The organism is Coleofasciculaceae cyanobacterium (assembly GCA_036703275.1).
Taxonomy (GTDB): Bacteria; Cyanobacteriota; Cyanobacteriia; order Cyanobacteriales; family Xenococcaceae; genus Waterburya.
Genome location: DATNPK010000096.1, coordinates 1 through 230,686, shown reverse-complemented (window position 1 = coordinate 230,686; position 230,686 = coordinate 1). Strand labels below are relative to the sequence as shown.

Sequence of the window (230,686 nt, the reverse complement as noted above, 5' to 3'; positions counted from 1 at the left end):
TATATAAATAATGAGATCGCTTTTTTATTGTTTTTGCTTGCTGAAATTAAAGATAACTGGCTATAGTTGTACTATTAACAAGACAGGTTGTAGCCATGAAAATAGTTACTTTTACTGAAGCCAGAAATAAACTGAAAACTGTTTTAGATCGAGTAATTAATGATGCTGACTACACCATAATCACTAGGCGCGATGCAGATGATGCTGTGATTATGTCTCTAGAATTTTTTAACATTTAGACTGAGAAGTCCCGCGCTGTACCACTCTTGTCAGCGTCGGGACGGGGCTTATCCTAAAGGACTAGCTTCGCGTCGTAAACGCCTGGGAAACCACAGGCGACAGCCCCATATGAAAAGCCTGTCTCAGAGCGGATACCGCTTCGAGACCGAAGGGCGGAGTGCGGTTTATCCGTGAATCCGCGATTGGCATATGAGCTTTGCGAACCAATATTCTACCAATACATCACAAAGATAGTAGAGTAAGCAAATGATACTAAATTATGTTTACCGCATTTATCCAGATAGCAGTCAAATTGAATCACTCGACGAGTGGTTAAAAACTTGTAGAGTTAGCTATAACTATGCTTTACGAGAACTAAAAGATTGGATTGCTTCTAGAAAATGTTCGGTAGATAGATGTAGTTTGGAATCAGAATATATTATGGCTGCGGATTATCCGTTTCCCAGTTACCACCAACAGCAAAACAACCTACCCAAAGCAAAAAAGAAATTCCCTAGATTGAAGACTGTACCGTCACAGGTATTGCAAACTAATATCAGACGACTGCATGATAGCTGGGATGCTTTCAGAGCAAAAGGATTTGGGTTTCCAAGGTTTAAAAAATATGGGCAAATGAAGTCCATTTTGTTTCCTCAGTTCAAAACCAATCCTTTAAGCGATTGGCAGATACAAATACCCAAACTAGGAAAAGTGCAGATCAATTTGCACAGACCAATACCTGATGGTTTTGTAATCAAACAGGTAAGGATAGTCAAAAAAGCCGTAGGTTGGTTTGCTGTGGTAGCAATAGAATCAGATATTGTTTTACCTAGTCCAACACCTCATGGTCATAGCATTGGCGTAGATGTTGGCTTGCTATCTTACATAGCTACATCTGACTCTTTCACCGAACCTAGACCTAAGTTTTTCAAGACAGCCTACAGTCGGCTGAAAGTGCTACAAAAGCGTTTGTCGAGAAAAATGAAACGGGGAGAGAACTATGAAAAAGCAAGAACCAAAGTAGCCAAACAACATAACCATATTGCTTTCAAACGCGCTGACTATCAATATAAATTAGCGCATAAACTCTGTTCTATGGCTAACACAATCTATGTAGAAGATTGCGACTTTGGTATCATGGCCAAAGGAATGCTAGGCAAGCATTCAATTGATGCTAGTTTTGGTCAGCTACGCTCGATCTTAGAATATGTAGCCAAAGAGCGAGATGTCTTTGTCGGCAGGATAGATCATCGGGGAACAAGTCAAACTTGTCCTAATTGCAGAACTGAAGTTAGAAAAGATCTAAGTGTCAGACTACATCAGTGTCATGAATGTAATTATGTTGTCGATAGAGATATAGCCTCGGCTCAAGAAATATGTAACCGAGGACAAGAAACGTATCGGGGGACTCCCGAAAAGCACGCGAATAATGCGGGAGGAAAATCCACACCGCATTTTCGCTCAAGAAATTGGCACTAAGAGTCGTACTGTCGGGGAACTTTGTTCTAGATAAGTGGCGCAACTCAGCTAATGCTGTTAGGGGAGCAATGCCCAATAGTGATATTGGGAAGCCCACGCTATATTGCGACGCAAGGAGCCCTAAAGGATTCGCTTCGCATCACAATTAGCGTTGGGAGGATGTCACTAGCTTGTTAGAAACTGTTCATTTGCTGAAATCTCCGAAGAATGCTGCTCACTTAGAACGTTCAATCGCTCAATATAGACAAGGACAAGTGACAGAAAAAGATTTATTGGATGAGTAGTCGTATATTGGCTTGGACTGATGAAGCTTGGGATAGTTATGTTTTTTGGCAGCGTCAAGATAAAAAGACGCTCAAAAGAATTAATAAGCTGATTAAAGCAGCAAAGAGTACTCCGTTTGATGGCATTGGCAAGCCAGAACCTGTGACTTCCTCCCATCGCTAACTGCAAGCAGTATAGCGTGGGCTTCCCACTCTCGCGAGCAAGCATTTACTGTCCCATGCCACTTATCTAGAAACAGTTTTGGTACAAACGGCAAACGCCTCCCACTACTGCTTCCCCGACAGTACGACTTGACAGTCAATTTCTTTCCCCGATAGACCATCGGTACTACTATCCATTACGATTATTCGATTTCTAATCTATTTCCCTAGTTATGGAGGTTCCGAAGACTGATTTGCAACAACTACCTTTCACTCTCATCTAGGTTGGGTAGTTCCCAATCCTGGGTCAATTCAGGTTTATACCTTGCGCCCATCACAAGTGTACTGCTTATTGGCACTCTGCATTTATGAAGATTGCTTGTCAAAAATGTAAAGCTCGCTATCATCCCAACGCCAAACAAGTTATGGCGTCGGACTTCCCGCTCACAAACGTTAAAAGAAAACTTATCAGGTTTTTGCTCGCGTCGTATTGATGATACTAATCGTCTTGTTTATGCAGTAGATGATAATTACTTAACGGTTATTTCTTGTCGCTTTAATTATTGACAAAAACTAGATTTCTTCAATCTTTCTTTCTGCTTAATCGGCGATCGCTTTTCTGACTTTCCCATATCGTCTATTTCGTCTAACAGATTATCCCAATCCATATTTTTAAAATCTCTATTTTGAATAGTTTCTTTTATCTTTTCGATTCAAAGATTGAAGTCGCGATCGTGTAACTGTTTTAGATTAATCATGATTTTTAATTTTGTAGAAATTCAGTTTATCAAAAAGTTTTTCGCTATCTCCTAAAGTCTCTAGAACATTCCCAATCTTATTAAAGAGGCTTATCGAGGCTTAACCGAGATATGTTGCCAGTACTGGTGCGCGGAAGTCAAAAGTTAATAATCAAAAGTCAAAAGTATTTAACTGTAAGGCTTTGATAATTTATGAATGGTGGCTTTATTTACGCCCACATCTACTATTTGGTCGCTTTTTCTATTCATTAAATTTTAAATTTCAACAATAGTGAAAATACTTATCTTTTTTATTTCTCGATTTTTATTAGTTAGCTTCATCATAAATTTACTAAATACATCTAAAAACCACTATTTCTTTATACCAAAACTTCAGTATTTTCAAGAGTTTACGTTGCCTATTCGTCACTGTTATTGTTGATTCACTGGCAAATAAAGTCTAACAAATATTAAAAACTCTCAAATTAACTAATACAAATACTATTTATTTAAAAACCAAGGAAATTAATTCAAATGCTTAAATTTGTTAATCTTAAAAAACTAACCGCTAAAAGTCTTTTGGGTATTTTGATAATCGGCAGTTTTATAGCAGGAACAAGTGATAAAAAAGCTCTTGCTGATAATGGATGCAGTAATGATGGTCATGGTAATAATGCACCGTTTACCCATACTGTAGGCGTAGGTAAACTTAAAATTAGCGGTTACGATCCAAGTAATAAGGGTGAGTCTTCTGGCAAAGATGCTTTAATAGCAGATCTAGTTGCAGGTGCAACCGCTAAAGTTGATAGTTCTAAAAGGTATGAAATTTCTTTCACTGGTGCTAGCTCTTATAGTCTGAACGAATTGCAAGCTACTGCTCTTGTTAATAGTCACCCAGACTGGGAAATTAAAGGAAATGGATCAAATGAAACGACAACTATAGAAGAGTGCAGTGGCAATGATCGTGATAATGACGGTATTAACGATGCAGTAGAACTAGGACGCAATTTCAATTTTCCCTTAGACACCGACAAGGATGGTATTTTTAATTATGCAGATACTGATAGCGACGGAGATGGTATTTTAGATAATGTTGATCCTAACCCCTATGTTATAAATTACTCTGACTAAAACATCAATCAGCTAATTTAACTATTAAAAATAACCAAGCGATCGCATTATATGATGCGATCGCGCATTTTATTGCTTCTATTTGAGTCAGGCGATGGGTTTTCTAGAATGGCGATCGCTTTGATGATGTTAATTATACTGCCAAGATAATAAGTTACTATCCTATAGTAGAAATCTGGAGCATTTTAAAAATAGTAATACCGTATTTAGGTAATTATCACTAATGATAGAAATTGTTTTTCTGGTTGAAGATGACCCTGACGGAGGTTATACAGCCAGAGCATTAGGTGAGTCTATATTTACGCAAGCAGATAATTTGGAAAGTCTCAAAGAAATGATCCGTGATGCAGTTGACTGTCATTTTATAGAAGAACAAAAACCTAAAGTAATTCGATTACATATTGTTCGAGATGAGGTCATTGCATCGTAAAATTACCGCGAGATATATCAGGAAAAGACTTAATTAAAGCTCTTTCTTTTCTTGATTATGAAGTTTTCGCCAAACTGGTAGTCATATTAGGTTAACTACTAAACGAAATGGTGAACACCATATTACAGTTCCCGCACACGAGCCAATTAAAATAGGAACTCTAAACTCTATTTTTAAAGCAATTGGTGAACATCACAGTTTGAATCGTAATGAATTAATCAGAATGTTATTCGGCTGAAGTCTTTTTATTTACTCTTGTTATTTGAGTCATGCGATCTCCTGAATTTGGAATCAAGTTATTAACGATCAACTGTGGATAAAATAAATTTTTCTCCTGACAATATAAAAAAATTATTTCAAGATGCCATAGATGAGACGATTGAACAGCACCGAATTAAAGGTGAGTCTATTACGATTTCTGAACATGGGAAAGTAAAAATCATTCCCCCAGGAAAAATTACTCTCCTAGCAAATAAGCTAACAAAAAGAAAATTTTAGGAACAACTTCAACTGTAATTTTTAAGATTTAAACAGAAAGCGATCGCGCATTTTATTGCTTCTATTTGAGTCAGGCGATCGCTTTTTTTATGCCTTCTACTAAAATAATGCTTAAAGATTGTCAATAAATTCTTCTAAACCTAATTGTGCCTGTCTAAGAATGCCTTTTAATGTTCCAGTTTTTAGCTCTTTATGTATTGGCACAACACAACCAACTAGACCATCGGACGTTATCTTTTTCATAATGACGTGACTACCAGTTTGACGAGTTTTTTCAAAACCCAAACGCTCTAATGCTCTAATTGCTTTTTTACTAGAAATTCTGGGCAATTTAGGCATAGCTAATGTCCATAGTGGTGATATATATAGGAGAAGTCTCTGGCAATGGAAACTCTTCTAAATATAATCTTGTAGCTTCTTTTAAACCCAAAACAGCCTGTTCGATAGTTTCCCCTTGGTCTACTGTGCCAATTTCAGGACATTCGGCAATATAAGTATCGTCTTCTTTGTAAACAACTACTGTGAAACTACGGCTTTTCATCTCAATCTAGTTTTAAGCTTTTTTGCAATTTTAGCCGATCGTCTTACGTAAGGCGATCGCTTTTTTATTTTCTTTTAGAGACGCGACTTAATCAGGCAAAAAATCTTCGTCAAGAAATTCAGCTAAGGAAAGACATTCTTCAGGAAAAACAACGGCAGATAAACCCGTTTCGTCAGCAGCTTGTTTTTTTGCAGCTAAATAACAATCAGCTAATGCGAATAATAAGTGATTTTTAAGACTGGGACTATCAGTAAGCAATCGTTGTACTCTGCGTCGATGTTCTCTGATACTAGACTTCCAGCTATTAGAACGCATGGAGGGTTGATATTGCCATTTAAGCAAGTGAAGTATAACGACAATCAAGTTGCTTTCAATGGCTCTTTTTTCACTTTTACCCAAGCTTTCTATTTCCTCAATTAAATTTTTTAGGTCTAGTTGAGTAAATTCTTTTTTCTTTAGTAATTCAGCAGTTCGAGTAAGCCACTGACAATAATCGCGATCATAAAGAGTTGTTTGGTTGTCATTTATTTCTAGTTGAGTAGTCATAAATCTTCAAACACCTGTAATGATTGATTTGTGGCTTTCTAATTATATCAAGAACTAAAAAAACCTTGTTGAGCCTTCTCTACTAATCGCAGATCGCTTTTTGCTCAATCAGAGTTACTAAGCTAATCGGTTTAGTTTAATATAAATATCCAAGGAGTAGAATCTGCTGAGCCAGTATATATTGGTTCTCTCTCTTGGCACAACCCGCAGAATCGAGAAAAAACTTCGATCGCGGTAATTGGTTTCGATCCTGAAAGACCGGTGTTTGATTTACTTAATTCAGTCTCGATCCAACATTTGCCTGGGTAAAACAATTAAAGTGTTACCTTGCTTGCGAACTACAAAAACAGGTTCATTAGGGGCAATGTCTCTAGTTTCATCGGCACATTTTGCTCGCCAAGAGTTACCTTCATATAAAACTCGCCCTGCGCTTCCAGCGGGTATACCGCCAATGGCGGTAGCTTCCAAATCATCTCCCGTAATTGATATTCTACGCTTGGGTGTAAATAAACGACGTGAAAGAATAGTTAATCCAGTCGAGAAAATTAGCCACAAACCAGTCAGTAAGGTGTATTGTGGCAAAAATAAAGATACAACTGCCACTAGCAGCGCAGCAATACCCATCGTAAAGCTGACAAACGCAGTGGGGAAAACGAACTCCATCGAGCAAAGAATTCCTGCCACAATTATCCATAAAAGAGTAGGATTAATCATAAGCAATTTATTTTTGTCACTAAAAAATTGGCAGCCTTGAATCTAGATTAAGTGGCTGAATATATAAAAACTTACTTTAATTTTAACTACTGGCATTATTAAAATATCTAAAAATAATTATTAAGCTAACTAAAAATTGTTAGGAGTTAGTCACTAATAATATTTATTTCTTCTGAAAAGATCATTTGTACTATATCTTTGAAGCTTAGAATATTTTACCTGAAGCTAGACAAGCGATCGTTATACTCAATAATTACTTGCTTGTATCTTATATTGGTAGAAAAAATATTTTCCCATTACTAATATAACCTGAGTTCGGACATTAAAAACTTACCAAAATCCCCGCTTACCGCTAGGCATAATTGTCATCCAGTTGGTTTTAACTTCTTCTAATTGTTCCTGAGTTAAATTAGTATGACTAAGATTAGCTCCACACAGGTTAGCACCCTTTAGATTAGTATTTTTGAAGTTAGCATAGCTTAAGTTTGCTCCTCGTAAATCGACCCCTTCTAAATTGCAAGAATTAAAAAAAGATTTAGTTAGATTAGCATTACGTAGCATAGCCTGGCGCACATCAGAATTAATAAAATTAGCCCGATTCAAATCAGCTCCGTGAAAATTAGTTCTGACTAATTTAGAACCGTGAAATTTTGCCTCAGACAAATCTGCCTTTTGCAAATCTTGCATACCTAAATCTTTCAAACTAAAGTCTTTTCTACCAGATGAATAAGCATTTAAAACCTCTTCTGCCGATATTTTTATGGGTTTTGCAGCAGCTTTGGTATTACTAAATGAAGTCGTTTTTTCTGCTGCGCTATTTCTAGGATTAATCCTTTGGGAACTAGTTCTCGAGTATCTAGAGGTAGATGTAGTTTTGCTACCTGCGTGTTGAGAAACTCTACTAGGAATATTATGACGAGAACCTATTCCAGTTCTATGTGAGATGGAAGTACTAGCATCTCCAGCAATAGGATAACTCAGCATACTTTCAGATAAGCTATCTGTATGGTTTTCTAGATCCAGTACCTGTAATACTTCTTCAGCAGATTTGTAACGGCTTTTGACCGCTATCTCTAGCATTTTGCTCAATATTGCGGCAAAACTATCGCTAATATTAACGTATTTAAACCAGTTTATTTCCCCAGTAATGGGATCGCAATCCATGTTTTTTGGGGCTTTTCCAGTCATTAAATACATACAGGTAACGCCTAAAGCATAAACATCACTGGCATAAACAGGACGCATAGCTAATTGTTCAGGCGGAGCAAAGCCTGGGGTACCTACTGCAAAGGCAGTCAAAGCCGTTTGATTGGCTGCCGCTCCAGCACTATTGACCTGATCTTTGACTACTCCAAAGTCAATTAAAACTAGTTTGTCATCTATTTCACGACGAATAATATTAGCAGGCTTAATGTCTCGGTGAATAACTTTTTGAGCATGAATATCTCTAAGAATTACCAAAACCTCTTTCAGTACTTGTCTAGCTTTTGCTTCGTTTAAGACTCCTTGTTTTCTTATTTCCTGCTGCAAATTATTGCCTTTGACAAACTCCTGAATTAAGTAAAACTGCTGACGCTCTTCAAAATAGTCTAACAGTCGAGGTATTTGAGGATGATTTCCGATTTTACCAAGAGTTTGAGCTTCACGCTTAAACAACTCTCGCGCCATTGCCAGAAAATTGGGGTTATCTGTGTTAGGTTTTAACTGCTTGATTACACACAAAGGTTTACCTGGAAGTCCTATATCGGCTGCCAAAAAAGCAGCTCCAAAACCGCCTTTGCCCAAACCTTTAACTAAATGATAACGATTATGCAATAGCAGTTTAGACCCACATGCTTCACATATTTTTGACTTAGGATGATTAACAGGTTTGGGACAGGATGGATTTAGGCAATAGCTCATTCAAAATACCTACAAGGCTCTGTCTAACAAATACATCATTTATCCGAGCAAATTCGCTCAATAGCTGAATTAAATCTGAGATATTGTCTTAAATATTGTTTGTTTCCAGCTGTTTCCTCACCAGCATATCCTACATTTTTAAAAATCAGTTGAGAGAAGCTAATTATTAATCAGTCTGTCCGATTATTTATTTAGATCAACTGTTTGAACGAGAAGCTCAAGGCTTAAAAAATGAAATTAGATTGGCATATTCAAGAAATTATTCAGTGGTTGCATCTGGCTGTGACTGACAAAAAAACTTTTATTCGTAATGTTTAATCAGTAGCACCTAAAGTCACCGCTAATTTATCAGCAATACCTTCAATCCACTGTTCGTCTTGTTTGGTGTAGCTGCGAGGAGCATTTGCGCCTAAAATCAACACTCCCTTGTCGCCAATTGGCTGACAAATAACTCCTTGGGTATTCTCTGGTAAATAGTCAAACTCTACTTTACCTGGATAAAGATTCAATTTTACTAAATATACGGGCTTTCGTCTTGATAATACTCTGGCTAAAATTGCTCCAGGCTTTACTTGAGAATTCTTACCTAAAATACCCCGTCTGAGAATGGTTTTGCCATCATAATAAACTACTAGAGATCGCGTTACGGTGTTAGTTATCAACAAATGAGAAGCCCAGGCTAACTCAGTTTTAGCTAAGTCTGAAAGCTCGGAACTAAACTCCAAACCTGTTTCGCCAATCAAATCTACGGTATCGGGAGTTCTCGCTTGGATCTGTTGCCAAAGCAAACCCACCAAAATTAACACCGCCCCTTCAATTACGCCCAAAGCATCCGAACGTGCCTGAGAATCAGTTATTTGGGTTGTTAACAGGCGATTGAGCAGCAGTAAAAAACCGCCTAATCCTCCAACCAAGAAAGGTAGCAACCTGAGTATTCGATTGGTGTCAGATTTACTCATTTTTGAAGCTTTTAGTCGTTAGTCTTTAGCTCTTAGCTTTTATGATCATTACGCCAGATCCTGACGGAATTGCCACACATCAAAATTTACGTAAGCTGCAAGGTAAATAGGTGAACATTGTGAACAAGATGATTTGCTCGCTTTCGACTCTCATGAGACAATTACCTTGAGGGGTTTGACCCCTTTGAGTCGGCACGGACTCGGAGCTTCTATCCGAGTAGTAAGTGCCTTCAAACTGTTAAGGTTGACTCTTGGCTTATTCTTCCCCTGCTTCTAGGATGCGTTGAAATAAGTAGCCAGTACCTCTAGCAGTAAGGATTAGTTCGGGATTGCTGGGATCGTCTTCTAACTTGGCACGTAGACGAGAGATATGCACATCGACTACGCGGGTGTCTACATGACGCTCAGGAGTGTAACCCCATACTTCCTGTAAGATTTCTGAACGGGAGAAAGGTTCACCTGAACGGCTAACCAATAGCTCTAGCAAACTAAATTCCATTCCTGTAAGGCGAATACGTTCATCACCTTTGTATACTTGACGTTTGTTGGTATCAATCTTGATCGAACCAACGTGAATTACTCCCGAACTGGGAATGCCAGGCGCGCCATTTTTCTCAACTCGGCGCAGTACGGAGCGAATTCTGGCTTCTAATTCTTTAGGAGAGAAAGGCTTAACGACATAATCATCTGCACCTAATTCCAAACCAGTGATGCGATCGGCAACGTCTCCCAAAGCAGTGAGCATTATAATAGGAATATCTGATTCCTTGCGCAATTCTTGACAAACACCATAGCCATCTAGCTTAGGCATCATTACATCCAGAACTACCAAACTAGGTTCAGCAGTACGAAAAGTTTCTAAAGCTTCTTCGCCATCGGCAGCGGTAACTACATCGTAGCCAATCATGGAAAGACGAGTTTCTAAAATGCGACGGATGCTAGCCTCATCGTCCACGACTAAAATTTTTTCTTTATTAGTTTCCAAGTTATTAGACACTCCTTTTTTAAGTAAAATTACTGATCTTTAAGTTAAATTTTAATTGCCTAACAGTATACGCTGTTGTGTCGGCAACTCTTAATAGCACTAAACGTCTATTCTACGGCGAATATTCTAACTATTCGCACAATTGAGGAGTTTTTTCAGATTTAATTTATCTTTGAAGCTTTTAAAGTTTCTTAGGATTGAGCTTGTATTATCTTTAAAGTGTATTACTTATCTTTTTATTTCTTTAATTCGCTAATTTTATTTAAGCAAATGGCTAAAGCAAAACAAATATATGTCTGCAATAATTGTGCGGCTGAATACAGCCAGTGGTTCGGCTTGTGTAAAGAATGTAACGAGTTCGGCACTATTTCTGAAGAACCAGTTGAAATTGCTTCGGGCGGAGGGGGATACAGCAGAGGAGGATGGCAGTCTGGGACTCGTTCTAATAACAAGATATCTGGAACAGCAAAGCCTAGAGCCTCTCTAAAATTTTCGGAAATTAACAACGACGTTCAAGAACGATTTCCTTCAGGGTATGCAGAATTCGATCGCGTCTTAGGCGGAGGTGTTGTTCCTGGTTCTCTAGTTCTGATTGGTGGAGATCCAGGGATTGGTAAATCGACTTTGCTATTGCAGGTAGCGAATAAATTATCCTATAGTTTACCCCGAATTCTTTATGTTTCGGCAGAGGAGTCTGGACAACAGGTAAAATTAAGAGCCTCTCGTTTGGATGTAGCAGATACTAAAACAGCAGCGGCTAATAATGGTAAGCAAAATGGCAAGTCTCCTCATAAAAAAGACAATAATCTTTACGTAATGCCAGAAACGGATTTAGAAGAAATCTTGCGAGAACTCGAATCATTGAAGCCTCAAGTAGCGGTAATTGATAGTATTCAAACGCTACATTTTGCTGCCTTAACTTCTTCTCCTGGTTCTGTAGCGCAAGTTAGGGAATGCACCTCGGCATTAATGCAGGTAGGAAAAAGAGAAAATATTACCCTACTAATTGTCGGTCATGTTACCAAAGAAGGCGCGATCGCAGGACCGAGAGTATTAGAACACTTAGTTGATACAGTACTATATTTTGAGGGCGATCGCTATGCTTCTCATCGTCTGCTGCGCTCGGTGAAAAACCGCTTTGGCGCAACTCATGAAATCGGCATCTTTGAAATGGCTGAAGGGGGTTTAGTTGAGGTAGATAATCCCTCAGAATTATTTCTCGGTAATCGAGACGAAGCTTCCCCTGGTACATCAATCGTTGTTGCCTGCGAAGGAACTCGCCCACTTGTAGTAGAAATTCAAGCTTTAGTTAGTCCCACTAGCTATACTTCTCCCCGCCGCTCTACGACAGGAATAGATTATAACCGCCTACAGCAAATATTAGCCGTACTAGAAAAAAGAGTCGGTGTACCATTATCAAAACTTGATGCTTACGTGGCTTCGGTTGGTGGTTTAGGGGTAGGAGAACCGGCGGCGGATTTGGGAGTAGCGATCGCTATTGTCGCTAGTTTTCGCGATCGCGTAGTCGATCCTCGTACGGTTTTAATTGGCGAAGTTGGTTTAGGGGGACAGGTGCGTCTAGTTTCCCAGATGGAATTACGTTTAAAAGAAGCAGCTAAACTAGGATTTAAAAAAGCGATCGTACCTAAAGGGCAAAGCTTACCCGATGACATTGGCTTAGAAATTATTCCAATCTCTAAAGTAATTGATGCCATTATTGCTGCCATTCCTTCTGAACGCTCGGGAGATTTTCCTGTAGTTGCTGAAGAATACCCTGAGTAAGTTAATTTACCTATATTCTGCACTCGACATAGAGCAATTAATTTAGCCAGATGTAGATTACAAAAGTTTTTGATTGGGTAGACTAGATTGATTTGTCTAAGTAATAAGTTCTACTCAACTGAAATTCGCTGTAAAAGATGGAATTATCGACAATTAGCGAGTTTGAAAAACATTCTGCACCATTGGCTTATTTATTTTTGCTGCTGTACAGTCTAATTCTGCCACTTCGCCTGCGTCTAGTAACCAATCCTTAGCTGCAATATTTTCTTGTGCTTGTTTGAGATTTTTTGCTCCAGGAATCGGAATTGCACCCTTGGCAATGCACCAATTAATAGCCACTTGAGCCATCGTTTTATTACGGTATTGCGCGATCGCACTCAAACAGTTCAACAACGGTTTGGCCTCAGGAACTAATCTTTTGAACAGCAAGCCTCGTAAACCTTTAGGATAGGTACTAGGATGGGAATATTTTCCAGTTAGAACACCCAAACATAAAGGACTATAGGCAATTAATTTTATTCCCAATTCATCGCAGGTGTCTTTGATGCCCAAATCATTTACGGGATAAGTAGAGAGCAGAGAATACTGTACCTGTAAGCTAGCAATCGGAATTTGGCGATCGCTAAATTTCTGGTGAACTTTAATCAATCTCTTCGTACCATAGTTAGATAGTCCTATACCTTTAATTACCCCCTGTTCGTATAAATCTGCCAAACCATCCAATAGCTGCCATTCTTGCCAAGGAAAATAATTAGCCGTTGACCAGTGCATCTGTGCTAGATCTACTCTACCCATCCGTTGTACGGAGGCAAATCCTGCTTTTATCATCGACTTTGAAGTTAACCGCCAGGGATAAGCAGCTAATTTAGTTGCCAGACAAATCTGCTCTTTATTCACTCCCAAATATTCCCGCTCAAATCTTCCTAACAGCTTTTCGCTCTGACCGTTGAGTTTACCTGTACCATAAGAATCACCAGTATCAAACAGAGTTACTCCATTACTAACGCAAAGATTAAACACCTGCTGTAATTGACTGTCCATACTCTCGTCATAACCCCACAACAGACGGTTACCCCACGCCCATGTCCCGCAGCCCATTGTGGCTAAGATTAGTTCTTTAGTACTTTGCATAATAACTTTTTATTTTGATCTGATAGGATATTAAAAACTAAATCGGCTAGAATTAGCGCAATAAGCGTAAGTTAGCAAAAAAACCCTGCATATTGGCAAAAACCTAGTCGGCTTCGCAGCTTAAGAAAACCCCGATCATCAACAAAACATGAATTCTCAGATCCCCTTAGGTTCGGTTATTCAAGGTTCTTTAACCAAAGGTTTAGAAGTAAGATTACACCCCGATGTATCGGTGGAAGATATGCGAGTCGGCAAATTTCTTGTAGTCCAGGGAACTAGATCGCGTTTTTTTTGCTTATTAACTGATGTATCTTTAGGCTGTTCGAGCGATCGCATTATTGCCAATCCTCCACCCATTGAAGATACTTTTTTAAGAGATGTTCTAGCTGGCAGCGGTACTTACGGCACGGTCGATCTTTCGCCGATGCTGATGTTTACCCCCACCGCAACCCAGAGCGACTTTTCTAGCTTACCGATACAGTCGAATCAATATACTAATACTAGTCTGGGTTCGTTACAACCTCAAACTAGTACTGACATGGAATTGCTGCCTGTTAAGACAATTCCAGCTCACTTTAGCCAAGTTTACGAAGCCAGCGAACATGATTTTCGTAGCGTGTTTGGTTGGGAAGACGATCCTTTTCGCCGTAACTTTTCCATCGGTCAACCTTTAGATATGGATGTACCCGTATGTGTTGATCTAGATCGTTTTGTGGAGAGAAGTAACGGCATATTTGGTAAATCTGGGACAGGTAAATCATTTTTAACTCGTCTGCTATTATCTGGAGTAATTCGCAAAGATGCAGCAGTCAATCTGATGTTTGATATGCACTCAGAATATGGCTGGGAAGCGATGAAGGAAGGTAAACAAGTAAGCACCGTTAAAGGCTTACGTCAGCTGTTTCCTGGCAAAGTAGAAATGTATACTTTAGACCCCGAGTCTACCAAACGCAGAGGCGTTAGAGATGCTCAAGAACTTTATCTCAGCTACGATCAAATCGAGATTGAAGATCTCAAATTAGTCTCTTCGGAATTAGGTCTATCCGAAGCAGCGATGGATAATGCCAACATTTTGTATAACGAATATGGTAAGTCTTGGATCATGCGTTTGCTCAACATGACCAACGAAGATATCAAGCTGTTTTGTGAGTCTAAACAAGGACACCAGGGTTCAATCTCTTCCTTGCAGCGTAAATTAATGCGTTTAGACAGCCTTAAATATATTCGTTCAGCCTGTCCCCACAACTACATCGATCAGTTAATTCAGGCTTTAGCTGCGGGTAAAAACGTAATTATCGAATTTGGCTCTCAGTCTAATATGCTTTCCTATATGCTGGCGACCAATATGATTACCCGTCGTATCCACGCCAGCTACGTCAAAAAAGCCGATCATTTTTTGCAAACCAAAAACCCTCTCGATAAACCCCGCCAGTTGGTAATAACCATCGAAGAAGCTCACCGTTTCCTCGATTCTAGTATCGTGCATCAAACTATCTTTGGTACGATCGCCCGTGAGATGCGGAAGTATTTTGTTACCTTGCTGGTAGTCGATCAGCGTCCCTCGGGAATTGATAATGAAGTTATGTCCCAGATTGGTACTCGTGTCACCTGCTTACTGAATGATGAGAAAGATATCGAGGCAATCTTTACAGGAGTATCTGGGGGAGCAAACTTAAAGTCGGTATTAGCCAAACTAGATTCTAAACAACAGGCTTTAATCTTAGGTCATGCTGTGCCGATGCCAGTGGTAGTGCGTACTCGCGCCTATGATGCTCAATTCTATCGCGAGATTGGCTGCACCGATTGGGAAGAAATGCCCAATGAAGAAGTATATGCAGCAGCGGAAATTGCTAAAGCTGATTTAGGGTTTTAATTACAGCCAGTAGCGAGTTTTTTTCCTTATTACTCATTACTCATTACTCATTACTCATTACTCATTACTTCAGCCCTTCGGGCTTGGTAACTTATTACACCATTATTTAAAAATACTAAAATACTTAAAGACGAATTTTAAGCTGAGAATATGAATCCAGAGCAAGTAAACTGCGCAGTAGATTGCGCTAATGGCTGCGTTTTAGGCGATCGCTGCCCGAATAAAGAATATCGAAACGAAGCTGCTAAATTTATTGAAGACACTTCACTAGATAAAATGCTGGAAATGGCGGAGATAGCCCGCATGAAGAAGATATCTGAACCGCCAAAATGGATAATTCCTGACGAGATTTAGATGACATCGTTATAGATAGGGGCGAATTCAGATTCGCCCTTAAAAAATTCTGCCATCCCGCTATATTTTTAGATTTCGGGGTGTTTTTTATGCCATTCTGTCGCCTGTTCATAAGCATGGGCGGTATGAAACAGTACATCTTCTCGTAAAACATTACCGATCAACTGCAATCCAATCGGTAAACCTTGACGATCGAAACCGCAGGGAATACTCATTCCTGGTAAACCAGCTAAGTTAACGGGAATAGTCATCAAATCTAAAAGGTACATACTTAGAGGATCTGTAGTTTTATCTCCTGCTTTAAATGCTGTGGTAGGCGCGGTAGGCGCAACTAAAACATCTACATCTTCAAATGCGTGATCGAAATCTTGTTTGATTAAAGTACGAACTTTTTGCGCTTTGAGATAATAGGCATCGTAATATCCTGACGAAAGTGCATAAGTACCAATCATAATCCGCCGTTTTACTTCTGCTCCAAAACCAGCAGCACGCGTACCAGTATACATTTCCAGCAGGTTATCAGATTCTTTTCGGATCCCATACTTAACTGCATCATAACGAGCTAAGTTAGCAGAAGCTTCTGAAGGAGCAATAATGTAATATGCTGCTATACCATAGCGGAAACGAGGACAGGAAATTTCTTTTACTTCTGCACCAAGTTCCTCTAATTTGGCGATCGCGGTTTTTACCGTTTCCGCAACCACGGAATCTAATCCCGATCCAAAAGTTTCGGTGATGATGCCGATTTTTAAACCTTTTTTGAGTTCAGGCTGGAGATATTGCCTATAGTCGGGAATGTCTACTTTAAGACTGGTAGAATCACGAGGATCGTGTCCAGCGATCGCATTGAGCAAAATCGCGGAATCTTCTACGCTACGGGAAAAAGGACCAATTTGATCTAAAGACGAGCCAAAAGCCACCAAGCCAAAACGCGACACTAAACCATAAGTGGGTTTTAATCCTACTACGCCACAAAGAGAAGCAGGTTGGCGAATCGAGCCTCCTGTATCTGAACCTAGAGCAACTACACATTCTCCTGCTGCTACTGCTGCTGCTGAACCACCAGAAGAACCTCCTGGAACTCTTTCTAAGTCCCAAGGATTAGCTGTAGTTTGAAAACTAGAGTTTTCCGTCGAGCCTCCCATAGCAAACTCATCTAGGTTAGTTTTGCCGACGAAAACCATTCCCGCATCTTTTAATTTTTGAGTAACGGTAGATTCATAAGGAGGCACAAAATTAGCTAAAATCTGAGAAGCGCAGGTGGTTTTGATCCCCTTGGTACACATATTGTCTTTAATTCCTATGGGAATACCCTCAATTATTCCAATAGATTCCCCTGCTGCAATTTTGTTATCCACTGCTTTTGCCGTGGCTAACGCTTCGTCGGCAGTTACAGCCAGAAACGCTTTAACTTTTGGTTCTACTGTTTCAATGTGTTTTAAAGTAGCTTGGGCAATTTCTACTGCCGAACGTTCTTTACTAATTAACTGCTGATGTAACTCTTTTATACTTCCTTGGTACATCTATCAAATTACCCTTGTTTTATACCTATTGAGACTTAGTTGTTTGATCTTGTTGTGATCGCTTTTGGCAACTTATTATTTAGAGCAAACCACAACACCTTAACTCTACTATTTTCTGTGAATCTGGGGCTATACAGCCTCAATTGAGAATTAATTCCTCTTTTTGCTATACATAACTTAATCAATGTTTGTAAACTAGTTGAGTAGGCTAATCTTTATACAATAAAAGTATTTAACTTATGAAGCGAACATTCAGTACCGAAAATTATTTATTAACAGGTCATGTCTTAGCGATGGCGTTTGGCTTGGCAGGAATTATTCTCGTGTTGCCTAATGTTGATTTTCAGGCAAAGTTAGCCCAGTTTGAATGGGGTTCGACGATTTTTGGTTGGTCAATGGCAGGCGGGGGGGTAGTTTATATGCTGCTAGCTACGGCTGCGGTTGCTCTTTATGCCTATCGTACATTAGGCGTGTGGCATTGGTTGAGCTTTATGATTCCAGCGATCGCCCTATCTTTAGGTAGCGAATTGTTAGGTACTAGTACAGGATTTCCCTTCGGTCAATATCGTTACCTTAGTGGATTAGGTTATAAAATCGCGGGATTAGTACCGTTTACGATTCCCTTGTCTTGGTTTTATTTAGGCTTTAGTGCTTATGTAATCGCTTTGGCAGGATTAAAAAGATGGGCAATAAGCAATTGGTTATGTCAACTTGGTGCAATTGTATTTGGTTCACTGTGTCTCACTTCATGGGACTTTGTGCTAGATCCTGCCATGAGTCAAGCACCAATTCCTTTTTGGGTATGGGATCAGCCAGGAGCATTTTTTGGTATGCCCTATCAAAACTTTGCCGGTTGGATGGGTACAGGAATTGTGTTTATGACGGTGGCTACTTTGCTGTGGAAGATCAAGCCATTCACGCTACCCAATAACGATCTCAAACTTCCTCTAGCTATCTACCTAGCTAATTTCGCCTTCGCTGCAATTTTGAGTTTAGCAGCAGGATTCTATATTCCTGTATTATTAGGAGTTGTTCTTGGTATTCTTCCTCTGGTCGTTCTTTATTGGATGGCAACTAAACAACCTGTTTCCTCCAGTCAAAATGATGCTTTGGTAACGGCTAAGCAACCAGCAACAATCAACAATTGATCATCACATCTCCAGGAATAATTAGTGAATTCTGAGCTTTTCTACGCATTTGCTTTTGGGGTTCTAATCTCCCAGCTAGTAAGCACCGCAATTTTATTATCTCGTTTACTTAAAGGAGCAAGCAGGCGATCGCCTTTACAACCCCAGGCAGCTAATCCCGATCTTATTGGTAAAGTAAGTGTTGTTGTACCTACACTAAATGAAGCTACAAGAATCACTCCCTGTTTAACTGGTTTAAGTCATCAAAGCTATGAACTGCGCGAAGCAATTATTGTAGATAGTAATTCTCAAGACGGCACACAGGATCTAGTAAAAGCCGCGGGTCAAAGCGATCCTCGGTTACGTCTGATTACTGACGATCCTTTGCCGCCTGGCTGGGTTGGTCGTCCTTGGGCTTTGCACACAGGTTATTTACACACTTCTAATCATAGTGAGTGGTTTTTGGGCATAGATGCAGACACTGAACCCCAACGTGGTTTAATTGCTAGTTTAGTTGGTATTGCCGAAGCCGAAGGCTATGACATGGTGTCTCTAGCACCGCAGTTTATGCTGAAATACCCAGGGGAATGGTGCTTGCAGCCTGCTTTATTAATGACGCTACTATACCGCTTTGATTCGGCGGGAGTGGATGCAGTAAATTCAAGTAGAGTGATGGCAAATGGACAGTGTTTTCTGTGTCGTCGCTCAGTATTGTCAAAACTTGATGGTTACACTTCTGCTGCGGGTTCGTTTTGTGATGATGTCACTTTAGCCAGAAATATTGCTGCTGCGGATTACAAAGTGGGCTTCTTTGATGGTTCTAAAGTGATTAAGGTCAGAATGTATGAGGGGGCAAAAGAAACCTGGAATGAATGGGGGCGATCGCTCGATCTTAAAGATGCTGCTTCTAACTCCCAAGTTTGGGGAGACATTTTATTCCTCTTGTGTGTCCAGGCTTTACCGTTACCGTTGCTGCTATTAACTAGTTACCTGCTTTATTTAGGCAATAATTCCCCCAACATAATTACATTATTTAGTTTAAACGCTTTTCTGTTTTTATTGCGTTATGGAATGTTAATGGCGATCGCCTCTTCCTATTCTGGCTCTTCTTTCTTCTTCTGGTTATCACCTCTTGCCGATCAGCTGGCGGTGTTGCGAATTTTCCTATCCTCATTAACAAAACCGACTAAATGGCGGGGGAGGAGTTATGGAGACAAATAATCAGCATTAAATCTGTTATAACTCTCTAAAAAGTTGAAAAAAGCAACCATTCACCAAAAACCCTGAATTGTTTTAATCTACTGAGCCACAATTCTTGCCCATAAACCTGCAACAGCCAGCTTACGTACCAAATCTTCCGCGTTGTCTTGTTGACTAAATATTCCCACCTGAATAATATTGCCTTTGATAAAAGCGCCTGGTTCAATATCTTTTACTTGAAGCAATAGTTCGTCGGCACTACCATAAACCTCTACCCTATAGCCCTGTGCTGCTGTTAGTTGTTTATTATTGGTCAAAGTTTTACTATCTGGTGCTTTAAAAGTGTATTCCCGCGAGCCATTATTACTGGAATTATGATTACTTTTACTTAAATAAACAGTGCTACTTTCAGAAATATTTAGAGGAAAAAATAATTGCTTTTGAGTTTTAACATCGGCAGCATTGACAGCGATCACCGAATTAAAAGCGATCGACAAGCTGCTTAAAGATAGCAAACAATATTTATAGTTAGTATTCATGTTTCAAATAAAAAATTGCCGTATGAAAAGTAATTTGCCAATATCTATTTAAAATAATGGTTTAATTTAACCATTTTCATTAATAATTCTATATCTATGCTTGTTCGGGCTAGATCAAGTATAGATATTTTAGACTTAGAATAACGCCGAAACTGTGAAGTCGAAGACACGTCCCAGGTCGCACAGCAGGTCATAAAATGAGATAATGTATATAAATACAGTCTCAATATTTTCGTTAACATAGATAGTTACTATCGTCGAGCAAACGAAACAGGTAGTTTTAAAGTACCCTCAATTTGAATAGAAGTTAACATTCTCGAATAAGTTTCATGAATAAGGTCGTTGTCGGCTTATCTGGTGGCGTAGACAGTTCAGTTGCTGCTGCTACCTTACATCATCAAGGTTACGAAGTAATTGGTCTTACCCTTTGGTTAATGAAGGGTAAAGGCCAATGTTGTTCCGAGGGAATGGTGGATGCTGCTCGACTTTGCGAAGAATTAGGCATTCCCCATCATATTGTGGATAGTAGAGAGGTCTTTCAAGCAAATATCATTGATTATTTAGTCGATGGTTATGAAGCTGGAGTTACTCCTCTTCCCTGTTCTCAGTGCAACCGGGCGGTGAAATTTTCGCCCATGTTGGACTATGCCAAAAAAGAATTAGCTACAGATAAAATTGCTACTGGTCATTACGCCAGAATCAATTACGATGAGCAGAGCGATCGCTATCAACTTTGGAAAGCGGTAGATCGGAATAAAGATCAGTCTTATTTTTTGTACGATCTGACTCAAGAATTATTAGCAGGATCGGTTTTTCCTTTAGGTAATCAAACCAAAGAACAAACTCGTCGCATCGCAGGAGAATTTGGTTTAGCTACGGCAGAAAAACCTGAAAGCCAAGATTTGTGTTTAGTAGAAGCCCATGGCTCGATGCAGACTTTCTTAGATCGCTATATCAAGCAAAACGAAGGAGATATAGTAGACATGGCGGGAAACGTCTTAGGAAAACACAGAGGAATCCATCATTACACTATTGGACAAAGAAGAGGTTTGGGTATTGCTGCACCAGAACCTTTGTACGTAGTTAAGTTAGATGCGATAATGAATCGAGTAGTAGTAGGCGATCGCTACGCTGGGGGACGATTAGAATGTACAGCATCTAGAATGAACTGGATTTCTATTGCTAAACCAACTACACCGATCAGCGCCGAAGTTAAAATTCGCTATCGTTCTCAATCTGTACCTGCACAAATAATTCCTCTTGAAAACTCCCGCATCAAAATTATGTTTGAGGAACATCAGTTTGGCGTAACTCCAGGACAAGCAGCGGTTTTGTATAAGGGAGAAATGGTTTTGGGTGGCGGAATTATTGAGATGACTGGAGATTAGGTAATTATCATCTTTACTTTTTTCGACAAACAACTAATAGCTAACAGCTTGTCAAGGAAATAGAAAAAATTTTGATGTAGTTTCGAGTAACAGGCGATCGATTAGGGTACCCATTCGGGTGCAGTCACCCAGCGTAATCGCGAAATACGATGCTGCAAAAAAACTTAGAACTAGAATTAGTTATAAAATACCCCTGGCACTTACACAAAAATCTTCTGGTTAATAACCTTGATAAGGTAGTTATATCGTGGAGCATACGCTGGGTTGTAAATCGATGTTGGAAGTTTTACGCTTAATTGGCTACGGAACTAACCGTCCAGGAGCAATGACTCGCGCAACTGAGGGATTGACAACTAAAGTTTTAAATGAGCGGTTAACGGATCTCGTCAATTTTGGTATTATCGAAAAAGTTGCTTATCCTGAGATTCCGCCTCGTGTCGAATATAAGTTGGCCGACTTTGGCTCTCGGTTCGTTGAAATTCTAGACATTATTGGCGATTTAGAAGAATATCGGCAAAGCTGCCCTTAAAGTATGAGGGTAGAGGACTATCGACAAGTTGAAGCGCAGCCCAACAAGTCGATGAAGCGGACAGTTGAAAGATCTTGGTGAGGATGCAACGGTTACTTGCTGCCGCTCATCTTGGTCGTTGTACCCTTGAGACTATCGGTGGGGACTGTCTAGCCAAGATGCCTGTCCGAGTTCAATATCTCAGGGAATAGTCAAAGAGGCAGCAGCAAATTGATGAAAGGCGATTCGCAACCTTAGACTATTTAAGACGAAAAAGAAAGTTAAAGTTCTAAATACCGATAATAGGAAGCGATTGATAATCTTATAAATATTTGTCAAGTATTGGTTGACAAATAGAATTTTGTCTTAACTTGTTACTGATGGCTAATAGCTATTAGCTGACAAGATAAAATTAATCTGAACTAAGCAAGAGTTAATTATAAATATGGAAAGAGGACTTTTGTGGCTACCGCTGTTGGCAGCGTTTATCTGGCTAGCCTGGAGTGGTTGGAACGAATATCAAAAACTAGAAGCTTATAAAGTTTGGGCAGAGGATTTTGATAACGCTAAGTTTGATATTTATGCCGTGTTGGGTATTAAAAAAGATCGAGTCACTTGGGGTAAACCTACTCGTAAAGGAATGATTGATTTACAAAGTTTTTCTTTGGACGATGTAGTAGAAATCAATTTAATGGTGAAAGATCGACCTGTCAAAATGGCTGCGCCAGGCACTGTAGAATTAGATAATCTGCCAAACAAAGGAAAAACCGCCCTGAAATTTAGCTTGAATGACCGAGAATCTATACAAATTCCCTTCACTGACATTTCTTTGGCCGCAAAATGGTGTGCATATCTAGAGCAAGCACGTCAGAGTTTACCCTTTACAGATAGTTAATTTATGAATAAGGTCAGTTAATTGGCTTTATATTACATTTTGTGAAGTTATGCTGTATTGCTTTTCGATACTCAATTTGTTTTGATTTATCGTAGCAGGTAAGCGAAGGTTAAATAAGAAAATAAGTGATAAATCTGGCTAAATATTAAAATTACCAAAATATTGTTTAAAAACTTAAAATTGGTTAATATAGATATATAAATACAGTCAACCACCAACTTATAAAAGTGTTGACAGATAAATACCGCACCCTCAACCTGGATCAAACTGGGTGCATATTTAAAATCTTTTTAAAATACCAATCTACCAATCTACCTATCTACCTATCTACCTATCTACCTATAAAGGTGAAAAACAAAAAACCGTACTGTATTCTATACGTTCTAATGTGTAGCACCAGCATTGGTTTTATTACCTTTGCCTACTGGCTTACTCAACCATTTTCTTAACTTTTGTAGCTCATATATAGTTATTTACCAAATTTACCCAGATTGTTTTTTAACCAAATAGCATCTGCATGGCGATCGCAAGTAAGTTCTAAAACTCTGATGCCCGACTTAGGTAAGTTTTTGATTAAGCTTCCTAACTGTTGCCAATTTTTTATTGTTTGATGTTCCACATCATAGGCAGCACAAAGTTGAGTCAAATCAACTGATTGCGGTGTAGCAAAATACTCTTCAAATGAGGGGAAGTCGGCGATCGGCAACATCTCGAAGATACCCCCACCGTTATTATTAATTACAATAATAGTTAAATGCCCTTGAAATTTCTGACGGAGCAAAAAGCCATTAGTATCGTGTAGTAAAGTCAAGTCTCCTGTCAATAATACCCCCGCATCTTGATAGGCAATACCCAAAGCGGTAGAAAGCGTACCATCAATCCCATTTGCTCCACGGTTAAAGTAGGGAACTATTTGATTGTTGTTAGGTTGCCAAAAATATTCAGCATTACGCACCGACATACTGTTGGCGATGAAAATTGGCGTACCTGATGGCAGACTGTGAGAAACAAGCCATGCAGCCTTTGCTTCATGTAGATCGCTGAGGGATTCGAGAGTACTATCTAAGCCAGTTCTAGTTATGGCTTCTAATTCGCACCACTGCTTACAATAGCTTGATGTTAAACCATTTTGATCATCTATTGCTATATTTTGAGCAACCTGTTCAATTGAGCTATGAATCTGAATCGTTTTGCCATGCAGCGGATCGAAGTTCTCAACTTTTTGCTCGATAACCCAACGCTCGATCCCCAGTTTATCTAACCAAGTTCTTAGCTGCTTGCTGGTGGGTAGTTCGCCAATTTGAATCACCACTTCGGGAATTAGTTTGTGTGCTTGTGACTGACGCAAAATTGAATCATAAGTTGAAATCAAATAAGGATTAAGTCGTGCGTAATTTCTCAGAGGAGATAAGGCTTCGGCTAAGACAGGAAAAGAGAGGTGTTGAGCTAAAAGCGCGATCGCCTGACAATAAGCTTGGGGATCTTGAGGTTGGGCTAAACCAGCAATAATAATGCCTGACTTACCTTGCCAACTATTCCAGGGTAAAGAACAAGAAGCGTTCGGATACTTTACTGGTATACTAGCAACCGCCGAAAAGAAATCCTCAATTGAAAATTGATTTTTGATTGCTAATGATTGTTCAATAGGTATTAATGGTTCGCGTAAAGGAATATTAAGATGTACGACTCCAGGAGTGGGAAATAAAGACTGTTGCCATGCTTGAATCATGGTTTGTCGCAGATAGCGCAGCATGGTGCTAGTCGCTTCAGGCAATGCTAGTTCACACTGCCAGTTAGGAAGATTACCGTATAGCTTTACCTGATCGATCGCTTGTCCTGCATGACAGTTACGTAGTTCTGGAGGGCGATCTGCCGTCAAAATAATTAAAGGAACACCGCTTTCTTTGGCTTCGATTACCGCGGGATAAAAATTGGCTCCAGCTGTTCCAGAGGTACAAACTAACGCTGTAGGTAAACCAGTTTTTTTAGCTCTACCAAGGGCAAAAAAGGCTGCCGAACGCTCATCTAAAATTGGAATAGCGATAATTCCTTGATGACTGGCAAAGGCAATTGCTAAAGGAGTTGAACGTGAGCCTGGACAAACTACAGCAGTGGTAATGCCACAACGATACAACGTCTCGGTTAATATCGATGCCCACAGCGTATTTACATTACGAAAATCGATCATTTGATGTTTTGGGTAGGGGCAAACGGCGTTTGCCCTTACAGAATCTGTCGCATTCTTGTTTATATCTGATATGAGCCGTCAGTAATCGTTAAATATAGTTACACTAATGCTTTTAACAAAGACTGCAATTTTAGCTGCACCTCATCAAATTCTTTGTCAGGATTAGAACCAGAAACTATACCTGCCCCAGCATATAGCATAGCGCGATCGCCATCAATTAGCGCCGAACGAATACCGACAATAAATTCGCAATTTCCTTCGTAGTCTACCCATCCTAGAGGTGCTGCGTAGAGAGAGCGAGCAGATTTTTCATAGTAACGGATCTTTTCACAGGCAATTTCGGTAGATACACCAGCTACCGCAGGAGTTGGATGGAGCAATGCTACAATCTCTAACGGCTCAATATCTGCGGGGAGGTGAGCATAGATTGGTGTCCACAGATGTTGAATATTTGATAGCTTGAGCAGTTGTAAAGGCAGCTGCTGGGGTTTTAGACCGATACCTCGCAGACGCTCAATTATGAAGTCACGAACGGCTTGATGCTCTCGCTTTTCTTTTCTATTTTTGAGCAATAAATTAGCCAAGTGCAAATCTTCGGCATTATTCGTGCCTCTAGGAGCAGATCCTGCTAGAGCATCCGTTACCAGCTGTTGGTTTTGAACGCTCAACAAACGTTCTGGACTTGCTCCAATAAAGTTTTGTCCCGCACCATTACCCGTAGAAAATATATAGCAATCTGGGTGAAGTCCTCTTAAATTAGCTAAAGATTCAATAATTTTAAACGGAACTTTAGACTGGATTTCAGTAGTGTGGGCAATAACAATTTTGCTTAATTCACCAGCAGCAATTGACTCCAGAGCAGAAGCAACAACCGATTTAAAGTAATCTGGGTCTTGTGAGCGAGCGCGATTTGTTGACAACAAATTATTTTTTCGCTCTAGGTTTAGTTGTCCTAATGTAGACCAAGGAATACTATCTACTTTTTGCTTGATCTGTTTTACCAAATATTTTTTATCTTCCCCTTTTTCTAAAGGAAAATTAACAATTAGACAGCAATTTTTATGTTTTTTAACTATCTGAAATCGAGGTAAAAATAAAGTTCCAGATTTAAAAGGCTCAGGCTCCTGATTATCGGCAAAAAAAGTAAAGCTACAAAACACGCTCGGTTTTCCAATTGATAGACCGCTCGCCCCCGCTCTAATAATTTGTTGAAAACAATCTTGGATAAAGTTTTGTGCCGAACTAAACCTGGAATTATTCTGGGGATAATCGCTGCGAGTAATCCCCCAAGCTGATACTGCTTCTTGCTTGCTACAGTTTTCCCAATAAAAATGTAACGAATGACTATGGCTAAATTTTTGGAGGCAGGCAAGAGGATCGACATTGGGAATTTGACAAGAAACACTAATAATATCTGTATCTTTGGTAATGGCAAAATTCAGTTCTTTATTCTGCCAAAAATTGTTGAGTTTTGTATCGATATTATTTTTTAAAATAAAATTACTAGATTGAGTTGCAAAAGACATAGAGCTGGTAGATTGTGTCATTACCCAAAAAGTTTAGGCGGCAAAACTAGAATAAGATATTAAACTGACCATTGATAATTAAACAGCCACTAAATAGGGCAATTTTTATGATTTTTATTATAGGCTACTGTCTGCAATAGTCCTAGCTAAAGACAACTAAGGGCAACAGTTCGTTTTTATAAATTAGCTCAAGCTAGAGTAGTTATGGCAAAACTTTAACTTTCATGAAACTTGGTAAACAGCAGTAACGATAACTGATAGGGTACTAAATGTTGCCTTTCAAAGTGGAACAGCTATCATTCCCGCTAGTACACTGCACATATGACTACCAAGCAAATAAGCCAAAAAAACCATCGGCTGTGGCTAGCTGCAATTAAACCGCCAATATATAGTGTAGCGATCGCGCCTATTGCCGTGGGTACGGCAGTTGCTTTTGCTAAAACTCATCTTTTTAATCCCCAGTTCTTTTTTACCTTCTTAGGAGCGGCAATTTTGATTATTGCCTGGTTAAACCTGAGCAATGATGTTTTTGATTCAGAAACAGGTATTGACATTAATAAAGCGCATTCGGTAGTTAACCTAACAGGAAATAAACCTTTAGTGTTTTGGGTAGCTAATCTTTGTCTTGGTATCGGAATTGGGGGAATTTTAGCCCTGTCTTGGTGGCAACAGGATTTAACGGTATTAGCACTAGTATTGCTATGCTGCTTCTTGGGCTATACCTATCAAGGCCCGCCGTTTCGCTTAGGCTACTTAGGTTTGGGAGAAATAATTTGTTTCTTTACCTTTGGTCCTGGTGCAGTTTCTGCTGCCTACTATGCTCAGACTCAAACATTTTCGGCAGATAATTTAGCGATTTCTAGCATTGTTGGTATTACTACCTCAATTATTTTATTTTGTTCTCATTTTCATCAGGTCGAAGACGACTTGGCAGCAGGAAAGCGATCGCCAATTGTGCGTTTAGGAACGGCTAAAGGTGCGAAGGTATTAACAGCTGCTACCGCTAGTATTTATATCTTAACGCTAATTTTGCTCGCTACTGGTACATTGCCTCTTTTTAGTTTGCTCGGTTTTGGTAGTTTGCCCTTTGCCTATCAGTTGGTTCACCACGTCAACCAAAATCATGCTGTTCCTCACAAAGTTAGTAATAGCAAGTTTCTTGCCGTTAATTTATATCTTTCTAGTTCGTTGTTGTTAATATTAGGATTAATTTTTAGTTCCCATGTTTAAAAAAGTTATTCGTACCGATCGAGCACCCGCCCCAGTTGGTCCTTATAATCAGGCGATCGCTACTTGTGGTCAGATGCTGTTTGTCGCAGGACAAGTTCCTCTAGATCCCCAGTCGGGAAAAATTATTGGTGAAGGAGATATCACCGCACAAACTCAGCAAGTAATGGCTAATATTGAGGCAATTTTGACTGAAGCAGGAGCAACTTGGGATAATGTAGTCAAAACTAGCGTTTTTATGACGGATTTAGCCCACTTTGGCTCCATGAATCAAGTATATGCTCAGTATTTTGCCGAAGCTACTGCTCCCGCCCGCGCCTGTGTTGAGGTTTCGCGTTTACCCAAAGACGTATTAGTTGAGATTGAATGTATTGCCGTAATTGATAATTAGTAGCCTAATACTGTAGTTAAAAGTTATAAAGTATTCCTTGATTTTTTACCAATTTACAAAACGTTAAATTACATCTACATTAGATAACAAAACGCCTCTAAAGAAAGAGTATAGACCTATATGTCACTCAATTCCTAGAAGCGTTGACTGTTTAATTTAATTGGTTTTTAATCGCTGTTCAATCGGTTTGCTTAGAAACGGTTGTTTCGACCGCCACTTCGGTTTTCGCGCGGTTTGGCTTTATTAACTTTTAGCTGGCGATCCATCCATTCGGCACCGTCTAAAGCTTCAATAGCTTTATCTTCGTTGGCTTCAGATTCCATTTCGACAAAAGCAAATCCTCTTGGACGACCTGTTTCGCGATCGCTAGGAATATGAATTCGTTTAACAGTTCCATATTCGTTGAAGACTTCACTTAAATCTTCTTGACTAACTTCGTAAGATAAATTGCCTACGTAAATTGACATATTCTGAATGTATTCTCAATGAGTGTTGTGTCCAGAGAAACAGAATTATTGGAAAGAAATAGCTCAATACTTTACGGAAAAGACCATTAGATACTGGATACAAACTTAATCTTTAATCTGTTGATTCCCCACTTAGAATTTTAGCACTTTTATGAAAATTGAGACTTAAATCGCCTTATTTTATCTAAATAATTGCTTTGATGCTTGACGACTGTACAATGGAGACACTCGCAAGCCTTGTCTTGAAGAGGAGAAGAACGAGTGACTTTAATATTAATAATCATAAATTTATTGGTTTCTAATTCAAAGATCTAAGCTGACGATATTCGGCTTCGGTATACAAGTCGGCTGGATCTGTGACTCGATCTGTAAATACAATACCGTTAAGATGATCTAATTCATGCTGGAAAATACGCGCCACAAAATCGGTGAGGATTTCCTGATTTATTTCTCCTTGCTTAGTTGTGTATTCAACCTCAATTTCTTGATATCTAGGCACTAAACCTCTAACGTTAGGTACGCTTAAGCATCCTTCCCAATCTTTGACTACTTTTTCACCATGAGACAAGATTTGCGGGTTAATCATTGCAGTCGGTGGCATAGTTGGCGCATGAGGATAGCGATCGCTGGGATGAGAAGCAATGATAAACAGTCGATAAGGCTGAGAAATTTGTGGCGCGGCAATTCCCACGCCCGAATTGGCGATCGCGGTAGCGGTTAATAAGTCAATTAGCTCTATGATGGAAGGGTCTAAAATTTTATTTACGGGTTTAGCCTGGCTTCTGAGAATTGGTTGGCCTATTTGAGCGATCGCTGGAAGTTTATTCATGTTCATCAGCTATTAAATTAATTAGTAAGGTTTACTTGAAGAGTATTTTGTCTTGCAAAAAAGTTTTAACGATTGGAAATAGATAGTAAATATTACCGATCCCAATACAACTCAACTGATAAAATTTTACAAGAGAACTAATTGTACAAGCTGCTTCAGAAGCAACCTGTCTTGATTTCAAATCACCTTTACTAATTATCTAAAAAGAGTGACAATTTCCGCAGAACAATTATGGCAAAGAGTTCTAGAACTTCTCGAAGAACGGCTAAGTCGCCCTACCTTTGAAACTTGGATTCAAAATACTACTGTCGAAGATTTTAATGTCCACAGTATAACTATTGTAACTCCTAACGCTTTTGTAACAAGCCATCTACAAAAGCACTATGTCGGCATTATTTGTGACGCAGTAGCAGAAGTTATCGGCAAGCCTCTAGAAATTCGTCTCAAATCTCAACAAGGTGCAGACCTCGATTTTTTAACCGAACCAACCAATTTTGCTCAACTCCAGCAGGAATCTTCATCTGCTGCTAAAAATTCTCTTAAACCGAATAAATTAAATCCTAAATATACTTTTTATAGCTTTGTTGTTGGTCCGACAAATCGCATGGTACACGCTGCTTCTTTGGCTGTTGCCGAGTCTCCTGGACGAGATTTTAATCCTCTGTTTCTCTGTGGAGGTGTTGGACTAGGTAAAACGCATTTAATGCAGGCAATTGGGCATTATCATCTAGAAATTAATCCTGAGGCGCGGGTTTTTTATGTTTCGACTGAACAATTCACTAACGACTTAATTGCGGCAATTCGTAATGATAGTATTCAGACTTTTCGCGAACATTATCGCACTGCCGATATTTTACTAGTAGACGATATTCACTTTATTGAAGGCAAAGAGTATACCCAAGAAGAATTTTTTCACACCTTTAATACGCTTCATGAGGCAGGAAGACAGGTAGTTCTAGCAAGCGATCGCCCTCCACAGCAAATCCCTAAACTACAGGAACGCTTGAGTTCTAGATTCTCGATGGGCTTGATTGCGGATGTCCAAGTTCCCGATTTGGAAACCCGCATGGCAATTTTACAAAAGAAGGCAGAATATGAAAATGTTCGTTTACCGAAAGAAGCGATCGCCTATATCGCTAGTCAATATACCTCCAATATCCGAGAATTAGAAGGAGCATTAATTAGGGCGATCGCCTATATTTCTCTGTCTGGCTTATCGATGACGGTCGAAAATATCGCAGCGGCACTCAATCCTAAAGTAGAACAAATTACTGCCTCTCCAGAAACTATTCTGGAAGTATCAGCCGAGATTTTAAATGTCTCTACCCATGATTTAAAAAGTAGCTCTCGTCGTCGCGAGATTAGCAATGCCAGACATATCGCTATGTACCTAATGCGACAACATACAGACCTAAGCTTACCTCGTATTGGCGAAAAGTTTGGTGGGAAAGATCATACATCCGTCATGTATAGTTGTGACAAAATTGCTAAACTGCTCAGAAAAGATCGCGCCTTGAATCAGACCATATCTTTGTTAAGCGATCGGATTAACTTTGTTAGCCGACAAAAGTTTAAAACCTAAACTAATTTAACTATCGCAGAATTTTTTTCCACAGGATGAAACAGAAAATCTTAAGTTATCCACAGCTTATCCACAAAATCTTTTGATTTTCTCAATTTATCGACTAAATTAAGCGTTTATTATAGTCGATAACTAGAAATTAAAAACTAGTTACAGCAAGTGAACTATAGATTAGGACGTTAGTTATAAAATGAGCAAATATGCTATTAGCTATTAGCTATTTGCTATTAGCTTTTGATCGACGTGTCTTAACCTTTGCTTCGAGTGCCATACCACAGCATAATTAGACTTTTAAAATATACTCAACATTATCGTCAGTGTATTGTTTGACGAGAATTATTGAAAGCTTAATTTTGATAGCTTATAGCTTGGAGCTAAACATAGTACAATTGTTTGGCAATATCCCTAGATTCCGATTCTGAGATGAAAATTGTTTGCGCTTCATACGATCTGAAAAATAATCTGGTTCTGGTTAATCGTGCTGTTCCCTCTCGTCCAGAACCTGCGGTATTGGGCAACGTTTTAATCAAAGCTAGCGAGACTACTCAGAAAGTTAGCCTGATTGCCTTTGATGGTAGTTTGGGTATCAAGACTAGTTTTAATGCTGAGGTTGTTGAAGGCGGTGACATCACGCTTCCCGCCAAATTATTAAACGATATTGTCACTCGTTTACCAGAGATAGAAATTACTCTAGACGTTGCTGAGGATGGTTTTATGACGACAATCAGCTCAACTTCAGGTCAATTTCAACTAACAGGAATAGACGCAGCCGAGTTTCCTAATTTGCCAACAATTGAAGCGAAACAAACTATTGAACTACCTATAGCTGTCCTAAATAAAGGTTTGGGAGGATGTTTATTTGCTGCTTCGACCGAACTATCCAAACAAGTGCTTACAGGAGTTCATTTAAAAAGCCAAGGCTTGGGACAAGGTAATTTGGGCGATATTTTGGAATTCGCCGCCACTGATAGTCATCGCTTGGCAGTTGTAGCCACAGATCTCAATCCTGAAAACGCAGAATCTACTATAGAGTTACCAAAAATCGCCGTAACCATACCTGCCAAAGCATTGCGAGAGCTAGAAAGAATTGTAGGTGATGCTCAGACTACCGATTTGGTTAAAGTTAGTTTCGATGAACAGGTGATCGTGTTTGAATTGGGCGATCGCCTATTAACTAGTACAAAAATATTAGGAGACTATCCTACTTATGCACAACTGATTCCACAAAACTTTGCTCGCGAAATTATTTTAAACCGTAAGCGTCTCTTGAGCAGTCTAGAGCTAGTAGCGGTATTGGCACAGAAAAACAACTTAGTGAAATTTAGCATTAATAACGCTCGCGCCGAACTAGTTGTCTCGGCAGATGCTCAAGACGTGGGTAATGCCAAACAGTCTTTGCCAGCCGAAATTATCGGAGAAGACATCGAAATTGCTTTTAACATCAAATACCTAATGGACGGATTAAAGGCGCTTTCGACAACGGAAATAAAAATGCAGTTGAATGAATGGAATCAACCAGTTATTTTTAGTCCTTTGGGAGGATTAAAAATGACCTATCTAGTAATGCCTGTGCAAATTAGAAATTAAGCTATTTGTTGCGTCTTTTATAATCTAATGCTCGATCGTTTAAAATGCAAATCTATCTAATAGAAAATAGATTGTCATCTTGACTAATTAGGCATAACCTAGATTGATGATTATCTATTTTGTTTAAATTATTCTCTAAATTAGATAACTAAATTTTTATATTTTAATTTTATAGTTGCGGGTTATGTCCTACCAGTCAAAATTAGACCATCAATCTAGTAAACTAGTTAACCCAGCACAGCTATGTTTGTTGCTGTCGATCGCGCTTCATTTATTAGTCTTAAAGTTTGGTTTACCAACGATAAAATTCAACAACGATTCTGGCAAAAGAGAAGTTTCGGTTATTGAACTCAATCGAGAACAACAGTCTCGTTTACCAGATCTATCTCCTCAATTAAACGATCCAGCCAGATCAGATCCCAATAATCTTCCTGGTGCAAATAGCAGCGATCCTGCTGCACCTTTTGCCATTCCACCAAACTTAATTCCTGGCATAGGCAACTCCAACAATCTTCCTCCACTGACAATTCCGCCACCACCTATATTCGATTTTTCTAGCTTGCCACCCACAACCGATATTACCCGCCCTCCAGTCGGAGATTTATCCAATTTACCTCAACCTCCAGCAATTGATCCTTCGGACTTTAAGGTAAAACCGATTAAATTGCCGCCAAATACGGGTAAAATTCCCGCCCCACCTAATAATTTACCTACGTTCCCACAAAAATCTCCTCAAACAGATCGATCTCCACAAGCAACCATAAAACCAGAACAGAAGCCACAATTACCTGTAACTAAGCCTGAAGTTGAGCAACCAAAGCCAACTCCTGAGCAAATTGCCACCAAAAAAGCTGTAGAATCTCAAGAGCGCATTAGCAATTTAAGACAAAGCTTAACTAAGACAAATGCTGGTACTACTGATGAGGATGCCAGAAGAAACTATATTGCTTGGTTAGCTAAAGTAGAAGATATTGAACCAGATAAGATTGAAATTAAAGGTATTTATCCTAGAGATGCCTGTATCAAAAGACTCAAAGGAAGCAGCGTATTTGGTGTGGTTGTAAATACTCAGGGTGCAGTCGCGGCAATTGATTTAATTAAAGGAGCAGAATATTCGGTTTTCAATCAACAAGGAAGTAAAGATCTTAGCGATCGCATTTTTGCTAATAAGACGAAAAAGCCTAAACCCTATCAGGTGAAGGTTAATTATGAATATGATGCAGAGATTTGTCCATCTTTGACCTTGCCATCAATTAGAACGGAAGAAAAGCCAGAAGCTAAACCCAAATCACCAGAACCTAAACCTGCAAATAATCCCAAACCAGAGTCAAAAGTAGCTCCACCACAACCAAAAACTAAACCTGCGCCTAAACCGCAACCAGAAGCAAATCCTCAACCAAAACCAATACCCGCCCCTGCGCCTGAACCGTCGTTGCGCGATCGCTTGCGCAATATACCTTTACCCGAAAGAAAACCTTCAGACTATAAAAATAATCTACCAGAGCAACCTAATTTTCAAAACTAATAAAAATTAATTTTGAAAAATATAAAGCAAAAAAATCTTCGCCCGATAAGCCCAAAGAATAACTTTTGGTGAATAAAAAGACGAAGTAAATTTGCCTTTTGATTACAGACTTTTGATTACACATTTGTCACCGCCGAAAGCGGAGTACCGTTAACCAGAATATACTTCTGTTTAACAAAAATTTTTTAGTTTGTCTTGTCCAGAAATATACTCAGTGAATCAAATTTAGACAGCATTCATCTAGGTTAAGCAAGCATTTGTTTCAAACATCAAATAGACTGATACTACAAACTAACAATAATCTAAGCGTTAATCATTCATCACAATCGCGTATTTTTGTTGTCGCATCTAACTAACTTAACTTCAAAATTACTAGCTACTTTAATAGATATTGACACTAAAAGTTAGACTAAGATGTCTATTGAGTTAGACACAGATTTACCGTAAAAACTAGTTATTTTGATTGAGCATTGGCTTCAGCCTCTCGATCTATTTCAACTAACTCGATTTTTTGCAAGTCAACAGAAGTCTCTTTCTTAACTTGTTCTTTGAGATCGTTCATGCGTTTAATTTGACGAATTGGCAGGTTGGCAGTCAAGGAAGTCATACGCTGATCGTTAGAAAGAGAAAATTCCATTTCTTCTCGATCTACCTCAACATAGCGAGCGACTACATCTAAAATTTCTTCACGCATTGCCTCCATTATGTCTGGATTAATGCTGGCGCGATCGTGAGCAATAATCAGTTTTAAACGGCTTTTAGCGTGATTTCGACTGTTAGCGTTATTATTCCAGGGAAAAAGCATTTCCAGAAACCTTTTAATCATGTTTAACACGGTTTGCATAGGGAAAAACGAACATAATCAATGGTATTGATCCACAAAAGTGTTTAACCTTGTCTCAAACCAATGTCTTGTTTATTGACCAATAGTTAGATAGTCAGATTTAGCTCTGTGAGCTTACAGAGTAATTTCTAACTAACCACCAAACATTCGACGTAGACGAGACAAAAGGTTTCCCTGATTTGCCATCAAGTCAAGGAATGGTACCTTTTCTCCTTCTAACCGCCGAGCGATGTTTGAATATGCCTTTGCAGGAACAGATTCAACATCTCCCAAAACTAAGGGTTCTCCTCTGTTGGTAGCTACAATTACTTTTTCATCATCAGGAACAACGCCGATTAAAGGTACGCCCAATAATTCCAACACGTCTTCTACACTCATCATTTTGTTTTCCTCAATCATCAAAGGTTTGACTCGATTGACAATAAGGCTGATTTTATTAACACCTTCTGCTTCTAGTAAGCCAATAACGCGGTCAGCATCTCGTACCGCAGCAACTTCAGGAGTTGTGACGATTAAAGCTTCTTCGGCAGCAGAAATAGCGTTGCGAAAACCTAGTTCAATACCTGCTGGGCAATCAATGAGAATGTAATCATAACCTTTAGCCAAAGCAGTAGCTAGTTTTTTCATTTGCTCTGGCTGAACCGATTCTTTATTGCGATTTTGCGCTGCTGGAAGCAACACTAAACCTTTAAGGCGTTTATCCTTAACCAAAGCCTGTGCTAAGCGGCATTCTCCAGCCAGTACGTCTATGGCAGTATAGACTACACGCTCTTCCAGTCCCAGCAACAAGTCTAGATTTCTTAATCCAAAATCAGCGTCAATGAGAGCTACAGAACGATTATGTTTGGCCAGTGCAGCTCCCAAGTTGGAGGTAGTTGTGGTTTTACCAACTCCTCCTTTACCAGAAGTAACAACAATTATACGACTCATATTACTTGCTTACGATTTGTGTAGCTGTAGTTATTTTGCTTGGTTTTTTTCAACCCATGCCTTTTTTGATGATGAAAAAATATAGCGTTTAGCGAACCCTGAGGTATTAGCTAAACGAATTCCATCTATAGTGATGAAAGCCAATTCTGGTGATAAGCATCTAGGTCTTAATTTAGGCGCTCGAGCAACAGCATCGGCAATCCGCAGTTGAGTAAATTCCATTTGCAACGCCGTAATTCGACATTGATGGTTTCCTTGCGCTCCTGCGTGGGCAATACCCCGCAAGCGACCCCAGACTAAAATATCCCCCGCTGCGATCGCTTTTCCGCCAGGATTTAAGTCACCAAAGATCACAATTGTTCCAGGATGACGTATTTCGACTCCAGAGCGAACTGTACTTTGTAAATATAGTGGCTCTGCCAGGGTGGGAGAGATAACATCTTTTAAATCAGTCTGATTCTCTACTAACGGTTGGGCAGAAATTTTCTGCTGTACAGAGTAACCGCTAGTAGCAGCAGCTACCGCCGTCTGCCTTCGATTAGTACTAACTGTTGACAGAGAAAGTTTGACATCATTAAGAGTTTCGGCAATGGTTTGTAGTTGTCTAGAGTCAAGCAGCCGATCTTTAGCAACTAAGCACACATTTGTTCCTATCTGCCAAGACTGCTCCTTGGTTTTTAACAGATGTTTTAGTTCTTGCCAAGTTTCTGACCAAGGTAAATCAGAATTTATTTCGGCTTGAGTCGGCAGAATCAGTAGGATCTGTTCACCGTCGTTTTTTAGGTAAATTTGCGAATAGCGACTAACTAGAGGAGACGAATCAGGTAGATCGTCAATTTTATCCAGAGAGATAGTAGGCTCGAAAGTCATGCAACAATCCCGATCATCCGTATATCTACGTATATCTACTTTTTAGGTAGTTCTGTTTTCACGCTTCACATATTAACGTAAATTTCTCTTGATGAAAGATTACAAGTTTCTTAAGCGATGCCAAGCAGCAACTAAACTATCTCGATCGCCTACATTGCCTGGAAATAAAACTACTGGTAAGTTGGGAAATTGGGGATGAGTCGCCTCGGTACGAACCACGGAACATCCTGGTAAAATTTGTCCTAAAAGTCTAACTAGCGTTAGGTTTAAACCGACACTGAGTACGTCATTAGAAGTAATTCCACCTTTACTAATCAAAAACCCGATTGACTTTGGCAAACCACGAACTACATCCATGAGAAGTGCAGAAACAATTGTGCCAAATTCTAAACGCTGTTGAATATTAACAAAGCTTAATTCTTGACGGCTGGTATAAATAACGGGAGTTTTTTCCTGAGCAAATATCTGGTTCACTGTATCTAAAGTTTCTTGAAGAATCGTATTTCGATCCTGAGGGCGATCGCGCAAACGCACTACATCAATCTCAATTCCAGCTACCCGATCTTGTTGCAACAGTTGGCTTAGCTGTTGTGTGGTTTTCTGTACATGAGAACCTACTAAAACTATCCCAGGGTTGTTTGTTGGTCGATAGCGCGCCATCTTTTCTGCTGGTGTTGGCTGTTGTCCTAACTGTGCTAAAGAACTTAGTAAACTAGCGGCAGAACGAAACAAAAAACGTTTACCTTCGCCTGTAGCCTGTAAAACTGCTTGAGCGAATAAATCAAAATCTGCTTGAGTTTCTCCATCCACAACCACACATTGATTGTTCGTTAACTGTAATAGGCGTTGGTAAATTTGACCACTGCGAATATCAGACAGGTTAAATTTAACCACCTGGGAACTAGGAATCTTGCCCTGAGTTTTTTCGGCAACGTAGTCAGGAAGACAGCTATGACTATAGCCAAACACCGAGTCACGAGCAAACTCTGTTTCGGCGACAGGAGTTTTTACTCCATCAATTAAGAGATAATGAGTGTGATCGACGGTAATTCTGCCTCCTTCAAAAAAAGCAGGAGTCAAAAAATGAGCATCAAAACCACCTAGCTCTTCAGCAATTACATCAGTTTCAATGGGATAGTGTCCCCGTAATGTGGAGTCGGAACGACTAACTATTAAAAAGTTTTTGATGCCTATCTCGGCGATCGCAATTTTTAGATTGTGACAGATTTCTTGAGTAATTGCTGCTGCTTCATCAGGACTCATTGCCCTGGTATTACTGAGGATGAAAAAAATCGGCACGCTATCGAGTAAGCCTGTAGTTAAAGTTGCCACATCCCACTGCATTAATAGCAAACAACCATGTACCGTCTGAGATCCAGTCGGATCATCATCAATCACAATTATCTTTGGTTGATTTTGGTTCATAATTTTTTAACAAAGTTTACGGTTAGTCATCTTTTTTTCAACTCAATTTGAATATTTTATACAGTTTGCTAAAACTGAGTTAGAATGCTGGCAAAAAGCAAAAACATCAGATTTATCAAGCTTGCCAAACTGTTCGAGTTGCTAGAAAAGCTACAACAGTTTGGCTATTACTTATTCTTTCACTAACTTGTCACTTACCAGGACGTTAAAGCCGTCCAGAGGAACTTATCATCGTGCGAATCCCCCTCGACTATTACCGTATACTGAGCGTACCTGTCAAAGCTACTCCAGAGCAATTAGAGCAAGCTTATCGCGATCGTCTCCTGCAACAGCCCCGCCGTGAATATAGTGAACCAGCAATTTTAGCTCGTCAAGAATTAATTCAACATTCCTATCAAGTTTTGTCGGACTTAGGGCAAAGAGCAACCTATGATGCTCAATTTTTGCTCAATATACAGTCTTGGTCAATTTCTGAGCCACAAGAAGAAGCAGTGAAAGCAGCCGACTCAGAAATTGTTGAAGTTGTTGAAGACGTTGCCACAATTCCTCTAGCAAATCCGACAATTGAAATCCCCTCAAATCAATTGATAGGAGGATTGTTAATCTTACATGAACTGGGTGAATACGAGCTAGTTCTCAAGATCGGAATTGATTATTTTAATAACCAACAATTCGATTTGCGATCGCAAGAGCAGGATGAAGTCTCGATTGATACTACCAAAGAGGATCTAATTCTTTCTTTAGCTTTAGCTTATCTAGAATTAGGTCGCGAACAATGGCATCGAGGAGAATATGAAAATGCTGCTGTTTCTGGTCAAATGGGGATAGACATACTTAACCAAGAAAATTTATTTGCTCATTTAAAAGAAGAATTGCAGCTAGATTTATACAAACTACGTCCTTATCGAGTTTTAGAATTAATTTCTCAAAATTCTGCTCAGTCTGCTGAAAGAGCCAAAGGTTTTAAATTGCTGCGAGAAATGCTGCTTCAACGTCAAGGTATAGAAGGCAAAGGGTCAGATCGCTCTGGTTTAAGTTTCGATCAGTTCTTGTGTTTTGTGCAACAGCTAAGAACCTACTTAACCTCAGCCGAACAACAGCAACTATTTGATCGCGAAGATCAAAGCGATTCGGCGATCGCTAATTATTTAGCAGTTTATGCGCTTTTGGGGCGAGGATTCAGCTTAAAACAACCAGAACTAGTTCTGCGCGCCCAAAGAAAACTAGATAGTTTGAGTGAACAACAAGATGTCGGTTGGGAACAGGCAATATCGGCTTTGCTATTGGGACACACAGAAAAAGCGATTGATAAACTAAAAAATGCTCAAGATACCAGCAAAGTAGAGCAGGTTCAGCAACACTGTTTGGGTAGCTCAGATTTATTACCAGGATTATGTTTTTATGGCGAAAAATGGCTACAGGAAGATGTTATTGCTCAATTTAGCGATTTAGCAGCAACTCAATTAACTTTAAAAGAATATTTTGGCGATCGCCAAGTGCAAGACTATTTAGAAGAATTAGCCCCGCCAGCCACATTTACTACAGCCAAAGCGTCTATAGCTAAAACTCCAAAACAGCAAAAGTCTATTGTTGAAAGTGGCAATCAGTCTGAAACTGCGCTCAGAAGAATTAGGGCTTTATGGCGAAATTTTTTTTCTGCCGAAAAAGCAGCCTCAGCTAGAGTCAGGTCATCAAACCACGTTGCCCAAGCTCAAACAGAGCTAGTCGGTGCGGCTACCACTCCTTCAAGTATAGGAACTGCAACCATTGAGCGCAATCATCGAGTTGCGCCAGCTACGTCCGAACCAGGATATCGTCCTGTTCCACCAAATCGTAATACTCCTAAGCAAAATTTTCCAGCCAAGAAGTCTCTTTCGCTACCACTTCAACCTCAAGCCCAAACCAGAGCTGTTGGGCCATCTGTTATGCAAAAAGCGGAGGGAACAGCAAAACGCAGAGTTTCGCGTCAAAACAAGCGCAGTCCTGCTACCATTTGGCAAGGCTGGTTGTTTGTGATTAGTTTAGTTGTTGGCGTAGGTACGCTGGGATATATTGCTATGAAGCTGTTTCTTTCTCCCAGCATTAAAACGGCTAACGAGGCACAGTTGATGATTGCCGTCGATCAGCCCACTATTGAGTTACCATCCAAAAAGACCATACCCGTTGCAGCTCAACCAAAATTAACCTTTGCCGAACAATCGCAGCAGCTGATTGACAACTGGTTGAGTAGCAAATCAGCAGCTTTTGGCAAAGAACATCAAATTGACCAGTTAAATAATATTTTGGCAGAACCATTGTTGACTACCTGGCGCGATCGCGCTGCTGCTTATCAAGCAGGAAATTTTTATCGGGAGTATCAGCATAATCTGATCATGCGTTCGGCAACGATTAATCCCAGCGATCGCAACAAAGCAACTGTAGAAGCGGAAGTTCAGGAAATCGCTAAACATTATCAATCAGGAAAGTTAGATAATGCTCAATCCTATGATGATAATTTATTAGTCCGCTATCAGCTTGTGCGTCAGGGGGAAAAATGGCTAATTCAAAATGCAGAAGTGTTGAAAACACTCTAGCAAAATCATCAATATTTTTTAGTTGGTGATGATTAATCGTGGATTGTGATTAAATTTTGCTTCGGCAATTTCATTTTTTGCTCTAACTGCCAGCTATTACCAAATCAATATACATAATACATATAATACCTGTTTTCTGTTTTAGTCGAAGGCGTAAAAAAGCGATCGCGCCAAAAGCTAATAGCTGTAAGTCTAGAGAAAATCAAAAAATAACTCAATAGAGCCAATTAGTATTCACCAGAAAGCATTAATTACAAATGGTGTGTTTTTACACCAAATTACAGAGTTCAGAAATGCCATGAAAAAGATAAAATAGTTTCGTTGATATCAAACATTAGTCAATAAAGGATAATAACTGATGCTTTCCTCACTAGTAGCTGACTTTCGCATCATCTTTGAACGCGACCCCGCAGCCCGCAACTGGCTTGAGGTTTTAGTTTGTTATCCAGGTTTACAGGCTCTTTTCTTACATCGCTTGGCTCACTGGTTATCTAAAGTAGGCATTCCTTTCTTTCCCCGCTTAATTTCTCATCTGGCTCGTTTCTTCACAGGAATTGAAATTCATCCAGGAGCGCAAATTGGTAAAGGTGTATTTATCGACCACGGTATGGGGGTAGTTATCGGCGAAACAGCGATCATCGGCGATTACTCTTTAATTTATCAGGGAGTTACTTTAGGGGGAACAGGAAAAGAAACAGGTAAACGTCACCCGACATTGGGAGAAAATGTTGTTATTGGCGGTGGGGCAAAAGTCTTGGGCAATATACAAATTGGCAACAATGTGCGTATTGGAGCAGGTTCGGTGGTATTACGAGATGTGCCTTCTAACTGCACCGTAGTTGGTATCCCTGGAAGAATAGTATACCGTTCGGGAGTTAAGGTAGATCCATTAGAGCATGGCAACTTACCTGATTCAGAAGCAGCAGTTATTCGTACTTTAGTCGATCGCATCGAGTCTTTAGAACAAGAAGTAAAGCAGCTTAGACAGTCTCAATCTGAGCGTAAATCTTTGGTTGCGGTAGTATTATCAGAGTCTCCAGAAGGTGAATCATGTCAACAGATAAAAGATAGCTGCCTGTTGAGAGATAAAGAAATTAGAGAATTTTTGGGCGAAGAACTATTTGAAGAAAACTAATTAACCTCAGTTCGGGTTAAGGCAATTTAAGGGTTATGAAAGCTAATCGCTAATCGCTTCTTAAAAATTCCAGGAAAATAACAGTTTGGCAGAGAACGAAAACACAAGCCTTTCAGCTTATCCCGAGTTTAGGTTGATTATTGATAATTCAGTAGAGATTCAGCGCGTTGATGATTTGATGTATGACGTACAACAGCAAGACTTGCACTAAAGCCAATCGCGGATTCACGCATAAACCGCACTCCGCCCTTCGGTCACACTAGCCCTAAAGGATTAGCGCCTGGAGGCGCGTCCTTCGCGTCGCCCTTGCATCAAACTATGCGATGCTTGCCCTTATAGCTTTGAGGGTAAACGCCCTTCGGCGATATGCCCGTGCATGACTAGCTTCGTGTAACGCGAAGGGCTTATCCGAAGGTGTCCTAAAAGATACCGCTACGCATATACCCTTTAGCGAATCCTTTAGGACGCGAAGCGGTATGAAGTAAGCATTTGCCAATCGCGGATTCACGGATAAACCGCACTCCGCCCTTCGGTCTCGAAGCTTCTTGAAGCAGTCCTAAAGGATACACCTTCGGATATCGCTATACTTGGGCAAAGCCCAAGACCGCGCTGCTCCGCTTATCATGCACGGACTAACTTCGTGTCGCGCTTCGCGTCGTCCTTTAGGACGCGGGCTTCCTTGCTCAAAGTGTTTCTTTTCTTAGCTTTTTTAATTCAATTTATCTTCCACCAACCACGACATTTCTAATCCGAATGTGAGGACCACCAACGCTTACAGGCAATGGCATTTGCCCACCTTTACCACACCCCCCATTGGTATATAGAGTATCGCTACTAATTGCATCTATATCTTGCAGCGTTTGAAACACATTCCCTGATAAAGTTACATCGCTGACTGGTTCAGCAATTTTTCCATCACGGATCATATAGCCCTCCGCTGCTGCGAAGGTAAACATTTCGCCATTGGTTTGTCCACCGAGCATTCTGACAGCATAGACACCTTCTTCAATTCCCTCAAACATTTGTTCTAACGGAGTGTCTCCTGGTTCAATAGCGGTATTAGTCATGCGCACAATGGGAGGATAGTTAGCGCGGATGGCTCTAGCATTACCTGTAGGTGCTTCCGCCATCTTTCCTGCTGTCTCGCGGGAGTGCAGACGTTCGCTCAAAACACCGTTTTTAATTAAATGCTTGCGCTGCCCTGGGACACCTTCATCATCATATTTCATCGATCCTGGCAGGTTTTCCATAGTAGCATCATCAACTACGTTTAACTGCTTGATTCCCATCGGCTTACCTAAGGTTAGCAACTCTTGCATTTGAGGATTTTCATAAACAAAATCGGCTTCTGAGAGATGTCCAAAAGCTTCGTGAATAAATACACCAGATAGGTAAGGGTCGAGAACTACCGTATACTGGCCACCTTTGACAGATTTTGCCTCTAATTGCCTGACTGCTCGCTCGGCTGCGCCTTTAACGCGATCTTCAATGCCGACCAAAGCATTAAAGTCATTACGAGAATGAACCGACTCAAAACCTTGACGCACTATACCATCTTCACCTTTGGCGATCGCCGCAAAGCGTCCATTAACATCTAACCTTTCTTGAACAATACAGCTACCAGTAGAATTAATAAAAGTTTTAGTCGCAAAGCGATCGCCGATACTTGCCATTGTAGTTTGGATGCGAGGATCGAAATCTAACAAGATTTGATTATAAGCTTCTAACAGTTTACGCTTATCCTGTAGAGAAACTTCACGGGGATCGCGCTTAATCTCTTCTGGGACATAATCTTCTATAGGTTCAACTGTTGCTAGTTGCGTTTCTTCCTTGCCTACTAGCTTCGCTTGAGAAATTGCCTCTTCAATTCTTTCGTTAAGCTCTTTTAAGCCATTAAAGGTAACAAAACTCCAGCCACCTTTATAACAGGCACGAATTCCGCCTCCTAGAGAAAAACTACGATCTACGGAGTCTAACTGTTTACCGCGAAAGGAAAGCCCTGTAGACTCGCTTTGCTCGACGCGAATTTCTAAGTAGTCTACCTTGTCTTTATAAGCTGCGATCGCGCTTTTTAACTGTTCTGTTGTTGCTGTAGCTGCTGTAGTCATGTTGTATATTTTATTTATCTGTTGAAAAGGCAAATTAATTGGTCTTTAGCTTTTAGCTTTATAGACATTTACTATATCTATATATTCTAATAATGATTTGCTCTTATTCATTTCCTTCCTAAGTCAATAGAAAAATTTCTTGGCTGATAATTTTATTACATATTACTAATAATTAGGCTTTAGCTTTATTTATTAGCTACTACCTACGTCTTTACTTATTCATTCATACTCTGGAAAAACTCAATCGTACTTTTCAAAGCTACGACAAACGCATCAATTTCTTCGCGGGTATTGTAAAAATATAGACTTGCTCTAGCACTACCAGAAGCATTAAATATACGATGCAAGGGTTGGGTACAATGATGACCAGAACGAATGGCAATACCATCATGATCTAGTAAAGTGGCCAAATCGCTGGCATGGATTCCTGGCACGTTAAAGGCTGCTAATGCTGCTCTACCTTTACCATCTGAGGTGGGTTTTTTGCCGTAAATTCTCAGGTTAGGAATGGTTTCTAGTTGCTCAAACAAGTAGGCAGTAAGTTCTTCTTCATAGTCATGAATCTTATCCATGCCAATACTATTAAGATAATCTACTGCTGCACCAAGCGCGATCGCCTCACCAATGGCAGGTGTCCCCGCTTCAAATTTATGGGGTAAATCGCCGTATGTAGAATGATCGAGAAATACTTCATCAATCATTTCGCCACCACCCATAAAAGGAGGCATTGCTAGCAAGATATCTTTTTTGCCGTAAAGAAAGCCAATACCTGTAGTCGCGCACATTTTGTGTCCTGAAGCTACTAACCAATCACAGTCAATTGCCCGAACATCAATCGGCATATGGGGAACACTCTGACAAGCATCAATTAGTACTTTTGCACCGTATTGATGAGCTTCTTGCGTAATCTCTGCCACCGGGTTAATTGCCCCAAGCGTGTTGGAAACATGAACGATAGATACTAGCTTGGTTTTGTTAGACAATAAAGACTTGTACTGTTCAAAATCAAACTCTTCAGTAGAAGTTAGTTCAACATATTTAATTACTGCACCAGTCTTTTGTGCAATAAGCTGCCAAGGAACAATGTTGCTGTGATGTTCCATTACCGAAAGAATGATTTCATCCCCTGGGTTGAGGTTAGCTAAACCCCAGCTGTATGCCACCAGGTTGATCGCTTCACTAGCGTTGCGAGTAAAGATAATTTCCTCTCGCGAAGCAGCATTAATAAACTGCGCCACTTTATTCCTCGCGCCTTCATAAGCATCGGTAGCCCTGCCACTAAGAGTATGTGCGCCACGGTGAACGTTAGCATTATCTCTCTGGTAATAATGTTGCAGCACATCTAGCACCGCCTGAGGTTTTTGAGAAGAAGCAGCACTATCAAAGTAAATTAAGGGATTATCGTTAACCTTTTGATGTAGAATCGGAAAATCGCTTCTAACGCGATCGCCTAAAGTTTTTGATTGGGTAAAAGTCATATTATTGATTACTCGTTAATGCTTTACTTTCTGCTCGATAGTCTGGGTAATTCTGGTTCTCAAAGATTTTAGAGGAATGCGATCGATGATCTCAGCCGCAAAAGCATCGATTAATAGCTGGTTGGCATCAGCTTCGCTCAAACCACGACTGCGAAGATAAAAAATTTCTTCTGCTTCTAACTGGCTTACCGTCGCCCCATGAGCGCACTTAACGTTATCAGCAGTGATCTGTAGTTCTGGTTTAGTATCTACTCTAGCTTTGGGAGCAAGTAATAAATTGCGATTTAACTGAGTCGCATTAGTAAGTTGGGCTTCTTTGGGGACAAATACCTTGCCGTTAAAAACTGCGTGAGCGCGATCGCCTACAATACATTTATGCAGCTGATCCGTCGTGCCATGAGGTTTAGTCAGAGCGATAATACTATGAGTATCAGATGTTTGTTCTCGCGTAGCTACCGTTAAACCATTAAGATTAGTTTCCGTTTGCTCACCCCGCTGCCATACCTCAGGATTATGACGCGAGAGCTTTGCCCCTAAATTAATCTCACCAATAGTATAGTGACTATCTCTCTCCTGAGAAATGGCGGTTTTCCCAATATGATAGCTAGCTTCAGATTCCTGCTGTAGGCGGGTATGATTTACTCTGGCGTTACTTTTGACAAAGACTTCGGTAACGGCGTTGGTAAAGTATTTTCCTGTACCGATATATTCTTCTACTAAAGAAATACTAGATCCTGTTTCTCCTACTACTAAGGTGCGAGGTTGAGTAAAGTTAGTCTCTAATTCACCATCAGCAATAAAAATTAGCTGTATGGGAGTTTCTATCACTACATTTTTATTTGCCCAAACTACCGCAATATCTCTACCACCTGCGGTATTCAAAGCAGTAAAAGCATCCGCTCCAGACTGTCGAGCAAAATATTCGGCTGCATTATATTCTGGAGGTAAATTATTTAAGCTACCGACAAAAACCTCTGGAGGTAATCCAGATAAATCAGACAGTTGTTGACTATAAAACCCGTTGACAAATACTAAACGGCTATCTTTTGCTTCAGGGAGCGATTCACAGATCGCCTTAACATTCTCAGCCGTAACAAATTTGGCTGTTGTCAGAGACGATAGATCGATAAAACGCCAGTCTTCATCCTTGCGAGTAGGCACTGATAATTGAGACAACCAGCTTTTCGACTCTTGACGAATATCTTGTAACCATTGAAATTCTGATTTATTTACCTGGCATTGCTGGAGTAAACCTGTGAAGAAAATATCTTCTACTACAGTATCTTGATGAACCTTAGAAATAGTTGCAAAAGGAATTTGTACCGCCATTATATTCCTACCCCCGCCGCAGATTTATCATCCAAAAAGTCATAACCGCGAGATTCTAATTCTAAAGCAAGTTCTTTACCGCCACTGGTAATAATTTTGCCCTCCTGCATCACGTGGATAAAATCTGGTTCGATATAGTTTAGCAGGCGTTGATAGTGAGTAATTAGTAAATAAGCTTTGTCAGCAGTTTTTAGTTGATTTACGCCATCAGAAACAATTCTCAGCGCATCAATATCTAAGCCTGAATCAATCTCATCTAAAATGGTTAAAGTAGGGTCAAGCAATGCCATCTGGAGAATTTCGTTACGCTTTTTCTCACCACCAGAAAAACCTTCGTTGAGGCTTCTGTCTAAAAAGCTTGACTTCATTTTGACTACTTCTAGCTTCTCTTCAATCAAATCTTCAAAATCAAAGGTATCGATTTCTTCTAGCCCTTGATGTTTACGCTTGGCGTTGTAAGCAACTCGCATAAAGTCTAAATTACTGACTCCAGGAATTGCTAAGGGATACTGAAAACCTAAAAATATACCGTCATTAGCCCTTTCATTAGGTTCTTGCTCGATAATGTTTTTACCCTGATAAATAATCTCCCCTCCAGTGACTTCATAGTCTGGGTGGCCAGCAATAATTTTGGCTAGGGTACTCTTTCCTGAGCCGTTACGCCCCATAATAGCGTGGACTTCTCCAGCTTCGATCTCTAGATTTACACCCTTGAGGATAGGTGTACCATCTACGTTGGCGGTTAAATTGCGTACTGATAAGATTGTTTCGCTCATTGATTGTTTGTTAAATAAACAATTTTTGACTATGGGTTTAAAGACTCTCAGACCTAGATAAATCAAGCTATGCGCTGAAGAGAACTATGTGAAATTTGGCTACTTAAACAACAAAAATATTGTTTAAGTCTATTGTAGACTACATTAACTATCAATACGTTGTCAAAGTTATCAAAATTGCTGGAAATTATTAATTCGGTTTTCAAGGCGATCGCACAATTGCCACACCGATGCTCAAATTTCGCCTCAAAATCTTGGAAATCTCTTGTGCAATAACTTGTCTTGATAACTTGTTATGACCGTCAAATGTGAAGTTGAATTCAAGAAAAAAAGTTTTTTGTCAAGATTTGAAGTGATTACTCGCTCTTACGACGGTTATTCAAAGTGTACCTAAAAGTTTTGTTTTACTTGCTACACCACTATTGATAGATAAGAGCTACATATAATATTGACAAGATAAAACACTTATGTACTTTTAATTCATCGGTGATATTTAGTTGACATCAATTTACAGAAGTTAATATTAGTATATAATTTCTAGAAAATATTTTTACCTCCTAGAAATTCTCTATATCAAGCAAATTTATTCAGAGCAATATTTCTACACTTAACCTTATTTGACTATGAAAAACACTCAAGCTAATCAGACAGCCCTTCCTCATATAGTTATCGTTGGTGGTGGTTTCGGCGGACTTTATGCAGCTAAATCGCTAAAGAACGCCCCTGTAAGAGTAACGTTAATCGACAAACGTAATTTTCATTTGTTTCAACCCCTACTGTATCAAGTAGCTACTGGCACGCTGTCTCCGGCAGATATTGCTTCTCCTCTGCGTGTGGTTTTAAGCAAACATAAGAACACCCAGGTGTTGCTAGATAAGGTTGTAGATATCGATCCCGAAGCCAAGAAAGTTTATTTGGAAGAACGAGAGGCATTAGACTATGATGCTTTGATTGTAGCAACTGGAGTTAGTCATCACTATTTTGGTAACGATCAGTGGCAGGATGACGCACCTGGTTTAAAAACCGTAGAAGATGCTTTAGAAATGCGCCGTCGAATCTTTATGGCGTTTGAAGCAGCCGAAAAAGAAAGCGATCGCGAAAAGCGCGAAGCACTATTAACTTTTGTAGTTGTGGGTGGTGGGCCTACTGGAGTAGAATTAGCAGGGGCGATCGCCGAAATTGCCCATCAATCAATCAAAGATGACTTCCGCGATATTGACACAACTCAAGCAAAAATATTGTTGTTTGAAGGCATGGAGCGTATTTTGCCGCCTTATCCAGAAGAATGCTCAGTAGAGGCACAAAAGTCTCTGGAGAAACTGAGTGTCGATGTCCAGACTAAGACATTAGTAACTAACATTGCCGATAATTGCGTAACTTTCCGTCAGGGAGATGAAACTAAAACTATTAATGCTCACACTATTCTTTGGGCAGCAGGGGTTAGAGCCTCCTTTATGGGTAAAGTGCTAGCAGAGCGCACAGGAGCAGAATTAGATCGGGTTGGAAGAGTAGTTGTAGAACCAGATTTAAGCCTAAAAGAACATTCTAATATTTTTGTGATTGGAGACTTAGCTAATTTTCCTCATCAAGGAGAGCATCCGTTGCCTGGAGTTGCTCCTGTAGCGATGAAGCAAGGAGAGTATGTAGCTAAATTATTGGCTAAAAGAACGCTCGGTATAACAGTTGAGCCATTTAGCTACAAAGACTTTGGCAGCATGGCGGTAATTGGACAAAACAAAGCAGTTGCCGATCTCAATTTCGGCCGCTTCTCTGGTTTTGTTGCCTGGCTGATTTGGGTATTTGCTCATATTTACTACCTGATCGAATTTGATAACAAACTAATAGTTATGATTCAGTGGGCGTGGAACTATATTACCCTAGGTAGAGGAGCGCGCTTGATTACCGAAAACCCTTCTTTACAGTTGGAAATCGAGCGTCAGAAAAAGCGAGAAAAAGCTGTATCAGAATCAAAAGAGCCAGTATCGGTATAAGTCAGAAGTCAGAAGTAATAAGAGACTTGGTAGTACCACGTCTAGGCTAAAATGCTGGGCTGATTCCCCCAAACTTGTGGGTTAGGGGGCTGAAAATAATTTTCAATACCCAACAAATTAATCTGGACGCATTACTACAATTTAATTTTTTATCTCTTTAGCTATTTTTGAGAACTAGTATCAGAAGTATTGATTGGTATAAAGTTATCAAAGCAAGTGGTTCTATTAGCCAAAATAATATCCCCCAGTGATTTGCTTCTTTGGGGGTTTTTGACGCATTTAATGAACGATAAACTAAGCAGAAGCAACTAAGTAATCAATTGTCTGCCTTGCCTAGAGCCTGTCTGAACGTGCCACAAACCAGCATATACGCCACTCAAAGCTAATAGTTCTTCGTGAGTTCCCTGTTCAATTAATTGACCATAATCCATCACGTAGATGCAGTCTGAATGTCTGATGGTAGAGAGGCGGTGAGCGATCGCAATCGTAGTTCTATTTTGAGTAATTTTTTCTAGAGAACGAGCAATAGCAGCTTCTGTTTCGTTGTCTACTGCCGATGTTGCCTCGTCCAAAATTAAGATTGGGGGATCTTTTAAAATAGCTCTGGCGATCGCAATTCGTTGTTTTTGTCCTCCAGAAAGTTTTTGTCCCCTTTCCCCAACTATGGTGTCATAGCCTTGAGGTAGTTCACGAATAAAGCGATCTGCTTCGGCAACTTTAGCAGCCTCAACTATTAGACCTATACTGGCATCAGGTGAACCATAGCTAATGTTTTCTCTAACCGTACCGTGGAATAAGAAGACATCCTGGCTGACTAAGCCAATGGCGCGACGAAGATCCCACAGCACTATATCTTTAATATTCTGACCATCCAGCGTAATTTTGCCCGATGTTACTTCATATAGGCGTAAGAGTAGTTTAACGAGGGTACTTTTGCCCGAACCAGTTGCACCCACAATGGCTATAGTTTGACCTGCGGGAATATGTAGTGAGAGATTTTTAATTACAGGCTGTCTCTGGCTGTAGGCAAAGGTAATATTGTTTAAGCTTACTTCCCCCTTGATAGTTGCTAGTGGTAAAGAGTGATCTCCTGGATGAATGGCAATAGGAGTATCCAATAAATCCATAACGCGAGTAATCGAAGCCATTGCTCTTTGATATAGATCGAAGGTTTGTCCTAAGCGAGTCAGAGGCCAAAGTAGTCTTTGAGTCAAAAATACCAAAACGCTGTATGTACCTACAGCTAATGCGCCCGATGCAGCTTGAACGCCACCATAAAGCAAGATAGCAGTAAAGCCAACCAGAATTACCAGACGTATTAGGGGAATAAAGGCTGCGGAAAGGGCGATCGCTTTTTGATTACTTTGTCTGTAGGCGTGGCTGTCTTTACTCAAACGCTCTATTTCATAAGTTTCGGTGGTAAAGCTCTTGATGGTGGTAATTCCGCTGAGGTTATTGGCTAATCTAGAATTGAGGGTACTTACTCTTTCCCGCACCTCGGCGTATCTGGGTGCTAGCCATTTTTGAAACGCTACTGAACCCCAAACAATAATGGGGATGGGAATAATTGCCATCCAAGCTATATCAGGGGTCAAAACAAAAAACGAACCGCCGACTACTAATACCGTGGTGAGTACATGAATAATTTCGGTTGCACCAACATCCAAAAATCTCTCTAGCTGGTTAATATCATCATTGAGAACTGCTAGTAATGCTCCTGTGCTACGTTCTTCAAAGTAAGCCAACTCTAAATCTTGAACATGACCATAAGCATCTAAACGAATGTCGTGCTGCATATCTTGGGCTAAATTACGCCATAGTCTGGTATAAGCATATTCAAATACTGATTCCAATACCCAAATGATTGCTGATAGTATCGACAACACTAATAGCTGTCCAAAAATATCAGTAATACCCAAGCTTGCCACAACCGAGTCTTCTTTTTTGACCACAACATCTACCGCAGCACCGATAATTGCTGGAGGCGCAAGATCGAAGAGCTTGTTGAGGATAGAACAGATCGTAGCCTGCCACATAGTTACTCGATACTTACCGCTATATTGCAACAATCTAGCTAGAGGATGCTTGGGCGACTTAGTTTTACTTAAGGTCATGCTTAATCAGTAATATTTGACGTATCTTTAGAAAACTTAGCAAACTTTGAGAGTTATTAGTTAACCAAAGTTGCAACTAGAGTTATGGAGTGAGTTGAACATTGAACATTGAACATTGAACATTGAACATTGAACATTGAACATTGAACATTGAACATTGAACATTGAACATTTATCATTGAACATTGAACATTGAACATTTATCATTTAATGATCGAAAACTGTTAAATGCTAAATGACAAAGCCTTTTGTTAAATGGGTTGGAGGTAAAACTCAACTACTGCCAGAATTAACATCACGAATTCCCGATCGCGTTTCTAGATATTTTGAACCATTTGTGGGTGGTGGAGCATTATTTTTCCATTACTCACCAGAGCAATCTACTCTAATTGATATTAATGAAGAACTAACTAATACCTATAAAGTAATCAAGTATCAGATTGAAGAACTAATTGCCGATCTTCATCAGCATATTTACGAAAAAGATTATTACTATCAAATCAGAAACGTCGATCGCCAGTTAGATGAATACAAATCATGGTCTGACGTTCAAAGAGCTAGCCGATTAATCTATTTAAATAAAACCTGTTTTAATGGATTGTATCGCGTCAACTCAAAGGGTGAATTTAATACTCCTATAGGAAAGTATAAAAATCCTAAAATTGTTGATGAGGTTAATTTAAGAGCCTGTAGCCAAGCACTTGCATCCACAGAGATTATTACTGGCTCATTTCTGGAAGTTGAGGCAAAAATTGGTGAGGATGATTTTGTCTATTTCGATCCTCCTTATGCACCATTAAACGCTACGTCTAACTTTACAGGCTACAGTCTCCAAGGTTTCGACGCTCAAATGCAGTTGAGCCTACGAGATCTTTGCGATCGCCTTGATGATTTAGGAGTTCGATTTATGGTTTCTAACTCCAATACTCCATTGATTCTCGATCTCTATAAAGATTACAAAATTGAGCTGGTCTATGCAGCCAGAGCAATTAATTCTCAAGCCAATAAGCGAGGCAAAATTCCTGAAGTGATAGTTAGTAATTATTAGCTTTTAACTTCTAGTTTGAAGGCAACTAACTACTAAGTATTACCTCTTCCAAAGGGAGATAAATTCATGCTAATCCGATTCTTTAAAACTGTAAAATTTCCTGTTGATAGTTCTCTGGGGTTGGTTCAATTTGCCAGACTAAAGCTTCTCCTGGCTCTAGATCGACTTCGATGCAAAGATGTTCTACTGCTTCAGTTGCCATATCTTGATTACCTTCAAAAGCCTGTAAATCTTCTGTAAGCAGTCTTAATTTGAAACCCGCAGGAATCATACAGCCAGGAGTAAGGCAACATAATTCAAACCGCCACGATCTCACCTCCTCTAAGGGCAAAATTTTTAATTCATAGGGTTGATTAGCGATATTTAGCCTTTTAGCCAAACCAAAAGCAGGTACAGCAATAGCTTCAGGAACAGTAGTTACGCCCCTTGCACCGATAACACTAGGAGTTATTTCAATTTGTCTCCAGCCAAATTCTGCCGTTAAGTTAGCCATACCCTGCTGTAGCCACTGTAATACAGGAGTCTTTGTCGGTGTGCCTCGACGAGTAGCAGCTAAACGACGACACCAGGTTGGATTCTGAATTAAGGCCGCCCAAATAGTAAACGGAACGGCTAATCTAGGCAACAGTTGAGATTGGCTACCAAGACGCTCAATCAAGTTTTCTGCTTGAGCAGTAGCGAGTTCGGCAATTGGTTCGACAACAGCTTGAGTTATTTCATCAGGACATAGTTCTCTAGCAACCCACAACGCATTGATATCAGTGATTAATTCATCCTCGCTTAAGCTATAGGTGCGATCGCCGTGACTAAAATTACCGTTTTTTAACTGTTGATGAGTCGCATAACCCCAAACACGAAGATAACCAGCGTCAAGGTTTACCTCTACAGCCAAGTAGTAATCTGCCGTCCATTCTCGAAGATCGATCCATTCCTGAGCAACTCGTAATTCACTCAAGTCTGCTGCTTCGGTAGGAATTAAAACTAGTTTGGCATCTTGAATTGCGATTGCCGTACCGTTCACTACTTCCCAAATAGCAGCCTGAGTAGTTCGATCTAATTCGGCTTTAGCGGTTGCATCTTCTTCTGTTTTTAACCAAGGTAAAAAAGTATTTAACGCCACTTGGTTAAGGTAGCCTTGCCAACGGCTGGAAGCATTGCTTGAGTTTTGGTCTGACCAAGCTCGATCGATAGTAGTTTGGTCTAATTCAAGAACTAAATGGGTAGGGTTAAATATAGTTGAGTTGGCTGTAGACATCGGGGTACTCCTGGGCTGGATATGTTTATTTATTATTTTCTTATTGGTCGCTGTCGTAATAGCCAGCTAACCATTCTTCCAATAACGAGCTTATGTTGTCGAGTATGTCCGATGTCAGAGTAATATGCATAGTTGACTGACTCCACTGAGCCAAAGCTTTTAGCAGTGCTTTCCTGACTTTAGATAGCTTGCGAGAAATAGTGTATTGCTGGGTGTCTAGCTCCTGAGCGATTTCCGCTTGTTTGAGTCCCAAGGAATAGTATAGTTCTAGTAACTTTCGCTCTTCGGGTTTGAGTTTTTCGATGGTAGCAGTCAAAAACTGATTAATGTCTGTTTGCTGTTGGCTACGCTGCTGAAATTCTTCATTAGCAATTAGATCGCTCAGCAAGGAATCATCAACTTCTCCGACAATTGAATCAACAATTTCTCCTGAGTCATATCCTGGCTTGGGCTTATTAATCGAGGTTACGTTGGGAAACAAGTACGAACGAGCAGCTTTGACGCAAACCAACATCCATTTTTCTAAACTTGTGGCGGTAGCAGCTTCACCTGGTTGATTCAACTGAGTTTTGATTTCTTGATTGTAAAGGTTGGCGATCGCTAACCAGGTTTCTGCTTCTGGTTTTGGCAGCTTACGAGTAGAGCTGGCTCGCTCTGGCACATAAATAGTTTTTAAGCAATTCCAGGCTAAAATATATTGCTCGACTACTTCCTGGTCTAATCCTGCACCAGTTAAAGCTTCTGTCATTCTTTTTTGGCTGAGTTTACGCAATAATGACCAATCAGAACAAATATCAATTTCTTTTCTCTGACGCAAAAGCTCGCGAATTAAATTACCGAAAGTGATGCTGGCATAGCTTTTGAGATTAAATCCTCGTTCGCGGTCGAATCCTGTTAATACTTTATCGATTCGCGCGATCGCTAATTGGAAGCAATCCGGTACAGTATATTGATTACTATTAAACCCACCGATAGTTTTGGTGGCAGACCAAAAACAAACTTCCTGTAAATAAGCTGCTAAATGTTCTCTTGCCAATCCTTGAGGTTGCTCTTGCCAAATTTGATGCCAATACAAAGCCCAAAAATTAGCTGAATTTTCAGTGGATATTTTAGCCAACGACTGTCTCATGCTGCGACGCAAACGGGTATCTGTTGCCCAGCGATTAAAACGGTCATAATCAAACTCAATAAAAGTAGAAAAAATCTCAACTGTGTCTTGGCGAGTCAGCATTAATCGACCAAATAATAGTGGTAACTTTGTTTATTTGCTAGAAGTTAGTTCAGCGTTGACTGCAACTATTTAGCTAAGCAGAAAATAAGATCGATAGACAATAACATAGTTCATAATCAATAATCCTAGCTCTTTACTCAAAATACTACACAATGTTGATTTAGGAATAGTCTTATTTGCTTTATTTTGCAGAATTTTTGGACTATTGTTAACAATGTTTACTCTCGATCGCAGACAAACTAAACATTTGAGTAGCTTTACAGCCTAATGGCAGGCAAAAATAGTGGAGTGAGCTTGTGTGGCTTAATTGTGAGTCTTAAGTAAAATTAAAGGCGTAAGTTGGACAACTTCATGAGTTTCTGTAACTCATTTATGCTACATTTTATTTTGAGATGTGTTTTTGCCGAAAATACTTAAACTAGATTAAATTTTATGATTAGCTCAGCTTAAGTTTTGATGAGAAATATTGATAAATGTAAGGCTTATTTTTGAGCGGATTAAATTTCGCTTAAATAGTATTCTACCTGTTCAAACAATTTTAACGATTAAAGATGCAAGTTAACGTACTCAAGCGTTATAGTAGATAGCTTTTTTTGCATCGTATAATTTTAATTTCATCTGCATCTAGCTCGATCTAACTTTAATTTTTAAGCGAATCCTCAAAAATAGATAAAGCATTATGGCTAGCAATTATTCTAGGGAAACGGTACTCACAACTGTTGATACAGAGCCGTATATCGAACTTGATAATCAAGGTCAAAAGAAAATTCTGACCCTAGCCAAAAATATTAACTATTTAGGGCGCGATCCAGACTGGGCAAATATGCAGGCTCCCAAAGAGTGGAATATCATATCTCGTAAGCAAGCAATTATTGAGAAAGAGGGGAATAATTTTCGGATTTATGATGGCGATCGCCATCACCAAAAGCCTAGCGGTAATGGAATTTTTCTCAATCAGTCGCGAATTAATCTCACCAAAGGACACATTCTCAAAAACGGAGAGCAACTACACATAGGTCAAGATCCTCGTCAGCAGATAATTTTGACCTATTATAATCCCAAGCGGGGAGAAATGAGCATTCCCAGCGTGCGCCGACTCAACTTCAAGGGGTTGCAAAATTGGCCAGTAGAGCTGGGGCGAGCGCCTAATAGTGCTTCTTCCATCGAGCTAGATGCGCCTACGGTATCTCGCCTTCATGCTACGGTGAATCCCAATGGTAAGGGACGCTATATTCTACACGATCGCAGTAGCAATGGGACTTTTGTCAATGGCGATCGCCTAGATAAGCCATATTTACTCAACAAAGGTGATACAGTCCAGATTGGGCCTTATGTTTTACTTTTTACTGGGGAAGCTTTAGAGTTAACCAATGCCAATAATCAAATTCGCCTCGATGCTCACAAGTTAACCTTTAGAGTCAAGGATAAAAAGGGAGAAACCTTTACCATCCTCAATGACGTCGATTTAGTTTTAGAACCAGGACAGTTAGTAGCATTTGTAGGCGGCAGTGGTGCTGGTAAATCTACTCTAATGAAGTCTTTATTGGGAATTGCACCTATATCTTCAGGAAATGTCTATCTCAACGGTGACAATCTGCGTAAAAATTGGCCGATTTATCGCTCTCAGGTAGGCTATGTGCCTCAGGATGATATTATTCATAGCGATCTAACCGTAGAAGAAGTTCTTCACTGCGCCTGCCAATTACGTCTTCCACCAGATACTAACATTGGTGAAGTAATTACTAATACCCTAGAGCAAATCAAGCTTTCTCATGTTCGCAACACGCTAGTTTCCAGGCTTAGTGGCGGTCAGCGCAAGCGTGTAAGTATTGGCGTTGAGCTACTGGCCGATCCTAAGCTATTCTTTCTTGATGAACCGACTTCAGGATTAGATCCAGGCTTGGACAAAGAAATGATGTTGCTGCTTCGAGAGCAAGCTGACAGAGGCAGGACGATCGCTTTGGTAACTCATGCTACAGACAATATTGGCATCTGCGATCGCATTGCCTTCATGGGATTAGGAGGAAATCTTTGTTACTATGGACCACCAAAGCAAGCTCTGTCGTTTTTTCAGCGATATGCGGGTAATTTTGAAGCTGAAAAATTTGCTGACTTTGCCGATATTTATATTGAATTAAACAAAGGTAAAAATAAAGCGGCGATCGCCGAAAGAGTCAGCTATTGGTCAGAAAAATTCGTTAATTCACCTGAATATCAAGACTATATTCAAAACTCTTTAAGTCCAGGCAAAGAAAATCAGCAAGTTGTTAGGTCTAATAGCTCCAAAACAGGCATTTCTCCCTTAGCTCAACTATCTTTACTATGCAAACGCTATTGGAAGCTAGTCGCCCGAGATACTACCAGTTTAATCTTAACTCTATTAGCAGGACCAATTACCATTGCCTTGACAGGTCTTCCCCTAAGAAATGAACAGCCTCTGAGCATAGTTAATGCACCTAGCGTTACACAAGCTTCTCTTGCTCTACGTCTATTATTTATTTTTAGCTCTATCGCCATTTGGATCGGCCTATCTAATGCAATTCGCGAGATTGTTAAAGAGTCAGCTATTTATTTTCGTGAAAGGTTACTGAATTTGGGATTGTTACCCTACCTGACTTCTAAGCTGATCGTTAGGGGAAGTCTGGCTTTAGCACAGACATTTCTAATTACGATTGTGGTCTTGCTAGTTTTTCAGGCCCCTGAGTCAGAATTAATTTCTTGGCCGTTAGGCTTTGCAATCACTACTTTTCTAACTTTATTGGCTAGTACCAGCCTTAGCTTAATGCTATCTGCATTTGTCAAAACCGAAAATGAAGGAAATGGAATTTTGCCTTTGGTAATGATTCCACAAATCATTTTTTCTGGAGTTCTATTTACCTTGTCAGGATGGTCGAGTAAGCTCTCTTGGTTGATGCTTAGTCGTTGGTCTATTGGTGCTTATGGTTCTTTGGCAGATGTTAATAGTATGGCACCTCAACCAAATCAAGCCTTTAGTACAGAAATGCTAAATGAGATATTTAAAGCCACTCCTGTATATAATGCTACCTGGGAAAATTTGAGCTTAAACTGGGGAATTTTGATTGCTCACACTTTAATTTACGCAATCATTGCCTTGACTATGCTACGTCAAAAAGATATTTTTTAATTGCCTGTTTCCTACTAAAGTTTTTCACCTTTTTCTGCTTGTAAATAAAGTTAGTGTAAAGTGGCTTACCCTTTTAAGCTAAGTAATTGACAGCGCGATCAAGAGTGGGTTATAGATAAGTTTATAACTAAGTAATTTTTCTTAAATGAAGATACTTAGTTATGATTGTATTAATCCAGTATTAATATTTTTTAAGTTTGATGATCTTAAAAAAATTACTGTTAAACAGCTGCTGGAATAGTAATTATTTTTACTCCGTATTCCTAATTAAGGATGGTACTGCTGTGACTTTATCAATCTGATTCAGAACTTTAAGAGCAAATAATTTGAAGAGCAAGTTATGTTAGACAAATTCTCCAGTACTCCAGACTACGCGGTCAAAAAAAGTTATCTACCTGATGATCTAGCTAAAACTAGAGATCTTCGTTCTCCTGGATATTTAAAGTTAGCTGAAAAAGAATTTTCTTACAGACTTAAAATAATTATTTTATTTGCCTTAGATAGTTTTGCGCTTTGCCTGGGTTGGTTTATTGCCTATGCCGATAATTGGCAACAATTTGAGATTAAGCTAATTTGGCAAAGTTCGGAAATATGTAGTTTATTTTTAACTGTATTAGCTTTTATGGTTTTTCTGTTTTCTGCTTATGATTTATATCGTAAAGGAGACAAAAGCCGCAACCTATCAAATCCAATTAAAGCCGTTTTTTTGGCTCATTCGGCTATCATTCCCATCATTCTTAAATTTTACGACCCCCAAATTATTTATAAATTAGTAGTAGCGGGATTAATCACACTTTTATTAGTGACTTTCCAACGCCTAACGTTGAATTGGATTTGGGCTTATGTGCGACAGAGGCACACTATATTAAAACAAAAAATACTATTAATTGGTAACCCCGAAGAACTCGATCGCTCAAAATCATTGCTAGAAAGCAGCGAGGTATATAACATTACCGGACAGCTAAATCTTTTAGAGTTTGAGGATGATGAATCACTATGTATAGCTCTAGATAGAATCAATTATAAAGAGCTGGATGAAGTATTTATCTGCTCTTGGGAAGCAGTAAAAGGAGTAGCAAGTCTGTATTGGAAACTCAGAACCATCGGGGTCAACTGGAGGATATTGCCAATCAACATCAAGTTGCCAGAAAGACAAGCCGAAATTGCGACAATTATCGGTGTTCCAAGCATTAGATTTGCTCATTCTGCTATTATAGGTATTGATTTTTTTAGCAAGCGCATTTTTGATGTTGTACTATCTTCTATGCTACTAGCAATTATTGGATTACCCATGTTGTTTATTGCTATTTTAATTAAGTTAGATTCACCTGGCAATATCTTATATAAACAAACTCGTGTAGGTCTAAAAGGCAACCATTTCCAAATTTGGAAGTTCCGTACCATGGTTGCAAATGCTAGCGAATTGCAGCATAAGCTAGAAGCTCAAAACGAAATTCAGGGCGGAATTTTGTTCAAAATCAAAGATGATCCCCGCATTACCAAGATCGGAAAATATTTGCGTCACTATAGTCTGGATGAGTTACCGCAATTGTTCAATGTCTTGCGAGGTGAAATGAGCTTAGTGGGTCCTCGACCATTGCCCGTCAGAGACGTAGCTAAGTTTTCCCAAAATCATTTTTTCCGACAACAAGTTTTACCTGGAATTACAGGCTTGTGGCAGGTAAGTGGTCGTTCCGATACTGGTTCTGATGGAGTATTTAATTTAGATTTTGAATACATTGAAAACTGGTCTTTGGCTTTGGATTTTAAAATCTTGCTGCAAACAGTTCAAGTTGTTTTTCGCGCCAAAGGTGCATATTAAAAAAATCTAATTACCTAAATTTTCCAACATAAACAAAATTCAATACAGTAAGTTCATCAATTAAAATTTATGGATTCTAACTTACATATAGAGGAACATATAGACTTTAACCAATATTGGCAAGTTCTGAAGCGTCGCTGGATTCCTGCAACAGCAACCTTCGCTGGAATTTTAGCTCTTTCATTGGTAGCGGCTTTGGCTTCAGAGGATGTTTATCAAGCAGAAGCTCAGTTATTAATTAAGCCAGATCGTACCTCTAAAATAATTGGTATTCCCGATGGCAGCCCAGAAGAAAAAAAATTGTTTCAACAGGACAAAGACCCCATAGAGACTGAAGCCAAAATTCTTCAGTCTCGACCAATTGTCGAAAGGGTCGTTACAGAACTTGACCTCAAATCAGAAGATGGCGAACCTTTAAGCTATAAAAAAGTTAACAGCTCCCTTAAAGTTGAGCCGATTATTGGTACTGATTTGCTACAGGTTACCTATGAAGATCCCAATCCAGATGTAGCCGTTTCCTTTGTCAAACGAGTAGTGGAACTATATTCTGAAGATTATGCGTTGTTCAATAGCGAAGAGACTTCAAAAGCTAGAGATTTTATTGACAAAGAACTACCAAAAACAGAAGATGCCGTTAGACAGGCAGAGGAAAATCTGCGCCTATTTAAAAATCGCAATGGTATTTCTAATCTAGAAGGACAGATTGATGCTGCGATTGATTCAATTTCCCAGATTGAAAATCAGCTGAACCAGGTAAATGCTGAATTGAATGATGTTAATGCCCGATACAGCAGATTGCAAAGTCAATTGGGTATGAGTTGGCAAGAGGCCTCTGCTGTAAGTTCTCTAAGTCAGTCTGTGAGCGTGCAGCAAACATTAAGTCAGCTACAAAAAGCTAAGGTGCAGTTAGCGCAAAAACGCAACTTCCTGTCAGATAATGCTCCTCAAATTATTAGCTTAAAAGAGGAACAGGCAGACTTAACTGATCTTTTAGAACGAGAAATTGCTAGTACCTTGGGTGCTCAACAGCAGGGTTTGGCTAGCAATATTAATATTCTGAGCTTAGGAGATCTCAAGCAGGCGCAATTAACCGAGTTTGCCAATCTAGGATTGCAAAAAGAAGGCTTAGATCAAAGACTGGTATCCCTCAAAAGTGCTTATGATACCTATACAAAAAGATCTAACTTGTCTCCCCAACTGCAAGAGCAACAAAGAGAACTAGAGCGTAAGCTTAACGCTGCGACATCAACTTATGAAACACTGTTAAACAAACAAAAAGAGACAGGAATCATCGGGAATCGAGACGTTGAGAAAGTTCGTGTAATTGCTGATGCTGCGATCGCTGAAGATACGGTCAACCCCAGCGGCAAGATAATTCTAGCAGCGGGGGCGATGATGGGGGTTTTGTTCGGTACGGCGATCGCTTTTTTGTTAGATCTTAAAGACAATACAATCAAAAACACCCAAGAAGTTGAGAATTTGTTTGCCTACCCTCTTCATGGTGTAGTACCTGACTTAAATTTGACAGGAGACAACAAACAGCTTCAGCTGGTTGGTAGTGAAAAAGCACTCCCAACACAAACAGCAAGCGAAATATCGATGATGCCTCTCAAAGAAGCTTATCAAAATATTCAGGTAAACTTAAAGCTGCTTGATGCTGATGCTAAGAAAAAAGTCATTGCTGTCACTAGTTCTGTTCCCCAAGAAGGAAAGTCTTCGGTATCTGCCAATTTAGGAGTGGCTCGCGCTCAATGTGGTCAGCGAATTTTATTGGTAGATGCAGATATGCGTCGTCCAACTCAACATCACATTTGGGAAATCTCTAATCAAACCGGTCTTAGCAATATTCTCAACCATGAAATTGAATGGCAAGAGAGCGTGCAAAATGTAATGCCTAATTTGGATGTTTTAACCTCAGGCACGATTCCTGGACATCCGATCTCGCTACTAGATTCTCGATTATTCGAAGATTTTCTCAACAGCGTTTCTAATTATTACGATCAAATTATCTTTGATACGCCGCCGATTATCGGTATTGCCGATACCAAAATTATCGGCAAACTAATAGATGGCTTCTTATTCGTAGTACGTCCTGGAGTGGCAGACTATAGCAGTGCTACGGCTGCTAAAAAAATGCTAGATAGTACTGGACAAAAAGTTTTGGGTGTAGTGGTCAACGGAGCAAATATGAATCGAGAACCCTACCATTACAGTAGCTACTATTCTACCAAGAGGGACATTTAATTTTTTGCTAACTAGCCTGATTTTGCAATAACATCATTATTAAAGTTGAGTTTGTCTGGCTAAACTGCGATTTAGCTGTTGGTAGATCAATATAATCGATGAAATTACTAACGACACGTAGTTAGTGTGGCGCGAAGGACGCGAAGCGCAAAAGTGCGCGACGCGAAGCTAGTCTATCACGGATAAGCTTCGCGTCGCAAATCATGCACGGACATATACGCTCCATCATAATTTAAGCTTAATTAGCCAAACTAAATTTCGCTGAGATTTTTTTTAATAGTTAGTTTGCTTAAATTTTAAGTGGGGAAAGTGAGCTAGCCCAATTTAAATGTTAATTAGTTGAAACTCAATAATCAAACAGTAGTTTTGAAAAAGCGATCGCTTTTGTAGTACAAAAAAATTTAAGATTGATGATAGAAAATATCTTTTGATTAAACCAGGATCATGAAATACTCAATTCGCTCTTTGGAAAACGTATTTTCTATTGTATCGCTGCTCTTGTTTTCACAAGGATTTTATCCGATTATCTTAGGCAGTGGCAGCTCTGAGGAAGCAGATATAGATAGTCCATTGCTCCGCCTTATTTTTATATTAATATACTTTGTCACTATAGGTTTGCTGACATTTCGTTGGCAAAGATCGTTAGCTTTTTTGAGAACAAATCTTTGGCTGCTATTTTTAATTGGTTTGGCGATCGCTTCGATTTCATGGTCGTCTATTCCAGCAATATCATTTAGAAAAGTAATAGCATTACTGGGAACAACCTTTTTTGGTATCTACCTAGGTTCTCGCTATACGTTTGAACAGCAGCTAAAAATATACGGTTGGGTTTTTGGTATTGCAGTATTTTTTAGCTTTTTGTTTGCCTTACTAATTCCTGAGTATGGAATAATGAATACAATTTCGATCACAGGGGCCTTTATCTTTAGCATATTCGTTAATAGCTATTCTAGGACTCATTGTTTTTGGGCCTTTATTACCTTTGATCTTAGGCTCTAAGTATCAGCAATCTGCTTGGGCATTGATTTGGCTATCTCCGACAATCTTTTTTAGGACTATGCATTGCTTTGCAGCTGATACTTTAACTGGGGCGAATTATCAAAGTGCTAGAAGTATTGCTCAAGTTATGGCAGCCGTGATCAATGCTCTATTAAACTTCTGGCTAATTCCTCTTTACGCTTGGCATGGCGCTATTTGGGCAACAATTGCCTCGGAATGCTTGTTGATGATTTTTCTCTGGGCTTTTGTCTTTAAATACTCTAGACAGCCTGCTTAAGAACTAGATTGTCAAACTCAATTTAGTTTTGATTCACAAAAATCACCAAAAAATTAAGCTACGGCATTTGATTATTGGAACAGCTGGAACAGCAAAGCTCAAAATTTAGTTTTTCTTTGATAAGTAGCTTCATCAATTAACGGAAAACTCGATTAAATGTATCATTGCTAGGCTATCAAAGTATTTGGTCGCGCGATCGATCAACCCATGATTAGCTTTTAGAAAGCTGTTGTTTTGCTGCCTCTGTTGTGGGATTTGATTGATGATACAGCTTAAATTAGACCTGTATAAATTATGTGAAGCTAAAATTTAGTTTAAGTAAAGTTATTGAAAAGTTAACCTAAGATTAATATAATGACATTGAAAACCGCACCAATCCAAAATTTATGAGATCGACAAGATCTAGTCATTTTGAGCTGCCTGCATATAATTTATCGCCACAAAAAGTTACCAAATTCTTGCTTTTAGTAATCGGATTGTTAATCTTATTTAATCTTGGAGAGAGAGTGATTGTTCACTGGCTAAGAGCTACTATCGGTAGTCAAGTGAATTCTCTCTATTTTAATTTTGATCAAGAATCAAATTTTCCCACTTTATATTCAGCTTTAGCGTTAGGTTTCTCTAGCTATTTATTAGCTATTATTACTCTAATTAAAAAATCTCAAAACGCCAGATATGTTAAGCATTGGAAGGCATTATCAATAATTTTTATAATTTTAGCTATTGATGAAGTTTGTAGTATTCACGAAACATCAATTCCTTTTTTAAGACATGCTATAAATGCCAAGGGCATTTTGTATTTCACCTGGGTTGTGCCTGCGTTTATCTTACTAATAGTTTTTTTAGTTATATTTAGAAAATTTATCTTTAGTCTTCCTCTTAAAATTAAAGTTTTGTTTATTGCCTCAGGTGCAGTTTATATTAGTGGAGCGTTAGGTATAGAGCTAATCGGGGGATATATTGCCGATACTTACGGATACAAGAACATATTTTATGGAATAGCTTATAGTATCGAAGAGACACTGGAGATGTTAGGCATAGTAATATTTATTCGTGGATTGTTAACCTATATTCAATCTCAACTAACAGAATTACATCTTTCTCTATCTTTTCAACCATCAGTAAATTCCAGTGGTAAGAATAAAATAATCTAAAATTGGATTAAGCTGATTATATTTACTTAATTAACTAACTAAGATTAAATAAAAGGTTGTTTGAATGCTGCTCAAATACAATTAATCTTAATACTTAAATATGTTTAGTTGCTTATAATCATTTAATATTTAATTTGATTTATTTAATAATTGAATTAAAAATAATTTTTAAATTGGCGATTCAGATACATTACGTAAAAAGTTAGGTAAAAATTTATCTGGAGCTATATATTGATGATAAACATTACGATTTTCCTGTTTCATTATCTCTAATTCCGCTTCAGATGTTGTTTCAAAATGTTCTAAAATATAATCTCCAATTTTTTCGATAGATTTTACTGAAACCTTGACTAAATGAAGCTTGTTTTCAAAGAGAATAACAATATCTGTATCAATTACAACTGGTATACGTCCCGCATTTAAAGCCATGTAGAATCGTCCTGAGTAATTGCCGGTACCTCTGACACATAATACATAGTCACATTTGCTGATGTTGTCTACAAATAAGTTTTCTAGCTTAATTCGATTGCTTTCATCTTTATTGTAATAACTTTGCTGGGGGTTAGTGACATCAAAATAGCTATTTATACGTCGATCTATAGTTAGTAATTTTATTGCAGTTTCCCGAAGCTTGAGACTCATTCCTTCTCTCAATCTTATATCGATTTTACGAGATATTTTTCCTGACGATAAAACTAATTTGGCTGTCTGTATAGGTAATAAGACTTTTCCTATTTGTGATAGTTTGCCAATTGAAGATGTAGTTCCACAAAAACTAACTGCTGGTTTTTTTTGTTTTGGCAATATTTTTAATAAATCCAAGCTACTTTTGGTTCTAAAGTTGCTCCAAAAAGGACATTCTGTTTCAAATGTTTGTTTTAAGCTTTTATATAGTCCACAGCGTAAAATTTTTGCAGTTGGTATATCTAAAAAAACATCAGAATCGCAAGTAGCATCAATAATCAGTGGTTTTTGATATTTTTCTGCTTGATAAGCAGCGTCGTATACAGAGTTGTCAAAAGCTAAAGTTTCTGGATGAAAAGCTTTTCGAGGATAAATAGCTACCTGGCAGTCTTGAATTGAATTAACTTCAGTATATTTATTTTCAGTAATATATTCGGCAAATATTTTATCTCGGTTTTTAGGTCTAAGTGACCATAATATTTCGACACGAGTATCTTGAGAAGCATTAAAAGTGAATATTTTCATTTTCCAATTGCTTAAAGTAAAATTTAGATTATCAATGAAAAATATAGTTAACCAACTATACAGTTAATTTAGGTTTAATGCAGCTAATACGTTTATATTAATTTGGCTAAAGAAAAGATGTTTTTGCCTTAATTTAAATATAAGTTTTAATTAAGGTCACTTGTGATTTATTAACAAATTACGCTAATAAAATAAATATTGTTTCATTTGTAACCTTCAAAAAAGAAATTAAATTAAGTTAAATAAAATGTATAAGTAATTCAACAAAATCATACTAAGTCAGCTTTAACTATAAGTAAACGTAAATTAAGCCAAAATTTCATTGACGCTTTAAAAGTAAAATATTTTATTTTAATTGTTCTTACTTTAAAATCAAACACATATCATCAAATAAAACTGAAAATACTTTGATTAAATTACCCTGTTTTATAAACGTATTAAAAATTGCTTTTACCAATTATCAATGCCAAATTAATAAAATCAAGTAGTCAATTATAGCTATATCTGATACAATATGTCGTGTCCTTTCGTCAAAAAATGAAGCTATGTAAGTAAATTTTTTGACTTGTTATTGTAAAAATCTCTGACGATTAAATTATCTAAATTATTGCAATATTAGCTTAGACATCAAAATTTAATATATTACCAAAAATTATACACTTTTAACAATTCGAGCTAGTAAGAATTTATAACAATGTCTGATCGCATAGTAAATAAAAAATCTTCTGGTTTGTTCCTCGTTTGGAAAAAATATCAAAGAAGACCCGAAGTTTTGGCATCTCTAATAAACTGCGAACTAAAATTTATTCCCCATTTATTTAAAAATAAATATTTGCGTCCGCTTGATTATTTAATTAAATTAATAGTAAGCGTTAAAGATATCTGGCTCAAAAAACCTGATTTTGTTGTTGCTCAATGTCCTCCTACTTTTAGCGCACTTGCCCCTTGGCTCACCAAGACTCCATACATGATTGATGCTCACAATCCATTGTTTCAAGTGGCAATGTGGCAAAATATGCCTCTGAGCAAAACCATACTCCATAATGCTTTAGGGATAATTGTTCATAATACAGAAATGTTTGATTTGGTCAAAAATAGTTATCCCTCAGCTCAACTATTTACTATTTGCGATCCAATTGAATCAATCAAACCAGCTCAACCTCAACAACGCCATCCAAAACAAATATTAGTCATTGCTTCTTTCGATCCTTGGGATGAACCAGTAGATTTATTAATTGAAACTATGGCAGCATTGACTGATTTTAATTTTATTATTACTGCCGATCCTGACAAACTTGCTTTAGAAACAGCAGCCAAACTCAGAAAATTAAGTAATGTTAAGCTTACTGGTTTTTTGGCAACAGCAGAATATCATCAAGTGTTGTGTTCTAGTTTGGCATCCTTGGTTTTGACTACCAGTGATGCAACTCAACCTAGTGGCGCTTGTGAAGCTTTATCTTCTAATACTCAACTAGTTATTAGTAAGACATCATTAACTGAAAAATTGTTTGGAGAATGGGCAGTGTTAGTCGAAAATTCTTCAGAATCGATAATTAACGCGATTAAAGAATTATCCCTCAAAGAAATGGATTTAAGTGAGTATCGTAATCAATGGAATATGTCAGTCAAACAAAAAATTGCTGAACTAATTAAATTTATTGATTAGTTATATATTTCAACGTCTGGGTGCGTTATCAAAAGCATGAGCGATCGCCTTCCAAGCCAGCTTCCGATTTAGTCGAGCGTCTAAAGGTAAAGGTCGCTGGAAAGTGCCATCTGGACGGAGTTTGTCTTTTGTCCAAGTATAGCGATCGCTTAGACCCCAAGTAGCTACAGCAACTACCGCTGGTTCATCTAGAGCAACAGAAAGAAAATCACTATAGGCACGGGCAACAGCGCGATCGCGACTGGCAATATCTCCTTGGAGAAATCTATCTCTTACATCTAGCTCAGAGATAATAATTTTCAAGTCTAAATCAGCCACATCTTGGAGAAATTGACGCAACTTTTGAGGACTGAAATCATCATTTCTAGTGGCATCTAAATGAGCCTGAATACCAAAAGCATGAACTGGAGTTCCCTTAGCTTTTAAATTTTCTAGCAGTTTTAATGTAGCAGTTCTTTTAGCTTCATCTTCTGCAATATTGTAATCTAACCCAAATTCGTTATAGGTAAGCATTGCTCGGGGATCGGCTTGTGAGGCAATTTGAAAAGCAAGATCGATGTAATCTATACCTAGAAAATCGAGCCAATTTAAAGACTTTTTGTCATTTATACCACTTATCTTTGTATCTCGGAATCCATCACCTCGACCATCCTCAACGTTAATTGCTTCATTGACTACATCCCAAGAATGAACTTTACCTGCATATCTTCCTACTACAGTTGCAATGTGATCGGTAAGAATATTTTCTATTTCTTGAATAGTCATACTAGGATTATTAAATTTGTCGAGCAACCAATCAGGGGTAGTGCGATACCATACTAAAGGATGCCCTCTTAATAACATATTGTTATCGGCGGCAAATTGAGCAAAATAGTCAGTTGCAGTAAAGTCGTATGTACTCTCGCTGGGACGAACACCGCCCCAATTCCAGTAAAAACCAGTGACTAATAGACGACACTCTTCTACAAGCTGAGATTGAAATAGTGGATCTTCAACAAAATCCTGGTATCCCGCCTGAGGAAATGCTCCATATAACAATCCTTGGGCAGCAGCGCGATCGCCTAATGGTGTTGTTCCAACTGCTGAAAAATCTTCTTTCAGGTCATCTGTTTCCAAAGTTCGCTGTTTTTTGAACTTGAACTTCCGCGCTGTTACCAAAGTAGCCAAAACTGCTAAAGCGCTTAATCCAAGTAGAAAAGCTCGTCTTGGTATTGATTTACGTTTTTTGGCCATATATCTGAAGTTTCTATATTAGAGCTTAGATCTAAAGTAATTTAAGGAGTCAAAGTGTTGTTTTAAGACCAACTTAAATATCTTTCCTTCTTTTTGCTAACGATCTGTAATCCAACTGTCGTTATTACATATAAAAACCAGGTATAGCCAGGGGATATAATTGAGGTTTGAGAAAGGTTGCTCACGAACACAAAAGTTAAAATGATTAGAGGTAGAGCTGATTCAGGGCTTCGATTGCTAAATATTAATCTCATTGCCCTATTAATGTTACCTAAAAAAGACAAAGTAAATAATGTAAGTCCGATCAAACCCACACTCAAAAAAATGTCTAAAAATCCATTATGAGCATGAACTGCCCAATCTCCAATCAAACGGAATACTTGGGCAGCAGGGTTATCTGAACCTTGCCAGGGTTGCCAAAAACCAGAATATCCATAGCCTAACCAAAGGCGTTCTCGAACAATTTTTTCAATTAATAAATTCCATAAAGGAACTCTTCCTGTAAAAGTCACATCTTTATCTAATAGAGACATCGTATTGCTAAAGTTGCTGAATAACCAGATACTTGGTATGGTAAATACTGACAAAATAAATGTAAACAAAAAATTAGCTTGTAAAAAAGTTAGCCTTCTAAATATTGGCGGAATAAATACAATTACTATTAAAGAAAGAAAAACTATAAATGCTCCAGCGGAATTAGCTAGTTGCATAACAGTAATGCTTAGAACACAAAACAATAGCGATCGCTTGAGATATTTTGGATTGTGAATAGCGTTTAGTAACCATAACGTAGCAGTTAATGCCATCATATTACCTAAATTAATCGGATGACCAATAGCTCCTGCCCACCCCTTTTCTATTTGTCCTTCCGAAGGCACAAAGATAGATAGATAGACACTAAAAATAGCTACAAATGTTTGATTCCAGCGTAATAATTCAAGAATTTGTCGCCAATTATACTTCTTGGCAAAGTAAACTGCAAAACTGCTAATAAGTATTAAAGATATTGCTGCTCTTAAAGTTAACCAGGGAGTTGCTGACCAGCAAGCTGAAAAGAATGTTAGACCGAGATATATGCTTAGATACTTTTGCTGAAAAAGAATTATTATATTTGACAGAATTTGGCTGATGCGAACTCTTAAAAGAATAAATATAGCAGCATATACCAGCAACAAGAAAATCGCTGAAAACAGAGTTTTCTCATGAGTTCCTAAAGAAGCAAGATCTAAATGAGAAAAAGGAAATGTTGTAACTCCAGATACAACAAATAAAAAAATATAGACGGCTAATTTTTCAAAAATAGAAGTTATAACTTTATCTTTTGTAAGATAAAATAGGATAATAAAACTAGCAGCTAAACCAATTAGTACTGCCCCTAAGATAGGCGGATATAAAATAAGGTCTTTCATAACAAGTCTGGCTTCAAAGCATCTTTTTTACACTAGAAAATCGTTTTCCTTAGCTAAATCCATAAATTTATTAATGTTATGAAAATCTTTAAAGTTATTTCTCAGCCATTGTTCATTTTTATTCCACCATTTAAATTTTTGAAGAAACTCAATGGTTTCTCGATCGAATTTATAACGAATTAGTTTGGCAGGTACGCCACCGTAGATAGCATAAGGAGGTACATCTTTAGTTACAACTGCTCCGGCAGCTATAATTGCACCGTTACCAATATTAACTCCTCCGAGAATCAAAACATTATTGCCAATCCAAACATCATTACCAATCTTACATTCTGGCATTTCTTCAACATAATCTCGATCGGCAAAAGTAAATCCAATTTGCTTTTTGGTTGAAAAAAAGATTGGATGACTAGAAACAAAATCTCTAGTTGGGTGTGCAGCTAATCCGATTGTACAATTAGCTCCGATACAACAAAACTTGCCGATAGAAGTTGTATAAATAGTTGTATTTTCTGAAATATAGCTATAAGAATCTATCTGAGATTCTACTACTAAAGATTTTTTATCTATTTTGATATTTTTGCCCAAAGAAGAATTTCGGCTGATAATTGCCAAATATCTTTGCTCTATTTGAGGATATCTCAGTTTGTTACGCCACCAATTGTACACATAATGTAAATGTTCTAGAGTTGGATTATTAAGCCTATTTCTAAGTAAAGTCAAAAAGCCAGATATCTTTAAATCAAACATTTTGAATAAATCCTATTGACTAGCTATTTTTTTTCTGAGCTTTATAATTTTTTGCTTAATACGTATCATAATATTTGTTTCAATATCAAATCTTTTTTTCTGATTTAATCTATCAGCTTCCCTATTTCGAATAGTAAAAGGTGGATGAAGCAGAGGAAAATCCATTGCTTCTATTGGTAGATTGGCAAAAGGACTATCTTCTAGAGTATGAGTTCCTTCTAAACCAAAGCCAAGATTAGAAATTAAGTTTCCTTTAGGTACAATAGCAAAACCACTTTGCATCCAGCAACAAAAAAGCCAACGATAAAACCAACTATCCTTATTTCCCTCATACGTAAGCTGGAAATATTTTGACCAATATTTAGCAGCATTTACATTTGCTAGTTTATCTGGCAGAAAGTTAGTATCTTTAAATTTTGACCAAAGTTTCATCTCAAAATCAAAGTATTGCCAAGCTCGTTTCCAGGTCGCCCACCCCCAACAATCGTGATAACAGGAATAATAATAACTATAGTCAGTTACTTTAGCTCCAAACTGAAAATTAGACCCAGCAACAGACATAACTCGCCGATCGTAGCGATAATACTCTAGTAGCTCTTCACAATAGCGAAAAAAAGAAGGATGGGGAAAACAATCATCTTCCAAAATAATGGCTTCTGCCACTTGCTCAAATACCCAACTCAAACCGCTAGAAACTCGTTTAGCACAGCCTAAGTTAACTTGTGCATAATTCTTCAATACATCGCAATCCCAATCAACCCGATCTATAATTGCCCTAGTAGCAACACACTTTTCAGCTTCTCCAGGTCTGTCTGGACGAGGAGCATCGGCAATGACAAAAAGCTTAGATGGTCTAGCCCGACGAATTGCCTCGAATACTCTTTCGGTAGTATCAGGTCGTTTAAAGATTATAAAAGCAACTGGAGTTTTGAGCTGAAAGTTAGCCATCTTAATTTTCCTCTGAAGTTTAGATAAAACTAATTATTTTTTGAACTTTACTAGCAGAAGAAGACATCAAAGCCGAGAATTGACCTAATGAAGAGTCATTTATTTTTTGAAAGTTTTGAACTTCTTCTTCAAAGGAATTACCCTGATTTTTAATCGTAGTTTGCAAAGTTTCGGTAGCATAATTATATAGTTCTAAATCGAGTTTATTTTTTTCTTTTATTAGCTTTAATGTTTTTTGAGGAATCAAATTGTTAGAAGGTCGTTGTTTATTTTTGTTTTTGACCTTGTAAAAAATATTTTTCCAACCAAAGGTCTTTTTGAGTAGCAATAAGGTTTTGTCAAATTCTTCTACTATGCCAACGACAGCGAAGTTTTCCCTCAAATTTCTTTTTGCTCGCTCTAGGGTTTCACGGGTGCATTCACTTCCTTTGATATCTAAATTACCTTCTCCAATATTTTTGGCCAGAAATCTAGTTTGGTAATTATCTTCGCCAGTCCAGTTAACAAAATCCTCTATAGTTACCTTCTCTTCTAAAAGCTTTTGGCCAAGTGGATGACCTTCTTTTTTAAGCAAAAAATAGTAGTTAGAAATAAATCGCTCGACGGGATTGCGCAATAAAGTAAAGTAGGCACAGGATTCAGGCAACAACTGATGCCATCCCCAGAAGGTATGACCCTTAATTACCCGCACTTGCTGTTGCTGAGTAGGGGTAAGCTTTTGTATTCGGCTTATTTGTGCTGCGTTTTCTACAGGAGTGTGAATTGTAACAATTTTTCCCGAGTTATACTGGCGTTCAATAATTAGATGAAGTGTTGTACCTGCTGTCTTAGGAATGTGCAGAAAAACGATAGTTTGTCCTTGGTTGTAATTGGTCATAAATACAATCGTATATCAATAATATACAGTAAGATAATATACCGTGAATTAATAGTGTAAGCAAATTTACTTCAAAAGAGCTTGTTTAACACGATTTAAATAAATTAGGTTTTGGCGGATACGAAATGGAACGAACAAGGCTTTATATAACAGAATGCTATTGCTATAAATAGGAGGGTAAAAAATACAGGATCCGTGAGATGAAATAGCATATGAGATTACAGTAGCGATCGCTGCTCCAATACCTTCATAGTTAGGAATTAACCAGAAATTTAAAATTATATTAGATATAGCTCCTAATGAAGTTGCCACAAAGTTAAATCTAATATAATTTTCAGCCATTAGCCATTTGCTACGAGCAATACCTAAAAAGACAAATGGGCTTGCCCAAATATGCAAGGCTAGTATTGTTCCTACCTCGGCATATTCTTGACCGAGCAAAGTAGTAGCCACAATATCTGAGACAAAAGTCATAGGAACGGCAATCATCAAAGAAAGCCAAGCCATCAAATCATATAGCCGCTGTATTTTATTCTGATATTCTTGTTGGTTTTTTAGTTTAGCCTGAATTAGTGCAGGAAATATAGAAGAACAGATTGCTGTAGAAATAAAATAACAGGGTTCGGATAGTTTAACTGCTGCTGCGTAGTTACCTACGGCTCGATCTCCTGTCATATTACCCAGCATTACCTGATCGATCTTCATGTAGATCAAAATCATTACGCCAGACAAAATTAGCGGCCATGAATCTTGGAGCAATTCTATCGCTTTTGAACGACTAACCTGCCAGCGGAAAATAGATTGACGGCGTTGATGATAAACCCACACCATGCCGATCGCTTTAAAGGCAAATTCTGCCATATATACCCAGGCAAATGCCATTAAAGGAAATTTACTGAAAATCAATACTAGTTTAATTGTACTAGTCAAAATTAATTGTCCACTTCTGACTAAAGCCATTGGTCTGGATAAGACTTTTGACTGAAACCAAAAGTCGATAGTTTCAAAGGCGGTAAAACCCAAACCTGCCCCAATAATTAGAGTCATCCAGCGAATTTGACTATCATTATTGAAAGTCCAGATACCAATACCAATCAAAGCAGCTGTGAACAAAGAGCCAACTAACTTCAGCCAAAAAGCTGTCCCCAATATTTCCTGGGTAAACTTTTCTTCTTTGACTAGATTGCGGACGACAATTTGATCTAGACCCAATTTAGCGATCGCGCCTAGTAAACCTGCAAAGCTAATACTGTAGCTTAATTTTCCATAATTGACTGGACCAAGATATCGCACTACATTGATGCCGACAAAAAGAGACAGAGTCATCATGACAATGCGTTCGGCGGATAACCAACCTATGTTAGAGATTATCTTCCTGAATCCTGGGCTTAATTTTTCATTGAATGATTTTAATTTGTTAAGCATTTGAATTTTGAAAATCAATCCCATTTGTCCCACGTTTCGGGGAATCATTAGCAATATTTCACATCAATCTTGAATAAAGATTTTGAGGTAAATAGCTAACTGATAATTCTTTAGCGGCCGCTTTTAACTGCTTCAATTGTGCTGGATTATCTAACACTGCGGTAATAATCTCGATTAGATGCGGATAGCTATCGAAAAATAAGCTACAGTCCTGAAATTCTGAAGAAACATTGTATTCCTTGGGTAAGATTCCTGGTTTGGCTGCCCTAAGCATATTAAAGATCATGCCAGACTCTTTCGTTTTGCCATACACTTCAGTACTGTTTTTGTTAATAAACTGATTGTTGAGCAAAAGATCGCAATTTGCGATCGCCTGGTCGAATTCTTGGCCGTAGACAAATGAATCGCGATAATGAACCTTATATCCAGAATCAATTAAATTAGCAATAGCTCTACCCATTGATTCTTTCTCGCGATCGCTAACGTATCCCAGAAGTTCTAGATAAATGCGATCGCTTAAAGTCTGGGAGTTTTGCTGTAGCGCTTTAAATAATCCTAGATAATCTCTTTTAGCTTGAGTAATAACTCCAGGTATGCAGATAGTTAGAAGCTCATTTGATTGAGAATTATCTTCCATTCCTTCATAGATCGCAAAGGGAAATACCGTGATTGGAGACTTGCATGAATACTCTAGTAAAGCTTCTTTCTGTCCTTGACTATGAACTATAAGTTGTAGCCGATAATTTTGTTCATATTGAACCAGCATTTTTTTCCTAATCGGCCTATAAATTAAATAGTCTACAGCTGCACGAGCCACAATACGTGAATAAGCCCTATTTTGATCTTTGTTCTTTAAGCTGGGAACTAAAGTATTAATAGCTCTGCTGAAATTATCTTTGTACCATTCTTCACATTGGTGAACGTGGAAAAATATTTCTTTAGTCTGAGGTTTAAATTGTGAGAACTCAAAATAATTATCAAATATAGTACAAACATGTATCCGATCGAAAGCGATTTTTTCCAGATCGCCGAGCAATTTTTTTAAAGATTGCCCTCGTTCTAAGACTACTAAACTAGAGTTATTTGGCAAGCCATTTTCTTCTAGAGCTTTCTGTATTGAAGGCAAAGTGTAGACAATTATTTCATTGTTCAGATTGCTGGCATAAGTTTTTAGTAAACCGTTGACCGCTGAATAATGGTTGGGTTCGCTAACTTCAATAATTCCAATAAGCATAACTATGACGACTCAACAATATCTTAAATAATCTCTAAACACTCAGTAGAAATAACTAGTTAATCCTAACCTACCAAAAATAATTGAATACTAGCAAAAAATCAACCTTATTCTGACTATCTTTGTATTCGTTTGAAGTGAATTGTTCGCTAAAAAATCCTATTTTTGGTTCAGTTTTTTTGCCCAAGTTTTAGATTCAGAAATTTGACCGATTGGCTATCGACATAATCATAAGTTTATTGTATTATGGCAAAAAATTTAAAGTAAATATACTTAGTAGTAATCACCTAAAATAGTATAGTAGAATTAAAAATTCCTGAGTCATTAGTTAGAGCTTCGTTTTGAACTTATTGGACAATCACAATTGAAGAATTAAATTATGGGTGTAGCAATTATTACTGGTTCTGCTGGATTAATCGGATCAGAAGCGGTCAGGTTTTTTAATAACTTGGGAATGAATGTTGTTGGCATTGACAATGATATGCGTAAGTTTTTCTTTGGGGAAGAAGCTTCAACAAAGTGGAATCGCCAAAGATTAGAAAAAGAACTCGATAATTACCAGCACCGTGAAGTAGACATACGAGATTACGACAAAATCAAAGAAATTTTCCAACATTATGGCAACGATATTTCTTTAATCATTCATACGGCAGCTCAACCGTCTCATGACTGGGCTGCTCAAGATCCTTTCTCGGATTTTACGGTTAACGCCAATGGTACACTAAATCTTTTGCAAGCAACCCGTGAATACTGTTCTGATGCCGTTTTTATCTTTACATCTACTAACAAAGTATATGGAGACCTGCCTAATTCTCTGCCCTTGAAAGAATTAGAAAAACGCTGGGAAATTGATTCGGCTCATGAATACCATGTGGGAATACCAGAAAACATGAGTATTGACCAATGTAAACACTCTTTATTTGGAGCTTCCAAAGTTGCTGCTGACGTCCTAGTTCAAGAGTATGGACGCTACTTTGGTATTCGCACAGCTTCATTTAGGGGCGGTTGTTTAACTGGACCAAATCATTCAGGAACAGAGCTTCATGGATTTCTAGCTTACTTAGTAAAATGCACCGCCATTGGTAAACCATACACTATTTATGGTTACAAGGGTAAACAAGTCCGCGATAATATTCATTCTTCAGATTTAATTGCTGCTTTTTACGAGTTTTATAAAAATCCTCGGGTGGCTGAAGTTTATAACATTGGTGGTGGCAGAGAAAGCAATTGCTCGATGCTAGAAGCAATTGAAGTGGCGCAAGAGCTTTCAGGGAGAAAACTGGATTATTCCTATACTGATGATAACCGTAGTGGCGATCATATTTGGTATATCAGCGATTTATCAAAGTTCAAGTCTCATTATCCTCACTGGTCGCTCAAATACAACATTCACCAAATCTTATCCGAAATTTACGAAAGTGGTGTAGAAAGATGGAATCACAAATGATTAATCTAGGAAAATATTCAATATTAGGCATCAACATTAATGCTGTTAATTACGATTTTGCGGTATCAGCAATTACCGCAGCAGCTATAAAGAGAAAACCTTGTTCGGTCAGTGCTTTGGCGGTACATGGTGTAATGACTGGATTTTTAGATAGTACTCATGCCAGACGCTTAAATGGTCTAGATATTGTTGTACCAGATGGACAACCTATACGGTGGGCGCTGGCTTGGCTATATGGAAAGCATCTACCTGACCGCGTTTACGGACCAAATCTAACTCTTAAGGTGGCTGAATCTTTTACCAAAGAAAGATTGAGCATCTATCTTTATGGCAGCAAGAGAGAAACTTTGGAAAAATTCGCTCAAAACCTGAAACGACTCTATCCTGGATTCAAAATTGCCGGAATGGAGGAATCTAAATTTAGACGACTCTCTGACTCAGAGCGTTTACAGCTAGTTGAACGAATTAAAGCATCTGGAGCTAATGCAGTATTTCTTGGGTTAGGTTGTCCTAGACAAGAAACTTGGGCTTATGAGTATCGAAATTTGCTGAACATACCAGTATTGGCTGTCGGGGCTGCTTTTGATTTTCATGCTGGAACATTACCTCAAGCTCCTAAATGGATGCAAAATGCAGGCTTAGAATGGTTTTTTCGCTTAGTTCAAGAGCCTAAAAGACTTTGGCAGCGTTATGCAATTCTCAATCCACTTTACGTTTGGAATATTTTGCAGCAATATTTAGGATTGAAAAAATTTGTGCCTACTATGCCTAATGGGAAGGAAAAGATTGAATCTTATGGCTAAAAACAATTAGAATCTTGGTAAAATATTAGGTAATTTTTAGTAATTTTGTTTCGAGAGTATCTAAAAGTAAAATTTCGAGTAAGCAAAATAATTTATTAGCCAGGGTTATTTTATTTATTAACAATATATTTTATATATTTACCAAAGTGTAAATATATAATTGATCTATCAAATATTTGTTTTATACACCTCTTGAATCTACAGTCAAGCAGGCTTTCAGAACTCCTTTTGCCCATAGCAGCGATCGCAAGTTAATTGTTCACTGTTGTTATCATAAAGTTGGTACCGCTTGGTTTATTCGAGTATTAAGCAGTATTTCTCGATATTATGGTTTGAAGTTTCAAAGCTGTACCCAAGATAATCTCAAAAGAGATACCAATATCTTCATGGAGTACATGAGTCGGGTTGATGTGACTAAGCTTCCTGACTACATTGGTTCTCATATGATTAGAGATCCTAGAGACATAATCATTTCAGCTTATTTTTACCATTTGTGGACCAAAGAAGAATGGGCGCATATTCCTCGCCAAAGCTTAAATAACCTTACTTATCAACAGTATTTAAATTCATTAAATCAAGAAGAGGGGTTGTTAGCAGAAATGCAAGGCACTTCCAAAGAAGTAATTGATGAGATGTCTAACTGGAATTATAATAATCCTTGTTTTTTAGAGTTTAAATACGAGAACATTCTTCATAACGAGTCTGCTGTTTTTTACCAGATTTTCAAACATTATCAATTTAGTGAAAAAGCAATTCAAAATTGTCTCGAAATTGCTGAAAGATTTAGCTTCAAAAACAAAAGTAAGCTTCAACTAGGAAGCATTCGTAAAAAATCTCACCTGCGTTCTGGTCGGACACAAGAGTGGAAAGAAATTTTCACGAGTACGCACAAACAGCAGTTTAAAAAACTATTTGGTGATGTTTTAATTAAATTAGGTTATGAAACCAATAATGATTGGTAGAAAATCGGCTGATAAATTGGGCTTATAGATTGGATATTAAGAAAGTTAAACATTAGCGATCGCCTCGCTGTCGAGTTTGGCGATTACACCAATATACAAACCATCGGTTTAACTTAAAATCTCGCTCGAAGTTAAATTGCTACTCAAGCCTGGCATACTAATAAGATTTTCTAGCCTTAGTTTCCCGATAGTTAGCCACAGATTCTACTAAGCCAATACCAATAAAGCTAGACAACAAAGAAGAACGCCCGTAACTCATCCAAGGCAAAGGAATTCCCGTAATTGGTGCTAATCCGATGGTCATACTAACATTAATCACAATTTGAAACCCAATTATTGACAAGATTCCGATCGCCAACAAAGAGCCAAAATTGTCTTGGGCAGTAGATGCAATCCAAATTAAACGGATACAAATCAACCAAAATACTAACAGTAAAATAATACAGCCCAAAAAACCGAACTCTTCTCCCACCGCCGAGAAAATAAAGTCTGTATGCTGTTCGGGAATAAAATTAAGCTGAGTTTGAGTTCCTTGATGCCATCCCTGTCCCCAAAGTTTACCTGCACCAATGGCTATTCGCGATTGAATTAAGTGATATCCACCGCCTAGAGGATCTTGTTCTGGGTCAAGAAACATAACTAGTCGTGCTTTCTGATAGTCCTTGAGCAAGCTCCAGAAAAAATTGCCCAACTCTACTGCACCCAAGTTAATCGTTACAGAACTAAGGGTCGAAACAACTTTACTAGGCAAAGTTAGCCAAGCTATTCCCGCCACGATCAAAACCCATAACACCCAGCCTGGAAGATAAACATGATATAAAATGGCAGAAACCAAGGGAGAAATCATGATAATCAGCCATCCCATCTTAACATTTGCCCAATACAGCATGGCGATTACCATTGCCCCAAAAACCAAAGAAGTACCCAAGTCTGGCTGTAAAAATACTAACCCCCAGGGAACAGCTGTGATTATCAAGGTTCTCACCATTGTTTTTAAATCTGCTCCATTTTGATTATGGAGCAAGGCTGCTAGGGTAATAACCACAGCGATTTTGGCAAACTCCGAAGGCTGAACGTTAAAGCCGGCAATATTAATCCAGCTTTGCGCTCCATTCGCCGTAACCCCTGTTACCATTACTGCTATCAAAGATATATTGGTCAACGCATAGATTACCCAATGCCAACGCAACAACAGTTGATAACGCCAACGAGAAACAACTAAAACTATTACTAATCCTAGTATGCTAACCAGCCAATGTTGATAGCTATAGTTGTGTTCTCCAGGAGGTTCGGTACTGTAAATAGTAAATCCCCCAAATGTAGACAAGCCAATGATTAGCATTAGCAATAGCCAGTCTAGCTGTCTCCAGGAATAGAGCAACAACAATGCTTGTTGTCCAATGTATGTCGGCTGAGATTTTGAAGTAGTTGATTTTCTAGTTTGAGAGCGAAGTTTAATCACTTTATTAGCAATAAATATAAAATCTGAAAAAATTGTCTGAGCTTACTGCAATGAAACTACTAAGCAGTTTAATATTTAATTACCAAAGAGGCCGCACATTACTGTCGATCCTACTGACTATTTGAATTTTGGCAAGCTAAACCTGGTGAATTCGTCTACTCAATGTCCCAAGATTCAAGCAAATGTAACTATTGGGATTGCTGACAATTTAATCCCTAACTTTCAGAATACTGAATATATCAATCTGACAAGATATAAATTGATGATGTCAAACTTACAACCTCAGTCACACAAATTTGAATCCACTAATTATTTTCAATTTGAAGCAGATTTTGTTGGTTCTCTCCAGTGCATTCCGATGCAGGTAAGAATGAAGCTAGATAACTGTGGTGTCAAACTGAAACTGGCACATTGGAATCAATTGAGCCAGATAGAACGCCACGCACTAGTAGATATGCCCTGCACCGATCAAGCAGAATGTCAGATCTACCGTCAATTTCTGCAAAATTTGATTACGGTTAAAACTGGTCAACCTGCTCAAAAATTAGCGATTAATCCTAACCCACCGTGGCTAGACGATACAAATATCCCCAGCAGTGTAGTCGAAAAAGCACAGGAATGCCAAGTCAATCTATCATTAGAGCAGTGGTCTAACCTGACTCCTGTCCAGCGTTTTGCCGTAATTAAACTTAGTCGTCCCAGCCATGAAAATAAAAACTTCATTCCTGCACTTCAAGAGTTTGGTGTCTTGTCTATTAATTGAAGCAAAAGCGCGATCGCACTATGTTAGATTTAGCTATTAAAGCTTAACTTAAAATACTTCAATCAAACTAAAAGCTATATTGCAAAATAACTATCGACAAACTATTAGTACCTTGACGCCGACAAAAGGAAAGTTTTCAGATGAATCGATCAATGATAATCTTAAAGATGGCAAAATTTTACACTTTTTTTAAGATTTTACCTGCCATATAAAACAGCTAACCACCAAGTAGATATAAAAAAATGGTAGCCACCACCAATAAAACAAACACTGGTAAAATTACTCAAATCATCGGTCCTGTTCTAGATGCCGAGTTTCCTAGCGGAAAAATGCCTCGTATTTATAACGCTTTAAAAATACAGGGTAAGAATCCTGCAGGACAAGACGTTTCAGTCACTTGTGAAGTGCAACAACTACTTGGTGATAACCAGGTTCGTGCTGTTGCTATGAGTGGTACTGACGGATTAGTGAGAGGCATGGATATTGTCGATTCTGGCGCACCGATTAATGTACCCGTAGGGAAAGGTACTTTAGGCAGAATTTTCAACGTGCTAGGTGAACCTGTAGATGAAAAAGGACCTGTTAATACAGATCAAACTTTTCCTATCCATCGACCTGCTCCCAAATTTACTGAGTTAGAAACTGCGCCAAAAGTATTTGAAACTGGTATTAAAGTTGTTGACTTACTGACTCCCTATCGTCAAGGTGGGAAAATTGGTTTGTTCGGCGGTGCAGGCGTTGGCAAGACCGTTATTATGATGGAATTGATCAACAACATCGCGATTCAACATGGCGGTGTATCTGTCTTCGGCGGCGTAGGAGAAAGAACTCGTGAAGGAAATGACCTTTACAATGAGATGATCGAATCCAACGTTATTAATGCCGATAATCCCGAAGAATCAAAAATTGCTTTGGTTTATGGACAAATGAACGAGCCACCTGGAGCTAGAATGCGCGTCGGTCTATCAGCATTAACTATGGCTGAATACTTCCGCGACGTTAATAAGCAAGACGTATTGCTATTTATTGATAATATTTTCCGCTTTGTTCAAGCTGGTTCTGAGGTATCAGCGCTGCTCGGTCGTATGCCTTCAGCGGTAGGATATCAGCCTACTCTTGGTACTGACGTGGGAGATTTGCAAGAGCGTATTACTTCTACCAAAGAAGGTTCAATTACTTCCATTCAAGCAGTGTATGTACCTGCGGATGATTTAACCGATCCTGCTCCTGCAACTACCTTTGCTCACTTAGATGGAACTACAGTATTATCTCGCGGATTGGCTTCCAAAGGTATTTATCCTGCGGTAGATCCCCTAGATTCTACTAGCACTATGCTTCAACCAAGTATTGTGGGTGAAGAACACTACAACACGGCTCGTGCGGTTCAGTCGACTTTGCAAAGATATAAAGAACTGCAAGATATTATTGCCATTCTTGGTTTAGACGAACTTTCTGAGGATGATAGAATCGTAGTCGATCGCGCTCGTAAAATTGAACGCTTTTTGTCTCAACCTTTCTTTGTCGCAGAAGTATTCACAGGCTCACCTGGTAAATATGTGACTTTAGAGCAGACTATCCAAGGTTTCCAGGCTATTCTAAACGGCGAATTAGATGAATTGCCCGAACAGGCATTTTATTTGGTGGGAGATATTGAAGAAGCAAAAGCAAAAGCAGAAAAGTTGAAAGCTGCTTCTTAGAGTCGGTAGTTAGTAAATAGTTACTAACAAATACGGGGAGCGCTCCTTTCTCAGCTATCAGTTATTAATCAACTTTGATTGATTGCTGATAGTGAGAGAGTTACTTGGCAAAGTTTCTGAGGAGACGGGGATTGATTAAATAGTTGATAATTAATATTCAAAAAAATGGCGTTAACTGTAAAAGTAATTACTCCAGACAAAACAGTTTGGGATGATAGCGTAGAAGAAATTATTCTACCCAGCACCACTGGTCAGCTGGGAATTCTTTCTGGTCACGCGCCTTTGCTTACGGCTTTAGAGGTAGGCGTAATGCGTGTCCGTCCCAACAAGGAATGGAAAACGATCGCTTTGATGGGTGGTTTTGCCGAAGTAGAAAATGATGAAATTAAAATTTTAGTCAACGGTGCAGAACTAGGTGACAACATCGATCGAGATACTGCTCGCACCGAATATCAAGAGGCACAAACTAGATTTCAAAAAGTTGAAAATAGCGCAGACCGTCAAGAGAAAATTCAAGCTGAAAATTCAATGAAAAGAGCGAGAGCGCGTCTTCAAGCCACAGGTGAAGTGGTTTAAATAATCAGGATGAAAGATAAAAGATAACCAGCAACATTAAATGCTAAATTATTTTTAGCTAAAAACGGCAAGAATCCTACGACTTGTAATTTATAATTCAAGTGTAGATGAATTGCCGACAATATTTGAATTTGTGTAAGCGATTCGTTGTATCATAGTCTTAATCTCTGATAAGTCTACAAGGTAATGACTTGGGCTGTTAACTCGAAGAACAGAGACGCATAAGGAAGTAGATTAGGCACCGAACCTGACCCAGCGAGCGCTCATAAACTACGATCCAACAGTGCAAAAAAGTAACTCTACCTTCGGAACGAGGGAGTAGCCTATTGTCTTGGAGTAAGACCAGTCTGTGCTTGCATGGGATGGCATCTAATTGGGTAGGAAGCTATTCTTGTAATCTTTGATTCAAGAATGGTAGTTCACTCTGCATGATTTATATAGCAAGTGAATTATAGATTAGAACGTTAGTTATAAAACGAGCTATTGGCTATTAGCTTATTGGCGCATAGGCCCTAAAGGATATGCCCTAAAGGATTCACGGATAAACCGCACTCCGCCCTTCGGTCTCGAAGCGGTATGCTTTAGCACTAGCTGAGTCCTTCGGACTTGCTTCGCAAACGCGCCGCGCGATGCACCGATATTAGCTTTTGAGCGACGTGTCTTAACTTTTGCTTTAAGTGCTATAGATTATATCCAAGCAAAAATTTAAGTAAAAAATAAAGGGCAGTAGTAAGATTTAACTCTGCCCTTTTATCTGTAATTTAATCCCAGAGAAAAGATAATTTCCAATTTTGAAGCTTAAATTTCAAATATCATTCTCTGCTTAGCATTTAGTTAGTTCCAGTAAAGACAACGTTGGGGAACTTGCTTTGAGCCTGGGTCATGGGAGTGGTCTTACCCCTTTCGGTCCAGAAATTGATCACCTCTGTAGCTTGGTTGAGGATGTCAATGCTCTCTGATTCTTCAATCCAATGCTTAGCTTCTAATTCGTCTTTAAGCTGTTGCCAAGCGTCGTTACGAGGCCAGAAGTAATAAGCCGTCAAGGGACTCGTACCCTTTCCTACTACCTGATCTACTGCGATCGCCACATTTTTATCTAACCACAAAACTTTTAATTTAAACCTTGCCTCTGACTCCAATTAAGCCTCCAATAAATATTTAAATAAATATTTTACATAATTAACCAATGATAATTATACAAGAAAGCGAACATGAATAGAAATCAATTAATCGCAATTGTTGTTTTTGATATAGATGGCGTTATTAGGGATGTGGGAAATTCTTATCGTAAAGCGATCGCTGATACCGTAGAAAAGTTTACGGATGGTGCTTGGCGACCAACGATAGAAGACATGGATCAGCTCAAATCAGAGGGAATTTGGAACAACGATTGGTTAGCATCACAAGAACTAATTTATCGTTATTTTGAAGCAATGGAGCGAACTCGTGAATCAGTTGGTCTAGATTATGACCGCATTGTGGATTTTTTTCAAGAACGTTATCGTGGCAAACACCCTGAGCTTTTTGACGGGTATATTGCTAATGAACCTTTGCTAGTATCTCCTGGCTATTTTGAGCAGCTAAATAAAAATCAAATCAGTTACGGCTTTTTTAGTGGTGCAACCAGAGGTTCGGCAGAATTTGTGCTTAAACAGCGTTTGAAGCTAGAAAAACCAGTTTTAATCGCCATGGAGGATGCCCCTGGCAAGCCCGATCCCACAGGAATGTTTGCTGTTTTGACTCAAATTGAAACCACTCCAGGCAACATTCCCGTATTTTATTTGGGAGATACGGTGGCAGATATGTATACCGTAGTCAACGCTCAAGAAATTCAACCAGAACGTCCTTGGGTTGCTGTAGGAGTTCTGCCTCCTCATTTACGAACTTCAGAAGTTAAACAAGCTGATTACGCTCAAAAGCTGATGGAAGCTGGTGCAGAAATAGTTTTGAGCAACCTAGAAAAACTAGATTTGAAGCTGATTAGCGAACTAATAAGTTAATCGATCAATAGACAGTATCTTTTTGGCGATCGCTTTTCTTACTATGATTCGATTCAAACTCTTTACGTCTTAATCGCAACTGAATGTCTTCAAGTAACTGGCGATTTACTCCCATCAAATCGGCAATTAGACCAAAGAGCCAAAGCTGAACTCCAATGATAATTAACATTGCAGCTAGAATCAAACTGGGAACACGGGGCTTAGCGGGATTATCGCCAATAATGCCCCAAAAAAGCAGCAGCCAACGACAACAAAGTAGAAAGCCGAAGCCAAAAGGCACACTACCCAGCATCATAAAAAACTGAAGCGGACGATAGGTCATAAAGATCCGCACAATGGTGACAATAGAATGCTGGATGTAGGCGGTAATGCTCTTGACTAACCTAGAAGGACGTAGATAACCATTAATGCGAATAGGCACTGAGGTAACTACCAAACCCCTTTGACCAGCTTGGATAATTGTTTCTAAAGTATAAGTATATTCATTAAAAACGTTGAGCTTTAAAGCAGCTTCTCGACTCATTGCCCGAAAACCACTAGGAGCATCAGGAATATTAGTCTTGCTAGCCAGACGAACCACAGAACTACCTAGCTTTTGCAGCAACTTCTTGATTGGGGAAAAATGAGGAATGTCAGGGATTGGTCTGGCACCAATCACTATCTCCGCATTACCTTCGAGGATCGGCGCGATCAATTTGGGAATATCTGCTGCACAATATTGATTATCGGCATCGGTATTAACAATAATATCTGCTCCCGCTTTGAGACAGGCTTCGATCCCAGCCATAAAGCCTCTTGCCAGACCGTGATTAGACCGTAAATCGACGATATGATCCACTCCACAAGCCTGCGCTACTTCTAGAGTGCGATCGCGACTACCATCATTAATAATTAGCCATTCTACTTGGTCTATGCCTGACAACTGGCGGGGTAGCTCAGACAAAGTTAGCCCAAGAGTTGCTTCCTCGTTATAACAGGGAATTTGAATAATCAGCTTCATATCTTTAGTTCTAAACAAAAACCGTCAATTGTTTGGTAGGATAAGCTATTTGCTTGGCGGATAGACTCAGCTAGAAACTTTTTTAATTGTCCAGAAGGGGAAAGTTTGGCTAGGATTGATTACTACGCCATTGATATTATTTTGAGCAAAAGCATAGTCTTTGGTTTGCCACAGAGGAATATAAGGAACATCTTGCGCTAAAAGTTTTTGCAGTTCCACCAAGATAGCCTGACGTTTAGTAGAGTCTTGTTCTTCTCGAGATTGCTCGATTAATTGATTGGCGCGATCGCTATAGTAAAATGAACCACGACTCTGGGCTGCACCTTCTTCACAACCGACATTAGGAGAACCCTGACTACAGCTCAAAAAAGGTTGAAGATAATTATCAGGATCGAGAAAATCAGGATACCAGTCTACCAAAGCAGCAGGATATACTCCTTGACTTAAATTGCTAAAAAATGAAGCTGATTCAACGCTATTGGGCACAAACTGAATGATCCCACCTAACTCTTGTTCGGCGTAGGCTTTGATCGTATCTGCGACAATACCTCGCGTTATCGAGCCAGAAGGATGCCAAATTTCGATAATGGCAGGATTTTCCACTGAATAACCAGCTTTGGTGAGCAATTCTTTGGCTCTGTTTGTATTGGCTTCACCATATAGCTCTTTAAATGTGGGTTGATAAATATCGAATGCGGTAGGAAGCAGACTGTAAATTGGTTCAGCCTGTCCTTTTAATACTCTCTCATTGATTAAAGTGCGATCAATCCCAGCAGCGATCGCCTGACGAATCTCTGGTTGATTTAGTGGTTCTTGCTGTAGATTTAGCACCAAATAATTAACTACAGTCCCTGTACCTTCAATTACCTGTATATCATCGTTGCTGTTAATTAAGCTCTCAATCTGCTGCGGGTCAAGTGACTGATAAGCTACGTCTACTGCTCCAGTTTTAAAACTATTAAACAGATTAGCCGAATTTCCAGCATAAATCTGCAAATTAATCCCTTGATTAACTGCTTTTTCGCCCCAATAGTTGTTATTAGCATCAAGACTGATTGAGTCGCTCTTAAACTGGTTTAGCCGATATTTTCCTGTACCGATTAAGTTATTGGGATTAAATTCTCCTGAACCAATTTTGTAAGCTTGAGGAGATACCGCACAAGCGCCAGGAAAGGCTAATAAAGCAGGAAAAGCAGCAAAAGGTTGTTTGAGGCTAATCTTCAGTTGATATTCTTGTGTCGCTTCTACAGTCTTAATTACATCTCCTAATAAAAAAGCGGGTTTCCCGCCGTTTTCGATAAAACGCTGTAGAGAAAACTTCATCGCTTTGGCGTTAAAAACGGCACCATCATGGAAAGTAACGCCTTTTCTCAAGGGAATTGTGTAGCTTAAACCATCTTCACTAACTTCTGGCATTGCTGTTGCCAATAGTGGTTTAATTTTTGTTGTACCTACTTCATAGGTATAAAGGCTTTCTGCCACGTTGTAAATAATATTCAATCCTGCTAGCTCGTAGTTATCTGCTGGATCGAGAGTACGGGGTTTTAAAGTTGTTCCAAAAGAAATTCGATTGTTGTCAACAGTATTGCTATTTTCAGGAGTTCGATTGTTGTTGCATCCTATCGCCAAAAACAAGCAAATTGAAAACAGGCATAGATATTTGCTGATTTTTTTTAGTCGTTGCCAAAGGCAAGAAAATCGATTGTCACTCATTACCAAGTAAGATAATTTTAAAGTCTACCTCGAATGATATAGGGTAACTTACCAGTTCGTCTTGATTGCAAAGCAAAATTATCAAGCTTAAGGGTGTAGTTGCTTAAGTGTGCTTTAAATTTTCGGCGTTGGTGATATGAGTAATGTTTTGCTTTTCTCTCTATTAATAACAGTTTTTAAAAAGCTAATAGCTAATAGTTCATAGCTACGAACGGTAATATTTTGTCCTAAAGGATAAGCTACGCAAATACGTCATTACTTAAATCAGAAACGCCAAATTTTCAAGAGCGATCGGCTAATTCAGACCATAAATATTACTAATAACAGCTTTCATCAAGGAAACGATGAATGAAACGTTATTTTTCAGCATCCTTCACTCTAATAACGCCCATCATAATTTTTTGCAATTTCAAGCAAGGGGAATATGGCGGATATTTTGCCAAGAACAAGCTATTATGAATTACTACTTTTACTGCTACGGAGACGAAAGCGACTTAAAGTTGTCGGTGAATCAATGCAGCCTTTTTTGAGTCCAGGAGATGAGATCCTCGTCGATCCGTATGCTTATCACAAACATTCGCCAAGGATTAATGACATCGTAGTGACGAAGCAGCCTCAACTGAATGAATTAATTATTGTCAAAAGAATTTCAGCTATCGATCGCAGTGGTCATTATTTTCTAACTGGAGATAATTCAACTGCAAGTACTGATAGCCGACATTGGGGAGTGGTGAAGCTTTTAGACATAGCAGGCAAAGTAACGAGTCGCTTTTGTTAGATAGACCCTATTGCTCAAGCCAAACTACAAAACCTAAACAGAGAAAGCAGTTTTAAAAAATTACTAACAACCGTTCAATCTTGGAGACTCCACTTAGTCGTTATCTGCCTTCTAAGAGTAGGTAACAATCTTCATCTTGGTTTTTAATTGCTATTAAGCGCTACTTGAAAAGCATCTTGAGTGTCAAAAATTTCAAAAGCTTTGTCTAATTGGGTAAGCTCAAACATGATGCGTACAGAAGGAGCAAGAGAGCAAATTCCAAACCTACGTCCAAGGCTTTCAGCCAGACGAAACGCTTTAATTAAAGCCATTAATCCCGCACTGTCCATAAATTCTACCGCTTCCATATTGACGAGTAAAGCGGAATTTACTGAAGATTTTACTTCTGCCGTCAAACGTTCGAGAAATTCTGAAGCATTTGCCGCGCTTAAAAATCCCTCTGGGCTGAAAGTAGTAAACTGCGTACGTAATTGTGTGCTGCTCATTTTATTGTTTCTCACTTTAAATATTGCTTAAAAAATTACTTTTATGTCCCAAGAATAATCGGTAAATTTACGTGCATCCACTTTTTTCTACCTACTTTATGGAATCTTGATAAGGATATAAAGCAGTACTAAACTTTGCCATAAAGCTTGGTCAATTGGGGGTATATGTAAAATGCTTTACATTTGTTTGACTTACTCTGTGCGTTAAAAAACTCCATTCCACCTTAACTATGAGAAACACCTTACATTTATAGTCAATTTACAGCTTTTCTAGATCAGGGCAATTACTGAATTTTTAGTTTTTGCTGACACCAATTAAGCTATTTTTGACTGGCATTATAGAATCATTATGATTTAGTTCTATCTAATAGTTGGTATTATAATTTACTAAATTTCTAAATCTCTAAATTGCTAGAGTAATTGTTTTGGCTTTTATTCAGGCTAAACTACAAAGGTAAAGAACTAGGACAACAAAGAGGTAAACCAATTAAACAGTCAAGTAATAATAAAAATTTTTTTGGTTATCTTTAAAACTTATCTTGGTTAGCTTGCCAAACTTGCTGAACAAATTGATTTAAATGTTGTCGATTTAAGGTTTTCTCAATTAAAGGATATAAATCATCCTTTAATTGCGCTAAGAAATAAACAATTTCGGTATCGAAAGCAGGTCTAAATAGGATTACAGGCCATAATAAATCTGAAGTTGATTGTAGATCTATTAATTGAGTTTGGTTTAAATTTGAACTATGGTAAAAGTCATTTTGTTCCAAATCGACTGGGCTTGAGTTCAAAAGAGTCTGTGTACGTTGACTGTAGGAGTAATCATTCTGCTGTGTAACGTCAAAATCAGCAGATACCACCAAGCACTTCGGTCTAAACCAGCATAGTCTACGATTAGGAATTAGCTGAATTACTTCACCATAAAGTTTTTTGCTCTGATGTTCTAAGTAAACTATTTGATTGACCTTAAATTGCCAATCGGCTGGGTCAGATACTAGATCATTCATAAATTAGGTGTAAATTCCAAAAACTGCATTGACAATATAATCAAACTCAAATCTCGGGTAAATTCTTGCTGGTTAAACTTTGCTTAAAGTAACTTTTTGGCGTTGGTTAAAGTGGGATCTGCCTAAAATGTTGTTATCAAGCGAACTTACTAAATATAAGTCCAGCTTTTTAGCTATCTATACCAATAACTTGGAACAATTTTAAGTTAAGTCGATTTGAGCCAGATCGCAAAATCCAGCTATCGAAATCGAGCAGCTATTTTTTAGTTTAGGCAATATATCCTGATTCTTTGAGTTTGCTGAATATCTTTTCTACACTTTCAGATAATTCTTCGAGGTCGGTGCGACATTCTACTTCAGGATTTATGGGAGGCTCATAAGGGTCGTCAATGCCAGTAAATTGTTTTATTTTTCCCGCTCTAACCAGTTTATAAAGTCCTTTTACATCTCGCTCTTCGCATACTGATAAAGGAGCATTAACAAAAACTTCGACAAAGTTGCCGATGTTTGCCCTCATTTCTTCTCTGATAGCGCGATAAGGACTAATGACAGGGACTAGTACAATTATTTTGTTACGAACTAATAGTTTGGCAACAAAACCGATGCGACGAATATTAGTATCTCTATCTTCTTTAGAAAAACCAAGGTCTTTGGTCAAATTTTCTCTAATTTCGTCGCCGTCTAAAACTTCTAACTGATATCCTTTAGATTTCAACTTATCCGTAAGTGCCTCAGCAATGGTGCTTTTACCTGCACCACTAAACCCTGTAAACCAAACTGCTACTCCCTGCTGCTTCATAATTCTTGATATTCTTTAATATGTTTTTAAGACATTCAGTATTCTACCCTGGAATGCGACGGGGTCTACAAGGACGTGAACTCATGTTGTCGTAATAAAATCAAAAGATAAATTTTTTACAGGCTCAATGCCATTTTTATTTAATGAATAGCGATCGCAGACAAGCAAGTAAAGCTAAACGTACGTTTAGCTTTACTTAATTAACTGGCTACATATTATTCCCAATCCCTAAATATACTCTTGTAACGCTTTTACCTCCAAAGGTTCTGACTGTAGTGAGCGAATTGCAGCTACTGTAGCTTTTGCTCCTGCGATCGTGGTGATAATTGGCAACTTATAGTCTAGTGCCATCCTTCTAATTAGTTGGGCATCAGTTTGTGATTCTTCTCCCGTAGGAGTATTGATAATTAATTGAATCTGATGGTTTTTAATCGAATCTACAACGTGAGGGCGACCTTCATGTAGTTTTAGCACCAGATCTACATCTTTGATGCCATTGGCTTGCAATGCTTTTTGTGTTCCCGCAGTAGCAACTATTTTAAAGCCTAAATCAATAAAGTCCTGCACTACAGGCACGATCGCTGTTTTATCTCGTTCGTTCATCGAGACGAATACTGTTCCTTTTAAAGCCAGGTTTACTCCTGCGCCAATTTCTGCTTTAGCGAAGGCTTTGCCAAAGTCGGTATCTATGCCCATCACTTCTCCTGTAGAGCGCATTTCAGGCCCCAAAAGGGTATCAGTACTAGGAAACTTATTAAACGGCAATACTGCTTCTTTGACGGCAATATGCTTTGGTATAGTTTCGCCCGTTACGCCCAAAGACGCTAAACTTTTTCCTGACATTACTAAAGATGCTATTTTTGCTAGTGGAACACCAGTGGCTTTAGAGACAAAGGGAACAGTACGAGAAGCGCGAGGATTAGCTTCAATAATAAATACCTGTTCTCCCTGCACGGCATACTGAATATTCATTAACCCCACTACTTTTAAAGTTTTCGCCAGCTTTTGGGTCCAGTCGCGAATAGTCGCGATCGCCGATTCTGGTAAAGAGTTATAGGGAATAGAACAGGCTGAGTCGCCAGAATGTATTCCTGCCTGTTCAATATGTTCCATGATCCCGCCAATAATCACCTTTCCCCCATGGTCACATAAAGCATCAACATCGACTTCAATCGCATTTTCTAAAAATTTATCGATTAGAATCGGATGATCGGGTTCTGCTTCTACTGCATAGGTCATGTAGTGCTTGAGATCGGCATCAGAATAAACAATTTCCATGGCTCTTCCTCCCAAAACATAGGAAGGGCGAACCACCACAGGATAAGAAATACGGTTAGCAATATTCAGTGATTCTTCGTAACTACGCGCAATACCGTTGGGTGGTTGCTTAATATCTAATTCGCGTAAGATCTGTTCAAATCTTTCGCGATCTTCGGCAGCATCAATGGAATCAGGTGATGTACCCCAAATTTTAGTATTGGGCAAATCTGCTAAATATTTTTCCAAAGGCACCGCCAGCTTTAACGGAGTTTGTCCGCCAAACTGGACAATAATCCCGCTGGGGTTTTCTACTTCAATGATGTTGAGGACATCTTCTTTGGTTAAAGGCTCAAAGTAAAGGCGATCGCTAGTATCGTAATCGGTAGATACGGTTTCAGGATTGGAGTTAACCATAATTGTTTCGTATCCTACTGCGGAAAGGGCATAGGCTGCGTGACAACAGCAATAGTCAAACTCGATTCCTTGTCCAATACGGTTAGGTCCACCACCTAAGATCATCACCTTAGATTTATCTGAAGGAGCAATCTCTGACTCGCCAGATTCGTAGGTAGAGTAATAGTAAGGAGTAAAAGCTTCAAATTCCGCAGCGCAGGTATCTACCAGCTTATATACAGGCAAAATACCTAATTCTTTACGATATGTCCGTACTTCGTCTTCGGTAGTTTTAGTTGCAAAGGCAATTTGGCGATCGCTAAATCCCTGTTGTTTAACGAAGCGCATTTGTTCGGCAGAAATTTTTGGCAGACTAGTACCTTTAAGATATTTCTCAGTTAAAAGCAATTCTTGCATCTTATCTAAAAACCAGACATCTATTGCCGTCAGCTCATGGATTTCTTCTGGGGTCATACCTAGCTTTAAGCCTTGATAAACGCTAAAGATGCGCTCAGGATTGGGAATGCGTAAACTGGAGCGTATTTGGGAAATTGAAGGGAGAATTTCTAGGCGATCGCAACCAAAGCCATAGCGACCAGTTTCTAGAGATCTCAGGGCTTTTTGGAAAGACTCGTTAAAGGTTCTGCCGATTGCCATCGCCTCCCCGACTGACTTCATCTGCGTCGTTAAGATCGGCTTGGTTCCAGGAAATTTCTCAAAGGCAAAGCGAGGAATTTTTGTGACCACATAATCGATCGTGGGTTCAAAAGAAGCAGGAGTTTTTTGGGTAATATCGTTAGAAATTTCATTGAGGCGATAGCCTACCGCTAACTTGGCAGCAAATTTAGCAATAGGAAAACCCGTCGCTTTAGAAGCCAATGCCGAAGAACGGGATACGCGGGGGTTCATTTCAATTACAATTACTTTCCCATCAATTGGGTTAATCGCAAACTGGATATTAGACCCTCCTGTTTCTACCCCAATCTCGCGAATAATTGCTAGGGAATAGTCCCGCAAACGCTGATACTCTTTATCTGTTAGGGTTTGAGCAGGAGCGACGGTAATCGAATCCCCAGTGTGTATACCCATCGGATCGATATTTTCAATGGAACAGATAATCACCACGTTATCTGCCAAGTCTCGCATTACTTCTAGCTCATACTCTTTCCAACCCAGCAAAGACTTATCTACTAAAATCTGACTGACGGGAGAAGCATCGATCCCTGCTGCGGAAATCTCCTCATATTCTTCTTGATTGTAAGCGATACCGCCTCCCGTACCGCCCAAGGTGAAAGCAGGACGAATAATTAGCGGATAGCTCCCAATTTCCAGCGCGATCGCTTTAGCTTCTTCCAGGTTGTTGGCAATGCCCGAAGGACACATCGGCACACCAATTTTTTCCATTGCCTGTTTAAATAACAGGCGATCTTCGGCTTTTTCAATCGCTGGTAATTTTGCCCCAATCAGCTCAACGCCATATTTATCTAAAACTCCACTCTTTGCCAGCGATACCGCAATATTTAAGGCTGTTTGTCCGCCCATGGTTGGCAACAGCGCATCTGGCTTTTCTTTAGCAATTACTTTTTCCACCATTTCTGGGGTCAAGGGTTCGATATAAGTACGATTTGCCATTTCTGGATCGGTCATGATTGAAGCGGGATTGGAATTGACCAAAACTACCTCATATCCCTCTTCTCGTAGAGCTTTACAGGCTTGTGTTCCAGAATAGTCAAATTCACAAGCTTGCCCAATGACAATCGGGCCGGAACCAAGAAGTAAGATTTTATGGAGATCTTCGCGACGGGGCATATTACTATGTCTCTTGCCTAACTTATACTGCTAGCGATTAATTGTATAGTTTCTCGACCCCATAAAGAGTGTTCTTTTTATCTACATTTAATAACCGCCTGTTATATCTGCCTGAAGTTAATTGTCTTGATTAGTTTTAATTTGGTTTGAATTATGAATATGAGCTAGATATAGTTGCTCGGCTCGATTAATTCTCATCTGTTCAATTATTTGGGCGATCGCTTGTTCGGTTGCGGGTTAAAATAATTCTCTAATTCTCTTTCATAATTGAGTCGAGCGATTCTAGTTTTCTCATAATCAACTTCTAATTTTTAGACGCTCTATGAAGTTTAAAAATATTTAACTGCAAACAATATTACTATTAATAGTTATGCAGATTTTGCATACATCCAGCCTGAGTTTTTCATAAACATTTGTAACAATTTACAGGGATCGTTAATAATTGTTGAACATTATTGACATTACTGTTAGGTTATGTGTGCAAACATAGAAAGAGGTTAGATATATGATGTCTTCACCAGCGATCGCTCTAATTGCAGTTTTAATCGTCGGTTATTTATTAGCCGTAGGTATAGGAACAATTGCTTATTTTGCCAACGAAAAAAACTATTAAACTGCCAGGCTTAATAGTTTCATAACAAGATAAAAGTGATTTACAGCTAGCTAGTCTTAAAATTAGCTAGCTGTTTTTGCAGATTAATATTATACAGTAGTTTTTAAATTAAAGTTTGCTAGTATACAAATTTGTAAAAGTGACTGAGGCGATCCCATTATAAAAAATGTTGAGTTTAGCAAGAAAAGTAGTCATGCCACCAGTATAAAGTACGTAATGTTTCCCATCCTCTATATTGAGAAATATAGAGAAAAAAATTTAACTATGGAAGAATTAATTACTTTAAGAAAATACATCGAAGAGGAAAATTATACCAAGGCTTTAGAACTGGTAGGTGAATTAGAAGAAATGTCTAAAGAGGATAAACTCAACAAAATTTATAGTTATGCAGTTATCCTCTTAGTTCATTTGATTAAACAACAAGCTGAACAGCGTACTACAAGATCGTGGGATGTTTCCATCAATAATTCAGTGAGAGAAATTAAGCGTACTAATAAAAGACGTAAATTTGGTGGTTACTATGCTAGCGAAGATGAATTAATTGAAACTATTGATGAAGCCTTGGAAGCGGCAATTGAAAGGGCAGCACTAGAAGCTTTTGAAGGTAGGCATGATAAGGATGAGTTAAACCAAATGATTGATGGAGAAAAAGTTAAAGAAAGTGCTTTAACTTTGATTAATTGCTAAACGTCATTAAATTTAGTCTTTTGTGACTCGTGATCCCTCTGGATTTGTTAATGTGGAGATTCTTGTAGCATTGCCTAAAAACCTTGAAACTATTAGCAGTAGTAAGTGAAAAAAACTCAAGCAATTGTCGATCGCGGCTGTTACTTGTAGCGCGATCGCTGAAAAGAACCGTTATTGGTCAAGCGATCGCCTGTTCTTAACTAAACCTACAAAAGTGACCTGCGAAACAGATTCCTTCGGGATCGCTCTAACAAAAACTATCAACGAAAGAGCGATCGCATTTTGTCTTAAGGGAATTTTTGAGAAGTAAGATGGACACTGCCCACACTACCCGACTCTCACTTAAAAAGCGGATCGCGAGACTCTTGCTACCCCTGTGAGGTTTGTAGCTTTTCATCTGCTCTTATATAAACCTTACCCTGATGTATCAACTTTGACAGTTAGCAAAAGTTACAAGAAAGTTAGATAAAGTTTATTAATATGTATTAAGGATGACGTATAGGTATAGTAAAGTCAGTAAACTATTTAATAAATATAAACTTGTAACTCACTCAGAGAGTGCGGTACAGGTATTTATGCTTGTAATTTTAAAAAAGTGTGCTTCAAATCGCGATCGCTCTAATTGCAGTTTTAATCGTCGGTTATTTATTAGCCGTAGGTATAGGAACTATGGCTTATTTTGCCAATAAAAAAAACTATTAAGCCTGGCAGTTTAATAGTTTTCCAATAACAATTAGATTTTACAGTTAGCTAGTTCTTCGACTAACAGCTAACTGTTTTCTTTTTAGATTCAAGATCATAACCTTTCAATACGTTCAGTGCAAATGAACTTGGCTCAAGTTTGCTAGTCATTAAACAAGGTTTAAGCAATAGCAATCGCGCTGGTAGGGCAAAATTTAAATCAGGAGCTACTTTTGCCCTGAAAACAAAAGAAGCTAGAGCAACCAACAAAAGGAATTCTAACTTCTGAATTTAAATCGCTCCTTAATTTTGATGAAGATTACTGCTCAGCAATAAATGCCTCAGTCATTTGGTAAGCTTCATCATCAGTAAACTGCTCGGGTGGATGCTTCATAAAGTAAGCAGAAGGTGCGGTTAAGACACCACCAATACCCCGATCTAAGCCCAATTTACAGCAACGAATCGCATCAATAACTACCCCTGCCGAGTTAGGAGAGTCTTCGACTGAGAGTCTCATCTCTAAATTCATCGGTACATCGCCGAATAACTTGCCCTCAATGCGGATGAAAGCAACTTTATTGTCTTTTTGCCAAGGTACATAATCACTAGGGCCAACATGAATATTTTCGTATTCCAGACGTTTAGCAATTACGCCCTGTACGGCTTCGGTTTTCGACTCTTTTTTAGAATCTAAACGAGAGCGATCAAGCATATTGCGGAAATCAGTATTACCACCAGTATTTAACTGATAGGTACGCTCAACCTTGACTCCTCGCTTTTTGCAAAGATCTACTAGAGTACGATGGGTAATGGTGGCACCAAACTGAGATTTAATGTCATCGCCAATAATCGGAATATTATGATGTTTAAACTTGTCTGCCCATAGTGGCTTGCTGGCTATAAATACGGGAATACAGTTAACAAAAGCTATTCCTGCATCAAGGGCGCATTCGGCATAAAATTCTACAGCTTCTTGTGAGCCTACAGGAAGATAATTAACTAAAACTTCTGCCCCAGATTGCTTAAGACTATTAACAATATCTGCCTTGGATTGTTCTGGGCGATCGCTAACTATAAAAGTATATTTTTCATCAGCGCCGTTCATGTGGGCTGCAACCCCGTCTAATACTGCCCCCATTTCTACCTTTACCCCAGTTTGGGGAACATTTTCGCAAAAAACTGTCGTACAGTTAGGAGGAGCAAAGATCGCCTCGGCAACATCTTTTCCTACTTTACGTTGATCGATATCAAAAGCAGCAACTACTTCAAGATCGTAAGGTTTGTAGCCTCCGATATCCCAGTGCATTAAGCCAATAGCATCTTCTGCTTGTTTATCTCGATAATATTCAATTCCTTGGATGAGTGAACTAGAACAGTTTCCTACACCAACAATTGCAATTTTTATACTCCCCACGGTTTAACCTTCCTCCATTATTGGACTACATTATAGGGAAATCTTACAGTCATTGTTTAAAGAATGGTAAACGAATGGTAAATAATTCCACCATAGTAGATATTCTGCTTGATAAATCGATAAACCAACCCAATTATACTGCCTATACTTTTTTAGCCGATGGAGAAAATGAATCTGGTAGCTGTACATACCAGGAGTTAGATCTTCAAGCACGGGCGATCGCAGTACAGTTGCTAACCAAAGTAAAACCAGGCGCTCGCGCTTTGTTAGTTTATCCTTATACTGCTGGCTTGGAGTTTATTGCTAGTTTCTTAGGTTGTCTTTATGCCGGAGTTATTGCCGTTACCGACTATCCCCGACAGCACATTAAATCTCTTAGCCAGTATCAAGACCGTATTGTCAATTGTCAAGCAGCAATTGCTTTGACTACCCAAGAATTTGCCGATCGCGTAAAAGGACAGCTAATTGCCAATCCAGGAATGGTAATGAAGTTAAACGCTTTGCCCTGGATGGCGAGCGATCGCGTTAACTTGAATTTAGCTGAGCAATGGCAGCCGCCCAAAATTAACGGGGACACTCTGGCTTTTTTACAATATACTTCTGGTTCTACGGGACAACCCAAAGGAGTAATGGTCACTCATGGTAATGTGCTGCACAATTCAGAAGTAATCTACCAGTCTTTTGGACATCACGATCGCACTAAAATTTTAATGTGGTTGCCAATGTTTCATGATATGGGATTAATTGGCGGCGTAATGCAGCCTTTATATGCAGGTTTACCCGCTGTATTAATGTCGCCTATTGCTTTGGCACAAAAACCCTTTCTCTGGTTACAGGCGTTGTCTAAATATCAGATAACTACCAGCGGCGGACCTAATTTTGCCTATGACTTATTATGTCAAAAAATTACTGATAAGCAACGAGCCAGCTTGGATCTTAGTCATTGGTCAGTAGCATTTACGGGGGCTGAACCTGTACGAGCAGAAACCCTAGAGAAATTTGCTGAACTGTATGAACCTTGCGGGTTTAAGAAAGAAGCCTTTTACCCCTGTTACGGTATGGCTGAGGCAACGTTATTTATTACTGGGATTAATGCTTCGCAATATCCTACGATCACCTATTTAGATAAACAAGCCTTAACTGAAGATAAAGTTGTTACGGTAGCACCAGAACACCCTAACTCTAAAGCTGCTGTTAGCTGTGGTCACACTTGGTTGGGGGATGAAATTATTATTGTCGATCCCGAAACTAAAGTTCAGTGTGAAAGCGATCGCGTAGGGGAGATTTGGGCAGCCGGAGTAGGTATTGGCAAAGGGTACTATCAACAACAGGAGCAAACAACAGCAACTTTTCAAGCAACTTTAGCTAATAACCCCAATAAAACTTACCTCCGCACCGGAGATTTAGGCTTTATTAAAGACGGTGAACTATACATCACGGGACGAATCAAAGATATGATGATTCTCTGGGGACGTAATCATTATCCGCAACATATTGAAGAAACGGTGGAAAATTGTCACCCTGCTCTTTCTCCTAATCATGGTGCAGCATTTAGCGTGGACGTTAACGGAGAAGAACAGTTAGTCATTGCTCATGAAATCAATCGCACTTACTTGCGAAAACTTAATGCCGAGGAAGTTATCGGCGCAATCCGCCTGGCTGTAGGAGAACAAAACATGGCTAATGTTTTTGCCGTAGCTTTACTCAAAACTGGCAGCATCCCCAAAACCTCTAGCGGTAAAATTCAGCGTCGCGCCTGTCAAAGTATGTTCCTCGATGGCAGTTTAAACACGATCGCGCAATGGCAACAGTCAGAAATTACTCAAACCGACATTACCGATTTAGCAGGACAGTTTTTTAGCGATTGATTTTAGCTAATGGCTAATGGCTAATGGCTTCAAACCGATTGACCCTAAGCGTAGTGTCTTAACTTGTCACTAATGACTAATGACTAATTATCCATGGTTCGTTGTCAACCGATCGGCGATCGCCTCTTGCCAAATATCGACTAAATTCTGAACTGCCTGTGTCCAACTGTATTCTTTGACGGAAATCCGCGCGAGATCGCCCATTTCTTGCCGCAAACGATTATTTTCAATTAATAATTGGAGTTTGCTCGAAAAGTCTAAGCGATCGCCTGGAGTATATAAAAAGCCATTCTTGCCATCTTGAATATTTTCAATTACTCCGCCAGAATTGGGGGCAATTACGGGAATTCCTGCTGCAAACGCCTCTAAAATAGTCAAACCTCTGGTTTCTTTCTCAGAAGTAGTGACGTGCAAATCGCAGTTGACTAACAGCGCGGGAACATTCTCTGGAGCTACTCTACCAAGTAAATGTAAGTTGGGAGTCAAGTTACTCAATTGTGCCTCTATTTCCTCGCGCATTGGCCCATCTCCTGCGACAATAATGGCTACTTGACTCAGATCGACTGCTGACGACACGCTTTTGAGAGCTTTTAGGGTAAAATACCAACCTTTGTCAGGATATAGACGACCTAAAAAGACTATTTTAATTAAGCGATCTACTTGAGACAACCCGTATTGTGAATCAAAAAAATCTGTCTGACGTAGATTGGGAGTAAAGCGATCGCTATCAAAACCAACTAAATTACCATATCGAGCGTTTTTTATTCCCAAGTCAATAACTTTGGGATAAGTGACTTTACTAGTAACCAAAGTTAAGTCGTAAGAGTTGTATATCCAAACAATTAATCTTTGCAGTAAAAATTGGTTTTGGCAAAGGAAAATAATCCGCCAAATAATCTAAAAAATTAGTGCGGAAAAAACTGATGCAGGGAATACCAGCTTGTTTGGCGTAATCTAGTCCAGCAATACGCCAAAACGCGACGTAGAGCCTTTCTGGTTGATCAATATGAATAATATCTGGTTGAAATCGCTTTAATTCGCCTAAAACTGATTGATATGAGTTTCTGGTAACATTAGGTTCGTAATCTAACCCAACTAAGGAATTGCTAGTTAAATTAATAACTCTGACTCCAGGTAATATATCTCCCGTATAATCTTGCCAATCAGGATATGTCTTGGACAAACTACTGTAGTCAGGACAAAAAAAACGTACCTCATGTCCTTGTTGGCTCAGTATTTGTAATCTTTGCCATCCACTAATTGTTACACCATCAATAATGGGTAAAAAACCTGAAGCAATAATCGCAATTTTCATCTCAACAGTTTTCCAGTAATCTTTGACTGACACAATATAAAGGCTTGAGATAAAGTCGAGATTAAATTAAGACTATAATTTTGTTTGATACAGGTAAAGAATTTTTGTTTGAAGCAAGTTAAAAATCAATAGTTTACTTATTTTGATAAAAACATGATCGGCTGGACACAATACTTTATTCTAGATACTTTGAATTTACTGTGGCTGGCTCTTAGTCTATTTATTGCTGGAGTTATTGAAGCTTTCTTATGGAAAACCAGTTTATTTAAAATATTAAATATTCCGATAAAAACTGAATGGTTTGGAGCAAATAAAAGGTGGCGCGGTTTAATTAGTTTGCCGCTCGCAATGGTAGCAAGCGTCTATTTATTAAACTTAGTCGAATTATTAATTCCAGTATTACCTGAAGCAGCAATTTCGTTTTCTAGTTTCAATTTACTTGAATTTGGCTTATTAGTTGGATTTATTTTCAACCTAGCGGAATTACCTAATTCTTTTATCAAGCGTCGCTTAGATATTCCTCCGGGAGACGAAAATAGCTTGCTATTTTATTTCATCGATCATATGGATTCTACTTACGGAGTTCTAGTTCTTTGGTACTTTTATTTTCACTTTCCCTTACACTTTATTGTTACAAGTTTAGTTGTTGCACCACTATTGTTTATGAGTGCAACAGAGTTGAGGAAAAAACTAGGTTTGAAATAATTAGAAATAAACGTTTACGGGGTTGCACTCCATTTAACTCAACTTACAAAATATACGAGATCGCGCTGTAATTAGTCATCTAAACTAAACTTAAAAATTGCTACAGCTCGCAGTTACAATAGATAACTATCGATAAAAATATTGATTAATTCAAAGGAATAAAAACTCGGGTTTTAGCGCGGGTTAAAGCAGTGTAAAGCATCTTTTGTAAGTCGGGACAACCCCGCATATCTTCCGTATCGAGAAAGACGTAATCTATACTAGAACCCTGAGCTTTATGTACCGTCAAACTATAAGCATAGGTGACATCATCGAAAGTTCTGGACAAGTCAAAATACTTATTCCATTGTTTTTTTTCTACATAAGATTTAATCTGCTCATTTCTAAGTTGTTCACCTTTTTCGGTCAAAACAGACAGGTTTACTTTAAACCCTGTATCAGTCATAACTGGAACGGAACGATATTGATACGCTACTTTGTCATAAGATAGTTGTTTAATTGTTGGCTGCTCGATTACAGAACACTCTTCTGAGTTGTTGATTAAAACTCCCCATTTGTTGTTGCCTTTTTGTCCAGGGCGAGGGCGAAACAGGGGTTTTCTGGCGATCAGCCTATCTCCAGGTACAAATACGGGTGCGTCTTTACCCCACAAACGCGATCGCACAAATCTATTTGCAGATGCAGCAGTTTTATTGCGCCAGACTAACAACCTGGCATAGTCGGCGTTGCTTTTGTAATCATCAGATTTAAAGTGCTGAGTTACCGTCTCTAGCCATTGCTTCCTCGGTTGACAGACAATAGTGCGATCGCCACTACTTTGGAAAGGATAGATTACGCGACTATATTGCTCATTGCTACGTATTTTCTCGGCAACTACCGCGATCTCTCCCTCATATCGTACAACTTCATTTAAAGTTGCCATGTCGTCAATGTGTTCGGATATAGCAACCATTGGCTGCTTTTCTTTTACTGGCGGTAGCTGCGCCTCATCTCCCACAAAAATGACCTTCGTGTTAATAGTTGAGGCGATCGCACTTACTATCTCTTCAAAATTACTCCGATTAATCATCGAAAACTCATCGATAATCATCACATCGTAATCATCAAATTCGGCTTCACCTGCGGAAGTAAATTCTTCTAAACCAGTTTCCTCGTTAATTTCTGGCTGTTGACCCAACAGTTGTGCTACGGTTTTAACCTCTAGATTAATGCCGATAGACATCGCAACCTGCATCAGACTCTTAGCAGCTTTATTAGTTGGGGCTGCGACTACGAATTCAAAGTCCAATGAGTCTAACCACTCAATCAGATGGCAAATCAAAAAGCTCTTGCCTGTGCCTGCATATCCGCTTAAGCGAAAGAAACTACCGTTGCTGCGTAGAAATGATTTTAATTTAGTTAGAGCCTCTTGTTGCGCTTCAGTTAGCTTTTTTACTGATTGCTTTGAAGTCTTTACCATCGCTTGTTCAATGATCGTTTCTATATGGTATTGAATAAAATACCTTTAATAGGTGCGTCTTTTACTTATACCGCTGAACATTGAACTGATAAATAAATGTTTAATGATTATAGTAAAACTATCGATTGTGGGCAAAGATTTATTTAGAGCGATCGCTTTTTTGTCAGAGTGAGAAATTAAATACAAATTAAATACATAGAAAAACTTTTGTGTATTTAATTTTCTCACCACAATCCTATAAAACCTTATGAGTATGAGAATGTTGTTTTACATTATCTTCTGTGCTTACTGCACGAGAATTGTTTAAAACTCTTTTTCTTTCCAAAGAATAATTAAAGTCTTGTCTAGTTGTGCCTAAAGGAATATGTTCTTTAGCTTCAGGGCGGCTTTTATAAGTACGGGTTGCTGCTGCTACTCTTTCGGCAAAGCGATCGCACAAATTAATTTTTTCGCCAGTTTGTAAATCACTAGGTATTTGTACAGTGTCTTCTTGAAAAATTTCTCCCAAGGTTTTAGAACAAGCTAATTGATATGAGGTGGGAACCCCTTTAATCAATGCTTCTAAGGCAGCAGAAGGAATTGGTTCTAAAACTGTCAACTGTTCAATTTCGCCATCATCTCGCACAAAACAGGTTGCCAACCCTAAGACACAATAGTCTTCAGAAAATAGATCCGGCGCTTGAGAAAATACTGTGTTAGTCATACTTTTTAAAGATTAATTTAAAGCCATTACAAGCTAGTCTTAATAGCCGATATTTAGAAAATGTAATGTAAAAATGGGTCAGATTTATCAATCTTTAGCTGAATTGTGATGAAACCAAATATTTCAGCTTTAGTTTGATACAAAAAGACAAATTAGTTTACTTAATTCTTAACATTAATTTACGTAATTTTGTGGAAGACAATTGACTTTTTTTTCGTCATGATGCTTTATAAGTAATTAAAAACTCGATACTTTATAAATTGGCAAAACCTTGAGACAGTTCGATGGGTGACACATTTATGTTCTCTAAGCCTTGGGACAAGATAGTAAACTAGCCATTAGAAAAGGTTTAATTGATACGATGAAAATCAATTTTGAGCAGCATATTTCTCAATCAGAACTACAAATATTACCCTCCCCCGATCAATTGGAAGCAGCATTGTCTGAACAATATTTCTTGTCTAACTCATTAAGCTCAGAACAACAGCTAAAAAAACTGAGAACCTGCGTCAAAGCGAAAGCATCTCAGGGAAATTACCCAGTGGCGATCGCTCTTTTGGATCGACTAATTGCTTTATGCCCCGATAATGCAGTCGATTATAATAATCGAGGGTTGATGCACTTTCGTAATAATCAAATTGTTGAGGCTCTGTGTGATTTATCTCAGGCTTTAAAAATCAATCCTCATCTCGATAGTGCCTATAATAACCGAGCTAATTGCTATGCTGCTCGGGGTGAATTAGCAGAAGCGATCGCCGATTACGATACTGCCCTCGATTTAAATCCAGCAAATCTTCGTGCTTGGATCAACCAGGGAATTGCTTTTCGGGAGTTGGAAATGTACGATCTGGCAATTGAAAACTTCGATATTACGCTAATAATCGGGGATTCACTTCAAGAACGAATTTATGCAGAGCGAGGCAGAACTAATTATTTACAGGGAGACTGGAACTGCGCCGTTGCCGACTATCAAACAGCTTTAAAAATTCTAGCAGCTCGACCAGATCTAACTAATTTAAGACAAAAAGTTCAAGCTTGGTTAGATCGATTACTTAGTCCCGTCATAATTACTGATTATCTCGGTCCTGCTTGACGGTACTGTCTTCTGGTAGCCAATAGATGCGACTTTGATTGGGCGCAGTTAAAGAACTATATTGCTCTATCAGACTTTGAGTTTGTTGAGGATCAAAATTATGATTGAGTTGTTCCCTCAATTTGCTAACCCTAGCATCAGTTTCCTGTACCTGAATCCGTAACTCTTTTAACTTTGCCTGCTGAGTAAGATGATAGGGCAAGAGTTTAAACAAAGAAGCGATCGCACTGATAGCAATTGCCCAACTTAAGATCAGCTTGAGACTAATTTCCGCAGTTATGCCTCGATTTTTATTGTGGCGTTTACGAGAATTGCGTCGGACTGGTTTAGGTGTTTGTCTGCCAAAATTCATAGTTTGAATTGCACCTAACTAATAAGGACTCCAGATTAACAACTTTAATCATAATCGCCAATCTGAAATCCTGGTATTAGCACCCTAAACGTTTAGAGTGATATCTACTGAATTTATTTGTACAATTCTGTAGACAAGCGAATCGCCATAATTCCAGGAATTAAAGCAACTACAAGAGCGATAAATACCTGAGTATCTGATAGAGGCATAGTAATTTTACTCCTTACGTTTTGATTCAAATCACAACATATTCCATCCTTAATTTGCGTCATAATCGACCCCAAGAGAAACATCTTGTAACAAGATGCAACATAATTAAGAAGGAAACTTAAGGAAACCCTGATTTAAACTAAGGAAAAATAACAAATTCTACCAAGAATCATTTTTTGCTGGCAACTAATCCTAGTTTCAAATTACTGGTTCCAAATTTTCATCTGATTTAATTTAAAAATATATATCCTGAATGATAGAAAACATAGTTGATTATTTTACTGACGCTGGGGTCGAAGTTTATCTCATACTGCTGATTTTAGTAGTTTTAGAGGCTGTTTTATCGGCAGATAATGCGATCGCCTTGGCTGCAATTGCTAAAAGCGTAAAAGATCCCAAATCCCAGCGACAGGCTCTTAATATAGGGCTTATTGGCGCATATATACTTAGAATTGCACTAATTCTTGCTGCTACCTGGGTAATCAAATATTGGCAATTTGAGCTTTTGGGAGCATTATATTTACTATGGCTAGTTTTCAATTATTTTTTCTTTACCGATAATGAGCCAGAAGGACACCGAAGTCTTCGCTTCAAGTCTATTTGGCAAGTAATTCCGACGATCGCCATTACTGATTTAGCTTTTTCGCTTGATAGCGTCACTTCGGCGATCGCTATTACTGAAGATACCTGGTTAATTATTGCTGGCGGTACTTTTGGAATAGTTATTTTACGCTTTCTAGCTGGATTATTTATTCGTTGGCTTCAAGAATATACCTACCTAGAAGATGCTGGATTTATTACTGTCGGCTTTGTGGGATTACGTCTGTTGCTTAAAGTTTGGCTACCAGATTACCTAATCCCCGAATGGGTCACGGTAGCTGTGGTAGCGGTATTTTTTACCTGGGGATTTTCTAAAAAAGAAGTTGGGTCATCTGATATTGGCGAACAGTAAACAGTCGATTAGAGGCAAGGTAGTTTCAGTTTCTTGCCAGTACAACAGCGATCGGGTTTTTGGTTTTGCATTTAAATAAACTCATGACGACTGCGGTTTTGTTATTATAGCTGTCTACTTTATAACCAAGACAAGCAAAATTTTTCCCAGCCATTCTCAAACATTTTACCAACTTAGCTTGAGAGCATTAACGGGAACTTCGTCCCAGGAAGTTACGGTGCGCAGACTAGCCACCCAGCCATTTTGCTTTTGTTGTTGAGAAAGGCTATTTTGCCAATTTTGATGACAGGCGTTGGCTGCATCTTCATCTAGACAGGCAATACAGGCATAAATTAGACCACCTGGATCGATTTGTTCATTTACCCATATAGTTATTTGTGACATTTGTGGCATTATTTTCTTCTTGTATCATTTAAAACAAATTATAACTCTGCACAATTGCGTCGAGGATCGTAGAGCTATTTAGGTAGCTGACTCATTTTTTCTAAGTCTAAAACTTCTGCTAATTGTGCTTCACTCATTAAATCTTCTTCTAAAACGATCTCCCGAATCGATTTACCTGTTTCGAGCGACTTCTTGGCCACATCTGCTGCTTTGAGATAGCCTACATGGGTATTGAGAGCGGTTACCAAAGCCAAACTGCCTTCGGCATATGCCAAACAGCGATCGCGACGAGCAGTAATTCCCGTTAAACAACGCTTACTGAGACTATCAATAGTATTGCCCAATATTTCGATGCTATGAATTAAATCGTAGGCAATTAGAGGCATCATTACGTTTAACTCTAATTGTCCTGCTTGAGCAGCCAAGGCGATCGCCGTATCGTATCCCATCACTTGAAAGCAAACCATTGACGTCATTTCTGCCATTACGGGGTTATATTTCCCTGGCATAATTGATGACCCTGGCTGGACTGCGGGTAGCTGTATTTCTTTAAATCCTGTTTGAGGGCCAGAATCCATGAGGCGCAAATCATGAGAAATTTTGACCAAATCCTGCGCCAAGTTGCGTAAGCTACCCGAAACGTTAACAAAAGGACTCATGCTCTGCATCGCTGCCATTAATTGTGGTGCTGGTTGTAAAGGCTTGCCAATAAACTCGGCTAATAATTCAGCAGCCCGATGACGATATTGTGGATGAGTATTTAATCCTGTTCCTGTGGCACTCCCCCCCAAACCCAAGTGATACAGGTCTCTGGCAGCGGTCTCAATTCTTCGTTGATGATCTCGTAAAATTTGCTCCCAAGCTTCAAATCCTGCTCCTAAACGCACGGGTACAGCATCTTGCATATGGGTACGACCAGATTTAACAATAGCTTGGAACTCATTGGCTTTTTGCTCCATGGCGGCGATCGCGTTTGACAAAGCTGGATTGAGAGTTCGATCCAAGGCTAATAATGCTCCAACTCGAATAGCAGTAGGAATTACATCATTAGTGGACTGACCATAGTTAACATGATCGTTTGGATTGACTTGGCTATAATTGCCTTTTTCATCGCCTAAAATTTCTAAAGCTCGATTGGCTAATACTTCATTGACGTTCATATGATGGGATGTGCCAGCCCCTGCTTGATAAACATCAACTACAAACTGCTCGCGTAATCCACCGTTTAAGATTTCATCGGCAGCTTGAACTATTGCTTGACTAATTTTACGGTCTATACAGCCTAATTCTCCGTTGGCGATCGCTGTAGCTTTTTTAATTAAAATACAGGCATCAACATAAGTTGCCAAAGGTTTGATCCCACTGATGCCAAAGTTTTCTGTCGCTCTTAAAGTCTGAATCCCATAATAAACATTAGCAGGTATTTCTTTCGACCCCATCGAGTCTTTTTCGGTACGATAGTTGTTCATCTTCGGTTTTGTGCTGCTAGTTCCAGATATTTCTGTGCCAAAATTCAAGATACTATAATACGCCTCATCTAAATTAGCTTGGCTTAGATTTACTGGCTTTTAGCTTTACCAAGATAGACGCGCTAGAATTTTTTTAAATAACCTTAATAGTGTTCAAGAGTGTTCAAGTTATGTTTTTAAGCGAATTAGCACCTGCCTTCCAAAAATTTATTCAACAGCCAGTTGCTTTTGCTAGCGGTTTTGCTAGTGGTGTTTTGCATCTCAACTTAAACGAAGAGCCTTTATCTCAATGGTTAGAGAAACAGGGATACAGTTCGGTCAATAACAATTCTACAACTCCCCATAATCGCGATCGCCCTCAGTCAATTGATATTGATTAGTTAACTAAGGGGGTTGGGGGGTGGATAAGTCCCACGCCATAAAGCGAGGACGATTCAAGACTACGTAGTCGCGACGGACGGCTGAAATGTTTGAGGAAACCTCAAACATCGCGTCCTCCCCAAGGCGTTGGCGTTGGGAGTATGTCACTAGCTCATAGTTTGCAGCTTCAAGCTTGAAAAATGTGTATCACAAGCAGCAAAACAACTCGATAACCTAAAGCTAGTCTTAAGCTTATGATAGAAGTTAAAAATCTCTTTCTAAGATGAATATTATGGAGTCTAGTAAATTTAAAGTAATACTCTGTAGTTTTTCTGACACTTGAACTAGCGATAAGCGTTACTGAGACTTCCTTAAAAACAACTTTACTCTATTTGTGACCATTGGTCAGAGGAAAGCAAAAGATACAGGCTTAAAAAGATTAATAATCCCATGGAAAATTTTGACCAAGCTGTCATTCCAGAATATAGCCTAGATAGAGATTGCCAAACTCTGTCTAGGCACGTGCTACAGCAGTTTGCTGACTTTAACGCTCAAGCACAAGACGTCAGCGCGATCATGAATCGCATTGCTTTAGCAGCCAAACTTGTAAGTCGCCGTTTAAGTCGGGCAGGCTTAATGGCTGGATCATTAGGTTTTACGGGAGAAACTAATGTTCAGGGAGAATCAGTTAAGAAAATGGACATCTATGCCAATGATGTTTTTATCTCCGTCTTTAAGCAAAGTGGTTTAGTTTGCCGCTTGGCATCAGAAGAAATGGAGAAACCATATTACATCCCCGAAAATTGCCCTATAGGACGCTATACACTTTTATATGATCCGATAGACGGCTCTTCCAATGTAGATATCAACTTAAATGTTGGTTCGATCTTCTCTCTGCGCCAGCAGGAAGGCGAGGATCTCGATGGCAAAGCCCAAGATTTATTACAAAATGGCGATCGCCAAATTGGCGCAGGTTATGTTCTGTACGGTCCTTCTACAGTATTGGTTTACACTATAGGCAAAGGTGTTCACTCGTTTATTCTTGACCCCAGCTTAGGGGAATTTATTTTAGCAGAAGAAAATATTACCATTCCCCAACATGGCCCAGTTTATAGCGTCAACGAAGGTAACTACTGGCAATGGGATGAATCAATTCGCGAGTACATCCGCTATGTTCATCGTAACAATCGCTATACCTCTCGCTATAGCGGTGCGCTGGTAGGAGATTTTCACCGTATCTTGTTGCAGGGTGGTGTCTTTCTCTATCCAGGAACAGTCAAAAAACCAGAAGGCAAGCTGAGATTATTATACGAATCTGCACCGTTGGCTTTCTTGGCAGAACAAGCCGGAGGCAGTGCCAGTACTGGTATGGCAAGGATTTTGAGCGTAGTACCAGAAGAACTACACCAGCGAACTCCTTTAGTAATTGGCAGTACCGAAGATGTAGAACTAGTCGAGTCTTTTATCCAAGATCGAGCGCGTCGTGATTCGGAAGAGAAAAGTTTAGTTTGATGACTAATTTTAATCAGGAAATATTACCAGGAGAAAGATTAATTATGTCTACCCAAAACCCGATTTTAGAGATTGAAAACCAATACGGTCAAAGTATCTGGATGGATAATCTTAGCCGGGACATTATCGAATCTGGAGAATTAAAACAATTTATCGCCGATAAAGGTATTCGAGGCATAACTTCCAACCCTGCTATTTTTGAAAAAGCGATCGCTGGAAACAAAATCTACGATGCGGCAATTGAAGCTGGAATCAAAGCGAATAAATCAGTTCAAGAAATCTACGAAGATCTAATTTTTAGTGATATTCGCAACGCCTGTGATATTTTCCTGCCCATATATGAAGAGAGTGATGGTTTAGATGGCTATGTCAGTATCGAAGTCCCGCCAAGTCTAGCTAAGAGTACCGATGATAGCACTATTGAAGAAGCTCGTCGCTATTATCAAGTTATCGATCGCCCCAACTTAATGATTAAAATTCCTGGAACTCCAGAAGGTTTATCTGCGGTAGAACAGGCGATCTCCGAAGGCATGAGCATTAATGTAACTCTGCTATTTTCGGTGCAAAGCTACATTGATACCGCTGAAGCTTATCTTAAAGGTTTAGAAAAACGAGCAGCGGCAGGGAAAGATATTAGTAAAGTGGCTTCTGTTGCCAGTTTCTTCCTGAGTCGAATTGATGTAATGATCGACGAGCGCCTCGATCGCAAATTAGAGTCTGCCGATGAAGCAGCTAAAGCCAAACTCAAGGCGATTAAAGGTAAAGTAGCGATCGCTAATGCTAAAATTGCCTACCAAAAATACCAAGAAATCTTCAGTGGCGACAGATGGTCAGCCCTGGTAGCTAAAGGCGCAAAGGTACAAAGACTTCTTTGGGCAAGTACTGGAACTAAAAATCCTGAGTACAGCGACGTAATGTACGTTGATGGGCTTGTGGGAGTAGATACGGTAAACACTCTGCCTCCTGATACTATTGATGCTTGTGTAGACCATTGCGATCCCGCTAATCGGATCGAAACCGATTTAGATGCAGCACATCAAGTTATTGAAGGCTTAAAAGATGAAGCCGTTGATATCGATCTTGATGTCGTAATGGACGAATTACTCCAAGAAGGTATTGATAAATTTATCAAACCCTTTGAATCGTTGATGTCTTCCCTAGAAACCAAAGTCAAGCAATTAGCAGCAGTCTAATTAAAAAGATCGGGGATATAAGGATGGAAAATTCGTAGCTAATAGCTGGGCAAAGCAAGGCAATGCTGCGTCGTCTTACGACGACGCAGCTTATAAGGAGCGCAATTCGATTACGCCCATATGCCCTAAAGGATATGCCCGTGCATGATTCACGGATAAACCGCACTCCGCCCTTCGGTCTCGAAGCGGTATGCTTTAGCATTTGCGAAGCTTATCCTTTAGGACTAGCTGCGCTATTAGCTTTTTCAAGATATATATCAAAACCAGTAACTTTTAAATGAAAACCAATAATTAAAATTATGGTTGCAATATTAGAAAATCCCTTACGAATAGGTTTGCAGCAGGAACGCACCGCCGATCCTGCTATTGTTGTTATTTTTGGGGCATCAGGAGATTTAACCCAAAGAAAGCTGATCCCTGCTATCTACCAAATCAGAAGAGAGCGTCGTCTTCCTTCAGAAATGACCATTGTGGGAGTTGCTAGAAGAGATTGGAGTCATGACTATTTTCGTCAACATCTTAAAGATGGGATGGAAGAGTTTAGTGGTGGGGTAGGCAGCGAAGAACTATGGAATGAATTTGCCCAAGGCATTTTCTATTGTTCGGGTAATATGGATGAAGCCGAAAGCTATGAGAAATTAAACAGCTTTCTCGCTGAATTAGACGGCAAAAGGGGAACTAGGGGCAATCGTATTTTTTATCTGGCGGTATCTCCTAAATTCTTCAAACCAGCCTTAAAACAACTTGGTGCTGCGGGAATGCTTAATGATGCGGCTAAAAGTCGGGTTGTAATTGAAAAACCCTTCGGCAAAGATTTAAGTTCAGCCAAATCTCTTAACCGCGCAGTACAAAAAGTTTGCCGGGAAGAACAGGTATATCGCATCGATCATTACCTAGGTAAAGAAACCGTCCAAAACATTTTGGTATTCCGCTTTGGTAATGCCATCTTTGAACCCCTCTGGAATCGGCAGTTTGTCGATCATGTGCAAATTACCGTGGCCGAAACCGTTGGGGTAGAAGAACGCGCTGGATATTATGAAACCTCAGGCGCACTGCGGGATATGTTGCAGAATCACCTGATGCAGCTATTTGCTATTACCGCCATGGAACCTCCTAATGCCTTAGATGCTGATAGCATTCGCAACGAAAAAACCAAGGTACTTCAGGCTACTCATATCGCCGACTCTAATAACCTAGAACAGTCGGCAGTAAGAGCGCAATATTCTGAAGGATGGATGAAAGGTCAACCTGTTAAAGGTTATCGCCAAGAAGAGGGAGTCAATCCTGAATCTATCACGCCAACTTTTGTAGCGTTGAAGCTAGAAATAGATAACTGGCGATGGAAAGGAGTACCATTTTATCTTCGTACTGGAAAACGGATGCCTAAGAAAGTAAGTGAGATTTCGATTCATTTCCGCGAAGTTCCTTTATTAATTTTTCAATCGGCAGCACAACAAACTAGTCCTAACGTTTTAACAATGCGGATTCAGCCTAATGAGGGTATATCTCTCAAATTTGAAGCCAAAACGCTTGGGCCCGATTTGAGAACTAGAACCGTTAATATGGACTTTAGCTATGGTTCATCCTTTGGTATGGCCACTGCGGATGCTTACCACCGTCTGTTGCTCGACTGTATGCTAGGCGACCAAACTCTATTTACCCGTGCTGATGAAGTAGAGGCGGCCTGGAATATTGTGATGCCTTTAATTAATGCCTGGGAAGCTCCCAATGATCCTAGCCAAATGCCCCAGTATGAAGCGGGAACTTGGCAGCCACCAGAAGCCGAAATGATGGTTGAGCGCGATCGCCGTCGCTGGCGTAGACTTTAAAAAAACGAAGGATAATAATTTCCAAGGAATGAACAATTTTTCATCCTCATATCTGATAGATGTTAAATAATAAATGTTTAATGCTTAATGGTAAAAGATTATGGTTTCACCAATAGTATCGCTACAAGCACCCAAAGACGTATCCATCGACGAAATTGAAGCCGAATTACGCTCGCTTTGGCAAACACAAGGTTCAGACGAAGATGCTACAGCCGTTACCAGAGCAGCAACCTTTAGCTTAATTGTCTACGAACCAGATGATACCCAGCAGTTACTGGCTTCTTTAGGATTTTACACTGGGCCAATTGACGGTATTGTCGGGCCAAGAATTAAAGCGGCAATCAAAGCCGCTCAAAAAGCCTACGATCTCGAATTGACGGGCAAATCTAATGCAGCCTTACTGAATAGATTACATACAGAGTTTGTCCAAGCTAAGGCAAAAGATAGGCTAACCCCCGAAAACAAAACGCCAGCAATTAGTTATAGCCCCGATTCCGAAGGAGCAATAGCAGATGCGATCGCAGCTTCCAATCCTTGTCGTATAATAACCCTGTGTCCTATTTTGGTCGAGGATACAGGAGTGACTGCCCAAGTATCAGCCTATTGTCCGATCAACAAACAGACCAAAAATACTCTGGTTTGCTGTGAATACATTACTTTGAGCGGTACTGCTGAAGCTTTAGAGAGAATTGGCGGCATTATTGTTGAATTGGCGATCGCGGATTTACCCAAATTTGTTTGGTGGAAAGCCACACCCACTCCCGAACATCCTTTGTTTCAACGCCTGGTATCCTCCAGCGATACGGTTATTTTCGATTCGAGTAGCTTTATTGAACCCGAAACCGATCTAAAATCCCTGGCTGAATTACTAACACAAGATACTGCTTTAGCCGATCTCAACTGGCGCCGACTTGCACCTTGGCAAGAACTAGCTGCTGCTGCTTTCGATCCCCCCCAAAGGCGAGCGGCAATTTTTGAAGTAGATCGGGTCACGATTGATTATGAGCAGGGCAATCAGTCTCAAGCTTTGATGTTTTTGGGTTGGTTAGCTAGTCGTCTTAAATGGACTCCCGTTGAATATAAACTTGAAGGAGGAGATTACGATATTCGTAGGGTCAATTTTACCGATGAAAAACAACGCAGTATTGAAGCTGAATTAGCGGGTATTCCTACCGCCGACTGGGGAGACATTCCAGGTGATTTAGTCAGCTTGCGGTTGACTTCAACTAACCTAGATGCCGACTGCTGTACAGTTCTTTGTTCTAGTACCACAGGCTGTATGCGCATGGAAGCTGGTGGCGGAGCGCAGTCTTGTTATATTGAACAAGTAACCCCTTTGTTCGATCAAAAAAGTGAAGATTTGCTCGGTCAACAACTACAGCGATGGGGTCGAGAAATGCTGTATGAAGAAAGCATGGTAATTACGGCTCAAATTCTCAAGCTGGCTGAATAAGTTAAATAAAAACAAAATATCTTCGATTAAGTTTGAATTGGGTTTTGGCAATGCCAAGCCTTTTTTTTGCCAATTATGTTAACTATTATTAAACAAAACAATGGAAGAATGTACAGAATTGCTTGCAGAAGATTAGCTGTGCCACGCTAATAGCGATCGCTTAAAGGGAGAGATAAGCTGGGAACTCTAATAGGGGATAATCTAGATTGAACCCTATTTGATGTATCTCTTAATCAGGTTGCTATCAAAAAGAAGCTTATTTTTTATAGGAGAAATAACGATTTAAATCTTTGCTATAGACGATATAAATGGCAATAATCGCACTAAGAACGGTCAAGACCGAGCTTCCAACAACAACAACGGTGGAGAGCTTTGAATAGAGGACAACAACCAATGCTATTAAAGCAACAACCAGAAAACTCAAGATCCCTATTAGAGTCCATTTAGCCCATTTGCGCCCTTGTAAAACAAAGTACATTATTACAATGGTGACTAAAATGCGACCAATAGCCCATAGATCTCTGGAAATAGCCACGAGCATAGCATCTAAGACAATATGCACCAAAAACATAGCAAGCAATTTATTTCGAGCTTTGAGGGCAGATTGGTCAAGCTGAGGCATGGGTTTGATCAGAGTAATAACATAATCTAATATATACCGTGAAATGGTTTGTATACTCACTCCAATTAATTTTCATAGTCACAGATTATTTCGATTGCGTAAGCATAGTCTTAGGCATTCCACTTGACGGGACTTTGCCGTTATTAAATTTACATTTCTCTTTCGGCTAATTCCAGCCAACGTTCGGTATTAGTATCAATCTCGTCGTTTAACGTGGCTAATTTTTCGGAGAGTTCTTGCACCAAATTGAAGTCGCTACAGTTAATTGCCAAATCGGTTTCTAATTTCTCTTTATCAGTTTCCAACTGAGCAATTTTGGTTTCTAGCTTTTCATATTCTCGTTTTTCAAAATTAGACAAGGGTTTATTGGTTTTATCATTAGATTTACTAGTGCTAGTACTTTGAGATTTGCTTTGTGGGGATTTTGACTGAATCTGTTCGATTTTGGCTTCTTTGTCGGCTTTCTTTTTATGTTCGAGATAAACAGAATAGTTACCAGGATATAGACGCACTTCACCTTCAGGCTCGATCGCCAAAATAAACTCAACAGCGCGATCTAGAAAATAGCGATCGTGAGAAACTACGATGACGCAGCCGTTAAAGTTCTCTAAATAGTCTTCTAAAATTGCTAAAGTTTGTACGTCTAAATCGTTAGTCGGCTCATCTAAAATCAGAACGTTAGGAGCTTCCATCAATACCTGCAACAAAAACAGACGACGCTTTTCACCCCCAGACAGCTTATGTATCGGCGCATACTGCTGTTCGGGCGGAAAGAGAAATTTCTCTAACATTTGAGAAGCAGTAATTTTGTTGCCATCAGCAGTGGTGACAACTTCGGCTACTTCTTTGATATATTCAATGACTCGTTGATTTTCGTCTAGGGCCTCTAAAATATTATCTGAATGCTGATCGAAATAACCAAGATGAATTGTCTTGCCAATATTTACTTGACCCTCATCTGGTTCGATGCGCCCCGTGATGATATTCATCAGAGTTGATTTACCTGCACCGTTTCCACCAATAATGCCAATGCGATCGCGAGGCGTAAATTCATAGCTGAAATTTTTAAAAAGAGTCTGTCCGTCATAAGATTTGGTAATGTTTTCTAGTTCAATTACCTTTTTGCCGATCCGCCTACCTGGAGTATCAATATCGACCTTTCCTTGCGCCTGTTTAAACTCTTTGTCCCGCATATCACCAATGCGATCGATGCGCGCTTTTTGCTTGGTGCTACGGGCTTTAGGACCTCGCTTGAGCCATTCTAGCTCTCGCCTCAATACCCCTTGATGTTTGCGTTGACTGCTGACAGCCGACTCTTCCTGTAGGGCTTTTTTCTCTAAATAATAGGAGTAGTTACCAGCATAAGTATAGAGGTCGGCGCGATCGATTTCTAAAATTCGATTAGTCACGTTATCTAAGAAATAGCGATCGTGAGTAATCAGTAAAATCGCACCCCCAAAGCGATCGAGATACTCCTGCAACCACTCTACCGACTCTGCATCGAGGTGGTTAGTCGGTTCATCCATCATCAATAAATCTGGTTCATTAAGCAAGGCAGAAGCCAAAGCGATCCGCTTGCGATATCCTCCAGAAAGGTCTTTTACCATGGCATCAAAGTCTTCAATACCCAATTTAGTGAGAATAATCTTGGCTTTGGTTTCTAAGTCCCAGGCGCCAACTAACTCCATTTTCTCTGTCACCGTTGCCAAACGAGACATCAGAACAGCTAAATTATCTCCCTTGGCTTGAGCTATTTTGTGGGATAAGTCTTCATACTCTCGCACCAACTTCATTTGCTCCCCACTATCGGCAAACACCTGATCGATTACGGTTAGGTTTTCATCTATTACTGGCTGTTGGGGTAAATAGATAATTTTCGCTCCACTCTTTACCAAGCGTTGACCACCATCTGTAGGTTCAATTCCCGCAATCATCTTGAGCAAGGTAGACTTACCAGAGCCGTTGACTCCAATTAACCCTACCTTGTCATTCGGCTCAATGCTAAAGCTAGCATCACGAAGAATTTCTTTAATGCCAAAATCTTTTTTAATATTTTGTAGAGTTAAAATGCTCATTTATCCGACTTTTATAGTTTATTTTGCTTAATGGTCGATCGAATCAAAAGCTAATAGCTAGGAATAATATTATTATCAACTTTCTACCAAAAATTACCAACGTCTTAATTATGCTGTGTATTGGACATCGAGGAGCGATGGGACATGAACCAGAAAATACTTTGTTGTCGGTTAGAAAGGCACTAACTTTGGGTGTTGATGCGATCGAAATTGATGTTTATAACGTCGAAAATAATTTAGTAGTCATTCACGATCGCGATTTATCTCGAACTACTAATGGTACTGGCTACATTGAAGAACGAAGCTTTGCCTATTTGCGATCGCTTGATGCTGGTAAAGGAGAACAAATTCCCACCTTAGCAGAAGTTATTGAGACGGTAAACCGTCAAGCCATAGTTAATATTGAATTAAAGGGCAGCAATACCGCCAAGTTAGTTGTTGAATTAATTCAAACATATCTTAAACAAGGATGGGCTTATCAAGATTTTGTGGTTTCTTCTTTTAATCATTATGAGTTACGTCAGGTTAAACCAATTTGTGACCAGATTAAAACTGGGATGCTAATCTATGGATTACCTTGGGAATATTTGGCTACAGCCCAAAAACTACAGGCAGATATTGTTATTTCTAGTTTAGATTTTGTCACTTGCGAACTGATTGACTCGGTGCATCAGCACAATTTACTAGTGTGGGTATATACCGTTAATCAGCCTCATGACATCGAGCGTCTGAAAGCATTGCAGGTAGATGCTATATTTACTAATTACCCTGAAAGAATTATCTCCAACTATAACTAATTAATGAATCGCGCTCGCTCGCTCCGCTGGCTATATTTTACAGTGGGATTTCTGCTGCTGGGTTTTTCACTTTATCTACTGCACCAAGAATTAGGTCGCTACAAGCTAAATGATATTTTACATAGCCTATCTTTGATCGGCGATCGTCAGCTATCTTACGCCTTGGGTTTTACTTTCTTGGACTACCTAGTAATTAGTAGCTACGATCTGGTTGCCTTTCGTCATCTCAATCATTATCTAGACCGCAAACGCATTATTTTTGCTACTTTTGTTACTTATGCTGTTAGCAACACCACGGGTTTTACTTTACTAATTGGTGGCGGAATTCGTTATCGTTTTTATTCCTTGTGGGGTGTACCTACGAGAATCATTGCCAAGATAACTGCAATGGGTAATCTTACCTTTTGGTTAGGATTACTTACTCTCAGTGGAATTACTTTTGTGATTAATCCTCTGGAGTTACCCAGTTCTTTGGGTATTCAAATATCTGTTGTCCGTTATCTGGGAATTATTGCCCTAATATTAGTCGGAACTTATCTCTATTTTTGTTGGTGTAGAAAACGTTTCAAAATTAAAGACAGAATTATTTATTTTCCCAAACCCAGCACTTCTGTCTGGCAAATTGCTGTTTTTTCTTTAGATTGGGGATTTGCAGCAGCAGTATTATATAGCCTGGTTCCTGCCTATCCCGATCAAACATATATTTGCTTCTTCAGCATCTATTTGCTTAGCATGACAGCTTCGATTGTGAGCAATATTCCAGGAGGCATTGGCGTATTTGAGACTTCGATCGTATTTTTATTACCCAAAAGTATTCTTACACCAAATATTTTAGGTTCACTATTAGTTTACCGTTCAATTCGTTTTTTACTTCCTTTGGTTGCAGCTTTGCTCATCATCTGTATTTTTGAACTACTGCGAAGATTAAACTTAACTAATTGAGAGCAAGAGAATTTATGGCGTTGGTGAATAGGTAATGTCTTAACAATACCCTTCCCATACATCCGTTGGTCAATTACACAGATTATTAGCCAAGTTATGGTTTAACCAAAGTATTGAGGTTCATTTCCTGGTTTCCACTTGATATTGCAGCCAATACTAGGTTTTTGCTCAAAGTCAATTTTCTGATCTTGTAATATAGCATCGATCGCCTGACGCAAATCTTTGCCCGTTACAGGAACATCATTACTAGGGCGACTATCATCTAGTTGACCACGATAAGCTAATTTACCATCTGCATCAAACAAAAAGAAATCTGGCGTACAGGCAGCAGTATAAGATTTACTTACCTCTTGGCTTTCGTCGTAACATACGGAAAAGTTAAAATTGAGCTTCTGTGCCATCTGCTTCAGCTTTTCGGGGGAGTCATCGGGATAGTTTGCCACGTCATTGGCGCTGATTGCCACAATTCCTAAAGGTTTTTGACTATAGTCATGACCGATTTTAGCCAGTTCTAATTGAACGTGCTTTACAAAAGGACAGTGCTGACAGATAAACATCAACAGTAAAGCTTTACTATCGGCAAAAGTTGCTAAAGAAATAGTCTCGCCAGATACTACATCAGGGAGTTGAAATTCAGGCGCAGCAGTACCTAAAGGCAGCATAGTAGAGGCAGTTTTTACCATAATAAAAATCCTGATCGTAAAATCTCATCAAAATTCATCTTAGATCAAAAACTGGAGTCTAAAATTGTTATCGCTCTGTTATCAAGAGGAAAACGATAAAATATGAAATAAGTTCAGTATTACTATTATTTATCACTGCGATCGAGAATGACCCCTAATCCTAAAATTGTTAAGTCAGTTGAAAAGCTAGATTATCGCGTTACCGTAGGTGATGTGGCAGCGCAAGCAGGACTAGAACTAAACTTTGCCCAGCAGGGGTTATTAGCCCTAGCAAGTGAGGCTGGGGGGCATCTTCAGGTGGCAGAGTCGGGAGACGTAGTTTATCTGTTTCCGAAAAACTTTCGTTCGATTCTGCGTAATAAGTATTGGCAACTACGCTGGCAAAAAACCTGGGAGAAAGTCTGGCGAGTTTTATTTTATTTAATTCGGATTTCTTTTGGCATCATTTTAATTGCTTCGATCCTGTTGATGGTAGTAGCCATCATCGCAATTTATATTGCCATGAACTCTAGTAGTAATGAGAGAGAAGGCGGTAACAATCGTGGCTATGGCGGAGGCGGTGGCTTCTTCTACTTTATACCCCGATTTTGGCTGGGAGATATCTTTTTATGGTTCGATCCTGGCTATAATCGTCGCCGTCGTCAGCGTAGAAGACAGGCAACTGGCAGCTACCAGATGAATTTTTTAGAGTCAGTCTTTTCTTTCTTATTTGGCGATGGTAATCCCAATGCGAATCTCGAAGAATATCGCTGGCAAAGTATCGGATCGGTAATTCGCAGCCATAAAGGGGCAGTGGTAGGAGAACAAATTGCGCCTTATGTAGATGAGATGGATCGCGATGAAGATTATATGCTGCCTGTTTTGAGTCGTTTTAATGGCTATCCCGAAGTTTCTCCCCAAGGAGAAATTATTTACTATTTTCCCGAACTTCAGGTAATGGCAAGCAGTAGACAACTAGAACCAGTAACTTCCGCAGGCTATCTTCAAGAAAAACTATGGCGTTTTAGTCAAGCTACTAGTGGTCAAATTACTTTGGCTGCTGGTTTGGGGGCAGTTAATATTATTTTGGCTTTTGTTTTAAATTCTATGTTACGAAGCGGAGCAATTTCAGCTGTTGAGTGGGGTAGAGACATAGTGCTGTTTGCCGCCTCAATTCAATGGCTATTACTGGGCTACGGTGTTTTCTATCTTTTGATCCCTTTAATCCGTTATTTTTGGATTCAAGGGCGCAATCCGAAGATAGTCAAGCGCAATCAGTCTCGCGAACAAAGAGCGATCGCACTTCATCAATCCGATCCATCTTTACGCCAGAAAATTGCCTATGCTAGCCAGTTTGCTCAACAAAAAGTAATTAGCGAGGGCGATATTACTTACACTACAGAAGATGACCTTTTGGATCAAAATATTAAAAATGCCGATAAAATCGATCGCGATTGGCAACAAAGATTAGAATCAGGTTCATAGCTAAAAGCTAAGAGCTTACTAAAAAACAACTGTAAATTGTAAACTAAAGTAGGTTTAAAAAAATTTTAGTTATGAGTGAAGTTAGAAAAATATCGGGTAAAGCGATCGCAGTTGTGGGAGATGATATTGATACAGATCGCATTATTCCCGCCCGCTTTCTTCGTTGCGTTACCTTTGATGGATTAGGAGAACACGCTTTTGAAGACGATCGCGCACAAACTGCTGGGCAACATCCTTTCGATCAACCTCAATATCAGGGTGCAAATATTCTGGTAGTCAATAATAATTTTGGCTGTGGTTCATCTCGCGAACACGCTCCTCAAGCCTTATCTAAATGGGGCATTAAGGCGATTGTCGGTCAAAGTTTTGCGGAGATCTTTTTTGGCAACTGTGTGGCAATTGGTGTTCCCTGTGTCATTGCCTCTCCAGAAGAAATTGAACAGATACAGGCTTTAATTAACGAAAATTCCGAAGTAGATCTAACTGTGGATTTAGAAGCGATGTCCTTGAAAAGCGATCGCTTATCTATACCAGTTCAGATGAACGAAGGTCCGAGACAGATGTTTGTTGAGGGAACTTGGGACAATTGTGGAGAGTTGATTAGCAACGAGGAAAGTATTAAAGCCACAGCCAGCAAATTGCCTTATATTAACTGGCAAAGTGTTTAATGTTTTTATCGATCTTTTCAATATAAATATTGTAGGTATAAATATTTGTGGTTTAATTAACTGTTGGCTATTGATGTTCAAAACATGAAGTGGGAACAGTTGAAAAAAGGTAATGCTTGGAGAGCGAAAAAAGCAAGGCAAATGAGAGTCAAAAACCAGTAAACAATTAATTAATAATATTTTTAATTAGCTGAATAAAGCTGTAGTAAATTCTTTAACTATCTCAACAAGATCGTTCATCAAACCTAGTATAGAAGCCACCGTATTTAATCCAGTATTGTTTTAGTTCATGATGAGGAGTGAGTAAACTAGCTTTGGCTTGATATAAAATTACTTGGCGATGATTTCCGATCCACACTTTGCGTATTGGTTCAACAGAAATAAAACTTCCACCTAACCCTTTGACGCATTCTTCAAAGCTTTCAATCGTAGAATATTCTAACGTTTCAAAAATGAAAAAGTGACCTGAACAAATCAGATGACGGCTTCTAATCCAGGCCTGCATTTTTCTGCGAGCCGCTGGTGGTAACATACTTTTAGCTGTTAGCTCCGACGTATTAATCATTTTTATTGGTTTAATTTATATTTATTACAACAAGCTAACCAGGTAAAGGCTTAACTTAGCAAAGGTGCTTGAATTGAGATTTGGTTATCAGCTTAGAGTTGAATCAATTCATTTAAGGTAATTCCTCAGCAAAACTGGCTCTTTTAGCAAATTTTAGTGGTCCTACTGCCGATCCCCAAATTTGCTGGTGATTATTTAAATCCATGCCTCTATCCCAGCTAATCCAGGTGGTTTCGTTCAGCTCTACATTGCTTACTAAATAGGTTTGAACCCCTTTGCGATGGATTAAGCATTTGTTGCCAGGCTCAACGCTACCGTGAAACATATTGCCTTCTTTGCGAAACACCATAGAACAGTTGTAACGACGTTCAATACCATCTGAGGGAATTGTCAGTAAAATATCGCGATTATGACCAGAACCCGCATAGTTCTCAGCCTCTTTAAGACTATAGTTTTCAATATAAATGCGATCGCCTCGATCTATTAGACGATGAACCCCTTGACGATAAGGTGTCCAAAGATCGTAGTCATAAACTTGTTCAGAATAAAAGCCAATACCTGAGAAAAATTCCCAAGGTAAGGGGCGAAAAAAAATCCGAATATGGGCATAGTTTTTGGGATCGGCATCAGACTGTTGACGATTAGAAAAATCTCCTGCCATCAGTCTGGCTAGCTCATTAAGAAGGTTATTATCTTGTGCTGAATAATGTTCTTGAGTCAACATTGTCTCGTATTGATAAATTTTTTTTAAAAAAGGAAATAATTATGCCAGGTTTTTTCAAGCGTCATCCTGCTTAAAATTAATCAAGAAAGCATGAGGAATATCGCTAATTTTATTAATTTTATTGAGGGCTTAATTTTTCAAGAGCAATCAGATAAATGCTTTACCCCCACAAAAGCGATGTGGTGCATTACTTGAAGACAGTTATTTAGGTTAGACAAAAAGTTGACACGTTAAACTTTTAAATCTAAGCGATCGCTGTTTACTACGCTGTTTACTAAGTTGTTTACTAAAAATATATTAGACAACTGTTAATTTATTCATTTAAATTAAGCGATCGAATCTCCGAAGAAAACGAAGCCGTAGTAACTCCCTTTCCGTCTCCTGTTTTAATTAAAGAAACACGAAAACGCAAGTTTTCTGTGGCAAACCAAATTTTTTCCTCTGCTGTTGCTCTTTCGTACTTAGTATTCAGAATAAACGAACCGTCTTCTACTAGCTGATACTGACCAACCGCAGGAACAGTTTCAGCATATCCCTGTTCTCTCAATAGTTGCCCTAAAGCTGGGTTGTCTAGATCTGGTAAAGGAACTAACACCGTTGAACCCGAAAGCACCTCATCTTCGTCCCAATCTGATTCTCCTAACCAAGTCATATAAAAAGGACTAGTAACCAAATGAGGATCTACCTGATTGGCTTTGCAAAGTGCGATTACCCTTTCGTCATTATTTTCTAAAGGGAGGATTTCAATCTGAGAAGTTACTTCTTCAAAGTGATGAAAAGCTAAATGGTGTGCGCTGCGCTGCGATCGCCATTTACCCAAAGAACGTTCGACAAATTCATCAATATTCATGAATTTTGAGGTCAAAATGTCTATAAAAAAGTTTAGATTATTTTATTACCTAACGGCTAAATGTTAAGCATGAGTTTTTTAAATCCTAGCAGCTAGGTTATCCGCTGCTAGATAGTAATCCTCAATCTGCTGATTAAACCGCTTATTTAATTCAAATCATTTGCGACTGCGATTTTTTTAGCCATTAGAACGCTTAGGTACTTCTTGTTCAGGATCTTCAGTGGAAGCGACAAGAGTAGTTTTATTTAAGGAAATATTAGCTACTTTTCCTCCCAGGCGGTTAATATTTTGGATGGTTTGAGACATCCGACTGTAGGGAACTTTAACTGTATAGTTACTAGTACGCGTTAATTCTTGACGACACACTCCTGTAACTTCAATAGCAACAGTACGACTACCGTACCCGCTAATATTGTTATCTCCAGTATTAATCATTCCTGTCATATTATATCCTCCAAATTTTAGATAGAAGGCGAGGATAAATTCGCCTCCAAGATATTTGATTGAGCTGTTAACTTAGAGCTCAGTGATACTGAGTATCTTCGCTCCCGTACGCTGTAGATTCTTGATTTTGGCGTTTAGCTGTTCGTAGTCAACATTGTAAGTTTGGTTGCTAAAACGATTTAAAGAACCAATGCTGGCTTTAGTTGCCTTAATGCGGAAACGCTTGTTGTTAACACCTGGAGTTCTACCAGAGCTTTTGCTAGGAAAAACAATGGGAGTAGGTTTATTAGCTGCTAAATCTGAGATTAGCTTGGCTTTATTGGTAGTAGTATCGCTGCTAGCGTAACCACGATACAGAGCGTAGGTACGATTAAAGCCTACATTCATCAAGGTGCGCTGATTGCTTTCGGTACGGGGACAAGGAACAATATTTTCCCCAAAAGCATTGTTGTACTCTTCGCTATCAATATATGAGTCAATCTCAGCTTCGTAACCAAGGTTGTTATAGATTTGCACGTGCTGGGAGATTTCTGCCTGATCTAGAGGCGCGCGTCCCAAAAAGTGCTTACAGTTCATTTCGATAAAGCGGTATTGAGAAAAATTCTCAAAAAATAGCGAACGATATAGTTCAGATTGACCGATCGCACGGACAAAACCGCGTACGGTAAGATCGCCATTTCTAAATAGAGATTCAGCAGTTTCTAGGCGATCGCAGTCTAATAAATAAGCATTCCCTAAAACTTTTTATAGGCGGTACGAATGATAAGATTAAAATCCTCGTCTGCTTTGCGTTCTCTCAGCTCAGTCGGCTGCAAGTCTGTTATCCATAGTGACATAATCAATTTCTCCTGAATTTAAATTAATTTGAGTTATTGAAATTAGGTGAGTTCGCTAATACTGACAATTTTTCCTCTGCGCTGAATTCGCTGAATCTGAGGACTCATGCGCTTGCTAAGAACAATATACTCACTGGTGCTGACTCGGCGAGGACTGTCGAATTTTACCCCTTTGACGACAATTTTAAACCGTTTGGCAGTAGCGTCTTGAGGAGAAATGCGTCCGCTGGTAGAAGGAGACTTGGCAGCAGTAGCACTATTAGTCGCAACGCTATCGACTAAACGGGATTGTTTAGTAGCGCTATCAACTCCAGCTACACCCTTAAGTAAAGTTAAAGTGCGATTATAGTTAACTTGTTTTTGACCAACTTGGCTAGTTGCTGCAGTATAAAAAGGAACAATATTTTCCCCAAATTTTTCGGAATATTCAACGCTATCGACATAAGAATCAATTTCAGCGTCGTAACCTTCTTCAATGCAACGGCGAATATCCTCTGACAGTTCTGCCTGATCTAGAGGCGCGCGTCCCAAAAGGTGCTTGAAATTTAGCTCGACAAAGCGATAGGGCGCACAGGTTTCAAAATAGCGATCGCGATAAAATTTAGATTTAGCGACGGCGCGGACAAACTCTCTCAAGCTCAAGCTACCATTACAAAATTGAGATTCGGCACTAACTAAATGCTCACTTTCCATGATGTGAGGATTGCCGAGTACTTGCTTGTATACTGCCCGAATTGTGAGCGCTTTATCATCAGCAGTGCCATTCAAACGAACTTCCACTGGTGTATCTAATAAAGCGGTCATGACTTTCTCTTGAATCAGTATTTATTTATTATTTGAGATTACGGATTGAGAACAGAAAATCCTCTGGGTTTCCTGCCCCCAAATTTTGCTATGGCGAGCTAGTTTTAATTAACTGGGGTAATACTAGCTATTTTTCCACCTTGCTTATGAATTCGCTGATATTCTTGAGATAGCTGCTCGTAAGGTACTAGATATACTTTATTGCTGCGACGGAATTTGGAGAAACTATTAGCAGGAAATCTGCCAACTCTATCTCTTACTCCCGCTGCCTGATAACCAGTTACTTCAATACGATAAACCTTGCCGTTTTCACCAGCACCAGCACCTTGACGGGTACGAGCCGACAAAGCAGGCTCTTGGAAAGACCAACCATCACCAGCAGTTCCCCCAGAAGGAGCAACTACAGATATCGGAGTCTCTAAAATAACGTTTTTGTTCAATACAGGCTTTTTACCTGACAAACTACCTTTGAGATCGCTTCCCGCAGCACCAGGCATTAGGGCAAACATATGAGTAAATTCCACCATCGTTTGACCAGGCTGACTCTTATATCCACGATGATAAGGTACAAAGTAGTCGCCATAAGCATTTTGATATTCATCGCTATCAAGATAGGAATCAATATCAGCTTCAAAACCTTCTTCGTCTAAAATCGCACTATGAGCTTTCATATCATCGTAATCGTTAGGAGCGCGACCTAAGAAATGCTTGAAGTTTAGCTCTGTATAACGATAGCGAGGGCAGGTATCAAAAAAGCGTGAACGATATAAGTCAGATTTACCAATGGCACGGACAAATTCACGTACGCTTAAGTTTCCCTGTTTAAATTGAGATTCTGGTATCTCTGCTCTCTCACTTTCCATGATGTAAGCATTACCCAAAACCTGCTTGTATACAGCACGAATAATTGTTTGTAACTCTTCTTCTGAACACCCTGGTACGTATTCAATTGGAGGAGTATCTTCATATAGGGCAACACCCAATTGTGATGCTGGACCAAATGAGCCAAAAGCCATTTAATAATCTCCCTTGAGAAATAAAATTTTCATCTTTTATGTATGGCGTGAAAATATGCGGATTTAGCCAATCTTAGAGAAAACTCTTCAGATTACCACCTGCATTACTCCAAACATTATTTGACAGCTGAGTTTTATGTAAATAGACAAACTAGACAAGCAACATTGAACTAGAGTAAAAATATTACTCAAGGCGATCGCTTGCCACGGTGGAAAATTTTAAAATCAAAGTAAATGCCATGCAGTAAGAGATTCAGTACTTTGAAATTTTACTGCCCAACAAATACTCCAGATTAAAAACTCCTCTCAGCCAATGTTTAATTAATCTTGCGGGTTAATTTCTGTTGATAGAAATCGTTACAACCCTTATATCAATGCACTATTTATTAAAAATATAACAGTGCAGTTTGTTAAAAAGGTGTTCGATCCAGTCTGGTCTTAAGTTAGACGAAATATAAATCGATCTTACGTAACACCCATAATAAATGAAACCAAGCCTTACCTAATTAAGAATAAGACAGTCATTTACAGTCTATTTATACAATGCTGCTTGAACCGTTACTATCAACTTTTGTAAAACTTAATGAGAATTATGTAAATGATTGTTAAGTTACAGCGATCGCAGATTAACCTAATACTTTTTGTTCTACCCCAAATCCTGCTAAGAGAACATTTTGTAGCGGTTGTCCAGCAGGCGGTTTTTCATAGTTTAAAATTTGACGAATCCGTAAAGTCGGATTTGTCAATGTAATTGAGTCAACCGAAACTATGCGGGTATAGTTCGTCGTCATCAATAATTCTCTAGTATTGGAGTCAAAGCGAAAGTGGGAAACAATTGGTCTGGCTTCTTCGTAAGCGCGATCGCGTAAATAGTCGCCTTCTAAGATTGAATCATTTTCAGACTCAGGCACAAACATTAGATTCAGATTTTGTCTAACCTCTTCTCCTTTTTCAGAAATAGTATAAAAACCCAAATTAAATCCAGGTAGACGATCTAGGTTATCTAGCTGGTTGTAAGCATTATCAGATAATACTTTAGCTTTTTGTTGGCTAGTTAGAGGTTGAACTTCAAAAGTAGTTTGCGATCGCTCTATTTCTTTGTAAGTCAAATAATGATAAGTGCGATCGGATTGCCAATTACCAACGCAGTCTTGAAAAAATTGTTCAAATACGGAAGTGTTCATAATTCCCCTAACTCTGTATAAAATCAATTTATTAAATGTGTTACATATGAAGTACGTAATTTGGTAACCCCGCGCTAAAAGCGACGGGGCGGAAAAACCGAAACATGGCTTTAGCCGGAGAGTGAAATATACTCACCAGTGATGTGGGTCGTCAATATAAGCTTTGATCTTGGCTGTACTTATTTTACCCGTTGTTTCATAGAAATAAGACTTGCTCCATAAAGAAGGTAATTTTAAAAGACTTGAAAATTCTTGTCGTAAGAGTCTACTGGATCTACCTTTGAATGCTCTGGCAACTTCAGCAATTGAGTGGGTAGCGTCATACTCAACCAAAAGATGCAAATGATCTGGCGCAATCTCTAATGAGCGGATAAACCATTTTTTATCTGATGCTACCGACTGAAAAATTTCAGCTAAACGTAATCTTATATTTCCTGTTAATACCTTTTTTCTTCGCTTAGGTATCCAGACTAAATGAACTGTAGCAAGTCCTAATCTGTGACTATCATGACGATAACCCAAAGACTTTTTTCTCATGTTGATGGCTATTTGTTTATCAACAATCATGATATCATTACTTTATGGCTAAATTATACAATGCACAAGTTAACAGATTGCCTGATAATAATGAGTTGTCGGCAGTATTACAGTATTTATGTAGCGAGTCAAACAAGCTGTATAATTGTACGACTTATCTAGCTAGACAGATTTACTTTAAAACTGGTAAGTATGCCAATAAATTTTGGCTTGCTAGTCAAATGAAAGCCAACCCGCATATGAAAGCCTTGTATACTTCTGCTGCACAGCAAACCTGTATTTCTGTGGGAGAAGCGTTTAAAGGTTACCGTGAGTTGCTAGGATTGTATCGCCAAGGAGAATTGTCTAACAAACCAAAATTACCAAAATATCGCAAGCGTGGATTGTTTCAAATTAGCTACCCTAAGAGATGGCTCAAATTAACGGATAAAGGCGTTAGAGTGCCTTTAGGTAAAACTTGTAAGGCTTGGTTTGGATTGTCCGAGACGTTTGTTCCGTTCCCATCTAACTTAGATTGGAACGCAGTCAAGGAACTATCAATAGTACCTCGTGCTGGTTATTTTGATGCCGTTTGGGTAACTAAGTCTGAGTCAGTCAAAATACAGAAACTTGATCGAGATAATGTACTTTCAATCGATCACGGTCTGGATAACTGGTTGAGTTGTATATCTAATGTCAACACTAGTTTTATTGTTGATGGCAAGCATCTTAAATCTGTAAACCAATGGTATAACAAGCGGGTAAGCGCAATCAAAAAAGGTAAGTCTCAAGATTTTTGGTGCGCTCTTTTAGACAGAGTAACCACTAAACGTAATCGACAGATGCGCGATGCAGTAAGCAAAGCTGCCAAGCTCGTCATCGGGCACTGTCTAGATAACAATATTGGAACCGTTGTTATGGGGTGGAACAAAGGACAAAAACAAAACTCTAATATGGGTAAAAAGAACAATCAAAAATTTGTTCAAGTTCCCACAGCCAGGGTTAAAATCAGAATTGAACAACTATGTAATGTGCATGGTATTCGGTATATTGAAACGGAGGAAAGTTATACCTCGAAAGCTTCAAGCTTAGACTTAGACACCATTCCCGTATTCGGTGAAAAACCCGTTGGATGGAAACCGTCAGGTCGTAGAGTAAAACGAGGTCTATACCGTTCTGCTTTAGGAATTGAGTTTAATGCTGATATTAACGCAAGTATTGGAATAGCAAGAAAAGTCGCAAAGCAATACGAGTTCGATTTCGATCCTCGTGGTTTTGCTAGAGGCGTTTTGACGATGCCCAGGCGGTTGAGATTTTGGTGTAAGTCCTCTAATCTTAGCAGTGCTGTAAAAGAATCTCTGTTTCTTTAGAGCAGAGAGCGTCAACCAGATAGAACTTGAGTATTGATTTAACCTTTTTAAAATAGCTGCTTTCTAACTGACCCAAGTATTTAATTAATCTCCGCTTATCAAAGGTGCTGGGTTCGATAGCGATGATCGTACTTTCATTATTTAATCCATTTTCTAAAGTAGCGATCGCTCTAACAACTACGGGAGCAATTTTCTTGTTTCTTATAACTGTAGAGGATATAGGCAGCAAAGTAACTTTAGCTCTAACTTGATTAAAGTCTGTAGAAGATATAATTAAAGCAGGTCTAGTTTTTTTAATTTCAGTACCAACCGAGGGTTCAAAATTGACTAACTAGATACTTCCGCATCGACAATCGCGCAATTTTGCTCCTCCTTACTCCAGCCCAAACCCAATTCATCTACTGCTTGAGCAGCTTCTAACATTTTTTGCCGTTTTTGTCTGATAGCTTCTTGCTCAATTAAATAACTACATAATGCACTTCGATTACGCTTGATTATGTATTCACTGCTCTCTACCAAACTATCTAATTCTTCAAGCAGTTCATCATCTATATAAATCGATATCTTTGCCATTTTAAACAGCTGATTATCTTATCTCTAAAATAGTAGCATAAAAAGTAGGATATATTGTAAGCAAAAATTATCAGACAATATTAAGCCTTTAGCTTTTAATCTTGATAAAATTCAATTTTAAAAATGCCGTCGCTGCGTTTGTCGCCGGACATTTTTTCCCAAGCTATTTCCTTAAGAAAAACGTCGGCTTGCAGCGTTTCTACTATATCTACTCCCCATTCTCCTATTTGTAGAGACGTTGGCGACATAGTAGTGGCGGGAGTGGTTTTTCTACCGCCTAAAATCAAAGTATCTGTCGCTAACTTAGATTCAGGTTGTTGACTTTTTCGGCGCTCGATTAAAATATCGCCGCACATCTGACCAATTTCTTGAGGCTCAAATTCAGCTGTGGGAAAAATAATCTCTACTACCCAATGAGGATTTTTGATATAGCTACATTTAATGTTGCCTTGTTCTTTAAGTCCATCGATAAATACCTGAGCAAATTTTTCACGCTCCAGCGCAGGAAGCTCATTATTTCGTAAATTAAAGTTGTGTGAGAGTAACATTCTCCCCGTAGATTTATCGCTCACAGGATTAAATTTTTTCCAGATGAAAGTCTATTTATAAACATATCAGAGCCTGGAACATAATCTCTATCTAACTATTAGTCCTAGCTAAGATTATAAGCACCGCCACGTTCTAAGGCTCGTTGGTAAGCCGAGCGTGCGTGGATGCGCTCCAAAAAAGCCATGAGTTGCGGACGACTCGCATCTAAATTGGCGTAAGAAACAGCGGCTTCTAAGGGAAAGCTCAGTTGAATATCGGCTGCGGTGAATTCGTTGCCAACAAACCAGGTGTTCTTTTCAAGTTCCGCTGCCAAATAATCCAGGTGTTGGGCAATTTGCGGCTCGATAAACGTACTTTTGACTCGTCCTGTGATGAGTTTAACAATTGGTTGTAAGAGAAAAGGCGTTATTTTTTGCTCAATTTGATTAAAAATTAGCTGCATTACTAATGGTGGCATTGCCGATCCTTCTGCATAGTGCAGCCAGTAAGTATAGCGCAACCGCTCTGAAGTTCCTGCTACAGGGGCTAGCCGTCCATTGCCATAGCGATCGACTAAATATTCTACGATCGCACCAGATTCGGCTAGGGTCAGTTCTTCGTCGGTAATAACGGGAGATTTACCCAATGCATGAACCTCGCGCAATGACGCAGGTGCTAACAGGGTTTCTCGATCACGTTCGTAACGCTTGACTTGGTATTCTAAACCAAGTTCCTCCAACAGCCAAAGTATGCGCCCAGAGCGAGAATCGTTCAAATGGTGGACAGTAATCGTCAAATTATTTTTTTGAGCTATTTATCTTAGCAATTTACAAAACTTTACTTAAGAGTCAAAACTTGCCTACGTTTAGCAAAATTGGCTTATTTGACTAATCCTGCTCTCAAGGCTCTGACCGCAGCTTGAGTGCGATCATCGGCACATAATTTATTCAAAATATGGCAAACGTGAGTTTTAACAGTTCCTACAGTTATATAAAGCTTTTTAGCTATTTCTGCATTACTACAGCCAGCCACAATTAACTCTAAAACTTCAAGTTCTCGGTCGGTTAACGGGTAAGTTTCAATCAACTGCTGATATTCACCTGCTACGGCAGTAATTGCTTGAGTATCTTCTTCATTTTGCTGAGCAGTAGCTGCAACATCCGACCTACTTGCCGCAGCAACCGCTTTGGTGTTTTGAGCCTGTTTGAGAACAATACGCGCGATCGCTGGATCGATCCAGGCATTCCCTTCATGGGTGTTACGAATTGCCTGAACCAGATTATCCATACTAACGTCCTTGAGACTATAAGAATCGGCTCCGGCAGCAAAAGCAGCAATTACCGAATCTTCGCTATCGTGCATGGTAAGCATCAAAACCTTAGTCTCAAAACCAGGATTTTCTAGCTGATAGCTCCTTAATTTCTGAGTAACCTCAATGCCGTCAATATCAGGTAAACCAATATCAACCAGGGCAACATCTGGCTGATGAGTTTTAATTTTTTTCAATCCATCGTTCCCATTGGCAGCGTTATCCACAATCTCTATGTCCTGATATTGCTTTAGTGCAGCACATAGACCAATTCGGCTTAGATCGTGATCTTCAATTAAAACGACGTTGATTTTGCTCATTATTTTAAAGATAAATTCTCTATAGTTTATCTAAATAATTATCTATCTTTTAAGACTTTACTTACATTTGATTATTCATTCCATCATTCGCGAGATGTATATCTTAATGCAAGCCGAAAATCAACTCGAATCATTTTTTGCCAATTGTTGAGTTAAATCTATTATAATCATCTACCTTAAGATAGATTACTGCTAATAATTTCATTGGTTACAATTGTATGTCTGAAAATACATATTATTAAACAATATTTTCAACCGAGGGATAATTAAGCAATATTTTGGTGATAGTTGGAATGGCAATTTTTTCTTTTATGCCTCATGGAATGTGCTATTTATGGAAACCCTGGTTAGTCGGTTTACATTTAGTGAGCAATGGGGCAATTGCTTTAGCCTATTTTTCTATTCCGATAACTTTAATTTACATACTACGTAAACGTGAGGATATTCCTTTTAACGGCATATTTTGGTTATTTGCTGCGTTTATCTTATTTTGTGGTACTGGTCATACTATTGATATTTGGACGCTGTGGCATCCAAACTACTGGCTATCAAGTTGGATCAAATTATTGACGGCGTTAGTTTCCTGTGCAACAGCGCTCGCTTTAACGATCAAAATCCCCGAAATTCTTACCTTACCTTCACCAACCCAAGTAAATAATATTAATCAACAGCTAAAAGCCAAAATTGCTGAACTAGAACAGCAAAAAGCCATTATTCGCCAACAAGAAGAATTTCTGCGCACCATCTACGATAGTGTTCAAGAAGCGATTTTCGTGATTAAAGTCGAATTGGATGGCACGTTTTGCTATCAAGGGTTTAATCCTGCGGCGATCGAGTTAACAGGAATAAGCGATGTAGTAGGGAAAACCCCCGCACAAGTTATGTCTCCTGAAGCCACAGCAGCAGTTGAGCGACGTTATACAGAATGTCTTCAGGCAGCAACAGCTATTACCTATGAAGAATGTCTGCCTTTTCAGGATCGAGATACCTGGTGGTTGACTAATCTCAATCCGATTAAAGATGAAGCAGGACATATATCTCGCTTAATCGGTACTAGTCTTAATATTAACGCTCGCAAACAAGCGGAAATAGAATTAGATCGAGACAAGCAATTTTTACAGGCATTACTAGATAACCTATCTGATGGCATTGTATCGTGCGATCGCCATGGAGTAATAACCCTGTTTAATCGAGCTACTAGAGAGTTCCATGGACTGCCTGAGTCAGCTATACCTGCGTCAGAGTGGGCAGAATACTACAATCTCTATTTGCCTGATGGTCAAACCAAAATGTCTCAAGAAGATATTCCCCTATTTCGGGCTTTGACAGGAGAATTTGTTCGCGATGTCGAAATGAAGATTATCCCCAAAAAAGGCAAACCCCGTACCTTACTCGCTAACGGCAATCCAATTATCGATCGTCAGGGCGAAAACATGGGGGCAATTGTGGCGATGAGAGACATTACTGAACGTAAAGAGGCAGAAGCAGAATTAGATCGAGAAAGAGTATTTATCAAAACCTTACTTAATAATCTTTCCGATGGTATTGTTGCCTGCGATCGCGATGGCAATTTGGTATTATTCAATCAAGCTATGATTAAGCTTTACGGATTTCCTCAGCCAGCTATACTTGCGGATAAGTGGGCGCAACACTATAACCTTTATGACGTTGAAGGCAAGCATCATCTTAAGCAGGAAGATATTCCTTTGTCTAGAGCCTTTTCAGGAGAATCATTTACTAATGTCGAACTAATGGTAATTCCCCAACAAGGTAAACCCCGTATTCTTAGCACCAACGGCAGCCCAATTATTGACGGTAACGGAGTTAAATTAGGTGCGGTGGTGGCAGTACAAGATATTACCGAAAGAAAGAAAGCTGAACAGGAAGTTGCCAGACTAAACCAAGAATTAGAAGCCAGGGTTAAACAGCGTACCGCCCAGCTAGAACAACGCAACCAAGAGTTAGATCAGTTTGCCTACGTTACTTCTCACGATCTTAAAGCCCCGCTTAGGGCGATCGCTAATCTTTCCCAATGGATTGAAGAAGATTTAGCAGATAAGATGGAGCAAGAAACCAAGTACAACATGAACCTGTTGCGGGGTAGAGTTCATCGCCTCGAAAACCTCATCAACGCTCTGCTGGCTTATTCTCGCGTTGGCAGACTAAAATCTGATTTGCAAGAGGTGTCAGTCGGTAAAATGCTGACGGACATTATGGATTTACTGGATCTTCCCGAACATTTTCAAGTTGAAATTCAGGAAGAAATGCCCACTTTTATTACCGATGCAGTCCCTTTACAGCAAGTGTTTAATAATTTGATCACTAACGCCATTAAACACAGCAATTCTCTTGCTGGTAAAATTACCATCTCTGCAATAGAACGAGCAGATCATTATCAGTTTGTCGTAGCCGATAACGGAAAAGGTATCGATCCTAAATACCACGACAGAATTTTTACAATGTTTCAGACTTTAGAATCTAGAGATACCAAAGAAAATACGGGAATTGGTTTAGCAATAGTCAAAAAAGCAGTGGAAAATCAGGGGGGTCAAATTACGATCGATTCCAAGTTAGGGGATGGTGCAACTTTCTGTTTTACCTGGCTCAAACAGAGCAGTTAACTCCATTGTTCTTAAATATTAAATAACCAATAGCTATTACATAAGATATACAACAGACACCCAAAGCAAATAGAACCAATATCATAGAGTTATAAGTTTTATATTTCCTAACAGCTATGAGAGTTGGTTTACAGTTTGACCTAAGCGATACTAATGTTGATGCTCAAATAAATAACAGTCAACGTCAACTATCCTTGGCGATATTGGCCGTTCCCGATGACCGAGTTAGGGAGTTGCCCTTAAATCTCTGTCTGATTTTAGATCGCAGTGGCTCTATGTCAGAACAACCCTTAGAGATGGTGAAAGAAGCAGCAATTAGCATTATTGAAAAGCTTAAGCCAGGCGATCGCATTAGCGTGGTTGCTTTCGATCATCGAGCTAGTGTAATTGTGCCAAATCAGGCAGTTACCAATATTAAGCCAATCAAGCAAAAAATTAGGCTGATGGTTGCTGAAGGTGGAACTGCAATTGATGAAGGATTGCGTTTGGGGCTCAAAGAAGTTGCTGCCAACAATCAACACTGTGTATCTCGCATTTTTTTACTGACCGATGGGGAAAATGAACACGGTGATAATCATCGCTGTCTCAAGATAGCAGAATTGGCTGCGGAATATAACGTCACTATTGATACTTTAGGTTTTGGGGAACACTGGAATCAGGATGTTTTAGAGCAGATTTCTGATGCGGCACAAGGAACTCTGGCATATATAGAACAGCCTGAGCAAGCACTATCGGAGTTTGTGCGGCTTTTGGCTCGCGCTCAGTCCGTGGGTTTGACTAATAGCACACTTACTGTAGAGTTAATGCCCAAAGTCCGCCTCGCAGAATTAAAGCCCGTGGCTCAAGTTGGTCCTGAAACTATTGAATTACCAATTCAGTTAGAGGGTAACTACTTTAGCGTTCGTTTGGGAGATTTAATGATAGATCGACCACGAGTGATTTTAATTAATTTATATATTAATCAATTGTCCCCAGGCAAACACAAAATTGCTGCTGCTCAACTACGCTATGACGATCCTGGAACAAATCAGGAAAACCTGCATTCGCATGTTCTGGCAATTGAACTAGAAGCTCAGAATTTATATCAGGCAAAACTTAGCGATCGCGTCCAAAATCATATTTTAACCTTGGCTAAATATCGTCAAACCCAAATTGCTGAGACTAAATTAAAAAATGGCGATCGCACTGGCGCAGCCAATATGTTGCAAACCGCTGCTAAAACTGCTCTAAAGCTTGGAGATAAGCAAGGCGCAACGATATTACAAACCAATGCTACTCGTCTGCAAATTGGTAAAGACTTATCCCAAGGCGATCGTAAAAAAACTCGCCTAGTTTCTAAAACAGTTCTGCAAGAATAAACTTTCAGGGGCGAAAAATAAAAGTCTGTGAGTTTGGCTATGTAATTGTTAACCTAATTAATGTTAATAGTTAATAAAGTTTTCCCGAGCTTTTATCAAGATTAAATTTATTAATTAACGTAGTAAAAGCTAAAGCCTTTTTTCCAAAACTTTAGCTACAAAACAAAACAAACTGAGATTTTTTCTGGATTTGACTCATTTTAAATAGAATAGTGTTCAAATCTCTATCTATCTAACCACCTACAAATGACATCAATAAGATGACACCTATGCTGCTTATAGCTAAAAGTACTGCTAGTGTAATTGATTGTCCTAAATCTGAAGAAGCTTTCATAGTCTTTATTTTTCTGAGTTTTACAATGGTAGCTATAGACAACAACCTAAATTAAAAACCAGCAAAATTACAAAAAGCACTTGGGGATCGAGTGTTATTTACAAAATACAGCTTTTAATAGGCTTTTAATTTATGTAATTAATAATATCTGACCTTTGTTACTATACGCTCATAAAAGAAACGTTTGTTTATACAACTTTGTTTAACTAAACATTAAATTTGGTTGCTGCTATTAAAACTACGATTGTAAGGGCGAACAATTGCTCGCCCCTACATAAAACTGATGTCATAACCTAAAAACGTAACGCTATAATTCAAATTAATAGCTAATTTGCAGAGTAACGGAAGCATCGACAGTCTGATCTCCACCTATAATTGGCGTGCTAACGTCGGCACTCGCTTTATTAGCTAGCTCGGCTTGAATAAACATCGGTTGAGGAATACTAGCTTGATTAATTTGAATATTAACAATCTCTTTTGCAGTAAGGTTGAGGGTTTTCAAGACAGTATTTGCTAAAGCCTGGGCATCTAAAGTTGCTTGTTGCAGCGATTCCTTTTGTGCGGCAGAAATAGCTGCATCAGTGGCAGTAAAACTCACCCCATTAATCCGAGTTGCTCCAGCTTTCACTGTTTGATCCAATATATCGCCCACTCGATCTGTTTCGAGGCGAAAACTTACTGTATTCGTGCCAATATAACCTGATATATTGTTTTGATTATTACTATAGTCATAAGTTGCCTGTAGCTGAACGCCAGTGGTTTGCAATTGTTCAACATTGCGAGAGTTAAGAAAATCCACTACGGATGATGTCCTTTGAGCAATTTGTTCCTGTACTTCTATTGCTGTTTTTCCAGTAACTTCGACTCCTAGTTCTATTTGCGTTAAGGTTGTGGGAATTTTTTTGCTTCCTTGTCCAGTGACTTGCAAGGTTGATAACAATTCTTCTGCACTCATAGCTGGTTTAGTCAAAATAAAACCTACAAGGCTAAAGATAGATAAAGCAATTCCCAAACGTTGATAAGATATAGAACGATTCATTTTCCAATTGTTGGCGATTTAACTAAATGTTTTAACCCAGTTATTGACTGAATTAAGTTACTTTTAGTTGCCAAAGTTAATCAGCAAAATTTCCTCGATAATTATTTTTATTACCGAAAGAGTAATTATGGCTATTGTTTAGCAAAATTAAAGAGCTAGATTATAAGCTAGATTCTAATTCTTAATAATGTTTTGAATATTATGCTGAATTTCTGCCCATTGGCGGGGAAAGCGATCTTGAGTGTAGACGAGTAAGGCTTTATTGAGAAATGCGATCGCCCGTTGTTTATTCTCTTCTGCGTCGTCTTTTACCCGATGACAATAAGCACCGCCCAGATTATTATTCAACATTGCCCAGTTGTAGGGAAATTTCTCTAGAGTATGAATTGAGAGGGCGTTTTCGTAATGAGAGATCGAGCGTTCGATGTTGTTGTTTTTATTTCCCTTAATGCGGGATTGAAAAGCATTGCCTAAATTATTCTGCAACATTGCCCAACGATGAGGATTATCGACAAGGGTATAGATTGTCAAAGCCTGTTCTAAATGATTAATTGCAGTTTCGATATTCTCAGCTTTATCTCCTACTATGCGGTTAGGATAGATGTCTCCTAAATTGTTGTGGGAGGCTGCCCAATCTTGAGGATAATCTTCTAGATTGTGAACTGATAAGGCTCGGTTGTAACAAGCGATCGCCCGTTCGATATTCCTGGCGCGATCGCCTTTAACTTGATAAGTGTAAGCAATACCTAAGTTGCGCTGAGTGTTGCCCCAGATATAAGGATATTTCTCCTGAGTAATTACCTCTAATGATAGCTGATAGGTAGCAATTGCCTGTTCGATGTTTTCTTGACGACTACCTAAAACGCGATCGCGCCAAGCATTACCCAAATTAGACTGAATCATCGCCCAATCTTGGGGAAAGGCAGTTGGCGGATAGGCTTTTAAAGCTGCTTCATATGCCACAATTGCCAATTCAACGTTATTAGATTTATCTCCTGCGGGATAGGCACTGATTACATTACCGAAATTGATTAAATCATTGGCGATCGCTTTTCCCTGGTTCGGCTCTACCGACAAAATAGTCTCGTTTGCCCAGTATTTAAGAATTTTAGTGGTATTGTGATCGAGCTTATCTTGATTTTCGCGAATTAGAGCATACACTTTGTCTGGTTGAAGGCGATCCGATATTTTTTGCAGCAAAATCATTAAAAACTCAAAATACTCTTGGCGACGATTAGGAAAAGTATGGGTTTTGTCTGACTGGAGTAACTTACCTGCCAAATTAATTAAACGTTCGGCAGCACCAATATCCCCTGAGCGTCTTAAATTTTCTCCCACGGACATCAAACAGCTAATAAACTCCTGATTGACTAACTCAGGATGAGCATTCAAAATGTTTACTTCTTGCTCTTGAGGATTGCTGAGTAAAATATCGATTAGTTTGAGGTAAGGACGTTCTAATTTGCTCATGGGAAATCAAGACTAATTAAGATCGGCTTTATCTGACAACCGTATAATATATCGGACTCCATTCCTAATATCTGTATACTGTGACTGTAAATAAAAAATCATCTCCTTCTGTCGGCAGTATCGCTAAATTAGTGGCGATCGCCACTTTAGTCAGTAAACTGTTTGGATTTGCTCGTGAATTAGTAGTTTCGGCAGCTTTTGGGCTTGGTCCAGTAAAAAACGCCTACGCCTATGCTTATACTATACCTGGCTTTTTGTTTGTTTTAATAGGTGGCATCAACGGTCCTTTTCATAGTGCTTTAGTTAGTATATTAGCCAAAAAAGATAAGTCGGAAGCACCAGTAATTGTCGAAACGGTTTCTACTTTGACCAGTATTTTGCTGCTATTGGCCACAATACTGATTATGATTTTTGCCAGCAATTTAATCGGCATATTAGGACCAGAATTAGCTCCAGAAGTCAAAAGAATTGCCATTATACAGCTACGAATTATGGCTCCTATGACGCTACTGGCAGGATTAATTGGCATTGGGTTTGGTACTCTCAATGCAGCAGATAGTTATTTACTACCTAGTATCAGTCCTTTATTTTCTAGTGTAGTAATTACTACAGGGATAGCAGTAGTTTTAGGCAAATTTGGCGAGCAGTTAAATACCCCTCCATATTTTCAGCTCGGTGCAATTGTTTTGGCAGGGGCAACCTTAGGGGGAGCAATCCTCCAGTGGCTGGCTCAATTGATTGTGCAGTGGCGAGCAGGGATGGGAACACTCAAGCTAAGGTTCAACTGGAATACCCCAGGAGTTAGGGAAATATTTAGCGTCATGATTCCTGCCACACTTTCATCGGGGATGCTATATGTAAATTTAAACGTTGACCAGTTTTTTGTTTCAGGTATAGCTGGTGCTGCTGCTGCCATTCAAAATGCCACCTTTATTTTTATTACTCCTTTGGGGATTATTTCCAATGCTATTTTAGTTCCCTTTTATCCAGTATTTTCTCGATTAACTGCACCTGAAAATTGGCCAGAATTAAAACTAAGAATACGTCAAGGAATATTTCTCAGTGCGCTGACTATGTTGCCCTTTACGGCAATTTTTATGTCCCTGGCTTTACCTATTGTTCGACTGGCTTTCGAGCGTGGTCAATTCAGCTTTGAAAATTCTCAATTTGTGGCTTCTTTGCTAGTAGTTTATGGCTTCGGAATGTTTTTTTATATGAGCAGAGATGTTTTATTGAGAGTATTTTATGCCTTGGGCGACGGCACAACACCTTTTAAAATCAGCATCATCAATATTTTGATCAATGCCATCCTGGATTACTTGTTGATTGAAACTTTTGGTGCGCCAGGGTTGATTATGGCAACTGTGGGAGTAAATATTATTTCCGTAATCCTCTTTGTCTGGATCTTGAACCGACGCTTAAATGGTTTGCCTTTAGTGCAATGGAGTCAAGATCTTACGGGTTTATTTGTAGCTACTGCTGTCGCTGGGTTAGCTAGTTATGGTGTAAGTCAAGGCTTAGAAAAAACAATCGGCAATGACAATTTGTTACTGATACTGATTAAATTAAGTATTTCTAGTGCAGTAGCGATCGCCATTTTTGGTTTGATTGCCACACAGCTAAGATTGCCTGAATTAAATATGTTGACCAGTAGAATTAAACAAAAGTTTGGTAAATAAAGATGGGAATGCCAGAAGCGTTTTTAGCTAAAGTCGCTGTACAAAACTGCATATAAAGACTACAGCTTACGTATTAAGACGTTTAAGGGAAAAATAATCATTAGAACCAAAAATCTATTAAACGTCCTGATGTCAAAATGAAAAAAATTAAATTATCTGCCTTAAGTTTGTTTTCCTTAGCTGCGCTGCTACCCTTATTACCTACCGCAACTCCTGGCGCTGGTGCTTGTGCAATAGTTGATGCCACGACTCAGGTGGCTCTACATAGTTCAGCCATTCCCGCCAATCAGCAAAACACAGTCAATACAGCTAGTGATGGTAATTGTTTGGGTAATGCAGCAGTCGGCACTACAACTCAAGTTGGAGTAGGTTCAGACCCCCAACAGCAGATTAACCAAAGTGATTATTATGTTGGCGGGGGCGACGTTAATAATACTGGCTTGACCAGTCCTTTAATTGAGGTGACTCCTCAAACTCAGATCGATCTGCAAATTCCCGCCTACGCTCAATAGTTCGTAGACGGTTTTGTTCCCTAGTAAAGAAGAAAATTGCGGCGCGATCGCTTTTCCTTTTTTACTCATCTCTTTGTTACTTGCCCATCCCTAGCTGTTGGGCTTTTTGGTAAACTTTCCCCTCTGTTAACAGCGAAGGGGCAATGACTACATCTACCTGCTGCATTTCCTTGAGGTCTTTTGCTCCCAAAGTTCCCATGCTGGTTTTGATTGCACCAAGCAGGTTATGTGTCCCGTCGTCGAGTTTGGCAGGGCCGACTAAGATCTCTTTGATAGTTCCTGTCGTTCCTACCTTAATCCGAGTCCCACGGGGCAATACAGGGCTAGGAGTTGCCATTCCCCAGTGAAAATCTCCTCCAGGGGCTTCAGCAGCACGGGCGATCGGTGAGCCAATCATCACGGCATCAGCACCACAGGCTAAACATTTACAAATATCTCCTCCAGTAACAATACCGCCATCAGAAATCACCGGCACATATTTACCCGTTTCAGCATAATAATCATCTCGCGCAGCACTACAGTCAGCAGTAGCAGTCGCCTGAGGAACACCTACCCCCAAAACTCCACGAGAAGTACAGGCAGCACCAGGCCCAATTCCCACTAATACTGCCGCAGCACCAGCTTTCATTAGCTTGAGAGCGACTTCGTAGGTTACGCAGTTGCCTAATACTACAGGCATTGGCATTTCCTGGCAAAAAGCAGCTAAATCTAGAGGCGCGATCGCCTCCGGAGATAAATGATCGCTAGACACTACCGTAGCTTGAATAAAGAGAAGATCTGCTCCTGCTTCTGCGACTATTTTGCCGTACTTACTTGCTCCTGCAGGAGTTAAGCTGACTGCGGCGATCGCATCTTGGCTTTTGATTTCTTGAATTCTTTTCGTTATTAGTTCTGGTTTTATTGACTCTGCATAAAGTTGCTGCATCAATCCAACAAAATCATCATTTCCCACCGACTCAATTTTACTTAAAATTGGTTCGGGGTCTTCATATCGAGTTTGTATCCCTTCTAGGTTCAATACGCCAATCGAACCCAACTGTGATAGTAAAACTGCCATTTTGACATCAACCACGCCATCCATTGCACTAGCTAGGATCGGTATTTCGCGGTCGATTCCGCCAATTTGCCAGGTAGTATTTGCCAGACTAGGGTCTAAAGTACGCACTCCAGGAGAAAGTGCTATTTCGTCAAATCCATAGGCTCTACGAGCCTGTTTTCCGCGACCAATTGATATTTCCACGCTGCTTGATTCGTTCCCAAAGCTTATTAGCTTAGGCTATCAAATTTTATCCATCTTTGAACACGATCGAAAACTAAAAGCTTATAATATCTGATTAGATTGTGTGTGAATTAATTGAGATTTTACCTTTTGAAGTGAAAAATTCGCATCATATACAAAAGAAGCGCGAAGAAGCGTTGCGGGGTTCTACCCCGTTGAGCTTACTGAGCAAGAAGGGCAAGTATTTGTAACTACTCATTCTCCTGATTTTCTTAATGCAGTCGAGCTAGAAAATATTTATTGGTTAGAAAAAAAAGAAGGAATGACTCAAATTTATTGTGCTTGTGATAATAAATTATTAAAAAATTTGGTTAAACGAGACAAGCCTGGTTATCTTTGGAAACAGGAATTATTTGGGGAAGTCACAGATTACTCCGCCGTCCTAAAGGACTAGCTTCGCGTCGTCCTTTAGGGCATATAAAACGACGGAGCCTTCTTACGACAATCGCTGCGCGACGCAGTAGCGTCGCCAGTCGTCGAAGACGACGATCTGAGGCTTCGCCTCTGCGGGGAAACCCCCAAGACCGCGTTGTCGCGCTGCTGTGACCGTTGGTCAATAATGAATAATTATGAGCTAGTTTTTTTATTAGAAGAACCTTCTATGAAAGAGACACTTGAAAATTTATTACCTAAAATAATTCCTTACCAAATTTTAAATCCAAAACAAGAATTTAAAAAGATTGCCACAGACTATCAAAAAATTAGTGGTTCTAGAGCTATATCTCAACATTTAAATTTAGAAAACAATAAATCGCCTAGTTTTAATGTATTTATTCAAGGAGTAAGAAAAATCTTACTTAAAGCATCCACCAGCCGAAATGAAAAAAAGCTGCGCGAATGGCGATGAACCACATAGCCAGGGTTGCGAATAGGTATAGGTAGAATCGAAGCATGACGAGATTGAATGTACAATGGACAGCACTGTGCAATACGCGAAATACCACGAAAATCCATGCAGCATTCACATATACTGTATCCACCTGCTTTGTAACAAAGAGATACAGTACGAGTGCATAGAAAAGTATCGGAATCTCGAACAGGTTTTTCAGATTATCGGATGGATTGGATACGTTTGGGGGAGAAATTTGTGCTAGTTTACTTGCGCTCAAGTCTTGTGAGTGAATCTTTTTACTGCTAATAAAACTTATCCGACGGATGTACATATATACCCAAACCACTAATGTCAGAAAGATTGTGGCAAAGAATGGTCCAAAGATTGCATCTTGTCTCATTTTTTTTCTAAACTTAAGCATTTTGGCGATGTGTCAGTGATAGACTTCGCCATATCAGATGTACACTGTTAATATAAGCTGAGTATTTCAATGCTTCTAGACCCCGATCGGGTACACTTTAGTACGATCGCCGAATTTGTAGATTATCGGACAAGGGCAGGCTGCATCATTTTTTTTTGTGCCATAGCCTTTGATCTAAATGCTGTACTTAATGATAAATCAGCCAAGATGGCAGGGCGCCAATTTATCATTAAGTACTCGATGCACCATTAATTTAAGATTAACAATCAAACCGTCTTTATAATCTTTAAAGCTTTTAGGCTGGATAAATTCGGAGACGACGGTTTGGTTCGTCTCCAAAGCTATCAGACTGTAAACGGTAATGTTCGATCAATTCATGCTGCATTTTTCTTACTTTTGCCGATCGCGGTAGTAACTCTACAGGTTGGCCTTGAGGAATTACGATTTGCTCTACGGCTAATCTTGCTTCTTCCAAAGCCTCGATCTCGTCATCGTTACCAGCTTTGGTAAACAAACGTAGATCCGTTGGTTCAGGAATATTAGGATCGTCTAGATTAAGAATTTGGCGAAAGATGCGAGTAACCTGGGGAATTGTATTAGATTTGACCGTGTAAATGGGAACATGGCGATCTTTGGCAATGTTACGTAATTTAGAATGATGCTTGATTTGCGATCGCAATGCTATCACCGCATCTGCCTCATCTAGATCTTTGGTCAACACGATCGGCAGATCTAATACCTCAATCACCTGATCGATTTGAGAGCGACCAATACCATAGGCATAGATATAAACCGGCCAATCTTCTCCATTAGGACCAGGAGTACGTAGTTTTTGACTGTTGGGTTCTTTCGTCTGCCAAGAACGTTCTAACATCGTGCCAAAGTCAGAACTATCTCGTTTTGATTTACCTCCGCTTAGTGACACAGGGGCCATTTTTCCCGAGGCTTTTAAACCTTGAGAATATAAAGGCATAACCCCGTTGGTATTTCTCGCAGGTAACGGCTTAAAAGGCGAGGAAGATTCTTCATGAATAATTGAAACTTCACCGCTATCGTCTACGGTTCGCACTTGGGCGGGTGGCTCAATACCTCGCAATAGAGTATCAATCGTAGCTGATACATCGTCGTGTACGACCCAGCGTTGCCGTTCTAGCATCTCTACAGCGATCGCAAAGGTTGGAGGTGCTTTTCTTTCTAAGACGGTCTTCTGTGTCCTTCTGCGTCGAGCTTCGTCGTCTCCTAAAGTAACGCTTTGAATCCCGCCGACTAAATCGGACAAGGTCGGGTTTTTGATTAAGTTTTCCACAGTATTACCATGAGCCGTACCTACTAACTGCACTCCACGCTCAGCAATAGTTCTGGCTGCTAATGCTTCGAGCTCTGTACCGATTTCATCGATGACAATTACTTCAGGCGTATGGTTTTCTACCGCCTCAATCATTACCTGATGCTGTAGTTCAGGACGGGCTACCTGCATTCGACGGGCGCGACCAATGGCAGGATGAGGAACGTCCCCATCTCCGGCAATTTCATTGGAAGTATCAATAATCACAACTCGTTTTCCTAAATCATCGGCTAAAACTCGGGCAATTTCTCTCAAAGCCGTAGTTTTACCCACCCCGGGACGACCCAGAAGCAGAATTGATTGCCCTGTTTCTACTAGGTCACGAATCATTACGATTGTACCGAAAATAGCTCGACCAATACGACAGGTCAGGCCGATAATATCTCCAGTACGATTCCGAATAGCACTAATTCGATGTAGCGTCCGTTCTATCCCAGCGCGGTTGTCGCTGCTAAACATTCCTACTCGTTCAATACAGTGCTGTATTTCTTCTTTGGTTACGGGTTCTTGGCGAATATAAGTAACGCGATCGCTAAAACGAGCTTCTGGTAGTCTACCCAAATCTAAAACTAGTTCAATTAAGTTATCACTGTCTGGCTGAAGATGTTCGTCTAACTTGGAGCGAATTGATTCAGGAAAAATAGTAAGTAACTTATCTAAATTATCGGTCACTTGCATCCGATGAGAAGCTATATCTGACTGCATTTCAAAAATATATTTGGTTAATAAAATAAAAATTGGGCGAACAATTGAACAAAAACTGGTAGCTAATGGCTGTTTTTAATTTGACTGACTAGCTTTTTGGCAGTGCCTACAGCTTCTTGTAGTAGCTCTCGATTTTGTTCTAACTTTAAATTAAGCTGATTCATGGGTTGACTTTTAAAATTAGCTGGTTTTTCTGGCAGTTCAGTTGTTTCTAACTTGGCTATTGTCGATGATAAAATTGCGCGTGCATAGCTTCCATAAGCCAGTCCAGAAACTAATTTAAACGTTGAAGTTAAGTCTTGTCGCCCTAGCATTTTCGCCTGTTTTAATTTGTCTACCGTATAGTCGTTAGTTCCTCCTGCTAACTGGATATATCCTGGTAGTTGTGCCTGCAAAACTTTTTGAGCAAAAGCGATCGCAGCATGGGTAGTTCCCTTGCCAATATCTCCACTCATCGAACGTCCATCAGTTTGCCAAATTAGAGGACAAGGCAGAGGACTAATTAACTCATAGAGCGATCGCAAATAATCTATAACATTTTCTCCATCGGTGCAGCTAATTGCCAGCAGCTTAAGTTGACCGACTACGGGAAAAATATTTTTCCACACGCGCTTGAAATCATGATAATGACCCACTTGAGTATGAATTTCAATTGCATCCACCGCCATTGATTCGATCCAGGGTACAATTTGCTCCAGGCTCGATAGATATGAACGAGTAACGATTAATTCCTGAGGACAAATCGGTACGCAGCGACCACAGCCATAACAAAGGCTATCTAAAACTCCCCCAAAACTAAGATTTATTGCCTCCGCAGGACATACCCTGACACAAGGTTGTGGACAATCAGTTGGACATTGGGTTACATCGAACTTGGCTTTACGAAAATGAGGATCTTCTCCATCGTTAATACTTACCATTAACCAAGGTAAGGAGCTGTCCCCGCCCTCGAAGGGCGGGGCTTGTACGCTCCGTGACGTACTTGGTTCGGTTGACTTGAGTAATTTTAATTTTTGAGCTGCGTTGATACCCTCTCTTGCCGCAGCAATCACAGCTGGGTCAGCAGCCACGTCTATACAGTCAGCGCCAGCTAAGCTATAGGCTAAAGCTAAACTGCGAACCGCAGGAAGATGTTGATAGCTAGCTCCACAAATTAACTTGAACCAGCTACCTTCAATTAATGAATGTAAGGGGTAAGATTGCATCACTCTTACATCCTAATAGTTTGTCAATCATTAGTGTTAGGATTTTTATCCGATTAACAATCCTAGTTACTCTACATAATTTTTGAAAGATGTTTGCAGTTTAAAATACTATAATAAACTCAATCTGTAATAGCGGTTAGTAAAACCTCTGCCAGAGTTAAACCTTGCATATCATCAATAGTGATGGTATCAACAATGTCAAATTTTGCTCCAGCAGATTGCAACTGATCGTCTAATGCCTTGAGAAATTGAGTTGCTTTGCGATCTTTGCCTACTTGAATCAGAGAAATAGCTAATTCTTCATCGCGATCTATCTGACGGGAAGCTTCAATAATTACTCGCATTACAGCTTTGTAGTCGTCAGGTTCACCATCAGTAACAACTATAATAGTTTCTCCATTGGCTTTAGCGTCTCCTGCCGCTTTGCGGTCAAAGTAGTTATTAACGGCATCGGCTAAGACGCTGGCTAAATCGGTGCGTCCCATCGGCTCATTTTCGGTATAAATTTTATTTACCTTATCGGCAGTAATATTATCGTAGCGACGAAAACGACCAGAAAATAGATAAACCGTAATCCCATCGGGGTCGATTTTTTCACATTCTTTAGCTAAAGCTAAGGTAGATTCTTGAGCAGATTCCCAGCGAGTTTTTCCGCCTGGGCGATCGTTAATCGACATACTTCCGCTTTTGTCGATGATTAAGGTGTAGTCGCGATCTTCGACGAGAGAGCTTTCTGCCATGATGTCACAAATTCTTTTGATTCGAGTTTTCTTCATTTAGCCTATTACAAGCTTGAACTCTAGTGCCAAAAATCAAAAATTTCCACAGATTTGTTTAATACCATGGTTAAAAACAGCTAAAAAACAGATTAAGTATTTATACTTGTCAAAATCCTTTAATTGTAAACAGATATTGCAACCGTTGGAAAAATATTTGAATATTCTTCTGATTCTGAAAACCTCCGCGATAATCTAAATAATCTAGAGATTAACAGACAAACTTTTAGGAGATTTTCAATGGATAACGAACTGCACAAATATAAGATGATTTGTACTTTGAAATTTGGTGATATTTATGGTCAGATCATAATTTGGTTGATTGTAATCTTTGTTAGCTTAGCTACTACTTTGGCATTGTGGAGCAGCACTAGGCAGATTTATGCTTTAGCTACCGTAGGTATTGTTTTAGTACTATCCTTGCCTTTTTTGTTATTTGCCTTTGTCACAACTCTGCTCAATAGAATCGAGTTTGAACCTATGGAAGAAGAACGTTTTAGTCGCCGAACCGTTGTTGGTTCTAGCTCCAAATCTTCGACAGAAAAATCAGCAGCAGCAAGTTAAGTAAGTGATTAGAGATTAATTCATGAGGAGCAAGAAAAGCTGTAGATTAGGCTTAGTTCTTTGCTCCTCGTTAATAAGAGTATTAGGCAGTAAAATACTCTTGATTTTTGACGATAAAGCCGGAAATATATGTCTTTTTAATCAAAAACAGCGTAAATTATGCCCCCATGCCCGAATATTGCTTTAAACCTTGGCGCCAAAGCCAGCGGTTAAGCACAATAAATGCTGTTGTCCAGCCAATCATGATTAGAACACTGCTGCCAAAGTCGACAGGTAGTCCCATTAACAAAACGGCAGGAAAGTGCATCATGTAGGGAAAAGGTGTCCATTCGACGATTCGCCTAACGGTATCAGGAAAGACCTCTAATGGTGCGATCGAGCCTGAAAGAAAAAGATAAAATAGAAACCAAAATTGCTGAATCGCGCTGGCTCTCTCTGTCCAAAAAGCCAGCATCGCAAAGGTATATTGAATCGCGAAACGCAGAATAAAAGCCAAGGCGATCGCAACTAACCCTAAGAAGATATTTTTTAGCTGCGGAATCCAAGCAGCATCAGGATAGAGAATAACAAATAAACCGCAAAAAATAGCTATCAAAGGTATGCGAGTCATTTTTTCTGCCACGTGCCTAGCGACATGATGCCAAACAGGGTCAAGGGGTTGTAAGAGACGCAGCGATAGTTTGCCTTCAAGTATTTCTCGCTCAAATTCCCAAATGACCCAAATAGTCGTAAGTTGGCGCACCAAAAATACGCTGAAAAAGTAGCGTGCAAACTCTTGAGGAGTAAAATCAAAATTACCATCTTCAGATGCTTGTATCCATACCCCCATCAAGATAATTGGCAGGGAGTTAGATAATGCCCAAAGAAAAATCTCGGCTCGATACTCCAGCATATGAGCATAATGAGACATAAGAATAGTTCTTGCCTTTCTTAGATTTAACATAGAAGCTTTTCCCTTTCTCCTTTAAGCCGTTCCTAGTCTTAACTTGTTATTTATCTTATAAGTTTCTAACTCTATAATAGATGCTTAAGATGCTTATACTTTGGTTCATTTTGCAGAGACTTAACGACTTGTTTAATGTCTTGAGTATGGTTTTTATCGACCACCAAAGTTACATTGCCATCACGAACGATCACAACGTCTTTCAAACCAATAGTGACAATCACTTCATTGTGGTCACCAGCGTAAATAATTGTATCTTGAGTATTTTGGCTAATGTGAGTACCTAATTCCACATTATCTCGATCGCCTTTGAGCAATCGTTCGACCCCATTCCAATCACCTAGATCGTCCCAGCCAAAGTTAGCAGGTAAAACACAGGCTAGCTGAGTTTTTTCCATCAGCGCGTAATCGATGCTTTCTTTCTCCAATTCGGCATAGGCATCACGACCTTTTAAGGCTAAAGCTTGTAGCAGCTTAGGCGCGTATTTGGCTAATTCGTCCAGTACCACTCCAGCTCTAAAGATAAACATCCCACTATTCCAGCTAAATTTACCTGTATCAATAAAAGATTGAGCGGTAGTTTCATCTGGTTTTTCGGTAAAGCGAGTCACACGATACACAGGCAAATGATTAAAGTCGCCTTTTTTAGCACCCTGCTCAATATAGCCATAGCCTGTGGCAGGTTGATCTGGAGTAATACCTAAAGTGACGATCGATGGTTCGGAAACTGCTTGTTGCACTGCTGCTTGGAGAGTTTTTTCATAAGCTACTGTATCGCCGATCCAATGATCGGCGGGGAAAAATCCCACAATGGCATCATTGCCATATTTTTTTGCTACCTCTAAAGTTGCCCATGCTACCGCAGGTCCAGTATCTTTTCCTTGGGGTTCAACTAAAATATTAGACTCAGGTAGATTTGGTAGCTGTTCTTTAACTCCATCAGCAATAATTTCTGAAGTAATCACCCAAAGATTATTCCAGCCTCCTGCTAAATTTAGTAGGCGATTGGCCGTAGATTGTAATAAACTTTTTCCACTACCATCCAGGCACAAAAATTGCTTAGGTCTTTTCAGACGGCTTACTGGCCAAAAACGCTCACCTTTACCGCCAGCGAGAATAATTGGGATTAATTTAGTTTCCATTTACTTTTCCATTGTGCAGGACATTAAAGATGATATCGGCCGACTAATTTATTAAAATTTCTCAGAAACTGTGTTGGTCAATCAATTTTGCTTGAGCAATGGTCACAGTTTACGGTGATACTATATAACTGACGAATTTGTCCACTCTAAAATAACCCGTCGTTTTTACCAATAGTCAAGAGTTTAAAGACATAACATAAAGCCGAAGCATAGAGCTTAGGTTTACTTAAGTATATTTCTTTGAAGTTAGAATACCCTTTTTGTCTGGCTTTTTTTCTATTTATAAAAATTTAAATTTGAGCATCATCAAACCGAAGATACGTATTAACTAATCTTGAATTAAAACTCATAGCATAAACAATAAAGATAATTTGTATGAATCATGAGCGATCGCGCAATCGAGACAAACCTTCATGGCAATTTGAAAATAACGCCATGACCAGAGCTGAAAATCAGCTTAAGCCAACTGATTTGTTAAAAGTAAAAACTGTCGAGCAGACACCTGCTACTAACGAATTAAAGCTATTGCATCAGCCTTGGTGGTTTTGGTCACAGCATGAATCTTGGTCACACTTTAGTCGTGGTCTTTTTTGGGGAGGAATAATCAGTTTGACGGCAGTCTCTTCGGCTTTGTGTGGAGCTGCTCTGACCAAAATTGACGCAATTGAACGGACTATTGCTCAAAAAATCGAGGCAAATTCTGCCCCCGAATCAGCAATAGATCGACCAATTCTCAACCGCCCGATTAATGTTTTATTAATTGAAGATACATTTGATACTAATGAAATGATTGAGTTTCCTGATACTTTTATTGGTAACAGCAAAACTATTTTGTTACTCAGGTTTGAGCCTCAGCTTGAGTTAGCACAGGTAATTAATCTTCCTCTCGACAGTAGCACCGAAATTCCTGGATTTGGCGCAGGAACGATCGCGCTTGCTTATGAACTAGGTGGTACTAATTTATTGTCTAAAGTAGTTAGTCAGTTGATGAATGACTTAACTATCGATCGCTATATACGCGCTACTCCAGAAACTTTTCGGCAATTGATTGCTAGTGGCAAAATAACTTTTCAAGATTGCGATCCCAGAATTAGAGACTGTTCAGATAATTTGGAACAGATTGTCAGACAAAGTAATACCTTCGAGGCTATTCGTCAACATCTCAATATTCCGAATTATATGGCAAGCTTTAAAACGGCAATAGTTGAAGCCGAGTCTAATTTGGATACTAATATATCTGTGCCAGAAATAATCTCTTTGGCAAATTTTGTTGAAGAGCTAGAGGCTGATAGCATTAGCGTCAATTTGTTACCAGGATATACCCCTGGCAAAACGATAGCCGATAGTCATCAACTCGATAAATTCCCCTCAACCCAGCAAAAGGCTAAATTTTCTCATTCAAATATTTTTGCCGCCAAAAGTCATCTTCAAGATAATCCAGTCGCGGTACAAAATACGACTAATAATCCTCAATTAGCAATGCAGGTTATAGCCTACTTAAGACATCGAAATTTTCGAGATGTTTATCTAGTCGAACACATCCCGCTAAAATTAAATAAGACTAGAATTGTGGCTCATCGTAGCCAGGTAAAACCAGCTCACTATCTGCAAGAGATTTTAGGATTTGGTAATTTAGAGACAAAATCTGATTTGCGACCAAGAGAATTAACTCTTCAAATTGGTAAAGATGCGCTTTATTTACCAACCAACTATCGTTCATTCAACTGACAGTAAAACTTACAATACATTTTTTTTATGTTCTTGTCTCAACTTAAACAGCGTTTGCTCAGCTTATTATTAATTATAGCGATCGCTATAGCTTGGATTTTATTAGATGCTACACCCGCCATTGCCCAAGACAGCGCAGTTAACTATACCTACAGCGAAATACGCAGACAAGATTTTTCTCATAAGAATTTAGTCGGCGGTGTATTTGCTGCTGCGGATGCTAGAGGGGCAAATTTTGAAGGATCTGACGTTAGTAATTCGATTTTGACTAAGGGAATTTTTGTTCAAACTAACCTTAAAGACGCTAACTTTACTAGGTCATTGATGGATCGAGTATCTTTTGAAGACTCCGATTTAACTAACGCGATTTTTCAGAATGCTGTTGCCACCAGCACTAATTTTGCAGGAGCGACGATCACGAATGCTGACTTTACGGGTGCTATTTTAGATCGTTATCAAATTTTTCAAATGTGCAAAAGAGCTGAAGGCATAAACCCTACTACGGGAGTAGAAACTAGATATAGTTTAGGTTGTCGAGATTAAGCCAAAAATAAAATTAATTAATCTGATGCTGGGAAAATTTGTTGTAGAGTCAGGTTTAGTTCGGAAAATATAGAGGAAATGCGATCGCTATTTCTAAATTGACTAACCTGATATTCTCGATCAACTAATTGATAAATAGAAATAGTAGGCTGTTTAGGATTACCAATATAACGTCTACCGCCCAAAGCTAGATAATCGATAATCCAATATTCTTGGATACCAATTTCTTCGTAATCTCTTAGTTTAGTTAAATAATCATCGCGCTAGTTGGTACTAATATGCGAAGCGGTATCCTTTAGGACTACTTCAACAATCAAAGGAATAGATTCTGCTAGTTGCAGAGAATATTTTGACCACAATTCTTCTTGGCTTAAAACTGAACGATTTAAAACTAGAATGTCAGAAGAATAGCCAGATTGCTTACCTGTAGGTTTGATCAAAGGAGTTTTAGGTATAAAGTAGGGCAAGTTCAATCTTTTGTACTCTAAAACAAATTCAGTAGCCAGAAGACGAGCAATTTCTTCATGCTTTCCTGTCTGCTGCATCTCTACTACTAACCTTTCATGAAGTTCATAACTTCTACTTTCTGGTTTCCAAGCTAAAAATTCTTCAAATTCTACTAATTTGAGTAAAGCTTGAGTCATACTAAATCTTGTTTGGATAGAACACTTTAAGGTTAGGTAAGTCAGAAGCGATGCAGCGCGGTCTTGGGGGTTTCCCCGCAGAGGCGAAGCCTCAGATCGTCGTCTTCGACGACTGGCGGGCTATTCGCCCGCGCAGCGACTGCATCAACAAGTCAGCCGATATCGGGTACACTCAATGCGATAAGTGCGACACGAAGTTAGTCCTTTAGGGCAAGCCGCTTCGCAAATCATGCACGGGCATAAAGTCAGAAGTCGCACAAGGGGTTAACATCAGAAGAGTTATAGCTACTTTAAGTCAAGAGTACTTTATCAATCGGATTTAGTATCATGACGCGATTTTCTTCACCCAATCATTATTGATTACTATTTATTCAGTATAAATCTTTGCACTTGAACTATTAGAGCCGAACAGGTTACAGAACAAACTGCGATTCAACCGCTTTAATACAACGCCCGCAATAGAATCTAGGGGCAAATCGCCTCTAAAGCTAATGAAATTGCCCTAAAAAAATAGGGGTATTAATAAAAACCCCCATTGCTAACTATTAATATTATTCTGCTTGAGCGGAGCGATTACTAAAACCTACATTCCAGGAAGATTCAAACCACTGGTAAGTTCTTCCATGCGGCCACGCATCAAGTCTGTAGACTGCTCATAAGCAGACTGCATTGCTGCTGAGACAGATGCAGAAAGAGCTTCTGCTCCTTGAGACATTGCATCGGGTGAAATTTCTACACGACGGGGTTCTTGGTTGCCACTCATGACTACTTTTACTAATCCGTCTTCGCTAGTTCCTTCAATTTCCATCTGCTCCAATTCATTTTGGAGTTGTTGCGCTCCTGCCTGTACTTCCTGAGCTTTTTTAAAAGCATCAGCAAGCTCTTTCATTTTACCTAGTGGACCAAATCCTCTTCCTGCCATATCTGTTTAGTTAGTTTTGTGATTAGTGATTGCGAAATCCATGAGAATAATTAGCATAACCTAGAGAGCGGTTATTTAGAATTCTCCGAGCAGCTTAACTTCTGGCTCTAGAGATACTGACCAATGATATTCTACTTTTTCTTGAGCATAGCGAATTAATTCAAATATATCTTTGGCGGTAGCCGTACCGCAGTTAAGAATAAAGTTAGCGTGACGATGAGCTATTTCAGCATCGCCTATCCTGTGTCCTTTTAAACCCAACTGTTCGATTAACGTGGCTGCTGCCTGGGGTTGCGGATTGCGGAAAACACTACCACAACTGGGAAGATGATAAGGTTGAGTCGTCTTGCGCTGCGTCCAATTTTGATTGGCAAGTTCCATAATTTCAGCTTTGGTATAGCCAGGCTCAAGCTGCATTGTAGCTCTGACTACCATGCGATCGCCTCCCTGTAAATTGGATGTACGATAGCTATAGGCTAAATCTTCAGGCTTTAATTGAGAAACTGTACCATCGGTCGATAAAACAGTAACGCTGACCAAAATATCTGCCATGCAGGAGCTATGCGCGCCCGCATTCATCACCACGCCACCGCCAACCGTACCAGGTATACCTACTGCCCATTCCAGTCCCTTCAAGCCTCGTTTAGCAGCTTTCCAAGCCAGTTTAGCGATCGCCTCCCCCGCATCAGCCACTAAAATACCTGTCTCAGGATTGAATTCATAACTACGAAAATATCGCGTCGAAAGCACCAATCCAGGCAAACCGCGATCGCTAATTAATAAATTTGAACCAGCACCCAGCAAGGTTAGAGGAACATCTTGTTTTTGATACCAGGCAAAACTTGCTTCGAGTTCATCCCAGTTTCTTGGTGCAGCATACCATTGAGCAGCACCACCAACTTTATAAGAGGTTTGGCTCGCTAAAGATACACCAGTCTGGATTAAATTATCGCTATTATCGCTATTCATTTAATTAATAATTGAGCCGTTAACAATTATTGATTCAGGTTGGTTGATGATATCTTCTCGAACGCATTTTGGCGAGTTTTTTAACGCTTTTGACTTTGATTTAAATATTTCCCGATTGAGACTCAAAAAATTACTAATAGCTGATTAAATAATTAATCCCAATTAATATAATGAGATAGTTTTAGGGATGGCTTGATTGAGATTACCTGCACCCAGAAACAGAGCTAGATCTCCTGGCTGCAATATTTCTTGCTTGATAAAATCGGCAAGAGAATTTACGTCAGCATGATAGTAAACGTGATGATGCTTAAGCGCGATCGCCTGAACTAAATCTGCGCCACTAAGATTAAATGTATTGGTTTCTCCTGCACTATAAATGTCGGTAATCACTACTACGTCTGCATTGTTTAAAGCATTAGCAAATTCCTGCAAAAAAGTTTTGGTGCGACTATAGCGATGGGGTTGAAAAATTGCTACCACTCTTTTTAGAGAATCATTACCATCTACACTTAATCTGGCAGCAGCCAAAGTCACATTAATCTCGCTGGGATGATGAGCATAGTCATCGATAAAGGTAATTCCATTGGCTTCTCCTCGATGCTCAAATCGTCTTTTTGTCCCGCCAAAGGTGGCTAAAGCCTGAGCAATAGTTGCAAATTCTAAACCTATCTGTCGTCCAACAGCGATCGCAGCCATGGCATTACTTAGGTTATGTTCTCCTAATAATGGTAGCTGTAATTTTCCTAAACACACGCCTCTTTCCCAGATTTGTGAGTTACTGCCTTGGGAATGATAAGTAATATTTTTAGCAGTATAGTCTGCTCCTGTAGCTGGATCGAGACTGTAACTAATAGTTAATGCTAACTCATCGCGGATAATCGGATCGTCAATACAGCCAATTAAAGTATTACACTGCCCTGCAAAGGTCTGGAAAATATTAATTACTTCTTGAATATCGTGATAGCGATCTGGATGATCTAGTTCAATGTTAGTGATTACGCCGATGCTAGGATGATGTTTAACCAAAGAACCATCAGATTCGTCTGCTTCGGCTACCAGATATTCTCCTTGTCCACTCCTGGCATTACCATTCCAGTCATCCACTTCTCCACCAACAATGATTGTGGGATCGAGATCGCTTTTGAGCAATATATAGCCAATTAGGCTGCTGGTAGTGGTTTTACCGTGGGTTCCTGATACTGCTATTCCCTGATACTGTTCGATTAAGGCAGCTAAAAGATCTGAACGATGGAAAATAGGACAACCAAGTTTAACTGCTGTTTGGTATTCCAGATTAGTAGGCGCGATCGCGGTAGAACAAATAACCTGTGGCAGGAAATCAACTTGACTGCCCAAAGTTTTAACTTCTTCCAAAGTGTCCGATTGTCCTCCTGCTTTTACTGACAACGCTTTAGGCTCTCTACTAGGGAATAGAATCGAGCATTCTAAATTATTTGCTTCATGTCCGCGAAAAATCCTGACTCCCAATGCTTCTAAGCGTTCAGTAATATGGCTAGAATGCAAATCCGAACCAGATACTGGTAGTTGTCGTTGAGCAATAATCTGGGCTAAAGCCGACATCCCAATTCCGCCGATACCGATAAAGTGAAATGGTCTACCATTTAAATCTACTTTTACCACTTTTTTGTCTCCTGCATAGCACAAACATCTTGACCAGGGGTCACAGAATACTACCTTGTTTTGATGTGAACAGCACTTTGTCTAAAAAAACGGCGCGGCTTCATGACTGCATAAACCCGTTTAAGAGCGCGCACTAAGACAGACAGAGCTTAGATTCACTAACGGTCACAGCAGGCTCCGTCGTTTTACGGCGGAGTAATCTGTGACTTCGTGAAGCATTCTAGATATTCCCCTTGCTCTAAACAATACGGGCTATGATAACAAGAATTTTTTTAACTTAGGTATAAAAGAAAGACTGGTAACCAATTAAACTTGTGTTTAAGATTTATATATTTTGGAAATATAGCTGAAAAATCTACTGTTTAATTGCTAATAAGGCAACACCGTAAGATTTTCGTAATATTTTCAATCAGACCTAACTATTGGCTTCAGAATATTACTCTGATTAATGTTCAAATTGATTCAGGGTAAGGTCTTGAATTGTGCCTACTTTACGATATGATGAGTCTTATTAAGAATGTTTTAATCTATTAACCTAATAAATATAGAGGGCAAGAAAATAGTGGTTAGAGTAGCAATTAACGGTTTTGGGCGTATTGGACGTAATTTTGTCAGATGCTTACTAACTAGGGGAGAAAACACTAACTTAGAATTGGTGGGTCTTAATGATACCTCCGATCCTAAGACTAATTCTCACTTATTGAAGTATGACACGATGCTAGGTGTTTTAAATGCAGAAATTGGTTATGATACCAATTCTCTGATCGTCAACGGCAAAACAATTAAATGCGTCTCCGATCGCAATCCTTTGAACTTGCCTTGGAAAGAATGGGATGTTGATATTGTTATTGAAGCTACTGGTGTTTTTCGCGACGCTGAGGGTGCAGGAAAACATCTTCAAGCTGGTGCTAAGAAAGTAGTTATTACTGCCCCTGGAAGTGGTCCTAATATTGGAACTTACGTTATGGGCGTTAACCAAGAGAAATATACTCCTGGTGAATTTGATATTGTTAGTAATGCTAGCTGTACGACTAACTGTCTAGCCCCTATTGTTAAAGTCATTAACGAACAATTCGGTATTATTAAAGGTGCGATGACCACCACTCACAGTTACACTGGAGATCAGCGTATTTTAGATGCCAGTCACCGAGATCTTAGAAGAGCCAGAGCAGCAGCAGAAAACATTGTACCGACCTCCACTGGCGCAGCTAAAGCCGTAGCTTTGGTTTATCCTGAAGTGAAAGGTAAGTTGAATGGTATCGCCTTACGTGTACCTACTCCTAACGTTTCTGTTGTCGATTTAGTCGCTCAGGTTGAGAAGAAAACCATCGCTGAAGAAGTTAACGAAGTACTGAAAAAAGCTTCTGAAGGCGAACTCAAAGGCATTTTGGGCTACACCGACTTACCTCTAGTATCTTCCGACTTCAAGGGTACTGATGTTTCCTCCACTGTTGACGGTCAGCTAACTTTAGTTTTGGATGGTGACATGGTTAAAGTCATTGCTTGGTACGACAACGAGTGGGGTTATTCTCAGCGCGTTGTTGATTTAGCACAGCTTGTTGCTCAAGGTATGTAAAGCTAAATTAGTTTAGTTGAGCTATTGAGTTAATATAATTAGATTTTGTTGCAGACACCTCCCTACTAAAGTTAGGCGGGGTGTTTTATTTTTAAGCTTTAAAAGCGGTCAACCGTTTTCGACTCGTTAAACTAATTAATCAAGTTTTGAACTACTATTAAAATTAAATATGCAGCTAAATATAAATAGCTATGGGTAGAAAAGCAAAGCTAAAAAAAAGCCGACAGCAAACCAAAGATACCGCAAAATCGGTTCAAAAATATAACCAAACTGAGTTTGTCGAGCAGTTTAAAAAAATGGGTTATCAGATAGAAATATCTTCACAACTGCAACCCAAAAATAATCGAGGAAATATAGCTCCAGAAATTCCTCAAGATAGAATTGAACCTCAGCTATAGTTATACTAATTGCTTAGATTAAAAAAAATGTTTTTAAGCCTATTACGACTTAATTCCCAGCTAGATATAGGCAAAACAATCGGCCATAATAAAGGAGCGATTAAAAGAAAACCCCAGGATATAAGATCGGTTTTAGGTGTGCTGCTATCTAGATAAAAAAGCATAAACCAATAAATAAAAACCATTAAAGAAATTGTCCAATACCAACCAGCTATATTTGCTGACATTTTTAGATAATAATAAGTAGATACTTTTAACTTATTATTGTTGATAAAATCTTAAATAGTAAATAGTAAAACCACTTAAATTTTAATTAAATAAAATGATAATTTCATTTTGAATAGATTAATTAAGTATTTGTTCATAGATAAATTTACTGAAATGCAAATTAGTGCGATCGCACCATCTTAGAAAAATTATTAGTATTATTTTGTTGAGCAACTTCGCATGAATCAGATTGAGCAATGTTAACTTTTACTTGATAACCAATATTAGTCAAAAGCTGAGTTATAGTTTCTTGTGCCTTTAAATTTGCACTATTTAAAATGCCTTGATTACAGGCAGTATTAACAATTTCAATTAAAGTTTTTTTCTGAGCTAAAGTTTGCAGTTGCGGGGCAACATCAGGCCCTAAATTAAAAAATCCACGGTCATAGTCATAAACGCGAGAATGATTGACATCAATTTTGCTATCTAATATTTTGGCTGATGGCAAATCAATTTCAATGTGGTTATTGCTAATTTTAATATCTGTATCTTTCAGTTCATTTAAATCAACTCCAGCCCTAATTTCTCCTCGCGCAATATAAAGTAAACGAGTAGTAGCTAAAGACATATTTCCTAATTTACGCTCTGCTGAAGCTGGAACAATTGTTTCGATTGTCTGTACTGTTGTAGACAACTCTTGAATGTTTTTAATCCGCTGTACAATCGGCGTAAAGGTCTCAATTTTAGGTTGAGCTGGCTGAATATTAAATAAGTTGCCGATAAAATTAAAGGCGCGATCGCCTGTACGCCAAATACTTAAAATAATAAGTATCATTATTAAATTAATGCTGCCAGCGCCCCACAACAATAGCTGTTGCCAAAAAGACATAGAAGGTTTGAAAGTTTTCATCTGTTTGACTAAATAATTAAATAAGTTGGCGGGGAAAAAGCTACTAGCTCTCAGCTTTTAACAAGATAATAATACTTGTATAGCAACTAAGAAAAATTTTTATATTTCGATTAGCTTTACTTCACCTGTATCTAAATCATATCTATCGCCAACAATTTTCAGCTTACCTGACGACAATTTTTGATTAATCAAGTCAGAATTTTGTTTAATACGCCCAATTTGATCGTGAATATTGGCAACTACGGCATTGTCAAGGCGATCGCTTTCCCTTAGCAGAACAGCCAGAAGAGATGGTAGCTGGAATCATCGATGTCAACTTTAACCGGATGTGGAGGAGTTTGAGATATCAAATCGAGCAAATGCTCAAAAATGGTGGTGGTGCGATTAGTCAATAACGTTGGTAACTTTAAAAGCGATGGTCTCCTGGGTGTTCGATTTATCGCGCTACCAAATCACCAGTAGATACCATGAGTCAGGTTGCTGCTTTAGAATATGCCCGTAACAATATTCGGCTCAATGCGATCTTTTCTGGTTTATTAGCCAATCAATTAACATCGGGAAACGGTCAATCATCTACCAATGCTATTTTTATTCCCATGAATCGTGGTGGTAGTCCACAAGAAATAGCCCAAACAGTAGTTTGGTTGTGTTCTAAGCAAGCTTCTTACATTACAGGACTACTGTACCTGTAGATGGTGGTTTAGCAGCATTAGCGATGAGTTAGGCTCTAGTTTTCTTTGCTACCATTTTTCACCAAAGGGGCGTAAATCCAACTCAAATGTCCAAGCAGAAGGCGGTTGCTTGGTTAAAAAATATACCGACTCAGCAAGATCATCGGAACTGATAAAATCATCGTCTGATTTATCGGGCATTGCTTGGCGGGTGCGTTCTAAATTAATTAGACCATCGATAATGATATAGGAAACATGAATCTTCTCTGGGTCTAAATATCGCGCCATCGATTGAGCTAAACTGCGCTGGGCAGCTTTAGCAGCAGCAAAAGGAGTAAAATTTGCACCACCTTTAATAGATGCTGTTGCACCAATCACAACAATGTTACCTCCTCCTAGCTTTCGCATCTGGGGAATAACCTGTTTGGCTACTATAAATAAACCCCTAGCGTTAACCTCCCAAGCCCGTTGGAAAGATTCGACAGTAGCATCGTCTATATTAGCAAAAGCACTAGCACCCGCATTATAAACTAAGACGGATATTGTACCCATTTCCGACTCAATACGGCTAAATACTGATGCTGCTGGCTCAATTTCAGTGACATCATACTGATAGGCTTGGGAATTGGGGATTTCTTGAGTTAATTGTTGTAGATATTCGATATTTCTAGCTAGCATCGCCACGTGATAACCCTCAGCCGCAAACTTACGGGAAAATGATTCACCATTCCCCGAACCGACTCCCACAATTACACAGACAGGTTTACTCATTATCTTTTCCACAATTTATAGTCATGTTTTCTCCGTTCATTTTCAAACATTCAAGTAGACATGATCGATAAACAGAAGCGGAAATTTTAAGCAGTATTAAAATCATGTAAAGTAGTAATATTCTTTTGACGGGTAATTATTTGTTTTACCTCCAGCTTAGCAAAAGCTCTAGATAAAGTTCCAGGTACAAAATACAATTCGGCAGCAATTTTCTGTGAAGGAGTATTTAAAGTAAAAGTGTTAGGATCGCCGTCTGTATCTTCCGACAACTTATCTAAATGTGTATTTTAAATATTCTAAAACTCGACGATTGGCAACGGAAATATTGCGTTATTCTAAACGTTTTTGTCAGTCATAAATTTTTTGGCAAAGTAGCTCAATAATGGCTTCAATAAGCAAAGGATATTGTTTGATAGATTCTAATCAAACCGATTTTGGATATGCCAGAACTTGAGAATTAGTTTGAGCGATCGCACTACTACGATAATTATCAAATAATAAACTTGTTTCTCCCAAAGTCTCTCCAGAATTTAGTAGACGTGCTTTCGATCATCTAGAACATTTGGCTCATTTGACTCATTTGACTCTTCTTTTTCTGACGGTTACCTTGTTTATTAAATACTAGTGTTTTTTGGCAATATTTGTTAAGCTGTAACACCGCATATAGTGCTTGATTAAAAAATAAAATTTTATGACTTCATTTTTATCTCAACCTCAAGACATCATGCCAGCTAACCCAATCTTTAATCCTGGCGGTGATGACAAAATAGAAAATCGCTCTATTTGGTTTGGCAACACCACCAATTTAATGCAGCTAAATGACGTACGTTATTCGTGGGCAATTGGCTTGTATCAGCAGATGCGAGAAAATTTTTGGATTCCTCAAAAGCTCGATCTGACTCAAGACGTAACCGACTACTGGAATCTTACTCGAGAAGAACGTCGCGCTTATGATGGTATTTTAAGCTATCTAACTTTTTTAGATTCTGTCCAAACCTGCAACATTCCTCATATTAAAAGTTGTGTGACTGCACCAGAAGTAAGCGTTTGTATGGCAGAACAAATTTCTCAGGAGGGGATGCACAACCAAAGTTATCAATATATCATCGAAACTGTCATTCCAAGCGATCGCCGCAGCAACGTGTATGAATTTTGGCGCACAGATAAAGTGCTAGCAGATCGCTGTGAATTTATCGCCTCAATTTATCAAAAATATGTCGATCATCCTACTCCTGAAAACTATTTTGTTTCTCTACTAGCAGACTATTTATTGGAGGGAATCTACTTTTATAATGGGTTTATCTATTTTTACAATTTAGCCTCACGGATGTTGATGCCAGGTAGTGCTGATATTTTTAAAATGATTAACCGCGACGAATTAAGTCACGTCCGACTATATCAAAAATTACTGCCAGAAGCGATGCAGCTATTCCCTCATTCTGTGGAACAAATTTATGAGATGTTTGATACAGCAGTCAAGCACGAATGTCGTTGGTCAAATCATATAGTAGGAAATAATGTTTTAGGCATTACTGAATCTAGTACCGAACATTACACCAAGTATATAGCTAATCTACGTTTGCGCTCCATCGGTTTAGAACCTTTGTACAGTGATGAGCAGTACAAAAAAAGCCCTTATAGACACTTAGAAAGATTTTCTGACACCAAAAAAGCAGGGCACACTAAAGCTAATTTTTTTGAAGCAGGAGTTACTAGCTACGTGATGTCATCTGGAGTAAGTGGTTGGGATGAAATATAAACACTGCGATCAATCGGTGAATAAAGTGTTCTTTATTTTGGCATCAATTCCAACGAAGAAGTCAGCAAAGTTTAACAATTAAGACGTTATAAATGAGATGAGGGCTTGTTATCTCATCTTTTTATTTAAGTTTAAAATACAGTATTGCCAAGCTTTTGTTAAAGTCACAATTTCAATTTTTTAGGTTAAAGCACTTCATTATTTAGTCGGAAAAGAATATATTTAATTGCGACCATTATCTATGAAGCTAAACCTCACTAAAAATAAAGATTACGTAAAATTTTGGATCATGCATTTAAAATTTATTTAAAGCACAGTGTTCTTACTGATTTTTTTCGTATCGTAGAGTCAAATAACTAAATTAAAAGTTTGTATTTAACTTGAAGACTAATAGTGTTTACTATTGTAAATTCTAAGCATCAGTAGATTAACTTAAGTAAAAATATTTATATACTATTTTAGTTGGCTAATGTTCAAGTTATTTCAAAATCTTCTTCCTGGTGAGGCTAACAACAAACTCAATTCAGCTATTTCAAAATCTCAGATTGCTGATTGGCAAACACAAATCTCTCAGGCTAATGCTCTTTGGGAACAAGGAAAGTTAAGTGAGGCTTTGGCGATCTACGGTTTAGCAATTGAACAAAATCCTGACTTGCCAGAAATTAAACAGCATTTGGCAGAACGTTTGAAGCATCAGGGAGATTTAGCCGTAGCATATGAAAAGTTAGCCACAGGTTTAAAAAACCAGGGCAATGTCGAACAAGCAGCAAACTATTATCGTCAGGCAATTAATCTTAAAGCTTTGACAGGAAATACTACAGACCAACTGCTCAGAGGTAATTTTTCTCAGACAAAAAGACCTCCTATCCCCATTGCTAGTCTGAAAGAAGCAGCTTTCTCTTTTCAGCCTTTAGCTAACAGTTCGGCCATAACACAAGTAACATCACAATCGTCTTTCTCCAACGTTGAATCAGAATCTAAGAATATATCTTCTGGATTTTCTCAACGGCTTAAAATAGTTAATCCAGCTCAAGCAAAAGATATTGATGGGGAAACAGCACAAGTATATCTTCAAAAAGCTTTAGAACATTTGGAACGACAAGAATGGCAACAGTCGGCACTCGCCTGTAGACAGGCTACAGGAATTATGCCTGATATGGCAGAAGCATATAAAATTTGGGGCAACGCTTTGCAAAGAAAGGGAAAAACCAGCGAAGCTATGTCCTGTTACGCCAAAGCGGTAGAAGTTAAGCCTAATTTAGCGGAAGTATATGCAGGAATCGCTGTCATATATGCTCAACAAGCAAAATGGCAACAGGCAATTAAACATTATCAAAAAGCAATTATTATTAAACCTAGTGCGGAAATATATCGTAATTTAGCTGGCGTATGGCAAAAGTTAGGTGAATCGGAAAAAGTCGAGTTTAATCTTTATCAAGCCTCAAAATTGGAATCAGCGCAGACATCATTAAGTGAAACTGAAGTAGAATCAGATTTAACGGCAATAGATAATTTTGAGATAGATAGTTCTGTAGAAGCTTATTATCGTGTAGCGAAACGGTCAGAACAGCTCAATCAATGGAAAAAAGCAGCAAAGTATTATCGTCAAGCTCTAGACTTGAGTATGTCTCAACCAGTACTTCCACCACAGAAATTAGATCTAAACAAGTCAGTTGAAGCTAACATGCTTCAACAACAGCCAAAGCCAACTCAGGGAAATGCCCAACACACCGAACTCAGAACTTTGGAAAGCCAATTAGACAAGGCAATAAAACGCTATCATAAACAATCAAAACTTCAGCCTAATTCGCCGAAAATTTATACTGATTTAGGCAACCTTTATGCTAAAAAAGGTAAATTGCAATACGCGATCGCCTGTTATCGTAAATCAATTCAGCTAAATCGTAAATACGCAAAGGCACACTTGAACCTAAGCAGAGTTTTATTCAAGGTGGGCAATCAGCAAGAATTTATCAAGGAAATGCAGTTAGCTTTAGCTCTGCAACCAAAAATTGGTACAGCACTCGATCGCTTTTATCTGGGTAATGCTTTGGTCGATCGAGGTCAGCAACAACAGGCAGTTGGCTTTTACTGCAAAGCAATTGTTTTAAATCCTCAGTTTACCCAATCGTATCATCGTCTTGGAGAGATTTTGAGCAGTCAAGGAAAACATCGTGAAGCAATTAAGTTTTTAGAACAGGGAATTCATCATAACCCGCAAGATGCCGAATCTTATTATATTTTAGGTCAACAGTGGGAAATTCTTCAAGACTGGGAAAACACTGTAAAAACCTTCAGCCGACTGTTGCAGCTAGAGCCACAATTTCCTGAAGCATCTCAGAGATTAAATCATGCTTTAGCACAAAAGCTGAAGCTAAACCGTCAAGCAAAAAGCGAATTTAGTAATTAATCAATGATTTAGTAATATATTTAGTTTCGAGCAAAAAAAAGGATAGCCGATAGACTATCCTCTTGAGATGGTTAGACTAAGTGAAACTAGATTTGAGGCACAAATCTTTCTTTGTCTGGCACTTCAGCATATTCAGAAACAATCTGCTTTAATTCTTCGCCATCAATAGTTTCTTTCTCAATTAGCAGGTCAACTAGGCGATCGATTACTTCACGGTTTTCTCTAACAATTTTACGTGCCAATTGATGACCATGTTCAGCAATTTGACGTACCTGATCGTCAATGCGCGAAGCAACCTCTTCAGAATATTCAGCACGAGAGGTCAAGCCTGCACCCAGGAATACCTGACCACCTTGTCCCCCTAAAGCAATAGGACCGAGGTCACTCATTCCGTAAATAGTAACCATCTGTCTTGCCATTTCTGATACCTGCTGCAAGTCACCACCCGCACCAGTAGTTACTTCGTCGTTACCAAATATTTCTTCTTCGGCTGCACGACCACCCATCGCACCAGCAATTCGTGCCATTAGCTGAGAACGGCTAATCAAGCCTTGCTCTTCATTGGGAGTAAACCAAGTTAAACCTTGAGCCTGTCCGCGAGGAATTAAAGTAACTTTCTGTACTGGATCGTGATCCTTCACTAAGGTACCAACGATCGCATGACCGATTTCATGATAAGCAATCAGTCTCTTACTCTTCCCGTCGGTTAAAGGAGTACCCTCCATCCCAGCCACAACACGATCTACCGCATCGTCTATCTCTAGCATGGTAACTGCTTCTTTGCGTCTTCTAGCGGTCAAAATAGCTGCCTCGTTGAGCAGGTTAGCTAGATCTGCACCAGAGAACCCAGGAGTACGACGGGCGATCGCATCTAAAGAAACTTCAGGAGCAATTTTTTTGTTGCGAGAGTGAACTTCGAGAATTTCTAAGCGACCTTTAATGTCGGGGTTATCTACCATTACCTGGCGGTCAAAACGACCAGGACGCATTAGCGCGGAGTCTAAAACATCGGCACGGTTAGTAGCAGCGATAATAATAATCCCTGTATTACCTTCAAAACCATCCATTTCAGTCAGCAATTGGTTGAGAGTTTGTTCTCTCTCATCATTACCGCCACCAATACCAGCACCACGTTGACGACCTACTGCATCAATCTCATCAATAAAGATTAGACAAGGAGCGTTTTCTTTGGCTTTTTTGAATAGATCACGGACGCGAGATGCACCGACACCAACGAACATTTCGACAAATTCAGAACCTGAAATACTGAAAAAGGGAACACCAGCTTCACCAGCGATCGCTTTAGCTAAAAGAGTTTTACCTGTTCCTGGAGGTCCAATTAGCAATACACCTTTGGGAATTTTCGCTCCAACTGCGGTAAATCTTTCAGGCTGCTTGAGGAAGGTTACAACTTCCTGTAGTTCTTCTTTAGCTTCGTCAATACCGGCAACATCATCGAACATGATGCCTGTTTTAGCTTCCATTTGGAACTTGGCTTTAGATTTGCCAAAGCTCATTGCTTGACCAGGCCCACCAGGCATATTGTTAGAACGGCGGAACAAGAAAAATAATGCTCCAATCAAGATTACAGGGAAAATCAGATTACCCAAAAGCCCCCAAACCGCTCCTTCGTTACCAGCAGGATGGTAGTCGAAGTTAACATCAGCATCGCGCAACTTAGCGATTAACTCTGGTGAATTAGCAGGTAAATCAACTCTTAGCTTTTGTAGGCGGTTGTCTAATTCTGGATCGATCGCCTGAACAATAGCAGTTCTTCCATTTTCATATAATTCTACGGAAGTAACTCTGTCCGAATTGAGGTAGTCTAAAAAACGACCATAGGTCATGCGGGTACTTGCTGTGTTGCCGCTGAGGCTATTACTAGCAGTAGTCGCGGCAAAAGTTCCTTGCCACAGGAAAAAGCCTACTACCAGTAAAGGTAATGTCCAAAGTAATACGATTCTCCACGAAAAGTTCTTCATAGGGTATGTTTTGTTCTAAATTAAATATTTATTAGATTTATTAGCTTATTTTTTGTCCGTTCTAAAGTATTGACTAAAAGCTATAGCAGACTAAGCCACTTGATATTAGGTGTACAGATATTCAACCTCTTCCCTTATGTCTACCTAATAACTAGGCATGACATCTTTTTGGCTCGTATTATGCATGAAACTTAATTTAAGTACTTTAAGCTGCCAAACGCTGTTTAGGTCAAGTTTCTTTTCTTTAATATTACCTCTTGCTTAACTAAATTTAACGTAATTCTCATTTTTAATGCAATATTTGACACAAAATGCTTTTTAATGTAATGGATCGATGCTTTAAAAATGAACACAAGCCAATAGCTTTATTTTTAAACTAGCTAAAAAATGGTTAGAGCGATCGACAAGTTTCGACTAACTTGCAAAGTTCCTGGCATATAAAACTTGCCTCATTGTTATATCCATCCACACAGTAGAGATCATTTGTTCTTAATTCTTCATTTAAGATAAAAATTTTCATCTTTTAATAAAATAAAAGCGCCTACCAAATTCACTTGGCAGACGCATTGCAGAATAGAGTTTTTTCGTAGGTTTTCTTCAGCCAGAAAAACAACCTATTGCACACCATTGCACAACTTAACTTGAGCAATCTTAGTAAGTTTCAACGTGCCAACGATGCTCTTTTTTCATTGCTTTGCGATACTCGTCCCAATTAACGCCATTCTTATCTGCTGCTGCGCTAAGTGCCTCATCAATACCGCTTTCCATGCCTTTAAGACCACAGATATAGGTGTGAGTTTTAGGATTTTGCATTAATTCCCACAAAGCATCAGCCTGTTCAGCAATTTTGTGTTGAATGTACATTCTGCCACCTTCGGGGTTCTTTTGCTCACGGCTAATGGCATAATCCATACGGAAGTTATCGGGATATTTAGCTGCTAATTCTTCTAGCTGTTGTTTATAAAGAATATTGGGTGTTGTAGGAATACCAAAGAACAACCAAGCTAAGCCTTTAAAATTATAATCAGGATTTTTGTCTCCTTCAAAGAACATCCGCCATAGATAGGCACGGAAAGGAGCGATCCCAGTTCCTGTAGCAATCATAACAACGTTGGCATCTTCATCCTCAGGTAGGAGCATCTCTTTACCTACAGGGCCAGTAATAGCTACATCATCACCAGGCTGAAGACCGCACAAGAAGCTAGAGCAAGTTCCTTCTACGTGTTCTCCTGTCTCGGGGTCTTTATACTCTAATTTACGAACACACAGCGATACCGTTTTGTCATCTAAATTGTCACCGTGGCGAGTAGAAGCAATAGAATATAGCCTGAGCTTGTTTGGCTTGCCTTGATCGTCTTCGCCTGGAGGGACAATACCGATACTTTGCCCTTCTACATAGTGTAAATCTCCTCCAGAAAGATCGAAGGTCATGTGGCGACAAGTACCAACTCCACCCTCATCTACTAAGTCATAGATATCAACACACTTACCAATGTAAGGATCTTTAGGACGATAAATATTAACAGGAACTTTTTGTTTTGCTTGTTTGGGTTTTGTTTGAGTCATAGGTTTGTTATTATTAGAAGCTTCTTTCTGTTCGGGGGCAGGTTGGCTGTCTTGAGCTGGTATATTACTGCCAACAGGCTTGATCTTGATTACTTTTCCACCCAAACTATTGATGCGACGCATCTCTTGATTCATTCTGTTATAAGGAACAGTAATGAATACAGTACCACTGCTACGAATTGGTACTTTAGTATTGACGCTATTTTGAGATAAACCTTCTACCTCATAAATAAATAAACGGTTTTTGTATTCGGTATTGCTGCTAGAAAACGCTGCACTAGAGTTGTACATTACCTGAACTTGATTCCCCCAACTTAAATTTAAACTATTAAATACTTTACATAACTGAATCTATCTTCTGGCTCATTACTAACTTGAACAAGAAACCAAAGACAGCAGCTTAGACTGTTTGTACTGTATTAATAGACTATCATTGAGAGACTCTTATTGATTCATCAGCACAGAAAAACCTGGAGGAAATTGAGCAAGATAGATTGTTTAGTTTCAGGTTACATTCTGGGGATGTTTAAAATCTGTAGTTTTGAATTCATTTTAATTTTTTCTTAAACTGCTAGAACAAAAAACACTAGTCGATTTATTGATTTGTTACAACAGAATTTCAAGCTGTTCTCTCTTGTAGAGGTGGTTAGCTTCTGGTAAGATTCATCAATGTTAGTAATTAGCATTTTATACTCAGATTAACTAGCTAAAAATCAAGCTTGCTCTAAGCAATTCTCTGGAAAAACTCTGGCAAAATAGCTTGGAGAAATCTCACGGAAATGAACTTGTGTATGTATCTAAGCCATGTCGGAATATAAGGCTTAACTGTCTTTGAGGACATGGATTTAAACAGGATGTGTTTGCAGGTTGACTCCTTAGGATCGCTTAACAATTTATGAGTTAAATATTTAGTTTTGTAGAAGAGGAATTTTATGACCGCCGATTTAGACAGAGTAGTGCTTATCGGAGTAGCAGGAGACTCCGGATGTGGCAAGTCAACCTTTCTTCGCCGTCTGAGCGACTTATTTGGCGAAGAGTTTATGACCGTGATTTGTCTTGATGACTATCATAGTCTTGATCGCAAAGGTAGAAGAGCAGCAGGTGTTACAGCTTTAAATCCCAAAGCGAATAACTTTGACCTGATGTACGAGCAAGTTAAGTCTCTCAAAGAAGGTAATGTGATCGACAAGCCAATTTATAATCATGAAACTGGTGAACTCGATCCTCCTGAAAAAGTTTACCCTAATAAGGTAATTGTCATCGAAGGGTTACACCCTCTATATGACGAGAGAGTCCGCGAACTCGTAGATTTCAGCGTTTATTTAGACATTAGCGACGAAGTTAAAATTCAGTGGAAAATTCAGCGTGACATGGCTGAAAGGGGTCATACTTACGAAGATATTTTGGCTTCTATCAAGGCTCGCGAACCCGATTTTAAAGCCTATATTGAAGTACAGAGAGAGTTTGCTGATGTAGTAATTCAGGTATTACCTACAGAATTAGTCAAAGATAAAGATAGCGATCTGTTAAAAGTTCGTTTGATTCAGAAAGAAGGTGTAGAAAACTTCAATACTGTCTATCTATTTGATGAAGGTTCAACAATTCACTGGCGACCTTGTGGACGTAAACTTCAATGTCCTATTCCAGGCATCAAAATGTATTATGGTCCTGATAGCTTTTACAATAATGAAGTATCGATTTTAGAGGTAGATGGTGAATTCGGAAACCTCGAACAGATGATCTACATTGAGAGTCATTTAAGTAACACTAGCACTAGTCACTACGGCGAAATGACGGAGCTGTTGTTGAAGCATAAAGACTATCCTGGTTCTAGCAACGGAACTGGTTTATTCCAAGTATTAGTTGGCTTAAAAATGCGTGAAACGTATGAAAAGCTTACTGCTAAAACAGCCCAACCAGCCAAAATATAGATTTTCTAGTTGAATCAAATTGATTTGATAATTATTTTTAAGTCGCGCATTCTCTATTACGAGTATTCGCGGCTTTTTGCTTTTTCAATCAAGAGCGAAATAATCTTCAACAAATAACTCAGTGTGGCGATATACCTCTCAAGGTATAAAAGTAATCAATAGTTAAAAATTAGGCTGAGCGTAAATCTATATTCAGTGGGAAGTTTTTTTAGAGGAATAATGTCAAAGTGGGGATCGCAAATACTAATTAAAGTTTCAAGATTATTATGTCTGCCAATGGATTAACGGTATTTGACCGTACCTTAGAAAAAACACACCAATTTATTAATGATGTTGCCGAGCAACTTGATCTAGAAGATAAACATACTGTATTTATCGGCATTAAAGCAGTTTTGCACAGTCTACGCGATCGCATTCCTTTAGAAGAAGCAGCACAGCTAGGCGCGCAATTTCCGGTAATGCTAGCAGGATTCTATTATCAAGGTTGGAAGCCAGCAGCTACCCCTACCAAAGAAAGATCGGTTAGTGCTTTTGTCGATAAAGTCAAAAGTAATTTACCTCAAGGACACTATCCTGTAGAGATCGAGGCCTTGATCGAAGGAGTTTTCGCCGTTTTATCTGAATGGGTAACTCGCGGCGAAATCGAAGATGTAGCAAATATGTTACCCAAAGATATACAGGGGTTTTGGCCTCAGTCTGTAGTTGCTGAGTTAAATCAGTAATTAGCATAGTGCGATCGCTCTAACTATAAAGCTCTAACTATAAAGCGCTCGCTAAAAAATAGATTATCCCAGGAATCGATCGCATTAATCATGGAGTAGATTATTATTAGCGAGCGCAACTTCAAGAAATAAGTAGTAACTAAAATAGCTAGTAGTAAAACCTTAATAGTTTAAATTGAACCTGGAGACGAATTTAAAGAAGGCAAAAAGTTTACTATCTGAGGAAAAATAATAATCAGAATTAGAACTAAAAGCTGTAGCAGAATAAAAGGTATTGTCCCGCGATAAATATCTTTGGTTTTGAGTTCTGGTGGTGCAACTCCTCGTAAGTAAAAAAGGGCAAAACCAAAGGGAGGAGTCAAGAAGGAGGTTTGTAAATTAGCTCCAATGATTACGCCGTACCAAACCAAATCTAATCCTAGCTGTTGAGCCACGGGAGCAAAGATGGGAATCACAATAAAGGCGATTTCAAAGAAATCAATAAAGAAACCCAATAAAAAAATCACCAGCATATTAACTAGCAAAAAGCCGCCTGTTCCCCCAGGAAGATTAACTAGCAAGTTTTCCATAAACCTGTCTCCCCCCAAGCCTCGAAACACCAAGCTAAAAGCAGTCGAACCAATCAGAATAAACATTACCATGGTGGTAATTCGCATGGTTGCATCACATACTTCTCGCAACGCGGCCCAGTTCAATTGGCGGTTAATAGCTGCCAAAATTATTGTCCCTACCGAACCTAATGCACCTGCTTCTGTTGGCGTGGCGATACCCAGGAAAATGCTGCCTAATACCAAAACCACTAATACAAGCGGTGGTAGCATTACAGTTACTACTCGTATCAACAGCTTTTTTCCACTAATTCTCATGCTGGCAGGCAAAGCAGGGGCAACTTCTGGCTTGAGATAAGCTAGAATCAAAACATAAATGGCAAAAGCCATTGCCATCATTAATCCAGGAATTAATGAGCCAACAAACAGATCGCCGACTGGAACACCCAACTGATCGCCTAAGACTACCAGTACTACGCTAGGCGGAATAATCTGTCCCAAAGTACCAGAAGCGACAATTACCCCCGCAGCCAACTCCTTGCTATAGCCATAGCGCAGCATAATCGGCAAAGAAATCAAGCCCATCGCTACCACAGTGGCAGCTACCACTCCAGTAGAAGCTGCCAGCAATGCTCCAACAATTACCACCGCTAAAGCCAAACCGCCTCTTACTCTACCAAAGAGGATGCCCATAGTTTCTAATAGTTTCTCCGCAATGCCCGTTTTTTCCAGCATCGAACCGAGAAAAATGAAGTAGGGAATAGCTAGCAATGTATAGTTAGCCATAATTCCAAAAATACGGCTTGGCATTGCCTGAAAAAAACTTAAGCTAAATTCCCCTAATGCTGTACCAATTAAGGCGAAAAGAATTGCTACCCCACCTAAAGAAAAAGCGACAGGAAAGCCAGTGGACAAAAAGAGTAATGCACCCGCGAACATTACTATGCTTAACCAGTCATAACTCATTGCCTATCCTCACGACTAGTATAAATATTCCAGTTTTTAATTGCTTCGGAGATGCCCTGCAAAATTAACAAAATAAAAGCGAGAATGATGGCAAACTTGATGGGATATCGCGGTAAACCACCAGGATCGGGAGACATTTCCTGTATTCTCCACGAATTAACTACTGTTCCCCAAGAATAATAAATAAGTAGACTGCTAAAAGGAATTAAAAATAAAACATTGCCTAAAAAATTAGCTAGAGCTTTGCGACGACGACTCCAGCCTTTATAAAAAATATCTACTCGAACGTGTTCGTCATATTTAAGGGCATAGGCAGCACCAAACAAAAATACCACATCAAACAGATACCACTGGATTTCGATGAGGGAGTTAGAAGTAAGATTAGTCCCGATAATCCGCCCTAAATATCGCCCCAAAACATTCCATACTCCTACTGCAACCATTAACAATACTAGCCAGTAGATAATACGACCAATCCATTCATTTAAGATATCGATCGCCTGGGCTATTTTTAATAGCTTGCTCAAACTCTTTCCTCTATCACATTTTTTTGCTTAGTAGCTAATGCTAAATCTTTTAGGGTCTGAAGTCTAGTTGTATTTGATTAATTATTATATAGATAATTAATTGGCAAACAGCAACCAGGCGATCGCCATCCAATACTTCTTGGTTAACAATTGCGCTCGTAAATTTTAGCAAAGCGTAATAAGTCCTAAAGGATAAGCTACGCCCTAAAGGACTAGCCCTAAAGGATTAGCGCCTGGAGGCGCGTCCTTCGCGTCGCAAATAATGAGAATCGAACTAAGATGAAACTTATTATCCTGAAGGCTGATAAATGTTCAATGTTCAATGTTCAATGTTAACTACGCACCTACTTCAGCTAAATAACGATGCACGAACATAATGGAGATCGAACCTTCTCCCACACCAGAAGCTACCCGCTTAACTGAGTTATGTCGCACATCTCCTGCGACAAAGATCCCAGGGACGCTAGTTTCTAATAAGAACGGATCGCGATCGCGATTCCAGCCCCGAAAATGCTCGTTTTTCTTCAAATCTGCCCCCGCATAGATAAAGCCTCGCTCATCTCTGGCTATTACGCCATCTAGCCATTCGGTTTCAGGTTTTGCGCCAATAAAGATAAACAGAGAATTAGTTTCTACTTTTTCAGTTTCTCCTGTCTGGTTATAGAGTAAAGTCAGTCCTGTAAGACTATTTTCGCCGTGTACTGCCGCAATTTCGGTATGGGGAAGCACTTCGATGTTTTCTGTAGCACCAATCTGATCGATCAGATACTGAGACATACTTTTAGTCAGAGAGTCTCCTCGCACTAACATAGTTACCTTAGAAGCATATTGCGAAAAATACATCGCTGCTTGTCCGGCCGAATTTGCCCCCCCAACTAAATAAATATGTTCATCTTGGCAAGATAAAGCTTCGGTTTTTGCTGCGCCATAATAGACACCTCTACCCGTCAGGCGATCGCACCCAGGCAAATTTAATTTGCGCCAATATACTCCCGTTGCTAGTAATAACGCATGACAGTTGATTTCGCTACCATCGGCTAACTTGACAATGCGATAGGGATCTTCTAGCCTTACTTCTACAACTTCTTGGGGAGTTAAAATTTCTACGCCAAAGCGTCTTGCCTGAGTTACACCACGCCTAGCTAGGTCGTCACCGCTTAAACCAACAGGGAAACCGAGATAGTTTTCAATGCGAGAACTAGAACCTGCCTGTCCACCAGGGGCAGAACGTTCGATCATTACCGTACTTAAGCCTTCCGATGCGCCATATACCGCTGCTGCTAAGCCTGCTGGGCCTCCTCCAACGATTACCAGATCGTAAAAAGGCTTTTCGGCTTGGGTTTGTAGCCCGATTTTTTCGGCAACTTCCAGGTTACTGGGCTGTTCTAATCTATCTCCGTTGGCAAATAAGACTAAAGGGAGTTTAGGCTGACTGCCATTTGATACATAATCAAGCAGTTTAGTAGCTTCTGGTTCAGTTTCTACATCCAGCCACTGATAGGGAATCTGATTACGGGCTAAAAAATCTTTTACGTTATGAGAACAGGGTGACCAGCGATCGCCAATCACTCTAATGCCTTCAAATGCAGGACGATATACGGCTAACCAATCTTCTAACAGATCGTCTAAGACAGGATATAGTTTTTCTTCAGGAGGATCCCAAGGCTTGAGGAGATAATAATCGAGTCGGGCGCTATTGATTGCCTGAATTGCTGCATTCGTATCCGCATAAGCCGTAAGCAATACCCGTTTAGCTTTGGGGAACATCGGTGCAGCTTGTTCGATAAACTCTACCCCGTTCATTTCGGGCATTCTTTGATCTGTGAGGAATAAAGCTACCGTCTCGTTACGCAACTTAAGTTGTTCTAGGGTTTCAATTGCCGATGCCCCAGAGTTGGCGCGGACAATGCGAAAGCGATCGCCATATTCTTTTCTGAGATCGCGGGCGATCGCCTGTAAGACTTCTAAATCGTCATCTATGGTAAGAATTGTTGGTTTAGCCATATTTATAAAAGAATGAAGAATAACGTAGGGGCGAATAGCTATTCGCCCTAACCAAAATTATGAGTTAACGGTATGGACTACTTCATAAAGATGATATACATTATCGGCAAGTCCTTCCCAGTAAGGTTTATCTTTGCTAAAGCCTGGTTGTTTTCTAAGTTCTTCAATAGCCTCTTTGTTTGCCCAATGTCCGTAGTTAATTACGCGAGTACCATCTAAACTGCGGTGAAAAGTAGCGGAGATTAATCCTGGTTGTTCCATTGCAGGTTTTACGTGTTCTTTAGCCAGTTCTACCATTTTTGGCTGATTCTCTGACGACATACTAAATTCGGCAACGTGAACGATGTATTCTCCCTCTTTTATTTCTGGCGTACCTACTTTCGATTCTGAGGTCACTATTTCATATACGTGAGAATCTGGAGGAGTAAATTCTCGAATGCCAGCTTGCGACTGTACTTTTTCGTTATTTACAAAAGATTCATAAGCCGACCTACTAGACCACTGGGCATAATTAACGACTTTTACCCCGTCAATACTTTTATGTAAATTAGCCGAAACAAAGCCTGGTTGAGTTTTGACAGTCTCAACAAACTCTTTAATTGCATCAATAAGTTCTTGCTGCTGTTCTGGTTCAACCGCAAAAATAATCATTACGGTAGTTAAACTATTATCTAAAGAGAGAGTAGCCATAGTTTAAAATGTTGATTAAAGTATGAAGTCGATAACGATCTGGCTATTAGCTTTTAGCTTTAAATATAAACTAAATGTTGATGTGTATTACTTAGCAGCGATCTCACAGGTAATCAAACGTCCTAAAAAAAAATTGGTCATTTTTGAACCGTAAGGAGAATTCCACCAACGAGAAGGGTGACAACCGAAGGGTGCATTAAGACTAAAATCCAATTCGCTACAGGGAAGCCAGCGATTATCTTTGCGCCATCCCAAATGTTCTCCCCAGGTTTCGACAAGCTGCTGATTTTGTTCGACAGTCGTGTCAAAACTACCACCTTTTTCTTGGTAAATTTTTAGTTGAGGACTAAAGCCAAAACGTCCATCACTGTACCTAGTCCAAAGGCGATCGATTACCATTAAGTCATTACAGGGAAAATGCTGAATATCTTCTGGAGTCAACTCTTCAATTTCCTTGGCTGTAACGGCTAAAATTACTCTAATAGTTTCTTTATCCGCTTCAAACCAGTTTTTTGCTGCCAGATATTTTTGCAGATCTTGATAACGATAGCGATCGCCCAACAACATTAGGTCATCTTCCAACTGAGATATTTTGGCTGGTAGGCTAGATACTTCGCTGAGATTATTTTCCCAGTTATCAAAACGGTTAGATAACTGGCTTAACTGTTCCTGAATCGCTGATAGTTGTATCGAAAGTTGCTCGACTATTTGATCTTGATTGTCGCTCATCAGTTCAATCATATAAACTTTAGTAAAAGAGTAACATTATCAGTCAATAGTCAACACTCATGTAGCGAGCGGTACAAGACCAAAAATTAGCTCAAATTTTAGTCATGTTGAACTGGGGCAAAGCCAACGGTGCGACTAAAGCCTATCTTCAGGTAGAAACCGAGAACCAAGAGGGAATAAATCTGTACAATAAATTAGGGTTCACTAAGGTCTATCAGTATTTTTATCGCTTATGATCCACAATTCGACATTGCGATCGCACATCAAACTCGATCAGTTTCTTAAATGGCAGGGAATTGCCCAAACTGGCGGAGAAGCCAAAATTATTATTAAACAAGGCATGGTGGAGGTAAACGGCGAAGAAGAGATGAGACGAGGGCGTAAATTAGTTACAGGCGATCGCGTTACCGTTGCAGGAACAACCCATCGAGTAGAGTTACAGTAAGGGCAAACGCTCTTATATTAATATTTGGTTATTATGCTTAAACAAGAAATAAAGTCTCAAGGTTTAGCATCTGGCAGTTTACGGCGTGTGCATCACATTGCTTTAAACGTTAAAGACATGAACACATCCAAGCATTTTTATGGCAATATTTTAGGTTTACATCAGCTAACAGGAGAAGAAGTTCCATCTACGCTAGTAAAGTTAGTCGCAGCAGGAAAAGTTTGTAATTTTAAAACTCCTGACGGCATAATTCTCGATTTATTTGCCGAACCCGATCTAAACCCGCCCAATCAAGATCCAGAGAAACAGTTTACCCGCGCTAATCATCTTTCATTTGATATCGATCCGCAACTATTTGATGATGCAGTAAAAACCATAAAAGAACTTCAAATTCCTGTGGCGATTGACGTGGTGACTCGTCTGACTGGTAAAGGTTTTTATATCTACGATCCCGATGGTTTTATTATTGAAATTCGCTGCGATCCCTTAAAGTAGTTAGTGTTGTTTTTTCGTGGAATAGTGGATTGAAAGTAGTAAATAATGTCGAGCATAAAACTCAATAAGAAAAGAAAAATCTCGAACTTACAGCAACACACAGTAATATTCTGTAGTTTAATCTCTTAATCTTTAATTTTGCCTTCACAACAGTCTCTTACCAACTTATACGGTGAAGATGAACACGAGCATCTTCTTTCCAGCAACACAGCAGGATGGGATAAGCTTGGTTTGGTTTATGAATTAGAACCCGCGGGTGAGATGCCCGAAGCAGTTACTCCCAGTCACATTTTAATTGTTTGTCAAGGAGAATTTCAGGCGAGTTTTCAAATTAATGGACAGTGGCATCATGAACAATATACCAAAGGCGATGTAGCTCTTATCCCTGCTGGCGAACTTTTTCCCAGAGTAAAAACGGATCGGGAAGTACCTTTGATCGATTTATTTTTGTCTCCTGATGTTTTGATAGCTGTCGGCGAAACTGCTGATAGTAATGTTAGATTGCGATCGCGAAGCGTACCCAGAGGGTTATCGCATTTGAAATTCCAAGATCCTTTGATTCAACAAATGGCATTAGCATTAAAGACGGAATTAGAAATTGCTGGTGAAGATAGCAAGCTTTATGCTGATTCGATGACAATAGCACTAGCAGCGCATTTATTACGACGATATGCAGTTAAAAATTTCATTAAAGAATACAGGGGAGGATTGCCCCCATATCAATTAAAAATAATTATTGAATACATTCAAGAACATTTAGATCGAAACCTAAGTCTAGATTTACTGGCTAATCTAATTCAAATTAGTCCGCATTACTTTGCTAGTCTATTTAAGCAATGTATGGGATTACCACCCCATCAATATATTACTCAATGTCGGTTAGAAAAAGCTAAAACGCTATTACGGCAAAAAAATTTACCAATTGCGCTTGTATGTCAGGAAGTTGGATTCAAAAACCAAAGTCATTTTACTAGGGTATTTCGTCAGCATTTTCAAATTACGCCCAAGGCCTATCAAAACTTATTTTAATTAATCGTAAGAATAAAACATTTTTCGGAAGAATCGATAAGACAGTTAAACAAGAAGTTTCTAAACTGATAGGCAAGTTAATTGAAAAGCTTCTGCTAGATAGTTATTATGCAGCCAATTTATTTCTGCTTGTCTTTACTTGGTTTAGTCATACCCTACTCACAATTTATTGCCTTTATTGCCGATCATGGTTTTAACTTAGCTTTATTCTGGAAACAGTTATTTATCAATCAAATTTCTAGCTTTTTTGCCTTAGATCTATTCATTTCTGTGGTAGTGTTTTGGATCTTTGTGGTTACAGAAGGGACAAGATTGCAAATGAAATTTCTCTGGATTTATATTGTCTTAGATTTAATCATTGGTTTATCTTTTGCCTTGCCTTTATTTCTGGGAATGCGATCCCTGCGGCTAGCTGAGCCACAGATACAAATAATCTCAGAAGAAGCGTAATCGCATCATTTTTCTCTAGATCAACAACAAATTTTCCAGTAAATACAGATGAACAATACTCTTCCTATTGCAACATTTTTCGGCGGAATATTCGGATTTATGGCGATCGCTTTATCTTATCTTGTAGTGATGGAGCGAACAAGTACCAGGGTTTGGCATGGAGAGTCAAAAGCAGACATATCTAATCAACCCAACTATCTCGAAAAACCTGGAAACTGGGCAGCCTTCGTCGAAAACTATACTCAAAAATTTGTAGCGACAAAAAAGCGCGATGATGGAATGTTACAGCGTAAAGTAAGAGCTTTTGGTAATTTTGTTGAATATGTTCCCTTGGCGTTGCTGCTGATTCTCTTGCTGGAGTCAGTCAGTTCACCAGCTTGGTTATTATGGCTTTTGGGCAGTGTGCTGACTATTGCTCGCATTTTTCATGCTTGGGCAGTAATCAAAACTTATGGCCCATCAGTAGGACGCGCCGTTGGGTTTTTTCTGACTTGGTTGGTTTATTTGTTGAGTGCTGGTGCTTGTGTTTACTATGGGGTAATTGGAGTCTTACAGTAACTGCTGATTTCTACTTGTCTTAGTTCAAATTAATCTTTTAAGATTAAAATATTTATTGGCGATCGCTTGTTACCTTTTCAATCTCTAAATTCCATTACAATTAGTATAAAGTAAACAAATATAGTAACGACATACACAATTCACTAGGGAGTAATAAATAAAAATTGTTTGTCCTCAACGGTTATGAATATTTCTTGGGTTTCTTACTCATTTGTAGCGCAGTCCCAGCCCTAGCTTTAACTGCCTCTAAACTATTAAGACCTAGTAACGGTGGTCCAGAACGCCAAACAACATACGAATCTGGGATGGAACCCATTGGCGGTGCTTGGATTCAGTTTAACATCCGCTATTATATGTTTGCTTTGGTGTTTGTGGTCTTTGATGTAGAAACAGTGTTTTTATATCCTTGGGCAGTAGCTTTCAGTCGTTTAGGATTGTTAGCATTTGTAGAAGCCCTAATTTTTATTGCCATTTTGGTAATTGCCTTAGTGTATGCGTGGAGAAAAGGAGCTTTAGAATGGTCATGAATTCTTCAACATTTGAACAACAGCAACAAGAAAAAATACTTAATCCGATTAGCCCGACCAAGGTAACCCAGGATTTATCAGAAAACGTCATTTTGACTACGGTAGACGATCTCTATAATTGGGCAAAGCTATCTAGTCTGTGGCCCATGTTATATGGTACAGCCTGTTGTTTTATCGAATTTGCTGCCTTGATTGGTTCTAGATTTGATTTTGACCGCTATGGCTTAGTACCTCGTTCTAGTCCTCGTCAGTCGGACTTGATTATTACCGCAGGCACAATTACCATGAAAATGGCTCCTGCTTTGGTTCGCCTCTATGAAGAGATGCCCGAACCTAAGTATGTAATTGCGATGGGTGCCTGTACCATTACTGGAGGAATGTTTAGTGCTGACTCTACAACTACTGTAAGGGGTGTAGACAAGCTAATACCCGTGGATGTATATATGCCTGGTTGTCCTCCTCGTCCAGAAGCTATTTTTGATGCCATCATTAAGCTACGCAAAAAAATTTCTAATCAATCGATACAGGAAAGAGCTTCAACTGTCGAACAGACTCATCGCTACTACAGCACGATGCACAATATGAAGTCGGTTGAGCCAATTTTTGATGGTAAATACATTCAGTCTGAGACTCGCCAAGCACCACCAAAAGAGCTTGCCGAAGCTATGGGTATGCCTTTACCGGCAATAGAATCAGCAGAGAAAGAGGTGGAACGTGGCTGAAGAAAAAGAAAATCAGAATCCTCAAGAGAATCCTCAAGGAAATGAGGCAGCATCTGAGATAGTTGCTGCGGGTCAAACTTCTACCTGGCTTACGGAAAATGGCTTTGACAATGAGGCTTTAGCACCCGATACTTCTAATGTGGAAATGATTAAGGTAGAAGCAGATTTATTACTGCCGATCGCCACTGCGCTGTATGCTTATGGTTATAACTACCTCCAGTGTCAGGGAGCTTACGATTTAGGCCCAGGAAAAGAGCTAGTTAGCTTTTACCATCTAATTAAAGTTGGCGATGATATCGAGCAGCCAGAAGAAGTCCGTCTCAAGGTTTTTCTGACTAGAGATAATCCGAGAGTCCCTTCTCTGTATTGGATTTGGAAAGCAGCAGACTGGCAGGAAAGGGAAAGCTACGATATGTTTGGCATCATCTACGAAGGACATCCTAATCTCAAGCGCATTTTAATGAACGAAGATTGGGTAGGCTTTCCCTTGCGCAAAGATTATGTATCTCCTGACTTTTATGAGCTACAAGATGCTTATTAATTAATTAGTCATCAGAAGTACTAAATGCAGGGATATAATTCAAAATCTCTGCATTTTTTATTGCTTTAAGATTAATTCCTCTACAACTTTACTTAAACCAACAGAGTTAGAAGCCTTGCACAAAATACGATCGCCTGGACGCATGATCTCTGTTAATCTATTAGTTAAAGTAATGCGATCGCTGAAACATTCGGCAGCAATTCCTTTGGCACTGTGAGCAATTTCTTGAGTTGCAGCTTCGTCTGCTAAGACTAATAAAAGATCGACACCTAGTTCTTGGACTTTTTCTCCTACTTGGCGATGTAGCTGGGATGAGTGTTGGCCTAATTCCTTCATCGTGCCTAACACCGCAATGTGTCTTTTGCCAGGGGTTTGCTTCAGCATCTCGATCGCAGCCAGCATCGATTCTAAACCTGCATTGTAGGTTTCATCGAGAAGAACTACGTCACTAGGTAAATCATAACGTCGCGATCGCCCTTGGGGCAATTCAACCTGTAACCCTGCAACTAAGGGAGCAAGATCTAGGTTTAAGACTCGAGCAACTGCAATTGCTGCCAGAAAATTGCTGGCATTATGTTCTCCTGGTAGAGGTAAAGGGAAATTATGTGCCAAAGTTTTTAAAGTATCCCCGTTGATTTCTCCTTTGATATCTCCCCCCGTCAAGCCATAGGTAATTGTTTTTCCTTGCCAAACTTTGTCGGCGGTTGCAATTAGCAAAGAATTGTCGTAATTTAAAATAGCGGTGCTAGTATGGGGCATCTGTGCCAAAAGTTCGCATTTAGCTCTGGCGATCGCTTCTCTTGAGCCTAAACGACCAATATGAGCCGTTCCTACATTGGTAATAATTCCTATAGTGGGGCGAGCGATCTCTGACAGTAGCGCAATTTCTCCCTCTCCTCGCATTGCCATTTCAATCACAGCATAATCATGTTCTGAGGTAATTTGGAGCAAGGTTTTGGGAACACCAATCTCATTGTTAAAGTTGGCCTCAGTTTTTAGTGCCTTACCTTGCGTGCTTAAGACGGCAGAGATTAATTCTTTAGTACTGGTTTTTCCTACCGAACCCGTTACCCCAATCACGGGAATATTAAAGCGATCGCGCCACCAGCGGGCAATTTGTTGATACGCTTTTAAGGTGTCCTCAACAATAAACTGGGGAACATTTAAAGATTCTATTTGATGGTTAACAATAATCGCGATCGCGCCTTTGGCTATAGCTCGATCTACAAAGTTGTGTCCGTCAAAATTTTCTCCCACTAGAGCCACAAATACTTCTTGGGGTTTTATAGTGCGCGTATCTGTAGTAATACCAAATACCGATAAATCTAAATCATTTGCAGCAAGATTTAAGGGATTAGTTTTAAGAATTATACTGAGTTGTGCTAAAGAAAAATAGAGGTTCATGGTGCTAATTAGGTCGGAAAACACTTAATTATAGTTTTTCACTGCTATTATAGGCTGCTTGTTTTGGTAGATGTAATCAAAATAATTAGCAAAAAACTTGATTAAAAATTTACAGCATTAAACAAAATAAGGTTTTACTATTTAAGAATAAATTATAGTTTTATAACTAAAATTTTAAGCATTGTTTATATTGTATTTCCCCTAAATAAAGTCAGGGAAGGATAATTGATTGTGACCAGAATAAAACGGCGACAAACTTCACATTCAACCAAACAAGAACAGCAGCAAATCTACAATCATTTGTTGTATTGTGTCAAAAGCGAATCTTCTATTGAAGTATTAGAGAGATTTAATCATTTATTTGTTAGAGCGACTGGCTACAAAGATAATCACATTCGCACTGCTTTGGAAAAAATCATTGATGCTAATAATGCAGAGTTAGAATTTCCCTTGTTTTTCAATCGTTGCTGTCACATTATAATCAATCGTTGGCAAATGCAGCCTAATTTGAAATATGAAATTGTTGAACTGCTAATTTTGATTGAACGAGCATTACCTCCAGGGGAAGCTTATTCTCGAACTTCCCGCAAACTAAGACAATTAGTCAAAGATTTTCAAAACACCGAATACTACTTGAGGATTCAGCGTTTGGCTCGTTTAATTGATGGTAGCTTAGAGCCAGATAAACGCCGTAGTCATCGCATCGAAACTGTAACTAACTCAGTCGGAGATCTGATTCAGCGTTATCCCTATCTGCATCAACACTGTTTGTTAACCGAAGCTAGCACCGACGAATTTCAACAAACCGTGCAAACTATTCAGTCGGGGATTCAATCAAACTATGAACTAAACTTATCTCAATACATTACCAATCGTGTACGATTGACAAGACTAGTCAAACAATACAAAGCTGCTAATCAAAATAAAATTCCCAAAAGATTAGTCAAAAAAGTAGACAATCCTACCTTACTAAGCGATCGCGAATTGGACAAGGCTTTGCGTCATTACATAGGCAAGGTAGAGCAAAACTATAGTTATTACGATCTGGCACAAAATTTTCTAACTCATACTAGTCAAGTCAAAACCTACCGAGAATTTAAAGCTGATTTATATGAATATATTATCTCTGGCGTAGATTCAAAATACGGTGAGCTGAATTTTTATCACGAACTACATAATTATTTACAAGAAACTTTAACCGACTTCGATCATCGAGAGCTAGATGAGTTTTTAACTCTGCGAACCTATTGCCAACTGTTTAAATTTTTGGTGGTAGATGGCAAAAGCAACTTTAATCATGAGCATTATTTAGATTTAGTCAATCATTTAGGAGAAGTAAGAACTATCGGCTTATTGTTAAAATTAGTACTCTTGTGTGGCAAGGTTAAACCCTATTTAGAACAGAGATTTTCCATTCTTTTTTCCCATTACGAAACCGTAGCTGAAGATCGCGCTCCCTGGTTAGTCAAGTCGTTAGAAAATTTGCAGGTGGCTTTTAGCATTCATTTTGGTGAAGCAGACTTTTCTCTAATTCAAATTATCTGAGGTTAAAATGTGACGAAAGTTTATATTTAATTTCTCGTAGTGATTAGAGACATAAGTGGTTCGACTCACCAGGCAATTGATCGAGATTGTAATATTGTCTAGGAATACCTGCGACAATGTGCAGCTATTCGATCGCCATCAGCAGTAATCCAAGAATTTGAACAGCTATTTCATCAGGGTAAGAACAAAGATCTCAAAGTAGCTAAAGCACTAGAAAAGATAATTTTTTCCTCCCAGACACAACAATTCGATAAATTCTTAAGCTATTGTTGCTATTTAATTTTGGACTGTTGGTTAAACAAACCAGAAACAATAGTTTATGTTCCCCTACTGCTAAATACTTTTGATACTATCGGTTCGCTCAAATCATACGCTCGCCGTCGCAAACAGTTGATTCAACTAATCAAAAATTATCAGCAGACAGAATCATACCTGCAATTAAAAGCTGTTATCGCGATTATTAATCCTCAAACAATTGCCAATCATAATTTAGCCACTGTGATCGCAACCAATGAAGTAGTATCAAATAGCAGCAATAACCATCGTAAAACTCTGGTCAACTCTTATTTATTACGCTACACATATTTATATAAGTACTTTTGCCCTCAAAAGGCTCAGATCGATCGCCTGACGACATTTATCCACAAGTTAGAGCGAGATCGTCAAAAAGACTTGGAAATTTTGTTGTCTCAGTATATTATTTATCGTTTGAGATTAAAACAGCTTGCCAAGATGAAGCTATTGGCAAAGGGCGCAGGGAAAATAATTACCAAAGTCGATAATCCTAGTTTGCTCTGAGAAAAAGCTTTTAGAATTGCCTTGCAACAGTATGTAGGTAAGATAGAACATAACCAAACCATATTAGAGCGATCGCAACGTTTTATGGCTCTAATATGACCTACGCAATAATTATCAGGTATTTAAACAAGATTTATATCATTTCTTAACCTGCAATATTAAACCGAGAAAAAGTACCTATCAATTTAAACCCAGGCTCGAACAAAAATTAGCAGACATCTTTCCTCAATCAGATGCCAAACCGCTCAACAGAACTCTAATTTTACAGACTTGTCGCCAGCTGTTTAGCTTTTTAATCGTCGATCTGCTCTAGCTACCCAGCCAAAACAATTTGTCCTGAATCAACAGCAGATCTGGAGAAAAAAATTTACCTAATTGTGACTTACTATCAGCTACAAAACATTCAAGACGCTCGGTGGTTAATTAAATCTTTAGAACACTTATTAATTGCATTTAGTATTTATTTTGGCAATATCGACGTTTCGATCGCCAGCTCAATGAATAATTAACCATCATCTGTGAAATACTTTAAAATTCTCAAGTAAGAAAACCAAATTATCTAACCATGCTGTGTTCTGAAGAACTGTTAAAGCTAGAGTTGTTTCAAAAGTTGGAAAGCGATCGCCTAAAGTGGGTATGCGATCGCGCTAGTAAATTAGAATTGGCTAAGGGAGACACTTTGGTACAGGAGGGAGATCCTCACCAAGGCTTTTTTATTCTGACATCTGGCAGTATTGGTATTACCCGATTTAGTGAAGGGATAGAAATGCCGATTGGACAACACCATGCGCCTGCTTTTTTTGGTGAAATCCAGATCATGACGGACGATTTGGTGCCAGTTACCCTAAGAGCTTTGAGCGATTGCCAGATTCATGAAATTACTTCAGAAGATTTCTTGCAGCTTGTACATCAATGCCGTGACTTTGAAAGGACAGTTTTTAAAACGGTACAAAGCCGAGTCAAAGGATTGCAGTCTTTTATTCAAAATCGGGAAAAAATGGCAGCTTTGGGGACATTAGCAGCAGGTTTGGCTCATGAACTCAATAACCCTGCTGCTGCGGTAGTGCGATCGCTCAAGGATATTATGCCAGCAATGCTGGAACTACAGCGCATGAATCTAGTTTATGGACAGCGCAACGTAGATGAAGCACATACAGCTCAATGGCTTAAGCTAAGAGACGAGGGCTATGATTTCATCCAGAGCGATCGCTATGATCCTTTGGCGATGATGGATCGAGAAGATGCGATTTTAGACTGGTTAGAAAACTATGGCGTAAAAGAAGCCTGGAAGCTAGCCGAACCTTTGGCAGCAGGGAATGTTCAACCCATAATGTTAGATGAATTAATGGCGCGCTGGCGCGACGACACCACAGAACTAAAAGATATGGGTTTGCGCTGGCTGGCTTTGTCTTTTGAAGTGATGGTAATGATTCAGTCTGGATTGCGGGGTGCAGAACGAGTTTCCGATCTAGTTCAGTCAATGCGATCGTATTCTCATTTAGATCGAGGTGCCAAACAAGAGGTAGATGTCCATCAGGGTTTGGAAGACACGATCCAGCTTCTCTCTCATAAGCTTAAACAAGGAGTAAAAATCAAACGCACCTACGATCGCGCTCTACCGAAAATACTGGCTTTTGGCAGCGAATTAAATCAGGTTTGGACTAATTTAATCGACAACAGCATTGATGCGATGTCAGAAAAAGGCAATCTGGAAATTATTACCGTGAATAAAGGCGATCGCATTATTGTTAAAGTCATTGATTCAGGCTGTGGTATTCCCTCTGAAATTCAGTCTCGTATCTTTGAACCCTTTTTTACTACCAAAACCGTTGGCAAAGGCTCAGGATTAGGTTTAGATAACGTTCGGCGCATAGTTGAGAATCGTCATCGCGGCTCAGTCTCCCTCGAATCTGAACCAGGAAAAACTTGTTTTATTATTTGTCTACCAGTTAATCTCTGTACAACATAAATAAGGGTTAGTAGATCTAGTCATGACCATTAATTAACCCACGATTGACCTACCCTACGGGAAAATTAAGAGAGCTTAGTCAAAAAACCCAATAATTTCTTAGTTCTCTCGGTTAATAAAGTCCGACGATAAGCATCGGCAGCCTGTTTTATGACAGCAGCCTGAGTCGGATAGGGGTGAATGACAGTAGACATCTTACTTAACCCGATCCCGCCAATCATCGCGGTAGTAATCTCGCTAATCATTTCTCCCCCATGACGAGCAACCAGAGTAGCCCCGAGAATTTCGTCCGAACCGCGTTTGTGTAATATTTTGAGTAAGCCTTCTGTTTCTCCGTCAGCTAAAGCGCGATCGAGATCGTCAAAGTCGATTTTAATTGTCTGACAGTCAATTCCTTTTGCCTTTGCCTCTTCTTCATACATTCCGACATGAGCAATTTCAGGATCGGTATAAGTTACCCAAGGCATAATCAGATCGCTAAGCTTGGATTTGCCCAAGCCAAAAGGAGCAAATAGAGTATTTTTAATCACAATTCTGGCTGCTGCATCCGCTGCATGGGTAAACTTCCAGTTCATGCAGATATCTCCTGCACCGTAAATCTTAGAGTTAGTAGTTTGCAGATGATCGTTGACTTTAACTCCTTTTTTAGGGTCATATTCTACGTTTGCCGCTGCTAAATTCAGGTTTTCTATATTAGGCTGTCTACCCGTGCCTACCAAGATCTCATCTACAACAACTGATTCTGACCCTGCATCGCCAACAAAGCTAATTATCTTGCCTTCAAGATTTTGTTTTACTTCCTGCAACTGACAATTTAATACCAAACGAATCCCCTCTTCGCTCAATGCCTGCTGCACCACCTCTGCTGCTTCTGGATCTTCTTTATTAAGCAAGCGATCGCCCTTGTGAAATAAAATCACTTGGCTACCTAAACGCTGAAAAGCCTGCGCCAACTCGCAACCAATTGGCCCTCCGCCAATTACCGCCAATCTTTTTGGTAATTCCGTCAGAGAAAAAACAGTTTCATTCGTCAAATAACCAACTTCTTCTATGCCCGCAATTTTTGGTTCAACTGCTCTCGCCCCAGCAGCAATTACTGCTTTTTTAAACTTGAGGGTTTGTCCATTTACGGCAATCGTATTTTCGCTTTTAAACCTTGCTTCACCAAAAAACACATCTACTCCTGCTTTTTTGGCTGCTACCGCCGAATCTACAGGACTAATTTTAGTTCTTACCTGACGCATCCTTGCCATCACCGCCGAAAAATCTACCTCAATACGGTCTGGAGGCTGAATTCCATAAGGTAGAGCTTGTTTAATCTCTGCCACTACACGGGAAGAGCGAATTAAGCACTTAGAAGGGACACAGCCAACATTTAAACAGTCTCCCCCCATCAGATTCCTTTCAATCATGGCTACCTTAAAACCAATACCCAACCCCGCTGCACCTTTAGCCGTAACTAATCCTGCTGTACCCGCCCCAATAACGAGCAAATCGTAACAGTCGGTAGGTGTAGGGTTTGTCCAATCAGGCGGATGAACGTTTGCCAATAACTCCTGGTTATATTTATCCATCGGTAGGATGGTAACAGCATGGTCTTGATTATTCATAATTAAGCACTGGTAAAAATTAAATCTGTTGTTCATTCCCCCTGGGTTCGCCAGCTTCGATTGATTCGTCCAAGGCTTTACGAGCAATTTTAGTTACGTAGAGAGTAACTGCCACCGTAGCAATAAAACCAATAATCCTGAGCGGCCATTGAGCTATCGGGTTAGCATTCGTTTCCCCACCAATAGTTGCAATGCTGCCAGCTAAAGAACCAATATAGACATACATGATTGTGCCAGGAATCATTCCTATCGAAGCTAAAACATAGTCTTTCAAAGATACTCCCGTAACACCCAAGCCATAATTAAGCAGATTAAAGGGAAATATTGGCGATAATCGGGCCAAGAGAACTATTTTCCAACCCTCCTTGCTAATGGCGCGATTGATCGCTCTAAATTTTTGATTTTCCGCAATTTTTTTTGAGATCCATTGTCTGGCTAAATAACGACCAATTAAAAAAGCCAAAGTTGCCCCAACAGTTGCGCCAATCAGGACATAAATCGTTCCTTGAACTATGCCAAATACCACTCCTGCACCCAAAGTAAGTACCGAACCAGGCAGAAATGCCACCGTAGCCACAATATAAATTAGGATAAAAGCAACTGGTGCGATCGCCAAATCTATCCCAAAAAGGGTAATCGCGCCTAAATTATCAACCCATTGCAGCGCATTTCGTAATAATTCTTGAGGATTAAAGCCACCTTGACCCGCTGCTTCTTGCGCCTGGGCTGGTGCAGCAGCTAAAGTTATGCCAAGTAAGACTAGCATGGCTACTTCAAAGTACTCATATTTATTGGTTCTCATGATTTGTGATGTCTGGATATCGCCTTTACCTTAACTCTATAATTTAAATTCTCAAAGTTTGCTTAAAACGAGCTTAAAACTTTCATAGCTATTGGTAAACCGATAATCTTCTCTCCAGCATCAGGCATGGGCAAAGCTGAAAATGCAGGATATGATACCTTTGTTCCTTTAATTAATTTTGGTATTTCCGCTTGTGTTGGGAGTGATGCCAATAAAAATAATCGTAGCTATTAATTAATTTTGATGGTTATCAAGCAAATCAAGCGATCGCTATTATGGTTCGCTGTCGGAATTATTATATTTATTATATTAAGCCGATTAACCTTAGCGCCAAGCTATACACCACAACGATCTAATTCGATAAAAGGAGTTTGGCTAAGTCATGTTGGCAGCGCTTTTTTGACCTATACTGCCTTGACAGATAATGTGTTTTATCAGCTATCTCGTCTGAATTACAATCGAGTTTATGTTGACGTTTACAACGGCGGAACAACTTATTCTAGTAAATATGCACCGAGAAACTATCTTTTGTCTTTACCTTTTACTAATCCTTTAAAGACGGCTATTTCAGAAGGTAAACGTCAAGGTTTAAAAGTTTATGCCTGGTACGAACATGGCATGATGACTTTTGCCAACGCTAGATTAGCCCAGCAGCATCCTGACTGGATTTTAACTACCAGCAGTAACGAAAAGCTGATTGACAATCATTGGTGGTTAGATCCCGATAATCCTGAAGTGCAGCAATATTTTGTTAATTTATTTACCGAAGTTGCAGCATCCTACCTCGAACTTGACGGTATCCAGATAGACGATCATTGGGGAATACCAATCCAGTTTGGTAATAAAGCCGAGGCGATGACAGAATTAACCCACCAAGTTGTTGAAGCAGTTAGAAAAGTTAGACCAGACTTGATTATCTCTCTATCTCCTAATCCTTTAGGGTTTTCTCAAAAGAAATATTCTCAAGACTGGCTAGCCTGGATTAAATCGGGACTATTCGATGAATTAGTGATGCAGCTTTATCGCCCAACTAGCTTACAAGTCGCATTGGCGATCGATAATTCTATTTTATTGGAAGTGAGTAAGTATGTGGACGTAGCGGTAGGTATCTATGCTGGCTGGTGGTCAAAACCAAAGTCTTTGGCAGAAATTCAACAGCAAATAGCTGTAGTTAAGCAATACGGTTACGGCTACGTTATCTTTTCTGGGGAAAGCTCTTTAGGAATTGTGCGCTTAGCAAATCGTCAAGAAAAAGAGAAGTATTTGGAGGCGATTTAAAACCTTGGTTTTTTCTGGACACCGATCAAAGCTGACTAAGAACCAGCCTAATAATGTACTGTACCATCAGGCATAATTGTTTCTGTAAGTATTGCCTTGTTAAAAATTGTATCTTCAATATCTGCCCCAGTTAAATTAGCTTGAGAAAGATTGGCGTTAGTGAAGTTTGTTCCTCTGAGGTTTGCCCCTGATAGATTTGCGCCTGTCAGGTTGGCTCTAGTTAAATTTGTACCTCGCAATTTTGTTTGCTGCAAGTCTGCACTTTGAAGGTTAGCGTAGCTTAAGTTTGCCCAACGCAAATCGCATCGAACCAAGCTAGCCTGAACTAAATTACTAGCCAGAAAATAACTATAACTTAGATGAGTGGCGATCGCTTTGACCCGATATAGGTTAGCCTGATAAAAACTAGCCGACTGTAATTCCGCTTCAAAAAAGTTAGCCCCCGATAAATCTGCGCGATCAAAACTAGCCTTAACCAAATTTGTCTCACTTAAGTTGGCTCGATTTAATTTAGCCTCCATAAAGTTAACCTGGGGCAGTCTTGCCTGTCGAATCGAAGTGCCAATCAAGTTAGCCTGACTAAAGTTTGCCCCTCGTCCCATAACCGATCTAAGATCTGAACCAATTAGATTAGCCTGATAAAAATCCGCATTGATTAGATAAGCAGACTGTAAATTGGCTCCTGTCAAGTTAGCCTGTTGAAGATTAGCATCAATCAATTCTGCTTCTGTTAAATTCGCCCCTGTAAGATTGGCTTGTCGTAGCTGTGCGCCAGTGAGATCGGATCCTGATAAGTTGGCTTTGACTAAATAAGCTTCTGGTAAGTTTACGCCGTGAAGATCGGCATTAATTAAATCAATTTCTGGTTGATGATGACTATCTAGCCAGTTCATCCAACTAGCTACACCTTGTTTTAGTTTGGATAGATACTCAATATTTGCCACTTATAATACTTACCCGCGATCGCTTATGCTTAATTTCTTTACCTATTATCCTCGCTAAACAGACAGATCTAAACATAAAAACCAAATAATACTTACTGCTATTGCACCCCTTATACTTTTATACTTTTGCCTCCGGCAAACTATTCGTTCTTTTTCTGGGTAAAAGTTTCTCTACCGCTGACGCTTTCTAAAGCTGCTAAAGCTGCTGCTGAACCTGCCATAATATCTCTTTCTTCACCACCTAAATACAGTCTGCCAAAGCTACCGATTGCTGTTACCTTAAGTATGTTAATTAATGCTGCTTTCTCTGCTTCGTTGGCAGCTAGAGAAGCATAGGCTGCTGGCTGTACTTCCAAGACATATAGGGTTTGACCTTCTAATAGCATCTGTCCACGACAGTCACGATTAACCAGCTGTGCCTGATATGCGTCGATGTTGCGGATAATTTGACTAGAAACAACTCTAGGTTTAAGTCCATCTCGCTGCTTCACCCCTAACGTGTCTAAAATTGCTCTACCCGCTGCTTTAACTTCTCCTTGTTTACTAGCATGAATTTCTAGGAGTCCATATAATCTCTCGACAAACTGAACTCCTGGGCGAACTACCGCAGATTTGAGGGCAACATCGGTAATGCGATTAATCTCGATTCCTGGAGATATTTCAATCCACAAAGAGGCATCTCCTGGTAGGGGCAAAAATCCTGATGCCACAGTGCCAATATAGGCTGCGTGCTGCAATTGTAAGCGATCTAAATAGACATAGCTGCGAAGTTCTACACCCAAAATCTCATCCCTCTTTTCCCATTAAGTTATTTAAGTTATTATTTAAACCATTCTCCAGCTAACCAGTTTGTGTCGCCAGTTGTAAAGAGCGCAATTAATTTCTTAGACTAATTTTATGGTTTTACTTAGTAAAAATCGCTTATATTACTCTATTTGTTGTCAATCTTAATTGCGAATAATAGAGAATAATTCTCAAATTATGTTTTACCTTAAGCCAAAATAGTTGAGTTCATTCGTAATTTTTTTTTACTTTGAGCAAACAATAGCTTTTGATTTATTAAGTAGAGTGTTTATATAGTTGTGTGTGTATAAAACCTCATTTTGATTTTTAAGTTTAAGTATCCTTATGAATGCCCCAAATACGAATCCCTTCCTATTTGTAACTGATTTAGACAATACTTTAGTTGGTGACGATACCGCATTAGCCGAACTCAACCAAAAATTAGCTAATCATCGTGAACAATATAACAGCAAAATTGTCTATGCTACTGGGCGATCGCTTTACCTATACCGTTTGTTGGCGGAGGCGAAATCTTTGCTGCCTCCAGATGCCTTAATAACCGCTGTGGGTACAGAAATGTATTTCGATCAAAATCAGTCACAGTATGACCTAGAATGGGCAGAAATTTTGTCTCAGGGCTGGAATCGCGAAGCAATAGTCGCGATCGCCAGTGAATTTAAACAGCTACAGTCTCAGCCAAATTCGGAACAAAATCCGTTTAAAATTAGCTACTATTTAGCCGAAGCAGTAGCGGCAGAAACTATATCCCAACTGAAATCTGCTTTGAGTGAGCGGGGTTATGAGATTAAATTAATTTATAGTGCTGGTCAAGACTTAGATTTATTACCCAAGAATGGCGATAAAGGTTTGGCAGTACAATTTCTACGACGTAGATGGGATATTTCACCTAAAAAAACCATTGTTTGTGGTGATTCTGGCAATGATATTTCCATGTTTCAGGGACAAGAAAAAAGTTTGATTGTCAGTAACGCTAAACCAGAGTTGCTTCAATGGTACGAAGTCAATAGCGATCGCAACAATTACTTAGCTAAGTCTCCTTGTGCAGGGGGTATTTTAGAAGGTTTGAAGCATTTTGGCTTTTTATAAATTAAACACTTTAAGGTTAGGTAAGTCAGCCCTAAAGGATACTGTTGAGTCCTGCGGACTTGCCCGTGCATGATTCACTAAAGGGTATATGCGTAGCGGTATCCTTTAGGACACCTTCGGATAAGCTTCGCGTCCTACGCGACACGAAGTTATATGATGCACGGGCAATCGCGTCCGTCCTTCGCAAACGCATAAAGTCATATCATTTATCATTTATCATTTAACATTGATCAACAACTTGTTCAAGGCCCAATGTTCGCGAGTTCAATGTTTGGTCAGAAGTCAGAAGTCAGAAATTAAAAACTAGCATCGAAAAAGTATATTTATGCAAGAAGTATAATTAATTGATTTAAAACTCTTGAATTAAAGTTTATTAATGAACATTTAACGTTAAACAATTATTGATCTAACCAGTATAAGACTTAATTACAATACCTACAAAAGCAAACAATCCTGTAAAAAATATCGACACGGCAACTACAAAGGCTAAAGAAGAACGAGATTTATAGCGATAATTTTCATGCTGAATATGATATAACTCTTGACGATGTTCTAGAGCAGCTAAAATAATTGCACAAGTACCAATACCAATAAAAGAAAGACCCAAAATTCGAGTCAAATGTGGCGGATCGTCGATATAGTCATAGATTACTGATTGTTGCAGTGCTGTAACTATGCGATCGACCCCAAAGCCAAAACTAATCAGGGACAAACAGGTACGTATCCAAGCCATCAAAGTACGTTCAGCAGCAGCACGATTACGTTCTTTAGCTAACTCTGTATTGATACTTGGCTTATTATTAGTCATGGCGGTATTAAGCTAACTAAAACAGTTCTTTTCATATTTATGATAAATAAGTACAAGAGTTAAAAGACATTCCAGCTAACTAATTACAACTTCAATAGGTTATTGTTTATACCGAGTCACTGGACACCATATGAAAATTTTTATCAGTACAGGAGAAGTTTCAGGAGACTTGCAGGGAGCAATGCTAGTCAAAGCTCTGTATAAAGCTGCTGCCGATCGCCATTTTGATTTAGAAATTGCTGGTTTGGGTGGCGATCGCATGAAAGAAGCGGGAGCAAATATTCTAGCTAATACGGCAGCGATCGGCTCAATGGGCTTTATCGAAGCGATACCATTTATTCTGCCAACCATCAAAATTCAGAATTTAACTAAAAAATACCTGAAAAAAAATTCTCCCGATATTTTAGTTTTGATTGATTATCCTGCTGCCAATTTAGCCTTGGCTAGCTATGTCAAAAAACATTCTCAAATCCCAGTGATTTACTATATTGCCCCTCAAGATTGGGCAGTACCGATGTTAAACAATGTCCCTAAAATTGCTAAGTTTGTGGACAAATTACTGGCAATTTTCCCCCAAGAATATGAGTATTTTAAGCAGAAAAATATTGATACTGTTTGGATCGGACATCCCTTACTAGATCGGATGCAGCAAGCCCCCGATCAAAATCAGGCACGACTAAATTTAAGGCTTGAACCAGATCGCAAAATTATCACTATATTACCCGCTTCTCGTCAGCAAGAAATCAAGTATCTTTTGCCTGTAATGTGTGAAGCAGCACAGCAGATTTCGCAGCAAATTTGCGACGTCACGTTTTTGATTCCTGCATCCTTACCTAGCTATCGCCCAGCAATCAGCGCAGCCATCAAGAAATATCATCTACCTGCGAAAATTATTGATGGCAAAACTCTTGATGCGATCGCTTCAGCGGATCTGGCAATTGCTAAATCAGGCACAGTTAATCTAGAAATTGCCTTATTAAACATTCCCCAGGTGGTTATCTATCGAATCCATCCTCTTACTGCCTGGATTGGACGTAGGCTAGGCTTTTCCGTACCTTTGATGTCTCCACCAAATTTGATTGTTAACCGCAAAATAATCCCTGAATTGCAGCAAGAAGCGGTTACTGCCGATAACATTACTACCGCGGCGATCGCGCTATTATCTAACTCTAAAACCAAGCAAGAAATTAACGCAGGCTATCAACAAATGCGATCGCTTTTAGGTTCGGTGGGTGTTGGCGATCGCGCTGCCCATGAAATCATTAATCTAGCTAATAAAAAATCCCCCTAAGATCTAGGAGGAGCGTAATGTATATCTGGATTAAAGCTATGCGTTTCGTTTTAAAGAGATTTCTACTAACTTAAACTCTTGGTCTAAACGCTTTCTGAGCTTTTCTGGTACGGGACGATTGCCGTAAGAACTATAGTAACCAGCGATCGCATTTAATGCGGTTTGCATAGTAGTGAAAGAACGTAGACCTGAAGTATTGGAGTTGCGACGATACCGAGAAGCATAATCGCTAATTTGTCGGCGCGCTAAAGTAACTACTTCTTTTTTGTTAGCAGCGTCATCAGGTAAGTCAATAGCCGTTCTTAGATTGTCTAGTACGGCTATTGTATCTTGGCGATAATTTCCCGACAATCCAGAAGGATTGGAACTACAGCCCATTAAGCTGATAGCAACTATTAAAACTAGAGCCAGTATGCGAGATAAGTATTTTTTGGAAAACATAATTTTAGATGTAACGATCCCAGGTTCAACTTATCCTATCAAGAAATTGACCGTCAGATTTGACGATTGCCAAGTAAGTTGCCCAATCGCGATCGCACTAAACTCTCAATCTTTTAGGATCTTTCTGCTCTTAAATTAACCAAAGCGACCACTTACATACTGCTGAGTTGCTTCCTCTTGAGGATTTTGGAAAATTTGCTCGGTTGGGGCAAATTCCGCTAAATAGCCCTGACGATTTCCTCCCTCTACCTCAGTGACGTTGAAAAATCCAGTATAATCTGCTACCCGTGATGCCTGCTGCATATTATGAGTCACGATCACGATCGTATAATTTTTCTTCAACTGGTGTATTAGTTCTTCTACCTTAAGAGTGGAGATCGGATCTAAAGCCGAACAGGGTTCATCCATTAATACTACGTCAGGCTGGAGGGCAATAGTTCTAGCAATACATAATCTTTGCTGTTGTCCACCACTCAAAGCTAAACCACTCTGCTTGAGTTTATCTTTAACCTCATCCCACAGTGCTGCACTACGAAGCGATCGCTCTACTAGCTCATCCATGTTGCCCTTAAAGCCGTTGATTTTTGCGCCAAAAGCAATATTGTCATAGATGGATTTTGGGAAAGGATTTGGTCTTTGAAAAACCATCCCCACTTTGCGACGTACCTGAACTGGATCGATGTCTTTTCCGTATAAATTTTGATTATGATAAGTGACCAATCCTTCTAAACGGAAAATAGGAATTAGATCGTTAAGACGGTTATAACAGCGCAACAGAGTGCTTTTTCCACAGCCAGAAGGACCAATAAAAGCAGTAACTTTATTTTTAGGTACATCTAAATAAATACCTTTTACTGCTAAAAAATCGCCATAATACACATTGACATTTTCCGCTTGCAGAACTGTCTCAGTCTGTTTAGCAGTCTGTTGGTCGTAAATCATAAAAACTTTCTTGCTCTTATATTTATAATTTATATATCGCTCTATGTTCTCAATGCCATTAAAAATAATCGTAATCGGTTAGAGTTATGACTATTTTAACTTTTCGTTAAAAGATTCTTTGACTAATCCTTAACCTGTTTTTGAAGCTTCACTTCAGCGTTTTTGAATCGACATTTACAAGTAGTTAAAATAGCTTACATTAAATTTGGACAATTATTATAAATATTTGTGATTTAGATCCATGATGGCGAAATGCCAAGTCATTGTTTTGGCAAAGGCGATCGGGCGATCATGGTCATCCTTGGTGAGTGTTTTTATGAGAAAGCGAACAGTTTTAGTTAAATATGAGCTAATAAACCTGCCGAGATTAATTCTGACGTTGGCAAAGTATACTCTTAGCTATCGCTTAACTGTACTTAAATATCGATAACGAACTGCTGAATCAGCCCAAAGATGGAGTTAATTTTGTGATTACTTTGCGCTATTTTTTTAACAAATATTTACAATGATCAGTAAGGTATATCGTAAACAATCATGATCAATCTTACTTATTTAGATAGCAATTCCTGGCTCATAGAAATTGACGGCAACCGAATCTTGCTCGATCCCTGGCTAGTAGGAGATTTAATCTTCAGCAATCAAGCTTGGTTGTTTAAAAGTCATAAAAACAATCTTCACTCAATTCCCGAAAATATCGACCTAATTCTTCTTTCCCAAGGATTAGAAGATCATGCTCATCCCCCCACTCTCACAAAATTAGACCATAATCTTCCTGTTGTAGCATCTCCTAACGCAGCCAAAGTAGTCAAAGACTTAGGCTATACCAACGTTACTGCCTTAAAGCATGGAGAAGTTTTTCGCCTAGGAGAACAGATAGAGATCCAGGCTGTTCCAGGTTCGCCAATTGGACCAACATTGGTAGAAAATGGCTACATTATTAAAGGTTTAGCATCAGGCAAAAACATCTATTATGAACCTCATGGTAATCATTCAGATGGTCTAAATGAAATAGCACCAATTGATGTAATTATTACCCCACTGATCAGCCTGAAACTACCATTAGTAGGAGCGGTAATTAAAGGTCAAGAAGCAGCTTTAAAGGTCTGTAAACAGCTAAATCCTCAAGTAATTTTGTCTACCGCAGCAGGAGGAGACGTGGATTCTGAGGGGATGCTAGCGCCGATCATCAAAGCAGATGGTGATGTCGAAAAATTCAATCGTCTTTTGCAGCAAAACAATCTCCCTATCAAAGCAATCGATCCTCAATCGGGAGAGACAATTGAACTATCTTTGGTTTGATAGCTATCTTTCAACTTGAACGTGAATCAATATAGTTTAATTTAAGCGATCGCCACGATTACATGAACAATAAACGGATTTCAATCTCCCTGAGCAATATTATCCTACTGGTTATTCTTCCTCTACTCTTGATTCTTTTGTGGCAGTTAAGAAGCTTGATCGTAGTATTAATGATTTCTATAGTACTTGCTGCAACTTTAGCGCCGATAGTAAAAGCGACGCAAAAGGCTGGACTGCCTAGATTATTAGCTGTTTTAATCGTTTACGCGGGTTTAATCGGTACTTTAACAGGTTTTGGACTAATTATCGGACCAACGGTTGTCGAGCAAATTCAAAGCTTAATTGGCAGGTTTCCTGGTTATTTAGAAGCATTGCGATCGCTTTTATCTGAATTGATTCTGCGCTTTAACTTGAGCGAAACAGGCGCACCAGACATTATCAATCAATTATTAGACGTGCAAGGATTAATCTCGTGGGCAATTCGTTCGAGTCAGCAGCTAGTAGTTCGTTCCTACAGCGTCACCAGAGGCATTATCGGTAGCGTTTTCAGTGCTTTGTTGGCTTTATTGCTTTCGGCTTATATGCTCTCAGCTTCCAAACAATTACTAGAAGATATTATCAGTCTTTTCCCCGATCCTTGGAATAAGCAGTTAGCCGCACAAATTAAACCCGTAGCAACAAGAATGGGAGGCTATATTCAAGGCAGAATTGTAGTTTCAGGAATTTTGGGGATAGTGATCAGCCTTAGCCTTAGTTTTTTGGGCTTATCCGAGTTAGCGTTAGGTTTGGGAGTCATTGCCGGGTTTACTAACTTAATTCCTTTTTTTGGTCCAATTTTGGGGGCAATTCCTGCTTTAATCGTCGCTACTGCTCAGGGTGGACTTACCTTCGTTTGGGTGTTGCTATTATTTATCGTTGTTCAAAATTTAGAAACCTATGTCTTAGATCCTTTATTAGTCGGCAACTCAGTTAAAGTTCCTCCTCTCTATCAATTATTGGCTGTTCTGGGTGGCGCACAGGTATTAGGCATTATTGGCGCATTAATTGTCCCTCCCTGGGTAGCGGGAATCGGAGTGCTGCTAGAGAATCTTTATCTCAAACCCAAGTTAATCGCCGAAGGACATCATGATTTAGCTTCCAAGACGTAGAAGGGCGAAGGGAATATGGCTAGAGAATGATTCATCGGTTTTCGAGTCCAAAATTCAGCTAATCTAAAGATTAGAGAGTCGACTAATTTTAATTTTATCGGTATGGATGTCAAAAATGGGTTTGTCGCCACGGTGGGGAACACCCCCTTAATTCGTCTCAACAGCTTTAGCGAAGAAACAGGCTGTGAGATATTGGGAAAAGCAGAATTTCTTAATCCTGGCGGTTCGGTAAAAGATCGGGCTGCCCTATATATCATCGAAGATGCGGAAAAAAAAGGATTGCTAAAACCAGGTGGCACAGTAGTCGAAGGAACAGCAGGTAATACGGGTATCGGTTTAGCTCATATCTGCAATGCTAAAGGTTATAAATGTCTAATTATCATTCCCGAAACCCAATCTCAAGAGAAAATCGATACCTTAAGGACTTTAGGAGCAGAAGTACGTCTTGTCCCCGCAGTACCTTATAAAAATCCCAACAATTATGTCAAAGTATCGGGACGGGTGGCAGCAGAATTAGATAACGCTATTTGGGCAAACCAGTTTGACAATTTGGCTAACCGACAGGCACACTACGAGACTACGGGTCCAGAAATCTGGGCGCAAACCGATGGTAAGATTGACGCTTGGGTAACTGCCACGGGTACAGGTGGAACTTACGCAGGAGTATCAATATATCTCAAAGAAAAAAATCCTGATATTCGCTGTATACTTGCCGATCCTATGGGTAGCGGTCTTTATAGCTACGTCAAGACAGGAGAAATAAACCCTGAAGGAAATTCAATTACCGAAGGTATTGGCAATAGTCGAATTACAGCTAATATGAAAGGTGCGCCCGTCGATGATGCAATTCAAGTTGATGACCATGAATGTATCCGCGTCCTTTATCAGCTACTGAATAAAGAGGGTTTGTTTATGGGTGGCTCGGTAGGTATCAATGTTGGTGCAATATTAGCTTTGGCTAAACAGATGGGTCCTGGTCATACCATAGTGACTATCTTATGCGATGGCGGGGCGAGATATCAATCTCGAATCTATAATCAAGAATGGTTAGCAAGTAAAGGTTTGTTGCCAAGTTAAAATTATGATTACACCATAGAGATCGCTAGTGCCATTTAATCAGCTTAAGCTCTTGTAATAATTATTAATTTAGCTGTTGTTAATTGAGCGCTATTCAAGATTTTCTCTAATTAAATTTACTGGGATTTAATGAGTAGGGGAAATTAGTTTGGCTCAAACTTGTTACTACAGGCTCGCTCAAAAATTACTTGGCATCATCTCATATTTACAGCGCCGATCAACTGGATTAATCTACTATAGATAATACCTGCTATGTTTATCCCTCAAATTAAGCTAAATTGGCAAAAACACTCTTGAATTTGCGAATCAAGAGAAGAAAAGTAGCTGGTTTTCGCTCTGGGGACAGAGAAAGTAGGATAATAACCAAAGCAATAAAATAGACAATCTGTTATTAGAGAATACGGCAGTATGCATTTAAGCGAAATAACTCACCCTAATCAGTTGCACGGTTTATCAATCCGACAACTAGAGGATGTTGCCCGCCAAATAAGAGAAAAACATTTACAAACGGTTGCTACCATCGGAGGTCATCTAGGTCCAGGATTAGGTGTCGTAGAATTAACGATCGCCCTATATCAAACTCTAGACTTAGACCGCGATAAAGTTCTTTGGGATGTAGGACATCAGGCATATCCTCATAAATTACTGACTGGCAGGTATAGCAAATTTGATACGCTGCGACAAAAAGATGGTGTCGCGGGCTATCTAAAAAGAAGTGAAAATAAGTTCGATCATTTTGGAGCGGGACACGCCTCTACCAGTATCTCTGGCGCCTTGGGTATGGCATTGGCGAGGGATGCTAAGGGAGAAGATTTTAAGTGTGTAGCGATTATTGGCGATGGTGCTTTGACTGGAGGCATGGCACTAGAAGCAATTAATCATGCAGGACATTTACCTAACACTAACTTAATGGTGGTGTTAAATGATAATGAAATGTCTATTTCGCCTAACGTGGGAGCAATTTCTCGCTATCTTAATAAAGTTCGTCTATCTGAACCCGTTCAATTTCTGTCCGATAACTTAGAAGAACAGTTTAAACAGCTACCTTTCTTTGGTGAATCTCTGACTCCTGAAATGGAACGAGTCAAAGAAGGAATGAAGCGTCTAACAGTTCCTAAAGTTGGTGCAGTAATTGAAGAATTAGGCTTTAAATATTTTGGGCCGATTGATGGTCACAATTTAGCAGAATTAATTTCTACCTTTAAACAGGCACATAAAGTTCCTGGCCCAGTATTGGTTCATGTAGCGACAGTTAAGGGTAAGGGATATGCGATCGCCGAAAAAGATCAGGTAGGCTATCATGCTCAAAGCCCATTTAATCTAGCCACAGGTAAAGGTATTCCCGCTACTAAACCTAAACCTCCTCAATACTGCAAAGTATTTGCCGATACTCTTACTACCCTGGCAGAAAACGATGCCAAAATTGTCGGTATTACCGCCGCTATGGCAACAGGTACGGGTTTAGATAAGCTGCAAAGCAAATTGCCTAAGCAGTATATTGATGTGGGTATTGCCGAACAACACGCGGTAACTCTGGCAGCGGGAATGGCTTGTGAAGGCATGAAACCCGTAGCAGCAATATATTCAACCTTCTTACAGCGAGCTTACGATCAAATCATTCATGATATCTGTATCCAAAAGCTACCTGTCTTCTTTTGCTTAGATCGGGCGGGAATCGTGGGTGCAGATGGACCAACTCACCAGGGAATGTATGATATTGCTTATCTGCGCTGTATTCCCAATATTGTAGTCATGGCTCCTAAAGATGAGGCCGAATTACAGCGAATGCTAGTCACAGGCGTTAACTACCAAGATGGTGCGATCGCCATGCGTTATCCTCGTGGCAATGGCGTTGGTGTACCACTAATGGATGAAGGTTGGGAACCAATTGAAATCGGCAAAGGAGAAATATTGCGTCATGGTGACGATTTGCTTTTAACGGGCTATGGAACTCAGGTATATCCTGCCATGCAGGTGGCAGAAATTCTCAGTGAACATGGTATCGAAGCAACAGTAGTTAATGCTCGCTTTGTTAAGCCTTTGGATACAGATTTAATAGTTCCTCTGGCCAAAAGTATAGGTAAGGTTGTAACCCTAGAAGAAGGCTGTCTCATGGGTGGTTTTGGTTCAGCTGTCATAGAAGCTTTACAAGAGCATCAGGTGCTTGTACCAGTAAAACGCTTTGGTGTACCAGATATACTGGTCGATCATGCTACTCCCGATCAATCAAAAGCTAGCTTGGGTTTAAGTAGTCCTCAGATGGCAGAGAGGATCCTGAAAACGTTCTTTGATAGTAAAGATAAAGAACCTTCCGTGGTTAGTTAAAAATACAAATTATCAATGTTTGCCTTAAAATATTATGACAATATACAAAGTGGCATCTGAACTCAGCACAAATCCTGTAGCTTTCGTACACTATTAATAGTGTGTGAGGAGTAAGTGTAAGAGAGAAAGGTTTTGGGGTCGAAACACGGCAAGACTCCCAAAACCTTTTTCTTTTGTCCCTTTTTTTTAATTTATCGAGCAATACACTGATTAATTAATTCCTCAACACCACTCACAGGAAAGATGGAAATTGCCAACTGACGACTGACATCAGCTACCGTCAAATCATCGAGAAATTTAGTATCATCGTGTTTCAGCATCAACGAAGGTAATAAAATAGCATCGCCTAAATCTTTTCCTGGTAAACCTGCAAGCAAATCTTGTCCTGTTAACAAGCCGGTGACGGTAATTTCCTGCCCCCAATATTGGCTATTTAAAGCCACTAGATTAATTTCTAATCCTTCTACCTCATTTAGTTGTTTGACTAAAGGCTGAAAAGCCTGTTCGACAGCATTACCCACTACCCAAGTAAAGCGACGAGGACGATCGATCTTTTTGGGTAACATCTCTTTAGCTTTAGCCTGAAACTGCTTGAGAAATAAGCGGATTGAACCAACACCATTCCCAATCTGGGGATAGTCTTCATAGTGAGATTCTGGCGGAACATTTTTTCTGGCAATCAAGAACCACTCATCGGCTAACCAAGCAAAAGTGCTGCCAAACTGTTGTTTGAACTTTTTTTGTAGCTGCTGTACTTGTTCAATTACCTCGATCGCTTTGGCTTGGTTGACCGCAATTAATTCATCTTCGGTTGGTCGAAACCGCGTTAAGCCAACAGGAACAACTGCTGCGGAGACAACGGCGGGAAGATCTCCTAGATGCAATGAGGCTAAATCTAAAAGAGTTTTTTCTAAATGTACTCCGTCATTAATGCCAGGACAAATAACTACCTGAGCGTGTATTTGTAAACGTCGCTTTTGAAACCACTTAAGCTGGGACATGATTAACCCAGCACGATTATTCTTGAGTAGGCGAGTTCTGATATCTGGTTCGGTGGCGTGTACCGAGACAAATAAAGGAGAAAGCCGCATCTGTTCGATTCGTCGCCATTCTTTTTCGGTAAGATTAGTTAGAGTCAGATAGCTACCATAAAGAAAGCTAAGACGATAATCATCATCTTTATCATAAAGGCTTTGCCGCTTACCCGTCGGTTGTTGATCGATAAAGCAGAAAGGACAATGATTATTGCACTGAATTAGCCCATCAAATAAAGCTGTCTCAAATTCTAAACCCAGATCCTCATCGTAATCTTTTTCAATTTCGATTTGGTGAATCTCTCCCGCAGTATCCACAACTTCTAATTCCAAATACTCATCACTACAGAGAAAACGATAATCAATTAAGTCACGAGGTTGAGTACGATTAATCGAAACGATCGCATCACCAGGTTCAAACCCAATCTCGGCGGCGATTGAATCTGGCAACACCCGACTAATTTTGGCAGGTTGAACGGTAGCTAAAGTCATTTATTGTTTTTTTAACCTTTTATCCATCCTAAAGCGACAGCAGCTAAGATAAATACCCCAAAGCCCAATCTATACCAAACAAACACCCAAGTACTTCTTCTTTTAAGAAATTCTAATAACCAGGCGATCGCTAAATAAGAAAAAATTGCCGAAGAGATTAACCCAGCAATCAAAGGTAAAAATCCCGAACCACTTACACCCGTATCAATGAAATCCTTTAATTCAACTAATCCTGCGATCGTAATGGCAGGAATCCCTAACAAGAAAGAAAACCTCGCTGCTGAGGCGCGATCGATATTGTTAAACAGACCAGCAGTCATTGTTGAACCAGAACGAGATACTCCAGGTATAATTGCTAAGGCTTGAGCAAGACCAATTAAAATGCCATCTTTTGCTGTCAAATCTGCAAAATTACGTTTTTGATTACCCACATATTCTGCCAAAGCCAACAATAAAGCCATCACAATGGAAACAATAGCAATTGAAGGCATACTTCTGAGGGGAGAATTATCAAAATCGGGAACTAAAATTTTAATAGCTAAACCTATAACTAAAATAGGAATTGTTCCCACACTAATTCCCACTGCTAACCAAAAATCTTGGGACTGATAATTAGAATAGCGAATTGCCTTAATCATCCCTGTGGTAATTTGACTTAAATCTGACCAAAAATAAGAGATAACCGCAGCAATACTACCAAGTTGAATTACAGCCGAAAAGGAAACTCCAGGATCGCCCCAGCCAAAAAATACGGGAACAGCTTTTAAGTGGGCTGTACTGCTAATAGGAATAAACTCTGTTGCTCCCTGGACAAAACCCAGAACGATCGCCTGAAATAAATTTACTTGAGTTACTCCACCTACAGCATCTACTGCTGCGTCTTGAGCTAAAAGAGCGCTATTAGCTACGGCAGTATGGTCTAGTCCAGACAAAATTAAGCTAAATATCACACCAAAGCACAAAAAATAAATCAGGCTTGAATATTTTTTAATCTGCCTAAACATAGTATTATATTGATTTCAAATCAAAAACATTTGTTAAGTCTTCAGTTTATCTGGGAATCTTCCAAAACCCAACCATTTTAAACCAACAAATAAATTTAGATATGATAATAAAGTGAGTACACTGAGAAATTACTAGTAATCAAAGTATTAATTTGGTAGACGTATGAGTTATGCAACCTCCTCCGCTAGAGCAGAAATTAATGAACTGCGTCGTTTGAAAACTTTGCTCCCCCCAGAACTTCAAAGCTGGGTGATTGTCGAAGGTTCAACCGAAGTCAACCCGCCTTTAGTACGTAGCGAAGAAATCGGCAAAGACGAGATCGAAATCCAGATCGATCTGGCTAAATGGGACAGTTTGGCGATCGATCAGCGTAATTTACTATTTTGGCATGAGGTAGCTAGGGTACAAAACGACACAATTCCCAAGGAAGGATGGGAAATGGCAGCTTTAGCGATCGGCTTAGGCGGTGCAGTCGGTGAACTATGGGTACAAGACGGCTTGCTGCTTTTATTAGCTCTATCCTTATGTGGAATCTCAGGCTATCGCCTGTGGCAGAAAAATAGTAGCGAAAAAACAATTACTGAAGCAATTGAAGCTGATGAAAAAGCGATCGCTCTAGCGACTCGTTTTGGTTATTCTTTACCCAATGCCTATAAAAGTCTTGGTAGCGCCTTGAAAACTTTAATTGAAATGACTCCTAGTCGTCGCAAAAGAAAAAAATACGAGGAACGGCTTCAAGCATTACGACGTAGTGCATCTAAGGACAAAGCTAAAACACAAGAAGGAAGAGAAGCGGTTGGTAGAAGAGAAAATCGCCTCTAAAATTGATTGACAAATCAAGCATATTAGCATATTGGATTCTTCCATAAAAGCTGGTGCGACTAACTTCATCGAGACAAATTAATGTTAAATTAAATTAACGAAACTAAATGAATGCTTGCAGCATTATGTATTTGGGTAAGTTAAATAAATAGTTCTTTGAACTGTTGCTAATCCTCCGATTCAGTTTTCTGGTTCAAAGTAAGTAAATTTGCTGATTTTTATCGATCAACTTTTATCGTTAATACAGTTTGATTTCGCTGATAGCTAAAAATTGAAAATTAATGATTGACGAGACACCAGAAATCTTGTTTCCTCTGTCCTCTATTCAGGACAGCCCAGTTGTAGAAATACCAGAACGCTTGACAGTTTTAGAAGCCTTGATCTTCAAACAAACTGTGGGTCTACTGCTGCAACAAAATCTTCCTCACCATCAGATACTTCTTGATTTTAGTAAAACCAGATTTATCGATAGTAGCGGAATTGGGGCGCTAATTGCCAACTTAAAATCAGCGCAAGCGAAGAACATAGAACTCATTTTAGAATCAGTTCAGCCTCCTGTAATGGCTACTCTGTCAATGACAGGACTAATGGATGTTCTAAGTATTAAATCTTCGGTTAAATGGTCTTTTAAAGAATCGCCCGAAACCCATCCTTCGGTCAGATCGATAGTTAAACGGCTGATAGATATTACTGGCTCGGTTGTTGGGCTAATTATTACAGGTATTATTTTTATCCCGATTGCGATCGCCATTAGGCTAAACAGTAAAGGTCCAATTCTGTTCTATCAAACTCGCTGTGGCTGGATGGGTCGCAAGTTTAAAATCTGGAAGTTTCGCTCTATGTACGCCAACGCTGAATTGATGAAGAAACAGGTGAAAAATCAGGCGAGTGGAGCTTTTTTTAAAAATGATAACGACCCTCGCATTACTCCTATCGGCAGTTTTTTGCGCCGCACTAGTCTAGACGAGTTGCCTCAGTTTTGGAATGTTCTTAAGGGTGATATGAGTTTGGTAGGGACTCGTCCCCCAACTCCTGAAGAGGTAGAAGTCTATCAAATACCAGAGTGGCAAAGACTAGATGTCAAACCTGGCATGACTGGAGAGTGGCAGGTCAATGGTCGTTCTCAGGTACGTAACTTTGAAGATGTGATTAAGCTAGACTTGCAGTATCAGCGTAATTGGAGTTTAAAATACGATCTAAAACTAATTTTAAAAACTCTAATCATTGTTTTTAGTAAAAACAACGGTGCGGTTTAAATTGGTACTCAATAAAACCTGCTCATGATTAGTTAATACTGTTAAAATAACATTTTAATTATTTCTCAGGCTAAATTTAGCTCTTGACTAAGTGAGCTTTTAAAATGTATTGCAAGAATTGTACATAATATTGTACATAATAATTAGTTTGATAATTAGTTTGAATGACCCAGAATAAGTCAAAAATTACCATAGCTATAGTCGGCGATGTTCATGATTTATGGGAACACGAAGACGAAATAGCTTTGCAGCACTTAGGTATAGATTTAGTTTTATTTGTTGGAGATTTTGGTAACGAAGCGGTAGAAATAGTCCGTCAAATTGCAGCAGTCAAAACACCTAAAGCTGCCATCTTGGGTAATCATGATGCCTGGTACAGCGCATCTTCTTGGGGAAGACAAAAAGCTCCTTATGACCAGTCTAAAGAAGATCGAGTACAGCAGCAGTTAGATCTATTGAAGCAAGCTCATGTCGGGTTTGATAAGTTAGATTTTCCTCAGTTCGATCTGTCCGTTGTCGGTAGTCGTCCCTTCAGCTGGGGAGGCTTTACCTGGAGAAATAGTCAATTTTATCGCGATCGCTATGGCATCAATAGCTTTGAGGAATCTACTCAGCAAATTGTTAAATCTGCTCAAAATGCTGCTTACGAAACCGTAATTTTTATTGCTCACAATGGTCCTTACGGTTTGGGGGACAAAACCGAATCAATTTGTGGTCGCGATTGGAAAACAGAGGGAGGAGATTATGGCGATCGCGATCTGACTGAGGCGATCGCTCAGGTAGTTAATTTAGGTAAGTCTATTCCTTTAGTTACCTTTGGACATATGCACCATGATTTAAAAAATCCCCGAGGCAAACGTAGAAACATAGTTGAAGTAAGAGAGCGAACGGTGTATTTCAATGCAGCCTGTGTACCCCGCATCACTAAAAGTTCTCAAGGTTCAAAACGCAGTTTCTCTTTGGTAACTCTAGGTCAGGGAATGGTGCAAAATATTTCTTTGGTTTGGTTGAATCAAGATTTTGGCATTCAATCAGACGAAATTCTTTATCAAGCTTAATTTTAGCTGTAATCTTTAGCGCGATCGCTCAATTGTTCTTCCAGTGAAGTCTACGTTATTTTTGGCGCAGAGAATGGTTTCGATGCTAGCTTTAATTTAGCTAGTTTAAATGGCGACAATGGCTTTACTCGTCTAATTCTCCATCTAATGCTTAAATTACTTTTCCAACGCTATATGGAACAGATTCTTGAAACTTTTTCCAGTTTGGCGAAAAAAGATATTACTTAATGTCAGCTTTTGAGGGCTTGAAACGAGTCCTTAGGAAGCGGTTTAGGAAGGTCTCAGTTGAAGTCGTGGGCTATGCTGCACTATTTTCAGGTCAAGTGTGAAACCTAACACGCTACAGCAGCGGACGGATAAAAGCTGTTAGTAGAATTGCCAAAATCTGATAAGGTCTCTTTAAATCGGAAATCTAGTAATTAGCAAGTATATTTCTAGAATGTTGACGATTCCAATTCAGAGCTTATGATTCAAGTAATGATTAAAAGAGTGTGGCTTTACATAGTTTGCTTGTCTTTTTTAACTGTTGGTTGTAAAGGCAGTGGCTCCAATCAAACAGAGGGCAAACAAGACAGCCAAACGAATTTACCGTTAGAGGTTATAACCTCTAACGCTGGCAACGAAAACGAATTACGCGATTCTCCAAAGGAGAGGCTACGCCAACGCATTGAGCAAATTACTCGCACTGCTCAGGGGCGCGTTGGAGTTACAGCTATGGTACTAGAAACCGGACAATCAGTGACGCTCAATGGAGAACAGCGATTTCCGATGCAAAGCGTTTATAAGCTTCCCATTGCAATGGCTGTGCTAGCTCAGGTTGATCGAGGAAAATTAAAACTAGATCAAAGAGTTCGTGTTGAGAGAAGCGATGTTGTCCAGTTTAGTGTAGCCCTAGACCAGAATTCGCAGGGGAAGGAATTCAGTCTAGCTGAACTCTTGAAGTACATGGTCTCTGACAGTGATAATACAGCTTGCGATATGCTGTTACGACTTATCGGTGGACCCAAGATTGTGACTCAGTATGTGCAGAGTCTTGGAGTCAACGACATCGTTGTGGCTAACACAGAGAAGGAGCTAGCACAAGACAAAGCAGTGCAGTATCGCAACTATGCAACATCTGATACTACTGTCGTTCTATTGCGTTCATTCCATAAAGGACAAGGGCTTTCAGAATCGAGTCAAACCTTATTGCTGCAATTGATGATGGAGACATCTACAGGTTTAAAGCGTATTAAAGGCATGTTGCCCACAGGAACACCTGTAGCTCACAAGACTGGTACATCGAGTACTGTCGATGGGGTTACGGCTGCCACCAATGATGTAGGACTTGTGACGCTACCGAATGGGCACCATTTTGCGATCGCAATCTTTGTATCAGATGCCAAGGCTGATATTGCAACTCGTGAAGCAGCGATCGCAAAAATATCGCGAGCAGTGTGGGATGAATGGAGCAAATAAGCCGATCATTAGACACCGGGTTTGAGTTGCAAAGTTTGTCGCTGTTGGGTTAGCTTAAATGATCGACCGAAAAAGTCAAGGAGGCAACAATGTCGAAGTTTCAAGTCCGGGTCACGTCGCCTGGGTCAAGGGTCGTTCCGCTGGTCAAGACGCTGCGGCTAGTCGCCAATCTGGGGCTGAGAGAAGCCAAGGGTCTGTCCGACTACTTGCAGGAGCACGCCCCCTGCGTCTTGGTGGTCGGGGTAAGCCGAGAGGTCGCCGAGTTGCTCCGTGAGGTCGAGGTTGAGGAGTCGAGCATTGATGCACCGATGCTTCTGTATCCCGAGGCGAATCAGCGTTATCGGTGGAACTGGCTCAGCGGTTATACCCCGATGTGACGACAGTAGGACAGCCTATCATTACATATTGAACATTACCTACCGCACGTCTAGACTCCTAGCGACATTCTTTAGACAGGCTCTTATTCGTCGCTCACGCGCAACACGATTTTGCCCCGATAATGCTTTTTCATTGCTTTGTGCGCTTGCGCCGCCTCTTCGAGCGGAAACGTCTGCGCGATGCGAACTTGAAACTCACCGATGCTCACCAATCGGTTGAGTTGGTCGAACAACACTGGGTCGGCGAAGCCATATTGCCTTTTTCAGTTCCACACCCTCGGGCGCTTTGGGTTCAGGCATCACGCCGTTAGGGAAGGCAATGATCCCGCCCTGACGCACCAAACTGAGGCTGGATTGAACTTTGTCGCCGCCCACCAGCACCAGCGCAGCATCAAAGCCGTCGGGCGCAATGGCGAAAACCTGCACGCCCATGCGCTTGAGCCAGTTGAAGCGCGACGTGACCGACGCCGCCGCTTGCACCCCACAGCATCAATCGGGTCTCCTCGCCCGTCCCCAGCACATTCAAATTAGTTTAGCGCCGTCGCACCGGCAATGGGCAGTCCGCCCGCCATCAGCATATCGATACCATCAGGTACTGGCGCGACCGTTTTTTCGGAGACGACGACATATTGGGCATAGCTACCTCCCTTGTCATTCATGAAGATTTGTGCGTAAACGCGATCGCCGACGGCAAACCGCTCGACGCCGTTGCCGACCAGCACGCGCGGGAAGTGGACTTCGTTATACACTAGCTCACCTTCGCGCTCCAACCTCTCCCAGATGCCAATTCCGGCGATCTCGATGCGAATCAAAACTTCGCCCGCGTCCACCGCAGGCAGCGGTAAGGTATGCAAAGTTGGCTTATCTGGTCCGCCGAACTCGTCCACAGCCATTGCTTTCATTTGTTCGCAAGTGTTTTGCATGAGTAGGTTCTGTAATTGTTTCAGCCCCTGAAGGGCAAAAATTGTTCCGTCTGATGATGATGAGCATTCTGATTGATATCGGTGCTTCAGTTAAGCTGCGCGCTGCGGTCTAACTAACGATTAACGAAGTGCATTAATGCTTCGGTATAGCGAGTTCCCGCAGCAGAGCCAATCGGAAGCATTGCTTCAATTTGTTGCAGTTCGTCAGCCGTCAACACAATCTCCAATGCCCCTACATTTTCATGCAGCCGTGCTTGACATTTCGTTCCGGGAATGGGGATGATGTCCTCGCCTTTTGCCAACAGCCAGGCAAGTGCAAGTTAAGCAGGCGTACACTGTTTCTGAGCGGCGATTTGCTTGATTTCTTCGACCAGTTTTAAGTTGCGGTAAAAATTCTCGCCTTGAAAGCGGGGACTATGCCGCCGCCAATCGTCAGGTGGAAAATTATCGGGAGGCGGAAGTTTGAACCCGAAACTTTCGCCCATCCCATCGCGGATTTTCCAGTCAGCCGGATTGACCGCCGCGACGTGAACTTTCACCAGAACTTCGTCCACTTTCGGCTCTGGACGTTCGACATCGACGTAATCCAAAACGTCTTCATTGCCGTATGCGTTAATTATTATTGCTTTCATTTTTTTCCTACGTTCTATTCAATGTCGTTCAAATAAGGATATACAACAGGGTAAGTAATGGTGGCAAAATCACTATCTCATTGAAACCAGAATAATGCTAACCATCAAAATACCAACTAAATGATATGAGCCACTTATTGCTCTGTAAAGGAGTAACCGGGGAATATTGGGGTTAATTCCGATGTTGACGGTATTGGCAACTAAGTAACCGAATCCAACAATTACGGCAAACATCAGTATTATTCACTAATCAGATTTTCCACAGAACTTGAAATGAGGTGTGTCACGCAACGGAGCAAGTTTAGCCGCTCTTTCGTCTTAGGTAGAGGCGCATTCTTTGTCGAAGACTACAGCTTGTTCTTGATTTTGCATGAGAGTGAATAATTACGTTATTTCTATTTTGAAAGTATTAAACTCATTAAGTGCGGGCAGGAATGTTACTGGAGCTTCCTCACGCATCTGGGCGAGGAGCGTAAATCTGTCGGCGATAAATCGCGGGTTACTCGAGTCGAACTGTTCGGCGGTGGTTGGGTGTGGCCTCAGGTTAGTGGCTTTCTTACGAGTTATATTGACAACATATTGTCAATTCAAATGCCACCGCATCGACAATATTTTGATTCCATCACTTACGTTTTGCTGAGTCAGATTTTCTCCCCACGACTCTGCTATTTGACGTTGTGTCTTGTCCTGATGTTGCTTTACAAATTGCTCAAATTTCTCATAATCTTGGATTTTTTGATTCTCTTTCTAGCCAGAGATCTAGGGGATTACATACCAATTTCTGCAATTCCAAGTACTTCTTGCCATATTTCCGTAATTTGTTTTTCTAAATTATTTGTGTGAGCAACATAGGAATATACTAAGGCCAGGTCTAGAGTAATGCGAACCTAAATCTAATTGATTATTAGATTGTGCATTTTCTTTCTTATTCAGGTTAAATATTTGATTTTTACTCGTAGTTATATTTACCGTTAAAAGAATAATTTGCGCACCTAAATTTAAAGAAAATATTCGTTTGAATACTTCTATTATTTCTGTTGAGGTAATAGCTAATTTTGAACCAGATACTTGCTCTAGCGTTGTTTGTTTCTAATTTCCATTCAGTTCTAATTTATCCCAATCTATAATATAGCATGGTAAACAATTATCGTGATTGTGTCGGTTAATAAAAGTATTTGTTAACTGCTTACTTGCTGAATATAAACCTAATCCAAATCCTCCTAAAATAGAAGATAAATAAGAAAACACTAGACAAAAGTCCAAGTTTTTATTCTGTAATACTCGTTCTAATACTAAAATTTTACGAGGTTGTAATTTTAAATTATTTTCTAATTTGGTGGTTGTAATTTCTGGAATGGAAGCAAATATATGTTTGCGCTTTATTTCAGTTGAACAAATAACCCCGTTAATTTGTCCAATATTTTCAGTGGCAAGGATTTGATACATTTGCTCATAATTAGTTTTATCTGTACGCAGTACTAAAACTTTTGCCCCATTATTTTTTAATGCTAATAATTGTTGAATTTTGTAACTCACTTCATCATCTTTAGTATAAGTTTCAAGCCATTGTGAGAAATCATCTTTTTCTGGGAATGTAGAATCCTCAATAAATATGAGTTTCGCTTGAAAAGTTTTTGCTAAGTATTCTGCAAGCACAACTTCAATACTTTCTAGTCCTCCAGGAAATAGGTAAACGCCTTGTTTTCTTAAAGGTATTTTTTCGTCAACAACTAATTCTAATCTAACTGGTTCAAATGTTTGTATCCAACGGTAGCGATCGCGATAAACAACGACATTATCTGAGGATACAGAAGTTAACTCAATCAAAAGTTGGTCAATAATACTTTGATGATATTTTGGTCTTTCTTGTGTGTCTGTGAGGTTAGTTAAAACAATATTAATACACTTACAGCTAATATTAGGATACTCTTGCGGAATGACTTTACACAAGACTAATATTGCTGATTTCTCTGGGTCGAGTTTTTCATTACCATTAACATCTTGAATGTTGTTTGATATAACCGAAATTCGTAAGCTATTATTCATTTTTAGCTTACTCAGGCTTTGGGTGAGAAATAATAAACTATTGAATTCTAAATATTTTCCTAATTGATTTGTTTCATCATGACTTACGCTCCATAAATAAGCAATTTGTTCTAGTTTTTGACCTGATAATTCTAATTTTTTAATTAGAGTATCGTAATCTTCCCTTCTAAATGGATTTATTGTATAAATGTCTTCACTTAATTTGCTAAACTGTTCTCCTTTCTTTACAGTAATAACATTTTATCTTGACTCCCAAATACGTCAACTAATTGCTTGCCTATTTCTAGATCATCTATAAAAAACAGCCAATTTTCTGATTTAGATTGTATTTGACTAGAGGGAGAATTAGACAGTAAAGAACGTTTCCATGAAGGCACATAAAACCAGTTAGCGATATCTTGTTTATTGTCTGATGCTGTTAATTTTTGATCTATAGAAGGTGAAGGGGATTTAGCATCAATCCAGTATCTTTGTCGTTCAAAAGGATAAGTTGGCAAAGGCAAACGATGACGATGCTCATGAGTATAAAACTTCGACCAATCTATTTCTACACCTCTAAGCCATAACAAACCTAATGTTTGCAATAAAAAGCGAACATCTGATTGTTGCTCTTTGACATGAGGTAAAGATGTTAATATCTGTTGCTGAGTATTTCTATCTAAATGCTGTCTCGTCAATGTGCTTAAAGTTCTTTCCGGTCCTACTTCAAGAAAAACACCTTCAAACTGCTGTACTAATTGGGACATACCATCCGAGAATCTTACAGTTTTTCGTAAATGTTGGCACCAGTAATCTGGATTTGTAGCTTGTTTTTCAGTAATCCAATCACCAGTTACGTTAGAAATAAAGCGTATATGTGGTACATTCAGTTTGACTGTTTTGAATACCTCGCTAAATGCTTTTAGGATAGGTTCCATCATCACAGAATGAAAAGCATGAGATGTATGCAACAGCCGACATTGAACTTCTTGAGAAGATAATTGCTTTTCTAAGGCTACAACGGCTTGGTTTGTTCCAGAAACTACACAGGAAGATGGACTGTTAACTACTGCAATTTGTAAGGATTGTTGAGGCAACTGGTTTCTATCGAGCAACAACTACACCTCTTTTTCTGGAAGCTTAATTGCCAACATACTTCCTGGGGGTACTTGTTGCATTAACTGTCCCCTTTTTGCCACAGTTTTTAAGGCATCTTCCAAAGAAAATACACCTGAAATAGTTGCGGCGACATATTCCCCAATACTATGACCAATCATTGCTTGTGGGCACACTCCCCAAGATAAAAATAACTGAGCTAAAGCATACTCTGTAACAAATAAAGCAGGTTGGGTGAGAGCTGTTTGCTGAAGTTGTTTAGAAGCGGTTTCAATCTCTTCGTGCTTGGGGTAAAGTAGAGAACGGATATCAAGACCAAGGTGCGATCGCAAAATTTCGGCGCAGATATCTACATGTTCTGTAAATGTTGGTTCTACTTCATACAGTTCTCTCCCCATGTTTGTATATTGCGAGCCTTGTCCTGAAAACATGAAGATAACCTGACAGTGATTTGACTTATGATGGTGACTCAAAATAGTTTGAGGGTCTTGACTGTGAAGGGATTCCACCGCATCATTTAGGTCTTGGCAAATTACTACACGGCGATAGTCAAAATCCCGGCGACCTACTTGTAAGGTATAAGCTGCATCAGGTAGGTTAATATCGGGGTTTTGCTCAAAATAAGTGTGCAGTTGTGCTGTTGCAGTATCTAAAGCTGTGCTGGTTTTGGCTGAGAGTAACAATAATTGGTAAGGACGGGAAGCATCAGAAGCTTCAATCATGGGAGCTTCTTCTAAGATTACATGGGCATTAGTTCCACCAATGCCAAAAGAACTTACACCTGCTCTGCGAGGTGTCCCGTTAGTTTTCCACTCTGATAACTTATGATTAACGTAAAAGGGACTATTGGCGAAATCTATTTGGGGATTTGGTTCTTGAAAGTGCAAACTGGAAGGTATTTGTCTGTTTTTTAGTGCTAGTACAGTTTTAATTAATCCTGTTACCCCCGCTGCTGCATCCAAATGCCCAATATTAGTTTTGACTGACCCGATCGCGCTAAAAACCTTTTTTATTTGTTCTGGTACGGAACGCTTGTGTGAGAGCCGCGATTTCAATCGGATCTCCTAAAGGGGTTCCTGTTCCATGAGCTTCGATATAGCTAATGGTTTCTGGTTCAACTTCAGCCAAAGCTAGTGCTTCTAAAATTACCTCTGTTTGACCATCAACACTGGGAGCAGTGTATCCAACCTTCAAAGAACCATCATTATTGATAGCTGAAGCTTTGATTACCGCATGAATGCGATCGCCATCAACAACAGCGTCTGACAATCGCTTCAAGACCACCACACCCGAACCGCTACCGAAAATAGTTCCTTGAGCTTGAGCATCAAAGGCTCGGCAATGTCCGTCAGGAGAATTAATCTCTCCTTCTTGATACAAATAACCAGTTTTTTGGGGAACTTGTATCGAAACACCACCTGCAAGTGCAATATCGCTTTCTCCATTTAATAAACTTTGAGAGGCTAAGTGAACTGCCACCAATGATGTAGAGCAGGTGGTCTGAACATTTACACTTGGTCCTTTAAGATTTAACTTATAAGAAATTTGTGTAGTTAGATGGTCTTTATCATTGCCTATAAAAATGGGGAACGCGCCAGCTGATTTTATAAAATCTTGATTAGGATATAAATTTGATAATAAATAATTACTGACGGTAGTACCAGCAAAAAGACCTATTTGACCAGTATAAGTTGCCGAATCATAACCAGCATCTTGTAAAGCTGACCAAGCACATTCCATGAAAATACGGTGTTGCGGGTCTGTAATTTCTGCATCTTTAGGAGTTAAACCGAAAAATGAAGCATCAAATAGTTCTATATCTTTTAATACAGTACCCGCTTTCACATATCGATGGTCACTCAATAGTGTGGGTTCTACTCCTGTAGATAATAATTCTTCATCAGTAAAAAAAGAAATTGACTCTATACTATTTTGCAGATTTTGCCAAAAAATATTGACGTTATTTGCACCAGGAAAACGACCTGCCATACCGATAATAGCCATTTCATCTTTATCATGAAAGCTATCAACTAAATTATTTTCTATGTCCATTTACAGTGCTTTTTGGTAAATTTTGCTTGACGTTTTATAGTTTATGAGCAGAGCGTTTCATCAAATGAATGAATAAACTTTATTCTTTATTTGATTGATACTTTGTAGTCTGATAATTTTGTCGAGCTTGTTTTCGACGATTCATTGAAGCCGTGCGACTTTTATTTTGACGAACATTTTCTCGAACAACTTGTGTTTTTTTCTGTAACTTAGTTAAATATTTAGCTAAATAGTTGATGGTTGGATATTGAAAAACATCAACTAATGAAAGTTGCTGAAATATTTTTTGCAACTTACTATGAACTTGAACCAAAAGCAGTGAATGACCGCCTAGTTAAAAGAAATTATCGTGAATACCAACGTCTTCAATACCAAGAACTTCTTGCCAAATATCAGCAATAGTTTTTTCTACCTCAGTTTGAGGTGCTAGATAAACTGCTTCCAATTCAGGACGTACTTGGTCGGGTACAGGTAGTGCTTTACGGTCAACTTTGCCATTAGGTGTTAATGGTAGCGCCTCTAATAAAAGCAAAGCATTGGGAATCATGTAGTTTGGTAACTTTGATTCCAAAAATTCCCGTAGTTCTGTAATCGTCAGAGTTTGCTCTTGTTGAGCAACTACATAAGCGACTATTTGTTGAGAATCTACTGAGTCTTCCCTGACTAATACTACAGCTTCTCGGACTGCTGGGTGCTGGCTGACAACAGCTTCAATTTCTCCCAATTCGATGCGAAAACCGCGAACCTTCACTTGGTGATCGATGCGTCCTAGAAATTCGATATGACCATTTGGCAGCCAGCGGGCTAAGTCTCCAGTCCGATACAATCTTGCTTCTTTTGCTTTTTTAGTTTTACCGTTGTCTTTAATAAACGGATTGAGGATAAACTTTTCCTGGGTTAACTCAGGCATATTTAAATACCCTTGTGCCAGTCCATCTCCCCCTACATATAGCTCCCCCGTAATACCCGGCGGTAGAAGATTGCCATATTTGTCCAAAATATATATTTGTGTGTTGGCAATCGGTTTTCCAATTGAAACCGTATTTTTTTGGAGATATTCTTTAAATCCGCTTTTAGATCGTCCGCTAACCGCAAATGTATTGCTTCTTTTTGCACGACAGCAGTTTCCCTATCATCCGAGCCAATTCCTTGAACTGAGAGATCTTTTATACCATTCGATTCATCGTTACTTCTTGTTTCAATTTGATTGGCGATTCTCAATTGATCTTCAAGAACAGTTTGCAAATCTGTAGCGGTTGTATTTGGATTGGACAAAACAGCCCTAAATACAACAATTTCTTGGTCTTTGCCATAGGCAGTGTCCATCAAAGTAGTCTTAGATATCATTCCCTGTTCAAATTGTTCTCTTTGTATCTGTGTATTGAGTTGATTAATTCTTTGGATGTCATCGCCACTCAAAGATTTTTGTTGTGCTTTTACTCTTAAATCATTAGGAATATATCGATAATTAACGATATTCAAAGCTGGTGGCATTAAAAGTTCAAACGGTTTAAGTAATTCTATAAGTCTGGAAAAATATTGGGCTTTCTCTATGCCATTGTTAATTAGGATCTCGTATCCCCTTTTGCCGATAATATGAAGCGCACTGTGTAAGCACAACGAAATCGCTGAGCGTGATCCCTCAATTGTGAATCGTCCCACATCAAATGTATCTTGCTGAGCTTGGTAACGAGCTGTGGTTGCCGCAGAGTTTAACATCTGCGGATCTTTAAACAGACAAACACTGATACCTTGAGGTAGATATAACTGTTTATGACCACAAATAGTTATAGAATCAGCTCGCTCAATTCCTTTTAATTTTCCTTTATGCTTATCGGAAAATATCGTCGCACCACCCCAAGCACCATCCACATGAAAATGAATGCCGAATTCCTGGGCGATTTCGCCCATTTCCCATAAAGGATCGATTTCACCAGTTTCTGTTGTTCCAGGGATGCCCACAAGTGCCAGGATGTAGAGCTTATTTCTTCTGCACTCGCGGATTTTTGCTTCCAGCAGATTGAGATTTAAATTTGCGTCATCATTACTGTCAATAAAAACAATATTGTCTGTCCCCAGACCTAATATGGAAGCTGCCTTATTGAGAGAGTAATGCATTAGCCGAGAGCCAATGATAACAATATCTTGATATCCTTTGTGACTCAGAACTTTGTAAAGGCTTTCTTTTGATAACTCACCAGACTTTTCTTTGGTTAACAATCCTGAATTTCGCGCACATAATAAGGCACTAATGTTTGCCGTTGTACCGCCAGTTGTAATAATCCCCAGATTGTAATTTTTCTGCTGAATATTTTCCGTGTAAAATTTACCTGAAAAGCTGTAAACAAGACGATGCAGCATGGCGATCGCCTCTCGTTCCAAAAAGATCAAAGACTTTGATGTTTCGATTTTGACTAGATTTTGGTTTAATCGCGAGATAATCTTGCTCATATCGTGCATAAAATCGGGCAAAGCCGATGTCATATGCCCAATAAATGTAGGAGATGCTGTATCGATCGCGTATGGAAGTACCTCTTGGGTAAATCTATCGTGATAATCGTCAACTGTTATCGGATGTAAAGGCAACTCGCTCCGTTGAAATTTTGTAGCCAGCATTTCTGGACTTACGCCAGGCTTGGTAAAAGGTTTTTGATAAACCCCAAGAACCCGATCTTCAGATGCACCACGAACAACTTCTGGCTTGAAATATTGCAGTATTCTTTGGCGTGTTTCCCAAAAATTAACTTCAAAGCAGGTAACATCAGCAGCAATTTCTGAAGAGCCATAAAAATTGAACAATCTGGCTGAACTGAGTTTCTGGTGAAATGTTTCAGCCAACTTTAATGGCAGGGCTTCCCCGCTACAAAAGACATATTTAAGATGTTGAAGTTGTGACAGTTGTTGGGGCGCACTGTTCAGTATTACTCTTAGCAATGATGGAACGAGAACAATTCTAGTTATTTTTTTATCGCTTAACAAGCTCATTAGCTGGGGGATATCGCTCCGTACATTATCGGGAACGATTACCAGAGGAATTCCTTTGAGAAGAGGAGAAAATATCTCCGCGACATGGTCGACAAAATTGATGGATGTTTTTTGACAGCAAACCTCATCTGCTGTAAATGGTATAGTTTCCCAGATCCAATGCAGGCGATTGACAATGCCGCGAATTTTTCCGAGAACGGCTTTAGGTCTTCCAGTAGAGCCTGATGTATAGATGGCATATGCCAGATCATCCAGTGGTGTTTGATAATTTAAATTGGCAACACTTTCTCTAGCAATGGCATCTTTATCCCTATTCAGACAGACGATATGGGCTTGTTGAGAAGAAATCTTTTCGGTCAGAGATTGCCAAGTCAGAGCTTTGGGCGATGCAAGCTCGCGCAACTCCTCTGACTTCGTCAATATGATACGCACATTGCAATCTTCCAGCATGAATGCCAGTCTTTCTTGCGGATAGTTGGGATCTAAGCTTTGAGAATACCCAGCAAGCTCACCACTTGTTCTAAGGATGGTTCAATACAGATGCCCACCAGCACTCCCGAAGCAACTTCGAGAGACTTTAAATAATGCGCTAGTTGATTGGCTTTTTGATTTAATTGTGTATAGGTCAATGCTTCATCTTCAAAAACAACTGCGATCGCATCAGGTGTTTTCTCTACCTGGGCTTCAAATAGTTGATGTAGGCATTGATCTTGAGAATAATTTACCTGAGTGTTATTCCATTCGACTAATAACTGCTGCTGTTTTGGTTTAGTTAAGAATGGTAGTTCTGACAAACGCTGTTGCGGATTAGCAACAATTGCCTCAAGCATTGTCTGTAAATGTCCTACCATTCGAGTAATAGTTGTAGGCTCAAATAGGTCAGTATTATATTCAAAACATCCCTCTAATCCAGACTCGGTTTCTGTCATATATAGAGTTAGATCGAACTTAGAAGTAGAAGTATCACTTTCACCTTCCAATGTGCTCAAAGTCAAACCAGGTAACTCTAATGCCGACATTGGAGCATTCTGAAGCACAAACATTACTTGAAAAAGTGGTGTATAGCTTAAGTGTCGCTCTGGTCGTAATTGCTCAACCAACAATTCAAAAGGCAAATCCTGATGGGCATAAGCTCCTAATGCTACTTCTCGCACTCGCTTGAGTAATTCTTCAAAACTCGGTTCTCCCGTCAAACTAGTTCTCAACACTAAGGTATTAACGAAAAACCCGATTAACCCTTCTATTTCTGCTCGGTTACGATTGGCAATGGTAGTACCGACTACAATATCTTCTTGTCCTGTATAACGCCATAGCATTGTCTCGAATGCTGCTAGAAGAGTCATAAAAAGGGTACTTCCCTGCTGCTGACTCAATTTATTTAAAGCTGCGGATAATTCTTGAGATAAGTTAAATGAGTATTTTGCACCTCGAAAAGTTTGAGTTGCTGGTCTTGGATGGTCTGTAGGTAGTTCTAAAATTTTAGGAGCGTTTTCTAATTGCTGGAGCCAATAATTTTTTTGAGTCTCTAGTGTTTCTCCTTGCAAATAATCTCGTTGCCACAGAGCAAAGTCAACATATTGAATTGGAAGTTCTGGTAATGGGGATGGTTTTCCTGCCAGAAATGCTTGATAGAGAGTAGCTATTTCTTGAATTAAAATGCCTGTTGACCAGCCATCAGAGACGATATGGTGAGTAGTAAATAGAATTATATGTTCTTGACGATCGCATTTTAGCAGTTTAACTCGCAGTAATAAGTCTCGTTCTAAGTCGAATGGATATCGCGCTTCTTGTGGTGCTAGTTGTTTAACTTTTGCTTCTTTTTCGATTGGTGATAAATTACTTATATCGATGACTAGAAGCTGAAAATTAACTTCTGACTTAATAACTTGAACGGTTTGTCTTGCGACGGTGGTAAATGTGGTTCTTAAAATTTCATGTCGTCTAATAATTTCCTGCAAACTCTGTTCTAGGATGTCAATTTGAAGCTCACCAGTTAAACGTAAAGCAGCGGGTTGATTATAAAAAGGATTCCCTGGTTCTAAGCGATCGACAAACCATAACCGTTGTTGAGCAAAGGATAGAGAGATATTATCAGTTCGGGAAACGGGTTTGATCGCAGTTGAAGACAGGTTAAGCTGAAGCAGAAACTCTAAAATTTCTGCTTTACGTTGTGCTAGTTCGCTTTTTAAGTCTGGTGTAAGTACGTCTTTCGGAGCATTGCAGCGCAAGCGCACCTCGGAAGTATCTCCTGGGATGTCTTCAGTCCAGAGTTTGACATCTAAACTATTAAGATGGGATAATAACTCGTTGATGGTTTTCATAGTTCAATTTCCTCGCGATCGTTTGCTAGATCCGTGGGGATAGTCTGTAATTGTTGTAGGCTTTGCATCCTGTCAAGATAAGTAGCTAATTTAGCTACTGTTGTCTCTTCAAATAAACTACGTAAAGGTATTTCTTGTGGGTATTGCTCCCTTAAGCGTGAAATAACTTGGGTAGCTAACAGAGAGTGTCCCCCCAGAGCGAAAAAGTCATCGTCTAAGCTAATTTGCGCTCGCTTTAATACCTCTTGTCAAATAGTTGCTATAGTTTTTTCGGTCAATGTCTGGGGTGGGATAAATTCTTTGGGGGCATCTTGAATTTCAGGTAATGCTCGTTTATCTATTTTGCCACTTGGGCTTAGTGGTAAGGCGTGTAAAGCCATTAAAGCGGAGGGAATCATCTGCTGGGGTAATCTTGCTTCGAGAAACTGGCGTAGCTGTAGAATGAGTTCACTATTATTTACCAGACCGATATTTTTAGGTACGACATAGGCTACTAACGTTTTATCTCTTGAATCATCTTCTAGAGCGATCGCAACTGCGGCTTCAATCTCTGGATGTTGACTTAAAACTGCTTCAATTTCTCCCAATTCAATCCGAAATCCGCGAATTTTAACTTGATTATCAATTTTACCGAGATATTCTATCCTGCCGTCATCTAACCATCGCCCTAAATCTCTTTTATAAAGTAAATCTATTTCTACTCCTGGTAAGAGTTTGGCTGTTTCAGGAAAAGGATTGGGAACAAAATTAGCTTGGGTTTTTTCTTCGTTTTGCCAATAACCTACACCAACTCCATAACCAGATACGCATATTTCCCCTGGTACGCCGATAGGTAATAATTTTAAATCCCTGTCTAGAACATATAAATTCAGGTTGGCTAATGATTTGCCAATGTGGAACTGTGCGTTGGTTGGCTGGTAAGGGTTGCTTAATAATTGCTTGAGTAATATTGTCACTAGCTTCGCTTGGGCCATAAGCATTAACAATTGGGATAGTAGGATATAACTTGAGCCAATCATTGACTAAAGTTACTGAAACCGACTCTCCTGTTACCATCATCCATTGCAGACATGGTAATTTTCTAACTTCAGGAGCTAAATGGGAAATATACTCTAGTAACCCTTTAAGTAGCGCTGGTACTAATTCGAGCAAAGTGATTTTTGATTGTTGAATGGTTTGAAATAGCTGGAGAGGATCACAGGTGGTTTCCGTATCGACAACAATAGTCTTATCCCCAATAAGGATAGGTGCGAGAAATTGCCAGACGGAAATATCAGAAGAAGCAGGCGCACTTTGAAGGAAAGTAAAATCTTGGGTTAAGTTTAAAGCCTCAAATTGAGCAAAAATATGATTAATCGCCCAACCATGTCTTATCATCGCTCCTTTGGGCAATCCCGTAGAACCTGAAGTGTAGATGGTATATGCTAAATCTGTTCCTGCTCTCTCTAAATTAAGATTATCGAAATTTTCTCCTACTGAAGAAAACCTGAAATCATTAATCTCTACTTTGTGTTCTTTATTTCCTGGGCGCAAGGTTTGCGCCCCTACTTCTTCTCCATTTAAACAAACCAGATGCTTTACTTCGGGACAATCTACAATTAATTCGTTTAAAAATTCTTTACTAGCTGCATCGGTTAAAATAATCTTCACTTGACTATCCGTAACCATGTGTTTAATTCTTTCAGGTGGATAAGTACTATCAATCGGTATATAAACCCCGCCTACTTTTAAAATTGCCAGAATTGAGATTAAAAAATTAATATCTCTGGCTTTAATAACAGCGATAAATTCTCCTGGCTGGATCTTTAATCGCTGAAGTAATCTCGCTAATTGATTCGCTTTCTGGTTCAGTTGTTGATAGGTTAAATGATTATTTTTATAGCTGACTGCAATGCGATCGGATGTGCTATTTACTTGTGTTTCAAATAAATGATCGATAGTTTTGGTAACTGGATACTCTCGACTATTATGATTAAACTCTTGTAAAATCTGAGTGCGATCGCCTTCAGTAATTAAGCTCAGATCGGCTATTTGACAATTGTCAACATTATTGATATTAGCTATTAAGGCATTAAGATAATATTTACTAAATAATTCAACAGTTTGTTGCTTAAATATCTTTAGTTAAACAATCAATTAGAACTTCTTGAATTATTGAACAACCCTGTTGCAAAATCGACATTTCAATATTCAAAGGGGGTAAAATCTTGAGAACGGTATCCTCTCTGCCGACTCGTTCAATAATTAATCCTCGGTCAAAACAGCAATTGCCTATATTTTTGACTAGACTTGGATTATTAAATTTACTAAGATCGATGCCCCAAATCATCCCAATTCCGGTTATTTTTATTTGATCATCTATTGGTTTGATTTTTTGATTTAAAAAGTTTTCCAAGAAGAATTATTTTCGTTTAACTTTTTTTTCTATATCGATGTTTTCTCGGTATTCAAGTGCAGCAGTTGCCCCACAAATGCTAATTGATTTCCTCGAAAAGTTTCTGTATGTTCACCTGCTTTCCAGATATCTAGTTCTGGTTTAATTAAGACTAATGACATAGGAAAACCATAACCACTAATAGATTTAGAAAGAATAACTAGATCGGGAACTATATTTGCTCTTTCAAAGGAGAAAAAAGACCCAGTACGACCACAACCAACTTGAATATCATCACAGATTAATAAAATATCGTGCCGATCGCACAAAGCTCTTAATTCTTGCATCCATTGTCTGGGGGCAACAATAATTCCTCCTTCTGCTTGTACGGGTTCAAAAATAATTGCTGCTGGTTTAGCGATACCTGAATGAGAATCATCGAGTACAGATTCTAAATATTCCAGAGTATCAAAATTTGCCATTTTGCCGTGGGAATAAGGCATAAAGGTAACGTCATTAGCAATACCAGAGATACCAGCCCGAATTTCTTTATTACCTGTAATTGATAAACTGCCTGATATCATGCCATGGAATGCCCCCATAAAGGAAAATATTCCCGTTCTTTGTTTGACTTTTCTCGCTAGTTTCAAGGCAGCTTCCACCGCATTTGTTCCTGTGGATCCACAAAATTGTAAACGATAGTCTAGTTTTCTTGGTGACAGGATAGAACTATGAAATTTGGCGATAAATTTTTCTTTAGCGGCAGTATAAAAATCCAAACCATGAGCGATCGCATCAGCATTTAAGTAATCTATTACTTTTTGTTTGATGTAATCGTTGTTATGTCCGTAGTTTAATGCTCCTGCCCCTGCTAAAAAGTCGATGTATTCCTGAGATTCAGAATAAATAATTGATTTTTTAGCTTTGTTAAATATAGTAGGAAAGCTACGGCAGTAACTTCTAACATTTGATTCGTACTGTTCAGAAATTTTCATGAGATCTTTTAAATTTGGTGATTAAATTAGGCGATTATTTAAAATGACTGTTGTTCACATATAGCTTGATAAATTTGTGCGACTTCACTCAGAAGTAGTAAAATTGTCAAACCATCTGCTACAATAAAGTGTCTAGTCCAAACCACTTCGTAGGCGTCATCAGCGAGGCGGAATAAAGTCAAGCGCATCGGACAGGGTTTCTCTAGATCAAAGCCATTAGCGCGATCGCTGTTTAAAAAAGAGTTCAATTGTTCTTGCTGTTGCTCGACCTCAATTTCTCGCCAATCATAATGTTCTAAGGGAACAGTTACTTGTTGATAAACAACTTGTAGCGGTTGTGACACATCTTTCTAATAGAAACCTGTGCGTAAGATAATGTGTCTTTGTACTACTTGTTGCCAAGCTTCAGCAAAAGCATCAATATCAAGCAATGCTTTTACAGTAAATGTGGTTTGGAATAAGTACAGTCCGTTTTGCGAATCATATAAGCTGTGAAACAGGATTCCTTTTTGTATGGGTGTCAGTTCATAGATGTCTACAATTGAATCTATAAGATTGGATGGAATTTTATCTTTTAATTCTGGTAATAAGAGTTCATAACTATTATTTTTTGGGGAGGTTAAGCCAATCTCTGATGAAGCATCTTTAGTAGTTACCTCTACTGCTAAACTAGCGACGGTAAGATATTCAAAAATTTGTTTGGGGGTAGCTTGTAGACCAGCTTGATTAACTTTGGCGACGATTTGAATACTTAAAATTGAGTCTCCCCCAAGCTCAAAGAAATTATCATCAATGCTGACTCGTTCAATTTCTAATACCTGCGCCCAAATATCTGCTAGGACTGTCTCTGTCGGATTACGCGGAGAAATAAAATTCTTGCTTGAAGTGGGTTTTACTGACTCTGGTGCTGGTAATGCTTGTCGATCTACCTTGCCATTAAGGGTCAGAGGTAAAGCCTTTAATTGTACCCAGACAGGGGGAATCATATAGTCTGGTAAAATTTCTGACTGAGAAAATTTTGTAAGTCTTCGTCAGTTAATCTCTGCTGTTGATCTTTGACGATATAAGCAACAAGACGTTTACGATCGCACTTGTCAACTGTAACTGTGACGACCGCATCTTTAATACTAGGATGTTGTTGTAATGTGGACTCTATTTGACCTAATTCAATCCTATAACCCCGAATTTTAACTTGACGGTCGATTCTGCCTAAGAATTCTAAATTACCATCTTCTAAATAACGTGCTTTATCTCCAGTTTTATATAATCTTTGCTCACTTGCCTTCAAATGGGACTGAAACTTAATAAATTTTTCAGCAGTTAATTCTGGTTGGTTAAAATAGCCCCGTGCGAGATTTTTGCCCCCAATATAGAGTTCTCCTGGTACACCGATGGGTACTGGTTGTAAACTGCGATCGAGTAAGTAAATTTGAGTATTAACTAAAGGTTTTCCTAAAGGTACTGTTGCGGATGCAGAAATATTTGTTTCTGGGGAAATGGCAAAAGTACAAACTCCGACAGTGGTTTCTGTAGGACCATAGTGGTTGAAAATTTGGCATTTTGGTTGATACTGTTGAACTTTATGGACTAATCGCCAGCTTAAGGTTTCTCCACCCAAGATTAAGCATTTTTTGGGCAATATTTTCTCTGGGTTGGTCGCACTTAAGTAAAGCATTTAAGTGCGAGGGAACGATTTTAAGACAGTCTAGGGAATAGCGAGCGCTATAATCAGCAAATGCTTCGGGATTGGTTGCTCTTTCGCGCGAGATAAGATGCAGACAACCACCAGTTAACAAAGCAGGGAAGACAACGGTATTCCCTAAATCGGCTGCGAGGGAAGAAACCAGAGCAAAACTTTTGTTCTCTTCTAAATTAAACCTGTCGGCAACAGCATAGTAATAATTGAGGAGTTGTTGCTGCTCAATAGCTACTCCTTTGGGTTTTCCAGTCGAACCAGAAGTAAACAAGACATATGCCAAATTTTCTTTGGTTGTGGCGTTGATTAGATTAAGATCGTTTTCACTCTCTATTTTTTCCCAGTCTGCATCTAGACAAATTATTTCTCTAGTAGATTGAGGTAAATTAGAAACTAAATTTTGCTGAGTTAAGATTATCTGAGTATCTTCTAAGCGCTCCCTCAAGGCTTCTGTAGGCAGATTGGCATCTAGGGTAAGTATGCGCCACCTGCTTTGAGAATGCCTAAAAGCCCGACAATGGCTAAAGAGGATTTTTACTAAGTACAATCCCACCAAAACTTCGGGTTTAACTCCCTTCTTTCGCAAGTGATGGGCTAATTGATTGGCTTGCTGATTGAGTTGGGCATAGGTTAACTGCTGCTCCTCAAAAATAATCGCCATGTCATTGGGAGTTTTTTGTACCTGCTCCTCAAATAGTTGCTGAATAGATTTGTTTTGGGGATAGTCTTTTGCAGTTTGATTAAACTCTTGGAGAATTTTATGCCGATCGCTCAGAGGCAAAATAGATAATTGCTCTATCCTTGACTCTGGATGCTGTATGGCATCTTCTAACAAAGTTTGAAACTGCCTAGCAATACTCTCAATAGCTTCTGGCGAGAAGTAACTGCGATCGTAATTAAGTTCTAGCAGTAGAGAGTCATGACAACGAATCCCAGAGAGTTTAAGCTTGTATAGCGTTACGCATATACGTGTTTGACATTTTTTGAAAGCTGTATCAACACATTCTCGAACAGTTTCAAATTCCTTGACTCTTTGCTTCATCCAAGTTTTGAGAACAGACCACCAACGCTCTATCTTGTTCAAATCAGGAGAATAGGGAGGTAGATACCAAATTTCATATGCCCTAAAGGACTAGCCCTAAAGGATTAGCTCCGCGTCCTACGCGTCGCGAAGCGGTATGGTAAACCACTAGCTTCGCGTCGTCCTTTAGGACATCCCACCTCTTCTACTATTTCTTGAATATTTTGTCCTTTGTGAAAAGTAGCATTGTCAATAATAATGATATCCCCTGGTTGAAGTTGAGGAATCAAACTTTTTTCCAGCCATGTTTCAAATAAATCTCGATTGCATGACCCCTCAAAAGTTAATGGAGCAAATACTTTTCCTTCTTTTAATGCGGCAACCCAACTAACTCTCTCTTTTCTCTTTCCAGATTTAAGTGCATAACATCTTTCTCCCTTTGGACTATAACCATATGGATAATC

General features: G+C 39.3%; 208 protein-coding genes and 10 pseudogenes. 98 read left to right on the top strand and 120 right to left on the bottom strand.

Annotated features, from left to right (window positions below):
• Window positions 1-95: 95 nt before the first annotated feature.
• The 3 genes from V6C71_20290 to V6C71_20280 all read left to right on the top strand — a co-directional run bounded on the left by V6C71_20290 (window position 96) and on the right by V6C71_20280 (window position 2,145).
• The gene (locus V6C71_20290) at window positions 96-239 is read left to right on the top strand and encodes a type II toxin-antitoxin system Phd/YefM family antitoxin (protein HEY9770798.1); all 144 of its coding nucleotides are present in this window, start codon (window positions 96-98) and stop codon (window positions 237-239) included.
• 247 nt (window positions 240-486) lie between these two features.
• Entirely contained in the window at window positions 487-1,698 is a 1,212-nt protein-coding gene (locus V6C71_20285) for a transposase (protein HEY9770797.1), read from the top strand.
• 276 nt (window positions 1,699-1,974) lie between these two features.
• On the top strand, window positions 1,975-2,145 hold the full coding sequence (locus tag V6C71_20280; GenBank protein HEY9770796.1) for a type II toxin-antitoxin system YoeB family toxin: 171 nt from the start codon (window positions 1,975-1,977) through the stop codon (window positions 2,143-2,145).
• 538 nt (window positions 2,146-2,683) lie between these two features.
• Here the strand turns inward: V6C71_20280 and V6C71_20275 are convergent.
• Complete coding sequence (locus V6C71_20275) at window positions 2,684-2,827, bottom strand: DUF29 family protein (GenBank protein ID HEY9770795.1); 144 nt, start codon at window positions 2,825-2,827, stop codon at window positions 2,684-2,686.
• Window positions 2,828-3,394: 567 nt separating this feature from the next.
• On the opposite strand from V6C71_20275, the gene V6C71_20270 reads away from it, so the two are divergent.
• The 4 genes from V6C71_20270 (at window position 3,395) to V6C71_20255 (ending at window position 4,919) form a co-directional block, all read left to right on the top strand.
• Window positions 3,395-3,991: a hypothetical protein gene (locus V6C71_20270; GenBank protein ID HEY9770794.1), complete on the top strand. Its 597-nt coding sequence runs from the start codon at window positions 3,395-3,397 to the stop codon at window positions 3,989-3,991.
• A 223-nt stretch (window positions 3,992-4,214) separates the two neighbouring features.
• Complete coding sequence (locus V6C71_20265; protein ID HEY9770793.1) at window positions 4,215-4,421, top strand: 2-oxoisovalerate dehydrogenase E1 subunit beta; 207 nt, start codon at window positions 4,215-4,217, stop codon at window positions 4,419-4,421.
• A gap of 85 nt (window positions 4,422-4,506) precedes the next feature.
• Complete coding sequence (locus tag V6C71_20260) at window positions 4,507-4,659, top strand: hypothetical protein (protein HEY9770792.1); 153 nt, start codon at window positions 4,507-4,509, stop codon at window positions 4,657-4,659.
• A 74-nt stretch (window positions 4,660-4,733) separates the two neighbouring features.
• Complete coding sequence (locus V6C71_20255) at window positions 4,734-4,919, top strand: hypothetical protein (protein HEY9770791.1); 186 nt, start codon at window positions 4,734-4,736, stop codon at window positions 4,917-4,919.
• A 111-nt stretch (window positions 4,920-5,030) separates the two neighbouring features.
• Here V6C71_20255 and V6C71_20250 read toward each other — a convergent pair whose 3' ends face one another.
• The 7 genes from V6C71_20250 to V6C71_20220 all read right to left on the bottom strand — a co-directional run bounded on the left by V6C71_20250 (window position 5,031) and on the right by V6C71_20220 (window position 10,566).
• Complete coding sequence (locus V6C71_20250) at window positions 5,031-5,258, bottom strand: type II toxin-antitoxin system HicA family toxin (GenBank protein ID HEY9770790.1); 228 nt, start codon at window positions 5,256-5,258, stop codon at window positions 5,031-5,033.
• Window positions 5,251-5,460 (bottom strand): type II toxin-antitoxin system HicB family antitoxin, encoded by a 210-nt coding sequence (locus tag V6C71_20245; protein HEY9770789.1) that lies wholly within the window; start codon window positions 5,458-5,460, stop codon window positions 5,251-5,253. Before V6C71_20245 ends, V6C71_20250 begins: the two co-directional genes overlap by 8 nt.
• An 87-nt stretch (window positions 5,461-5,547) precedes the next feature.
• Window positions 5,548-6,006, bottom strand: a complete 459-nt coding sequence (locus V6C71_20240; protein ID HEY9770788.1) for a DUF29 domain-containing protein — start codon at window positions 6,004-6,006, stop codon at window positions 5,548-5,550.
• A gap of 279 nt (window positions 6,007-6,285) precedes the next feature.
• Window positions 6,286-6,720, bottom strand: coding sequence for an NfeD family protein (locus V6C71_20235; protein ID HEY9770787.1), 435 nt, complete (start codon window positions 6,718-6,720; stop codon window positions 6,286-6,288).
• A gap of 330 nt (window positions 6,721-7,050) precedes the next feature.
• Window positions 7,051-8,622, bottom strand: a complete 1,572-nt coding sequence (locus V6C71_20230; protein ID HEY9770786.1) for a serine/threonine-protein kinase — start codon at window positions 8,620-8,622, stop codon at window positions 7,051-7,053.
• A gap of 314 nt (window positions 8,623-8,936) precedes the next feature.
• Window positions 8,937-9,581 (bottom strand): cofactor assembly of complex C subunit B, encoded by a 645-nt coding sequence (locus V6C71_20225; GenBank protein HEY9770785.1) that lies wholly within the window; start codon window positions 9,579-9,581, stop codon window positions 8,937-8,939.
• Between the two features lie 256 nt (window positions 9,582-9,837).
• Window positions 9,838-10,566 (bottom strand): response regulator transcription factor, encoded by a 729-nt coding sequence (locus tag V6C71_20220; protein ID HEY9770784.1) that lies wholly within the window; start codon window positions 10,564-10,566, stop codon window positions 9,838-9,840.
• 270 nt (window positions 10,567-10,836) lie between these two features.
• Between V6C71_20220 and radA the strand changes: the two genes are divergently transcribed.
• Window positions 10,837-12,348 (top strand): DNA repair protein RadA, encoded by a 1,512-nt coding sequence (gene radA, locus V6C71_20215; GenBank protein HEY9770783.1) that lies wholly within the window; start codon window positions 10,837-10,839, stop codon window positions 12,346-12,348.
• Window positions 12,349-12,501: 153 nt separating this feature from the next.
• Here the strand turns inward: radA and V6C71_20210 are convergent, their stop codons facing one another.
• The gene (locus tag V6C71_20210) at window positions 12,502-13,479 is read right to left on the bottom strand and encodes an aldo/keto reductase (protein ID HEY9770782.1); all 978 of its coding nucleotides are present in this window, start codon (window positions 13,477-13,479) and stop codon (window positions 12,502-12,504) included.
• A gap of 148 nt (window positions 13,480-13,627) precedes the next feature.
• On the opposite strand from V6C71_20210, the gene V6C71_20205 reads away from it, so the two are divergent.
• A complete protein-coding gene (locus V6C71_20205; protein HEY9770781.1) occupies window positions 13,628-15,352 on the top strand; it encodes an ATP-binding protein in 1,725 nt (574 codons plus the stop codon).
• A gap of 150 nt (window positions 15,353-15,502) precedes the next feature.
• Window positions 15,503-15,706: a hypothetical protein gene (locus V6C71_20200; protein ID HEY9770780.1), complete on the top strand. Its 204-nt coding sequence runs from the start codon at window positions 15,503-15,505 to the stop codon at window positions 15,704-15,706.
• Window positions 15,707-15,774: 68 nt separating this feature from the next.
• Here the strand turns inward: V6C71_20200 and gatA are convergent, their stop codons facing one another.
• A complete protein-coding gene (gene gatA, locus V6C71_20195; GenBank protein HEY9770779.1) occupies window positions 15,775-17,229 on the bottom strand; it encodes an Asp-tRNA(Asn)/Glu-tRNA(Gln) amidotransferase subunit GatA in 1,455 nt (484 codons plus the stop codon).
• Window positions 17,230-17,468: 239 nt separating this feature from the next.
• Here gatA and V6C71_20190 point away from each other — a divergent pair, with 239 nt between their 5' ends.
• On the top strand, window positions 17,469-18,377 hold the full coding sequence (locus V6C71_20190; GenBank protein ID HEY9770778.1) for a carotenoid biosynthesis protein: 909 nt from the start codon (window positions 17,469-17,471) through the stop codon (window positions 18,375-18,377).
• A 24-nt stretch (window positions 18,378-18,401) separates the two neighbouring features.
• Window positions 18,402-19,577 (top strand): glycosyltransferase family 2 protein, encoded by a 1,176-nt coding sequence (locus V6C71_20185; protein ID HEY9770777.1) that lies wholly within the window; start codon window positions 18,402-18,404, stop codon window positions 19,575-19,577.
• 77 nt (window positions 19,578-19,654) lie between these two features.
• Here V6C71_20185 and V6C71_20180 read toward each other — a convergent pair whose 3' ends face one another.
• Window positions 19,655-20,095: a hypothetical protein gene (locus V6C71_20180; protein HEY9770776.1), complete on the bottom strand. Its 441-nt coding sequence runs from the start codon at window positions 20,093-20,095 to the stop codon at window positions 19,655-19,657.
• A 329-nt stretch (window positions 20,096-20,424) separates the two neighbouring features.
• Here V6C71_20180 and mnmA point away from each other — a divergent pair, with 329 nt between their 5' ends.
• From mnmA to V6C71_20165, 3 genes are all read left to right on the top strand, one after another.
• The gene (gene mnmA / locus V6C71_20175) at window positions 20,425-21,483 is read left to right on the top strand and encodes a tRNA 2-thiouridine(34) synthase MnmA (GenBank protein ID HEY9770775.1); all 1,059 of its coding nucleotides are present in this window, start codon (window positions 20,425-20,427) and stop codon (window positions 21,481-21,483) included.
• A 274-nt stretch (window positions 21,484-21,757) separates the two neighbouring features.
• A complete protein-coding gene (locus V6C71_20170; GenBank protein ID HEY9770774.1) occupies window positions 21,758-22,012 on the top strand; it encodes a helix-turn-helix domain-containing protein in 255 nt (84 codons plus the stop codon).
• A 424-nt stretch (window positions 22,013-22,436) separates the two neighbouring features.
• A complete protein-coding gene (locus V6C71_20165) occupies window positions 22,437-22,886 on the top strand; it encodes a hypothetical protein (protein HEY9770773.1) in 450 nt (149 codons plus the stop codon).
• 469 nt (window positions 22,887-23,355) lie between these two features.
• Here the strand turns inward: V6C71_20165 and menD are convergent, their stop codons facing one another.
• Window positions 23,356-25,074 (bottom strand): 2-succinyl-5-enolpyruvyl-6-hydroxy-3-cyclohexene-1-carboxylic-acid synthase, encoded by a 1,719-nt coding sequence (gene menD / locus V6C71_20160; GenBank protein ID HEY9770772.1) that lies wholly within the window; start codon window positions 25,072-25,074, stop codon window positions 23,356-23,358.
• 98 nt (window positions 25,075-25,172) lie between these two features.
• Window positions 25,173-26,600, bottom strand: a complete 1,428-nt coding sequence (locus V6C71_20155; GenBank protein HEY9770771.1) for an isochorismate synthase — start codon at window positions 26,598-26,600, stop codon at window positions 25,173-25,175.
• A gap of 321 nt (window positions 26,601-26,921) precedes the next feature.
• Between V6C71_20155 and menA the strand changes: the two genes are divergently transcribed.
• Both menA and V6C71_20145 read left to right on the top strand, forming a co-directional pair.
• A complete protein-coding gene (menA, locus tag V6C71_20150) occupies window positions 26,922-27,830 on the top strand; it encodes a 2-carboxy-1,4-naphthoquinone phytyltransferase (protein ID HEY9770770.1) in 909 nt (302 codons plus the stop codon).
• Entirely contained in the window at window positions 27,823-28,218 is a 396-nt protein-coding gene (locus V6C71_20145; protein ID HEY9770769.1) for a RidA family protein, read from the top strand. Before menA ends, V6C71_20145 begins: the two co-directional genes overlap by 8 nt.
• 191 nt (window positions 28,219-28,409) lie before the next feature.
• On the opposite strand, the gene V6C71_20140 is transcribed toward V6C71_20145, so the two are convergent.
• Window positions 28,410-28,685: an RNA-binding protein gene (locus V6C71_20140; GenBank protein HEY9770768.1), complete on the bottom strand. Its 276-nt coding sequence runs from the start codon at window positions 28,683-28,685 to the stop codon at window positions 28,410-28,412.
• 298 nt (window positions 28,686-28,983) lie between these two features.
• A complete protein-coding gene (def, locus tag V6C71_20135; protein HEY9770767.1) occupies window positions 28,984-29,514 on the bottom strand; it encodes a peptide deformylase in 531 nt (176 codons plus the stop codon).
• Between the two features lie 208 nt (window positions 29,515-29,722).
• Between def and dnaA the strand changes: the two genes are divergently transcribed.
• The 3 genes from dnaA (at window position 29,723) to V6C71_20120 (ending at window position 34,208) form a co-directional block, all read left to right on the top strand.
• Window positions 29,723-31,096, top strand: a complete 1,374-nt coding sequence (gene dnaA, locus V6C71_20130; GenBank protein ID HEY9770766.1) for a chromosomal replication initiator protein DnaA — start codon at window positions 29,723-29,725, stop codon at window positions 31,094-31,096.
• A 423-nt stretch (window positions 31,097-31,519) separates the two neighbouring features.
• Window positions 31,520-32,683 carry a DNA polymerase III subunit beta gene (gene dnaN, locus V6C71_20125; protein ID HEY9770765.1) on the top strand — a complete coding sequence of 388 codons (1,164 nt, stop codon included), beginning with the start codon at window positions 31,520-31,522 and terminating at the stop codon, window positions 32,681-32,683.
• A 184-nt stretch (window positions 32,684-32,867) separates the two neighbouring features.
• Window positions 32,868-34,208 carry a hypothetical protein gene (locus tag V6C71_20120; GenBank protein HEY9770764.1) on the top strand — a complete coding sequence of 447 codons (1,341 nt, stop codon included), beginning with the start codon at window positions 32,868-32,870 and terminating at the stop codon, window positions 34,206-34,208.
• 454 nt (window positions 34,209-34,662) lie between these two features.
• Here V6C71_20120 and minE read toward each other — a convergent pair whose 3' ends face one another.
• The 4 genes from minE to V6C71_20100 form a co-directional block, all read right to left on the bottom strand.
• A complete protein-coding gene (gene minE, locus V6C71_20115; GenBank protein ID HEY9770763.1) occupies window positions 34,663-35,034 on the bottom strand; it encodes a cell division topological specificity factor MinE in 372 nt (123 codons plus the stop codon).
• Window positions 35,035-35,184: 150 nt separating this feature from the next.
• On the bottom strand, window positions 35,185-35,982 hold the full coding sequence (gene minD / locus V6C71_20110; protein HEY9770762.1) for a septum site-determining protein MinD: 798 nt from the start codon (window positions 35,980-35,982) through the stop codon (window positions 35,185-35,187).
• 30 nt (window positions 35,983-36,012) lie between these two features.
• Complete coding sequence (gene minC / locus V6C71_20105; protein ID HEY9770761.1) at window positions 36,013-36,852, bottom strand: septum site-determining protein MinC; 840 nt, start codon at window positions 36,850-36,852, stop codon at window positions 36,013-36,015.
• Window positions 36,853-36,951: 99 nt separating this feature from the next.
• On the bottom strand, window positions 36,952-38,277 hold the full coding sequence (locus tag V6C71_20100) for a four-carbon acid sugar kinase family protein (GenBank protein HEY9770760.1): 1,326 nt from the start codon (window positions 38,275-38,277) through the stop codon (window positions 36,952-36,954).
• A gap of 233 nt (window positions 38,278-38,510) precedes the next feature.
• Here V6C71_20100 and V6C71_20095 point away from each other — a divergent pair, with 233 nt between their 5' ends.
• From V6C71_20095 to V6C71_20085, 3 genes are all read left to right on the top strand, one after another.
• Complete coding sequence (locus V6C71_20095) at window positions 38,511-40,850, top strand: IMS domain-containing protein (protein HEY9770759.1); 2,340 nt, start codon at window positions 38,511-38,513, stop codon at window positions 40,848-40,850.
• 358 nt (window positions 40,851-41,208) lie between these two features.
• Complete coding sequence (cysE, locus tag V6C71_20090; protein ID HEY9770758.1) at window positions 41,209-41,985, top strand: serine O-acetyltransferase; 777 nt, start codon at window positions 41,209-41,211, stop codon at window positions 41,983-41,985.
• An 85-nt stretch (window positions 41,986-42,070) separates the two neighbouring features.
• Entirely contained in the window at window positions 42,071-42,196 is a 126-nt protein-coding gene (locus V6C71_20085; GenBank protein HEY9770757.1) for a hypothetical protein, read from the top strand.
• 508 nt (window positions 42,197-42,704) lie between these two features.
• Here the strand turns inward: V6C71_20085 and V6C71_20080 are convergent.
• From V6C71_20080 to sufC, 4 genes are all read right to left on the bottom strand, one after another.
• Window positions 42,705-44,093, bottom strand: coding sequence for a TldD/PmbA family protein (locus tag V6C71_20080; protein HEY9770756.1), 1,389 nt, complete (start codon window positions 44,091-44,093; stop codon window positions 42,705-42,707).
• A gap of 215 nt (window positions 44,094-44,308) precedes the next feature.
• Window positions 44,309-45,571, bottom strand: a complete 1,263-nt coding sequence (locus V6C71_20075) for a SufS family cysteine desulfurase (protein HEY9770755.1) — start codon at window positions 45,569-45,571, stop codon at window positions 44,309-44,311.
• 15 nt (window positions 45,572-45,586) lie between these two features.
• Window positions 45,587-46,900 (bottom strand): Fe-S cluster assembly protein SufD, encoded by a 1,314-nt coding sequence (sufD, locus tag V6C71_20070; protein HEY9770754.1) that lies wholly within the window; start codon window positions 46,898-46,900, stop codon window positions 45,587-45,589.
• Window positions 46,900-47,676, bottom strand: coding sequence for a Fe-S cluster assembly ATPase SufC (sufC, locus tag V6C71_20065; GenBank protein ID HEY9770753.1), 777 nt, complete (start codon window positions 47,674-47,676; stop codon window positions 46,900-46,902). The genes sufD and sufC overlap by 1 nt, the downstream gene beginning before the upstream one ends.
• 623 nt (window positions 47,677-48,299) lie before the next feature.
• Here sufC and V6C71_20060 point away from each other — a divergent pair.
• On the top strand, window positions 48,300-49,667 hold the full coding sequence (locus V6C71_20060; protein HEY9770752.1) for an NAD(P)/FAD-dependent oxidoreductase: 1,368 nt from the start codon (window positions 48,300-48,302) through the stop codon (window positions 49,665-49,667).
• A gap of 308 nt (window positions 49,668-49,975) precedes the next feature.
• On the opposite strand, the gene V6C71_20055 is transcribed toward V6C71_20060, so the two are convergent.
• Window positions 49,976-51,781, bottom strand: a complete 1,806-nt coding sequence (locus V6C71_20055) for an ABC transporter ATP-binding protein (GenBank protein ID HEY9770751.1) — start codon at window positions 51,779-51,781, stop codon at window positions 49,976-49,978.
• A 235-nt stretch (window positions 51,782-52,016) separates the two neighbouring features.
• Between V6C71_20055 and V6C71_20050 the strand changes: the two genes are divergently transcribed.
• Window positions 52,017-52,829: a DNA adenine methylase gene (locus tag V6C71_20050; protein ID HEY9770750.1), complete on the top strand. Its 813-nt coding sequence runs from the start codon at window positions 52,017-52,019 to the stop codon at window positions 52,827-52,829.
• 82 nt (window positions 52,830-52,911) lie between these two features.
• Here V6C71_20050 and V6C71_20045 read toward each other — a convergent pair whose 3' ends face one another.
• Window positions 52,912-54,084: a DUF1822 family protein gene (locus V6C71_20045; protein HEY9770749.1), complete on the bottom strand. Its 1,173-nt coding sequence runs from the start codon at window positions 54,082-54,084 to the stop codon at window positions 52,912-52,914.
• A gap of 40 nt (window positions 54,085-54,124) precedes the next feature.
• Window positions 54,125-55,315, bottom strand: coding sequence for a sigma-70 family RNA polymerase sigma factor (locus tag V6C71_20040; protein ID HEY9770748.1), 1,191 nt, complete (start codon window positions 55,313-55,315; stop codon window positions 54,125-54,127).
• Between the two features lie 679 nt (window positions 55,316-55,994).
• Here V6C71_20040 and V6C71_20035 point away from each other — a divergent pair.
• The 6 genes from V6C71_20035 to V6C71_20010 all read left to right on the top strand — a co-directional run bounded on the left by V6C71_20035 (window position 55,995) and on the right by V6C71_20010 (window position 64,956).
• Window positions 55,995-58,460, top strand: a complete 2,466-nt coding sequence (locus tag V6C71_20035) for an ATP-binding cassette domain-containing protein (GenBank protein ID HEY9770747.1) — start codon at window positions 55,995-55,997, stop codon at window positions 58,458-58,460.
• A 340-nt stretch (window positions 58,461-58,800) separates the two neighbouring features.
• The gene (locus V6C71_20030) at window positions 58,801-60,282 is read left to right on the top strand and encodes a sugar transferase (protein HEY9770746.1); all 1,482 of its coding nucleotides are present in this window, start codon (window positions 58,801-58,803) and stop codon (window positions 60,280-60,282) included.
• Window positions 60,283-60,351: 69 nt separating this feature from the next.
• On the top strand, window positions 60,352-62,526 hold the full coding sequence (locus V6C71_20025) for a polysaccharide biosynthesis tyrosine autokinase (GenBank protein HEY9770745.1): 2,175 nt from the start codon (window positions 60,352-60,354) through the stop codon (window positions 62,524-62,526).
• A gap of 444 nt (window positions 62,527-62,970) precedes the next feature.
• A complete protein-coding gene (locus tag V6C71_20020; protein ID HEY9770744.1) occupies window positions 62,971-63,525 on the top strand; it encodes a hypothetical protein in 555 nt (184 codons plus the stop codon).
• On the top strand, window positions 63,509-63,802 hold the full coding sequence (locus tag V6C71_20015) for a polysaccharide biosynthesis C-terminal domain-containing protein (protein ID HEY9770743.1): 294 nt from the start codon (window positions 63,509-63,511) through the stop codon (window positions 63,800-63,802). Before V6C71_20020 ends, V6C71_20015 begins: the two co-directional genes overlap by 17 nt.
• A 386-nt stretch (window positions 63,803-64,188) precedes the next feature.
• The gene (locus V6C71_20010; protein ID HEY9770742.1) at window positions 64,189-64,956 is read left to right on the top strand and encodes a hypothetical protein; all 768 of its coding nucleotides are present in this window, start codon (window positions 64,189-64,191) and stop codon (window positions 64,954-64,956) included.
• Window positions 64,957-65,124: 168 nt separating this feature from the next.
• On the opposite strand, the gene V6C71_20005 is transcribed toward V6C71_20010, so the two are convergent.
• The gene (locus V6C71_20005; GenBank protein HEY9770741.1) at window positions 65,125-66,165 is read right to left on the bottom strand and encodes a hypothetical protein; all 1,041 of its coding nucleotides are present in this window, start codon (window positions 66,163-66,165) and stop codon (window positions 65,125-65,127) included.
• A 694-nt stretch (window positions 66,166-66,859) separates the two neighbouring features.
• Here V6C71_20005 and V6C71_20000 point away from each other — a divergent pair.
• A complete protein-coding gene (locus V6C71_20000; GenBank protein ID HEY9770740.1) occupies window positions 66,860-67,831 on the top strand; it encodes a glycosyltransferase in 972 nt (323 codons plus the stop codon).
• Window positions 67,832-67,840: 9 nt separating this feature from the next.
• Here V6C71_20000 and V6C71_19995 read toward each other — a convergent pair whose 3' ends face one another.
• The 7 genes from V6C71_19995 to V6C71_19965 form a co-directional block, all read right to left on the bottom strand.
• Window positions 67,841-69,064, bottom strand: coding sequence for an endo-1,4-beta-xylanase (locus V6C71_19995; protein HEY9770739.1), 1,224 nt, complete (start codon window positions 69,062-69,064; stop codon window positions 67,841-67,843).
• Window positions 69,065-69,126: 62 nt separating this feature from the next.
• Window positions 69,127-70,473 carry an O-antigen ligase family protein gene (locus tag V6C71_19990; protein ID HEY9770738.1) on the bottom strand — a complete coding sequence of 449 codons (1,347 nt, stop codon included), beginning with the start codon at window positions 70,471-70,473 and terminating at the stop codon, window positions 69,127-69,129.
• A gap of 27 nt (window positions 70,474-70,500) precedes the next feature.
• Window positions 70,501-71,223, bottom strand: a complete 723-nt coding sequence (locus tag V6C71_19985) for a CatB-related O-acetyltransferase (GenBank protein HEY9770737.1) — start codon at window positions 71,221-71,223, stop codon at window positions 70,501-70,503.
• A 12-nt stretch (window positions 71,224-71,235) separates the two neighbouring features.
• Window positions 71,236-72,171, bottom strand: coding sequence for a glycosyltransferase family 2 protein (locus tag V6C71_19980; GenBank protein ID HEY9770736.1), 936 nt, complete (start codon window positions 72,169-72,171; stop codon window positions 71,236-71,238).
• Window positions 72,172-72,190: 19 nt separating this feature from the next.
• Complete coding sequence (locus V6C71_19975) at window positions 72,191-73,048, bottom strand: sulfotransferase family 2 domain-containing protein (protein HEY9770735.1); 858 nt, start codon at window positions 73,046-73,048, stop codon at window positions 72,191-72,193.
• Window positions 73,049-73,114: 66 nt separating this feature from the next.
• Window positions 73,115-74,521, bottom strand: coding sequence for a flippase (locus V6C71_19970; protein ID HEY9770734.1), 1,407 nt, complete (start codon window positions 74,519-74,521; stop codon window positions 73,115-73,117).
• Between the two features lie 10 nt (window positions 74,522-74,531).
• The gene (locus V6C71_19965; GenBank protein ID HEY9770733.1) at window positions 74,532-75,707 is read right to left on the bottom strand and encodes a hypothetical protein; all 1,176 of its coding nucleotides are present in this window, start codon (window positions 75,705-75,707) and stop codon (window positions 74,532-74,534) included.
• Between the two features lie 379 nt (window positions 75,708-76,086).
• On the opposite strand from V6C71_19965, the gene V6C71_19960 reads away from it, so the two are divergent.
• The 3 genes from V6C71_19960 to V6C71_19950 all read left to right on the top strand — a co-directional run bounded on the left by V6C71_19960 (window position 76,087) and on the right by V6C71_19950 (window position 78,919).
• On the top strand, window positions 76,087-77,154 hold the full coding sequence (locus tag V6C71_19960; protein HEY9770732.1) for an NAD-dependent epimerase/dehydratase family protein: 1,068 nt from the start codon (window positions 76,087-76,089) through the stop codon (window positions 77,152-77,154).
• Complete coding sequence (locus V6C71_19955; GenBank protein ID HEY9770731.1) at window positions 77,139-77,957, top strand: WecB/TagA/CpsF family glycosyltransferase; 819 nt, start codon at window positions 77,139-77,141, stop codon at window positions 77,955-77,957. Before V6C71_19960 ends, V6C71_19955 begins: the two co-directional genes overlap by 16 nt.
• Window positions 77,958-78,133: 176 nt before the next feature.
• Complete coding sequence (locus V6C71_19950) at window positions 78,134-78,919, top strand: sulfotransferase domain-containing protein (GenBank protein HEY9770730.1); 786 nt, start codon at window positions 78,134-78,136, stop codon at window positions 78,917-78,919.
• A 157-nt stretch (window positions 78,920-79,076) separates the two neighbouring features.
• Here the strand turns inward: V6C71_19950 and rodA are convergent, their stop codons facing one another.
• Entirely contained in the window at window positions 79,077-80,381 is a 1,305-nt protein-coding gene (gene rodA / locus V6C71_19945; GenBank protein HEY9770729.1) for a rod shape-determining protein RodA, read from the bottom strand.
• A gap of 145 nt (window positions 80,382-80,526) precedes the next feature.
• Here rodA and V6C71_19940 point away from each other — a divergent pair, with 145 nt between their 5' ends.
• The 3 genes from V6C71_19940 (at window position 80,527) to atpC (ending at window position 83,417) form a co-directional block, all read left to right on the top strand.
• Entirely contained in the window at window positions 80,527-81,144 is a 618-nt protein-coding gene (locus V6C71_19940; protein HEY9770728.1) for a nitrate reductase associated protein, read from the top strand.
• Between the two features lie 242 nt (window positions 81,145-81,386).
• A complete protein-coding gene (atpD, locus tag V6C71_19935) occupies window positions 81,387-82,841 on the top strand; it encodes a F0F1 ATP synthase subunit beta (GenBank protein ID HEY9770727.1) in 1,455 nt (484 codons plus the stop codon).
• A gap of 165 nt (window positions 82,842-83,006) precedes the next feature.
• On the top strand, window positions 83,007-83,417 hold the full coding sequence (atpC, locus tag V6C71_19930; protein HEY9770726.1) for an ATP synthase F1 subunit epsilon: 411 nt from the start codon (window positions 83,007-83,009) through the stop codon (window positions 83,415-83,417).
• Between the two features lie 830 nt (window positions 83,418-84,247).
• On the opposite strand, the gene V6C71_19925 is transcribed toward atpC, so the two are convergent.
• The gene (locus tag V6C71_19925) at window positions 84,248-84,556 is read right to left on the bottom strand and encodes a 30S ribosomal protein PSRP-3 (protein HEY9770725.1); all 309 of its coding nucleotides are present in this window, start codon (window positions 84,554-84,556) and stop codon (window positions 84,248-84,250) included.
• A gap of 72 nt (window positions 84,557-84,628) precedes the next feature.
• Between V6C71_19925 and V6C71_19920 the strand changes: the two genes are divergently transcribed.
• Window positions 84,629-85,417, top strand: a complete 789-nt coding sequence (locus tag V6C71_19920; GenBank protein HEY9770724.1) for a TIGR01548 family HAD-type hydrolase — start codon at window positions 84,629-84,631, stop codon at window positions 85,415-85,417.
• A 4-nt stretch (window positions 85,418-85,421) separates the two neighbouring features.
• Here the strand turns inward: V6C71_19920 and V6C71_19915 are convergent, their stop codons facing one another.
• Together V6C71_19915 and V6C71_19910 are read right to left on the bottom strand one after the other, a co-directional pair.
• A complete protein-coding gene (locus tag V6C71_19915) occupies window positions 85,422-86,417 on the bottom strand; it encodes a glycosyltransferase family 2 protein (protein ID HEY9770723.1) in 996 nt (331 codons plus the stop codon).
• 66 nt (window positions 86,418-86,483) lie between these two features.
• Complete coding sequence (locus V6C71_19910; protein ID HEY9770722.1) at window positions 86,484-88,046, bottom strand: ABC transporter substrate-binding protein; 1,563 nt, start codon at window positions 88,044-88,046, stop codon at window positions 86,484-86,486.
• A gap of 508 nt (window positions 88,047-88,554) precedes the next feature.
• On the opposite strand from V6C71_19910, the gene sodX reads away from it, so the two are divergent.
• A complete protein-coding gene (gene sodX, locus V6C71_19905) occupies window positions 88,555-88,908 on the top strand; it encodes a nickel-type superoxide dismutase maturation protease (GenBank protein HEY9770721.1) in 354 nt (117 codons plus the stop codon).
• A 143-nt stretch (window positions 88,909-89,051) separates the two neighbouring features.
• Here the strand turns inward: sodX and V6C71_19900 are convergent, their stop codons facing one another.
• The 4 genes from V6C71_19900 to carB form a co-directional block, all read right to left on the bottom strand.
• Window positions 89,052-89,393 carry an STAS domain-containing protein gene (locus V6C71_19900; GenBank protein ID HEY9770720.1) on the bottom strand — a complete coding sequence of 114 codons (342 nt, stop codon included), beginning with the start codon at window positions 89,391-89,393 and terminating at the stop codon, window positions 89,052-89,054.
• A 527-nt stretch (window positions 89,394-89,920) separates the two neighbouring features.
• Complete coding sequence (locus V6C71_19895) at window positions 89,921-90,400, bottom strand: hypothetical protein (GenBank protein HEY9770719.1); 480 nt, start codon at window positions 90,398-90,400, stop codon at window positions 89,921-89,923.
• Between the two features lie 268 nt (window positions 90,401-90,668).
• Window positions 90,669-91,199 (bottom strand): adenylyl-sulfate kinase, encoded by a 531-nt coding sequence (gene cysC / locus V6C71_19890; protein HEY9770718.1) that lies wholly within the window; start codon window positions 91,197-91,199, stop codon window positions 90,669-90,671.
• A 228-nt stretch (window positions 91,200-91,427) separates the two neighbouring features.
• Window positions 91,428-94,661 carry a carbamoyl-phosphate synthase large subunit gene (gene carB, locus V6C71_19885; GenBank protein ID HEY9770717.1) on the bottom strand — a complete coding sequence of 1,078 codons (3,234 nt, stop codon included), beginning with the start codon at window positions 94,659-94,661 and terminating at the stop codon, window positions 91,428-91,430.
• Window positions 94,662-95,538: 877 nt separating this feature from the next.
• Between carB and V6C71_19880 the strand changes: the two genes are divergently transcribed.
• Both V6C71_19880 and V6C71_19875 read left to right on the top strand, forming a co-directional pair.
• Window positions 95,539-95,961: a DUF29 family protein gene (locus tag V6C71_19880; GenBank protein HEY9770716.1), complete on the top strand. Its 423-nt coding sequence runs from the start codon at window positions 95,539-95,541 to the stop codon at window positions 95,959-95,961.
• A gap of 124 nt (window positions 95,962-96,085) precedes the next feature.
• Window positions 96,086-96,271: a hypothetical protein gene (locus tag V6C71_19875; GenBank protein ID HEY9770715.1), complete on the top strand. Its 186-nt coding sequence runs from the start codon at window positions 96,086-96,088 to the stop codon at window positions 96,269-96,271.
• Between the two features lie 690 nt (window positions 96,272-96,961).
• Here the strand turns inward: V6C71_19875 and V6C71_19870 are convergent.
• A complete protein-coding gene (locus V6C71_19870) occupies window positions 96,962-98,056 on the bottom strand; it encodes an inositol-3-phosphate synthase (GenBank protein HEY9770714.1) in 1,095 nt (364 codons plus the stop codon).
• 74 nt (window positions 98,057-98,130) lie between these two features.
• Here V6C71_19870 and V6C71_19865 point away from each other — a divergent pair, with 74 nt between their 5' ends.
• Complete coding sequence (locus V6C71_19865) at window positions 98,131-99,924, top strand: fatty acyl-AMP ligase (protein ID HEY9770713.1); 1,794 nt, start codon at window positions 98,131-98,133, stop codon at window positions 99,922-99,924.
• An 87-nt stretch (window positions 99,925-100,011) separates the two neighbouring features.
• Here the strand turns inward: V6C71_19865 and V6C71_19860 are convergent, their stop codons facing one another.
• Window positions 100,012-100,734, bottom strand: a complete 723-nt coding sequence (locus V6C71_19860; GenBank protein ID HEY9770712.1) for a glycosyltransferase family 4 protein — start codon at window positions 100,732-100,734, stop codon at window positions 100,012-100,014.
• Window positions 100,724-101,272: a glycosyltransferase gene (locus V6C71_19855; protein ID HEY9770711.1), complete on the bottom strand. Its 549-nt coding sequence runs from the start codon at window positions 101,270-101,272 to the stop codon at window positions 100,724-100,726. Before V6C71_19855 ends, V6C71_19860 begins: the two co-directional genes overlap by 11 nt.
• Before the next feature lie 120 nt (window positions 101,273-101,392).
• Between V6C71_19855 and V6C71_19850 the strand changes: the two genes are divergently transcribed.
• Window positions 101,393-101,944 (top strand): CDP-archaeol synthase, encoded by a 552-nt coding sequence (locus V6C71_19850; protein HEY9770710.1) that lies wholly within the window; start codon window positions 101,393-101,395, stop codon window positions 101,942-101,944.
• A 145-nt stretch (window positions 101,945-102,089) separates the two neighbouring features.
• On the opposite strand, the gene V6C71_19845 is transcribed toward V6C71_19850, so the two are convergent.
• Both V6C71_19845 and V6C71_19840 read right to left on the bottom strand, forming a co-directional pair.
• Complete coding sequence (locus V6C71_19845; protein HEY9770709.1) at window positions 102,090-103,403, bottom strand: AAA family ATPase; 1,314 nt, start codon at window positions 103,401-103,403, stop codon at window positions 102,090-102,092.
• Between the two features lie 235 nt (window positions 103,404-103,638).
• Window positions 103,639-104,106 carry a hypothetical protein gene (locus tag V6C71_19840; GenBank protein HEY9770708.1) on the bottom strand — a complete coding sequence of 156 codons (468 nt, stop codon included), beginning with the start codon at window positions 104,104-104,106 and terminating at the stop codon, window positions 103,639-103,641.
• 361 nt (window positions 104,107-104,467) lie between these two features.
• Between V6C71_19840 and V6C71_19835 the strand changes: the two genes are divergently transcribed.
• Complete coding sequence (locus V6C71_19835) at window positions 104,468-105,199, top strand: tetratricopeptide repeat protein (GenBank protein ID HEY9770707.1); 732 nt, start codon at window positions 104,468-104,470, stop codon at window positions 105,197-105,199.
• Here the strand turns inward: V6C71_19835 and V6C71_19830 are convergent.
• Together V6C71_19830 and psaM are read right to left on the bottom strand one after the other, a co-directional pair.
• Entirely contained in the window at window positions 105,174-105,551 is a 378-nt protein-coding gene (locus V6C71_19830) for a hypothetical protein (protein HEY9770706.1), read from the bottom strand. The genes V6C71_19835 and V6C71_19830 overlap by 26 nt on opposite strands.
• A gap of 113 nt (window positions 105,552-105,664) precedes the next feature.
• Window positions 105,665-105,760, bottom strand: a complete 96-nt coding sequence (gene psaM / locus V6C71_19825; protein ID HEY9770705.1) for a photosystem I reaction center subunit XII — start codon at window positions 105,758-105,760, stop codon at window positions 105,665-105,667.
• A gap of 254 nt (window positions 105,761-106,014) precedes the next feature.
• Here psaM and V6C71_19820 point away from each other — a divergent pair, with 254 nt between their 5' ends.
• A complete protein-coding gene (locus V6C71_19820; protein HEY9770704.1) occupies window positions 106,015-106,713 on the top strand; it encodes a DUF475 domain-containing protein in 699 nt (232 codons plus the stop codon).
• Between the two features lie 165 nt (window positions 106,714-106,878).
• Here V6C71_19820 and V6C71_19815 read toward each other — a convergent pair whose 3' ends face one another.
• Together V6C71_19815 and V6C71_19810 are read right to left on the bottom strand one after the other, a co-directional pair.
• Window positions 106,879-107,106 (bottom strand): glycogen debranching protein, encoded by a 228-nt coding sequence (locus V6C71_19815; GenBank protein HEY9770703.1) that lies wholly within the window; start codon window positions 107,104-107,106, stop codon window positions 106,879-106,881.
• 65 nt (window positions 107,107-107,171) lie between these two features.
• Window positions 107,172-108,614, bottom strand: coding sequence for an aspartate ammonia-lyase (locus V6C71_19810; GenBank protein ID HEY9770702.1), 1,443 nt, complete (start codon window positions 108,612-108,614; stop codon window positions 107,172-107,174).
• 122 nt (window positions 108,615-108,736) lie between these two features.
• Between V6C71_19810 and V6C71_19805 the strand changes: the two genes are divergently transcribed.
• Window positions 108,737-108,946 carry a hypothetical protein gene (locus V6C71_19805; protein ID HEY9770701.1) on the top strand — a complete coding sequence of 70 codons (210 nt, stop codon included), beginning with the start codon at window positions 108,737-108,739 and terminating at the stop codon, window positions 108,944-108,946.
• A gap of 4 nt (window positions 108,947-108,950) precedes the next feature.
• Here V6C71_19805 and V6C71_19800 read toward each other — a convergent pair whose 3' ends face one another.
• Window positions 108,951-109,094 (bottom strand): hypothetical protein, encoded by a 144-nt coding sequence (locus tag V6C71_19800; GenBank protein HEY9770700.1) that lies wholly within the window; start codon window positions 109,092-109,094, stop codon window positions 108,951-108,953.
• A 282-nt stretch (window positions 109,095-109,376) separates the two neighbouring features.
• Between V6C71_19800 and fbp the strand changes: the two genes are divergently transcribed.
• From fbp to opcA, 4 genes are all read left to right on the top strand, one after another.
• Window positions 109,377-110,438 carry a class 1 fructose-bisphosphatase gene (gene fbp, locus V6C71_19795; protein HEY9770699.1) on the top strand — a complete coding sequence of 354 codons (1,062 nt, stop codon included), beginning with the start codon at window positions 109,377-109,379 and terminating at the stop codon, window positions 110,436-110,438.
• The gene (tal, locus tag V6C71_19790) at window positions 110,438-111,631 is read left to right on the top strand and encodes a transaldolase (GenBank protein ID HEY9770698.1); all 1,194 of its coding nucleotides are present in this window, start codon (window positions 110,438-110,440) and stop codon (window positions 111,629-111,631) included. Before fbp ends, tal begins: the two co-directional genes overlap by 1 nt.
• A 299-nt stretch (window positions 111,632-111,930) precedes the next feature.
• Window positions 111,931-113,460 (top strand): glucose-6-phosphate dehydrogenase, encoded by a 1,530-nt coding sequence (zwf, locus tag V6C71_19785; GenBank protein ID HEY9770697.1) that lies wholly within the window; start codon window positions 111,931-111,933, stop codon window positions 113,458-113,460.
• A 100-nt stretch (window positions 113,461-113,560) separates the two neighbouring features.
• Window positions 113,561-114,913 carry a glucose-6-phosphate dehydrogenase assembly protein OpcA gene (gene opcA, locus V6C71_19780; protein ID HEY9770696.1) on the top strand — a complete coding sequence of 451 codons (1,353 nt, stop codon included), beginning with the start codon at window positions 113,561-113,563 and terminating at the stop codon, window positions 114,911-114,913.
• Window positions 114,914-115,169: 256 nt separating this feature from the next.
• Here opcA and V6C71_19775 read toward each other — a convergent pair whose 3' ends face one another.
• Both V6C71_19775 and V6C71_19770 read right to left on the bottom strand, forming a co-directional pair.
• Window positions 115,170-115,535, bottom strand: coding sequence for a hypothetical protein (locus V6C71_19775; GenBank protein HEY9770695.1), 366 nt, complete (start codon window positions 115,533-115,535; stop codon window positions 115,170-115,172).
• A gap of 149 nt (window positions 115,536-115,684) precedes the next feature.
• Entirely contained in the window at window positions 115,685-117,610 is a 1,926-nt protein-coding gene (locus V6C71_19770; GenBank protein ID HEY9770694.1) for an ABC-F family ATP-binding cassette domain-containing protein, read from the bottom strand.
• A 110-nt stretch (window positions 117,611-117,720) separates the two neighbouring features.
• Between V6C71_19770 and V6C71_19765 the strand changes: the two genes are divergently transcribed.
• Both V6C71_19765 and V6C71_19760 read left to right on the top strand, forming a co-directional pair.
• The gene (locus V6C71_19765; protein ID HEY9770693.1) at window positions 117,721-118,407 is read left to right on the top strand and encodes a glycerophosphodiester phosphodiesterase family protein; all 687 of its coding nucleotides are present in this window, start codon (window positions 117,721-117,723) and stop codon (window positions 118,405-118,407) included.
• A gap of 3 nt (window positions 118,408-118,410) precedes the next feature.
• Window positions 118,411-119,349, top strand: coding sequence for a hypothetical protein (locus V6C71_19760; GenBank protein HEY9770692.1), 939 nt, complete (start codon window positions 118,411-118,413; stop codon window positions 119,347-119,349).
• Window positions 119,350-119,450: 101 nt separating this feature from the next.
• On the opposite strand, the gene V6C71_19755 is transcribed toward V6C71_19760, so the two are convergent.
• Entirely contained in the window at window positions 119,451-120,032 is a 582-nt protein-coding gene (locus V6C71_19755) for a thioredoxin family protein (protein ID HEY9770691.1), read from the bottom strand.
• Between the two features lie 147 nt (window positions 120,033-120,179).
• Here V6C71_19755 and V6C71_19750 point away from each other — a divergent pair, with 147 nt between their 5' ends.
• Together V6C71_19750 and leuD are read left to right on the top strand one after the other, a co-directional pair.
• Complete coding sequence (locus tag V6C71_19750; GenBank protein ID HEY9770690.1) at window positions 120,180-121,496, top strand: hypothetical protein; 1,317 nt, start codon at window positions 120,180-120,182, stop codon at window positions 121,494-121,496.
• Between the two features lie 71 nt (window positions 121,497-121,567).
• The gene (gene leuD, locus V6C71_19745) at window positions 121,568-122,164 is read left to right on the top strand and encodes a 3-isopropylmalate dehydratase small subunit (GenBank protein HEY9770689.1); all 597 of its coding nucleotides are present in this window, start codon (window positions 121,568-121,570) and stop codon (window positions 122,162-122,164) included.
• A 223-nt stretch (window positions 122,165-122,387) separates the two neighbouring features.
• On the opposite strand, the gene V6C71_19740 is transcribed toward leuD, so the two are convergent.
• The 10 genes and pseudogenes from V6C71_19740 to tnpA form a co-directional block, all read right to left on the bottom strand.
• Entirely contained in the window at window positions 122,388-122,729 is a 342-nt protein-coding gene (locus V6C71_19740) for a CpeR family transcriptional regulator (protein HEY9770688.1), read from the bottom strand.
• A gap of 112 nt (window positions 122,730-122,841) precedes the next feature.
• The gene (locus tag V6C71_19735; GenBank protein HEY9770687.1) at window positions 122,842-123,453 is read right to left on the bottom strand and encodes a chromophore lyase CpcT/CpeT; all 612 of its coding nucleotides are present in this window, start codon (window positions 123,451-123,453) and stop codon (window positions 122,842-122,844) included.
• 313 nt (window positions 123,454-123,766) lie between these two features.
• Window positions 123,767-124,303, bottom strand: coding sequence for a phycobiliprotein lyase (locus V6C71_19730; protein ID HEY9770686.1), 537 nt, complete (start codon window positions 124,301-124,303; stop codon window positions 123,767-123,769).
• Between the two features lie 177 nt (window positions 124,304-124,480).
• Window positions 124,481-124,747 (bottom strand): phycobilisome linker polypeptide, encoded by a 267-nt coding sequence (locus tag V6C71_19725; protein ID HEY9770685.1) that lies wholly within the window; start codon window positions 124,745-124,747, stop codon window positions 124,481-124,483.
• A gap of 72 nt (window positions 124,748-124,819) precedes the next feature.
• Window positions 124,820-125,134, bottom strand: a complete 315-nt coding sequence (locus tag V6C71_19720) for a phycobilisome linker polypeptide (GenBank protein HEY9770684.1) — start codon at window positions 125,132-125,134, stop codon at window positions 124,820-124,822.
• A gap of 84 nt (window positions 125,135-125,218) precedes the next feature.
• A pseudogene (locus V6C71_19715) lies at window positions 125,219-125,428 on the bottom strand (phycobilisome rod-core linker polypeptide).
• Window positions 125,429-125,625: 197 nt separating this feature from the next.
• The gene (locus tag V6C71_19710) at window positions 125,626-126,387 is read right to left on the bottom strand and encodes a phycobilisome rod-core linker polypeptide (GenBank protein HEY9770683.1); all 762 of its coding nucleotides are present in this window, start codon (window positions 126,385-126,387) and stop codon (window positions 125,626-125,628) included.
• Between the two features lie 104 nt (window positions 126,388-126,491).
• On the bottom strand, window positions 126,492-127,403 hold the full coding sequence (locus V6C71_19705; GenBank protein ID HEY9770682.1) for a phycobilisome linker polypeptide: 912 nt from the start codon (window positions 127,401-127,403) through the stop codon (window positions 126,492-126,494).
• Window positions 127,404-128,029: 626 nt separating this feature from the next.
• Window positions 128,030-128,587 carry a phycobiliprotein lyase gene (locus tag V6C71_19700; protein ID HEY9770681.1) on the bottom strand — a complete coding sequence of 186 codons (558 nt, stop codon included), beginning with the start codon at window positions 128,585-128,587 and terminating at the stop codon, window positions 128,030-128,032.
• Window positions 128,588-128,719: 132 nt separating this feature from the next.
• A complete protein-coding gene (gene tnpA, locus V6C71_19695; GenBank protein ID HEY9770680.1) occupies window positions 128,720-129,124 on the bottom strand; it encodes an IS200/IS605 family transposase in 405 nt (134 codons plus the stop codon).
• A gap of 77 nt (window positions 129,125-129,201) precedes the next feature.
• On the opposite strand from tnpA, the gene V6C71_19690 reads away from it, so the two are divergent.
• Window positions 129,202-130,473 carry a transposase gene (locus V6C71_19690; protein ID HEY9770679.1) on the top strand — a complete coding sequence of 424 codons (1,272 nt, stop codon included), beginning with the start codon at window positions 129,202-129,204 and terminating at the stop codon, window positions 130,471-130,473.
• A 122-nt stretch (window positions 130,474-130,595) separates the two neighbouring features.
• Window positions 130,596-130,724, top strand: coding sequence for a hypothetical protein (locus V6C71_19685; protein HEY9770678.1), 129 nt, complete (start codon window positions 130,596-130,598; stop codon window positions 130,722-130,724).
• 76 nt (window positions 130,725-130,800) lie between these two features.
• On the opposite strand, the gene V6C71_19680 is transcribed toward V6C71_19685, so the two are convergent.
• The 4 genes from V6C71_19680 to V6C71_19665 form a co-directional block, all read right to left on the bottom strand.
• Complete coding sequence (locus V6C71_19680) at window positions 130,801-131,046, bottom strand: hypothetical protein (GenBank protein HEY9770677.1); 246 nt, start codon at window positions 131,044-131,046, stop codon at window positions 130,801-130,803.
• Between the two features lie 95 nt (window positions 131,047-131,141).
• Window positions 131,142-131,618 (bottom strand): DUF2656 domain-containing protein, encoded by a 477-nt coding sequence (locus V6C71_19675; GenBank protein HEY9770676.1) that lies wholly within the window; start codon window positions 131,616-131,618, stop codon window positions 131,142-131,144.
• An 80-nt stretch (window positions 131,619-131,698) separates the two neighbouring features.
• Complete coding sequence (locus V6C71_19670; GenBank protein ID HEY9770675.1) at window positions 131,699-132,370, bottom strand: glutathione S-transferase; 672 nt, start codon at window positions 132,368-132,370, stop codon at window positions 131,699-131,701.
• Window positions 132,371-132,453: 83 nt separating this feature from the next.
• Window positions 132,454-133,203, bottom strand: coding sequence for a response regulator transcription factor (locus V6C71_19665; protein HEY9770674.1), 750 nt, complete (start codon window positions 133,201-133,203; stop codon window positions 132,454-132,456).
• Between the two features lie 293 nt (window positions 133,204-133,496).
• Between V6C71_19665 and V6C71_19660 the strand changes: the two genes are divergently transcribed.
• Both V6C71_19660 and V6C71_19655 read left to right on the top strand, forming a co-directional pair.
• Window positions 133,497-135,824, top strand: coding sequence for a PAS domain S-box protein (locus V6C71_19660; GenBank protein ID HEY9770673.1), 2,328 nt, complete (start codon window positions 133,497-133,499; stop codon window positions 135,822-135,824).
• A 116-nt stretch (window positions 135,825-135,940) separates the two neighbouring features.
• Entirely contained in the window at window positions 135,941-137,182 is a 1,242-nt protein-coding gene (locus V6C71_19655; protein HEY9770672.1) for a VWA domain-containing protein, read from the top strand.
• 653 nt (window positions 137,183-137,835) lie between these two features.
• On the opposite strand, the gene V6C71_19650 is transcribed toward V6C71_19655, so the two are convergent.
• Together V6C71_19650 and V6C71_19645 are read right to left on the bottom strand one after the other, a co-directional pair.
• Complete coding sequence (locus V6C71_19650) at window positions 137,836-138,555, bottom strand: SIMPL domain-containing protein (GenBank protein HEY9770671.1); 720 nt, start codon at window positions 138,553-138,555, stop codon at window positions 137,836-137,838.
• A 174-nt stretch (window positions 138,556-138,729) separates the two neighbouring features.
• Complete coding sequence (locus tag V6C71_19645) at window positions 138,730-140,025, bottom strand: tetratricopeptide repeat protein (GenBank protein ID HEY9770670.1); 1,296 nt, start codon at window positions 140,023-140,025, stop codon at window positions 138,730-138,732.
• A gap of 80 nt (window positions 140,026-140,105) precedes the next feature.
• Between V6C71_19645 and murJ the strand changes: the two genes are divergently transcribed.
• Both murJ and V6C71_19635 read left to right on the top strand, forming a co-directional pair.
• Window positions 140,106-141,704 (top strand): murein biosynthesis integral membrane protein MurJ, encoded by a 1,599-nt coding sequence (murJ, locus tag V6C71_19640; protein HEY9770669.1) that lies wholly within the window; start codon window positions 140,106-140,108, stop codon window positions 141,702-141,704.
• 137 nt (window positions 141,705-141,841) lie between these two features.
• Complete coding sequence (locus tag V6C71_19635; protein HEY9770668.1) at window positions 141,842-142,216, top strand: hypothetical protein; 375 nt, start codon at window positions 141,842-141,844, stop codon at window positions 142,214-142,216.
• Window positions 142,217-142,292: 76 nt separating this feature from the next.
• On the opposite strand, the gene V6C71_19630 is transcribed toward V6C71_19635, so the two are convergent.
• Window positions 142,293-143,456, bottom strand: coding sequence for a GuaB3 family IMP dehydrogenase-related protein (locus V6C71_19630; GenBank protein ID HEY9770667.1), 1,164 nt, complete (start codon window positions 143,454-143,456; stop codon window positions 142,293-142,295).
• Between the two features lie 375 nt (window positions 143,457-143,831).
• On the opposite strand from V6C71_19630, the gene V6C71_19625 reads away from it, so the two are divergent.
• Window positions 143,832-144,041, top strand: a complete 210-nt coding sequence (locus tag V6C71_19625; GenBank protein ID HEY9770666.1) for a hypothetical protein — start codon at window positions 143,832-143,834, stop codon at window positions 144,039-144,041.
• A 13-nt stretch (window positions 144,042-144,054) separates the two neighbouring features.
• Window positions 144,055-144,342, top strand: a complete 288-nt coding sequence (locus tag V6C71_19620) for a hypothetical protein (protein ID HEY9770665.1) — start codon at window positions 144,055-144,057, stop codon at window positions 144,340-144,342.
• A gap of 701 nt (window positions 144,343-145,043) precedes the next feature.
• Here the strand turns inward: V6C71_19620 and V6C71_19615 are convergent.
• From V6C71_19615 to V6C71_19605, 3 genes are all read right to left on the bottom strand, one after another.
• Window positions 145,044-146,798: a R3H domain-containing nucleic acid-binding protein gene (locus V6C71_19615; protein ID HEY9770664.1), complete on the bottom strand. Its 1,755-nt coding sequence runs from the start codon at window positions 146,796-146,798 to the stop codon at window positions 145,044-145,046.
• Between the two features lie 62 nt (window positions 146,799-146,860).
• On the bottom strand, window positions 146,861-148,003 hold the full coding sequence (locus tag V6C71_19610) for an LdpA C-terminal domain-containing domain (protein HEY9770663.1): 1,143 nt from the start codon (window positions 148,001-148,003) through the stop codon (window positions 146,861-146,863).
• A gap of 119 nt (window positions 148,004-148,122) precedes the next feature.
• Window positions 148,123-148,779, bottom strand: a complete 657-nt coding sequence (locus V6C71_19605; GenBank protein HEY9770662.1) for a VWA domain-containing protein — start codon at window positions 148,777-148,779, stop codon at window positions 148,123-148,125.
• 240 nt (window positions 148,780-149,019) lie between these two features.
• On the opposite strand from V6C71_19605, the gene V6C71_19600 reads away from it, so the two are divergent.
• Window positions 149,020-149,343, top strand: a complete 324-nt coding sequence (locus V6C71_19600) for a hypothetical protein (protein ID HEY9770661.1) — start codon at window positions 149,020-149,022, stop codon at window positions 149,341-149,343.
• A 157-nt stretch (window positions 149,344-149,500) separates the two neighbouring features.
• On the opposite strand, the gene V6C71_19595 is transcribed toward V6C71_19600, so the two are convergent.
• Together V6C71_19595 and V6C71_19590 are read right to left on the bottom strand one after the other, a co-directional pair.
• Window positions 149,501-150,253 carry an ABC-2 family transporter protein gene (locus V6C71_19595; protein HEY9770660.1) on the bottom strand — a complete coding sequence of 251 codons (753 nt, stop codon included), beginning with the start codon at window positions 150,251-150,253 and terminating at the stop codon, window positions 149,501-149,503.
• A gap of 104 nt (window positions 150,254-150,357) precedes the next feature.
• Entirely contained in the window at window positions 150,358-151,428 is a 1,071-nt protein-coding gene (locus V6C71_19590; protein ID HEY9770659.1) for a mannose-1-phosphate guanylyltransferase, read from the bottom strand.
• 375 nt (window positions 151,429-151,803) lie between these two features.
• Here V6C71_19590 and V6C71_19585 point away from each other — a divergent pair, with 375 nt between their 5' ends.
• Both V6C71_19585 and V6C71_19580 read left to right on the top strand, forming a co-directional pair.
• Entirely contained in the window at window positions 151,804-153,156 is a 1,353-nt protein-coding gene (locus tag V6C71_19585) for an LCP family protein (protein HEY9770658.1), read from the top strand.
• A 27-nt stretch (window positions 153,157-153,183) separates the two neighbouring features.
• Complete coding sequence (locus tag V6C71_19580) at window positions 153,184-153,699, top strand: pentapeptide repeat-containing protein (GenBank protein HEY9770657.1); 516 nt, start codon at window positions 153,184-153,186, stop codon at window positions 153,697-153,699.
• A gap of 17 nt (window positions 153,700-153,716) precedes the next feature.
• Here the strand turns inward: V6C71_19580 and V6C71_19575 are convergent.
• The 4 genes and pseudogenes from V6C71_19575 to murC all read right to left on the bottom strand — a co-directional run bounded on the left by V6C71_19575 (window position 153,717) and on the right by murC (window position 157,875).
• Window positions 153,717-154,343: pseudogene (locus V6C71_19575) on the bottom strand (Uma2 family endonuclease).
• 583 nt (window positions 154,344-154,926) lie between these two features.
• Window positions 154,927-155,265, bottom strand: a complete 339-nt coding sequence (locus V6C71_19570; GenBank protein HEY9770656.1) for a YbaB/EbfC family nucleoid-associated protein — start codon at window positions 155,263-155,265, stop codon at window positions 154,927-154,929.
• A gap of 75 nt (window positions 155,266-155,340) precedes the next feature.
• Window positions 155,341-156,234: a UDP-N-acetylmuramate dehydrogenase gene (gene murB, locus V6C71_19565; GenBank protein ID HEY9770655.1), complete on the bottom strand. Its 894-nt coding sequence runs from the start codon at window positions 156,232-156,234 to the stop codon at window positions 155,341-155,343.
• 162 nt (window positions 156,235-156,396) lie between these two features.
• Window positions 156,397-157,875 carry a UDP-N-acetylmuramate--L-alanine ligase gene (gene murC, locus V6C71_19560; GenBank protein ID HEY9770654.1) on the bottom strand — a complete coding sequence of 493 codons (1,479 nt, stop codon included), beginning with the start codon at window positions 157,873-157,875 and terminating at the stop codon, window positions 156,397-156,399.
• 562 nt (window positions 157,876-158,437) lie between these two features.
• On the opposite strand from murC, the gene V6C71_19555 reads away from it, so the two are divergent.
• Together V6C71_19555 and V6C71_19550 are read left to right on the top strand one after the other, a co-directional pair.
• Window positions 158,438-159,451, top strand: a complete 1,014-nt coding sequence (locus V6C71_19555) for a type I glyceraldehyde-3-phosphate dehydrogenase (protein ID HEY9770653.1) — start codon at window positions 158,438-158,440, stop codon at window positions 159,449-159,451.
• Between the two features lie 191 nt (window positions 159,452-159,642).
• Window positions 159,643-159,849, top strand: a complete 207-nt coding sequence (locus tag V6C71_19550) for a hypothetical protein (GenBank protein HEY9770652.1) — start codon at window positions 159,643-159,645, stop codon at window positions 159,847-159,849.
• 388 nt (window positions 159,850-160,237) lie between these two features.
• Here the strand turns inward: V6C71_19550 and V6C71_19545 are convergent, their stop codons facing one another.
• The gene (locus V6C71_19545; GenBank protein ID HEY9770651.1) at window positions 160,238-160,966 is read right to left on the bottom strand and encodes a DUF4230 domain-containing protein; all 729 of its coding nucleotides are present in this window, start codon (window positions 160,964-160,966) and stop codon (window positions 160,238-160,240) included.
• A gap of 428 nt (window positions 160,967-161,394) precedes the next feature.
• Between V6C71_19545 and V6C71_19540 the strand changes: the two are divergent.
• A pseudogene (locus tag V6C71_19540) lies at window positions 161,395-161,658 on the top strand (SDR family oxidoreductase).
• A gap of 48 nt (window positions 161,659-161,706) precedes the next feature.
• On the opposite strand, the gene V6C71_19535 reads toward V6C71_19540, so the two are convergent.
• Entirely contained in the window at window positions 161,707-162,408 is a 702-nt protein-coding gene (locus V6C71_19535) for an SDR family NAD(P)-dependent oxidoreductase (GenBank protein ID HEY9770650.1), read from the bottom strand.
• A gap of 86 nt (window positions 162,409-162,494) precedes the next feature.
• Window positions 162,495-162,677 carry a hypothetical protein gene (locus V6C71_19530; GenBank protein HEY9770649.1) on the bottom strand — a complete coding sequence of 61 codons (183 nt, stop codon included), beginning with the start codon at window positions 162,675-162,677 and terminating at the stop codon, window positions 162,495-162,497.
• A 422-nt stretch (window positions 162,678-163,099) separates the two neighbouring features.
• Here V6C71_19530 and V6C71_19525 point away from each other — a divergent pair, with 422 nt between their 5' ends.
• Together V6C71_19525 and V6C71_19520 are read left to right on the top strand one after the other, a co-directional pair.
• A complete protein-coding gene (locus V6C71_19525) occupies window positions 163,100-164,167 on the top strand; it encodes a ribonucleotide-diphosphate reductase subunit beta (GenBank protein HEY9770648.1) in 1,068 nt (355 codons plus the stop codon).
• 469 nt (window positions 164,168-164,636) lie between these two features.
• Entirely contained in the window at window positions 164,637-166,577 is a 1,941-nt protein-coding gene (locus tag V6C71_19520; protein HEY9770647.1) for a tetratricopeptide repeat protein, read from the top strand.
• Window positions 166,578-166,663: 86 nt separating this feature from the next.
• On the opposite strand, the gene ftsH2 is transcribed toward V6C71_19520, so the two are convergent.
• Window positions 166,664-168,559 (bottom strand): ATP-dependent zinc metalloprotease FtsH2, encoded by a 1,896-nt coding sequence (ftsH2, locus tag V6C71_19515; protein ID HEY9770646.1) that lies wholly within the window; start codon window positions 168,557-168,559, stop codon window positions 166,664-166,666.
• Between the two features lie 651 nt (window positions 168,560-169,210).
• Window positions 169,211-170,416, bottom strand: coding sequence for a ferredoxin-NADP reductase (locus tag V6C71_19510; GenBank protein HEY9770645.1), 1,206 nt, complete (start codon window positions 170,414-170,416; stop codon window positions 169,211-169,213).
• A 641-nt stretch (window positions 170,417-171,057) separates the two neighbouring features.
• Between V6C71_19510 and V6C71_19505 the strand changes: the two genes are divergently transcribed.
• Together V6C71_19505 and V6C71_19500 are read left to right on the top strand one after the other, a co-directional pair.
• Window positions 171,058-172,056, top strand: a complete 999-nt coding sequence (locus V6C71_19505; GenBank protein ID HEY9770644.1) for a phosphoribulokinase — start codon at window positions 171,058-171,060, stop codon at window positions 172,054-172,056.
• Window positions 172,057-172,322: 266 nt separating this feature from the next.
• Window positions 172,323-172,778, top strand: a complete 456-nt coding sequence (locus V6C71_19500; protein ID HEY9770643.1) for a DUF2267 domain-containing protein — start codon at window positions 172,323-172,325, stop codon at window positions 172,776-172,778.
• 170 nt (window positions 172,779-172,948) lie between these two features.
• On the opposite strand, the gene V6C71_19495 is transcribed toward V6C71_19500, so the two are convergent.
• From V6C71_19495 to V6C71_19475, 5 genes are all read right to left on the bottom strand, one after another.
• On the bottom strand, window positions 172,949-174,292 hold the full coding sequence (locus V6C71_19495) for a TRAP transporter large permease subunit (GenBank protein HEY9770642.1): 1,344 nt from the start codon (window positions 174,290-174,292) through the stop codon (window positions 172,949-172,951).
• Window positions 174,289-174,819: a TRAP transporter small permease subunit gene (locus tag V6C71_19490; GenBank protein ID HEY9770641.1), complete on the bottom strand. Its 531-nt coding sequence runs from the start codon at window positions 174,817-174,819 to the stop codon at window positions 174,289-174,291. The genes V6C71_19495 and V6C71_19490 overlap by 4 nt, the downstream gene beginning before the upstream one ends.
• Before the next feature lie 336 nt (window positions 174,820-175,155).
• A complete protein-coding gene (locus tag V6C71_19485) occupies window positions 175,156-176,823 on the bottom strand; it encodes an FAD-dependent oxidoreductase (GenBank protein ID HEY9770640.1) in 1,668 nt (555 codons plus the stop codon).
• Between the two features lie 57 nt (window positions 176,824-176,880).
• On the bottom strand, window positions 176,881-177,513 hold the full coding sequence (locus V6C71_19480) for an antibiotic biosynthesis monooxygenase (GenBank protein HEY9770639.1): 633 nt from the start codon (window positions 177,511-177,513) through the stop codon (window positions 176,881-176,883).
• Window positions 177,514-177,600: 87 nt separating this feature from the next.
• The gene (locus V6C71_19475) at window positions 177,601-178,242 is read right to left on the bottom strand and encodes a GUN4 domain-containing protein (GenBank protein HEY9770638.1); all 642 of its coding nucleotides are present in this window, start codon (window positions 178,240-178,242) and stop codon (window positions 177,601-177,603) included.
• Between the two features lie 86 nt (window positions 178,243-178,328).
• Between V6C71_19475 and V6C71_19470 the strand changes: the two are divergent.
• From V6C71_19470 to V6C71_19430, 9 genes and pseudogenes are all read left to right on the top strand, one after another.
• Window positions 178,329-178,478: pseudogene (locus V6C71_19470) on the top strand (hypothetical protein).
• On the top strand, window positions 178,475-178,687 hold the full coding sequence (locus tag V6C71_19465; protein ID HEY9770637.1) for an RNA-binding S4 domain-containing protein: 213 nt from the start codon (window positions 178,475-178,477) through the stop codon (window positions 178,685-178,687). The pseudogene V6C71_19470 and the gene V6C71_19465 overlap by 4 nt, the downstream one beginning before the upstream one ends.
• 33 nt (window positions 178,688-178,720) lie before the next feature.
• Complete coding sequence (locus V6C71_19460; GenBank protein HEY9770636.1) at window positions 178,721-179,182, top strand: VOC family protein; 462 nt, start codon at window positions 178,721-178,723, stop codon at window positions 179,180-179,182.
• A 138-nt stretch (window positions 179,183-179,320) separates the two neighbouring features.
• The gene (locus tag V6C71_19455) at window positions 179,321-180,211 is read left to right on the top strand and encodes a helix-turn-helix domain-containing protein (GenBank protein HEY9770635.1); all 891 of its coding nucleotides are present in this window, start codon (window positions 179,321-179,323) and stop codon (window positions 180,209-180,211) included.
• Between the two features lie 108 nt (window positions 180,212-180,319).
• Window positions 180,320-180,661, top strand: a complete 342-nt coding sequence (locus tag V6C71_19450; GenBank protein HEY9770634.1) for a DUF2834 domain-containing protein — start codon at window positions 180,320-180,322, stop codon at window positions 180,659-180,661.
• A gap of 48 nt (window positions 180,662-180,709) precedes the next feature.
• Window positions 180,710-181,219 (top strand): MAPEG family protein, encoded by a 510-nt coding sequence (locus V6C71_19445; GenBank protein HEY9770633.1) that lies wholly within the window; start codon window positions 180,710-180,712, stop codon window positions 181,217-181,219.
• 164 nt (window positions 181,220-181,383) lie between these two features.
• On the top strand, window positions 181,384-181,746 hold the full coding sequence (ndhC, locus tag V6C71_19440; protein ID HEY9770632.1) for a photosynthetic/respiratory NAD(P)H-quinone oxidoreductase subunit C: 363 nt from the start codon (window positions 181,384-181,386) through the stop codon (window positions 181,744-181,746).
• Window positions 181,737-182,468, top strand: a complete 732-nt coding sequence (gene ndhK, locus V6C71_19435; GenBank protein HEY9770631.1) for a photosynthetic/respiratory NAD(P)H-quinone oxidoreductase subunit K — start codon at window positions 181,737-181,739, stop codon at window positions 182,466-182,468. The genes ndhC and ndhK overlap by 10 nt, the downstream gene beginning before the upstream one ends.
• Window positions 182,461-183,009 (top strand): NAD(P)H-quinone oxidoreductase subunit J, encoded by a 549-nt coding sequence (locus V6C71_19430; protein ID HEY9770630.1) that lies wholly within the window; start codon window positions 182,461-182,463, stop codon window positions 183,007-183,009. The genes ndhK and V6C71_19430 overlap by 8 nt, the downstream gene beginning before the upstream one ends.
• A 57-nt stretch (window positions 183,010-183,066) precedes the next feature.
• Here the strand turns inward: V6C71_19430 and murF are convergent, their stop codons facing one another.
• Window positions 183,067-184,413 (bottom strand): UDP-N-acetylmuramoyl-tripeptide--D-alanyl-D-alanine ligase, encoded by a 1,347-nt coding sequence (gene murF / locus V6C71_19425; protein HEY9770629.1) that lies wholly within the window; start codon window positions 184,411-184,413, stop codon window positions 183,067-183,069.
• Window positions 184,414-184,644: 231 nt separating this feature from the next.
• Between murF and V6C71_19420 the strand changes: the two genes are divergently transcribed.
• The 4 genes from V6C71_19420 to V6C71_19405 all read left to right on the top strand — a co-directional run bounded on the left by V6C71_19420 (window position 184,645) and on the right by V6C71_19405 (window position 188,725).
• Entirely contained in the window at window positions 184,645-185,958 is a 1,314-nt protein-coding gene (locus tag V6C71_19420; protein HEY9770628.1) for a hypothetical protein, read from the top strand.
• Between the two features lie 282 nt (window positions 185,959-186,240).
• Window positions 186,241-186,756, top strand: a complete 516-nt coding sequence (locus V6C71_19415) for a hypothetical protein (GenBank protein ID HEY9770627.1) — start codon at window positions 186,241-186,243, stop codon at window positions 186,754-186,756.
• Window positions 186,757-187,133: 377 nt separating this feature from the next.
• Entirely contained in the window at window positions 187,134-187,265 is a 132-nt protein-coding gene (locus tag V6C71_19410; GenBank protein HEY9770626.1) for a hypothetical protein, read from the top strand.
• 56 nt (window positions 187,266-187,321) lie between these two features.
• Window positions 187,322-188,725 (top strand): ATP-binding protein, encoded by a 1,404-nt coding sequence (locus V6C71_19405; GenBank protein HEY9770625.1) that lies wholly within the window; start codon window positions 187,322-187,324, stop codon window positions 188,723-188,725.
• A 65-nt stretch (window positions 188,726-188,790) separates the two neighbouring features.
• On the opposite strand, the gene V6C71_19400 is transcribed toward V6C71_19405, so the two are convergent.
• Window positions 188,791-190,335, bottom strand: coding sequence for a mercuric reductase (locus V6C71_19400; protein HEY9770624.1), 1,545 nt, complete (start codon window positions 190,333-190,335; stop codon window positions 188,791-188,793).
• Window positions 190,336-190,354: 19 nt separating this feature from the next.
• A complete protein-coding gene (locus V6C71_19395; protein ID HEY9770623.1) occupies window positions 190,355-191,137 on the bottom strand; it encodes a TVP38/TMEM64 family protein in 783 nt (260 codons plus the stop codon).
• 243 nt (window positions 191,138-191,380) lie between these two features.
• Between V6C71_19395 and V6C71_19390 the strand changes: the two genes are divergently transcribed.
• Window positions 191,381-192,415, top strand: a complete 1,035-nt coding sequence (locus V6C71_19390; protein HEY9770622.1) for a family 10 glycosylhydrolase — start codon at window positions 191,381-191,383, stop codon at window positions 192,413-192,415.
• A gap of 47 nt (window positions 192,416-192,462) precedes the next feature.
• Here V6C71_19390 and V6C71_19385 read toward each other — a convergent pair whose 3' ends face one another.
• Window positions 192,463-193,359, bottom strand: a complete 897-nt coding sequence (locus V6C71_19385) for a pentapeptide repeat-containing protein (protein ID HEY9770621.1) — start codon at window positions 193,357-193,359, stop codon at window positions 192,463-192,465.
• A 140-nt stretch (window positions 193,360-193,499) separates the two neighbouring features.
• Entirely contained in the window at window positions 193,500-194,141 is a 642-nt protein-coding gene (locus V6C71_19380; protein ID HEY9770620.1) for a hypothetical protein, read from the bottom strand.
• 346 nt (window positions 194,142-194,487) lie between these two features.
• Between V6C71_19380 and V6C71_19375 the strand changes: the two genes are divergently transcribed.
• A complete protein-coding gene (locus V6C71_19375; GenBank protein HEY9770619.1) occupies window positions 194,488-195,249 on the top strand; it encodes a sucrose-phosphate phosphatase in 762 nt (253 codons plus the stop codon).
• Between the two features lie 406 nt (window positions 195,250-195,655).
• Here the strand turns inward: V6C71_19375 and V6C71_19370 are convergent, their stop codons facing one another.
• Window positions 195,656-196,057, bottom strand: a complete 402-nt coding sequence (locus V6C71_19370; protein ID HEY9770618.1) for a DUF202 domain-containing protein — start codon at window positions 196,055-196,057, stop codon at window positions 195,656-195,658.
• 130 nt (window positions 196,058-196,187) lie between these two features.
• On the opposite strand from V6C71_19370, the gene lpxB reads away from it, so the two are divergent.
• A complete protein-coding gene (lpxB, locus tag V6C71_19365; GenBank protein HEY9770617.1) occupies window positions 196,188-197,348 on the top strand; it encodes a lipid-A-disaccharide synthase in 1,161 nt (386 codons plus the stop codon).
• Window positions 197,349-197,384: 36 nt separating this feature from the next.
• Here lpxB and psb27 read toward each other — a convergent pair whose 3' ends face one another.
• Window positions 197,385-197,789, bottom strand: a complete 405-nt coding sequence (psb27, locus tag V6C71_19360; GenBank protein HEY9770616.1) for a photosystem II protein Psb27 — start codon at window positions 197,787-197,789, stop codon at window positions 197,385-197,387.
• Window positions 197,790-197,924: 135 nt separating this feature from the next.
• Complete coding sequence (pstB, locus tag V6C71_19355; protein ID HEY9770615.1) at window positions 197,925-198,731, bottom strand: phosphate ABC transporter ATP-binding protein PstB; 807 nt, start codon at window positions 198,729-198,731, stop codon at window positions 197,925-197,927.
• A gap of 534 nt (window positions 198,732-199,265) precedes the next feature.
• On the opposite strand from pstB, the gene V6C71_19350 reads away from it, so the two are divergent.
• From V6C71_19350 to dxs, 4 genes are all read left to right on the top strand, one after another.
• On the top strand, window positions 199,266-200,030 hold the full coding sequence (locus V6C71_19350) for an MBL fold metallo-hydrolase (protein ID HEY9770614.1): 765 nt from the start codon (window positions 199,266-199,268) through the stop codon (window positions 200,028-200,030).
• 62 nt (window positions 200,031-200,092) lie between these two features.
• On the top strand, window positions 200,093-201,178 hold the full coding sequence (locus tag V6C71_19345) for an AI-2E family transporter (GenBank protein HEY9770613.1): 1,086 nt from the start codon (window positions 200,093-200,095) through the stop codon (window positions 201,176-201,178).
• Between the two features lie 102 nt (window positions 201,179-201,280).
• Complete coding sequence (locus V6C71_19340; GenBank protein ID HEY9770612.1) at window positions 201,281-202,255, top strand: cysteine synthase A; 975 nt, start codon at window positions 201,281-201,283, stop codon at window positions 202,253-202,255.
• A 408-nt stretch (window positions 202,256-202,663) separates the two neighbouring features.
• Complete coding sequence (dxs, locus tag V6C71_19335) at window positions 202,664-204,580, top strand: 1-deoxy-D-xylulose-5-phosphate synthase (GenBank protein HEY9770611.1); 1,917 nt, start codon at window positions 202,664-202,666, stop codon at window positions 204,578-204,580.
• 191 nt (window positions 204,581-204,771) lie between these two features.
• Here the strand turns inward: dxs and V6C71_19330 are convergent, their stop codons facing one another.
• Both V6C71_19330 and V6C71_19325 read right to left on the bottom strand, forming a co-directional pair.
• Window positions 204,772-206,106 carry a TIGR03279 family radical SAM protein gene (locus tag V6C71_19330; protein HEY9770610.1) on the bottom strand — a complete coding sequence of 445 codons (1,335 nt, stop codon included), beginning with the start codon at window positions 206,104-206,106 and terminating at the stop codon, window positions 204,772-204,774.
• Between the two features lie 11 nt (window positions 206,107-206,117).
• Window positions 206,118-207,038, bottom strand: a complete 921-nt coding sequence (locus tag V6C71_19325) for an undecaprenyl-diphosphate phosphatase (protein HEY9770609.1) — start codon at window positions 207,036-207,038, stop codon at window positions 206,118-206,120.
• A 268-nt stretch (window positions 207,039-207,306) separates the two neighbouring features.
• On the opposite strand from V6C71_19325, the gene V6C71_19320 reads away from it, so the two are divergent.
• The 5 genes from V6C71_19320 to V6C71_19300 all read left to right on the top strand — a co-directional run bounded on the left by V6C71_19320 (window position 207,307) and on the right by V6C71_19300 (window position 211,979).
• The gene (locus tag V6C71_19320) at window positions 207,307-207,933 is read left to right on the top strand and encodes a DUF3318 domain-containing protein (protein HEY9770608.1); all 627 of its coding nucleotides are present in this window, start codon (window positions 207,307-207,309) and stop codon (window positions 207,931-207,933) included.
• 281 nt (window positions 207,934-208,214) lie between these two features.
• A complete protein-coding gene (locus tag V6C71_19315; protein HEY9770607.1) occupies window positions 208,215-209,189 on the top strand; it encodes a sugar transferase in 975 nt (324 codons plus the stop codon).
• A gap of 164 nt (window positions 209,190-209,353) precedes the next feature.
• Window positions 209,354-210,247, top strand: a complete 894-nt coding sequence (locus V6C71_19310) for a TIGR04168 family protein (protein ID HEY9770606.1) — start codon at window positions 209,354-209,356, stop codon at window positions 210,245-210,247.
• A gap of 465 nt (window positions 210,248-210,712) precedes the next feature.
• Complete coding sequence (gene bla / locus V6C71_19305; protein HEY9770605.1) at window positions 210,713-211,705, top strand: class A beta-lactamase, subclass A2; 993 nt, start codon at window positions 210,713-210,715, stop codon at window positions 211,703-211,705.
• Between the two features lie 58 nt (window positions 211,706-211,763).
• A complete protein-coding gene (locus V6C71_19300; protein ID HEY9770604.1) occupies window positions 211,764-211,979 on the top strand; it encodes a hypothetical protein in 216 nt (71 codons plus the stop codon).
• A 298-nt stretch (window positions 211,980-212,277) separates the two neighbouring features.
• Here V6C71_19300 and V6C71_19295 read toward each other — a convergent pair whose 3' ends face one another.
• From V6C71_19295 to V6C71_19205, 19 genes and pseudogenes are all read right to left on the bottom strand, one after another.
• Window positions 212,278-212,562: a hypothetical protein gene (locus tag V6C71_19295; protein ID HEY9770603.1), complete on the bottom strand. Its 285-nt coding sequence runs from the start codon at window positions 212,560-212,562 to the stop codon at window positions 212,278-212,280.
• Between the two features lie 47 nt (window positions 212,563-212,609).
• Window positions 212,610-212,984 (bottom strand): hypothetical protein, encoded by a 375-nt coding sequence (locus tag V6C71_19290; protein ID HEY9770602.1) that lies wholly within the window; start codon window positions 212,982-212,984, stop codon window positions 212,610-212,612.
• Window positions 212,985-213,118: 134 nt separating this feature from the next.
• Window positions 213,119-213,313: pseudogene (locus V6C71_19285) on the bottom strand (aldo/keto reductase).
• Between the two features lie 12 nt (window positions 213,314-213,325).
• On the bottom strand, window positions 213,326-213,637 hold the full coding sequence (locus tag V6C71_19280) for a hypothetical protein (GenBank protein ID HEY9770601.1): 312 nt from the start codon (window positions 213,635-213,637) through the stop codon (window positions 213,326-213,328).
• Window positions 213,638-214,726: 1,089 nt separating this feature from the next.
• A complete protein-coding gene (locus V6C71_19275; GenBank protein ID HEY9770600.1) occupies window positions 214,727-215,863 on the bottom strand; it encodes a KR domain-containing protein in 1,137 nt (378 codons plus the stop codon).
• A 44-nt stretch (window positions 215,864-215,907) separates the two neighbouring features.
• Window positions 215,908-217,740: pseudogene (locus V6C71_19270) on the bottom strand (type I polyketide synthase).
• A gap of 34 nt (window positions 217,741-217,774) precedes the next feature.
• Window positions 217,775-218,830 carry a polyketide synthase gene (locus V6C71_19265; GenBank protein HEY9770599.1) on the bottom strand — a complete coding sequence of 352 codons (1,056 nt, stop codon included), beginning with the start codon at window positions 218,828-218,830 and terminating at the stop codon, window positions 217,775-217,777.
• A gap of 79 nt (window positions 218,831-218,909) precedes the next feature.
• A pseudogene (locus V6C71_19260) lies at window positions 218,910-219,152 on the bottom strand (acyl carrier protein).
• A 12-nt stretch (window positions 219,153-219,164) separates the two neighbouring features.
• Window positions 219,165-219,827, bottom strand: a complete 663-nt coding sequence (locus V6C71_19255; GenBank protein HEY9770598.1) for a hypothetical protein — start codon at window positions 219,825-219,827, stop codon at window positions 219,165-219,167.
• Window positions 219,773-221,446, bottom strand: coding sequence for an aminotransferase class V-fold PLP-dependent enzyme (locus V6C71_19250; GenBank protein ID HEY9770597.1), 1,674 nt, complete (start codon window positions 221,444-221,446; stop codon window positions 219,773-219,775). Before V6C71_19250 ends, V6C71_19255 begins: the two co-directional genes overlap by 55 nt.
• Before the next feature lie 183 nt (window positions 221,447-221,629).
• Window positions 221,630-224,136, bottom strand: a pseudogene (locus V6C71_19245) (condensation domain-containing protein).
• Between the two features lie 248 nt (window positions 224,137-224,384).
• On the bottom strand, window positions 224,385-224,723 hold the full coding sequence (locus V6C71_19240; GenBank protein HEY9770596.1) for a hypothetical protein: 339 nt from the start codon (window positions 224,721-224,723) through the stop codon (window positions 224,385-224,387).
• A gap of 160 nt (window positions 224,724-224,883) precedes the next feature.
• Entirely contained in the window at window positions 224,884-226,074 is a 1,191-nt protein-coding gene (locus V6C71_19235) for an AMP-binding protein (protein HEY9770595.1), read from the bottom strand.
• A 172-nt stretch (window positions 226,075-226,246) separates the two neighbouring features.
• A complete protein-coding gene (locus tag V6C71_19230; GenBank protein HEY9770594.1) occupies window positions 226,247-226,531 on the bottom strand; it encodes a hypothetical protein in 285 nt (94 codons plus the stop codon).
• Window positions 226,532-226,560: 29 nt separating this feature from the next.
• The gene (locus V6C71_19225) at window positions 226,561-227,505 is read right to left on the bottom strand and encodes a diaminobutyrate--2-oxoglutarate transaminase (protein ID HEY9770593.1); all 945 of its coding nucleotides are present in this window, start codon (window positions 227,503-227,505) and stop codon (window positions 226,561-226,563) included.
• A 38-nt stretch (window positions 227,506-227,543) separates the two neighbouring features.
• Window positions 227,544-228,491 (bottom strand): annotated as a pseudogene (locus V6C71_19220) (condensation domain-containing protein).
• Window positions 228,488-229,144 carry an AMP-binding protein gene (locus V6C71_19215; protein ID HEY9770592.1) on the bottom strand — a complete coding sequence of 219 codons (657 nt, stop codon included), beginning with the start codon at window positions 229,142-229,144 and terminating at the stop codon, window positions 228,488-228,490. The pseudogene V6C71_19220 and the gene V6C71_19215 overlap by 4 nt, the downstream one beginning before the upstream one ends.
• Window positions 229,086-230,132, bottom strand: coding sequence for an AMP-binding protein (locus V6C71_19210; protein HEY9770591.1), 1,047 nt, complete (start codon window positions 230,130-230,132; stop codon window positions 229,086-229,088). The genes V6C71_19215 and V6C71_19210 overlap by 59 nt, the downstream gene beginning before the upstream one ends.
• A gap of 48 nt (window positions 230,133-230,180) precedes the next feature.
• Window positions 230,181-230,686, bottom strand: a pseudogene (locus tag V6C71_19205) (transposase).

What these genes read in the sequence shown, in the direction of transcription:
- V6C71_20290 (HEY9770798.1), top strand. Translation starts at nt 96, where the DNA reads ATGAAAATAGTTACTTTTACTGAAGCCAGAAATAAACTGAAAACTGTT.
- V6C71_20285 (HEY9770797.1), top strand. Translation starts at nt 487, where the DNA reads ATGATACTAAATTATGTTTACCGCATTTATCCAGATAGCAGTCAAATT.
- V6C71_20280 (HEY9770796.1), top strand. Translation starts at nt 1,975, where the DNA reads ATGAGTAGTCGTATATTGGCTTGGACTGATGAAGCTTGGGATAGTTAT.
- V6C71_20270 (HEY9770794.1), top strand. Translation starts at nt 3,395, where the DNA reads ATGCTTAAATTTGTTAATCTTAAAAAACTAACCGCTAAAAGTCTTTTG.
- V6C71_20265 (HEY9770793.1), top strand. Translation starts at nt 4,215, where the DNA reads ATGATAGAAATTGTTTTTCTGGTTGAAGATGACCCTGACGGAGGTTAT.
- V6C71_20250 (HEY9770790.1), bottom strand. Translation starts at nt 5,258, where the DNA reads ATGCCTAAATTGCCCAGAATTTCTAGTAAAAAAGCAATTAGAGCATTA.
- V6C71_20245 (HEY9770789.1), bottom strand. Translation starts at nt 5,460, where the DNA reads ATGAAAAGCCGTAGTTTCACAGTAGTTGTTTACAAAGAAGACGATACT.
- V6C71_20240 (HEY9770788.1), bottom strand. Translation starts at nt 6,006, where the DNA reads ATGACTACTCAACTAGAAATAAATGACAACCAAACAACTCTTTATGAT.
- V6C71_20235 (HEY9770787.1), bottom strand. Translation starts at nt 6,720, where the DNA reads ATGATTAATCCTACTCTTTTATGGATAATTGTGGCAGGAATTCTTTGC.
- V6C71_20230 (HEY9770786.1), bottom strand. Translation starts at nt 8,622, where the DNA reads ATGAGCTATTGCCTAAATCCATCCTGTCCCAAACCTGTTAATCATCCT.
- V6C71_20225 (HEY9770785.1), bottom strand. Translation starts at nt 9,581, where the DNA reads ATGAGTAAATCTGACACCAATCGAATACTCAGGTTGCTACCTTTCTTG.
- radA (HEY9770783.1), top strand. Translation starts at nt 10,837, where the DNA reads ATGGCTAAAGCAAAACAAATATATGTCTGCAATAATTGTGCGGCTGAA.
- V6C71_20210 (HEY9770782.1), bottom strand. Translation starts at nt 13,479, where the DNA reads ATGCAAAGTACTAAAGAACTAATCTTAGCCACAATGGGCTGCGGGACA.
- V6C71_20205 (HEY9770781.1), top strand. Translation starts at nt 13,628, where the DNA reads ATGAATTCTCAGATCCCCTTAGGTTCGGTTATTCAAGGTTCTTTAACC.
- V6C71_20200 (HEY9770780.1), top strand. Translation starts at nt 15,503, where the DNA reads ATGAATCCAGAGCAAGTAAACTGCGCAGTAGATTGCGCTAATGGCTGC.
- gatA (HEY9770779.1), bottom strand. Translation starts at nt 17,229, where the DNA reads ATGTACCAAGGAAGTATAAAAGAGTTACATCAGCAGTTAATTAGTAAA.
- V6C71_20190 (HEY9770778.1), top strand. Translation starts at nt 17,469, where the DNA reads ATGAAGCGAACATTCAGTACCGAAAATTATTTATTAACAGGTCATGTC.
- V6C71_20180 (HEY9770776.1), bottom strand. Translation starts at nt 20,095, where the DNA reads ATGAATACTAACTATAAATATTGTTTGCTATCTTTAAGCAGCTTGTCG.
- mnmA (HEY9770775.1), top strand. Translation starts at nt 20,425, where the DNA reads ATGAATAAGGTCGTTGTCGGCTTATCTGGTGGCGTAGACAGTTCAGTT.
- V6C71_20170 (HEY9770774.1), top strand. Translation starts at nt 21,758, where the DNA reads ATGTTGGAAGTTTTACGCTTAATTGGCTACGGAACTAACCGTCCAGGA.
- V6C71_20165 (HEY9770773.1), top strand. Translation starts at nt 22,437, where the DNA reads ATGGAAAGAGGACTTTTGTGGCTACCGCTGTTGGCAGCGTTTATCTGG.
- menD (HEY9770772.1), bottom strand. Translation starts at nt 25,074, where the DNA reads ATGATCGATTTTCGTAATGTAAATACGCTGTGGGCATCGATATTAACC.
- V6C71_20155 (HEY9770771.1), bottom strand. Translation starts at nt 26,600, where the DNA reads ATGTCTTTTGCAACTCAATCTAGTAATTTTATTTTAAAAAATAATATC.
- menA (HEY9770770.1), top strand. Translation starts at nt 26,922, where the DNA reads ATGACTACCAAGCAAATAAGCCAAAAAAACCATCGGCTGTGGCTAGCT.
- V6C71_20145 (HEY9770769.1), top strand. Translation starts at nt 27,823, where the DNA reads ATGTTTAAAAAAGTTATTCGTACCGATCGAGCACCCGCCCCAGTTGGT.
- V6C71_20140 (HEY9770768.1), bottom strand. Translation starts at nt 28,685, where the DNA reads ATGTCAATTTACGTAGGCAATTTATCTTACGAAGTTAGTCAAGAAGAT.
- def (HEY9770767.1), bottom strand. Translation starts at nt 29,514, where the DNA reads ATGAATAAACTTCCAGCGATCGCTCAAATAGGCCAACCAATTCTCAGA.
- dnaN (HEY9770765.1), top strand. Translation starts at nt 31,520, where the DNA reads ATGAAAATTGTTTGCGCTTCATACGATCTGAAAAATAATCTGGTTCTG.
- V6C71_20120 (HEY9770764.1), top strand. Translation starts at nt 32,868, where the DNA reads ATGTCCTACCAGTCAAAATTAGACCATCAATCTAGTAAACTAGTTAAC.
- minE (HEY9770763.1), bottom strand. Translation starts at nt 35,034, where the DNA reads ATGATTAAAAGGTTTCTGGAAATGCTTTTTCCCTGGAATAATAACGCT.
- minD (HEY9770762.1), bottom strand. Translation starts at nt 35,982, where the DNA reads ATGAGTCGTATAATTGTTGTTACTTCTGGTAAAGGAGGAGTTGGTAAA.
- minC (HEY9770761.1), bottom strand. Translation starts at nt 36,852, where the DNA reads ATGACTTTCGAGCCTACTATCTCTCTGGATAAAATTGACGATCTACCT.
- V6C71_20100 (HEY9770760.1), bottom strand. Translation starts at nt 38,277, where the DNA reads ATGAACCAAAATCAACCAAAGATAATTGTGATTGATGATGATCCGACT.
- cysE (HEY9770758.1), top strand. Translation starts at nt 41,209, where the DNA reads ATGCTTTCCTCACTAGTAGCTGACTTTCGCATCATCTTTGAACGCGAC.
- V6C71_20080 (HEY9770756.1), bottom strand. Translation starts at nt 44,093, where the DNA reads ATGACTACAGCAGCTACAGCAACAACAGAACAGTTAAAAAGCGCGATC.
- V6C71_20075 (HEY9770755.1), bottom strand. Translation starts at nt 45,571, where the DNA reads ATGACTTTTACCCAATCAAAAACTTTAGGCGATCGCGTTAGAAGCGAT.
- sufD (HEY9770754.1), bottom strand. Translation starts at nt 46,900, where the DNA reads ATGGCGGTACAAATTCCTTTTGCAACTATTTCTAAGGTTCATCAAGAT.
- sufC (HEY9770753.1), bottom strand. Translation starts at nt 47,676, where the DNA reads ATGAGCGAAACAATCTTATCAGTACGCAATTTAACCGCCAACGTAGAT.
- V6C71_20060 (HEY9770752.1), top strand. Translation starts at nt 48,300, where the DNA reads ATGAAAAACACTCAAGCTAATCAGACAGCCCTTCCTCATATAGTTATC.
- V6C71_20055 (HEY9770751.1), bottom strand. Translation starts at nt 51,781, where the DNA reads ATGACCTTAAGTAAAACTAAGTCGCCCAAGCATCCTCTAGCTAGATTG.
- V6C71_20050 (HEY9770750.1), top strand. Translation starts at nt 52,017, where the DNA reads ATGACAAAGCCTTTTGTTAAATGGGTTGGAGGTAAAACTCAACTACTG.
- V6C71_20045 (HEY9770749.1), bottom strand. Translation starts at nt 54,084, where the DNA reads ATGTCTACAGCCAACTCAACTATATTTAACCCTACCCATTTAGTTCTT.
- V6C71_20040 (HEY9770748.1), bottom strand. Translation starts at nt 55,315, where the DNA reads ATGCTGACTCGCCAAGACACAGTTGAGATTTTTTCTACTTTTATTGAG.
- V6C71_20035 (HEY9770747.1), top strand. Translation starts at nt 55,995, where the DNA reads ATGGCTAGCAATTATTCTAGGGAAACGGTACTCACAACTGTTGATACA.
- V6C71_20030 (HEY9770746.1), top strand. Translation starts at nt 58,801, where the DNA reads ATGTTAGACAAATTCTCCAGTACTCCAGACTACGCGGTCAAAAAAAGT.
- V6C71_20025 (HEY9770745.1), top strand. Translation starts at nt 60,352, where the DNA reads ATGGATTCTAACTTACATATAGAGGAACATATAGACTTTAACCAATAT.
- V6C71_20020 (HEY9770744.1), top strand. Translation starts at nt 62,971, where the DNA reads ATGAAATACTCAATTCGCTCTTTGGAAAACGTATTTTCTATTGTATCG.
- V6C71_20010 (HEY9770742.1), top strand. Translation starts at nt 64,189, where the DNA reads ATGAGATCGACAAGATCTAGTCATTTTGAGCTGCCTGCATATAATTTA.
- V6C71_20005 (HEY9770741.1), bottom strand. Translation starts at nt 66,165, where the DNA reads ATGAAAATATTCACTTTTAATGCTTCTCAAGATACTCGTGTCGAAATA.
- V6C71_20000 (HEY9770740.1), top strand. Translation starts at nt 66,860, where the DNA reads ATGTCTGATCGCATAGTAAATAAAAAATCTTCTGGTTTGTTCCTCGTT.
- V6C71_19995 (HEY9770739.1), bottom strand. Translation starts at nt 69,064, where the DNA reads ATGGCCAAAAAACGTAAATCAATACCAAGACGAGCTTTTCTACTTGGA.
- V6C71_19990 (HEY9770738.1), bottom strand. Translation starts at nt 70,473, where the DNA reads ATGAAAGACCTTATTTTATATCCGCCTATCTTAGGGGCAGTACTAATT.
- V6C71_19985 (HEY9770737.1), bottom strand. Translation starts at nt 71,223, where the DNA reads ATGTTTGATTTAAAGATATCTGGCTTTTTGACTTTACTTAGAAATAGG.
- V6C71_19980 (HEY9770736.1), bottom strand. Translation starts at nt 72,171, where the DNA reads ATGGCTAACTTTCAGCTCAAAACTCCAGTTGCTTTTATAATCTTTAAA.
- V6C71_19975 (HEY9770735.1), bottom strand. Translation starts at nt 73,048, where the DNA reads ATGACCAATTACAACCAAGGACAAACTATCGTTTTTCTGCACATTCCT.
- V6C71_19970 (HEY9770734.1), bottom strand. Translation starts at nt 74,521, where the DNA reads ATGATTCCCCGAAACGTGGGACAAATGGGATTGATTTTCAAAATTCAA.
- V6C71_19965 (HEY9770733.1), bottom strand. Translation starts at nt 75,707, where the DNA reads ATGCTTATTGGAATTATTGAAGTTAGCGAACCCAACCATTATTCAGCG.
- V6C71_19960 (HEY9770732.1), top strand. Translation starts at nt 76,087, where the DNA reads ATGGGTGTAGCAATTATTACTGGTTCTGCTGGATTAATCGGATCAGAA.
- V6C71_19955 (HEY9770731.1), top strand. Translation starts at nt 77,139, where the DNA reads ATGGAATCACAAATGATTAATCTAGGAAAATATTCAATATTAGGCATC.
- atpD (HEY9770727.1), top strand. Translation starts at nt 81,387, where the DNA reads ATGGTAGCCACCACCAATAAAACAAACACTGGTAAAATTACTCAAATC.
- atpC (HEY9770726.1), top strand. Translation starts at nt 83,007, where the DNA reads ATGGCGTTAACTGTAAAAGTAATTACTCCAGACAAAACAGTTTGGGAT.
- V6C71_19920 (HEY9770724.1), top strand. Translation starts at nt 84,629, where the DNA reads ATGAATAGAAATCAATTAATCGCAATTGTTGTTTTTGATATAGATGGC.
- V6C71_19915 (HEY9770723.1), bottom strand. Translation starts at nt 86,417, where the DNA reads ATGAAGCTGATTATTCAAATTCCCTGTTATAACGAGGAAGCAACTCTT.
- sodX (HEY9770721.1), top strand. Translation starts at nt 88,555, where the DNA reads ATGGCGGATATTTTGCCAAGAACAAGCTATTATGAATTACTACTTTTA.
- V6C71_19900 (HEY9770720.1), bottom strand. Translation starts at nt 89,393, where the DNA reads ATGAGCAGCACACAATTACGTACGCAGTTTACTACTTTCAGCCCAGAG.
- V6C71_19895 (HEY9770719.1), bottom strand. Translation starts at nt 90,400, where the DNA reads ATGAATGATCTAGTATCTGACCCAGCCGATTGGCAATTTAAGGTCAAT.
- cysC (HEY9770718.1), bottom strand. Translation starts at nt 91,199, where the DNA reads ATGAAGCAGCAGGGAGTAGCAGTTTGGTTTACAGGGTTTAGTGGTGCA.
- carB (HEY9770717.1), bottom strand. Translation starts at nt 94,661, where the DNA reads ATGCCCCGTCGCGAAGATCTCCATAAAATCTTACTTCTTGGTTCCGGC.
- V6C71_19880 (HEY9770716.1), top strand. Translation starts at nt 95,539, where the DNA reads ATGGAAGAATTAATTACTTTAAGAAAATACATCGAAGAGGAAAATTAT.
- V6C71_19865 (HEY9770713.1), top strand. Translation starts at nt 98,131, where the DNA reads ATGGTAAATAATTCCACCATAGTAGATATTCTGCTTGATAAATCGATA.
- V6C71_19850 (HEY9770710.1), top strand. Translation starts at nt 101,393, where the DNA reads ATGATCGGCTGGACACAATACTTTATTCTAGATACTTTGAATTTACTG.
- V6C71_19845 (HEY9770709.1), bottom strand. Translation starts at nt 103,403, where the DNA reads ATGGTAAAGACTTCAAAGCAATCAGTAAAAAAGCTAACTGAAGCGCAA.
- V6C71_19840 (HEY9770708.1), bottom strand. Translation starts at nt 104,106, where the DNA reads ATGACTAACACAGTATTTTCTCAAGCGCCGGATCTATTTTCTGAAGAC.
- V6C71_19835 (HEY9770707.1), top strand. Translation starts at nt 104,468, where the DNA reads ATGAAAATCAATTTTGAGCAGCATATTTCTCAATCAGAACTACAAATA.
- V6C71_19830 (HEY9770706.1), bottom strand. Translation starts at nt 105,551, where the DNA reads ATGAATTTTGGCAGACAAACACCTAAACCAGTCCGACGCAATTCTCGT.
- psaM (HEY9770705.1), bottom strand. Translation starts at nt 105,760, where the DNA reads ATGCCTCTATCAGATACTCAGGTATTTATCGCTCTTGTAGTTGCTTTA.
- V6C71_19820 (HEY9770704.1), top strand. Translation starts at nt 106,015, where the DNA reads ATGATAGAAAACATAGTTGATTATTTTACTGACGCTGGGGTCGAAGTT.
- V6C71_19815 (HEY9770703.1), bottom strand. Translation starts at nt 107,106, where the DNA reads ATGCCACAAATGTCACAAATAACTATATGGGTAAATGAACAAATCGAT.
- V6C71_19805 (HEY9770701.1), top strand. Translation starts at nt 108,737, where the DNA reads ATGTTTTTAAGCGAATTAGCACCTGCCTTCCAAAAATTTATTCAACAG.
- fbp (HEY9770699.1), top strand. Translation starts at nt 109,377, where the DNA reads ATGGAAAATTTTGACCAAGCTGTCATTCCAGAATATAGCCTAGATAGA.
- tal (HEY9770698.1), top strand. Translation starts at nt 110,438, where the DNA reads ATGACTAATTTTAATCAGGAAATATTACCAGGAGAAAGATTAATTATG.
- zwf (HEY9770697.1), top strand. Translation starts at nt 111,931, where the DNA reads ATGGTTGCAATATTAGAAAATCCCTTACGAATAGGTTTGCAGCAGGAA.
- opcA (HEY9770696.1), top strand. Translation starts at nt 113,561, where the DNA reads ATGGTTTCACCAATAGTATCGCTACAAGCACCCAAAGACGTATCCATC.
- V6C71_19775 (HEY9770695.1), bottom strand. Translation starts at nt 115,535, where the DNA reads ATGCCTCAGCTTGACCAATCTGCCCTCAAAGCTCGAAATAAATTGCTT.
- V6C71_19770 (HEY9770694.1), bottom strand. Translation starts at nt 117,610, where the DNA reads ATGAGCATTTTAACTCTACAAAATATTAAAAAAGATTTTGGCATTAAA.
- V6C71_19765 (HEY9770693.1), top strand. Translation starts at nt 117,721, where the DNA reads ATGCTGTGTATTGGACATCGAGGAGCGATGGGACATGAACCAGAAAAT.
- V6C71_19760 (HEY9770692.1), top strand. Translation starts at nt 118,411, where the DNA reads ATGAATCGCGCTCGCTCGCTCCGCTGGCTATATTTTACAGTGGGATTT.
- V6C71_19755 (HEY9770691.1), bottom strand. Translation starts at nt 120,032, where the DNA reads ATGGTAAAAACTGCCTCTACTATGCTGCCTTTAGGTACTGCTGCGCCT.
- V6C71_19750 (HEY9770690.1), top strand. Translation starts at nt 120,180, where the DNA reads ATGACCCCTAATCCTAAAATTGTTAAGTCAGTTGAAAAGCTAGATTAT.
- leuD (HEY9770689.1), top strand. Translation starts at nt 121,568, where the DNA reads ATGAGTGAAGTTAGAAAAATATCGGGTAAAGCGATCGCAGTTGTGGGA.
- V6C71_19740 (HEY9770688.1), bottom strand. Translation starts at nt 122,729, where the DNA reads ATGATTAATACGTCGGAGCTAACAGCTAAAAGTATGTTACCACCAGCG.
- V6C71_19735 (HEY9770687.1), bottom strand. Translation starts at nt 123,453, where the DNA reads ATGTTGACTCAAGAACATTATTCAGCACAAGATAATAACCTTCTTAAT.
- V6C71_19730 (HEY9770686.1), bottom strand. Translation starts at nt 124,303, where the DNA reads ATGAATATTGATGAATTTGTCGAACGTTCTTTGGGTAAATGGCGATCG.
- V6C71_19725 (HEY9770685.1), bottom strand. Translation starts at nt 124,747, where the DNA reads ATGACAGGAATGATTAATACTGGAGATAACAATATTAGCGGGTACGGT.
- V6C71_19720 (HEY9770684.1), bottom strand. Translation starts at nt 125,134, where the DNA reads ATGAATGTAGGCTTTAATCGTACCTACGCTCTGTATCGTGGTTACGCT.
- V6C71_19710 (HEY9770683.1), bottom strand. Translation starts at nt 126,387, where the DNA reads ATGACCGCTTTATTAGATACACCAGTGGAAGTTCGTTTGAATGGCACT.
- V6C71_19705 (HEY9770682.1), bottom strand. Translation starts at nt 127,403, where the DNA reads ATGGCTTTTGGCTCATTTGGTCCAGCATCACAATTGGGTGTTGCCCTA.
- V6C71_19700 (HEY9770681.1), bottom strand. Translation starts at nt 128,587, where the DNA reads ATGAACACTTCCGTATTTGAACAATTTTTTCAAGACTGCGTTGGTAAT.
- tnpA (HEY9770680.1), bottom strand. Translation starts at nt 129,124, where the DNA reads ATGAGAAAAAAGTCTTTGGGTTATCGTCATGATAGTCACAGATTAGGA.
- V6C71_19685 (HEY9770678.1), top strand. Translation starts at nt 130,596, where the DNA reads ATGATCGTACTTTCATTATTTAATCCATTTTCTAAAGTAGCGATCGCT.
- V6C71_19680 (HEY9770677.1), bottom strand. Translation starts at nt 131,046, where the DNA reads ATGGCAAAGATATCGATTTATATAGATGATGAACTGCTTGAAGAATTA.
- V6C71_19665 (HEY9770674.1), bottom strand. Translation starts at nt 133,203, where the DNA reads ATGAGCAAAATCAACGTCGTTTTAATTGAAGATCACGATCTAAGCCGA.
- V6C71_19660 (HEY9770673.1), top strand. Translation starts at nt 133,497, where the DNA reads ATGGCAATTTTTTCTTTTATGCCTCATGGAATGTGCTATTTATGGAAA.
- V6C71_19655 (HEY9770672.1), top strand. Translation starts at nt 135,941, where the DNA reads ATGAGAGTTGGTTTACAGTTTGACCTAAGCGATACTAATGTTGATGCT.
- V6C71_19650 (HEY9770671.1), bottom strand. Translation starts at nt 138,555, where the DNA reads ATGAATCGTTCTATATCTTATCAACGTTTGGGAATTGCTTTATCTATC.
- V6C71_19645 (HEY9770670.1), bottom strand. Translation starts at nt 140,025, where the DNA reads ATGAGCAAATTAGAACGTCCTTACCTCAAACTAATCGATATTTTACTC.
- V6C71_19635 (HEY9770668.1), top strand. Translation starts at nt 141,842, where the DNA reads ATGAAAAAAATTAAATTATCTGCCTTAAGTTTGTTTTCCTTAGCTGCG.
- V6C71_19620 (HEY9770665.1), top strand. Translation starts at nt 144,055, where the DNA reads ATGAATAATTATGAGCTAGTTTTTTTATTAGAAGAACCTTCTATGAAA.
- V6C71_19615 (HEY9770664.1), bottom strand. Translation starts at nt 146,798, where the DNA reads ATGCAGTCAGATATAGCTTCTCATCGGATGCAAGTGACCGATAATTTA.
- V6C71_19610 (HEY9770663.1), bottom strand. Translation starts at nt 148,003, where the DNA reads ATGCAATCTTACCCCTTACATTCATTAATTGAAGGTAGCTGGTTCAAG.
- V6C71_19605 (HEY9770662.1), bottom strand. Translation starts at nt 148,779, where the DNA reads ATGAAGAAAACTCGAATCAAAAGAATTTGTGACATCATGGCAGAAAGC.
- V6C71_19600 (HEY9770661.1), top strand. Translation starts at nt 149,020, where the DNA reads ATGGATAACGAACTGCACAAATATAAGATGATTTGTACTTTGAAATTT.
- V6C71_19595 (HEY9770660.1), bottom strand. Translation starts at nt 150,253, where the DNA reads ATGTCTCATTATGCTCATATGCTGGAGTATCGAGCCGAGATTTTTCTT.
- V6C71_19590 (HEY9770659.1), bottom strand. Translation starts at nt 151,428, where the DNA reads ATGGAAACTAAATTAATCCCAATTATTCTCGCTGGCGGTAAAGGTGAG.
- V6C71_19585 (HEY9770658.1), top strand. Translation starts at nt 151,804, where the DNA reads ATGAATCATGAGCGATCGCGCAATCGAGACAAACCTTCATGGCAATTT.
- V6C71_19580 (HEY9770657.1), top strand. Translation starts at nt 153,184, where the DNA reads ATGTTCTTGTCTCAACTTAAACAGCGTTTGCTCAGCTTATTATTAATT.
- V6C71_19570 (HEY9770656.1), bottom strand. Translation starts at nt 155,265, where the DNA reads ATGGCAGGAAGAGGATTTGGTCCACTAGGTAAAATGAAAGAGCTTGCT.
- murB (HEY9770655.1), bottom strand. Translation starts at nt 156,234, where the DNA reads ATGAATAGCGATAATAGCGATAATTTAATCCAGACTGGTGTATCTTTA.
- V6C71_19550 (HEY9770652.1), top strand. Translation starts at nt 159,643, where the DNA reads ATGGGTAGAAAAGCAAAGCTAAAAAAAAGCCGACAGCAAACCAAAGAT.
- V6C71_19545 (HEY9770651.1), bottom strand. Translation starts at nt 160,966, where the DNA reads ATGAAAACTTTCAAACCTTCTATGTCTTTTTGGCAACAGCTATTGTTG.
- V6C71_19535 (HEY9770650.1), bottom strand. Translation starts at nt 162,408, where the DNA reads ATGAGTAAACCTGTCTGTGTAATTGTGGGAGTCGGTTCGGGGAATGGT.
- V6C71_19525 (HEY9770648.1), top strand. Translation starts at nt 163,100, where the DNA reads ATGACTTCATTTTTATCTCAACCTCAAGACATCATGCCAGCTAACCCA.
- V6C71_19520 (HEY9770647.1), top strand. Translation starts at nt 164,637, where the DNA reads ATGTTCAAGTTATTTCAAAATCTTCTTCCTGGTGAGGCTAACAACAAA.
- ftsH2 (HEY9770646.1), bottom strand. Translation starts at nt 168,559, where the DNA reads ATGAAGAACTTTTCGTGGAGAATCGTATTACTTTGGACATTACCTTTA.
- V6C71_19510 (HEY9770645.1), bottom strand. Translation starts at nt 170,416, where the DNA reads ATGTACAACTCTAGTGCAGCGTTTTCTAGCAGCAATACCGAATACAAA.
- V6C71_19505 (HEY9770644.1), top strand. Translation starts at nt 171,058, where the DNA reads ATGACCGCCGATTTAGACAGAGTAGTGCTTATCGGAGTAGCAGGAGAC.
- V6C71_19500 (HEY9770643.1), top strand. Translation starts at nt 172,323, where the DNA reads ATGTCTGCCAATGGATTAACGGTATTTGACCGTACCTTAGAAAAAACA.
- V6C71_19495 (HEY9770642.1), bottom strand. Translation starts at nt 174,292, where the DNA reads ATGAGTTATGACTGGTTAAGCATAGTAATGTTCGCGGGTGCATTACTC.
- V6C71_19485 (HEY9770640.1), bottom strand. Translation starts at nt 176,823, where the DNA reads ATGGCTAAACCAACAATTCTTACCATAGATGACGATTTAGAAGTCTTA.
- V6C71_19480 (HEY9770639.1), bottom strand. Translation starts at nt 177,513, where the DNA reads ATGGCTACTCTCTCTTTAGATAATAGTTTAACTACCGTAATGATTATT.
- V6C71_19475 (HEY9770638.1), bottom strand. Translation starts at nt 178,242, where the DNA reads ATGAGCGACAATCAAGATCAAATAGTCGAGCAACTTTCGATACAACTA.
- V6C71_19465 (HEY9770637.1), top strand. Translation starts at nt 178,475, where the DNA reads ATGATCCACAATTCGACATTGCGATCGCACATCAAACTCGATCAGTTT.
- V6C71_19460 (HEY9770636.1), top strand. Translation starts at nt 178,721, where the DNA reads ATGCTTAAACAAGAAATAAAGTCTCAAGGTTTAGCATCTGGCAGTTTA.
- V6C71_19450 (HEY9770634.1), top strand. Translation starts at nt 180,320, where the DNA reads ATGCAGCCAATTTATTTCTGCTTGTCTTTACTTGGTTTAGTCATACCC.
- V6C71_19445 (HEY9770633.1), top strand. Translation starts at nt 180,710, where the DNA reads ATGAACAATACTCTTCCTATTGCAACATTTTTCGGCGGAATATTCGGA.
- ndhK (HEY9770631.1), top strand. Translation starts at nt 181,737, where the DNA reads ATGGTCATGAATTCTTCAACATTTGAACAACAGCAACAAGAAAAAATA.
- murF (HEY9770629.1), bottom strand. Translation starts at nt 184,413, where the DNA reads ATGAACCTCTATTTTTCTTTAGCACAACTCAGTATAATTCTTAAAACT.
- V6C71_19405 (HEY9770625.1), top strand. Translation starts at nt 187,322, where the DNA reads ATGCTGTGTTCTGAAGAACTGTTAAAGCTAGAGTTGTTTCAAAAGTTG.
- V6C71_19400 (HEY9770624.1), bottom strand. Translation starts at nt 190,335, where the DNA reads ATGAATAATCAAGACCATGCTGTTACCATCCTACCGATGGATAAATAT.
- V6C71_19395 (HEY9770623.1), bottom strand. Translation starts at nt 191,137, where the DNA reads ATGAGAACCAATAAATATGAGTACTTTGAAGTAGCCATGCTAGTCTTA.
- V6C71_19390 (HEY9770622.1), top strand. Translation starts at nt 191,381, where the DNA reads ATGGTTATCAAGCAAATCAAGCGATCGCTATTATGGTTCGCTGTCGGA.
- V6C71_19375 (HEY9770619.1), top strand. Translation starts at nt 194,488, where the DNA reads ATGAATGCCCCAAATACGAATCCCTTCCTATTTGTAACTGATTTAGAC.
- V6C71_19370 (HEY9770618.1), bottom strand. Translation starts at nt 196,057, where the DNA reads ATGACTAATAATAAGCCAAGTATCAATACAGAGTTAGCTAAAGAACGT.
- lpxB (HEY9770617.1), top strand. Translation starts at nt 196,188, where the DNA reads ATGAAAATTTTTATCAGTACAGGAGAAGTTTCAGGAGACTTGCAGGGA.
- psb27 (HEY9770616.1), bottom strand. Translation starts at nt 197,789, where the DNA reads ATGTTTTCCAAAAAATACTTATCTCGCATACTGGCTCTAGTTTTAATA.
- pstB (HEY9770615.1), bottom strand. Translation starts at nt 198,731, where the DNA reads ATGATTTACGACCAACAGACTGCTAAACAGACTGAGACAGTTCTGCAA.
- V6C71_19350 (HEY9770614.1), top strand. Translation starts at nt 199,266, where the DNA reads ATGATCAATCTTACTTATTTAGATAGCAATTCCTGGCTCATAGAAATT.
- V6C71_19345 (HEY9770613.1), top strand. Translation starts at nt 200,093, where the DNA reads ATGAACAATAAACGGATTTCAATCTCCCTGAGCAATATTATCCTACTG.
- V6C71_19340 (HEY9770612.1), top strand. Translation starts at nt 201,281, where the DNA reads ATGGATGTCAAAAATGGGTTTGTCGCCACGGTGGGGAACACCCCCTTA.
- dxs (HEY9770611.1), top strand. Translation starts at nt 202,664, where the DNA reads ATGCATTTAAGCGAAATAACTCACCCTAATCAGTTGCACGGTTTATCA.
- V6C71_19330 (HEY9770610.1), bottom strand. Translation starts at nt 206,106, where the DNA reads ATGACTTTAGCTACCGTTCAACCTGCCAAAATTAGTCGGGTGTTGCCA.
- V6C71_19315 (HEY9770607.1), top strand. Translation starts at nt 208,215, where the DNA reads ATGATTGACGAGACACCAGAAATCTTGTTTCCTCTGTCCTCTATTCAG.
- V6C71_19310 (HEY9770606.1), top strand. Translation starts at nt 209,354, where the DNA reads ATGACCCAGAATAAGTCAAAAATTACCATAGCTATAGTCGGCGATGTT.
- bla (HEY9770605.1), top strand. Translation starts at nt 210,713, where the DNA reads ATGATTCAAGTAATGATTAAAAGAGTGTGGCTTTACATAGTTTGCTTG.
- V6C71_19300 (HEY9770604.1), top strand. Translation starts at nt 211,764, where the DNA reads ATGATCGACCGAAAAAGTCAAGGAGGCAACAATGTCGAAGTTTCAAGT.
- V6C71_19290 (HEY9770602.1), bottom strand. Translation starts at nt 212,984, where the DNA reads ATGAAAGCAATGGCTGTGGACGAGTTCGGCGGACCAGATAAGCCAACT.
- V6C71_19280 (HEY9770601.1), bottom strand. Translation starts at nt 213,637, where the DNA reads ATGAAAGCAATAATAATTAACGCATACGGCAATGAAGACGTTTTGGAT.
- V6C71_19265 (HEY9770599.1), bottom strand. Translation starts at nt 218,830, where the DNA reads ATGGACATAGAAAATAATTTAGTTGATAGCTTTCATGATAAAGATGAA.
- V6C71_19250 (HEY9770597.1), bottom strand. Translation starts at nt 221,446, where the DNA reads ATGCTGGCTACAAAATTTCAACGGAGCGAGTTGCCTTTACATCCGATA.
- V6C71_19225 (HEY9770593.1), bottom strand. Translation starts at nt 227,505, where the DNA reads ATGAAAATTTCTGAACAGTACGAATCAAATGTTAGAAGTTACTGCCGT.